160 protein-coding genes and 8 tRNA genes (1 of these 168 only partly in view) are annotated in these 196494 nt (G+C 44.9%); 79 read left to right on the forward strand and 89 right to left on the reverse strand.

The annotated features are described in order from the left end of the window. Together acnA and NM125_RS08960 are read left to right on the forward strand one after the other, a co-directional pair. Positions 1–1514, forward strand: partial view of an aconitate hydratase AcnA gene (gene acnA, locus NM125_RS08955; protein WP_255134564.1) — the 3' portion only. Its footprint begins 1198 nt before the window's first position; the window shows 1514 of its 2712 coding nt (coding positions 1199–2712); its start codon lies beyond the left edge, outside the window; its stop codon occupies positions 1512–1514. Between the two features lie 218 nt (positions 1515–1732). Next, the gene (locus NM125_RS08960; protein WP_255134565.1) at positions 1733–2827 is read left to right on the forward strand and encodes a GAF domain-containing protein; all 1095 of its coding nucleotides are present in this window, start codon (positions 1733–1735) and stop codon (positions 2825–2827) included. Here NM125_RS08960 and NM125_RS08965 read toward each other — a convergent pair. The 10 genes from NM125_RS08965 to NM125_RS09010 form a co-directional block, all read right to left on the reverse strand. Continuing rightward, entirely contained in the window at positions 2824–3996 is a 1173-nt protein-coding gene (locus tag NM125_RS08965) for an FAD-dependent oxidoreductase (RefSeq protein WP_255134566.1), read from the reverse strand. The two genes, NM125_RS08960 and NM125_RS08965, sit on opposite strands and share 4 nt — an antisense overlap. Next, a complete protein-coding gene (locus tag NM125_RS08970; protein ID WP_255134567.1) occupies positions 3983–4678 on the reverse strand; it encodes a class I SAM-dependent methyltransferase in 696 nt (231 codons plus the stop codon). Before NM125_RS08970 ends, NM125_RS08965 begins: the two co-directional genes overlap by 14 nt. A 3-nt stretch (positions 4679–4681) precedes the next feature. Then, positions 4682–5788 (reverse strand): type III polyketide synthase, encoded by a 1107-nt coding sequence (locus tag NM125_RS08975; protein ID WP_255134568.1) that lies wholly within the window; start codon positions 5786–5788, stop codon positions 4682–4684. A 59-nt stretch (positions 5789–5847) separates the two neighbouring features. Next, positions 5848–7191 carry an MATE family efflux transporter gene (locus NM125_RS08980; RefSeq protein WP_255134569.1) on the reverse strand — a complete coding sequence of 448 codons (1344 nt, stop codon included), beginning with the start codon at positions 7189–7191 and terminating at the stop codon, positions 5848–5850. Positions 7192–7252: 61 nt separating this feature from the next. Next, entirely contained in the window at positions 7253–11146 is a 3894-nt protein-coding gene (locus NM125_RS08985) for a sensor histidine kinase (protein ID WP_255134570.1), read from the reverse strand. 27 nt (positions 11147–11173) lie between these two features. Next, positions 11174–12145: a 2-hydroxyacid dehydrogenase gene (locus NM125_RS08990; RefSeq protein WP_255134571.1), complete on the reverse strand. Its 972-nt coding sequence runs from the start codon at positions 12143–12145 to the stop codon at positions 11174–11176. Positions 12146–12151: 6 nt separating this feature from the next. Next, positions 12152–12592 carry a hypothetical protein gene (locus NM125_RS08995; protein WP_255134572.1) on the reverse strand — a complete coding sequence of 147 codons (441 nt, stop codon included), beginning with the start codon at positions 12590–12592 and terminating at the stop codon, positions 12152–12154. Beyond that, positions 12589–13008 (reverse strand): ribosome silencing factor, encoded by a 420-nt coding sequence (gene rsfS / locus NM125_RS09000; protein ID WP_255134573.1) that lies wholly within the window; start codon positions 13006–13008, stop codon positions 12589–12591. Before rsfS ends, NM125_RS08995 begins: the two co-directional genes overlap by 4 nt. Before the next feature lie 4 nt (positions 13009–13012). Then, entirely contained in the window at positions 13013–13477 is a 465-nt protein-coding gene (locus tag NM125_RS09005; RefSeq protein ID WP_255134574.1) for a LytR C-terminal domain-containing protein, read from the reverse strand. Between the two features lie 23 nt (positions 13478–13500). Next, the gene (locus NM125_RS09010) at positions 13501–14010 is read right to left on the reverse strand and encodes a hypothetical protein (protein ID WP_255134575.1); all 510 of its coding nucleotides are present in this window, start codon (positions 14008–14010) and stop codon (positions 13501–13503) included. Between the two features lie 168 nt (positions 14011–14178). On the opposite strand from NM125_RS09010, the gene queA reads away from it, so the two are divergent. The 20 genes from queA to NM125_RS09110 all read left to right on the forward strand — a co-directional run bounded on the left by queA (position 14179) and on the right by NM125_RS09110 (position 31486). After that, entirely contained in the window at positions 14179–15234 is a 1056-nt protein-coding gene (gene queA / locus NM125_RS09015; RefSeq protein WP_255134576.1) for a tRNA preQ1(34) S-adenosylmethionine ribosyltransferase-isomerase QueA, read from the forward strand. Positions 15235–15236: 2 nt separating this feature from the next. After that, positions 15237–15926: a 2-C-methyl-D-erythritol 4-phosphate cytidylyltransferase gene (gene ispD / locus NM125_RS09020; RefSeq protein ID WP_255134577.1), complete on the forward strand. Its 690-nt coding sequence runs from the start codon at positions 15237–15239 to the stop codon at positions 15924–15926. Between the two features lie 2 nt (positions 15927–15928). Beyond that, positions 15929–16405: a 2-C-methyl-D-erythritol 2,4-cyclodiphosphate synthase gene (gene ispF / locus NM125_RS09025; RefSeq protein ID WP_349294184.1), complete on the forward strand. Its 477-nt coding sequence runs from the start codon at positions 15929–15931 to the stop codon at positions 16403–16405. Then, on the forward strand, positions 16405–17052 hold the full coding sequence (locus NM125_RS09030; RefSeq protein WP_255134579.1) for a DedA family protein: 648 nt from the start codon (positions 16405–16407) through the stop codon (positions 17050–17052). Before ispF ends, NM125_RS09030 begins: the two co-directional genes overlap by 1 nt. A 67-nt stretch (positions 17053–17119) precedes the next feature. Continuing rightward, a tRNA-Thr gene (locus tag NM125_RS09035) sits at positions 17120–17192 on the forward strand. Between the two features lie 29 nt (positions 17193–17221). Next, positions 17222–17304, forward strand: a tRNA-Tyr gene (locus tag NM125_RS09040). Between the two features lie 7 nt (positions 17305–17311). After that, a tRNA-Gly gene (locus tag NM125_RS09045) sits at positions 17312–17384 on the forward strand. Positions 17385–17391: 7 nt separating this feature from the next. Further along, positions 17392–17463 (forward strand) — tRNA-Thr (locus NM125_RS09050). A 56-nt stretch (positions 17464–17519) separates the two neighbouring features. Beyond that, the gene (gene tuf, locus NM125_RS09055) at positions 17520–18707 is read left to right on the forward strand and encodes an elongation factor Tu (RefSeq protein WP_255133411.1); all 1188 of its coding nucleotides are present in this window, start codon (positions 17520–17522) and stop codon (positions 18705–18707) included. Positions 18708–18773: 66 nt separating this feature from the next. After that, positions 18774–18846 (forward strand) — tRNA-Trp (locus NM125_RS09060). A 17-nt stretch (positions 18847–18863) separates the two neighbouring features. Beyond that, on the forward strand, positions 18864–19049 hold the full coding sequence (secE, locus tag NM125_RS09065; protein WP_255134580.1) for a preprotein translocase subunit SecE: 186 nt from the start codon (positions 18864–18866) through the stop codon (positions 19047–19049). Then, complete coding sequence (nusG, locus tag NM125_RS09070) at positions 19049–19606, forward strand: transcription termination/antitermination protein NusG (RefSeq protein ID WP_255134581.1); 558 nt, start codon at positions 19049–19051, stop codon at positions 19604–19606. Before secE ends, nusG begins: the two co-directional genes overlap by 1 nt. A 73-nt stretch (positions 19607–19679) precedes the next feature. Further along, entirely contained in the window at positions 19680–20111 is a 432-nt protein-coding gene (rplK, locus tag NM125_RS09075) for a 50S ribosomal protein L11 (RefSeq protein WP_255134582.1), read from the forward strand. 13 nt (positions 20112–20124) lie between these two features. After that, positions 20125–20823, forward strand: coding sequence for a 50S ribosomal protein L1 (rplA, locus tag NM125_RS09080; RefSeq protein ID WP_255134583.1), 699 nt, complete (start codon positions 20125–20127; stop codon positions 20821–20823). A 17-nt stretch (positions 20824–20840) separates the two neighbouring features. Beyond that, positions 20841–21362 carry a 50S ribosomal protein L10 gene (gene rplJ / locus NM125_RS09085; protein ID WP_255134584.1) on the forward strand — a complete coding sequence of 174 codons (522 nt, stop codon included), beginning with the start codon at positions 20841–20843 and terminating at the stop codon, positions 21360–21362. Positions 21363–21415: 53 nt separating this feature from the next. Continuing rightward, a complete protein-coding gene (rplL, locus tag NM125_RS09090; RefSeq protein WP_255134585.1) occupies positions 21416–21793 on the forward strand; it encodes a 50S ribosomal protein L7/L12 in 378 nt (125 codons plus the stop codon). A 145-nt stretch (positions 21794–21938) separates the two neighbouring features. Further along, positions 21939–25754 carry a DNA-directed RNA polymerase subunit beta gene (gene rpoB, locus NM125_RS09095; protein ID WP_349294185.1) on the forward strand — a complete coding sequence of 1272 codons (3816 nt, stop codon included), beginning with the start codon at positions 21939–21941 and terminating at the stop codon, positions 25752–25754. Between the two features lie 30 nt (positions 25755–25784). After that, positions 25785–30101: a DNA-directed RNA polymerase subunit beta' gene (gene rpoC, locus NM125_RS09100; RefSeq protein WP_255134587.1), complete on the forward strand. Its 4317-nt coding sequence runs from the start codon at positions 25785–25787 to the stop codon at positions 30099–30101. Between the two features lie 560 nt (positions 30102–30661). Beyond that, positions 30662–31051: a DUF1801 domain-containing protein gene (locus tag NM125_RS09105; RefSeq protein ID WP_255134588.1), complete on the forward strand. Its 390-nt coding sequence runs from the start codon at positions 30662–30664 to the stop codon at positions 31049–31051. Positions 31052–31057: 6 nt separating this feature from the next. After that, positions 31058–31486 (forward strand): GNAT family N-acetyltransferase, encoded by a 429-nt coding sequence (locus NM125_RS09110; RefSeq protein WP_255134589.1) that lies wholly within the window; start codon positions 31058–31060, stop codon positions 31484–31486. A gap of 67 nt (positions 31487–31553) precedes the next feature. Here the strand turns inward: NM125_RS09110 and NM125_RS09115 are convergent, their stop codons facing one another. Continuing rightward, positions 31554–31970, reverse strand: a complete 417-nt coding sequence (locus NM125_RS09115) for a DoxX family protein (RefSeq protein WP_255134590.1) — start codon at positions 31968–31970, stop codon at positions 31554–31556. 85 nt (positions 31971–32055) lie between these two features. Between NM125_RS09115 and NM125_RS09120 the strand changes: the two genes are divergently transcribed. Beyond that, positions 32056–32589: a class I SAM-dependent methyltransferase gene (locus NM125_RS09120; RefSeq protein ID WP_255134591.1), complete on the forward strand. Its 534-nt coding sequence runs from the start codon at positions 32056–32058 to the stop codon at positions 32587–32589. A 39-nt stretch (positions 32590–32628) separates the two neighbouring features. Here NM125_RS09120 and NM125_RS09125 read toward each other — a convergent pair whose 3' ends face one another. From NM125_RS09125 to NM125_RS09165, 9 genes are all read right to left on the reverse strand, one after another. Beyond that, complete coding sequence (locus NM125_RS09125) at positions 32629–34179, reverse strand: M20/M25/M40 family metallo-hydrolase (RefSeq protein ID WP_255134592.1); 1551 nt, start codon at positions 34177–34179, stop codon at positions 32629–32631. Positions 34180–34326: 147 nt separating this feature from the next. Continuing rightward, a complete protein-coding gene (locus NM125_RS09130; protein ID WP_255134593.1) occupies positions 34327–34674 on the reverse strand; it encodes a rhodanese-like domain-containing protein in 348 nt (115 codons plus the stop codon). A gap of 63 nt (positions 34675–34737) precedes the next feature. Then, positions 34738–35874: an amidohydrolase gene (locus tag NM125_RS09135; RefSeq protein WP_255134594.1), complete on the reverse strand. Its 1137-nt coding sequence runs from the start codon at positions 35872–35874 to the stop codon at positions 34738–34740. A gap of 3 nt (positions 35875–35877) precedes the next feature. Continuing rightward, a complete protein-coding gene (locus tag NM125_RS09140; protein ID WP_349294186.1) occupies positions 35878–36261 on the reverse strand; it encodes a RidA family protein in 384 nt (127 codons plus the stop codon). Between the two features lie 181 nt (positions 36262–36442). After that, positions 36443–37732 carry an aminotransferase class V-fold PLP-dependent enzyme gene (locus NM125_RS09145; protein WP_255134596.1) on the reverse strand — a complete coding sequence of 430 codons (1290 nt, stop codon included), beginning with the start codon at positions 37730–37732 and terminating at the stop codon, positions 36443–36445. Between the two features lie 284 nt (positions 37733–38016). Then, the gene (locus NM125_RS09150; RefSeq protein WP_255134597.1) at positions 38017–38325 is read right to left on the reverse strand and encodes a YtxH domain-containing protein; all 309 of its coding nucleotides are present in this window, start codon (positions 38323–38325) and stop codon (positions 38017–38019) included. A 155-nt stretch (positions 38326–38480) separates the two neighbouring features. Then, a complete protein-coding gene (locus tag NM125_RS09155) occupies positions 38481–41669 on the reverse strand; it encodes an efflux RND transporter permease subunit (protein WP_255134598.1) in 3189 nt (1062 codons plus the stop codon). Further along, the gene (locus tag NM125_RS09160) at positions 41666–44797 is read right to left on the reverse strand and encodes an efflux RND transporter permease subunit (protein ID WP_255134599.1); all 3132 of its coding nucleotides are present in this window, start codon (positions 44795–44797) and stop codon (positions 41666–41668) included. The genes NM125_RS09155 and NM125_RS09160 overlap by 4 nt, the downstream gene beginning before the upstream one ends. 2 nt (positions 44798–44799) lie before the next feature. After that, on the reverse strand, positions 44800–46152 hold the full coding sequence (locus NM125_RS09165) for an efflux RND transporter periplasmic adaptor subunit (protein ID WP_255134600.1): 1353 nt from the start codon (positions 46150–46152) through the stop codon (positions 44800–44802). Between the two features lie 193 nt (positions 46153–46345). On the opposite strand from NM125_RS09165, the gene fsa reads away from it, so the two are divergent. Continuing rightward, positions 46346–47005 (forward strand): fructose-6-phosphate aldolase, encoded by a 660-nt coding sequence (gene fsa / locus NM125_RS09170; RefSeq protein ID WP_255134601.1) that lies wholly within the window; start codon positions 46346–46348, stop codon positions 47003–47005. Positions 47006–47260: 255 nt separating this feature from the next. Here fsa and NM125_RS09175 read toward each other — a convergent pair whose 3' ends face one another. The 5 genes from NM125_RS09175 to NM125_RS09195 all read right to left on the reverse strand — a co-directional run bounded on the left by NM125_RS09175 (position 47261) and on the right by NM125_RS09195 (position 52643). Next, positions 47261–48811, reverse strand: a complete 1551-nt coding sequence (locus tag NM125_RS09175; RefSeq protein ID WP_255134602.1) for an amidase — start codon at positions 48809–48811, stop codon at positions 47261–47263. 73 nt (positions 48812–48884) lie between these two features. Further along, entirely contained in the window at positions 48885–49205 is a 321-nt protein-coding gene (locus NM125_RS09180; RefSeq protein WP_255134603.1) for a hypothetical protein, read from the reverse strand. Between the two features lie 173 nt (positions 49206–49378). After that, complete coding sequence (locus NM125_RS09185; RefSeq protein WP_255134604.1) at positions 49379–50857, reverse strand: phytoene desaturase; 1479 nt, start codon at positions 50855–50857, stop codon at positions 49379–49381. A 63-nt stretch (positions 50858–50920) separates the two neighbouring features. Beyond that, a complete protein-coding gene (locus NM125_RS09190; protein ID WP_255134605.1) occupies positions 50921–51589 on the reverse strand; it encodes a septal ring lytic transglycosylase RlpA family protein in 669 nt (222 codons plus the stop codon). A 55-nt stretch (positions 51590–51644) separates the two neighbouring features. Beyond that, complete coding sequence (locus NM125_RS09195; RefSeq protein ID WP_255134606.1) at positions 51645–52643, reverse strand: sensor histidine kinase; 999 nt, start codon at positions 52641–52643, stop codon at positions 51645–51647. A gap of 245 nt (positions 52644–52888) precedes the next feature. Here NM125_RS09195 and NM125_RS09200 point away from each other — a divergent pair, with 245 nt between their 5' ends. Then, positions 52889–53398 (forward strand): T9SS type A sorting domain-containing protein, encoded by a 510-nt coding sequence (locus NM125_RS09200; RefSeq protein ID WP_255134607.1) that lies wholly within the window; start codon positions 52889–52891, stop codon positions 53396–53398. Positions 53399–53415: 17 nt separating this feature from the next. After that, positions 53416–55110 carry a tail fiber domain-containing protein gene (locus NM125_RS09205; RefSeq protein WP_255134608.1) on the forward strand — a complete coding sequence of 565 codons (1695 nt, stop codon included), beginning with the start codon at positions 53416–53418 and terminating at the stop codon, positions 55108–55110. 60 nt (positions 55111–55170) lie between these two features. Here the strand turns inward: NM125_RS09205 and NM125_RS09210 are convergent. Beyond that, positions 55171–55242, reverse strand: a tRNA-Thr gene (locus NM125_RS09210). Between the two features lie 137 nt (positions 55243–55379). Between NM125_RS09210 and NM125_RS09215 the strand changes: the two genes are divergently transcribed. Continuing rightward, a complete protein-coding gene (locus NM125_RS09215) occupies positions 55380–55973 on the forward strand; it encodes a rhomboid family intramembrane serine protease (RefSeq protein WP_255134609.1) in 594 nt (197 codons plus the stop codon). A 3-nt stretch (positions 55974–55976) separates the two neighbouring features. Here the strand turns inward: NM125_RS09215 and serC are convergent, their stop codons facing one another. Further along, positions 55977–57056 carry a 3-phosphoserine/phosphohydroxythreonine transaminase gene (gene serC, locus NM125_RS09220; protein ID WP_255134610.1) on the reverse strand — a complete coding sequence of 360 codons (1080 nt, stop codon included), beginning with the start codon at positions 57054–57056 and terminating at the stop codon, positions 55977–55979. A 33-nt stretch (positions 57057–57089) separates the two neighbouring features. Continuing rightward, complete coding sequence (locus NM125_RS09225) at positions 57090–58301, reverse strand: DUF1015 domain-containing protein (protein ID WP_255134611.1); 1212 nt, start codon at positions 58299–58301, stop codon at positions 57090–57092. A gap of 121 nt (positions 58302–58422) precedes the next feature. Between NM125_RS09225 and NM125_RS09230 the strand changes: the two genes are divergently transcribed. Both NM125_RS09230 and NM125_RS09235 read left to right on the forward strand, forming a co-directional pair. Beyond that, complete coding sequence (locus NM125_RS09230; protein ID WP_255134612.1) at positions 58423–58752, forward strand: DUF1844 domain-containing protein; 330 nt, start codon at positions 58423–58425, stop codon at positions 58750–58752. Beyond that, on the forward strand, positions 58745–59170 hold the full coding sequence (locus NM125_RS09235; RefSeq protein WP_255134613.1) for an NUDIX hydrolase: 426 nt from the start codon (positions 58745–58747) through the stop codon (positions 59168–59170). Before NM125_RS09230 ends, NM125_RS09235 begins: the two co-directional genes overlap by 8 nt. A gap of 58 nt (positions 59171–59228) precedes the next feature. Here the strand turns inward: NM125_RS09235 and NM125_RS09240 are convergent, their stop codons facing one another. The 7 genes from NM125_RS09240 to proS form a co-directional block, all read right to left on the reverse strand. Then, positions 59229–59882 carry an energy transducer TonB gene (locus NM125_RS09240; RefSeq protein WP_255134614.1) on the reverse strand — a complete coding sequence of 218 codons (654 nt, stop codon included), beginning with the start codon at positions 59880–59882 and terminating at the stop codon, positions 59229–59231. Positions 59883–60120: 238 nt separating this feature from the next. After that, entirely contained in the window at positions 60121–60774 is a 654-nt protein-coding gene (locus tag NM125_RS09245; protein WP_255134615.1) for an energy transducer TonB, read from the reverse strand. Positions 60775–60899: 125 nt separating this feature from the next. Next, positions 60900–61556, reverse strand: a complete 657-nt coding sequence (locus tag NM125_RS09250) for an energy transducer TonB (protein WP_255134616.1) — start codon at positions 61554–61556, stop codon at positions 60900–60902. A 93-nt stretch (positions 61557–61649) separates the two neighbouring features. After that, positions 61650–62291, reverse strand: coding sequence for an energy transducer TonB (locus NM125_RS09255; RefSeq protein WP_255134617.1), 642 nt, complete (start codon positions 62289–62291; stop codon positions 61650–61652). A 64-nt stretch (positions 62292–62355) separates the two neighbouring features. After that, the gene (locus NM125_RS09260; RefSeq protein WP_255134618.1) at positions 62356–62763 is read right to left on the reverse strand and encodes a VanZ family protein; all 408 of its coding nucleotides are present in this window, start codon (positions 62761–62763) and stop codon (positions 62356–62358) included. Positions 62764–62766: 3 nt separating this feature from the next. Beyond that, complete coding sequence (locus NM125_RS09265; RefSeq protein WP_255134619.1) at positions 62767–64266, reverse strand: NAD(P)H-hydrate epimerase; 1500 nt, start codon at positions 64264–64266, stop codon at positions 62767–62769. 112 nt (positions 64267–64378) lie between these two features. Then, positions 64379–65845: a proline--tRNA ligase gene (gene proS / locus NM125_RS09270; RefSeq protein ID WP_255134620.1), complete on the reverse strand. Its 1467-nt coding sequence runs from the start codon at positions 65843–65845 to the stop codon at positions 64379–64381. A gap of 607 nt (positions 65846–66452) precedes the next feature. Here proS and NM125_RS09275 point away from each other — a divergent pair. Both NM125_RS09275 and NM125_RS09280 read left to right on the forward strand, forming a co-directional pair. Continuing rightward, positions 66453–66526 (forward strand) — tRNA-Met (locus NM125_RS09275). A 107-nt stretch (positions 66527–66633) separates the two neighbouring features. Continuing rightward, positions 66634–67260: a TM2 domain-containing protein gene (locus NM125_RS09280; RefSeq protein WP_255134621.1), complete on the forward strand. Its 627-nt coding sequence runs from the start codon at positions 66634–66636 to the stop codon at positions 67258–67260. 357 nt (positions 67261–67617) lie between these two features. On the opposite strand, the gene NM125_RS09285 is transcribed toward NM125_RS09280, so the two are convergent. Together NM125_RS09285 and NM125_RS09290 are read right to left on the reverse strand one after the other, a co-directional pair. After that, on the reverse strand, positions 67618–68274 hold the full coding sequence (locus NM125_RS09285; RefSeq protein WP_255134622.1) for a LuxR C-terminal-related transcriptional regulator: 657 nt from the start codon (positions 68272–68274) through the stop codon (positions 67618–67620). 388 nt (positions 68275–68662) lie between these two features. After that, positions 68663–69094 carry a hypothetical protein gene (locus tag NM125_RS09290; RefSeq protein ID WP_255134623.1) on the reverse strand — a complete coding sequence of 144 codons (432 nt, stop codon included), beginning with the start codon at positions 69092–69094 and terminating at the stop codon, positions 68663–68665. Positions 69095–69177: 83 nt separating this feature from the next. On the opposite strand from NM125_RS09290, the gene aspS reads away from it, so the two are divergent. Next, positions 69178–70962, forward strand: coding sequence for an aspartate--tRNA ligase (aspS, locus tag NM125_RS09295; protein WP_255134624.1), 1785 nt, complete (start codon positions 69178–69180; stop codon positions 70960–70962). Then, a complete protein-coding gene (locus NM125_RS09300; RefSeq protein WP_255134625.1) occupies positions 70959–71666 on the forward strand; it encodes a DUF429 domain-containing protein in 708 nt (235 codons plus the stop codon). Before aspS ends, NM125_RS09300 begins: the two co-directional genes overlap by 4 nt. Before the next feature lie 103 nt (positions 71667–71769). On the opposite strand, the gene sthA is transcribed toward NM125_RS09300, so the two are convergent. After that, the gene (gene sthA, locus NM125_RS09305; protein WP_255134626.1) at positions 71770–73230 is read right to left on the reverse strand and encodes a Si-specific NAD(P)(+) transhydrogenase; all 1461 of its coding nucleotides are present in this window, start codon (positions 73228–73230) and stop codon (positions 71770–71772) included. 218 nt (positions 73231–73448) lie between these two features. Here sthA and NM125_RS09310 point away from each other — a divergent pair, with 218 nt between their 5' ends. The 3 genes from NM125_RS09310 (at position 73449) to NM125_RS09320 (ending at position 75256) form a co-directional block, all read left to right on the forward strand. Next, positions 73449–74057 carry a superoxide dismutase gene (locus tag NM125_RS09310; protein WP_255134627.1) on the forward strand — a complete coding sequence of 203 codons (609 nt, stop codon included), beginning with the start codon at positions 73449–73451 and terminating at the stop codon, positions 74055–74057. Between the two features lie 173 nt (positions 74058–74230). Next, a complete protein-coding gene (locus NM125_RS09315; protein WP_255134628.1) occupies positions 74231–74689 on the forward strand; it encodes a BrxA/BrxB family bacilliredoxin in 459 nt (152 codons plus the stop codon). Between the two features lie 177 nt (positions 74690–74866). Beyond that, complete coding sequence (locus NM125_RS09320) at positions 74867–75256, forward strand: response regulator (protein WP_255134629.1); 390 nt, start codon at positions 74867–74869, stop codon at positions 75254–75256. A 3-nt stretch (positions 75257–75259) separates the two neighbouring features. On the opposite strand, the gene NM125_RS09325 is transcribed toward NM125_RS09320, so the two are convergent. The 5 genes from NM125_RS09325 to NM125_RS09345 form a co-directional block, all read right to left on the reverse strand. Further along, positions 75260–76915: a mechanosensitive ion channel family protein gene (locus NM125_RS09325; protein ID WP_255134630.1), complete on the reverse strand. Its 1656-nt coding sequence runs from the start codon at positions 76913–76915 to the stop codon at positions 75260–75262. 601 nt (positions 76916–77516) lie between these two features. Continuing rightward, positions 77517–78080, reverse strand: a complete 564-nt coding sequence (locus NM125_RS09330; RefSeq protein ID WP_255134631.1) for an ExbD/TolR family protein — start codon at positions 78078–78080, stop codon at positions 77517–77519. 663 nt (positions 78081–78743) lie between these two features. Continuing rightward, entirely contained in the window at positions 78744–79553 is an 810-nt protein-coding gene (locus tag NM125_RS09335; RefSeq protein WP_255134632.1) for a slipin family protein, read from the reverse strand. Then, positions 79540–80868, reverse strand: coding sequence for an NfeD family protein (locus NM125_RS09340; RefSeq protein WP_255134633.1), 1329 nt, complete (start codon positions 80866–80868; stop codon positions 79540–79542). Before NM125_RS09340 ends, NM125_RS09335 begins: the two co-directional genes overlap by 14 nt. Positions 80869–80943: 75 nt before the next feature. Continuing rightward, positions 80944–83406 (reverse strand): ABC transporter permease, encoded by a 2463-nt coding sequence (locus tag NM125_RS09345; RefSeq protein ID WP_255134634.1) that lies wholly within the window; start codon positions 83404–83406, stop codon positions 80944–80946. Positions 83407–83752: 346 nt separating this feature from the next. On the opposite strand from NM125_RS09345, the gene NM125_RS09350 reads away from it, so the two are divergent. Next, positions 83753–84247, forward strand: a complete 495-nt coding sequence (locus tag NM125_RS09350; RefSeq protein ID WP_255134635.1) for a hypothetical protein — start codon at positions 83753–83755, stop codon at positions 84245–84247. Between the two features lie 7 nt (positions 84248–84254). On the opposite strand, the gene NM125_RS09355 is transcribed toward NM125_RS09350, so the two are convergent. The 3 genes from NM125_RS09355 to NM125_RS09365 all read right to left on the reverse strand — a co-directional run bounded on the left by NM125_RS09355 (position 84255) and on the right by NM125_RS09365 (position 86078). After that, positions 84255–85277, reverse strand: a complete 1023-nt coding sequence (locus NM125_RS09355) for a serine hydrolase domain-containing protein (RefSeq protein WP_255134636.1) — start codon at positions 85275–85277, stop codon at positions 84255–84257. Next, positions 85274–85537 carry a hypothetical protein gene (locus tag NM125_RS09360; protein WP_255134637.1) on the reverse strand — a complete coding sequence of 88 codons (264 nt, stop codon included), beginning with the start codon at positions 85535–85537 and terminating at the stop codon, positions 85274–85276. The genes NM125_RS09355 and NM125_RS09360 overlap by 4 nt, the downstream gene beginning before the upstream one ends. A 160-nt stretch (positions 85538–85697) precedes the next feature. Then, positions 85698–86078, reverse strand: coding sequence for a hypothetical protein (locus tag NM125_RS09365; protein ID WP_255134638.1), 381 nt, complete (start codon positions 86076–86078; stop codon positions 85698–85700). A gap of 67 nt (positions 86079–86145) precedes the next feature. On the opposite strand from NM125_RS09365, the gene NM125_RS09370 reads away from it, so the two are divergent. Further along, positions 86146–86601: a dCTP deaminase/dUTPase family protein gene (locus NM125_RS09370; protein ID WP_255134639.1), complete on the forward strand. Its 456-nt coding sequence runs from the start codon at positions 86146–86148 to the stop codon at positions 86599–86601. Here NM125_RS09370 and NM125_RS09375 read toward each other — a convergent pair. The 12 genes from NM125_RS09375 to NM125_RS09430 form a co-directional block, all read right to left on the reverse strand. Next, positions 86598–87290, reverse strand: a complete 693-nt coding sequence (locus tag NM125_RS09375; RefSeq protein WP_255134640.1) for an ABC transporter ATP-binding protein — start codon at positions 87288–87290, stop codon at positions 86598–86600. The genes NM125_RS09370 and NM125_RS09375 overlap by 4 nt on opposite strands. A gap of 90 nt (positions 87291–87380) precedes the next feature. Next, positions 87381–89846 (reverse strand): ABC transporter permease, encoded by a 2466-nt coding sequence (locus NM125_RS09380; RefSeq protein WP_255134641.1) that lies wholly within the window; start codon positions 89844–89846, stop codon positions 87381–87383. 82 nt (positions 89847–89928) lie between these two features. Next, positions 89929–92382, reverse strand: a complete 2454-nt coding sequence (locus NM125_RS09385) for an ABC transporter permease (RefSeq protein WP_255134642.1) — start codon at positions 92380–92382, stop codon at positions 89929–89931. Positions 92383–92466: 84 nt separating this feature from the next. Beyond that, a complete protein-coding gene (locus NM125_RS09390) occupies positions 92467–94884 on the reverse strand; it encodes an ABC transporter permease (RefSeq protein ID WP_255134643.1) in 2418 nt (805 codons plus the stop codon). Positions 94885–94968: 84 nt separating this feature from the next. Next, positions 94969–97371 carry an ABC transporter permease gene (locus NM125_RS09395; protein WP_255134644.1) on the reverse strand — a complete coding sequence of 801 codons (2403 nt, stop codon included), beginning with the start codon at positions 97369–97371 and terminating at the stop codon, positions 94969–94971. 72 nt (positions 97372–97443) lie between these two features. Continuing rightward, positions 97444–99828, reverse strand: a complete 2385-nt coding sequence (locus NM125_RS09400; protein ID WP_255134645.1) for an ABC transporter permease — start codon at positions 99826–99828, stop codon at positions 97444–97446. A gap of 272 nt (positions 99829–100100) precedes the next feature. Then, positions 100101–102452 carry an ABC transporter permease gene (locus NM125_RS09405; RefSeq protein WP_255134646.1) on the reverse strand — a complete coding sequence of 784 codons (2352 nt, stop codon included), beginning with the start codon at positions 102450–102452 and terminating at the stop codon, positions 100101–100103. A 110-nt stretch (positions 102453–102562) separates the two neighbouring features. Beyond that, positions 102563–104131 (reverse strand): glycoside hydrolase family 10-like protein, encoded by a 1569-nt coding sequence (locus tag NM125_RS09410; RefSeq protein WP_255134647.1) that lies wholly within the window; start codon positions 104129–104131, stop codon positions 102563–102565. Positions 104132–104330: 199 nt separating this feature from the next. Further along, positions 104331–106712, reverse strand: a complete 2382-nt coding sequence (locus tag NM125_RS09415; protein ID WP_255134648.1) for an ABC transporter permease — start codon at positions 106710–106712, stop codon at positions 104331–104333. A gap of 77 nt (positions 106713–106789) precedes the next feature. Further along, on the reverse strand, positions 106790–107479 hold the full coding sequence (locus tag NM125_RS09420) for an ABC transporter ATP-binding protein (RefSeq protein ID WP_255134649.1): 690 nt from the start codon (positions 107477–107479) through the stop codon (positions 106790–106792). Positions 107480–107520: 41 nt separating this feature from the next. After that, a complete protein-coding gene (locus tag NM125_RS09425; protein ID WP_255134650.1) occupies positions 107521–107952 on the reverse strand; it encodes a four helix bundle protein in 432 nt (143 codons plus the stop codon). Between the two features lie 53 nt (positions 107953–108005). Next, positions 108006–109256 (reverse strand): efflux RND transporter periplasmic adaptor subunit, encoded by a 1251-nt coding sequence (locus NM125_RS09430; protein WP_255134651.1) that lies wholly within the window; start codon positions 109254–109256, stop codon positions 108006–108008. A gap of 350 nt (positions 109257–109606) precedes the next feature. Here NM125_RS09430 and NM125_RS09435 point away from each other — a divergent pair, with 350 nt between their 5' ends. Both NM125_RS09435 and NM125_RS09440 read left to right on the forward strand, forming a co-directional pair. Further along, positions 109607–110980 (forward strand): sigma-54-dependent transcriptional regulator, encoded by a 1374-nt coding sequence (locus NM125_RS09435; protein ID WP_255134652.1) that lies wholly within the window; start codon positions 109607–109609, stop codon positions 110978–110980. Positions 110981–111054: 74 nt separating this feature from the next. Continuing rightward, on the forward strand, positions 111055–112419 hold the full coding sequence (locus NM125_RS09440) for a sensor histidine kinase (RefSeq protein WP_255134653.1): 1365 nt from the start codon (positions 111055–111057) through the stop codon (positions 112417–112419). Between the two features lie 174 nt (positions 112420–112593). Here NM125_RS09440 and NM125_RS09445 read toward each other — a convergent pair whose 3' ends face one another. From NM125_RS09445 to NM125_RS09480, 8 genes are all read right to left on the reverse strand, one after another. Beyond that, positions 112594–113298: a DNA alkylation repair protein gene (locus tag NM125_RS09445; RefSeq protein WP_255134654.1), complete on the reverse strand. Its 705-nt coding sequence runs from the start codon at positions 113296–113298 to the stop codon at positions 112594–112596. A 120-nt stretch (positions 113299–113418) separates the two neighbouring features. Further along, positions 113419–116691: an amidohydrolase family protein gene (locus tag NM125_RS09450; protein WP_255134655.1), complete on the reverse strand. Its 3273-nt coding sequence runs from the start codon at positions 116689–116691 to the stop codon at positions 113419–113421. An 81-nt stretch (positions 116692–116772) separates the two neighbouring features. Continuing rightward, entirely contained in the window at positions 116773–117537 is a 765-nt protein-coding gene (locus NM125_RS09455) for an enoyl-CoA hydratase/isomerase family protein (protein ID WP_255134656.1), read from the reverse strand. Positions 117538–117647: 110 nt separating this feature from the next. Further along, positions 117648–119690, reverse strand: coding sequence for a phenylacetic acid degradation bifunctional protein PaaZ (gene paaZ, locus NM125_RS09460; protein WP_255134657.1), 2043 nt, complete (start codon positions 119688–119690; stop codon positions 117648–117650). Between the two features lie 51 nt (positions 119691–119741). Further along, on the reverse strand, positions 119742–120359 hold the full coding sequence (locus NM125_RS09465; RefSeq protein ID WP_255134658.1) for an acyltransferase: 618 nt from the start codon (positions 120357–120359) through the stop codon (positions 119742–119744). Between the two features lie 57 nt (positions 120360–120416). Beyond that, on the reverse strand, positions 120417–121625 hold the full coding sequence (pcaF, locus tag NM125_RS09470) for a 3-oxoadipyl-CoA thiolase (RefSeq protein WP_255134659.1): 1209 nt from the start codon (positions 121623–121625) through the stop codon (positions 120417–120419). A gap of 28 nt (positions 121626–121653) precedes the next feature. Further along, a complete protein-coding gene (paaI, locus tag NM125_RS09475) occupies positions 121654–122076 on the reverse strand; it encodes a hydroxyphenylacetyl-CoA thioesterase PaaI (RefSeq protein ID WP_255134660.1) in 423 nt (140 codons plus the stop codon). A gap of 47 nt (positions 122077–122123) precedes the next feature. Beyond that, complete coding sequence (locus tag NM125_RS09480; protein ID WP_255134661.1) at positions 122124–123299, reverse strand: 3-hydroxyacyl-CoA dehydrogenase NAD-binding domain-containing protein; 1176 nt, start codon at positions 123297–123299, stop codon at positions 122124–122126. Between the two features lie 61 nt (positions 123300–123360). Between NM125_RS09480 and NM125_RS09485 the strand changes: the two genes are divergently transcribed. Both NM125_RS09485 and NM125_RS09490 read left to right on the forward strand, forming a co-directional pair. Then, positions 123361–123687, forward strand: a complete 327-nt coding sequence (locus NM125_RS09485; protein WP_255134662.1) for a FitA-like ribbon-helix-helix domain-containing protein — start codon at positions 123361–123363, stop codon at positions 123685–123687. Next, on the forward strand, positions 123677–124102 hold the full coding sequence (locus tag NM125_RS09490; protein WP_255134663.1) for a type II toxin-antitoxin system VapC family toxin: 426 nt from the start codon (positions 123677–123679) through the stop codon (positions 124100–124102). The genes NM125_RS09485 and NM125_RS09490 overlap by 11 nt, the downstream gene beginning before the upstream one ends. On the opposite strand, the gene NM125_RS09495 is transcribed toward NM125_RS09490, so the two are convergent. The 6 genes from NM125_RS09495 to paaA form a co-directional block, all read right to left on the reverse strand. Then, complete coding sequence (locus NM125_RS09495) at positions 124099–124476, reverse strand: DUF4260 domain-containing protein (RefSeq protein WP_255134664.1); 378 nt, start codon at positions 124474–124476, stop codon at positions 124099–124101. The genes NM125_RS09490 and NM125_RS09495 overlap by 4 nt on opposite strands. Before the next feature lie 122 nt (positions 124477–124598). Beyond that, positions 124599–125378: an enoyl-CoA hydratase-related protein gene (locus NM125_RS09500; RefSeq protein WP_255134665.1), complete on the reverse strand. Its 780-nt coding sequence runs from the start codon at positions 125376–125378 to the stop codon at positions 124599–124601. Between the two features lie 149 nt (positions 125379–125527). After that, the gene (gene paaD / locus NM125_RS09505; RefSeq protein WP_255134666.1) at positions 125528–126034 is read right to left on the reverse strand and encodes a 1,2-phenylacetyl-CoA epoxidase subunit PaaD; all 507 of its coding nucleotides are present in this window, start codon (positions 126032–126034) and stop codon (positions 125528–125530) included. Between the two features lie 85 nt (positions 126035–126119). Beyond that, the gene (paaC, locus tag NM125_RS09510; protein WP_255134667.1) at positions 126120–126905 is read right to left on the reverse strand and encodes a 1,2-phenylacetyl-CoA epoxidase subunit PaaC; all 786 of its coding nucleotides are present in this window, start codon (positions 126903–126905) and stop codon (positions 126120–126122) included. Further along, a complete protein-coding gene (paaB, locus tag NM125_RS09515; protein WP_255134668.1) occupies positions 126902–127204 on the reverse strand; it encodes a 1,2-phenylacetyl-CoA epoxidase subunit PaaB in 303 nt (100 codons plus the stop codon). The genes paaC and paaB overlap by 4 nt, the downstream gene beginning before the upstream one ends. A gap of 94 nt (positions 127205–127298) precedes the next feature. Next, entirely contained in the window at positions 127299–128243 is a 945-nt protein-coding gene (paaA, locus tag NM125_RS09520; protein ID WP_255134669.1) for a 1,2-phenylacetyl-CoA epoxidase subunit PaaA, read from the reverse strand. Between the two features lie 127 nt (positions 128244–128370). Between paaA and hppD the strand changes: the two genes are divergently transcribed. The 10 genes from hppD (at position 128371) to NM125_RS09570 (ending at position 140903) form a co-directional block, all read left to right on the forward strand. Then, complete coding sequence (hppD, locus tag NM125_RS09525) at positions 128371–129507, forward strand: 4-hydroxyphenylpyruvate dioxygenase (RefSeq protein ID WP_432419286.1); 1137 nt, start codon at positions 128371–128373, stop codon at positions 129505–129507. Positions 129508–129591: 84 nt separating this feature from the next. After that, entirely contained in the window at positions 129592–130749 is a 1158-nt protein-coding gene (locus NM125_RS09530) for a homogentisate 1,2-dioxygenase (RefSeq protein WP_255134671.1), read from the forward strand. A gap of 292 nt (positions 130750–131041) precedes the next feature. Beyond that, positions 131042–132832 carry a M61 family metallopeptidase gene (locus tag NM125_RS09535; protein ID WP_255134672.1) on the forward strand — a complete coding sequence of 597 codons (1791 nt, stop codon included), beginning with the start codon at positions 131042–131044 and terminating at the stop codon, positions 132830–132832. A gap of 57 nt (positions 132833–132889) precedes the next feature. Next, positions 132890–133522 carry a TIR domain-containing protein gene (locus tag NM125_RS09540; RefSeq protein WP_255134673.1) on the forward strand — a complete coding sequence of 211 codons (633 nt, stop codon included), beginning with the start codon at positions 132890–132892 and terminating at the stop codon, positions 133520–133522. Next, a complete protein-coding gene (locus NM125_RS09545; protein ID WP_255134674.1) occupies positions 133516–134175 on the forward strand; it encodes a hypothetical protein in 660 nt (219 codons plus the stop codon). The genes NM125_RS09540 and NM125_RS09545 overlap by 7 nt, the downstream gene beginning before the upstream one ends. Then, positions 134165–134650: a toll/interleukin-1 receptor domain-containing protein gene (locus NM125_RS09550; protein WP_255134675.1), complete on the forward strand. Its 486-nt coding sequence runs from the start codon at positions 134165–134167 to the stop codon at positions 134648–134650. Before NM125_RS09545 ends, NM125_RS09550 begins: the two co-directional genes overlap by 11 nt. Positions 134651–134808: 158 nt before the next feature. Next, on the forward strand, positions 134809–135537 hold the full coding sequence (locus tag NM125_RS09555; RefSeq protein WP_255134676.1) for a DUF305 domain-containing protein: 729 nt from the start codon (positions 134809–134811) through the stop codon (positions 135535–135537). Next, positions 135527–137560 (forward strand): LVIVD repeat-containing protein, encoded by a 2034-nt coding sequence (locus NM125_RS09560; RefSeq protein WP_255134677.1) that lies wholly within the window; start codon positions 135527–135529, stop codon positions 137558–137560. Before NM125_RS09555 ends, NM125_RS09560 begins: the two co-directional genes overlap by 11 nt. Positions 137561–137755: 195 nt before the next feature. Further along, the gene (locus tag NM125_RS09565; protein ID WP_255134678.1) at positions 137756–139102 is read left to right on the forward strand and encodes a M24 family metallopeptidase; all 1347 of its coding nucleotides are present in this window, start codon (positions 137756–137758) and stop codon (positions 139100–139102) included. A 154-nt stretch (positions 139103–139256) separates the two neighbouring features. Continuing rightward, entirely contained in the window at positions 139257–140903 is a 1647-nt protein-coding gene (locus tag NM125_RS09570; RefSeq protein WP_255134679.1) for a class I adenylate-forming enzyme family protein, read from the forward strand. Between the two features lie 149 nt (positions 140904–141052). Here the strand turns inward: NM125_RS09570 and NM125_RS09575 are convergent, their stop codons facing one another. Then, complete coding sequence (locus NM125_RS09575) at positions 141053–141715, reverse strand: WbqC family protein (protein WP_255134680.1); 663 nt, start codon at positions 141713–141715, stop codon at positions 141053–141055. Positions 141716–141896: 181 nt separating this feature from the next. On the opposite strand from NM125_RS09575, the gene gltX reads away from it, so the two are divergent. After that, on the forward strand, positions 141897–143378 hold the full coding sequence (gene gltX / locus NM125_RS09580; RefSeq protein ID WP_255134681.1) for a glutamate--tRNA ligase: 1482 nt from the start codon (positions 141897–141899) through the stop codon (positions 143376–143378). Positions 143379–143873: 495 nt separating this feature from the next. Here the strand turns inward: gltX and NM125_RS09585 are convergent, their stop codons facing one another. Together NM125_RS09585 and NM125_RS09590 are read right to left on the reverse strand one after the other, a co-directional pair. Continuing rightward, positions 143874–145619, reverse strand: coding sequence for a M14 family metallopeptidase (locus tag NM125_RS09585; protein WP_255134682.1), 1746 nt, complete (start codon positions 145617–145619; stop codon positions 143874–143876). An 8-nt stretch (positions 145620–145627) separates the two neighbouring features. Then, positions 145628–147274, reverse strand: coding sequence for a M14 family metallopeptidase (locus tag NM125_RS09590; protein ID WP_255134683.1), 1647 nt, complete (start codon positions 147272–147274; stop codon positions 145628–145630). 167 nt (positions 147275–147441) lie between these two features. Between NM125_RS09590 and NM125_RS09595 the strand changes: the two genes are divergently transcribed. Further along, positions 147442–149157 (forward strand): Na+/H+ antiporter NhaC family protein, encoded by a 1716-nt coding sequence (locus NM125_RS09595; protein ID WP_255134684.1) that lies wholly within the window; start codon positions 147442–147444, stop codon positions 149155–149157. 50 nt (positions 149158–149207) lie between these two features. On the opposite strand, the gene NM125_RS09600 is transcribed toward NM125_RS09595, so the two are convergent. Beyond that, entirely contained in the window at positions 149208–149972 is a 765-nt protein-coding gene (locus NM125_RS09600; RefSeq protein ID WP_255134685.1) for an NRDE family protein, read from the reverse strand. An 82-nt stretch (positions 149973–150054) separates the two neighbouring features. On the opposite strand from NM125_RS09600, the gene NM125_RS09605 reads away from it, so the two are divergent. Both NM125_RS09605 and NM125_RS09610 read left to right on the forward strand, forming a co-directional pair. Further along, positions 150055–152667 (forward strand): PP2C family protein-serine/threonine phosphatase, encoded by a 2613-nt coding sequence (locus tag NM125_RS09605; protein ID WP_255134686.1) that lies wholly within the window; start codon positions 150055–150057, stop codon positions 152665–152667. A gap of 84 nt (positions 152668–152751) precedes the next feature. Continuing rightward, positions 152752–153447, forward strand: coding sequence for a metal-dependent transcriptional regulator (locus NM125_RS09610; RefSeq protein ID WP_255134687.1), 696 nt, complete (start codon positions 152752–152754; stop codon positions 153445–153447). 41 nt (positions 153448–153488) lie between these two features. Here the strand turns inward: NM125_RS09610 and hisF are convergent, their stop codons facing one another. Beyond that, the gene (gene hisF, locus NM125_RS09615; RefSeq protein ID WP_255134688.1) at positions 153489–154247 is read right to left on the reverse strand and encodes an imidazole glycerol phosphate synthase subunit HisF; all 759 of its coding nucleotides are present in this window, start codon (positions 154245–154247) and stop codon (positions 153489–153491) included. A 198-nt stretch (positions 154248–154445) separates the two neighbouring features. On the opposite strand from hisF, the gene NM125_RS09620 reads away from it, so the two are divergent. Both NM125_RS09620 and NM125_RS09625 read left to right on the forward strand, forming a co-directional pair. Beyond that, on the forward strand, positions 154446–155273 hold the full coding sequence (locus NM125_RS09620) for an AMP-binding protein (RefSeq protein WP_255134689.1): 828 nt from the start codon (positions 154446–154448) through the stop codon (positions 155271–155273). 66 nt (positions 155274–155339) lie between these two features. After that, complete coding sequence (locus NM125_RS09625) at positions 155340–156581, forward strand: serpin family protein (RefSeq protein WP_255134690.1); 1242 nt, start codon at positions 155340–155342, stop codon at positions 156579–156581. Positions 156582–156804: 223 nt separating this feature from the next. Here the strand turns inward: NM125_RS09625 and hisA are convergent, their stop codons facing one another. Both hisA and NM125_RS09635 read right to left on the reverse strand, forming a co-directional pair. Continuing rightward, entirely contained in the window at positions 156805–157521 is a 717-nt protein-coding gene (hisA, locus tag NM125_RS09630; RefSeq protein ID WP_255134691.1) for a 1-(5-phosphoribosyl)-5-[(5-phosphoribosylamino)methylideneamino]imidazole-4-carboxamide isomerase, read from the reverse strand. A 74-nt stretch (positions 157522–157595) separates the two neighbouring features. Next, positions 157596–158582, reverse strand: a complete 987-nt coding sequence (locus NM125_RS09635) for an alpha/beta fold hydrolase (protein WP_255134692.1) — start codon at positions 158580–158582, stop codon at positions 157596–157598. Between the two features lie 148 nt (positions 158583–158730). Between NM125_RS09635 and NM125_RS09640 the strand changes: the two genes are divergently transcribed. From NM125_RS09640 to lepB, 8 genes are all read left to right on the forward strand, one after another. Then, complete coding sequence (locus tag NM125_RS09640) at positions 158731–162315, forward strand: T9SS type A sorting domain-containing protein (protein WP_255134693.1); 3585 nt, start codon at positions 158731–158733, stop codon at positions 162313–162315. Positions 162316–162473: 158 nt separating this feature from the next. Further along, positions 162474–163184, forward strand: a complete 711-nt coding sequence (locus tag NM125_RS09645) for an ABC transporter ATP-binding protein (RefSeq protein WP_255134694.1) — start codon at positions 162474–162476, stop codon at positions 163182–163184. After that, positions 163181–165733, forward strand: a complete 2553-nt coding sequence (locus NM125_RS09650) for an FtsX-like permease family protein (protein ID WP_255134695.1) — start codon at positions 163181–163183, stop codon at positions 165731–165733. Before NM125_RS09645 ends, NM125_RS09650 begins: the two co-directional genes overlap by 4 nt. A 12-nt stretch (positions 165734–165745) precedes the next feature. Further along, a complete protein-coding gene (locus tag NM125_RS09655; RefSeq protein WP_255134696.1) occupies positions 165746–166924 on the forward strand; it encodes a lipocalin-like domain-containing protein in 1179 nt (392 codons plus the stop codon). A gap of 231 nt (positions 166925–167155) precedes the next feature. After that, on the forward strand, positions 167156–167506 hold the full coding sequence (gene hisE, locus NM125_RS09660) for a phosphoribosyl-ATP diphosphatase (protein WP_255134697.1): 351 nt from the start codon (positions 167156–167158) through the stop codon (positions 167504–167506). Positions 167507–167679: 173 nt separating this feature from the next. Beyond that, positions 167680–169485 carry a translation elongation factor 4 gene (gene lepA / locus NM125_RS09665; protein WP_255134698.1) on the forward strand — a complete coding sequence of 602 codons (1806 nt, stop codon included), beginning with the start codon at positions 167680–167682 and terminating at the stop codon, positions 169483–169485. A 5-nt stretch (positions 169486–169490) separates the two neighbouring features. Further along, positions 169491–170075, forward strand: coding sequence for a hypothetical protein (locus NM125_RS09670; protein WP_255134699.1), 585 nt, complete (start codon positions 169491–169493; stop codon positions 170073–170075). Positions 170076–170086: 11 nt separating this feature from the next. Beyond that, complete coding sequence (lepB, locus tag NM125_RS09675; protein WP_255134700.1) at positions 170087–171190, forward strand: signal peptidase I; 1104 nt, start codon at positions 170087–170089, stop codon at positions 171188–171190. Between the two features lie 132 nt (positions 171191–171322). On the opposite strand, the gene rlmN is transcribed toward lepB, so the two are convergent. Then, entirely contained in the window at positions 171323–172432 is a 1110-nt protein-coding gene (gene rlmN, locus NM125_RS09680) for a dual-specificity RNA methyltransferase RlmN (protein ID WP_255134701.1), read from the reverse strand. A gap of 74 nt (positions 172433–172506) precedes the next feature. Between rlmN and NM125_RS09685 the strand changes: the two genes are divergently transcribed. Next, positions 172507–175497: a T9SS type A sorting domain-containing protein gene (locus tag NM125_RS09685; RefSeq protein WP_255134702.1), complete on the forward strand. Its 2991-nt coding sequence runs from the start codon at positions 172507–172509 to the stop codon at positions 175495–175497. A 65-nt stretch (positions 175498–175562) separates the two neighbouring features. On the opposite strand, the gene NM125_RS09690 is transcribed toward NM125_RS09685, so the two are convergent. The 6 genes from NM125_RS09690 to NM125_RS09715 form a co-directional block, all read right to left on the reverse strand. Next, entirely contained in the window at positions 175563–176075 is a 513-nt protein-coding gene (locus tag NM125_RS09690) for a Spy/CpxP family protein refolding chaperone (protein WP_255134703.1), read from the reverse strand. Position 176076: 1 nt separating this feature from the next. Continuing rightward, the gene (locus NM125_RS09695) at positions 176077–176406 is read right to left on the reverse strand and encodes a hypothetical protein (RefSeq protein WP_255134704.1); all 330 of its coding nucleotides are present in this window, start codon (positions 176404–176406) and stop codon (positions 176077–176079) included. Positions 176407–176409: 3 nt separating this feature from the next. Further along, positions 176410–177039: an RNA polymerase sigma factor gene (locus tag NM125_RS09700; RefSeq protein WP_255134705.1), complete on the reverse strand. Its 630-nt coding sequence runs from the start codon at positions 177037–177039 to the stop codon at positions 176410–176412. Positions 177040–177101: 62 nt separating this feature from the next. Continuing rightward, positions 177102–177593 (reverse strand): Spy/CpxP family protein refolding chaperone, encoded by a 492-nt coding sequence (locus NM125_RS09705; protein ID WP_255134706.1) that lies wholly within the window; start codon positions 177591–177593, stop codon positions 177102–177104. A gap of 89 nt (positions 177594–177682) precedes the next feature. Then, entirely contained in the window at positions 177683–178411 is a 729-nt protein-coding gene (locus tag NM125_RS09710; RefSeq protein WP_255134707.1) for a M48 family metallopeptidase, read from the reverse strand. A 16-nt stretch (positions 178412–178427) separates the two neighbouring features. Then, entirely contained in the window at positions 178428–179063 is a 636-nt protein-coding gene (locus NM125_RS09715; protein WP_255134708.1) for a peroxiredoxin-like family protein, read from the reverse strand. 113 nt (positions 179064–179176) lie between these two features. Between NM125_RS09715 and NM125_RS09720 the strand changes: the two genes are divergently transcribed. Beyond that, the gene (locus tag NM125_RS09720; protein ID WP_255134709.1) at positions 179177–180073 is read left to right on the forward strand and encodes a mechanosensitive ion channel family protein; all 897 of its coding nucleotides are present in this window, start codon (positions 179177–179179) and stop codon (positions 180071–180073) included. On the opposite strand, the gene NM125_RS09725 is transcribed toward NM125_RS09720, so the two are convergent. Both NM125_RS09725 and NM125_RS09730 read right to left on the reverse strand, forming a co-directional pair. Then, on the reverse strand, positions 180070–181335 hold the full coding sequence (locus NM125_RS09725; protein ID WP_255134710.1) for a hypothetical protein: 1266 nt from the start codon (positions 181333–181335) through the stop codon (positions 180070–180072). The genes NM125_RS09720 and NM125_RS09725 overlap by 4 nt on opposite strands. Before the next feature lie 159 nt (positions 181336–181494). After that, entirely contained in the window at positions 181495–182244 is a 750-nt protein-coding gene (locus NM125_RS09730; protein WP_255134711.1) for a ZIP family metal transporter, read from the reverse strand. Between the two features lie 173 nt (positions 182245–182417). On the opposite strand from NM125_RS09730, the gene NM125_RS09735 reads away from it, so the two are divergent. Both NM125_RS09735 and NM125_RS09740 read left to right on the forward strand, forming a co-directional pair. Next, positions 182418–183686 carry a carbohydrate porin gene (locus tag NM125_RS09735; protein WP_255134712.1) on the forward strand — a complete coding sequence of 423 codons (1269 nt, stop codon included), beginning with the start codon at positions 182418–182420 and terminating at the stop codon, positions 183684–183686. 19 nt (positions 183687–183705) lie between these two features. Next, entirely contained in the window at positions 183706–184746 is a 1041-nt protein-coding gene (locus NM125_RS09740) for a porin (RefSeq protein WP_255134713.1), read from the forward strand. Here the strand turns inward: NM125_RS09740 and lgt are convergent. Further along, positions 184743–185576: a prolipoprotein diacylglyceryl transferase gene (lgt, locus tag NM125_RS09745; protein ID WP_255134714.1), complete on the reverse strand. Its 834-nt coding sequence runs from the start codon at positions 185574–185576 to the stop codon at positions 184743–184745. The genes NM125_RS09740 and lgt overlap by 4 nt on opposite strands. Positions 185577–185718: 142 nt before the next feature. On the opposite strand from lgt, the gene NM125_RS09750 reads away from it, so the two are divergent. The 9 genes from NM125_RS09750 to NM125_RS09790 all read left to right on the forward strand — a co-directional run. Continuing rightward, positions 185719–186372, forward strand: coding sequence for a protein-L-isoaspartate(D-aspartate) O-methyltransferase (locus tag NM125_RS09750; protein ID WP_255134715.1), 654 nt, complete (start codon positions 185719–185721; stop codon positions 186370–186372). Continuing rightward, complete coding sequence (locus NM125_RS09755; RefSeq protein ID WP_255134716.1) at positions 186357–187508, forward strand: DUF368 domain-containing protein; 1152 nt, start codon at positions 186357–186359, stop codon at positions 187506–187508. Before NM125_RS09750 ends, NM125_RS09755 begins: the two co-directional genes overlap by 16 nt. 70 nt (positions 187509–187578) lie before the next feature. After that, the gene (locus NM125_RS09760) at positions 187579–188559 is read left to right on the forward strand and encodes a universal stress protein (protein WP_255134717.1); all 981 of its coding nucleotides are present in this window, start codon (positions 187579–187581) and stop codon (positions 188557–188559) included. Between the two features lie 236 nt (positions 188560–188795). Then, positions 188796–189758, forward strand: a complete 963-nt coding sequence (locus tag NM125_RS09765) for a universal stress protein (RefSeq protein WP_255134718.1) — start codon at positions 188796–188798, stop codon at positions 189756–189758. Between the two features lie 167 nt (positions 189759–189925). Next, a tRNA-Ile gene (locus NM125_RS09770) sits at positions 189926–189999 on the forward strand. Positions 190000–190226: 227 nt separating this feature from the next. Next, positions 190227–191402 (forward strand): tyrosine-type recombinase/integrase, encoded by a 1176-nt coding sequence (locus NM125_RS09775; protein ID WP_255134719.1) that lies wholly within the window; start codon positions 190227–190229, stop codon positions 191400–191402. Positions 191403–191750: 348 nt separating this feature from the next. Then, complete coding sequence (locus tag NM125_RS09780) at positions 191751–192212, forward strand: MerR family transcriptional regulator (protein WP_255134720.1); 462 nt, start codon at positions 191751–191753, stop codon at positions 192210–192212. Between the two features lie 203 nt (positions 192213–192415). Continuing rightward, on the forward strand, positions 192416–192865 hold the full coding sequence (locus NM125_RS09785) for a hypothetical protein (RefSeq protein ID WP_255134721.1): 450 nt from the start codon (positions 192416–192418) through the stop codon (positions 192863–192865). A 155-nt stretch (positions 192866–193020) separates the two neighbouring features. Continuing rightward, a partial coding sequence (locus NM125_RS09790) for an efflux RND transporter permease subunit (protein ID WP_255134722.1) occupies positions 193021–196494 on the forward strand: 3474 nt, incomplete at its 3' end.

Consider the following 196494-nt stretch of genomic DNA (forward strand, 5'->3'; position numbering starts at 1 on the left):
GCGACAATCCAACCATGGGTTTCAACCTTGCCCAGGAGAAGCTGGCCAACAAAGGCTTGTACAAAAACGGGCAGGAAATTGAGATGAAGCACGGTGATGTGGTTATTGCCGCGATTACTTCCTGTACCAACACTTCCAACCCAAGCGTAATGCTGGGCGCCGGTATTGTAGCGAAAAAAGCATACGAAAAAGGTCTGGAAGTACCGGCTTATGTGAAAACATCCCTTGCTCCCGGTTCACGAGTAGTAACTGAATATCTGAAAGAAGCAGGCTTGACCGAGTACATGGATAAGCTTGGTTTTAACCTGGTAGGATACGGATGTACAACTTGTATTGGTAATTCAGGTCCGCTGCCCGAGCCGGTTGAAAAAGCCATCAAAGAAGGCGACCTGATTGCAGCCGGTGTACTTTCCGGAAACCGTAACTTTGAAGGCCGAATTCACCCTTGGGTGAAAGCGAATTACCTGGCTTCACCTCCACTGGTAGTAGCTTATGCACTGGCCGGAAGTGTGGATATTGATCTTGCTACCGAGCCTTTAGGCAAAGACAAAGACGGCAATGATGTATATCTGAAAGACATCTGGCCAACAACGGCTGAGATTGCAGAACACCTGGATGCAGCTATTCGTCCGGAACTCTTCGAGAAGATGTACGGCGACATTTTTGAATCCCCAACCTGGGAAGAAATCCCGGTATCCGGTGGCGACTTGTTTAACTGGAGTGAAGAATCAACCTACATTCAGGAACCTCCATTCTTTATGGATATGAATGAAGAGCCGGAGCCTATCAAGCCTATTAAAGGCGCCAGAGCCCTGGTGAAAGTTGGTGATTCTATTACCACTGATCATATTTCTCCGGCCGGTAATATTAAAGAAGACGCTCCGGCAGGAATTTACCTTAAAGAGCACGGAGTGGAGAAAAAAGACTTCAACTCTTACGGTTCACGCCGAGGTAATGACCGTGTAATGACACGCGGCACCTTTGCCAACGTTCGGTTTAAGAATCAGCTGGCTCCCGGAAAAGAAGGTGGGTTTACCAAGTATTTCCCGAATGATGAAATCACAACCATTTATGATGCATCGCTGAAATACAAAGAAACAAACACGCCGCTGGTTGCCTTAGCCGGTAAGCAGTACGGAACCGGTTCATCCCGCGACTGGGCCGCCAAAGGAACTGCGCTGCTTGGAATCAAAACGGTAATTGCGACTTCTTATGAGCGTATTCACCGATCAAACCTGATTCAAATGGGTGTGCTTCCCCTTCAGTTTAAAGAAGGCGATAGTGCTGACACTCTTGGGTTAGACGGTTCGGAAACATTCGACATCCACGTGGATGACAATGTGAAGGCCCGTGATGAGATTAAAGTAACGGCAACCAAAACCAATGGTGAAGTTGTTGAATTTATGACCGATTGCAGAATCGATACACCTGTTGAGGTAGATTACTACCGCAATGGCGGAATCCTGCATACGGTATTGCTTGATTACCTCAAGAAAAGTAAAGCAGAGAGCTAATCAAGGCGAATTAATCATTCTAAAAGCACAGAATTTTATTCTGTGCTTTTTTTATTTTCGATAATGTTTATTATTAGAGCAGAAATACAGAGCTGATTACCTGTCTTTTCTCAGCCTCTGATAAGTATAATTTTTCGGGTATCGTTATTAAAAATCAGGACAAAAATATAGTCAGGGAAGGACCTCAGACTCCGGGCCATGAAGCACTTCTTTTGCATGTGGTAGATGGTATAAACCGAACACTGCAACTTAAGGAAGTACTTCGCAAGTGTATGGAGGCCGCCAAGGTTGTGATGAACTCAGAAGCGAGTTCTCTTATGCTTTTGGATGAACTCACCGGTGATTTGAACGTCAGCATTCCAACCGGCCCCGTGAAAGATGAAATTATGGGGATGGCCGTTCCGAAAAGCAAAGGTATTGGTGGATGGGTAATATCCTATAACCAACCTTTCATCTCTAACGATGTGGTGGAAAGCGATATTTTCTGGAAAGATCTGTCCACAGGCTTCACAACCCGGAATATCATTTGTGTGCCTTTGCAGGATAATGAAGGACAGGCATTCGGTGTACTTCAGGCCATCAACAAAAAGGATGGGCAGATGTTTGTGAACGAAGATGTGCCTGTGTTTGAGTCGCTGGCCCTTCATGTTGCTTCCGCCATAGAGCGGTCCAAAAAGTTTGATGAGGTGGAGAGAAAACTGGCTGAACGGGAGGAGGAAATTCTGGACATCCACCGCCGGCTGAATGATAACTTATCTGCAATTTCTGACCTTCTTGAGTTTGACCTGGAGGAAATCAGAGATATTGACTCCCGAAAAATACTGAAGGCTACGAATGCACGCATTAAATCCATGATGAACGTGCAGCCTCTTTTGTCTGAGAAGACGGAATCCGGAACCATCAACTTATCAAAGTACCTGGGACTGATAGCCGGTCAGGTAGAACAATCTTTCGATGATTCAGACGAGGATGTGCGATTGACTTTACGCCTTGAAGACGCACAGCTGGATAGCAGAAGAAGCATGCTTTGTGGTTTAATTTTGAATGAATTGATGACCGCTGCATACAAAAAAGCATCTTCCAGTAAAGAAATAGGAGAGGTAATCGTAAGTCTGAAGCAGACCGGGAAGGAAAAAGTTGTGGTTATTGTGACGGATAATGGCCGTGGAACAGAGGTTATTCAAAAGGATGTTGAAGGAATGAAAAGTCCAAAGGCCATCATTCGAAACCTGGCGGAAAAGCTGGAGGCAGACCTTAGCTACACACAGAACCCTGAAATCGGTTCAACCTCCATTCTTTCATTTCATATTTAAATCCACCAGCTGCCGAGCCCCCGCATTGTAAAAATCTCCGCTACTTTATTCTTGAGTGGTGAATGCAGCATGCCCTTTACAAACAGGTTTCTGAAAACAGGCATCCTTTGTTTTCGTCCCAGTGCCATATTGATTTCCGCTCTTCGTGCCACTTTTTTTGCAATAGACCTTTGATGTTCGGAATACTCCCGAAAGATCTGTTCAGCGATACCAGATTCTTTGTTTTTAATTTGAGCAAAAGAATCAGCGAGCACCCGGCAGTCCAGCCAGCCGAGGTTCATACCCTGACCACCAATGGGGCTTACAACATGAGCGGCATCACCGGCGAGTAATACCCTACCTTTGGCAAAGGTTTCAGCCATAAAATGCTGCACTCCAAAACTGCTGAGCATCGTGCTTTTTATGCCAAATAAGTCATAATCCAGTCTGTCCTGCACCAAAGTAGCGAGCTTTAGCTGACTTGGTTCCGGTATATAGTCATCGGTCTTTACCACCCAGCGTCGCATTCCATTCGGGAGCGGGAAGCATTCAATCAGGCCTTCTTTTAGCAAAAATACAGCCGCATCGGGACCGAAGTCGGTGGTGTCTTCAAAGTCGCCCATGATGTAGGTATCGTTATATCGTTTTCCGGAATAGTGGATAGAGGCTTTTTGGCGGATAGCACTGTTTTTCCCATCACAACCGATGATGTAGTCAGTCGTTATTCGCTGATTCGCTTGCTGATCAATGGAATAGGTGATTTCCACAAACTGCCCATATTCATCGAAGTGTTTTACGGTTGCTCCGGTTATCAAAGCATCTTCATCAAGTTTTTGCAGTTCATTACGCAAGATTTTTTCTATGGTGAATTGCGGACAGGCGAGGATATAATTATGAGGCGTCGGGCAGTTTTCGAAGGAGATTTCACCCAGCTTCTGGTCTTTGGTAAGCGCAATTCCTTTCCTGATTTTTAAACCGGCACTTAAGAATTGCTCTGTGATCCCCACTTCATCAAACAGCTCCAGCGATACGGGGTGAATGCCCAATGACCGAGAATCCGGAATGGGTTCTTTTCGTTTTTCAAGTACACGGCATTCTATTCCCTCTTTAATCAGGCAGATGGCCAGGAATAAACCAACGGGCCCTCCACCTACAATTACCACCGGTATGTCAGGCTTAGTTCTTGTCATACTTCAATAATAATCGAAAAGGAAATAAGCGTTGAACCTGCCATCCGGTAGGGGCGACTTCAGCCAATTCCGCCTTGGTGTAACTTCGTTTTATGGAAATCAATCCATCGGGAACAATGAAGGAATTACGAAAAATCAGCCGGGCAAAAGTGGCAAAGAGGCCATAGCCAATATCACTCCGTTCAATATCATTGAAAATGACTTTTTGAAGGGCAAGCGACTTCGCTTCATTCAATATTTGAAGCGTCTGATCTTTAGGCAGGTGATGAAGCACATGATTGGAAATCACGAAATCGTACGAACGGGATTGGGATACCAGATCCGTGGAAGAACAATGCCTGAATGTAACCTGATCAGGAGCCTTCTGCTGCCGGGCAAATTCAAAGGCTCGTTGATCAGTTTCTATAGCTGTGATTTGCAAATCAAGCCCATCCTTTTTGGCCCATTCAGAAAGTTTGAGAGGTACATCTCCGCCTCCAAAGCCGATGTCGAGGAGAGAATAGCTTTCACCTTTTTTCATCAATGGCTGAAGTTCGTTTTTATAAATCCGTTTCCATTGTGACAGCAGCAAATTAATAGTCGCAAACTGCCGATAGGTATTTTCGAGCAGTTGAGGGTCACAATCATCCCGATCCATATATTCAATTAAATCCGGCCGGCGCTTTGACAGAAAAACAGGCATGGATCAATCCTCATCCGGATGATGAACTTCAAAGAGCCCACTTTCAATCGTCAATCCCGGACCAAAAGCCATGGGAAGAACGTACTGTCCGGCTGTTAAATCAGAATCCAGCAGCTTGTTGAGTACAAACAGAACCGTGGCGCTGCTCATATTACCAAACTCGGAAAGCACAGCCCGGGATGCTGATATTTGATGGGGTTTCAGATTCAGGCTGTCCTCAATTTTGTCAAGGATTGCACGCCCACCCGGATGCAAAGCCCAGTAATCGATATCCGCTCTGGAAAGCTGATAAGCCTCATAAAGTGGCTGAACAACAGATTCCAGGTTCTCTTTAATGATGTCCGGCACATAAGTGGAAAGGATCATATTAAAGCCGGAATCACCAATGGTCCAGGCCATATCTTTTTCCCCTTTTGGAGCCAGGGAAGAAGCAAACTTCCGGATTTCAAAGCCTTGCTTTTTGGGTGGTTTTGAAGAGATGATCATTCCTGCTGCCCCATCTGCAAACACAGACCCGGATAGCAAATTGTCGATGTCATTTCTGAACTGAAAGTGAAGCGTGCATAGCTCAGCAGCAACCACCAACACCACCGCATCCGGATCAGCTTTGCAAAATGATTGGGCCATTTTCATGGCCGGGAAGGCAGCATAGCACCCCATAAATCCAACATGAAAACGTTCTGTAGAGGGTTTCAACCGGAGAGCTTTCACCAGTTCATAATCAGGCCCCGGAGCAAAAAAGCCCGTACAGGATACAGTGACTACATGGGTGATTTCTTCAGAAGAGATATGTGGATTGTCAGCAAGCAATTTCCGACCGACATCCACAAAAAGCTTTTTTGATTCCTCTTCATACACCTTGTTTCGGGCGGCTGTTCCTGGCTCGGATTTAGCCTGACCGTTAAAAAACAATCTTCCGTGTTCGTTGGGCTCAAAATCTTGCACCACAGAATGGCGTTTCTCAATTCCGGACTGAGTATAGATGCGGTGAATAATGGCTTCGGTTTTTCGATCCGTACCCACATGCTTTTTCATCACCTCGCGGATATGCTGCTGATCGCTCGAAAAAGGCGGAACTGAAGTGGCTATGTCATGAATGAATACGGGCATATGGTAGGATAACAATTTGGGGATGTTATCCAAACCTTTTGGGGCGGGTCTTCATTCAGTTAAGACCTGGCTTTCGTGAGCTTATTAAACCGGTAGTTATGTAATACAGCTGCTACAGTCAATCCACCGATCAGCCCAATCCATAGTCCTTCCGGGCCATATCCGAGATAAATTCCTAACAGGTATCCGGTTGGAAAACCCACCAGCCAGTAAGAAATAAAGTTCACGATCATGGGAATGCGAGTGTCCTTCAATCCCCGAAGTGCACCAAAGGCTCCCACTTGCAGTCCGTCTGAGATCTGGAAAATAGCGGCCATAAACAGTAAGGAAATGGCAACTGAAGCTACTTCCACATCATCGGTGTAAATGCTGATGATGAATTCCGGTGCCAGGAATAGCAGCAATGCGGTGAGCGTCATCACCCCTGCACAAATGACAATTCCTACAAAACCCCGAAAGCGGGCATTAGTCATAGAACCTTGCCCCAGCGAAAACCCGACCCGTTGGGAAATAGCCATGGAAAGCCCGAAAGGAATCATAAACATGGTAGCTGCTACATTAATCGCAATTTGGTGAGCAGCGGCAGCTTTTACGCTCAGTGTTCCCATCAGCAAGCTGACGGTAGCAAAAAGAAGGATTTCCATAGATGAACTCACCCCATTTGGTACACCTACTTTAATGAGTTCACCAATGTACTTCCACTCAGGACCGGTTGTCCGATCGAAAATATTAAAGCGTTTGAAGGGTTTAAAGGATGCGGTAAAGGCGATGAATACAATGGCCCCGAACAGATTAATGATGGAGGTTGCATAGCCGGTGCCAACCGCTCCCAAAGCCGGGAACCCTAATTTGCCATACATCAGCACATAGTTGGCTCCGACGTTTAAAACCAGGCTTGCCGCGGCAATGTACATAGCCGGCTTGGTAACCGATAATCCTTCACTGAAGTATCGAACACCCGCGTAGGCAAGCAGCGGTAAAACGCCCCAGGAGATGGCTTTGAGGTATCCATCGGCGAGGGGGATGATTTCCGCGGTTACGCCCACCAGGTGCATCACCAGGTCCAGGTTTCGGATCAGGAAAAAAGCGGGAATGGTTAGTAAGATGATGAGCCAGAACATCTGCCGGGCGCTTTTGCCAATTTCCTCAAACTTTCGGGCACCCAGAAATTGAGAAACCACCGGATTGATGGCGATCAGCGTGGCCATGCAAAAAATCCCGATGGGCATATAAATGGCATTACCGATGGCGACGGCAGCAAGATCGAGGGCAGACAGGTTTCCGGCCATTACCGTATCGGTAAAATTGAGCCCCATTCGTAAAAGCTGAGTAGCAATGATAGGGCTACCAATAGCTACTAACTTCAGCCCTTCTTTCTTTATATCTTTGCGCGGATTTTTCATAGGAGGAGCGCAAAGGTACGGACAAATTTTCTCCAATTGCGATAAAGATTGGCTATCGGGTCTATTCGGTTTTGTCTAAAGGAAGGTGAATGGTGAAGGTGGTTCCCTTTTCTTTTTCGGAGGTAAAAGAAATCTCGCCATCGTGTTCTTCAATGACTTTTTTAGTGATGGCCAGCCCCAGGCCGGTTCCGCTCGATTTAGTGGAAAAATTCGGCACAAAAATCTGATCCTGAGTTTCTTCGGGAATACCCTCACCATTGTCTTTCACAGATATGACTACCTTGTCTTTTGCCCTGCTCAGAGTAGATGTCAGGGTGACTTTCCCTCCTTCGGGCATGGCCTCATGCGCATTCTTAACGAGGTTGATGAGAGTCCGCCGTAGCTCATCTTTCACGCCAAGAACCCGGAGTTCTCCTTGGTGAAGTTCAGTTTCTATGGTGAGGTTCTCTTCCGGCTCATACAGCTCTGCCACCGATGCAAGCAGTTCATTCAATTCAACCGGTTTAAACTCCTGATCGGTAGGGCGGGCAAACTTGGAGAAATCGGAAGCAATTTGGCTGAGTGATTCAATCTGTTCAATCATATTTGCCGCGATCTTCTCAATTTTTGGTTTCATGAGTTTGAACTCATCTTCCGAAACATTCAGCTGACGCTCCAGGTGTTGGAGGTTCAGCTTCATGGGTGTAAGCGGATTTTTGATTTCGTGAGCCACCTGCTGGGCCATTTCTTTCCATGCAGCTTCCCGTTCGGCACGGGCCAGGTCTTCCTGTAAGTCTTTCAGCCGGTACACCATAACGTTATAAGCATTGGTCAGCGAGCCGATTTCATCTTTACTTTTTACGGGAAGAGTGGTTTCCAGATCGCCACCGGATATTTTTTTGAGTCCTTCCCGCAGTGCTTCGAGTGGAGAGGTTAATTGGGTTGAAATCAATGAAGCGGCAATAATGAACAGCCCGAATATGATGACATAAAACCCAAGCAAATAGCTGGTTGTTGAAAGCAGCTGTTCATTGAATTTTGGCGCTTCCAGAAAGGTAGGAATGGCAACAATACCGGCAATCGACCCTTCTGTGTTAAGCCAGGGCTGATATCCAATCAACAGTTCCTGATTGCCAAGGGTGGCTTTTCGGGTAACCTGGCTGTTTCCCCGGTTATAAATGGAATCGTACACATCCCAGGGTAAAATTCTCGGAAGCAGGTGCTGATTATAAATCTGGCTGGTGGTAGAGGTGTTGACGGTTTTGTCTTTATAAAGAGCAGCATCAGCATCCAGTGTTGATGTGAGTTCGCTGAGTGGAATAGGGGATGCGCTAAGCGATTGCTTCTCCTGAAGAGAAATAGCATCGGTAAGATTTCCCAGTTTATCCAACAGTTGGTCCTGTACGCTTTTTTGGTTTTGGCTTTTGATGGCATAATATGTTGTTGCGATCAAGGCCATCAGGCAAAGCAGGGAGGCAAATACAAAACGGTCGATAAGCCGGTCTCGAAAACGACGGTTATGCCCCAGAATGTTGAGGTCTTTTTTCCAGAACAGGGAGCCAAGGACGAGGAGGCCGGTAATCAACACACAAAAGAAAAACCGGAGCAGCGAAAACAGGTGATTATCCAGGCCGGGGTGATTTGTAGCAGCCCGTATTATTTTCTCACTTGAGGTGGCAATGAAAAACTCCCTGATTTGCTGATCTCCAAGACCCTCTGTTCTGAACATGGTGGAATCTTCCTCTACCACAATATCTTCAATAAGTTCTCCGGGAAGCCGCAGATAACCGGGCATTTCCAGGGGTATCCCAACAATGTTTCTGCGGGAAGCAAGTCCGTTCACATATTCCGTGATACTGATTGACGCGTTCCAGTTCTCACTGCCCTCCGAGGCAATAACGGCACGCAGAGGTTTCTCAAATTGAGGACGTTCGCGGTACACGGAGCATAAAATCCATCCAATACGCTGTGGAGACGAGCCGTTTTCATAAAGGGGAATCCAGGCCCGGCGGAAAGAAGAATAATTTGAGTTGGCTTCATTTAAGGGCCGCTCCCGTACAATGGGTCGAAGGTTTTCCAGCCTGATTTGTTCTTCCTCAAATGGAATCACCAGCGACATAATATTGAAAGCGCGGGTCCATGCCGGGGAATCTAAATCAGAAGAGTACTCCCCGATGATATCCCCATTATTATTTACAAGCTGGGTTGAAATGGAGAAACGCTCCCATTCTTCGGTAATAAGTTGTTGGGTTTGCTGGGTGAAATAATTCTCAACAAAAGCGGGGCGCTGATTTAAGTCTTCTTCGGTAAGATTAGAGACTGAGCGCTCAAGCCCGGTAAGTAAACTTCTGGCAATACGTTCGGCCTGGGTGGCTTCTTCATCAACAAATAACTCGGCTGCCCGCTGCATCTGCCCATTCAATCGTTCAGAATAGCCTTTGTACACAGCTATATACGATAAGCCTACAGAGATAAAGCTGAATAAAAGCAGCAATCGTAAACGGGAGGCATAGGTAAATAAATCAGAATCTCGATTGGCCAGGAAAACGAAGCTAAGGATGGTTCCAAAGAAAATGCCGGTGGTAAGGGTGATCCATCCCGCAATATGGGCATCGGCACTCAGCTCAAAGATGATAAACATCCCAAGGATATATCCTGAAAGAATGAATAAAAAGGGGATAATGGGAGGGGTGATGGTGAGCTTAATGATAAACCAGCCCAGCAAGGTTAACAGCGTGATGCATGAAATGGTGAAAACCCCGGACATCACATAGAAAACGAGGGTGTCCCAGTTGGGGAATACCTCAAGATCTAACACCGGGATAGATGTCTGGGTAAAAAGAGAGTAGGTTTCAATGATATAAAAGTGAAGCAGGAAGGCGCATAGAAACCCAAAGAAAATCAGGGTTAACGGCAGGGTGATTTTAGGTTGTTTCTGCAGCTCAATCTCCGAAGAAATTAACGGGCGGAAGCAGACAATGGTGAGCAGCAGAACAAATAACGCATGTACTCCATACTTTACCAGGGGCTTAAGCGTCAAAAAATCTTGCTGACCCAAAGCATAAAATATTTCAATCCAGCCCACCCCGTAATCAATATTTGAAAAGAAAGCCCATGCCAAAGTGATGGCAAATAATTTCAACAGCAAGGATTTCCAGGTACTCAATTCCCGGGAAATGGAAATCAAAAACAGGGTAATTAGGCAGATGAAAACAGCGTAGAAAATAGCCCGGTATAAAAAGTAACGGTTCTGTTGGTTTGACCGGTAGGTAGCGTAGCCTTCCGAAAGGGTATAAACGACTCCGGCTGAATCTATATTTGCGGTAGATATTTTTGTTTGGAACTGAATGTTAGCCGGTGGGTTTTCAAAAAAACTAAAGTGAACCGGGTACTCCGATTCTGTCTGGAAAAGAGTTGAAGGACTTATCTCGGCATTGTTGCCAATGGGGAGAATATTTTCCTGCTTAATTTTCTTCCGGGTAATGAGGATAAACGGTACGGAAGAATCCGCCTCACTGACGGTGAAGGAAGTTCGGTATTGCAGAAATGTGACGTTGTTATTCTGTTCAAGGCTTAAAACGGCTTCGCTGCTATCCGAAATAGTGGGGAGAGTCTTTGCGGCAAAGCCGGTCCAAAGCAACATGTTCTGATCTCTAAAAAGTGACAACCCCCAGAAGTCAAAACCTGCCACTGCTTCTTCGGCAAGTGCATCTGTCGGGACATTGTTTTCCAGGAATTGGTTTGCGGTAGTCGCATACTTTTCACTTTCATTAATGAAGTCCTGCTCAAAATCGCTGTAGTTTTGCAGTGCTTTATAAACCGATTGATTGGCTAATTGAACCTGTTCAATCTCAGAAAGTTGCCCTTGTTCGGTCCATATTTCAAATATCCCGTAAGCAAGGGCGATCAGAGTCAGCAGAAAGGCAAGAGCCCAGGTTTTATTTTCTATGGGTGATTTCAATATAGCACTACTCATAAAGGTGAGAACGAATATGAGCGTAAATTAACGGCTAATCAAGTTTGGTATTTCGCTGTCCGCCTTACCTTCAAGGACCGATGTGATCGCTTCGGCGGCAAGCATCCCGATGTCTTTTCTGGTGCGATGGGTAGCACTGGCGATATGCGGAAGCAGCAGGGTATTTGGGGCCGTTAACAAATCGGGATGTACTTTGGGCTCCTCTTCAAAAACATCGAGTGCGGCTCCGGCAATTTGGTTTTGGTGCAATGCCTGGGCTAAAGCCGCCTCATCAATAACCGCTCCTCTCGAAATATTGATCAATAATGCGTGCTCCGGCATCGAATCTAAAAGCTCTTTATTCACCAGGTGATGGGTTTCTTCAGTGAGTGGGCAATTCAGGCTCAATACATCAGCGCGTTGGGCAAGCTCTTTATGATCTGCAATAAACTCGGCTTTAAGTTCCTGTTCTGTTTCTTCATCCACTCTTGTGCGGTTGTGGTAGATAATCTTCATGCCAAATGCACGAGCCCGGTCTGCAAAGGCCTGCCCAATTCTCCCCATCCCTATGATGCCAAGGGTTCGGTCTCTCAGTTCCATTCCTAAAAAGCCAAGGGGCTCCCAGCCGGCAAATTTTCCATCACGCAGATACTGTTCGGCTTCTTTGAATTTTCTGGAAAGTGCGAGCAAAAGGCCCATCGCGTAATCTCCACAAGCTTCGGTAAGCACATCCGGAGTGTTGGCTACTTTAATGCCAAGATCATGAGCGGCTTCTACATCAATGTTATCATACCCAACGGCAAAGTTGGCTATAACCTTTAGGTTTTGCCCGGCTTTTAGTACCGTCTCCGAAACCGGGGTGGACAGCATGCATAGGAGTCCGTCGTATTCCGGGATATCCCGAATGAGCGCTTCCTCAGATTGGTAGGTGCCTTTATCCCCAACAGTGACCGATGCGAAGTTCTTCAAATAATCAATTACATCATCAGGTATAGGTTCTGTGATCAGGATCTTAGGCATGTCAGGTTATTTTGTTGAAGAGCCAAGCGGCAGTTCAAATTCCTTTTCATTTATCACGATCAGCTTTTTTTGTTCCCACTGCTCCGAACTGATGCCCTTGTGGATATAGGTGAATGGAGTGATAGTTTGGGCACACATCTGCTGATATTTTTGCCAGCCGATAATATTCAGTGTCAGCATTTCGGGGACGATGCGCTCATCCACTCGAAGTATTTGGGTGCAGGGGTTCGGGAAAGTTCCTTTTACTACTAATGCTTTTTCTTTTTGCACTCTGATAAAGGCGATACTGTCGATAGCGATCTCTTTCTCTACATATGGAATCCGGTGCGGTGGATTTTCATCAGCCAAGTCCGGGTAACGTTCCTCCGGGGAAGGTTGATTTGAAGCACATCCAACTCCCAGAATAATCACAGCGATCAAATAAATGAGGAGACTATAAACTTTCATTCTTCAGAAGCATCTTCAATGTAGGTCACTTTGGCATCATTCCACATGCGCTCAAGTCCGTAGAAGTCCCGTTTTTCTTTACTCATTACGTGTACTACAATGTTCACAAAATCCAGGATTACCCAGGAGCGGCTCTGCAAACCCTCTTTTTTCCAGGCTTTCTCTCCCATTTTTTCGCGTACATCTTCTTCCACAACATCGGCGAGAGCTTTGATTTGAACGTCGGAGTTACCATGGCAAACAACGAAATAGTCGGTAAGGGTAGTCAGTTCAGAAACATCCAGCACGATTATTTCTTTACCTTTTCGGCTAAGCAGGGCCTCCGTAATTACTTCCACCATTTCCTGAGAATCAGGGGTGTCATCCGAGAAGGCATTTTCAAATTGTTTTTTTGCTGGTTGTTTAATGTCGGTCATAAAGTTAATCAGTGTTTAGTTTTTCAAAGTCGTGGCCAATAATTACGCTCACGTCGAGATAAAAATCAGGAGACGATTCCCGAATTACGTTCCGTTCAGGAACGCCTAATGCGTTGGCCACACGATATGCATTATCCATCACTCCGCTTCGTGATATTATAAGGGTTTCCTGGAGGTCAAACGTTTCAAAATTTCCGGTTTCAACCACATCGAACCCATTTTTCCGGAGCAATCCGGTATAGGAGTTGGCAATTCCTGAAATCCCACACCCATTCAAAACCTCAATTTGAATGATTTCGCTTATAAGTTCTGATTGAAGCTCTGCCCGTTCATTAAAAATGCGGGGATAAATAATGCGGGTAAATAGTGCTGCTACCAAAACCAGCAGCAGAACACTTAGAAATCCAATAGCGGCGTTTAAAAAAAGTTCGTTCGTACCGGAAGAGCTGTTACCTTTTGTTTCTGCCATCAACTACGTTTTAAAAATCCTTTCTAATACCAGGGGTTGAACCGGTTATACCCATAGGCTCCGAAACCATAGGGGTTGTGGTACCCATAGCCTGCCGGTAGTTGTTGATATTGCAACTGAATGCGCGCATTGTCGCTGATTTTGTAGTTCAATTCGGCATTCCGGATTAGTACCTGTCCGCCTAAATTATTATTAGTGTTAACAAAATCAGAACCTCCGAATGGAGAGTGAAGGAAAGAAACATCCACGCGGCCGGTAAGATCCGGGGTAAACATAAAGTTGAGCGTATTGGTGTAAGCGTTAACGTTCTGGTAGGAACCGCCAACAGCACCAAAACTCATTGAGTAAGAGTGGCTCATCGTCACGTTGTTCTGGAAGAAATCATTCAGCCAGGTCTGGACAGTAGATGTCTGGGAGTTAATAATGGGCCCTGAAAAGTCGTTGTATCTGGGAAGATCCTCTCTCAGCTGGGCAGATAATTGAACACTATAAATAATAGCGAACGCAAAAGTGAGTGTAAATAATTTTTTCATGATGCTCGTCAAAGTTTACAGTTGAACGCAAGAGCAGATACTTAAGTATAACGAATTGGCCTTTAATAATAAACAACAGACAATGGGCACAAGCTTTGAAATCCCATAAAAAAAACTCTATCTTATTCAACTTTTCTAACAGTACTGAATAACCTGATAAATAGCTAAATGAAGCTTACCGATTTTAAATTCGAGATTGACGATTTAAACATTCCTGAAGAACCGCTGAAGAAAAGAGATTCAGCCAAGTTGATGGTTCTTAATCGTGCTGAAAAAACCATCGAGCACACCACTTTTGATAAAATTCATGAGTACATCAATAAAGATGATGTCATGATCTACAACAACACCAAAGTATTCCCGGCCCGCCTGAACGGTAAGAAGGAAAAAACAGAAGCGGATATTGAGGTTTTTCTGCTGAGAGAATTGATGCCGGAAAACATGCTTTGGGATGTGCTGGTTGAGCCGGCGCGTAAAATCCGAATCGGGAATAAACTGTATTTTGGAGAGGAAGACGAAGAGCTGATGGCTGAAGTAGTGGATAACACAACTTCACGCGGGCGTACTATTCGTTTTCTTTATGAAGGACCTAATCAGGAACTGTACAACAGGCTGGATGAACTCGGTAAAATGCCTTTACCTCCATTCATTGAACGTGAGCCGGTAGAAGAAGACAAAGAGCGATACCAAACTATTTTTGCGACCGAGCGTGGAGCAGTAGCTGCTCCGGCGGCCGGGATGCACTTTACGGAAGAGCTGGTTGAGAAGATTAAGAAGAAAGGAGTCGAGTTCTTGCCGACCACCCTTCATATTGGTTGGGGAATTTTCCGCAATGTTGAGGTTGAAGATCTGACCAAGCATCGTATGGACTCAGACAATTACTTCATTTCTAAAGACACGTCCGATAAAATCAACGAAACGCTGAAAAAGAAAAAGAACCGGGTGATTGCCATTGGTTCAAGTTCTTGTCGAACCATCGAAACAAGCGTGATGGCAAGTGGGATGTCTAAGCCGGGAACCGGTTGGACTGATAAGTTCATATACCCTCCTTACGATTTTAAAATTACAGAAGGGTTGGTCATTAACTTCCACCAGCCGGAGTCAACTCGTTTGATGCTGGCAGCTGCTTTTGCGGGTTACGACTTTCTGATGGAGGCTTACGAAGAAGCCAAGAAAAACGATTACCGTATGTTTGCATTCGGTGATGCAATGCTGATTCTTTAAGCATGTCTAAACTGTCGGTCATAATACCGGCGGCAGGGTCGGGGGAGAGAATGGGTTCCGATATCCCCAAGCCTTTTATAAAGGTGGGGGATAAAACCATTCTTGAACATACCATTTCCAGGTTTCTGGAAGTTCCGGATGTAGCCCAAATCATTATCGCTACATCAAAAAGCTATATCCCGACTATAAAGTCCATGTTTGAGCAGCTTTCGACAGACATACAATTGGATGTAGTTGAGGGCGGTGCCGAGCGTCAGTTTTCAATTTATAATGCACTTAAACTTGTGTCTGCTGAATGTGAGCTGGTTGCCGTGCATGACGCAGTTCGTCCCTTTGTTCGCAAGCAACTTATTGAAGAGTGTTGCGAGGTTGCTTCAAATATAGGTGGAGCCGTTCTTGGGGTGCCCGCCAAAGATACCATCAAAAAAGTGGATGCAGATAAGGTGATCGAATCAACGCCTGATCGTTCGGTTTTGTGGCAGGCTCAAACCCCCCAGGTTTTTCAAAAAGAATTGCTCGTCAAGGCATATGAGTCAGCTTTAGGTGAGAACTTCATCGGCACCGATGATGCCTCTTTAGTAGAAAGAATTGGCGGAGCCATTCAAATGGTTGAAGGAGACCGGGAAAATTTGAAGATTACCTATCCTGTTGACCTTAAGGTTGCAGAATTAATTCTTGGAGTGGGAAAGTGAAAGTGCGAATTGGATATGGATACGATGTGCATCGGTTCAGCGAAGGGCGCAAGCTCATGCTCGGTGGGGTTGAAATCCCTCATGATAAAGGACTTCTTGGTCACTCCGATGCAGATGTATTGCTTCACGCTATAACAGATGCACTGCTTGGGTCACTTGTTCTCGGGGATATAGGCGCACACTTTCCGGATACAGATCCTGAATTCAAAAATGCCGACAGCCGGGTGTTGCTCCGAAAAAGTTATGAGCTGATAAAGGATAAAGGCTATCAGTTGGGAAATCTTGATGCCACGATAATAGCTGAGCAGCCAAAACTCCGTCCTTATATAGATGACATTCGCAAAACCATAGCTGAAGACCTTGGTTGTTCCATTGACGATATATCCGTGAAGGCAACAACTTCCGAGAAAATGGGATTTGCCGGTCGTGAGGAAGGGATAATTGCACAGGCTGTAGTTCTCATTCAGGTTTCCGGGTGATGGCTGATCAGATTGTACAAAGTATTGTCGATTGGATAAGTGTAGTGCCACCGATTGGTGTTTATCTCATCTTTTTTGGAATAGCCTATATCGAGAACCTTATCCCACCCATGCCCGGAGATGTGATTGTGGCTTTCGGCGGATACTTAGCTGCGGAAGGTTTGATCGGGTTGTTTCCTGTATGGAGCCTCACCGTTGTTGCTTCTGTAGGGGGATTTATGACGATGTATTGGCTGGGCCATCGGTGGGGAGCCCAAATTGAAGAAAACAGGGACAGTCATTTTTTACTCCGCTTTATCGATTACAAGTATTTCGCCAGGGGGAAAAAATGGATGAGCCGATGGGGGCAGGGTGTGATTGTTGCGAATCGTTTTTTGGCCGGAACCCGATCGGTCATCTCGCTCACAGCCGGGATGTCTCATCTCAAAATTACACCCACAATTCTGAGTTCACTGGTGAGTTCGGTTTTATGGAATACCCTGCTATTGGCGATGGGCTGGGTCATTCGGGATAACTGGCAAATTATCGGGGAGTATCTATCCAACTATGGAAAGGTCATTTTAGCGTTGATAGCGCTGTTTGTAGGGCTTAAAGCCTACTTTTCCTATCGCAGGAGGAAGCAAGTCGTAAAAGATGAAAAAGAGTGAAATTTTTTCACAAAACATTATTGACAATCAAAGCTATCATACTTAATTTTGAAGTCTTTCGCGAAAAGCCAGTGTAGCTCAGTTGGTAGAGCAACGGTTTTGTAAACCGTCGGTCATCGGTTCGAATCCGGTCACTGGCTCAGCGATCTTTAATTTATTGATTTTATCTGGGGAGATACCAAAGCGGCCAACTGGGGCAGACTGTAAATCTGTTGTCGTGAGACTTCGTAGGTTCGAATCCTACTCTCCCCACGCGTAAGCGAGCGTAGCTCAATTGGTAGAGCGTCACCCTTCCAAGGTGAATGTTGCCGGTTCGATTCCGGTCGCTCGCTCAACGACGCCGATATAGCTCAGGGGTAGAGCACTTCCATGGTAAGGAAGGGGTCGTCGGTTCAAATCCGACTATCGGCTCAGGTCGAAATTTTTTTGATGAATTTTTAAACAATACTTAACAAAACAGCTTAATCATGGCAAAAGAGACCTTTGAACGGAATAAGCCCCATGTGAACGTGGGAACAATTGGACACGTAGATCATGGTAAAACAACCTTGACGGCAGCTATTACAACAGTAATGGCGAAAACTTACGGCGGTGTAGCCAAGCAGTTTGCCGACATCGACAATGCTCCGGAAGAGCGCGAGCGTGGGATTACCATTGCTACCGCGCATGTGGAGTACGAAACCGATGCCCGCCACTACGCCCACGTAGACTGTCCGGGTCACGCCGACTATGTCAAGAACATGGTGACGGGTGCCGCTCAGATGGACGGAGCAATTTTGGTTGTTGCCGCTACCGACGGTCCGATGCCACAGACTCGCGAGCACATTCTGCTGGCTCGTCAGGTAGGTGTACCTCAGATTGTTGTATTTATGAACAAGGTAGACCTGGTAGACGATGAAGAGCTGCTGGAGCTGGTAGAGCTGGAAGTACGCGAGCTGCTGTCTTCTTATGAATTTGACGGCGACGACATCCCGGTGATTCAGGGATCAGCCCTGGGCGCTCTCAACGGCGAAGCCGAGCACGAAGAAAGCATTGTAGAGCTGATGAAGGCTGTGGATGAAACCATCCCAACGCCGGAGCGCGATGTAGACAAGCCTTTCCTGATGCCGGTAGAGGATATCTTCTCTATCACCGGTCGTGGAACGGTAGCTACCGGACGTATCGAGCGTGGCGTTATTAAAGTAAACGACGAGATTGAGATTGTAGGGATTGTAGAAGACCCGATGAAATCGGTAGTAACCGGTATTGAGATGTTCCGTCGTATGCTCGATGAAGGGCAGGCCGGAGACAACGCCGGTATTCTGCTGCGAGGAATTAACAAAGAGCAGATTGAGCGAGGCATGGTACTTTGTAAGCCCGGCTCGATCACTCCTCACAAGCAGTTTGAGTGTGAGGTATATGTACTCAGTAAAGATGAAGGTGGCCGTCACACGCCATTTTTCAAAGGCTACCGCCCACAGTTTTACTTCCGTACCACCGACGTAACCGGAGCCTGTGAGCTTCCTGATGGTGTGGAGATGGTAATGCCGGGAGACAACGTGAAGCTGAATGTAGGATTGATTCAGCCGGTAGCGATGGAAGAAGGGCTACGGTTTGCGATTCGCGAAGGCGGACGTACCGTGGGTGCCGGAGTTGTAACTAAAATATTGGATTAAGGCAGTACCTTAAATAAGGCCAGTGCATAGAGCAGTCGGTTTGCCGCCTGCTCTTGTGCGCTTTATACGGGTGTAGCTCAGTTGGCAGAGCACTGGTCTCCAAAACCAGGTGTCGGGAGTTCGAGTCTCTCCACCCGTGCAGACAAAATAAATGATATGAGCAAGATTAATGATTTTTTTGACGGTGTTGTAAAGGAATTCAAGAAGGTTTCCTGGCCAACCCAGAAAGAGCTAATCGATAATACCATTATCGTGGTGGTTTTTTCAATCATAATATCGGTATTCATCTTTGGTGTTGACCAAATGTACAGCACCATATTAGAAGCTATTTATAATCAATAATGAGTAAAGAATTAACGCATGATTGGTACGTAGTTCGCTGCTTTTCCAGTCATGAAAAAAAGGTTAAAGAGTTTCTCGAGCGCGAAATTGAAGATCAGGGTTTAGAGGATAAAATCAAGGAGATCTTGATTCCCACTGAAACGGTTGTCGAGATTCGTTCCGGAAAGAAGCGTACCCGCGAGAAAAACTTTTTCCCCGGATATATTCTTTTGAATACTCATTATGATGAAGAAGTAAACAATTTGATACAAAGTGCACCCTCCTGCCTTGGTTTTTTGAAGGTAGGTAAAAATGAGACGGTGCCAACTCCACTGAAAGATCACGAAGTCAAACGCATCATTGGACGAGTGAAAGACGGTGGCGACGAACCGCGGAATATTGAAATTCCGTACAGCGAGGGAGACCTGGTTAAAGTGATATCCGGTCCGTTCAAAGATTTTGACGGAACCGTTCAGGAAGTGAATCCTGAAAAACTGAAGCTGCGAGTCATGGTTAGTATTTTTGGCCGTAAAACTCCTGTTGAAGTGGATGTCAGCCAAGTTGAATCCGCTACATAAAGAACCTAGTTGATGCACACTAGCTATTACGCAAATTAAACTGAAGTTATTAATTATAGGATCCTGAGAATCCATGGCTAAAAAAGTTGAGAAAATCCTGAAGCTCCAGATTGTTGGGGGGCAGGCAAACCCTGCGCCACCTGTTGGACCGGCACTCGGTCAGGCGGGAATCAATATAATGGAGTTTTGTAAAGCCTTTAACGCTAAGACTCAGGACAAGGCCGGAACTGTTGTTCCTGTTGAGATTACAGTTTATGCTGATAAGTCTTTTACATTCAAAACAAAGACTCCACCAGCACCTGTACTTCTTAAGAAAGCAGCGAAAATCAAGTCCGGATCAGGTGAACCTAACCGAAATAAAGTAGGTACAGTAACCTGGAGCCAATGCAAAGAAATCGCAGAAGAAAAGATGGAAGACTTAAATGCGTTTGACATCGAAGCTGGCGCGGAAATGGTTGCAGGAACGGCTCGCAGTATGGGTCTTAGAGTAAATCGCGAAAAGTAAGGAAATTGTGATCATGGCAAAAAGAGGAAAAAAATATCAACAGGCCGTGGCACTCGTGAACCCCGAGGTAGAGTATACTTTGGAAGAAGCGTGCGATCTGGTTAAAAAAACATCTACCGCTAACTTTGATGCATCCGTTGACGTTGACGTTCGGTTGGGAGTTGATCCCCGCCACGCCGACCAAATGGTGCGTGGTACAGTGAGCTTGCCTCATGGTACCGGTAAAGAAGTGAAGGTTTTGGCTCTCGTTAACGAGGCCAAGCAAGATGAAGCCAGAGAAGCTGGTGCCGACCATGTTGGTCTTGATGATTACATCACGAAAATAGAAGAGGGGTGGGCTGATATTGACGTTATTATCGCTACACCCGACGTAATGGGTAAACTCGGTAAGCTTGGGCGCTTTTTAGGGCCCCGCGGACTGATGCCTAACCCTAAGAGTGGAACCGTAACAATGGATGTGGCCGATGCTGTAAAGCAAGTTAAAGCCGGTCAGATTGATTTCCGTGTTGATAAAACCGGAATCCTTCACACATCGATTGGAAAAGTTAGTTTCGATGCAAGTGACCTGAAGGAGAACGCTGAGTCGTTCTTACGTACGGTTATGAGCTTGAGGCCGGCTTCCGCAAAAGGGCTGTATGTGAAAAGTGTTTTCATGAGCAGCACAATGGGACCAAGCATCCCGATAAGCAGAACCGCAGTTACATCCCTATAATAGGAGGAATTTAAATTATGCCTACTGCAGAAAAGCGTGTAATTCTTGATGAACTTACCGAAAAACTGAAAAGTTCGAGTGCTTTATACATTGCGAACTATTCGGGAATGTCGGTACCTGAAGTCAACGAATTGCGAGGTGCATTTCGTAAGGGAGATATTCGATTCAAAGTTTACAAGAACAAACTTGTAAAGCTCGCAATGGAAGAAGTTGGTGGATACGATGAAATAATCCCCGCATTGGTTGAGCAGAATGCTTTTGCATTCGTTGAAGAAGAATTATCTGCACCTGCCAAGGTATTGAAAGATTTTATCAAGGATAATAATAAGCCAGAATTTAAAGCAGCTATCGTAGACGGAGATTTTTACGGTGCGGATAAGCTGGACGTTCTTGCCGCAATGAAGTCGAAGAACGAGATTGTTGGCGATATCCTTGGTCTGTTGATGGCCCCACTATCAAATGTAGTTGGTGCGCTTGAATCACAAGGATCTAACCTTGTTGGTGCCGTTAAAACCATCGCTGAAAAAGGCGAAGAGTAACCCTTATTTATTACAACTAGAATTTTTTATATCAAAACAACTGGAGATAACAAATGGCTGACGTTAAAGATTTAGCTGAACAGCTTGTCAACCTAACAATTAAAGAAGCAAACGAACTTGCTAAAGTTCTTGAAGAAGAATACGATATCAAACCTGCTCAAGCTGCTGTTGCAGTAGCTGGACCTGCTGGTGGCGGAGAAGCCGGTGGCGGAGAAGAGCAAACTGAGTTTGACGTAGTTCTGAAAAGCGCTGGTGCTAAGAAAATCGCGGTAATTAAAGAAGTACGCGGTATCACCGGTCTTGGACTCAAAGAAGCCAAAGAATTGGTTGACGGAGCTCCCGGCACTGTAAAAGAAGCAGTTTCTAAAGATGAAGCTGAGCAAATCAAAGGCAAGCTTGAAGAAGCTGGTGCCGAAGTAGAGCTTAAGTAACTCATACTTACACATTCGTTGGTAGCCAATGCCGTGAAAACGGTATTGGCTATTGGCGTCTATATAAATTGACCCCATTAGCCCTGGGGTTTGCCCGTATCATTTACCTTCAATCTAAGAGGAGAGGTTCCTTTTGAGCAAGAAGATGCAAACTATTCCGAACACGGAACGCTTATCGTTTGGTAAAACCAAGCACGTACTGGATTATCCGGATTTTCTGGACATTCAGTTAGAGTCATTCGAAAAATTTGTACAACTTGATATTGCTCCCAATGAGCGAGAAAATCAAGGACTACAACGAATTTTTAATGAAAATTTTCCCATTCAAGACAGTCGCGAGACTCATATTCTTGAATTCCTTTATTATAACGTAGATGTGCCACGTTACACGATTGCTGAATGCCAGGATCGTGGGCTGACATATTCCGTTCCGTTAAAAGCAAAATTGCGATTATCATCGGTTGATGATAGCGACGAAGCCAGCGAAACTATTGAGCAGGAAGTATTTTTAGGAGACCTGCCCTGGATGTCGAATCGCGGAACATTCATCATTAACGGTGCTGAGCGCGTTATTGTAAGTCAGCTCCACCGTTCACCCGGTGTATTCTTTGGTCAGAATGTGCACCCGAACGGAACACAGCTGTACTCGGCCCGAGTTATTCCTTTCAAAGGATCCTGGATTGAATTCACTACCGATATCCGTGACGTTCTTTGGGCTTATATCGATCGTAAGAAAAAAGTTCCGGCCACTACCTTATTACGTGCGCTTGGATATTCTTCAGATATCGAATTGTTGAGCCTGTTTGAACTTTCAGAAGAACTTAAATTCGGTAAGAAAGATCACTACAACAAAAACCTGGTAGGTAAGCGACTTGCTGAGAACGTTGTTGTAGAAAGCATGGAAGAAGTGGTTGACGATGAGACCGGTGAAGTTACCGAAGCTCTGAATCGCCAGATTATCTTTGAGCGGGATCATGAACTTACTGAAGATGACTACGGCTCATTAAAAGATGCTGAAGTAGAGAAAGTGCTCGTGCAGAAAATCTCAGCTGAAGAGTCTGAGCGTTCTGTTATGATGAATACACTTCGTAAGGATCCTACTTACGATGAGACAACAGCTCTTGGAGAAATTTACCAGCAGATTCGATCCGGTGAAATGCCCGATCCTGAAACTGCTCGTTCTATCCTGGAAAGACTATTCTTCAGCGACAAGAAATATGATCTGGGTGAAGTAGGTCGTTACCGATTGAACAAGCGACTGAAGTTAGATCAGGATAACACCGTACAGTATCTGACGAAAGAAGATATTGTAGCTATTGTTAAAGAGGTTATCCGCCTGAAGAACATGAAGTCTCAGGTTGATGATATTGATCACTTAAGTAACCGACGTGTGCGAACCGTTGGTGAGCAGTTAGGTCAGCAGTTTGCAATTGGTCTTGCCCGAATGGCACGAACCATCCGAGAGCGTATGAACTCACGCGATGCTGAGCAGCTTACCCCGCAGGATCTTGTGAATGCACGTACCATTTCAAGTGTGATTAACACTTTCTTTGGTACCAATCAGCTTTCACAGTTTATGGATCAAACCAACCCGCTTGCCGAGCTGACGCACAAGCGTCGTATGTCTGCACTGGGTCCTGGTGGTCTTACTCGTGAGCGAGCCGGTTTTGAGGTTCGTGACGTTCACTACACGCATTATGGTCGTCTATGCCCCATTGAAACACCTGAGGGACCAAACATTGGTTTGATTTCCTCGCTGTGTGTGCACGCGAAAGTAAATGACTTTGGCTTTATTGAAACCCCTTACCGTAAGGTGAAAGAAGGTAAAGTATCCAAAGATGTTGAATATCTCGCTGCCGAGCAGGAAGATGAAACGGTAATTGCCCAGGCGAATGCCGAGATTGATGATAAAGGTACTTTCGAGAGTGAAGCTATTTTCTCTCGTACACGTGAAGGTAACTACCTGCGTGTAAAACCAGATGAAATTGAATACATGGACGTTGCCACTAACCAGATTACTTCTCTGGCGGCAGCGCTGATTCCATTTATTGAACACGATGATGCTAACCGTGCCCTGATGGGTTCGAACATGCAGCGTCAGGCTGTTCCGCTTCTTCGTCCCGAAGCCCCTGTGGTGGGAACCGGACTGGAGCAGAGAGCAGCTCGCGACTCACGTGCTATCATCACCGCTGATGCCGATGGTGAAGTAGTATATGTAAGTGCGACTGAAATTCGAGTTAAGTACAACCGTTCTGAAGATGAGCAACATTGCTACTTCGACGGTGGGGTGAAAACCTACAAGCTTGACAAGTTCATTCGTACTAACCAGGATACTACTATAAACCAGCGTCCGGTTGTGAAGATTGGCGACAAAGTGAAAGCCGGTCAGGCTCTCGCTGATGGTTGCTCAACCGACAAAGGTGAGCTGGCTCTTGGCCGTAACCTGCTGGTGGCGTTTATGCCATGGCGTGGTTACAACTTTGAGGATGCCATTGTAGTAAGTGAGCGCATCGTACAAGACGATATTTATACTTCTATTCACGTAACGGAATTCGAACAACAGGTTCGTGACACCAAGCGTGGGGAAGAAGAACTGACTCGTGAAATTCCTAACGTAAGTGAGGAAGCCACACGCAACCTCGACGAACGTGGAATTATTCGCGTAGGTGCCAAGATTGAACACGGCGATATTCTGGTAGGTAAGATTACTCCTAAAGGAGAAACCGACCCTACTCCGGAAGAAAAACTGCTTCGTGCGATCTTTGGTGATAAAGCCGGTGATGTGAAAGATGCATCTCTGAAAGTACCTCCGGGTGTTCAGGGAACCGTAATCGACACCAAGCTTTTCAGCCGTAAGCGCGATGAGTTGGTATCTCGTAAAGAAGAGAAGAAACGTGTTGAGCAGGAAGAAGAACGTCACTCCCAAAAAGTTGCTGAATTAAATCAGCAGTGGGCAGACAAGATGTATTCTCTGCTTCGCGACAAAACCTCTCCGGGTGTATATAACTACAGTAATGTAGAGCTGATCCCGAAAGGCGAGAAATACAAGAAATCTGTATTTGAAGAATTAGATCCGGTAAACATTAACGAAAACATCGACTGGGCCACAGATGGTGAGCTCGTGAAGATGGTTCGAAGATTGTTTGCCAACTACCGCGAGCTTCGTCGTGAAATTGACACCGAAGCTAAGCGTCGTAAATTTGCAATCCAGGTAGGAGACGAACTTCCGCCGGGAATCATCCAGAAAGCAAAAGTTTATGTTGCTAAGAAACGTAAGCTGCACGTGGGTGACAAGATGGCCGGTCGTCACGGTAATAAAGGTGTGGTTGCTAAAATCGTACCCCAGGAAGACATGCCGTTTATGGAAGACGGAACCCCGGTTGACATCTGTCTAAACCCGTTGGGTGTACCTTCCCGTATGAACCTTGGTCAGATTTACGAAACCATTCTTGGATGGGCTGCTAAGAAAATGGGTGTGACGTTTGCGTCGCCTATCTTCGACGGCGCTTCCATGGATGAAGTTAGAGAGAAATTAAAAGAAGCCGGACTGCCTGAAGACGGCCGCGTAAATCTTTACGACGGACGAACAGGCGAGCCATTCGCACAGAAAACAACTGTAGGTTATATCTACATGTTGAAACTGAACCACCTGATTCAGGACAAGATGCACTCTCGTTCTATCGGGCCATATTCACTCATTACGCAGCAGCCATTGGGCGGTAAAGCTCAGTTTGGTGGCCAGCGACTTGGTGAGATGGAGGTTTGGGCACTGTACGCATATGGTGCATCCAGCATCTTGAAAGAAATGCTCACTGTGAAAAGTGATGACGTAAAAGGGCGCTCTAAAGTGTATGAAGCTATCGTGAAAGGTGAGAACCTGCCTGATGGTGACGTGCCCGAATCATTCAAGGTATTGTTACGAGAGCTTATGGGTCTCGGCCTTGAAATGCATATTGAATAATTTCACTGTTAATAATTTGGAGGAACATCCTTGCCAGTAACTAAGACATTAACAGTCACGAAAGATTTCGACAGCATTGGGGTATCCCTTGCTTCCGCGGAAACGATTTTATCTCGTTCCCACGGCGAAGTCTTGACTCCTGAGACAATAAACTATCGAACCTTTAAGCCGGAAATGGACGGTCTTTTCTGTGAAAAGATCTTCGGCCCGGTTAAAGACTATGAATGCCATTGTGGTAAATACAAGCGTATCCGCTACAAGGGAATTATCTGCGACCGTTGCGGTGTGGAAGTTACCCGAAAAGCTGTACGTCGCGAGCGAATGGGGCATATCACCCTTACCGTTCCTGTAGTACACATTTGGTACTTCAAATCTCTTCCTAACAAGATCGCTTATCTGCTTGGAATGAGTTCCAAGAACCTGGATAAGATCGTTTATTACGAGACTTTCGTAGTAATCAATCCCGGTGTGGCGCGTGACCTCGGTTATGCCCAGGGCGACATGATCTCTGAAGAAGAGAAATGGGATATTTTAGAACAGCTGCCTGAAGATAACCAGGAACTGGATGACGACGATGATGACAAATTCATCGTGAAGGAAGGAGCCGATGCTCTTGAAGCACTCCTCGGTGATCTGGATCTGGACGACCTGGCTTATAATCTGCGTTATGAAGTGAAGCATGAGACTTCACAAATGCGTAAGAAGAAAAAGCTGAAGCGTCTTCAGGTAATAGAGTCATTCCGTGCCGCCAACCAGCACACTGAAAACCGTCCCGAGTGGATGGTACAGAGCGTAATACCGGTAATTCCACCGGAACTTCGACCGCTGGTACCTCTTGAAGGTGGCCGTTTTGCAACGTCTGACTTGAACGATCTTTACCGTCGGGTGATCATCCGAAACAATCGTCTGAAACGATTGATTGATATTAAAGCTCCTGATGTGATTCTCCGAAACGAGAAGCGCATGCTGCAGGAAGCCGTTGATTCACTGTACGACAACTCAAGAAAATCAAACGCAGTACGAAACAACAACCGACCGCTTAAGTCACTTTCAGATATGCTGAAAGGTAAGAGTGGCCGTTTCCGTCAAAACCTTCTTGGTAAGCGTGTTGACTATTCCGGCCGTTCTGTGATTGTGGTAGGACCCGAGCTGAAAATGCATGAATGCGGTCTGCCAAAAGAGATGGCGGTTGAGCTCTACAAACCATTCATTATTCGACGACTTATTGAGCGTGGATATGTGAAAACGGTTAAGAGCGCCAAGAAAGTAGTAGACCGACGCGATGCCGTTGTATGGGAAGTTCTTGAAAATGTAATTGACGGACACCCCGTATTGCTTAACCGTGCACCAACCTTGCACAGGTTAGGTATTCAGGCATTCCAGCCGGTACTTATTGAAGAAAAAGCTATCCGACTTCACCCACTCGCATGTACAGCTTTTAATGCTGACTTTGACGGTGACCAGATGGCTGTTCACCTTCCATTGAGCCACGATGCGGTACTTGAAGCATCTGTGCTGATGTTAGGTTCACACAATATTTTATCTCCTGCGAACGGTGGACCCATTGCGGTTCCTTCTCAGGATATGATTTTGGGTCTGTATTACCTCACCAAGCCAAATGATGGCATGAAAGGTGAAGGCAAGACATTTGCCTCTCCGGCAGAAGTATTGGTTGCCTTCGATCAGGGTAAGATTGATACTCACGCCAAAATCAACGTTCGAATTCCGACGGTAAATGAGGATGGAGAAGTTGTCCATGAAGTGATTAAAACTTCTACCGGACGTGTACTCTTCAACCAGATTACGCCGAAAGAAATCCCATTCATCAACAAGACACTCGGTAAGAAAGAACTGAGAAATCTGATTGGTGATATTCATGCAATTGTAGGAACGGCGAAGACGTCCAGATTCCTCGATGACATGAAGAAACTCGGGTATGAAGAAGCGACCATTGGTGGTCTTTCTTTCAGCCTTGACGATATCATTATTCCTGATGCCAAAGGTGAGTTGATTACCAAGGCGAAGGATGAAGTGACTGATATCCAGGGACGTTACGAGATGGGTTTCATTACCGATAACGAGCGTTACAACCAGGTTATTGATAAATGGACCTCAACCACTAACCGTGTGTCTGAAACTCTGTTCTCAGCTCTTGCGAGCGACAGAAATGGATTCAACCCGGTATATATGATGGCGGATTCCGGAGCTCGTGGTTCTAAAGAGCAGATTCGTCAGTTAGGTGGTATGCGTGGTCTGATGGCGAAACCTCAGAAGAGTTCCATGCAGCAGGGCAATGAGGTAATTGAGAACCCGATTCTTTCTTCTTTCAAAGAGGGACTGACGGTACTTGAGTACTTTATCTCTACTCACGGTGCGCGTAAAGGTCTTGCCGATACCGCTCTTAAAACTGCCGATGCGGGTTATTTGACCCGTCGTCTGGTTGATGTTTCTCAGGATGTGATCATCAACGAGAATGACTGTGGTACCCTCCGTGGTATTAAGATGGCGGCTCTGAAAGACAACGAAGATATTATTGAGAGTCTCGAAGATCGTATTATCGGGCGTGTTTCACTCCACGAAATCTACGATCCGATTTCTGATGAATTGATCTGCGAAGCGAACCAGATGATTGATGAGTCTGTAGCTTCCAAGATTGCCGAGACTTCTATCGAAGAAGTAGAAATTCGTTCAGTACTTACCTGTGAAACCGGACGTGGTGTATGTGCCAAATGTTATGGCCGTGACCTAGCACGGGGAACCGTAGTTGAGAAAGGGGAAGCCGTAGGGGTTATCGCCGCTCAGTCTATTGGTGAGCCGGGTACACAGCTGACCCTTCGAACCTTCCACGTTGGTGGTACGGCATCTCGTCTGGAGGCTGAATCTCAGCATAAGACGAAATTCGAAGGTAAAGTAGAATTTGAAAACGTTCGCGTTGTGGTTTACAACGACGGTGAAGAAGAGCACAATGTGGTTCTTTCACGTGCCGGCGAAATCAAGATCGTGAACGACGAAGGTAAAGTTCTCATCAACTACAATGTGCCTTACGGTTCAGAGATGTTGGTTGAGGAAGGCGATGTGGTACCTAAAGGAGCCGTGCTCTGTAAGTGGGATCCATATAATGCCCTTATCTTCTCCGAAATTGACGGTACCGTTGAGTACAAAGATATCATCGACGGAGTGACTTCGTCTGAAGATACCGATGCTCAAACCGGTCACCGCGAAAAAGTTATTACCGATTCCAAAGATCGTTCGCTGGTACCAACCCTTGTGATCAAAGGAACCAAAGACCGAATCCGCGAAAATACACTGCCTGTTGATACCCACATCGTTATTGATGACGGTGCCAAGGTTGAAGCCGGTCAGGTTATCGCTAAGATTCCGCGCGCTACATCCAAGTCTAAGGATATTACCGCCGGTCTGCCGCGTGTAACTGAATTGTTTGAAGCACGTTCCCCAAGCGAACCTGCCGTTGTTTCTGAAATTGACGGTATTGTTGAAATGGGTGGACGTAAGCGTGGTTCACAAGAGGTATTTGTGAAATCCAAAGACGGTACGGATGAGAAGAAATATCTGATCTCGCTGAGCAAGCACATCTTGGTTCAATCCAATGACTTTGTGAAAGCAGGACAGCCTCTCTCAGACGGTACTATTCCGGCTCAGGATATTCTGAATATTCTCGGACCTTATGCAGTACAGTCGTATCTCGTGAACGAAATTCAGGAGGTTTACCGACTACAGGGTGTGAAAATCAATGATAAGCACATTGAGGTTATTGTACGCACCATGATGCAGAAGGTGGAAATCACCGATCCGGGCGATACCATGTTCCTTGAAGGGGATAAAGTGGATCGCTTTGAAGTGAACATCAAAAACGACGAGCTGATTGGTAAGTTTGTAGTAACCAATCCGGGCGGTTCTGATCTCAAGAAAGGAGCTATCCTCGATCGTCGTGAAGTAAGAGATGTAAACAACGAGCTGATTAAAGAAGGTGTAGAAGAACTCGAAACCCGTGAAGCAGAACCGGCTATTTCTAAGCCAATTCTGTTGGGTATTACTCGAGCTGCACTTTCAACCGATAGCTGGTTGTCAGCTGCTTCCTTCCAGGAAACAACCAAGGTACTTACTCAGGCTTCTATTGAAGCCAAGAAAGACTTCCTCCGCGGACTCAAAGAGAATGTGGTGGTTGGACATAAAGTGCCTGCCGGTACCGGTCTTCGCGACTACAACGACATCGTTGTTGGGTCTAAGAAAGACATGGAAGAAGGAGACGAAGAAATCGCCAAGGTATTTGAAGAACTTGGCGGAAGTGAAAACGGTGAAAGCGAAACCGCCGAAGCCGAAGATTAATCACTTCAGCAGCACTTCGTTAACCGAAGTAGCATAAATAAAATTAAAGCCCCGCACATTTTTTATGTGCGGGGCTTTTTATATGCATGAATTTTGTTCAGGTTTGTAGATGTTGGGTAATTCACGAATAAGAGCTTGAATGTGTTTTCTTTGACGACGTAATTATTGGGTATAAATAGCTCCGCCCTTCAGGGTGGGGACAAATAAACCAGTATAAAACCCAAGTATTATTGGATGAAAAAGCTCGGATAGTTTTCGCCGGGTTGGGCAATTCATTTTTTAAAGGCTATTTAGCCAAAGCTTCGGATATCGATGTTACGTAATCGACAGTGGGGCGAAGCTTATTCATGTTCTTTTTTAACACCGTCCTGAAGGACGGAGCTATTTCTGTTCTAATTGCCCTTCATCGGTTTTATTATGAAATCATCAATTATACCACCAAGTTCAGGGTGACAACCTATCTATCACAATATACCCTTAGCTACTTAGTGAAGGGTAAAGCTTGTTTATTACGACTTAATTTTGCTATTTCTGATTAGCTTATTATTAAGCCAATCATAATGAACACAGCCACTAAAGCCTACAATGATGACCAGTCACCTGCCGACAAGGAAATATGTGATGCATTGGCCGGGCTAATCAACACCTATTTACCTGACGCTGAGAACAAAATCTGGCATGCTCACCCGGTTTGGTTTCTGGATGGAAATCCGATTGTAGGATATAGCAAGCTTAAGGATTGTGTGCGGCTTTTCTTTTGGAGCGGACAATCTTTTGAAGAAAAAGAGTTGAGCAAATCAGGATCATTTAAAGCTGCTGAAAAACGATATACTTCGGTAGATCAGCTCAATAAAAAGGATATAAAGCGATGGATTGAGAAATCAAGAGACATCCAATGGGATTACAAAAACATCGTAAAAAGAAAAGGAAAGCTGGAACGGCTGAAGTGAGTACCTATGAAACCCGCGAAATTGACCCCATTTGTAAACGATCCCGGTGAAGAATTAGAGTTTGCTGTCGATCAGTTAAGAAAATACAATCGGTCTTTTACGGGCCCTTTTGAAAGTGAGCAGTTCGGGTTTATAGCAAGTAATGATTCCGGAGAGGTAGTTGGGGCAGTACATGGTAACACCGAATGGGATTGGGTATTTATAAAGCATCTGTGGGTCAGAGAAGACTTCAGAGGAATGGGACTTGGTTCAGATCTTATGGAGGCTATCATCAGGGAGTCCAACAAGAGAGGACGCTATAAGTACTATCTTTCAACTTTTGAATTTCAGGCTCCAGAATTTTATAAAAAACTGGGTTTTGAGATATTTGGCACATTGCCAGGAGTGGCCGGAAAATACGATTCATTTTACCTTAAAAGAGAAGACAGAAAATGAATCCGAAAAATGAAAAAGCCATCCTGAAGAAGGATGGCTTTTAAGAACGGTCATAGCTACTGTTAAATTAAATAGGGGCCGCATCGGATTTGTCACCGCCGGATGAGCCAAGCATATCATCCAGAGAATATTTCCCGGTTCCCATCATAGATAAAGCAAGGCTGGTTAGCAGCAACATGAGTTCCAGTCGCATTCCGCTGAAACCATTATCGCCGCCCATCTTAACGGTGAGTATAGCCACCAGCATGGTGAAAGCCAGTAATATGCCCGGAATCTCAACTTTGTAACCAACCAATACCATAATGCCGCCAACAAATTCGACCAGGGCTACCACCCAGGCCATCACTCCGGGAAGGGGGATGCCAATATTTCCGAAAAATCCTTGCACTCCTTCTATTCCGGAAAGCTTACTCCATCCCGCAATTATGAAAATCACACCAACACCAATACGTAACAGTAACTTTGCTAAATCTTTATTCTTCATCAGTACTCCTGTTTGGGTTTAAGGGTCTCAATAATCTATTTTAAAACGGGTAAACTTCAAAAGAAAAAGTTTAATGTCTAACTAAATGACGCAATCCGAAGCAAGAAGGCTAATTGAAGAAGCCGGGTTTAACAAAAATGAGCCGGAGAAATGGGCAGATCTCGGTTGTGGAAGCGGACTTTTCAGCCATGCCTTAGCTGAGCTTCTGCCAAGAGAGAGTGAAATTCTAATGGTGGATAAGGTCAATCAGGCTCCCATAAAATCTCAGATGGGCGGAGTACATTTAGAGTTTCTGCAAATAGATTTCAACGAACAATCTCTTCCGGATAGCAATTTTGACGGAATTCTGATGGCCAATTCACTTCATTATGTGAAAAATAAAAAGCCCCTTATACAAAAGTTAAAGACGCATCTTTCAGAAAATGGCCGGCTGATCATCGTTGAGTATGATACTGTTCAGTCCAATCCCTGGATTCCATATCCTATAAATCTTAAACAACTGGAGCAATTATTTGTGGAGGCAGAATTCGAATCGGTAAGAAAAATCGGGGAGCGGCCGTCCAGGTACGGACAAAAGAATATGTATGCTGTTGAAGTGCTTTTGACCAATGACCAGTGACCAAAATTGAATTCAGTCACTGGTTCAGGTCAACACAAATTAGTTTCCGCCGTCCCGGTTTGCCGTACGCGGTGTGGGCCAGGTCATTTGCTCACCGGTTCTTCGGCTGATCGGTAACACAGCTTTATCGCGAGGGAAAGTCTCGGGATCTTCGCTGGCCATATAAGTTAAAACTGCCGTCAGGATGGCATTATTCCGTACATCATCGAAAACGATTTTATCATAAGTATCGCGATTGGTATGCCAGGTATAGTTCCAGTAGCTCCAGCTTAACGAGCTAAGAGAAAAACCGGGAGCTCCGGCTGAAACAAAAGAAGCATAATCAGAACCGCCACCACCGGGAGTTCCTGGAAAAGTGGTTTCAATATGTCGGGTGATATCGCGGGGTACAGCTTCCAGCCATCGCCCTAAAAACTCATAAGCATGCAGGAACCCCTGCCCGGATATGCGGACCACACGTCCGGTTCCATTATCCTGATTAAACAAGGCCTGCATATTGTCAACGATTTCAGGATTATCTTCCACAAAAGCCGTTGATCCGTTAAGGCCTTGCTCTTCACTTCCCCACAGTCCGACAATAATCGTACGTTTTGGGTTTGGGTACACTTCTTTCAGAATTCGCGCAGCTTCCATCATGGTAATGGAGCCGGTGGCGTTATCGGTGGCTCCGGTCCCGCCGTCCCAGGAATCGTAGTGAGCTGAAAGGATAATGTACTCGTCCGGTTTTTCTGAGCCGGGAATGGTAGCAATGGTATTGAAAGTCGGAACTTTACCCAGTTTTTTAGATTGGGCATTTACTTTAATGACAGGATCATCTCCATACTCAACCATTCGATAAAGCATGCCATAATCTTCAAGGGCAAGGTCTATTACAGGCACTTTTTCGGTGCCCGCACTGAAGATTTTATTCACACCAAATCCACTTGACCAACGGGATTGGATAATACCTGCTGCTCCTGCTTCTTCCAGAACGGAGAGCACTTCGCGGGAGTTGTAGCCAATTTTTGTGAAGCGTTCGCGCCAGGCATCTTGCATGGCATCACGCTCTTCTTTCATTTTTTGGAAGGATTCTTCAGTCGCGTATTCTTCCCAGTTGTAATCCGGGCGGCCGGTGGGCTGCATCATAGAAACCAGGATGAATTTTCCTTTGATGGTTTTAAGCCATTCTTCAAATGCGGCTTTGTTTTCTACATCAGGGATGATATCCAGTTTGCCTTCTACTCCACCTTTTTTGGTGGCAGGACTCCAGGCAAGCTGCATTCCTTCCAGCGAAACCACCCGGGGTGAAACCAGGTCAACATGGGTAATGCCACGTTCCCATCCCTGCCACTGGCCAAACTGCTGATTTTCTGCTGAGATTCTCCATTCTTCAAATTGCTCAACGGCCCATTCATGAGCGTGCTGCATTTGAGGTGTTCCAACCAGTCGAGGGCCGATCACATCCGTGAGCTGATGAGCCAGGTATTCCAGCTGTGAATTTTCAGTGGCCTCTTTTACGATGGCATCCACCATTTCGTCGGTCGTTTGAGCATGGACCAGTCCGAATGGCAGCGACATCACTATACATACAATAAGTGCGATTCTTTTCATGAATCCTTTCTCCGATTCTGTCAGTTAAAATTAATCGGAGAATATATTCTATAAACGGGTAAAAGGGAGAGGCTGTAATTTCTTTTTACGAATAAAAAAACCGCCTCAAAAGAGACGGTTATTGAAAATAGTTTATGAATATAAAATTCAGACTTCAGTTCCGGTCAATTCATACCCGGCTTGTCGCCAGCCTGCAAGGCCTTCTTCAAAGTCACTGACGTTGGTGTATCCCATTTCTTCCAGCTTCTGTGCAAGATTTGGCGATGCGTCACAGTCTGAATTTGCGCAATACACAATGATTTCAGCGTCCATAAATGGGATTACTTCTTTCGCCAGTTCTGCGTTTTCCGTGGGTATATTAATGGAGCCCGGAATATGTTTAGCGAGATAGGCATCGCGTGATAATGCGTTGATGATGATCGGGGCAAATTCACCGGTCATTTTGCGATGTAAAGTTTCTGCGTCTGTTCGTTGAAGTGTTGCTGTAGCCGTCATAATCTTTGTTTTTAGATTCGACTTCTTACTTCACCTTCACAACAAATCATAGCCTGCTCGCATTCAGAGCAGGTTCTCTTTATAAATGGAAAAGAAAGTGTGGGCGGCCGGTTCTATAATATCATCGGGAAAATCATATCCGGGATTATGCAAAGGAAGCAGGTTTTCGCCGGCTCCGAATCCAAACTGAGCGCCTTTATTGGTAGCTGTGAAATAGGCAAAATCTTCTGACCAGTTATTGGGATGATCCATCTGTTGAACCGTGAGCTCATTGGTTTTTGCTGAGTCTGAAATCATGCTTACGCAATCCGCATCATTAAGCGTAGCAGGATAGATTTCAGAATAACTCCATTCGAAATCCAGCCCGTTTTCCTCAGCCAGCTTCGCAACAATAGCTTCCGATTTATTACAAAGGAGATCAAGGTCTTCGTTTTGGTAGGCTCTCAGAGTTATGCCCATTTCCAGGCTGCCCGGTGAAACACCAAAGGCAACTTCCCCTAATCGTATGTAGATAAGGGTGGCTATGGTATGATCGGAAAAAGCCGAGCGGTTATCATTTGCCAGCTCCAGAATTTGGTCAATAATGTGAGTGGCCGTGTTGTATGGATTCAGTCCGTTTTGAGGTTCGGCTGCGTGTGATGTCCTTCCTTCCAGCTTTACTGTAAAACCACAGGAAGCGGCTGTGAAACTTCCGGTCTTCAGCAGTACAGTATTCTTTTTGACGCCGGGAATATTGTGAAGGGCAAAGATATAATCCGGGGAAAGCGCATGAAATTCTTTGGACTCAACCACATCTTTAGCACCGAGGTAATTTTCTTCAGCCGGCTGAAAGAGCAAAACGACTTTCCCTTTCTTGGGTCGGTTTTCAGATATAAGCTGCCCCAGTCGGGCAACGATGGCCATGTGCCCGTCGTGCCCGCAAAGGTGGGCTACTCCGGGTATAGATGAACGGTAGGCCAGGTTCGACTTTTCCTGGATTGGGAGGGCATCAAGTTCGCACCGGAAGACCAGGGTTTTGCCCGGTTCCTCTCCTTCAAACACAAAGGCTTTCCCGGTTTTTGAAATCGATATTTCATCATCGGGATTCAGTGCATTGATGAAGGCTGAGATTCGTTTGGAAGTCTCAAACTCCAGGTTCGATAACTCAGGGTAGCGATGAAGGGTGCGTCTCAGGTTGATGACATCTTGTAAATCGGACATAAACTAATTTTTTACAGCAGTAACCATGATTTCTACTTTAGCATCCAGGGGAATTCGGCTGACTTCAACAACCGCCCGTGCCGGTGGATTTTCGGGAAAGTACTGAACATACACTTCATTGAATGCCGAATAATCATTCATGTCATCCAAAAATACCTGCGCCTTTACCACATCCGACATTTCATAACCGGCGGCCTTTAATACTGCCCTGATATTCTTCAGCGTTTGATGGGTTTGAGATTCAAGGTCATCTCCGGCAAGCTCGCGACTTTCGGGTATCAGGCCTATTTGTCCCGACAGGTAAAGTGTATTGCCTACTTGAATGGCTTGTGAATATACCCCCACAGCAGCCGGAGCATTATCGGTATTAATGATTTTCTTTTGTATCTCCGTGCTGGTCTCTGATTCAATCTCAACGCAGGAGGTAAATACCCCTGCAATTATCAGGCAGAAAAGAAGTGGTATATAGGTGAAGTATTCTATCGTCATGTATTCGGCATTTTAGAGTTTGAGATGCTGAATGTATTTCAGCTTCTGAAAATAATTAGGTGGTTGGCCAACTATCCTGCTAAACCTTTTTAATCTGGTCTTTCATAGCACCCACAAAACGGTCAATCTCTTCCCTGGTCGTATATACATTTGGTGTTACGCGGATGCCTCTAAACTGCTCGTGATTAATAGGGGTGGTGATGATTCGGTAATCACTCCATAAGGTACTGTTTAGTTCGTTAGGCTCCATTCCTTTAATTTCAACTGTAGCAATTCCGCAGGCGTATTTTGGATTCCGGCTGGTATGTAAAACAACTTTATCGCCATCCACGATCTCATCAATCCAAAGGTCATTCAGGTATTTGAGGCGGGCCTCTTTTCGGGATGAACCGATTCCCTCATGGAAAGTCAGAGCTTCCCCGATGGCTAAAAAATTTGCCGCGGGGTGGGTACCGATTTCTTCGAATTTCCGGATGTCTTCGTCCTGAGATTCTGCTGCTGCCATCAAAGGCCATAAGTCTTTAATCTTATCTTTGCGAACGTAAAGCATACCCGTTCCATGAGGGGCAAAAAGCCATTTGTGAAGGCTGGTTGTATAATAATCACAATCCAGATCAGCATGATCGAATTCGAAATGTGCATAAGCGTGGGCTCCATCCACGATAACCGGGATTCCCTTTTTGCGTGCCATGTGCACCACCTTTTTAACAGGAAGAATTTGCCCTGTCAGGTTGATGATATGGCACATCAAAATCAGTTTGGTATTTGGGGTGATGGCTTCCTCAAATCGCCGGACAATCTCAGCATCATCTTCGGCCGGAACCGGGATGCTGATTTGATTTAGTTTGATGCCTTCCCGCCGTTCCCGCTGTTTGAATGTGTTGATCATTCTGGGGTAATCCTGATCGGTTGTAAGTACTTCATCGCCCGGATTAAGGTCGAAGCCGAGCTGGCAAATTTGGAGGCTTTCTGAGGCGTTTCTGGTGATTGCAATTTCCTCAGTGTCAACTCCAAAGTTGCGGGCCAGCCGCTGGCGAACGCCTTCTCTTCTGGGTTCAAGTATCCTCCACATGTTATAAACCGGGGCCTGATTGGAGAAATCCAGATGCTTCTTCATAGCTTCTTGTACAAAAGCCGGGGAAGGACTAACCCCTCCGTTGTTCAGGTTGATCAGGCTTCGATCTACGGTAAAGGCTTGTTGTACCTGGGCCCAGAAATCTTCATTCCGGGCAATTTCTACAGCGGTTCCTGAGTAGGAGTCAAGCTTTTCTTTAAGCTTTTCGGTCTTCATTGGGTTGAAAAAAGCCCCGGCCGTCAGTGCAGCAGCTCCACTGCCAATTTTTTTCAAGAACTGTTTACGTGTTTCCATTGCTGATCCCCCTGTTAGTGTTGTTTGGGAATTAGCCATAGATAGGCAAAAAAGCAAGCCGGATTATAGGGGGGATATTGGAACTTGTAGTCTTTCTGTAGATGTCAGAAAATTCGGGCAAACGAATTTGAATGTTTTTTTAAATCATATATGATCGGGTATAAATAGCTCCGACCTGAAGGACGGAGCTATTTATGATATAGCTTCCCATCTTTGGGTAATAAAAAAGCCCTGCACAATTTCTTGGGCAGGGCTTTAAGTTCTTAAAAATGGATGCGATTCGATCAGCCTTTCTTCTTAGCCGTTTCGATAGACTCCAATAAATCTTCGGCTTCTTTGATCAGTCCTTCTGCTTTTTCTTTGGCATCAAGGACGACTTTATCACCTTTCTCTTTGGCTTCAGAAACTAAAATTTCTTTTTCCTCTCGAAGCTGTTCGATTAAGTCATTCAGCTCATCGTAATAGTTGCTGAGCCTGTATGAAAGCCGGTCTCTGGTGTTTTTGCCTGTATCCGGAGCATAAAGCAGTGCAATAGCAGCACCAACGAGAGCTCCTGAAATAATTCCTGATATATAATCTGATGATCTACTCATAATTCTTTCTCCTTTTTTTAATCTAAACAAGTATAGCGCAAACAAGTTCCAAATTCCAAGTCTCAGCGCGATTTTTATCCAAAAATAAAGTCGCTCCTGACATTCATAAATGCCAAGCCCGCATTAAGATACCTAACCGCAGATTGGGTAATTAATTACGCTTCCACTGCGGTTTTGTTACTTCTGAATAATGCCTTAAACCACTCTATCGTCATGCTCAATGAAACAGAGATAATTGGTGTGATAAATAGTGTAAGAGCTGAGCCAAACAGCAAGCCGCCGATTACAGCTTTAGCTAATGGCGACCAGGTTTGTGCTCCGGAACCAACTTCCAGTGAAAGCGGAATCATGGAGCAGATAGTGGTAATAGCCGTAAGCAGGATGGGTCGCATACGTCTTCGACAGGCCTCTAAAATATTTTTTAACAGAACAGAATCTTTATTCGTCGGCTTTTCTTTCCAGAAGAAAACAGGAATGAAGAGATTCTGCCAGCGAACCGACTTACGGTTCAGCATGTCATATTCCATGCCTTTGGTGTACAGGTGCATATAATCTACGAGTACAATCCCGTTATTGACGATGATACCCACCAGCATAAATATACCTATTTGCGATGTAGTACTGAGCGGATCACCAATCAGAAATAGATACGCTAACGCTCCAAACATGGCAAGGGGAATGCAGAGCCAAATAACGAATGGGTCCCGGAAGTTTTCGAACAGGGAAGCCATGATCATAAACATGAGTACGAGCGCTGCCAATAAAGCAAAGGCAAACTCGGACTGACCTTCCTGAGTTTCACGGGTGCCGCCGGTAAATTCATAGCGATATCCTTCGGGCAGCACCACTTCCGTTTCAAGGAATTCCCGGATAATCGGCTCATACTCAATTGCATTTCCCTGAATCTGAATGTTTACATCCAGCACTGTTTCGCGGTCTCGTCGTGAGAAGGAATCCACTCCGCGAGTCGGTACAAACTCACCAACGGCTGCAACTGGTATCCGTTGATCGCCCACCTGGAATACTTCGAGGTCAAACAAGTCTTCGCGACTGGTTAACGCCTGTTTTTGTGTTCGTACTTCAATGGGGATTTCACGTCCTTCTGCAATATAATACCCGGCTTGATTGCCCAGCGTCTGAGTTCGGAGCGCTCCGGCAATGGTTCCAAGATTTGTACCCAGTAAACCCAGGCGTTCCCGGTCGGCGATAAAATGCAGCTCCGGGGTAGGATCAGTTCTTCCGTTATCAACTGAAATGACGGTTGGATCTTGTAACAACCGGGCATCTATTTTGTTTGAAATGGCAACAAGCTGATCGATTTCAGGACCAATCAGACTTAAACGGATGGAGCCACCTCCGGAATCCCAGCCGCGCCCGAATCGTAATCCACCACCTTCAACACGAACCCGAACGTCCACTCCGGGAGAGGTCAATTCCTCCCTCAAAAATACAGCAAAGTCGTTGGTGGTTTGTTCTCTTTGGGTTTCAGAGACCAGAGTTACACTTATTTCCCCTCTATTGGTTTGTTCTCTCCATCTGCTTCGCCCGATGGATGTTATCATGGTTTCAACTTCAGGCATTTCACCGATACGGTCGCTGAAGTTCTCCATGATGTTTGCCGTTTTGGTAAGCTTACTTCCCTCCGGCAAACTTATATCGATATCGATCTGGCCGGAATCAGACTCCGGAAAACCTTCTTTCGGGATGTTGGTGTATAACATGAAGGTTCCGGCCATGATAGCAACCATGGCTAACAGAGAAATCCATTTATGGTGAAATAACCAGCCAAGCGCTTTTGTGTATCCTCTTTCCAGTTTTGAGATGCCACGGAATGCCAGATTTTTGGTATTGAATTGCTTGGCATCGAGGGCCAGTAAGGAAATTACAGGCACCAAGATGATGGAAGACAGGAAGGAAAAGCCGATGGCAAAACAGATGGTGTAGGCAAATTCCCGGAAGAAAGCACCCTGAGTTCCAGAAATCAAAATAATGGGTATGAAAACACCAAGCGTGGTCAGCGTTGAGCCAAGCAATGCTCCAATTACTTCGTTTGTACCTTCCAGTGCCGCTTTGAACCGGGGAAGACCATCCTCGAGTTTACGTGCAATACTTTCGGTTACCACGATTGAATTATCCACCAATAGTCCGATTGCGAGGGCCAGGGCTGAGATGGTGAGGATATTCAGTGTAAGGTCGGCTGCGTACATTGCCGCAAAACTGGCAGCGATTGATACCGGAATGGAACAAGCCACTACCAGAGAAATTCTCCATCCTCCCATAAAAATCAGGATTACTAAAATAACTACAACCAAAGCCCCGAGAGCCGACTGCGATAAATTATTTACGGAATCTTCAATGGTTTGTCCTTCATCAGAAAGAACCTGAAGTACGACGCCGGGAGGTAAAATATCATTGATTTCCGGCACTACTTCTTTCACCGCGTTTACGACATCGAGCGTATTGGCATCTGAGTTTTTTTGCACATCAACAGATACGCTGTTTCGTCCGTTAACTCTTACCAGGCTCGTTACTTCGGTGAAGCCATCGCTGACATCAGCCACGTCTTTTACCCGAATGGGGACACCGTTTTCGGCTATGGTTACAATGGTATTAGCAATCTGCTCTACATCCTGATAGGTGGATTGTGCCCGTACGCTATAATTGATTCGGTCTGCTACAACATTACCAATGGGCAGCTGCACATTGTTACTTCGGAGGGCACTTTCAATATCAGACGGAACCAGGTTGTGCTGCGCCAGTTTCATGGGGGTTACATCGATGTAGATACGCCGTTCGAGTCCGCCCTGGGTTTCTGCCGAAGCCAGTCCTTCAATCCGCTCAAGCCGGGTCTCGACCAGTTCGAGCCCGATATTTCGAAGTTCGTCGAGTCCACGGTTTTCGGCATCGATACTGAGCCGCATAATGGGCCTGTTTTCCGGATCAAACTGGAAGATTACCGGTTCCTGTGCCTGCTGTGGAAGTTCACCCCGGATTTCATCAATCGCCTTTCTGACTTTGAGCTCGGTTTTACGGATGTCGGTGCCTTCTCTTAGTCGTAAAATCACAAATGCATTTCCGCGACTTACACGTGCCTCAAGGGTTTCAATTCCTTCAATTCCCGAAAGGGCTCCTTCAATCGGGTCAACAATTATCCGGTTGATGTCTTCCGGGGCTACGTTCTGGTATCCCGATGAAACAGCAAGTACCGGAATATTGAATGAGGGGTAGAGGGTCACTTTGAGGTTAGTAAGGGAAAACACGCCGAAGCCAATCACAATAAGGGTCATCATGATGACGGTGATCGGGCGCTGTAAAATACCTCCGGCTACGCTGAATTTTTTCATGCGAGTGCCTCCTGTGGTTTGTTGGCAAGGGGATCAATTTTATGAACGGCATCAAATCCTAAACGCTCAACCAGGCTGTTGATGATGTTGTAGAAGCAGGGAACTACGAAAAGCATTAAAAGGGTACTCATGGATAAGCCACCGATAACAGTTCGAGCCATCGGGCTCCAGGTTTCTGAACCGGATCCCAACTCAAGAGCAAGCGGCACCATCGACAGGATCGTGGTGAATGCCGTCATCAGAATCGGACGAAGCCTTCGTGTTGCCCCTTCGGCAATAGCTTTGTGGCGTTCCATACCGCGTGCCTGCAAAATTTTGATGTAATCAATCATAACAATTCCGTTGTTCACCACTATTCCTGTAAGCAGGATTAAGCCTACCATAGAGGTAACGCTTATACTGGTTCCGGTCATCCATAGCATGAGTAAAACGCCGGTGAGGGCAAGCGGAATGGTTAAAATGATGATGAAAGGTTCCACCAGGCTTTCAAACTGAGAAGCCATGACCATGTAGGTCAGTATTCCGGCAATCATGAAGGCAATCATCAAAAAGTTAAACGACTCGGCTTGCTCTTCAGCTGTTCCGGCAATTTCGTAGCGGTATTCATCGGGCCAGTCAACTTGATCAAGCAGTCCGCGAGCCTCGGCTGTAGCTGCTTTCAGATCAATGCCGGACAATTCGGCGGTCACTTCTGTTACTCTTTCCTGATCTATTCGCAGAACATTGGTCGGCCCGGAATAACGCTCTATACGGGCCAGGTTTTTGAGAGGCATCCACGTTCCGTCCGGTGTTTGAATCTGTATGTTGGAGAGGTCAACGGATTGGGATTTATCCATGGGGTCAAGCTCTACAACCACTTCAAATTCCACTCCCTGATCTACAAAGGCAGTTGCGACATTTCCTTTAACGGCATTGCTTACGGCAGTGGCAACCTGGTTGGTATTCATCCCAACCCTGGAAATACGCTCCCGGTCCATGATAAGGCGTAATTCCGGGCGTCCCTGGTCGGATGTACTGAACACGCTGTTGATACCATCCACCTGCAAAAGCTTTTCCTTCACGCCGTTGGCCAGCTCTTCTTTTGTGACCGGATCATATCCAAAAATTTGAACGATCAGTCCGTTTTCGCCATCGGGACTAAGCGGGTCAATAATGATCTCCTGGATTTCAACACCGGGTACAATTTGCAGCTTCTCCAATAACGATGAGGTGATTTCAAACTGTGAACGATCACGCTCGTTTTGCGGCACCAGTTCCACCCGAACCGTACCGGTAAAGCCACCTGGATCATCAGCTCCTTCAATTCCTTCTTTATCTCCATAGTCGGATACAACCAGCCGGGCTTCGGGTACTTCCTGCTGAATGATACTTTCAACCTGGGTTATAGAGCGTTCGAGTTCAAAAAGGTTTACGCCGGGTTCACGCTGTACTTCAAGGGTGAAGGCATTTTCATCAACGCGGGGAAAAAATTCACCCCCGATTACATAAAAAAGCGGGAGACTAACCAGGAATAATACAACCGCTCCGCTTACAACTAATCCACTTCGGTCAAGGACTTTATCCAGCTGCTGGTGATAGGTTGACTCCACCCGATTTAGTATATCGCTGAAGAACCTGGCAATTTTGTTTTTGGCTTCAAACGATTGCGCTTTTTCTTTAAAGAACTGAGAAGTCATTAACGGGATTAATGTCAGCGCTACTAATGAGGAAATAGCCAGGGAGAATGAAATGGTTAAGGCAAGGTCACGGAATAAGAATCCGGCAATTCCCGGTACAAACAGGATGGGAAGGAATACCACTAAGGTGGTTAAGGTTGAAATAACAACGGGTACGGCTACTTCTTTAGCTCCCTTTACCGAGGCTTCATTACGGTCGGCTCCCTGCTCCCTGAAACGGAATATATTCTCCAGAACAACCACGGCATCATCTACGACCATCCCCACGGCCAGGGTCAGCCCCGATAAGGAAATGATATTCAGGCTCAGGTCGGCAATATCCATCACCGTAAAGGTGGTAATGATGGAAACGGGAATAGAGATGGCTATAATCAATGCCGAGCGTCCGCTTCGCAGAAAAGCCAGTAGAATCAAGACAACCAGCACCACAGCCTGAATTCCGGTTAGCAGTAGGTTACTGATAGACTGCTCAATGAAATCAGCTTTGTTGGTGAGTACCGAAATTTCGATGTCGTTTGGAAGGCTTTCTTTGATATCATCGAGCCCGCCTACAACAGCATTAGCCGATGAAACTACATTGGCATCACTCTGACGATACACATTCAGAATCACTCCGTTTTCTCCATTGATGTGCACGTTCCCGATAGGTTGTGCGATTCCGTCTTCTACATTAGCTACATCTTTCAGTAGTAATGGCTGCCCTTCACGAACAGTGATAATGGTATTTCGAATCTGATCTACATTTTTGAACTCTCCGATGGTTCGCAAAGAGTAAATGGTATTCCCTTCAGTAAGCTGACCGGCAGGAACCTGTATATTTTCTTGCTGAAGCTTGGAGGCAATGTCGGATATACTGAGGTTGTACAGCCGCATTTTCTCATTATCGATCTGCACATTAATTTGACGCTCTAAGCCCCCGGAAGTCTCGACCGAAGCAATACCATTAATACGTTCAAGGCGCTGCTCAAGCACTTGTTTGGAGAACGTACGCAGGTCACGTTGGCTGCGTGCATTGGAAGTTAACGTGAGAACCACAATCGGTTCCTGGTTGGGATCGTAAGAAAACACGAGCGGGGTCTCGGCATCGTCAGGTATGGATCGTTCCACAAACCCGAGTTCTTTCCGGACATCATTCTCAGCTTGGTAGAGATCGGTTCCCCATTCAAAGTTGAGCTTCACGACAGATGCACCCTGGCTGGAGAGAGACCGGACTTTTCTAATACCGCTGATACTGCCAACCGACTCTTCTATAGGCCGTGTTACCAAGGTTTCGATGTCTTCTGGAGCTACGCCTTCATAACCGGTATAAACCGTGATAGTTGGGAAAGAAACATCCGGGTACAGATTTAATCTCAGGTTTTGTAATCCATAGAACCCAAACCCCAGCAGGATCAGGGTGGACATTAAAAACGTAATCGGACGATCAACCGCTAATTTGGAAAGAGATCCCATGCTTATTGTCCGTTTGAAGTTGAATCAGCTTGTTGTTGCCTTAGCTCACGCAGGTAAGCCATGCGTTCCTCGCGCGACATGTTCTGCATTTTCTCGCGGGCAGCAGCGCGTTCTTCATCCGTCATATTCATATTTGCCAAAGGGGCTTGTCGTCCACTCTCGTTTGCATTCCCTCCAATTTGACGTTCCTGAGGAGCTTGAAACTGATCGCCGGTAGCTACATTAATTCGGGCGCCATCATCCAGGCCGCTTTGTCCGGTTACGATAATTCTGTCGTTAGGCAGCAATCCACTCAGTACTTCAATTCGATCGCCTTGTTCAATACCTAATTCGAGTTCTCGTCGCTCGGCTACTGAATCTCCACGGGATACAAAAACCGAATATGAACGTTCCAACTCAATGGTGTTAGATTCCGGGTTAATGACTGTTTCAACCTGTTCAACCAGGGCACTTCGCGGAACAATAAGCGCACGGTCTTTGGTGGTGATGTTGATGACATTCTCAGCCAAAACACCGGGGTAAACGGCATTTCCTACAGAGGTTAGCGTGATGACCACTTCTCCAAGTCCGGTGGTAGCATCCAGTTGCGGACTTTTTCGCGAAACTACGCCTTCAGCGCTTATCCCACTTTCATTAGAAATACGAAGACTCACTTCCTGCCCAACTTTTACCGCACGCCAATCCTGAACGGGGAGGTATATCCGTGATTCATATCCGTTGGTACTGGCAATCTGAAATAACTCCGTTCCGGTAGTTGCTAAATCTCCAACCTCTAAAGCACGGTTTGTAATTACCCCATCAACCGGAGAACGGACAATGGTATTATTAAAATCTTCCTGGGCTTGCGTGAGGGATGAACGTGCAGACTCAAACTGGGCTCTGGAGCTCTGGTAAGCAGCCTGGGCAATATCCAATTCCGATTCACTGGTTAAATCCCGTTCCATCAGGCTTTGTTGCCGTTGGTATTCGGCACTATCACGACGAAGGGCAATCCGGCTTTGTTCTAACTGAGATTCGGCCTGGCTCAGCTGGTCGCGAAAGGTAGCATCGTATATTTTAGCGAGTGCTTCTCCCTGGCGAACGGTATCCCCGAGATCCACATAAATTTCAGTAATCCGGTTGCTTACCTGAGGCAAAACTGAGATTTCGTTCTGGGCTTTTACGTTCCCGAAAGAGCGAACCTGATCGGCTATTTGACCAACTTCAACTTCATTGGTTTCCACACTGGTAGCTTGTTGTGACCCGTTTCCACCAAACCTCGAAAAGTTGGATTGGCCGCTTTCATTGGAATTGTCATTGCCACAGCTAATTAAAAGGATGCTAAGAGCAGCAATTTGTAAATAGGATATTTTCACGTTCTCCGGATTGAATTTTTTGTCTTTACTTTTAGAATCTTAGAGTCAACAAAACAAGTTCATTATAAAGTTCGGGTTTACAATGTCTTGTTTTGTAAAAAAAAGGAAATTAATAGTTACAGGATGTAACAAGATTGAGAGGAAATGAATTCTTATCTTAGATGATAAATAACAATCAAACTTTCGCTCATTTATGAAATTTTTTATAGACACTGCTGATCTCGATGAAATTAAGGAGGCCAATGACCTCGGAGTGCTTGACGGGGTGACCACCAACCCAAGCCTTTGCGCAAAAATTGGTGTTCGGGATTTTGAAGGGCACATCGCTAAAATTTGTGAAATGGTAGCCGGCGATGTCTCAGCTGAAGTTGTTTCAACCGAGTACAATGAAATCGTGGAAGAAGGGCGGAATATTGCCAAGATTGCCGATAACGTAGTGGTAAAAGTTCCTTTGATTAAAGACGGCATCAAGGCTATTAAAACCTTTTCAGAAGAAGGCATCAAAACGAACTGTACGTTATGCTTTTCTCCTACCCAGGCACTGATAGCTGCGAAAGCCGGAGCCACGTATATCTCTCCTTTCTTGGGCCGCCTGGATGATATTTCTACCGATGGAATGCAGTTGATTCGTGACATCGTGACCATTTATGATAATTACGGATACGAAACAGAAGTGCTGGCTGCGAGTATTCGCCACCCTATGCACCTGCTGGAATGCGCCAAAGAAGGAGCCGATGTTGCCACCATGCCTCTTAGCGTAATTAAGAGTCTGCTTAAGCATCCTTTGACTGACATTGGCCTGGATCGTTTCCTGGCTGATTGGGATAAGCTTCAAAAAAGCCTGGAAGAATAATTAAGAATAGATTAGATAGCTGAAGAAGCTTATTTAGATTTTATAGAGAAAAAGCGGAGGGGTTTTCCTCCGCTTTTTTTATGTCCATCAATTCCGATGCTGTAAAATAATGTTGGAAAACAAAGATAGTCCAAGCGGACGCTTGAACTATTTCTAAGAGTGCATATCAGGCTTTTGAGTTTTTAAATCAATGAATGCATGGTTTAACCATTTAGTTAAAGTATATAGTTAAACCTTTTGATCATGTGATTTAATTTATAGTTCCGGTGCTTTTCTAACCTTGGTGGCCTGTTCAAATCCATAGGCAATTTCCAGAAGCAATGGTTCACTCCAGGCTCTGCCGAAGAAAGAAATTCCAACCGGAAGGCCGTCAATATATCCCATGGGTACGGTAATGTTTGGATACCCGGCGCGAGCAGCCGGTGAACTTGATGAAACCGCAAAGTTATCGCCATTGGTCAGGTCGGTTTTCCAGGCAGGTCCGCCGGTAGGTCCGATGATTGCATCCAGGTTATTCTCATTCATTACTTTGTCGATGCCTTCTTCTCGGGTGAATTTCATCATCCGGGATAAAGCATTGGTGTACTCCTCGGAATTGAGATCTCCTTTTTCGCTGGCAGTAATCAGCAAGTCATGATCGAAGTAGTGCATTTCAGCGGAATCGGCAAGGGTGGAATCGACCAGCTCAGCCATCGTTTTAACCGGAGCGTCATCACCCAGTGAAGCAAAGTATTTATTCAGTCCGTCTTTAAATTCATAAAGCAATACCTGGAATGAATCACCGCCAACATTCTCTGCAGAAATACGATCAATCTCGATGACCGTGGCTCCACGGCTTTCCAATAAGCGAACGGTTTCATGCATCAGGGTATCCACGCGATGATGTCCGCCCAGCGAGCCGGTCCACAAACCAATTCGTTTACCTTCCAAGCCATCAGCATTTAAAAATTGGGTATAATCGGTATGAAAGTTTCCTTCACTGGCGGTGGTTTTAGAGTCTGCTTCATCCATGCCAACCATAGTTCCGAGAGCGATGGCAGCATCCTCAACGGTTCGGGCCATAGGTCCGGGTGTATCCTGGGTGTGAGAAATAGGAATGATTCCTGAACGGCTCAATAACCCAACCGTTGGTTTGATACCCACCAACCCGTTTGCTGAAGAAGGACAAGTAATGGAGCCATTCGTTTCTGTACCGATAGCAAAGACGGCCAGGTTAGCCGAAGCTGCGGCTCCTGAACCGGCACTTGACCCGCAGGGGTTTCGCGTTAAATCATACGGGTTGTGAGTTTGACCGCCCAAAGCACTCCATCCGCTGGATGAAAAGCTGCTGTGAAAATTTGCCCATTCACTCAGGTTGGCTTTGCCAATAATGATGGCTCCGGCATCCCGTAGTTTTTGAGTGATGAAAGCATCCTGATCCGGAACAGATCCTTTCATGATATTTGCCCCTGCTGTGGTCGGCATATCGTAGGTGTCAATGTTGTCTTTCAATACAACGGGAATTCCGTGCAAAGGGCCTCTTTTGGTGCCCGCTTGCAGTTCTTGATCCAGCTGCCGGGCTACATCCATAGCTTTTGGGTTGATGTATATCATCGAATTGAGCTGAGGCCCGAATTGGTCGATTGCTTCAATGCGCTTCAGGTAGGCATTGGTTACATCCTGAATAGTGAAGTCACCGTTCTCATAACCGGCTTGTAATTCAGAAATGGTTATTTCTTCCAGGTCAAGCTGATGGTAGCCGGACTGTGGCTCGCAGGCCACTATTAATAGTGAGATCGTAACAAGAGAAAGCAGAAGTTGTTTCATAGGTACAGTAAGGTTAATCCAGTATTGTGGATGGAATATACAAGGGAAGGGGAGTATTTCCAGTATAGGATTCCTACTGAAAGGACAGCAATAACAAAATCGCGAAAATGATATTGGGAATGGTACCGTATTTGGCGTCTTCCCATGCGCCGATAATTAGAACCTGGGAAATGAGAATAGCAGTAAAGCCAAGCCCGATATAGTATGAGTTTCCGGCTAAATACAGGTTTACAGCCGAAATGACGAGAATAAAGCTGATCATCCAAAATATACCTGCCTGCCGGGAAATAGGCCGCTTAAAGTCTTTGATATCGGCAAGTTGAAATGCTTTTAAAAAACCAAGAAGATGGATAAGGCCGTGGATGGTCATGAAAATAGCGAAGGCAGTTTTCATCTTGACTCCTTTTCTGGTTTGAAAGTGCCTTACGTTACCGACCTTACATTAAGATTTGATGAAAAAAGCAGAAGAATTCAGCCTATAGAATAAAAGGTGCCATGTCCTCGCAACGCTTTCAGGCCGTTCGGGCGCTGAATGCGTTGCTACGGATGAATTGGGTTTTCTGTGTGCTAAGCCTTGCCGATCAAATTCTGGGCAATGATGGATGAAGAAAGCACGCCCGGTAAGCCGGCTCCGGGATGGGTTCCCGCTCCAACAAAATAGAGATTATCCACGTCTTCCGATTTATTATGCGGACGAAACCATGCCGACTGTGTCAGAATGGGCTCTACGGAAAAAGCAGATCCTTTATAGCTGTTCAGTACATCCTGAAAGTGCAACGGATCGATATAATGTTCGGCGATAATGTTCTCCTGAAGGTCCGGCAAGTAGTTTTCCTCCAGAAAGTCCATAATGGCGTCCCGGTATTTGGGCGCCATTTCGTTCCAATCGGTGCCGCTGTCTAAATGGGGAACCGGCGAAAGCACATAGAATCCTTCACAACCTTCCGGCGCCATCGAAGGATCGGTAATGGTTGGCATGTGCAGGTAAAGGGAAAAGTCGTCAGCCAAATGTTTTTTATGGAAGATGTCATTAAGCAAACCCTTATAGCGCTCTCCCAAAATAATGTTGTGGTGAGCCAGGCCGGAATCCAGGTATCGTTTTTTTGTTCCAAAGTATATCACAAAAAGAGACATGCTGTATTTTGTTCGCTCAATCTTGCGGTCGGTATATTTCTTACGGTGCTTGGGATTAATCAGGTTCTTATAGGTAAATGCCACATCAGCGTTAGAAACGATTTTATCAGCCTGTAGCTCTTCTCCGTTCTTAAGTCTTACCCCTTTGGCCTTTCCATTAGCGATCAGGATCTCATCCACTTCAGCTTCGGTATGGATGATGCCGCCTTGCTCAAGAATCAGTTTTTCGAGGGCATTGACGATAGCTCCGGTTCCGCCCATGGCATAATGAACGCCCCACTCACGCTCCAGGTAGTGAATCATCGCATAGATAGAAGTTGTATCAAAAGGGTTGCCACCTACCAGCAGCGGATGAAATGAAAAGCACCGGCGCAGAAATTCATCATCAATAAACTGCTGAACGTACTTGTAAACCGTTTTATAAGACTGAAGCTTGATCAGGTCCGGGGCCACCTTCAGCATATCGGTAAACTTCAGGAAAGGCTTGTCGGCAAGTTCCACAAAGCCTTTGTCGAAAATAGCCTTCGTGGTTTTAATGAATTTCTCATAGCCTTCTACATCATCAGGATTTCGTTTTCTGATTTCTTCCAGCGTAAACTCATGGTCATTGTTGTAGTCAAAGTGCTTTCCCTCCGCATCAAAAATTCGGTAAAACGGATCGCAGGGTACAAACTCTACATAATCTTCCCGCTTTTTGCCGGCGGCTTCAAAAATATCATCAAACATAAATGGAGCCGTGATTACGGTGGGGCCTCCATCAAATTTAAAGCCGTTCTTTTCGTACACGTACGCACGTCCACCCAGTTTGTCTCTTTTTTCGAGGATGGTGACATCATGGCCGGCAGACAGTAATCTGGAAGCTGCGCCTAAGCCGCCGAATCCGCTTCCTATTACAATGATTTTCTTTTTCATTGACAAAATTATTTTAGGTTCTGTGCGGAAAACGGAAAATCAGGAATAATCAATCCCGGAAATTCAATTATTTTCAATCTGCTTTACAAATCCGGCGTAGCCCATCCGGTTGAGGCGTTCCATCTCTTTTTTGGCTTCTTCGGGATCGGTATAGGTTCCAAAGTACACGCGGTAATAAGTTTCCCGGTTTACTTTGATGTCTTCAATACGGCTGCCTTTAATTTCAGAAGAGGTTTCTTCGGCCTGGGACCTTTCCTTATAAGAACCCAGCTGTACCGTATAAGTGGGAACTTTTAAATCCGTGATTCGCGAGTTCTCAAGATCTCCTTTAATAAGGTAGAGACGGACTCTGGCAGTTCCGGGGCCGATCATATCAATTTGCTCCGCAGCGCCTTTCGATAAATCAATAATTCTGTTTTTTGCATAGGGCCCCCGGTCGTTTACACGAACCTGAACCGTTTTGCCATTGTCCAGATTCTCGACTAAAAGTATGGTTCCAAAAGGAAGGGTGCGATGAGCAGCTGTTACTCCGTCCATATCATAAACCTCGCCGTTGGCCGTAAGTTTGCCATGAAAATTCGGGCCGTACCAGCTGGAAACACCGGTTTCAATCGCACGGGCGTTATCGGAGGAAATAGGGGCGGTAAAATCAGCTCCTCTTTTTGTAACACCGCAGGCTGAAATCAGAACTCCCGTGAGTACAAATAGAGCAAGGACTTTTAACGAGTGCATGTAGATGATTTAAATTGGACTCCCAAAATATATCCCGCTTTCCGGTGAAATGCTATCAGGCAGATTTCAGATAAATTGAAAATACAGAACCACTTCCTGGTTCGCTTTCCAATTCAATGCGGCCATCCATGCGGTGAACCAATTTTTGAACAATATAAAGGCCAAGCCCCGTAGTTTTTTCTCCACCGGTGGGAGATGCAGATAACTTGGAGAATTTGTTATACATGTTCTTTCTATCCTCTTCCGTAAATCCCGGTCCTTCATCGCCAATACTGATTCTTACCTTTTGTTCGGCGGACAGGTGTTCCACTTTGATAGTGACTGAAGAGTCGGGATGGGAAAATTTATAGGCATTATTAATCAGGTTTTCTAACACACGGGAAAGAGCTTCCTGATCGGCTACGACCAGAGGGAGATTGTCATCAATTCGTAGAATGGTTTTTATAGATTTTTTATCTCCCAAAATCTTAAGCGCATTGAAGACATCGGTCACCGTTTTTTCAGGAGAAATCGGTTCGGGCTTTATCTTCACTTCCCCAAGTTCAATTTTATTGGCGTCCATCATGTTGCTAACCAGGTTATTTATGCGCATGGTTAAATCATGAATGTTTCCGGCATATTCTTCTATTTCTTTTGGGGGAAGCTGATCGGCATCCATAGCCAAAAGTTCGGAAATGGCTGTAATGGAATTTAGGGGACTGCGTAAATCGTGTGATACTACACCGATAAAACGATGGATATCGTCGTTGAGATAAGAAAGGTTGCGTGCCCCCTCGCTAAGGGATTTGTTAATTTCCTGTTGCCTTTTACGCTGCTTTCTGTAAGCATAAAGTATAGAGCTAAGGATGATAAGACCAATCAGGGAAACGGCAAATAAGATGAGAAGAGTGTCACGGTTAAGCCACTCTAAGCTTCCTGCTATAAGGAATACCCCAAGTGTAATAGATTCGAGCAGATAGTCTAATCCCATCCCACCCATTGAAATAGCACACAAGCTATCCCAAAATCCAAGTGAGACGATTAACATACCTGCTTGGTATGTGCCGCCAGTCATATGTTACCCTTCTAAAGCTGTATATCCTAAAGTATGGGAGAATATAGTCGAATGGTTTGATAAAGTCATTTTTCACTAAACTTTTCTGTTAACCCATTCCAAATCAAACTCCATTACTTAAGGAAGGTCGAAAAAACTACCTGATTGGGTGGTTCTTTATCAGGTAAAAAAGAGTACAATAATCGCGAATACGTTGCTAAGTGCCCTAAAAGGGGAAACAGCAACTCAAATTAAATATCAGAACTATGCGGTTATACAAAACTCTGCTTGTGGTAATCGGGCTGTTGATCAGCACGGGTGCACAAGCTCAAAGTGTGATTTCTTTTATGGGTGGTACGCTCGAAAGTTCTTCTATGACGTTAACCTTTACGGCAGGGGAAGCGTTAGCGGGTAATTTCAGCAGCGCATCCGTAAGTATAAGCGGAGGGTTCAGCAATGGCAGCGACTTGGTTTTCACCTCCAACGAGATGCCGGTTACCGACCTGCCGGATTCATTTCGGTTATTGCAGAACTATCCGAATCCATTCAACCCCTCTACAAACATTTCATTCGACTTGCCGAAATCGGCAGATATCAGGGTTGAAGTTTTTAATTCTATCGGGGCAAAAGTAGCAGTGCTTGCTGAAGGCAGAAAACCGGCGGGCAGTTACACCCTGCGCTTCAACGCCTCAAGTCTTGCAAGTGGCATGTATTTCTATCGCTTTATGGCAGATGGAAACGTGATTGCTACCCAGAAAATGCTTTTGATCAAATAATCTAAAAGGACAATAAAATGAATAATCTATTCTACAAACTACTTTTTACGATACTTGCTGTACTGTTTACAGCAGAAGTAATGGCCCAGGTGCCACAAGGTTTTAATTTTCAGGCCGTAGCCAGAAATGCTGACGGAGACCTGATCGCAAACTCAGAACTTGGGGTTCGGATAAGTGTATTGCAAGGCAGTGAAACCGGTACCGCTGTTTATACCGAAACTCAGACACCCACTACAAGTGCGGTTGGTTCATTCCAGATTGTGATAGGAGAAGGGGTATCAGATGGTGACTTCAGCTCTATAGACTGGTCTGCAGATAACTTTTACGTAAAGCTGGAAATAGACCCGGCCGGAGGAACTGAATACGAGGAGTTGGGAACTACGCGTTTGCTTTCGGTTCCTTATGCGTTACTGGCTCGTGATGTCGTGAATGGGGGAGGATCATTTGAAACAGAAGTTAACCTCGACCTCAGTGCAGGCGACACCACGTATGTAATTAACCAGACCGGTGATAATGGAGATAAATTTACCCCGGCATTTACTGTTAACTCAGAATTAAGTGGAACTAATCAGGCTATAGATGCCAATACATTTTCACAATCAGGTAGCACAGAAACACAATACGGCCTTTCCGGAAGTGCTATTGGGGAGGGAACCGGAACTCATATTGGTGTTTTAGGTTCAGCATTGCATGATGAAGGAGAGGGCACTGGTGGCAGACGTTATGGTCTGTATGGTCAGGCCCGGTCAAACGGCCGCGAGAATATTGGTGGTTTTGGTCTCGGGCTAGGAAACGGGGATGGTGAAATCGTAGCATTAGGAGATGAATTTGCCGGAGGTGAGTTTAATGTTGGAGGATTCAATATTGGCCTTGTAGGGTTTGCCCGTCAAAACCTGAATGGAAACATTGGTATTCGCGGATACACGTATGGTTCAGAAGGTGCCAGAGAGAACAGAGCTGTTTCAGCTGAAGCGGTAACTACGGCAACGGGAAGAAATATAGGTGTACAGGCTATTGTTCACAGTTCACAATCAGACAATATGGGATTTCAGGCACTGATGTTTGACGATGGTTCCGGAAATGCTTCTGCCAATAACATTGGAGTTGAACTGGATGTCAGCAATGGTGCCACAGACAATAATTACGGTATCAGGGGATATATCAATGGTTCGGCTACCAATAATACCGGAATGTTTCTTGAAGTATCAGGAGGCAGTAATTCAAATGTTGGGTTGAACGTAACAGCTCCAACAGCTGCAGAGTTGAATGGAGATGTGAATATAAGTGGGAATTTGACCGTCTCAGGTTCTATTACTGAAACCTCAGACCGCAATCTAAAGGAAAACATTCAGCCGCTTCAAAACGGATTAAGTACTATTATGAAGCTGAATCCAACCACCTATAATTTCCGTGGAAATGGCGAGTATAAAGGAATGAAGCTTTCCACCGGTTTACACTATGGACTCATTGCCCAGGAAGTGGAAGAAGTACTTCCTTCGCTGGTTAAAAATAACCTGCACACTTACAGCGAAATGCAAAGTGAAGGTAACGGCCCGGATGCCACTAATGAAACCGCAATCAAAAAGACCATGGAATTCAAAACCATGAACTACACCGAGTTGATTCCGGTATTGATTAAAGGCATGCAGGAGCAGCAGGCTGAAATCGAGCGGCTTAAAAAAGAAATCGAAGAGCTTCGGAAGGACAAATAAAGTTCCTTCTTCTTCAAACAAAAACCCTTCATACAGAAATGTGTGAAGGGTTTTTTATTGAGCCGGTGACTGGATTTGAACCAGCGACCTATTCTTTACGAGAGAATTGCTCTACCCCTGAGCTACACCGGCCTTTAAACTCAATTTTAGCTTTAATCGGGACTCTGCCAGCTGAGGAACTTCGGCATATCGAGAGGTTGAATATTACGATTCTTTTCAAATCTTCTGCAACAGTATTGTTTTCCTCTTACCTTGAAAAGAAAAAATAGATGTCGGTTACCCTTATTCTGATCGCAGCCAATGTGGTCGTTTCATTAGTTGCCCTTTATGCACTTCCCCAGGTTTTTGAAAAAGGTATGATGATGCCGTATCGGGTTATCCGGGAAAACACCTGGTACGAGTTAATCAGCTCCGGTTTTATACACGCAGGAATCGGGCATCTGTTCCTGAATATGTTCGTACTGTTCTTCTTCGGATTGGTTTTGGAGCGATCTATAGGAAGAGAGCATTTTATTGCTTTGTACCTTTCAGCACTGGTTATTTCCAGTTTGCCCTCATTGTTTCAGCATAAAGATAATCCTGAGTTTGCTACGGTAGGGGCGTCCGGGGCCGTAGAAAGCGTGTTATTTGGGTTCATCCTGCTTTTTCCGCTCGACCCGATCTACATCATGTTTATTCCATTCGGGATTCCGGCCATCATTTTTGGAGCCCTGTTCCTGGTTTACAGCGTTTTTGCAAGTAAAAGAGAAGGAAGGATAAATCATGAAGCCCACATAGCCGGTGCAGTATGGGGATTCGTGTACCTGATCATCTTTGTGCCAAATACCGTTGACCATTTCCTCAGTGTGTTTGGCCTGCTCTGATTTCTATCCTCTTTTTGAGCGGAACTCTTTCATGAAATCAGTCAGTACTTTCACCGACTCCATGGAACAGGCATTGTAGATACTGGCACGAATACCGCTTACGCTTCGGTGCCCTTTTAAAGCGACCAAACCATGTTCTTCCGCTTCAGAAATAAAACGTTGTTCCAGTTCTTCGGTTGGTAGCCGAAAGGTCACATTCATTTTAGAACGGGAATCAACATCAGCTGTTCCGGTGTAAAAATCGTCCTGATCAATGGTGGTGTACAGCAGTTCTGCTTTTTGGTTGTTGAGTTTTTGGAAGTAGGGAATACCTCCTTTGTCTTCCACCCACTGCAACACCAGATTTACCATGTAAACAGCAAAGCTCGGTGGCGTATTAAAAATGCGTTTGCTGTGTGAATGATAATTCAGGAAAGTGGGAATATTCTGTTTGGTGTTAGTTTGCAGGAAATCTTTCTTCACAATTACCACTGTCACACCGGAAGGTCCCAAATTCTTTTGAGCTCCCGCATAAATCAGTCCATAGCGGTCTGTGTCAATAGGGCGGGAAATGAAATCGGATGAAGCATCACATACCAACGGAGCTCCATTTGAATCCGGCTCGCTCCTGAACTGAGTTCCGTAAATGGTATTGTTTGAAGTAAAGTGAACGTACCTTGGATTACCGGACAGCTCTAACTCGTCATTAGCAGGAACGCGGATAAAATCCTCGTCTTCACTGCTGAACGGAATGTGTACATTGCCAAAGAGCCGGGCTTCTTTAATGGCTTTCTGCGACCAAACGCCGGTGTTGATATAATCGGCTGTCTGCCCTTCTTCCAAAAAGTTGAAGGGTACTTGCATAAACTGGGCGGTTGCCCCTCCCTGCAAAAACATGATATGAAAATCATCCCCGAGCCCTAAAATCCGGGTTAGCCGTTCTTTGGCTTCGGCATCTACTTTGGTGTACTCTTTTCCCCGATGACTTTTCTCCATGATTGAAGTCCCGGTTCCGTGGTAATCAAGAAGCTCATCCTGTACAATCTCTAAAACCTCCAGAGGGAGGGCGGCAGGACCTGCACTAAAATTGTGAACGCGTTTCATATCGGCTTTGCGTAATAAGTGAATTTGTTAGATCTAAAAAGTATGAACCAATAACCCTGAACGGAGCTTAGGCTCAAACCAGGTGGACTTTGGTGGCATAAGCTGTCCCGCATCAGAAACATCCAGCAGTTCTTCAATGCTGGTTGGGTACAGGCTGATGCCAAGCGAAGCCTCTCCGTTATCCACTAAATTTTCCAGCTCATTGGTGCCTCTGATGCCGCCAACGAAATCTATGTTGGGATCGGTTCGCTGATCTTTAACATTAAGAATAGGAGTAAGAACCTGGTTCTGCAGTAATGAGATGTCAAGGTTGGAAGCAGGGTCGGTTTTCTCGGAAGGCTTAAGGGTAATGCCATACCAGTTGTCATTTACATAGAAAGAAACCATTCCTTTTTTAGCAGGAACCGGTTTAGCTTTTTTCTGAACCGTGAATTTCTCCTCCAGCTGTTTCAGGAAGTTATCAGGAATGGAAAACACAATGCGGTTATAGGCCAGTATTTCCATTTGATCCATCGGAAAAAGCACCGCAGGGAAAAAATTATATTCCTCAGTCCCCTCATGTTCGGGATTTTGTGAAGCTTGCTCTTTGGCTGCTCTCGCGGCACTTGCACAGCGGTGATGGCCGTCTGCCACATATAACCTGGCAATCTTTTGAAACTCTGAAACCGGGGTATCTGAAGCCTCAACTTTCCAAATGGTATGTTGAATGCCGTCTTCAGTTGTCAGGTCATAAACAGGATCATTCTGATCCATATGATTATCCATAAAATGGGTGACAGAGCCACTATCACGGAATGTGAGCATGACGGGTTCAGCATGGGCTTGCTGGGTAAGGATGTGTTTGGTGCGGTCGTCTTCTTTGTCAGGTCGGGTGAGTTCATGCTTCAGGATTACGTCATTGTTGTAATCGTCAACGCTCACACACCCAAATATTCCGGTTTGAGAACGGCCGTTCATAATCAGCCGGTAAATATAGATGGCGTGCTTATCTTCCTGAATAAAAGCATCAGATTGTAGCAGGGAATGAAGGTTTTCCCGGCCTTTCTCATATACCTTGGCATCATAAACCGAGGTTTTGGCCGGAAGGTCAATTTCAGGCCGAATGACATTTAAGAAACTATTCGGTTTTCCTTTGGCAAGCTGTTTTGCTTCGCTGGTATTGATTACATCATAAGGAACACAGGCTACTTCTTCTGCGAACTCCGGGTGGGGTCTCCATGCCTTAAAAGGCTTAATAACGGCCATAAAAAAGTTTTTGATTTTGGTTATCCTTAGGAGCGCTTAATGTACAGAAAATTGAACTTTATTTAACCGGAAAGCCCTTTAATTTAGGGAAGCAATCAACGAATAATAAAAGAAAAGGAATATGAGCGAGAACGGTAACAAACTGAATGAAGAACAGCAGGAACAACTACTGTTTATGATGCTGGTTCAGCAACATCAGCAAATTGCAATGATGGGGCTTGGTAAGATTCAACACCCTGAGACAGGTCAAACAGAGAAAGACTTGTCGTCCGCCAAGTACGCAATTGATACCCTGGGCATGCTGAAGAAATTCACGGAAGGAAATCTTTCTAAGGAATCCGCGAATTACCTGGATCAGGCCCTCACAAATCTGCGCCTGAATTACGCAGAAGAAAAGAAAAAAGAGAACAACGCTCCATCCGGAGAAGCTCCCGAAAAAGAAGATGAGTAACCCGGAAGCAAAGCCGGTAAAAGCAGCCGGTGGCATTGTTTTCAAATATCCCGATGGTTCTACCATGCCCGAAGTATTAATGATTTACAGAAACGGGTACTGGGATCTCCCAAAAGGAAAACTGGAAAAAGGCGAATCGCTGGAAATGTGTGCCGTCCGTGAGGTATCAGAAGAAGTGGGCAGTAGTTTGCCTGCTTTGGTGAGCGAAGTCGGCACTACCTATCATGAATACCCGGAAAAAGGAAAGGTGGTGGGTAAAACTACCTGGTGGTATTCCATGATTTTAACCCGCCAAGAGGAATTTATCCCTGAAGAAAAAGAAGGAATCGAAAAAGTGGAATGGGTGCCTTTCCAGAAAGCGATTGATAGAGCCGGGTTTGATAACCTCAGGGAAATCCTGGCAAAATTCAGTCAATAAAAAAAGGTGCAACCCATTGGCTACACCTTATTTTTTGTGATTACATTATGTATGGCTATCAATTTTCAAGACGGAAATTGATAGATAGTGCGTACTGTACACGAACCGGCCGACCACGCTGCATACCGGGAGTAAATTCGGCTTTCTTAACAGCTTTGAGAGCCTCTTCATCACAGCCGCCACCAATTCCGCGCACCACTTGTGCGTTTTCAACATTACCCTGTTCATTCACAATAAACTGAACGGTAACGCGGCCTTCAATTCCGGCTTTTCGAGCCATTTCGGGATATTTTACACTTCCCTGAAGTTTGGCCATGCCTCCTTTTAGTTCCGGCATCTGTTCCACTACTACAAAGAAGTCTTCTTCTTCCTCTTCTTCAGGCGGGGGTGGTGGAAGATCCATGGGCGCATCCATATCCAGCTCGGCGTCCATGTCAATCATCTCATCCTCAATAATTTCATCGTTAGGGACTTCAACCGGAACTGGTGGCCGGGGTGGTGGAGGCGGAGTTTCCACTTGCTTGGTTTGAATGACTTCCTCCATCTCAACAACTTCCTGCTCATCCAGTGCAATTTCTTTAGGTGGCTCAGTTTCTATATTAACCTTTACCACAGCGATCATGAAAAGCAGGGCAAATATGGTTCCCACTTCCAGGATGATGGTGTAGGATTTCCTGAGATTTACCTTTGGTGACTTTCTCTCGTTTCTCATGGTTACTCCCTGTAATTAAATAATTCGGAACTTGAGTATCCGTTAAACTCATTAGTATCAACAAAACAACGACTTATATCGTTTTGTTAACTAACTAATAAAGATTTTATTGGATTGCAAATCCGGATTGTGGCAATACCGAGGCCGTAATAAGGAGGAGGCGAAAGCAAAGTAAACGGCATAAAAAAGGTGTGACCGAAAAGCCACACCTTAAAATAACTCAACAAATGTATTTGAATTAGTTTTCCAATCGGAAGTTGATAGACAAGGCATACTGTACACGTACAGGTCGTCCTCGCTGCATACCCGGAGTAAAGCTCGCTTTTTGAACGGCTTTCAGGGCTTCTTCATCACATCCACCGCCAATTCCACGAACAACCTGGGCGTTCTCAACTTTACCCTGCTCATTCACAATAAACTGAACGGTAACGCGGCCTTCAATACCGGCGCGACGTGCCATTTCAGGATATTTTACACTACCCTGAAGTTTAGCCATACCGCCTTTCAATTCCGGCATCTGCTCTACAACCACAAAGAAATCCTCTTCTTCCTCTTCTTCAGGGGGAGGAGGAGGTAAATCCATCGGGGCGTCCATATCAAGTTCGGCATCAAGGTCAATCATTTCGTCCTCAATAATTTCATCATTGGGAACTTCGACCGGGACCGGTGGACGAGGTGGTGGTGGAGGGGTTTCAATTTGTTTGGTCTGGATTACTTCCTCCATCTCAACAACTTCCTGCTCATCAAGAGCAATTGCTTTCGGGGGCTCAGTTTCGATCGTAACCTTAACGGCTGTGATCATAAAAAGCAGAGCAATAATCAAACCTGCCTCCAGATAGACAGTGTAAGATCTTTTCAGATCTGCTTTAGGTGATTTTCTTTCATTTCTCATAATTCAAATACAATGTTTATCTGTTGTAACGATAAGTTGAAAAGAACGTGATTTTATACATACTCTGCAAGTGGCAGAACAGTAATTTAACTCTTTAAACAAATTTTTAGTGTGCAGGCTTTTTATCAGACATCAAGTAGTATAAACTGAACGGTCTCCTTAATTCGGAATGAGGCTATTCTTCCGGCTTTTTTTCCGGGTTTGTAGCGTTGAATTTGAATGGCCTTCAATACGGCTTTATCACACCCGCCGCCAATTCCCCGCACGATAACCGGGTTGTGAACTCGGCCATGTTCATCAACATCAAATTCCACTTCCACAATGCCCTGAATTCCCATACGACGAGCCATCACCGGATATTCAATGCTTTGTCTGAACGCATCCTCACCACCAATCATCACCGGGAGTTGCTCAATATCTTTAAGAAGATCATGATTTACATCTACAAAAATTTGTCCCGGCAACGGAGGAACCATAAGCCTGTCAGTAGTATTGAACTCATTGATTTCTATGGGGGGTGGATCGATGGGTTCATCATCGGGGATTTTCACGGGTATGGTTGGGACCGGAGGTGGTTTCATTATGGTCCTTGTTTCTGAAACGGACGGGGGGAGAATGAGTGCCGTTTCTTCACTTTTCACATAAGAGATTTGATTTGCCCCTTGTTCCGGAAGCTGAATCTTGGTTGCCACAATCATTAGCACAAGCGCAATAATGATCCCGCCCTCAATCACCAGAGGGTAACACAACTTTAAATCAGCTGACGGAACTTTTCGTAGCATAAGCACCTGTTCTAAAATGCTATTGTAAAATCAATACACCTTTTAAAATAGTAAAATTGACGAAAAAAGCACTCGTTATTACCCCAATAGCTACTATTTCAGCCTGAAGTGAACCAGTTGCTTCATGCGTACCTTCACCAGCTTACCGTTTTGAATACCCGGAGTATAGTTTTGCAGCTTGATGGCTTCCAGAACTTCTTCATCACAACCGGCACCGATGCCCCGGATAATTTCAGGGTCTTCTACTTCTCCCTTCTCATTCACAATAAAGCGGACTTCAACAGTTCCCTCAATCCCATTTCTTTTTGCGAGTTCAGGGTAGGTGATGTCGCTGTACAGGGCTTTGATTCCACCTTTCATTTTGGGCATAAACTGGACCTGCTCAAGAATCTCCGGCTCCTCATCGCCGGCTTCTTCCGGAGGTAAGGATAGTGCGGCTCCGGTATCGCCGAACTCAGGAAACTCAATATCGGGGGCTTCAATTGGCTCATCATTTGGTACAGCAGCGGGGATGCGAGCCAAAGGTGGCGCAGCAGGTGGTTTTTCCTGTTTTGTGATTGGAGAAAGTACGATAGGAGGCTCATCCTTGATAATGAAGTCAGAGCCGTCGGTTCCTGAAACCGGTAAATGAAATTTAATGGCCCCAATGAAAATCAGAAGTGCTGCGATTAATCCCAACTCGCATAGCAGGGTGTAGTTTTTGCGAAGATCGAAAGTGGATTTTGAAGAGCGCATTTTTCTATGGATTAGTTTAAAAGTTACATCAATTAACTAATCTGTAAAGGCACTTGTAATCACATTATGATGCGGGGTCAGTGTTAAATTCGGGGACCTTTTTGGCGAGAATGTAAAGAACCAAAATGGCAAGGCCGGTTCCGGATAGGTCCGCAATAAAGTCCATGAACTCAGGGCTTCGTCCGGTAGGCAATAAATACTGAAGTATTTCTACAATCAATCCGAATAGGGTACCCACTATAAAAACAGGGATAAGCTTGAATTTATCTTTCAGAAAGCGAACCAGGCCAAAAAAGAAGGTCCATGCTCCAAACATGATGAGATGAACCAATTTATCCATTCCCAAAAGTGATTGGGGGACATCGTAGCTTACCGGAAAAAGTGTTCCGTACAAGATGGCACCTGTAGAAATAACCAAGAGCGTAAGATAAAGCTTGACCGATCGGGTCAGGATTTTGGTCGGTTTTGTCATTCTTTAGATAATATCAATGGGTGCTAAAGAACCGGAGTTCTCCACAAAATATTGTTGTGCTTTCTGGAAGCCGTCCAATAATCCGTAAAAACAAGCCAGCTCAGATGATGAATATTTCAGCCAATAAGCCCCTACTTTTCCGGCCAGCACGTCTCCGAATCCGGCTCGGGAAAAGATACGGGTTTCGTATCCTGTTAAATACGCATCTCCGGTTTCTGTTCCAACAATGGATGGCATTCCCTTACTCAATAGGGTAATTTTTTCTTCTCTTGCTTTTTCTTTAGTGAGGTTGAGCTGGTCAAAATCATCGTTTACTTCCTGATTAAACAGCGTTTTTAACTCCCCGGGATGAGGTGTTAAAATCCAATTTGAACCCTCAGGTCGTTTTCGATTTTCCATTTTAGAAAGAGCAAACAAAGCATCGGCATCTATGAGTACATCACCTTCAAAATTCCGGAGTATGCTCTGGGTGAACCGGATGGTTTCCTGCTGCCTTCCCAGTCCCGGACCAATTAAAACTTTTCCGGGCTTTTCGGCGATGATGTCCAGCACTTGTTCAACATGCTCTTCCTTGAAGTACACATCATCACGATCTCCTACCGGTTTCTTGATGATCTGTACCAGCTGCTTCTCATAAATTTCGAGTAATCCTTTTGGGGTGATCAGGACCACAGCTCCGAGTCCTGCCGACCAGACACTTTTTGCAGCAAGAATTCCGGCTCCGGTCAACCCTTCCGACCCGGCTATGATATAAAGTACGCCGCCATCATATTTGTGCTTCTGTCTTTTTGGGGATGGGGAAGCTGCTTCGACCCAGCTTCTGTCAATTAATGCGGCAGTAGGTTTTTTAAACTTGTTGGGGAAGGAAAGTTCACACAGAATAACTTCTCCGGACGTATCAAAGCCCTGGTTCAGATAAAAACCGGTTTTTAAGGCACCGAAGCTCAGCGTGAAATCAGCCTGAACCGCAGTTCCAAGAATGAGACCCGAATCAGCATGCAATCCGGTGGGGACATCCAAAGCAAAAACCGGGACTTCCTGTGTATTGATCCATGATATGGCATCGGAGTAAGGGGCGCGGACGTCTGAGTTCAGTCCCGTTCCTAACATGCCATCAACGATAAAGTCGAATGCGCTCGGGTTGAAGTCTTCCCAATCCAGCAGCTCGATGTCTTCATCAAGCTTTTGGAGCAGCCCAAGGTTTTCCAGGGTATCAGGGCTCAGGTCACCGGTTCCGGATAAAAAACAAATCGTAATTTTAAATCCCTGTTGAGAGAGGAGCCGGGCTATGACCAGCGCATCTCCGGCATTATTCCCTTTTCCGCAAAAGAAAACCCCATGTGAGCCTGAAGGGAGCTGGGACTGAATAAAATCAGCTGCCCGTGTTCCGGCAATTTCCATCAGGGTAAAACCATCAATGCCAAACTCCGAGATGGTCTTTTCATCCATAAACCGGGATTGCTCAGCCGAGCACAAATAATATGAATGAGGAACTAAATCCATTTCCGTTAGCTAAAATAAAATTAAACGCAGAGGCGCAGAGTGCTTGTAAAGATCGCAGAGTAAAATTCTTAGCGTTCTTTGCGATATCTCAGCGACCTTCGTGTTAAAAAAATTAGTACGACCGAGCAAACAACACCTTCTGCTTAGAAGGCTTCCCGGTTACCATACATTTTCCTTCTTCCCCATCCTCAAGCGGAATCAGGCGAATGGTTGCTTTGGTATCTTCTTTAATTTTTTCTTCGGTCTCCGCCGTTCCATCCCAATGGGCCCAAACAAAGCCGCCTTTGTCTTCAATCACCTTGCGGAACTCGTCATAAGAATCAACGTGTGAAGTCATTTCTTCCCGTCGTTCTTTAGCTTTGGTGAACAATTCATCCTGAATATCAGCCAAGAGCTTTTGGATACGCTCGCTGAGTCCTTCCCGGGATTCAATGTTTTTCTCTTTGGTATCCCGGCGCGCCAGTTCTACATTATTGTTCTCCAGATCACGGGGGCCAACGGCTATTCTTAATGGGATACCGGCCGCTTCATGCTCGGCAAATTTGTAACCGGGGTTTTGATTGTCCCGGTCATCCACTTTGATGCGTACACCCAACTCTTTCAGCTCATCATAGATGCTATCGGCGTATTCGAGCACGGCTTCACGTTGCTCATCGCTTCGGTAAATAGGCACAATTACAACCTGAGTAGGGGCCAGTTTAGGAGGAAGCACCAGTCCCTGATCATCGGAGTGAGTCATAATCAGCCCGCCGATTAACCGGGTGGAAACGCCCCAGCTTGTGGCCCATACCAGTTTATGCTCGCCGTCTTTGTCCTGAAATTTTACATCAAATGCTTTGGCGAAATTCTGTCCCAGGAAATGTGATGTTCCGGCCTGCAGGGCTTTTCCGTCCTGCATCAGTGCTTCAATACAATAGGTCTCAACAGCGCCGGCAAATCGTTCGCTGGCTGTTTTCACCCCTTTAATGACCGGCATGGCCATGAATTCTTCAGCAAAAGTTTCATAAACGTCCAGCATCTGGCGCGTTTCTGCTTCGGCTTCTTCTTTTGTGGCGTGAGCCGTGTGACCTTCCTGCCAGAGAAATTCCATGGTTCGCAAGAACAAACGGGTACGCATTTCCCAGCGGACCACATTTGCCCACTGATTCACCAAAATAGGAAGGTCGCGGTATGACTGAATCCATCCGCGATAGGTGTCCCAGATAATGGTCTCTGAAGTAGGACGTACAATGAGTTCTTCTTCCAGCTTCGATTCAGGATCCACTTCCACTCCGCCATCCACACTTTTGAGTCGGCTGTGAGTAACTACGGCACATTCCTTGGCAAAGCCCTCAACGTGCTGCGCCTCCTTAGATAAAAATGACTTTGGGATAAACAGGGGGAAGTAGGCATTTTCATGGCCGGTATCCTTAAACATCTGGTCCAGGGCTTCACGCATGTTTTCCCAGAGCGCCATACCATTCGGTCGAATCACCATGCTTCCACGCACGGGAGAGTGCTCCGCCAGTTTAGCTTCCCGAACTACATCCAGATACCATTGTGAATAATCTTTTTCCTGTGAAGTTATTTTTTGTGCCATGAACCTGTTTAATGTGATTTTTTACTTGAAGGGTGAAGTTAAGAAATGTAGCGTAGAGAATAAGGCAATGAAGGCGAAAACTTTTTGTGCTTAATCAGCCTTAATAACTTAAATATTCATCTTATTTCTCGTTATGAAGCTCCTGCTTCTTAGTGCACTCCGGAAAGCTCCAGCTTCAAGTGGAATAAGTGTTAGAGCCTTTACAAATTTGCTTGTTCATTTGTGCCGACAAAAGAACCAAAAACTCCCGGCGGCGAAAAAGGGGCTAAAGCTGACTTCATTTCGCTAAAAGAAATCAATGCTCCTTCCCGTTCCCTGTTTGCTTCCTGATTTCTCAGCGGTATGATTTCTTTCTTAACGCTTCATTACATCATCTTCTCGACGCACCTTTTTCTAAGGCCGGTTAAACAGTATTAATCTTGTTACTGAGATTATCAGGGACTGGCGATTTCAGATTGTTATTAATGAAGCACATCCACAAAAAAATGTTTTACCCTTTGTTTCAGAATGCCGTATATTTGATGCCCTTCTTGAAAGGACCCACTAAAGCTCTAAAGCACAAAAGTAAATTTTAGTGTTTTTTGAGATTTCGTGGCGATTCAAAGATGCCGTGGTAGCTCAGATGGTTAGAGCGCACGACTCATAATCGTGAGGTCGACGGTTCAATTCCGTCCCACGGTACAAAAAATATATCAAGCCTGATTCGTAATCGAGTCAGGCTTTTTTATTTTCTAATAAGATTGTGAATCTTCATATTAGACTTTCTTATTAACTATATAACTCCCGGGATGAAAAAATCTGAACAATACGAAATGGCGCTGTTGGCTGAAAAGGCATTGAGGAAAGCCGAGGCAAAGTATGGCGAGCTGATGGAGGAGCTTAAGCAGGAAGAGGAATATAAGGCAAGCAACCTTGCTGTTTCTGTTCATGATTCTATCCGGAACCTGTCCCGGAAAGTAGAAGCCTATCTGAAAGATCAGATCTCCATCGATAAGCTGATTGATGAATTCGTGTTTGAGTATGATATCATCGACGGGGAGATGGAAATCGAAAAAGAAGCTTCTCCCAAGATAAAACGGCTTGCCAAGCGGCTGCTTTCCAGCTACGAAGATTTTATCATTAAAGTAGGCGGGAAAAGAAAGCTCAAAAAGCTGGAAAATACCGAGGTGCTTGCTTATCCCAAAAAATCAAAAGGGAAAGCGTACCTGTTTTGGCTGGTTGGGTTTTTCGGTATCCTCGGTTTCCACCGCTTTTACCTGGGCCGAACCGGAACCGGCATCGGGTGGCTGCTTACCGGAGGATTGATGGGACTTGGTGCACTTTATGATCTGTTTGCCTTGTCAAAAATGGTGGAGGAGCAGAATATGTATAATGAACTGCGATCTGCCAAATTGAAGCAACTGGCAGGAGAATAACAGCATTTCAGGAAAATTCAGATATAAAAAAAGCTGACGCCAAATCAATGGTCGTCAGCTAATATCATCTACAGACGGCTATTACCCCATTTGCACTATAAACATACATTTAAGCGGGAAACCCGTCAATGGAGGGATTTACGTAATTTTTCTACGTGGAAACACGTACGTTTAAATTCCAAGTTTCAAATCTCAAGTTCCAAATCCCAATGACCAAGAATCGAGTCGGTACCAATTTCAGACTTTAAGATCCTTAGCATTAAACCTGCTCAAGATGGAAGCTTATAAACAGCCTCTTAGTATTAGTACATGCCAAAGGCTCGTCATTGGGATTTGGAACTTGGAATTTAGAGCTTACTAAAGAAGTGCTTGTTCATTCTCCATCGCAAAGCGGACCAAAGCGGCTGTATTTTTCAGCTTTAATTTCTTCAGTAAATTTGTCCGGTGCTTTTCAACGGTGCGGGGACTGATGTAAAGCTTAGAGGCAATTTCGGTGCTGGTGAGTCCTTCAGTGAGAAGTCCCAATATTTCCCTTTCGCGGTTGGTTATGGATTTAATAGGATCGCCGGGACGTTTCTTTTTCTTGGCCAAGCGGATATACTCCTCGGTCATCATTCGGGAGAATTGTTTGCCAAGAAAGCGCTCGCCTTCCGAGACCTTTTCAGCGGCATCTATCAGTTCAATGTGGTGGGCCGATTTATGGATCAGGCCAAAGGCACCGGAATCCAAAAATTCGTTGAGGGTCTTTTGGTCGGTGTCGTCGGCAAGCAGCAGGATGTTGGCATCGGGGTTTTTTGAGATAATCTTCCGGGCGATGATAATGCCTTCCATCTCAGGCATGGAAAAAGAAAGGATACACAGTTGGGGCTTCACGCTTTCGAAAGCAGTAAGCACAAGAGCGCCGTTGTCAATCTCGCTGCAAATATTAAATGCACCGTGATCTCGCAAAATGGAGCTCAGTCCATACCTGAAAATTTCGTTGCCGTCCGCAACTATTGTATCAATTTTAGACATTTTACCTCCCCAGGCAGAATGGTTTTTTCTCCGACCCACGCGGAGAAAGGACAGATAATGTAGGTAAAAATGAGGGAAGTTCGCCAATTAAAATTTTTAGGCGGGTTTTGTTGGCCTATTTATCCATTATTGCAAAGCTCGGTTATCTAATTGAGCATGCCCTCCGCAACGCTTCCAGGACCTGCGGATGCTGAAAGGTTGCTATCCTGCTTACTTATTCTCACCTCATTGCGAGAAGCCCAAAATGAAGAACACGGTTTGGAATGTATAACGACGAAGCAATCTCCTGTTTACTATATCCCAAATAATTCAAGGAGATCGCCACGTCGAAAAGCATTGGGAGTCAGTTATTAGATGAGATACTCCTCGCGATGACCGACTTTATCCTTCATTTAATCAAGTTCCATAAGATCCAGGTGTTGATACCGGATTTCACTGTCCATAGTATCGTTCGAACCCAATTGGTGGAAACCAGCTTTTTGATGGCACTATCATCTTTGCTTTTTTCGAGTTCTGAATGGGCCGGAACGGAAAATAGTCCGGTGGCTGCCCATATCAGGACTACGATATAAAAGCCGACCGCGTTCAGCGAAAACCATCCATCGATCCAGGCAAGGCCAAAGGAGGAGGTGATTTCAGCTACCATAACCGGGATCACAATCTTGTCGATGCTGTGCACATGATGGTGTTGAAAGGCGGAAAAATTATCGGTTCCCACAAAATGAAAAGAAGGGTAATGAACCAATTGAACCGTCCAGATGAGTCCTGCCATAAAGAAGGAGGAAAAGGTGTTAATCAAAAAAATCAGTTCATATGACATTGGAGTAAGCGATTCGTTTACATTATGTGTATTTTCAGCGCCTCATAAACCAAAAGTTTTTCACTTACGATTCATCGAAACGAATGACCCTTAAAAGAACACATACCTGCGGAGAACTTACCGCAAAAAATATTGGCGACGAAGTAATTTTAAACGGATGGGTTGGCCCGCGCCGCGATTTAGGCGGTGTAATTTTTATTGATTTGAGAGACCGCTACGGCGTAACCCAGGTTGTTTTTACTGAAGAGGACGATCAGCTGCATGAAAAAGCGGAGCAGCTCCGATCCGAATATGTGATTGGCATTAAAGGGAAAGTGATTACGAGGGGCGAGGGAAACATCAACCCGAAACTGCCAACCGGTGAAATTGAGATTGAAGCTTCTGAGCTGGTGATCTATTCGGAGGCCGAGACCACCCCGTTCGAGATCAAAGATGACATCAAGACCAACGAAGATACACGCCTTAAGTACCGGTACCTGGATTTACGCCGCCCGGAAGTACAGCAAAAGCTGATGTTGCGCTCTAAATTCTATCAGTCGGTGCGTTCTTTTTATCACGAGCGTGATTTTGCTGAAGTGGAAACCCCAGTTTTGATGCGGAGTACCCCGGAAGGCGCCCGCGACTATTTGGTGCCCAGCCGTGTAAATCCCGGTAAGTTTTTTGCGCTGCCTCAGAGCCCGCAGACCTATAAACAGCTGCTGATGGTTTCCGGTTATGACCGGTATTTTCAGATTGTGAAGTGTTTCCGGGATGAGGACTTGCGTGCCGACCGTCAGCCTGAGTTTACCCAGATTGATGTGGAGATGAGCTTTGTGGATGAGGAGGATATCTACAGCCACCACGAGCAGTTGATGAAAAAGGTATTCAAAGAAACTATTGGGGCTGAGATTGATACACCCTTTCCGCGAATGACCTATAACGAGGCAATGAACACCTATGGCAGCGATAAGCCGGACACCCGGTTTGGCCTGGAGTTCGCCGATTTTTCTGAGATTGTGAAAGATGCTGAGTTCAAAGTGTTTTCCGGAACCGTGAAAAACGGCGGTGGCGTGGTTGGTATAACCGTGCCGGGACAAGGAGATATGGGTCGAGGAGCCATTGACCGACTCACCGACCGTGTGAAAGAGGAAACCGGTGCCGGCGGGCTGATCTATATCAAGATGCAGGAAGACGGCCCTCTTTGCAGTGTAGCGAAATTCCTGACGGATGAAATTGTAGAGCAGATGGTGGAAGAAGCCGGAGCCAGGCAAGGGGATCTTGTGTTGATTCTTGCCGGACCGAACCCGGATGTGCTCAAACAACTGGGCCAGCTTCGCCTGATGATGGGCAAAGAGTTTAACCTGATTGATGAATCAAAGTACAACTTCCTGTGGGTAACGGAATTTCCACTGCTGGAGTGGGATGAAGAGACCCGTCGTTACCATGCCATGCACCATCCGTTCACTTCTCCAAAAGCGGAAGATGTGGAGCTGATGGATTCTGATCCGGCTAAAGTACGAGCCCGAGCCTATGATTTAGTATTGAATGGGAATGAAATTGGCGGCGGATCGATTAGGATTCATGACCAAAAAATGCAGAGCAGAATGTTTGAGCTGCTGGGAATTGGCGACAAAGAAGCCCGTGAGAAATTCGGTTTCCTGCTGGATGCCTTTAAATACGGAGCACCACCACACGGCGGTATTGCTTTTGGCGTAGATCGAATTGTGATGTTGCTGACCGGCGCGAAGAGCCTCCGTGATGTAATCGCGTTCCCAAAAAACCAGAAAGCGCAAAGTATGATGGATAATTCACCGGATGTGGTGGACGAAGATCAGCTTGATGAACTGCATATTTCCATTAAGAAAAATATTAAGGACCAACTATCGTGAAAACCGCTGGAATTGATGGCTGTAAAGCAGGCTGGATCCTCATCACTTTTGATGAAGGGGAAGAAAAATACGAGGTACTTCGTGACCGGGAAGCACTGAAAGAAGCTTTTGAAACTTATGATCGGGTTTTCATCGATATGCCGATTGGCCTTGAAGATGAAGATTACACCCGGGAAGCCGATGCCCTGCTTCGGAAAAAACTGGGTGGTGAATATGCATCCAGTGTGTTCAGTCCGCCTATACGACCCGCATTAACCGCTCCTTCGTATGTCGAAGCCAATATGATCAGCCATGAGTACACCGAAAAAAAGCTGACCCTGCAGGCCTGGAACATCACCCCGAAAATACAGATGGTGGATGAGCTGCTTAGGGCAGATAAAGAGTTAGTGGATAAGGTGTTGGAAGCTCACCCGGAGCTGCTGTTTCAAAAGTTAAACGGCGGGATGATTTATCAGAAGAAAAACCTGAAGAAGGGGATTAAGCATCGGTTAAAGCTTATCGAAGACCGGGAACCTATTGCCGAAGATTTTTTCCGGGATATCAAGGAAGATTTCCGGCGCAATGAAGTGGAGGAAGACGATATTGTGGATGCTATGGTACTCGCCTACTGCGCTAAAATTTCAGAGGAAGAAGGCATCAAAACACTACCTGAAGAATTTGAACACGATTCCAAAGGCATGCGGAAAGCGGTACACTACGTGTAGAACATCCAATAAGGAACACCCAACTTTAAACTTTTAAGTTCGGCGTTCTGAAAATCAAACACTCAGTTGAATGTTCATCATTCGATGTTCCTTGTTGGATGTTCTAATCTTTGCTTTTGAGGATTTTCTTGTACTTCACCCCGGCTTTGTACACGCGGTTGATTCCGTTGAAAGCAGCAATTCGATACGCTTCACTGTAAGTCGGGTAGTTCAATACGTGATTTATAAAGTATCGGATATCTCCGCCTAACGACATAACCGCTTGCCCGAGGTGAATCAGGTCGCTGGCCCGCTCGCCTAAAATGTGAATGCCCACCAGTTTTAGGGTCTCGGTTTCAAAAACCAGTTTTAACAATCCATCCTGCTGGTTACTGATATCACCCTGGGTGATGTTTTTGTAATAAGCTCTTCCAACCGTTACATCAAGTCCTTCTGCTTTTGCTTCTTTTTCGGTGAGGCCAATGCTGGCAATTTCCGGGATCGAATAAATGGCTTGAGGAATCTCGGGGGGTACATCCAGCGCTTCGATACCAAACATGCGGCAAGAGGCAATCCGGCCTTCTGAAAAGGCAGAAGAGGCCATTGCCGGAAATCCTTTCACATCACCGCCGGCATAGATGTTAGGCACTGAAGATTGATTATCGTTGTTAACAACTACATACCCTTCTTCATCAAGTTTAACCCCAATTTCCCGAAGCCCGAGACTGTCAGTATTGGGAACTTTACCACCAAGATAAAGCACGTGTTCAGTTTCGATTACTCTGTCACGGCCGCCTTCATTGTCATTTCGGAGGTTGTATTTAACCTCGGTAGTGTTACGAAGGGCGTTGGGGTTGATTTCGATACTCTCAGCATTTGAGAAAACCTCAATTTTCTGCGTCTCTAAAATTTGCTGCAGCTGTTCAGAAATCTCATTATCTAAAAAGGGGAGAAAACTGTCCTTTTCGTTTAGGATCGAAACCCGGCTTCCCAGGTTAGAAAATGTAGTGGCATATTCGAGCGCCCGAACTCCAGACCCTACTACAACCAGACGACGGGGAATATGAGAAAGCGTAAGGATGGAGGTGTAGTCAAATACCTTGTCATGATCCAGATCAAAGCCCTTTGGTTTAACAGGTTTGCTGCCGGTTGCAACTAATATATACTCGGCCGAATATGTTTTTTTGGTTCCATCGGTGGTTTCAACTTCCACTTCATGCTCGCTATTCAGCTTGCCGTGCCCGCGAACGGTATCAATTTCATTTTTATCAAAATCGGTTTTAACCTTCGTGTTCTTGCTTTCCAGAATCTGGTTTTTGTACATCAGCAGGTCGGCCATCTGGTGGTGCTGGTAGGCTTTTTCTTTGGCCAGGTCTTTAAACTGATTTTGGAAGCGCTGGATGATGCGCGCTGTTTCGCGGAGGGCTTTGCTCGGGATAGTGCCGGAGTTGATCCAGGTTCCCCCAAAAGAATCTTCGTTGGCTTCAATTACCAACACTTTTTTGTCGAACTTAGAGCTCTGCATAGCGCAGGAAAAACCGGCGGGTCCGCTACCAATAACAATAACATCGTAATCGTACTTCATAAATAAACTGAGTGAGTGTGTGAACCCCAAAGATACTTCAATTTTAAGAGGATTTCAGAGCTACATTTACTCATAGTGTTAACATATCTAAAAGATAGATTGTTTAGATGGAGGCAGGAACGAATTTTAGCGGGGTATTGCTTATGTTTGGGAACGATAAATTAAAGGCGCACAAGTTGTAAGCGTCCATTAAATCAGAATTTAATTTGGAGGTAAAAATGGCTTATTCTCTACCCGATCTCCCATACGATTACGATGCACTTGAACCCAATGTGGATGCACGTACTATGGAGATCCATCACACCAAACACCATCAGGGTTACACGAACAAAGTAAATGCAGCCCTTGAAGGTCACGACTTTGCGGATCTTGATATCGAAGAAGTATTACGCAGAATCGATGAAGTACCAGCCGATAAGAAACAAGCTGTAATCAATAACGGTGGCGGATATGCTAACCACAAACTGTTCTGGACTATTCTTTCTCCAAACGGTGGCGGAGAACCGGAAGGTGATTTAGCGGATGCCATCAATGATACCTATGGCAGTTTTGAGAAATTTAAAGAAGAGTTTTCAAATGCAGCCGGTTCTCGTTTCGGATCCGGATGGGCGTGGTTGTCAGTTGACGGCAATGGCGATCTTCACGTGCATTCTACAGCAAACCAAGACAGCCCGCTAATGAAAGGATTTACTCCTATTCTCGGACTGGATGTTTGGGAGCACGCATATTATTTGAATTATCAGAACCGACGTCCCGATTACGTTTCCGCTTTCTGGAATGTGATTAACTGGGATCAGGTTGCTGAAAATTACAAAGCCGCCAAGTAAATACGGCAATTGACTATTGATGAGCGACGGTGGGCGACTTCAGCTCACCGTCGTTTCTTTTTTAGATAGCTGATGTTGATGTGATTCATCAGAATTTGCGATACGCCGGCTTGCAAAATTAATACAGAGAGTTTGTATATTTAACTGAATTAAAAAAAGAAAGAGGTAATGTTATGCAATTTGGATTTGGCGTAGGCCCCGATACTTCCTGGATGCGAGAAGAACTCACCCAATTTGGGGTAGAGGAATTAAAGACGACTGAAGATGTAGATCGTGCAATGAATGAATATAAAGGCACGATGCTATTAGCCATCAATTCTGTTTGTGGATGTGCGGCAGGTAATGCCCGTCCCGGACTTGGAATTGCCCTGGAGCAATCGGAAGTAAAACCGGATCACATGGTAACGGTATTTGCCGGTCAGGATAAAGAAGCCACGGCTCATGCCCGCGATTACTTTTCCGAGTATCCACCGTCTTCTCCGGCATTTGCCTATTTCGTGGATGGAGAAATTAAAGCTATGATTCCCCGTCACCGAATTGAAGGCCGTACAAAAGATGAAGTAGCGGCTGACCTGAAGATGGTTTTCGAAGCATTTTCCAAAGAAAACAGAGAAAAAGCTGAGAAAGAGTAACCATACTTTTTCACATACCAAGTATTTGAAAGCCGGCTCAAAATGCCGGCTTTTTTTATGCGTCAAAAATTCGACATGGTAAATCTTGTGGGTAAGAAGGTATAAAAACAACGGTTTTTGCCGGTAGTAGTCTTTTTGAGAAGGATATAGTACATTTTGGAAACAAATCGGATGGCTATGAACGGCGAAATTTCCAAGAAAGCTATTATTGTAGAAGATAATCTCATTCTTTCGCTTCTGTATGAGAATTATCTCAAAGAAATGGTTTTTAAAACCGTGGGGGAAATCACCAGCGGTGAAAAAGCCGTGGAGCTTGTCAAAAAATATACGCCGGATGTAGTGATTATGGATATCATGCTGGATGGAAAAATTGATGGAGTAGAAGCTGCTGCTGAGATCCGTAAATTTTCATCGGCACCCATTGTTTTTATTACAGCGAATACAGATCCCGCTCATTTAAAAAGAGCCGAAAATATTACTAATTCAAAGTTTCTGCGAAAGCCTATCTCCGAAGATAAACTCAAAAAAGCAGTGAACTATCTCTTGTCGGGTAAACCTAAGGTTTAGGCTCTATTTACCAGCTCCAAAATCGATTTCCTCACCATCTTTAAAAATCCGGGTTCCTTCTGCACTTTTCTTTTCTCCGTCCGGGCCAAATTGATACACTGCTGAAGCCAGCTCTTCTTCGGACCGTTCTTCACCTGCTTTTCTGGGTTCGTCTTTATAAAAACTGTCCATGTGCAGCGTTTGTGTTGGGAAGGCGAATTCCACACCTACTTCTTTAGCGAGCTTCAGAACTTCGAGGAAGAAATTATGACGCTGCTGCAGTTCGGTACTCCAATCGGGGACATCAAAAAACACATACACCAATACGTCCAGTGAATGCGCTCCAAAGGAGTTGAAATGAACTTCGTACACATCCTGCCGGAAGTGCTTGTTGGCCTTAACAATGGCTTTGATGCCTTCCACAAAAGCCTCCATTTGTTCGGGCGTGGTGGAGTAAGTCAGGTTCAGGACGGTTTTCAGCCGGCGGTATTGGCGCAGGCCAAGATTGTCGATGTCGGTATTGGCGAGATTTGAATTGGGTACGCTCACCAGCGAGTTGTAAAAGGTGCGTACACGGGTTGAACGAAAGCCGACTTCCTCCACGGTTCCTTCCACATCCCCAACTTTAATCCAGTCGCCCATTTTAAAGGGACGGTCGAGCAGGATGGTGACCGACCCAAAGAAATTGGCCAGCGTTTCCCGGGCGGCTAATGCTACGGCCAAACCACCAATTCCTAATCCGGCTATCAGCGAAGCCACATTATATCCATTGTTTTGAAGGATGGCGATGACGCCCATCAGTACCACAAAAAAGCGCAGTGTTTTACGGATGAGCGGAACCAGCTGATCATCGAGCTGGGTTTCGGTTTTTGAGGTGAGTACGCTCAGGTATTGCGAAAATACATCGGCCAGGTTATAAAGCAGCCAAACCACGCCGACCGATACGACGATTTCCAGAATGGCGGAAAGGTAGTAACTGATGTTCACCGAAAACTGAAGATTGGAATAGGTGAGCAGGAAAAAGATCATCAGGAAAATAAAAGCAGCCGGCTTCTCAATACTGTTGATGAGGTCGTCATCCCAGGTGAACTTTGTTTTTTGGGCCAGTCGTTTAACGTAATTGTCGAGGATGAAGCCGAAGACTTTCATCAGAATAAGACCGGTAAGCAGCCAGATAAACACCGCGATATACTGCCAGATTTCGATGCCCAGCCACTCGTTGTGTGCCCAGTTGGGAAGGTTATCGGTAATCAGGGTTACATATCCCGAAAAAGTATCATCATATAATTCCGGTATGCGATTGATGGTGGCTTCTGAAAATACCCACTGGTTTTGGTCTGATTTTACCAGGTACACTTCGGGTAATGAGGAGAACAAAATATACTGCTGAAGCCCTGAAAGGCTGTCGGTATAGTTGGCGTTTGCAGGAATTTGATCATAGTCTATAAGCAGGCCGCGGGCATCCAGTACTTTTAAAAGTTCGCTGGCCAGTTGCAGTTTTTGTGCTTCCCCGGCATCTGAAAGCTTCATGGTTTTTATAACAAAATCCGGATTTTTATGACCGCTTTGCTGCCAATGCAGGAAGGTGTGAACAGCTCTCCTTGGGTTAGCCAGCAGGTCTTCATCCCTGGGCTGTGGCTGATTCTGAAAGGCAGAAAGGTCAGGAATAATAAATAGCATTGCTGCAAACAGCAGGAATCCGGATCTCAATTGGGCGAACATAACGTACTTTATTGATTTATGATAAGTGCCCAAATCTAAGAAATGTGAAGCTTGTAGTGAAAAGAGATAAGCAGAAATAAAAAGGCTCCGATGCGGAGCGTCAGAGCCAGAGTGTTATTAGAAACCAGAGCCAGTTTGTGGTTTGGTGTCAGGATCAGACTAAAAAGCTGAGAGAGTTGTATTTAGTTTCCCTGATGTTGCTTTATAGGGATAGAAATAAAACGATGCAGAATCTCTTCTGCCGGAGTCCATTCTGAATACGGTATCTATTTTCCCATTTAAGTAATGCCTATAGCATATAGAACACATCTTTATATAAACCGAGTCATCTACTTCACCTTTTATTTGTATTGCTTTCATCATGTGAGTTTCGCCGTTTAGATCAAGACTTAATATGGTAGGTTTAGAAAAATCTTCTATGACCACATCATCGGATGTGATGATGCATGAAACCGACATGAATGCTGTTAAAAGAAATATTAAAATGGTCTTCATTACTGTAAATTGTGAGCTGGAATTAGAGCCGGGACTTAGCCTCGTTGCAAAATTTTTATCGGGTCTATGAGCTTGAAGAAGAATAGTTAATCCTGTCTATGCCCGATTTTTTAAGTGTCTTTTGCACATCAAATACTGTGCCCATTATGGCTTCATTACTTACCGATAGAATTACGGAAAAATCTTTTGAAGATTCGTTTCGGACAGCATATTTCAAATCTTCAGTATGTAAAAGCGTACCATCTACCATGATTTTACCCGATTCAAGGATGTCGATAACTACATTTTTTTCATATTCCAGGAACTCGTCCGAAGTCATCATATTGAAATGGACGTTTCCAACATTCCGGTTTGCAAACTCTCTGGTTAAACGATGAACTAAGCTGGTATAGACTTTATCAGAAGAAGAAATTCTAACTTTAGTTTGCTCATTAACTTCCAAGACATCCAAAAACGCAGTTTCAGAGAGGGTGCGGCCATTTATTTTCATATCGCCATTCTCATACAGTCTAACATCTACGAGCTCCAGTTTTTCCTGATTATCCGCTGAGTGATTAACTGTTTCTGGCTCAGATGAGCATGAAATGATAATTGATAAAATGACAAGCCAAGTGAAAATGATTCGCATGTGTTAGTATCTAAGTGAATGTTTGGATAACAAGAGTTCTAAGAACATGCACAAATATTTCCGGAAAATAAAAAAGGCTCCGACGCGGAGCGTCAGAGCCAGGATATGATTTAACTTCAAAGTTAGATTAAGAGGTTTTTAACTGAAATAGAGGCTTTCGAAATTGCTTTGGCAATAAAAAAGCTTCTACAAAGCCGAGTACGTAATTTTTAGTTTTCCTGATTTAGCTTTAAAAGGGTAGAAATAGAATAATGTTGAATCTCTGCCAGCGAAATCCATTCTGAATGTAGTATCTATTTTTCCTTTTAGATAGTCTTTATAGCATGTAGAACACAATTTTATGTAGACTGAATCGTCAACAAAGCCTTTAACTTGCATTGCTTTACTTGTATGCATATCACCGCTTAAATCAAGATTTAAAACGACGGGTTCGGAAAAATCATCAATTACTACGTCTTCGCTGGTAGTGATGCATGAAATCATGATGAATGTCAGGAGAAAAGTTATGAATATGTTTTTCATGGTATGGTTAAAGTTTGTAGTGAAAGAAATATGCAGAAATAAAAAGGCTCCGACGCGGAGCGTCAGAGCCAGGTTGTTATTAGAAACCAGAGTCAGGTTGTGGTTTGGCGCAATAGCCAGTGAATCGGGTTCGATTAATGGTTATGATTCGTCATTTTTGTTGTTTCCTGACTTACCCCGGTCGGCCATGGACTTGAAGGCCTCGAGGAAATCCATTGGCAGCGGGAGGAAGGCAAAGGTGGCGTTTTCCTCACTGATTTCATTCATGGTTTGAAGGAAACGGAGCTGAAGGGCCGCGGGTGCTGTCTCGATCATCTTAGCGGCATCTACCAGCCGTTCAGCAGCCTGGAATTCACCTTCCGCATTAATGACTTTCGCTCGTCGGTCACGCTCAGTTTCAGCCTGTCGTGCCATAGCGCGCTTCATGTTCTCAGGCAGAACGACATCGCGAACCTCAACAGAAACTACTTTTATTCCCCAGGGATCGGTTTGAGTATCAATATTCTGCTGAATTTGTTTGTTGATTTTCTCGCGGTTTGCCAGCAATTCATCCAGTTCAACCTGCCCGATAATACTTCGCAGTGTTGTTTGTGCCAGCATGGAAGTAGCATGTATGTAGCGCTCAACCTGTATAACGGCTGCTTCGGCATCAACCACCCGGAAAAAAGTGATGGCATCCACATTTACAGTCACGTTGTCCTTGGTGATCACTTCCTGCCGGTCCACGTTAATGGTTAAAACACGCAGGTCAACCCGCTCAACTTTATCGATGAAGGGGATGAGTACGATCAGTCCCGGGCCCTTTACACTTTGGAATTTACCGAGCCGGAAAACGACCGCCCGTTCATATTCGCGCAGTATTTTGAAAATTTGCGGGGCCAATAACACAATAAAAACGACGATGGTTATCAGCCATGTGATATAGCCTGAAAAAATCTCAGTTGACTCCATGGTCAAACTCCTTATTTGGGGTGTATGGTTTTACGGTTACGGTGAGTCCTTCGAAACGGACGATCTCGCACCATTCGTTAGATTCAATTTCTTCTCCCTCGGTTACGGCGTTCCAGTATTCACCGGAAATCAGTATCCGGCCGCCTTCTTCGTTGATGTCATCAACAACTTTTGCCTTTTTCCCGATGAGGGATTCCAGCCCGGTTCGGTTTCCTGTAAATTGGGCTTTGATGCCGGAAGTGGCAATCCAGCCAAAAAAGATGGCGGTCATAATGGTTGCCGGTACCAGCCAGTACCAGTCGAGCTGCATGTTTTTGGGAAATTCCTGGAAGAGCATCAGGGCGCCGAGGAAAAAAGATACCGCTCCGCCCGTTATCAATATTCCGAAAGTGGGGGTAAAGGCTTCAATCAAAAATAACACAATCGCCAGTCCAATTAGCACAAAGCCGGCCACGTTGATTGGCATGGTTGCCGATCCGTAAAGTAGTAAAATCAGGGCAATCACTCCGGCAACACCGGGAACAATAGCTCCCGGGTTGGTTACCTCGCCCACAATCCCATAAATGGCAACCATCGTTAAAATCAGCATAATTTCAGGCCGCATGATGAAGCTGAAAAATTGTTCGGCAAAGGTTTCGCCTTCCTTATTAATACTGGCTTTTGCAGTTTGCAGGGTATCGCCTTCAAACACAAGGCCGTCCATTTGCACAAGAAGCTCGTTCAAATCCTGGGAAATAAAATCAATTACGTTAAGCTCAAGCGCTTCGGTTTCGGTGATGGCAGCTCCGTCCCGAACGGCCGACTTCGCCCACTCCGTATTCCGGTCACGCTCTTTAGCGATGTTTTCGATGAAGCTTTCGGAGTAGTTAAAAATCTTTTTCTGCATCACGGTGTCTTGCGGTTGACCTCCCATGGAAACCGGCGAGGCGGCACCAATAGTGGTTGTAGGAGCCATAGCTGCAACATGCGCTGCCAGTGTGATAAAGGTGCCGGCACTGCCCGCGTTACCACCCGATGGAGTTACATACACGGCAATGGGCATTTCAGAAGCCAGCATTTCCTGTACGATATCCTGTGTGGAATTCAGGAGTCCACCGGGAGTGTCGAGTTCGATAATCAGTACTTCATCACCCCGTTCGCGAGCAGTCTCCAATCCTCTTCGGATGTAGTTGGTAGTTGTAGGGCCAATCGCTCCTTTTACAGTGATTACGGTAACGGATGTCTGAGCCGTGGAATCAGCTTGGGCTAAGACAGAGGGAGCGTACGCAGAGGATAGAACAAGCCCCAGAAGAAATAGTGATATTTTTTTGATCATGCCCATGTAAACCTAATGCTAACCGTATTCTTAAGGTTCCATTTATTGTAAGCAATCGATGGAAATAAACAAAGCCTATTCGCTGCGAATGGCGTTCACCGGATTGATCAGGGCTGCTTTCACAGAATGGTACCCAACTGTTCCTAATGCGATAATAACAATGAGCAGTCCGGAACCTAAGAACAGCAGGGGCAGCGAAGCTGTAAAGTCGAACCGGTAGGTGAAATTCTCCAGCCATTTTGAGCCTAAATAATAACTGACGGGCCAGGCAATGATATTAGCAATACCAACCAGAACAAGGAAGTCTTTGGAAAGCAAACTCACAATATCGGCAACCGAGGCCCCCAGGCTTTTACGGATTCCAATTTCTTGTTTACGCAGCTGCGCTGAATACGAAGCGAGCCCAAGCAGACCAAGGCAGGCTATCAAAATACATAGTATGGAAAATGAAGTGGAAAGGGAGCTCATGGTTGTTTCAGTTTCATAGATCTCAGCCAGTCGCTCATCAAGAAAACGATACTCAAACGGATCGATAGGGTTTACTTCTTTCCAGGTTTTTTCGAGGTGTTCCAGCGCACCGGTTACATCACCGGGGGCAATTTCAACGGCGGTGTGTTCGATGTATCCCAAAATGGGGCGGGTGCCTTCCACAAGTCTCAGTATCAGGGGCTCAATTTCTTTTTTGAGGGAAGTATAGTTGAAATCCTCCAGCACTCCGATAATGGTAAAAACCTCTCGCTCTCCGCTTGGCGGATAGTGGTAAATGGTTTCACCAAGGGCTTCCTCCGGTGTTTCTACATCAAGCTGGCTAAGCATTTTCCGGTTGATGAGAACCGCTTTTTCCGCATCGGTGGAAAAATCACGTGAGAACGAACGGCCGGCTATTACTTCCAGATCAAAAGTCTCGGTTACATCATGTGTAACATGAAGCACCAGGTTAAGGGCATCTTGTCCTTCTCCGTTTCTGGCAGGCACATATCGGTAATACTCGGTATGTTCAGAACCCGGAATTTTACCCAGCCCGGTAACCGATTGAATTTGAGCATGATTCAGGCTCTGCTCTTTAAAGTTTTCAAATTCCCAGGCGATCAGGTTTTGGTTGGTTGGCAGCATAACCACAAAGTTCTTATCGAAGCCAAGGTCTTTTTCCTGAATAAAATCGAGCTGCAGGTAAACGATAGAAGTACCGATAATCAGTATCACTGATAAAGTAAACTGAAAAGTAACCAGAGCCTTTCGAAATATAGTGGTCTTTCTCCCACGGGTTGAATTTCCTTTAAGCACATCCACGGGTTCAAAAGAGGAAAGGTACAGAGCAGGATAAAGCCCCGCTATCAACCCAACAAAAGCAGTTAAAAGTATCAGGCCGGGAATGGTATAGATATTATCAAAAGGATTGAAGGTGATTGATTTAGCGGTTAGCTCGTTGAAGAAGGGCAAAGCTATAATCAGAATAATAATGCCAAGGATAATAGCGATGAGCGTAACCAGGAACGACTCTCCTATAAACTGATAGAATAATTGCTGTTTGTGTCCACCCAACACTTTTCTCATACCCACTTCACGGCTGCGCTCCATTGAGCGGGCAGTTGATAAATTCATGAAGTTGATGCAGGCAAAAATCAGAATGAAACCTGCAACGACGAGCAGAATGTAGATATAGGTAATTGAACTGTTCACCTCCATTTCCTGGTCACGATTAGAGGTAAGGTGAATGTCGGTTATGGGTTGAAGTTCAATATCGACAGATTCATCCTTTGGCCATCCGGAGTAAGCCCGGTAGTATTTGTCTTCCAGCGAGGCTAACTGGGAGTTCAGGGAGCCTGTATCAGCGCCATCTTTAACTAATATATAGGTCCAAATAGGGTTCCACAGCCAGCTTCGGTCGTAGCCCGGGCTGCTGGCATAGATTTCATTTAAGCTGGTAAAAGAAGCCACCAGGTCAATTTTCATATGAGATTGTTCCGGCCATGATTTCATCACACCTGTGACGGTCATATCCCGAATACCTTTGTAACTCAGGGATTGACCGATGGGGTTTTCATCTCCAAAATATTTTGAGGCAAGGTCTTCACTTATAACAAGAGAAAGGGGATTCTTAAGTGCTTCGGAAGGATTTCCCTGAATAAGTTCAGCCGAGAAAACATCGAAAAAAGTGGAATCCACAAAATAGAAATTGCTTTCGCGGAAAGAGACCTGATCTTCCCGGTTCAGGAAAGTGTGGTTTTCTTCCTGCATGTCAAAAAAGCGAACGGTTTTCTCAATATGGTCAGGAAATTCAGCATCCAAAACCGGGCCTAACCGAAATGGGGTGGTGGCTTGTTCCTCAACCCGATCTTCCGAAGTCATGGTTTGCACCACCCGGTAAATCCGGTCGGAGTTTGAATGGAATTTATCATAGCTCCATTCATTTAAAACATAAAGCACGATTAATAAACTGGTGGCTAAGCCGATAGCCAAACCCAAAATATTAATGAGTGAATAACCTTTCTTATTTAAAAGATTCCGTACAGAAATCTTGAGATAATTCCTAAACATCAGCGATTCCTTTCACTTTGCCAACAGACTAAAACATCCAACTATTGTACCGTAATTATTAACAAGTCGGAAATGGAGTAAGCTTATATCCGACTCAACGTATCATATAATTAGAGTGATTTAGCCATGCATTGTTACAAAAAAGAAGAAATAAATTAACAATAACTTCAAACAGAATTAATAGGGAAGAGAATTAACATGAATTTGCAGTTGATTCATTAGTTATATAAAAATAATTTCTTACAAATAATTATTCACAAATAACGGGTACAATATGCGAGTTCAATCAGTTCTTACACTAACCATCCTGAGTTTAATCTTCACTGCTTGTAGTTCAAGCAAAAAATTGAGCTGTTCAGTCTCTGACTATGCTGCTTATTACTATAACAACTCTCAGAATCCAGCCTGTGGAGAAAAGTACAAGGATGGGGCTAACTTATATGGCTTTGGTGAAATGAACGGGCCGGAAGGTCAGGATGAAATGCTGAAAAGAGTGGCGTCTTCTAAAGCCACCATGGAAATAGCTCAGAAAGCGGCCGGTATTCAAAACAAGATTAAATGGAGTATAGGAGAGTTTTCTCAGATTAATGAAGAGGGAGAGAATTCCACAACGAAATGGTCTCAAATACAATTTGACGTCAAACTGGAAGGGGTAGAAGAAGTAGGAAGCGTTTGTGAGTCGGGTACAAGAGGCTATGTATGCTATACATTATTGAAGATGCCTAAAACGGCAATACTGGAAACGGCATCAGCCTCTTTAAAAGAGAAGGATGAAGATTTATACAGGGAGTGGGTCAAATCGGATGAGTATAAGCAGCTTGTTGCTGAATTAGTAAAGTAGCTGAGACTCAGAATGCTTTATTTTCCAGGTAGGGAATAACACTGTTCTCCAGGAAATTGAAAATGGGTTCTTTGTAGGTTCTGCGCTGGGTAGCCCCATCCAGGGAGTTTGTGATAACTACAACGCTGCTTAGCTCAGGAATCATAAAGATGTATTGCCCGCCATATCCCCAGGCAAAGAATACTTTATGGCCGCCAACCGGGCGGTTCCACCACATATACCCATAATCATAAGGGTTGTAGTTGCTGCGGGTGTAGGTTTTAAAAGAGTCGCGCACCCACTCTTTGGAAACAATACGCTCTCCGTTATAAGTACCGCCATTCAGCATAAGCTGTCCTATTTTAAGTAAATCATCCGGAGTCATCGCCAGGTTGTTACCGCCCATGTAATAACCCTTAGGATCACGATCCCAGCCTCCCTCGTCAATATTTAGCGGATCAAATAAGTATTCTTCAGCAAATGCTTTGGTGCTCATACCGGTAGCTTTGGTGAGTATTACCGACAGCAGATGTGAGGTTCCTGTACTGTACACCATCTGTCCGCCGGGCTCTTCCACAAAATCCTGATCAAGTTGAAATTCCACCCAGTCATTGCTGACTACCCATGCCCCATAATTATAAAAACTGGTGGTTTCCAATCCGGATTGCATGGAAAGCAGGTTACGGATCGTGATATTCTCTTTCTTTTGGTTGGGATTTGCTTCAAAATATTCGGGAAAATAATCTCCCAACGTTTCATTTAGAGAGATAAAACCGTTATCAACAGCAATTCCGGTTAAAAGGGAAATTATACTTTTGGAAGCGGATTTGATGTTGTAGGGATAATCGGGGGAGGCATTCCGGAAATATTCAGCACCTAACAGTTCGCCCTCTTGTTGAATGAGAACGCTTCTGAGTGAATGGATGGATTCTGCTTCCTCAAAAACAGCTTCAATGGAGGTTGGAGCTGAAGACTGAGCCTGCAGGCTTTGAAACCCGGTGATGAAGCAGAGTACAGAAAAGAAAAAAACTCGTGCGGGAAAGTATCTCATTCAGCGCTTTTAAATTTGAAGGTAACGGGAATTTTATCATCAAACGGGGAGCCGATGTGGTAGAGTTCCCATTCGGAATCATAATTCATAATCCGGTCCCTCAGAATGGTAATCAAATCTTCGGAGCTTCCATTCTCAGAATGCCAGTCAAAGGTTTCGACACGGAACTTCAGGTTCCGTTTTTCTCCATTCACATGAACATCGAGATTAACAACACTTTCTACATTGGGGACGGTAAATTGAACACGGACATTATGCATGATTACTCCGGTTAAAGTGAATAATGGGCGATTATACTATATGAGGTACAAAAAAGATGCCATTTCCTTAAGACCGTACGTTCCTTCAATCAGAAGACTGTTTAGTTGAGAAAAGCGTTCGGAAACAGACAGCTACTGTGCGATTATGGACGGTTCAGTTCTATGAATTACCAAAATAAAATCCCTTAAGCAGGTTGTTGTCGGGCAAGTGTGTAATGCTTGGGTTTTCTTTTAAAAACGAGATGATATCACGATAGGCCTTATCCAGTTTTTGCACTTCCTGCTTGGTGACAAATACGGTAAAGCTGTAAACCCGTTCACTTCCCCTGAAAACAGTGATCCGGTATTGATTCGTGATATCCCGGTCCAACCGGAGTTCAAACAGGTCGTAATCGATAGCGTGAATTTTTCTTCCGGGTTGAATGTCCTGAGATTCTTCTGTCTGCTTAATTTTGTTGATAATCTCCGTGTAGTTGGGCTCCGGAGCAGGAATATCCGGTTCTTTTTCACGCTGAAACAGGTTTCTTAGAAAATTTAGCATTGAATGAAGACGGCGTTATGATGTGTTATAAACTTAAGTTAAACAGAAATAAAAGGGAGTACAGTTTATGTCTTTTTTAGCTTTTGATGAATTGAAGAAGAAAGTGGCTAACCTGATTCATGAAGATACGCAGCGCCATGATCATCACCTGGACCTAACGGTGGCTGAGGTCCATCGCATTAACGGGGCCGGCTCACTGGATTTCGGAGGCAGCGAATTTAAGCCAGCCACCACCCAGAAGCTAAACCCTGTAAAGCAAAAGCCCGATGACAACTACGGGTGGTGGAAACTGCAGCAGGGGCCGTATAAAATAATCTTTAACGAGAGCGTGGATATAGAGGACGGCTCTGCCGCGTTGATTTCAGCTCATCACCATGCCCGGCAAGCAGGACTGATCTCCGATTCTTATGTAATTTCTGATGACAGCTCCGATGCTCTTTCCCTGAACGTCACCGTTTCAGAAGCAGGGTGTAATATCAAAGAAAATGCCCGGATTGCAGAGTTAAGAATTATCAGCGACTAACTTTCTACAGCCTGATTATAGGGGTCTTCTTTTACGAGGGCGCCGTCCTTCAGGTTAATGATACGGTTGCCGTAAGCGGCCATTTTCTCGGAATGAGTAACCTGTATAATGGTAACCCCATCATCGTTCAGCTTTTTGAACATATCCATGATTTGTTCGCTTTGTTCGGAGTGAAGGTTTCCGGTGGGTTCATCGGCTAAAAGCAGTTTTGGGCTTCCGATAATAGCACGGGCAACCCCAACCACCTGCTGCTGACCACCCGAAAGCTGGGGCGGGAATAAATCCTTCTTCGCTACAATATTGAAGCGATCAAGTATATCGGCAACCATGGCTTTGCGCTGCTTGCTTTTCACTTTTCGGTACAGCAGTGGCATCTCGATGTTTTCATAAACCGTGAGTTCATCAATCAGATGATAGGCCTGGAACACAAAGCCGATGTGGGATTTATGATACTCCGATTTTTTCTTTTCGCTTAGGTTGTGAACCGTCTCACCCAAAAAAGTGTATTCGCCTTCTGAAGCATCATCCAGAAACCCAAGAATATTCAGCAGGGTTGATTTTCCGGCACCACTCGGCCCCATGATGGTCACAAACTCCCCTTCCTCAATATCGAGGTTAATCCCCTTCAGGATGAACGTCCGTTGAAACCGTTTGTCGATGTATTTGTCTATATCTCTTAGTTGGATCATTGATGATGTGTTTTGGTGTAATAAGTGTTAAGGTGTTTACGTGTTTATGTTGGAATACACGTAAACACCTTAACACGTTACAACGTTAGGTTATTCACTTCTTAAACTGTCGGTTGGGTTAATTAAGGTTGCTTTAACGGATTGATAACTTACCGTAAACCACGCAACGGCAAGGGTAAGTAATCCTGATAACAGGAAAATGCCAAATCCTAACTCGATTCGGTAGGCGAAATCCTGCAGCCAGGTACTCATGGCATACCAGGCAATCGGGGTCGCAATCACAAAAGCTATGGCTACCAATTTGGTAAATTCCTTGTTCACTAAGAAAACGATATTACCGGAAGAGGCTCCTAACACTTTTCGGACCCCAATTTCTTTGGTTCGCCGGATGACCATCAGCGAAGCAAGCCCGAACAGGCCAAGGCAGGCAATGATGATAGCCAGTACTGATCCGGTAGTTACAATACGACTGAGCCGGCGTTCTTCCCGGTACTGATCATCCAGTGATTGATCGACGAAGGTATAGTCAAAAGGAACGCCCGGTGCTACCTGTGCCCATACTTCCCGGAGCTGACTTACCGTTTGGGATAAATTGCTCGTGGATAAATTGAAAGAGTATCGAGGGTCAAAAGAGTTTGAAATACCGAGGTCGGAAATTCCGCTAAACAGGATATCTGGGTTCATTACTATAGCAAGCGGTTCTACCGGGGTATGCAACGACTCATAATGGAAATTTTCCACAACGCCGATCACCTCATGCTGATCGAATTCAGGTCCGGGCAGGCGTTGGCCGATGGGGTTTTCCCAACCGAAATATTCAACCAGGGCTTCATTCACGATCATAGCCTGACGGGCATCAGAGGGATTTTCTTCAGAGAAATTACGCCCTTCCGTTACTTTAATTCCGAGAGTGGGGATGAAATCAGCATCCACAAAATTGCCGTGGAAGTTTTTGGGTTGATCCTGATTATCTCTGAATCCCATTTGAAACCAGCCTCCGGTTTGTACAGGAGTAAAGGAAGAAGTCGATATCGAAGTAATTTCAGAAGAAGCTTTCAATTCATTTATAAGTATTTGTTTCCTTCTTATGCTTTGCTCAAAAATATCAGCCGGTGAGCTTTGGGGGGTATTGCTGATCCCGGATTCGAGCACGAGAATCTGGTCTTTCTGGTAACCGAGGTTTTTATTCTGAACATAATTCAGCTGCTGCTGGATAGTTATGGTTCCTATAATCAAAGCTATAGAAAGTGAGAACTGAAAGACGACCATCACTTTTTGGAAGCCACCCTTTTCAGCAGACAGATTTAAACGACCTTTCAGGACTTCTATCGGGCGAAACCCGGAAAGGACAAGAGCGGGATAAATACCAGCTACCAGGCTCACAGCTAAAGCAGTAAGCAGTAACACTCCCAGTGTTCCTGCTCCATAAGAAATAGTAAGCTCGGTTCCGGAAAGATCATTGAAAAAGGGAAGAAGAAGTTCAGCAAAGGTGATCCCGATTAAAAAGGCAATCAGCGTCATCATCAAGGCTTCACCCCAAAACTGATACATCAGATGTTGGCGGATGGCTCCGATGGTTTTCCGGATTCCAACTTCCTTAGCTCTTGAGGTAGATTTACTGATCGAAAGGGTCATGAAATTAACACAGGCAATCAGCAGAATCAGAAAGGCGATGGCTGCAAGGATGTAGGAATATACCGGATCGCTGACGCTGGCTTGGGCTGAAGGAAATTCGGTGTTAAGGTGAATGTCGGTCAAAGGCTGGAGGCCTACTTTATAATCCTGATTGGTGAAGAAATCCTCCCCAAATACGCCTTTCATCATGGAATCAAACTTTTCATTCAGGTCGGCCTGGTTTGTGCCTTCCTGCAATGTCAGATAGGTGCTGCCAAAAATGTTGAACCAGCTGTTTCGGCCACGTTCGCTAATCAGGGTCTCCAGGTTTTGGTCAGGCATCAGGATTCGGTAATCCAGACTGGAATTGGCGGGGGGATTTTCAACCACACCGGTTACGGTGAACTGTTTGTACTCATCGGTCAGCCTGATGGACAGGGTTTTTTGAAGTGGATCTTGGTTACCAAAAAAGCGGTTGGCTGTTGCTTCCGAGATCACAATGGAAGACGGATTTATAAACAAATTCCCGGGATCACCCTTAAGGATATCAAAGTCAAAAATTTTAAAGAAATCCTTATTCACCACCAATATGTTTTCATCAAAGGGAGCCTGTGCATCGGGGGTTTTTACCAGATTGCTGAAGCTGAACATGTAGGTCAGGTGTTCAACCTCCGGTATGTTATCTTTGAGGGTGGGGCCCAGGATTACAGGGGTGGCTGTATTCAGTAATTCTCTGCCTTCAGGAGTGGTCTCGTTTACCCAAGCCCGGTAAGTACGGTCTGCTTTAGAATGAAATTCATCATAGCTCCACTCATTTTGAACATACAGTGCAATGAGAATGCAACATGCCACACCCACAGCCAGCCCAAATATATTGATGGATGAATACACCTTGTTTTTGAACAAGTTCCGAAATGCGATTTTAAAGTAATTTTTCAGCATGATGTAAAGTGTTTAAGTGGTGAGGTGTGAACGTGTTTACGTTGGGTCGCACGTAAACACGTTCACACGTTACAACGTAAGATTATTCATTTCTTAAACTGTTGACGGGATTGGTTAAGGCTGCTTTTACAGATTGCCAGCTTACGGTTGCAATGGCAATACCGAGCGTGATTAATCCCGATAAAAGGAAAACAGACATTCCTAAATCAGTTCGGTAGGTAAACTGCTGCAGCCATTGTTGCATAACCAGGTATGCTATGGGTATGGAAATCATGAAACTGACTAAAATCAGTGCCATAAATTCTTTGGACATAAGGCGAAGGATAGAGGCAATATCCGCCCCCAATACTTTACGGATTCCAATTTCTTTGGCTCTTTTCTCTGCACTGAATGCAGAAAGTCCGAACAGCCCCAGGCAGGCTATTAAAATGGCCAGTACTGAGAAGGTGCTCATCAGGTTTTGCACCCTGTTTTCAGTACGGTACATCCGGTCGAACTGCTGATCCAGGAATGCATAATTGAACGGTTGTTCAGGAGCTCGGGCGGTCCATTCTGCTTCCAGAACGGCGAGCACTTCACTGATATTTGCATCAGCAAATCGGAAGGCCACATTGCCCGATGAACGCTGGTTAAACAAACCCAATGGCGACACGTTTTCCCGTAGCGACTCAAAATTGAAGTCCCTGACTACGCCCACAATTTCATAAGACAGCGTTTTGGATTGATCGATAGATCCATCTTCGTGGTTCATTGCAAAGGTTAAAATACTCTTGCCAACCGGGTCTTGAAGGTCTAATCGCTGAACAGCTGTTTCATTGAGGATCACGGCTTGCTTGTCCATTGCCCGATTCTCAGAAAAGTTTCTTCCCTGCACGACCTCCATTTTCAGCGTTGGAATGTAGTTTTCATCCACCTCCCATGTTTGCATGCTCACGGTGTTATTTTGTGTGGGTGATTTTCCCTCCGGCCAATAAGCCAGGTCATTCAGGGAGTATCCATCAACGGGAAAGAAACTGGAGATTGTGGCGGATTTAATGAATGAGTTTTTCAACATCTCGTCTCTAAAAGAATCGACTCCGTTGCTGCTCCCAATGGCATAGGCGTCTTCAACGATTACTACCCGGTCTTTCTCAAATCCAATGTTTTTATTCTGAATAAATTGCAGCTGGTCGTTGATGACAAGAAGTCCGGCAATAATTACGATGGAAATGGAAAACTGAAATACCACCAATCCCTTTCTGAACAAACCATGGCCTTTGCGCTCCAGATGGGTGCCTTTAAGTACTTTTACGGGTTGAAATGAAGACAGCATCGCCGCGGGATATGCTCCTGCAAGCAAGCCGGTGACAATGACAATACCCAGCATGCCCAGGCTTAAAGGAAGGTTGGTGAAATACTGCGAACTTATGGTTCTCCCGGCTATATCGCTGAAATAGGGCAGGGTAAGTTCAACAAAAAACAGGGCGACAATTAAAGCCAGAAAACTGAGCAGAAGGGATTCCATCAAAAATTGCCCGGCCAATGTGGAACGGTCGGATCCCAGGCTTTTTCTAACACCGACTTCTTTTGCTCGTTTTGCTGATCGCGCAGTAGAAAGGTTCATGAAGTTGATGCAGGCCAGCAGCAGGATAAAAACGGCCAATCCGGAAAAAATATATACATAAGTAATGCTTCCGTTTGCCTTAAACTCTCCGGTGAGGCTGGAATGAAGGTGGATGTCTTCCAGGGCCTGTAATCTGTAATCGGCACGGTTGCCGGCTTCTTCAAATTCCTTCATTGTTATGCCCATAAACTGAAGAAGCTGGGGCTCTATGTATGTTTTCTTGATGTACTCGAAGTTCTGTTCAAAAGCCTCTGGGGCTGTATTTTCACTAAGCAGCAGGTAGGTTCGGAAGTTATTGCTCAGCCACACATTGTTGTTGGCTTCATCGATGGTTGCCATCGAAATCAAAAAGTTGAAATGAAAGTGAGAGGTATTCGGCATGGTTTCGTACACGCCGGTAATTTCCATATCAAAATCATCCTGTATGGTAAGGGTCTCGCCCACCACATCGGCGCGGCCAAAATACTTCCGGGCCATTTCTTCACTAATGGCAACCGTTTGTGGCTGTGTCAAAGCATGATCCGGTTCCCCATAGAGAAAGGGGATGGTGAACACATCAAAAACGGAGGAGTCGGCAAACACGAAGCCACTTTCACGATAGTTTTTTCCTTCTTTTTTGATCAGGTAAGAACCACGCGGACGGAAACGGGTCATAGCCTCAACTTCAGGATAAAGCTCTTTAAGGGTAGGTCCCATAGGTGCAGAGGTGGAGGCGAGTTCGATAAAGTTGCCACCGAAATCGATGTGGGAGGTTACCCGGTAAATACGATCTGAGTTTGAATGATGTTTATCGTAAGAAAGTTCATGTGATACATACAGCAGAATTACGATACAAGTCGCCAACCCCACAGCTAATCCAATGATATTGACCGAGGAATAGACTTTATTTTTGAACAAGTTCCGGAATGCGATTTTGAAGTAGTTTTTCAGCATGGTGTAATAAGTGTTTAGGTGTTATAGTGTTTACGTGTTTAAGTTGGGTCGCACGTAAACACATTCACACATTACAACGTTAGGTTATTCACTTCTTAAACTTTTTACAGGGTTTTTGAGTGCTGCTTTTACGGATTGAACTCCAATAGTGAACCACGACACAATCAATACGGCAACGGCACACAGCATAAATACCCACAGGGAAACAGTGGTTTGGTCACTGAAGTTGGTTAGCCAGCGGTTCATGAATATATAAACCAGAGGCAGGGCAAGTATTTGGGCAAAGATAATCAAAAGGGTAAAGTCTTTTCCAAGTAACAGAATAATGTCACCGATTTGTGCACCCAATACTTTACGGATGCCAATTTCTTTTACTCGTTGTTGAATGCTGTATGAAGCTAATCCAAGCAACCCCAGGCAGGCAATCAGGATGGCTATAAAAGCAAAAGACTTAAATATGGTGCTGAGTTTTTCCTCCGATCGATACATACTATCGAAAGTGGCATCCAGGAAGAAATACTCAAACGGCCTTTCCGGGTTAAATGCGCTCCACTCTTCTTCGATATTAGCCGTAATGTCTCTGATATTATCGGAGGCCAGCTTCACGGAAAGGTAATCATGATAAAATGTACGTTTGAAAACGTGAATGATAACCGGATCTATTTTATTATGAAGAGAGTTGTACTGAAAGTCTTCGACAACGCCGATTACTTTCCCTTTTTTTCGGACTAAATTAGTGGTATAAAAACTTAGGGTAAGTTCTTTGTCTAATGGATTTTCATTCCATCCCAGCCGTTTAGCCGCTGTTTCATTAATGATGAATGCCTGGTTTTCATCGGTAGAGAACGCCTCGGAAAAATCACGCCCTTGAACCAGATTCAACCCAAGTGTTTTCAGGTAGTCAAAATCAACGGTCAGGGTTTGCATTACTGTTGAGTCAGCGGGGTTATCCTCTGGTGTCACCATAAAACCATGGATGCCTGATTTGATGCCGGGCAAGCCGGATGCTGCTGAAGCAGACTGAACCCCGGGAATTCGTTGTATCTCTTCTTTCAGCGTAGCCACATTAAACTGATTGGCCGTTTCCCGGATCGGCATGATCATAACCTGCTCTTTTTCAAAACCCAGCTTTTTATTTTGAATATAATCGAGTTGCTGAGTGATGATGATAGTGGAAAAAATCAGGGCCGTAGAAATACAAAACTGAAATACGACCAGTCCTTTTCGGAAAGAGGTAATAGATGATTTTTCGGTGACCCGCTTTCCTTTAAGTGTCTGGATGGGCTTGAAAGAAGACAGGTAAAATGCAGGGTAGCTTCCGGCTAAAATACCAATCCCTATTACTGAACCTGCGATGGGCAGGATTACTTCCCAGGAAGCTAAATAAGAAAGGGAGAGCTGGTAGCCGGTCAAATCGTTGAAGAATGGGAAAACTGCTTCCACGAGAATAAGCGAAAGCCCAAAACCGAGCAGCGTCATAATAATGGCTTCACCCAAAAACTGCCCAACAAGCTGAGTACGCTGAGCACCCATGGTTTTACGCATTCCCACTTCCATACCCCTTTTTGCCGACCGTGCCGTAGCAAGGTTCATGAAATTGATGCAGGCAATAATCAATATGAACAGTCCAATCCCTGCGAAAATATAAATGTAGGTGATGTCGAAATTGGCGGACAACTCATTTTGAAGGTTCGAATACAAGTGAATCTCCGAAACAGGCTGTAGCTCAAAACTGCTGGATTCAGCAAAGTCATTTCCATAGTATTTTTCTTCAAAATCGGAGAAATGTGACTCCAATAAAGGTTCCGAAGAGGCATTACTGAGCTGCACATAGGTGTACATGGGCGGGTGGTACCTGGAGTTATACTCCCAAGGCCTGAGTTGTCTCAGGCTTTCAAAAGAAATCACATAGTCATACTGAATGTGCGAGTTGCTTGGAGGGTTCTTAGTGATTCCGGTAATCTCAAAATCGAAGGTATTTCTGGAGTCTTTGAGTCTTAGTGACTTTCCTACAGGATTCTCATCGCCAAAAAACTTCGAGGCAATCGTCTCTGTAACAACCATGGTTAGTGGTTGGTCAAGAGCCGTGGCCGGATTTCCTTTTATAAAGTCAAAAGAAAACATTTCAAAGAAAGTAGAATCGGCGAAGACAATACCATCTTCCTGGTAGCTGGTGTTGTCCGGGCCTGAGATTAAACCTGAACTTGGATAAATGTGTGTGATTTTTTCAATGGAAGGAAATTCATCACCTAAAGCGTGAGCAAGTGCTGGATAGGTAGTAGCATAAGTGTCTATGGAACCATCAGCCTGGATACTTTCGGTTACCCGGAAGAGCTTATCGTAATTTGAATGAAACTTATCGAAAGAAAGCTCATGGATCACATACACGGTAATCAGAAGTACACAGCCAACACCAACAGCCAGCCCCAATATATTAACAACAGAATACAGCCTGTTCTTAAATAGGTTCCTTAAAGCAATTTTGAAGTAGTTTTTCAGCATGGTGTAATAAGTGTTTGGGTGTTATAGTGTTTACGTGTTTATGTTGGGTCGCACGTAAACACATTCACACATTACAACGTTAGGTTATTCACTTCTTAAACTTTTTACGGGGTTGGTTACCGAAGCTTTTATAGACTGGGAGCTAACTGTCAGCAAACTGATAATAAAGACTCCCAAGCCGGCTAAAACGAAAATTCCTATCCCAAGATCAGTGCGATAAGCAAAGTTCTCAAGCCAGTTGTTTACTAAAATCCAGCTGACGGGAATTGCCATCAAAAAGGCTATGACCACCAGCTTCATGAAGTCGGTAGTTAAAAGCATAAGAATTTGAGGTGTGGTGGCTCCAAGTGTTTTTCGGATTCCGATTTCTTTTACTCGCCGTTGAGTACTGAACAAAGCCAGGCCAAATAGGCCAAGGCAGGCAATAAAGATGGTAACTCCACCTCCGATGGCAAATAGCCTGCCAGCACGCACATCCGTCTGATACATTTGTTCAATCTGTTGTTCCAGAAAATGGTATTCCATTGCTGATGCAGGGTCAAACTGGCCGTGAATCTCTTTTAGCCCTTGTAAAGTTGATGGTACATCCACATTGGCAGCCAGTTTTACAGAAAAGTAATCGATTGATCGAACCGGGTTGGCCCAGTATCCAATTAATAGCGGCGCCACTTGTTGATGGAGTGATTGGTAATTAAAGTCTTTAACCACACCTACTACCCGTACAGGTTCGCCAACTCCGGATAGCCGTAAGGTTTTACCCAGGGGTTCATCCAAGTTCAAAGCATTGACAGCGGTTTCGTTAAGCAAGACAGTGAGGGAATCGGTTAACTTATTGCCGGTGAAGTTTCTGCCGGAAACCAACTCGATGTTGTAGAGCTGCAACATATCCTCATCAAAACTCATGAAGAACGTCTGAACAGAATCTGCCATGCCGGTTTCTCCGGACCGGGCAAAGATCTGGGTGATATTCTTCCATTCACCCGGTACCCGGGAGGAGACCGCGACATCTTGCACGCCGGGAAGTTTTGCCATCTCCTGCTTTATGGCATCAAAACGAGCTCGGGTATTTCCGCTGTTGATATCAACAACGAGCATCTGGTCTTCCTCAAAACCAATGTCAGCCGTTCGGATATAGTCAATTTGTTTGTAAGCAGCCAGTGTGCCAATTATCAAAATGATCGACAAGCTGAACTGTGTTATGACCAGCGCTTTACGGAGTGTAAGGCTTGTCCCTTTCATTTCGGTATTGGACTTTAACACCCGGATGGGTTTTATCAAAGCAAGGTAGAACGCCGGGTAGCTGCCGGAAGAGATTCCAAGTAGCAAGCCTATGCCAAGCAATACCATTGCAATATATGCGAACGAATCGGTGGTAATGCTAAAACTTTTTCCTGTAAGCTGATTGAAAGAGGGAAGCAACAGTTCAATTAAAAAGTAAGAACCTAAACAAGCCAGCAGGGCAATAACGATTGATTCTAACAAGAACTGACCGATAAGCTGTCTCTTTTCCGCTCCTGCGGCCTTTCTTATACCGATTTCTTTGCCACGCTGCACAGAAAGAGCAGTTGCAAGGTTCATATAATTGATGCCTGCGATGAGCAATAAGAAAACGCCAATTGCTGAGAACACATAGATATAGAAAATGTTACCGTGAGCTTGCTCGATACCGAATTCAATATTCTGAGAGTTGAAATAAATATCCGTAATAGGCTGGAGGTAGAAATTGCGGGCATTCTCGTTGGTTTCCTGCTGGTTTTGGATAAAGCTATCCAGCTTTGATTCTAAGGACGTCATATTCACGGACTCTTCCAGCAACAGGTAGGTGTAGGCACCATAGTTGTTCCAATCTGTGAGATATTCCTCCATGTCGGTATTCGAATTTCTTCTCGAGAAAAGTAAATCAAACTGAAGGTGAGAGTTATCCGGAACGTTCTTTATCACTGCGGTTACGGTATTATCGCCCAAATTACTGAAGGTCAGAACTTCACCAATAGGGTTTTGATTTCCGAAAAGCTGCTGTGCTTTTTTCTCTGAAATCACGACTGTGTTAGGCTCTGATAAGGGGCTGTTTTTGTCTCCTTCAACTATTTCAAAATCAAATACCTCAAAAAAATCAGGATCTGTCATCAGCCAATTACGCTCAGAAATGGCCTCCCCTTTCCACTCCATATCTACATGCCCCACAGGCTGATATACTCTCACCATCTTTTTAATTTCAGGGAAGCTTTCTTCCAATGTTGAGCCAAGTACCGGCGCGGTCTGTCCATAGTACCGGGTTCTCTGATCCTGACTATCATCGATTTCGACAATGCGATAGATCTGCTCCGATTGCTCATGAAGGGAGTCGTAACCAAGCTCATTATCAACATATAAATACAGCAGTGTGGCTCCGGTAATACCTACGGTAAGCCCCAAAATGCTGATGATTCCAAAAACTTTGTTCCGGTGAAGGTTTCGAATGGCAATTTTGAAGTAGTTTTTTAACATGATGTAATAAGTGTTTGTGTGTTGCAGTGTTTACGTGTTTATGTTGGGTCGCACGTAAACACGTTCACACGGTTATTCACTTCTTAAACTTTTTACAGGGTTTGCGAGTGCTGCTTTTATTGTTTGATACGAAATAGTACTTATGGCGATTACAAGAGAAACGAAACCGGCCAGCAGGAACACCCACCACGGGATAGGGACACGGTAGGCAAATTCCTGCAGCCAGTTTTGAATTGCGAAATAACATATGGGAATGCTTATCAGGAAAGCGATCCCGACCAGGAGTGAGAATTCCGAAGAAAGCAACCAGGTAATTTGCGAGGCCTTCGCTCCAAGTATTTTTCGTACTCCAATTTCTTTACTACGGCGCTGAATCATATAGGTGATTAGACCATATAAGCCCATGCAGGCGACTATAATGGTTAAAATGGTAAAGACAGTTAGCAGCTTTAGAAAGCGCTGATCGGCCTGGTATAATTGATTGAGATGCTCATCAAGGAAAACGAAGCTAAAGGGGAAATCCGGGACCGCGCTTTTCCAGCTTTCCTGTAAGGAGGCAACAGCTTGAGAAAGGTTGCCGGGTTGTAACCGGACAAATACTTTTTCCATGTTGGTTGGTGGAATGTACATGACCAGCGGCTGTATTTGACGGTGTAAGGAAGCAAAGTGGAAATCTTCAGCAACACCAATCACGTATCCGTCCTTAATGTCGCTTACTCTGAGTTCTTTGCCAATGGGATTATCCCAACCCAGCGTTTTAGCAGCCGATTGGTTGATGACGATACCGTCAGCAGAGTCGGTGGCAAAAGAAGGATCAAACGAACGTCCCTCAGCCATTTTGATATCCATTGTTTCGAAATAATCGAAATGCACACCGTAGATGTTCATGGGATATCCTTCAGGGTCATCCCCCGGAGGGAAAACAGGAACCGTTCCGTTTCTTCCATCCAGTAAGCCGGCTCCTAAACTGGCATTTATAACATGGCGGTTTTGCTGTAATTCATTTTTAATGGTTGGAAATCTGCGGGTCAGCTCCTCACCATTCATGTGCAAAACGACAACCTGCTCTTCATTAAACCCCAGGTCTTTGGATTGAATGAATTGAATTTGGTTTCGGATGATTAAACTTCCCGCAATAAGTACAATGGCGATCACAAACTGACCCACAACCAATATCTTTCGGATGGAGAACACCGAACTGCCGGTTTCTATCGAGCCTTTTAAAGCTTTTGAGGGACGAAAGTTTGAAATCATGAACGAGGGATAGAACCCTGCCAGTACTCCGACAATTACCGAAAGCGCTAAAAAGGTCGGAACCAGGTAAAGGTAGCTTCCAGCTTCCAGACTTAATTCCATACCTAATAACGAAGATGCGGCTTGTAATACCGGTTCAAGAAAAAGTAAGGCTATGCAGATACTCAATAGCGTGAGTAATACCGATTCAAAGATAAATTGCCCCATCAGGGAAGTACGTTTAGCACCTAAGGTTTTGCGGACGCCTACTTCTTTACCTCTCCGGATGGCCTGAGCTGTTGAAAGGTTCATGTAATTAAAGCAGGCGATAATCAGTAGAAAGAGGGCGATAGCTGACAGCCCGAAAATATAGGCCCGGTTACCAACCCGCATATCTTCAGAAGCATTTCTGAGGTTTGAGGCGAGGTAGATTTCATCAAGGGGCTGCAGGTGTAAAATCCGGTTCTCACCGATATCTTCTCCCATGTTGGTGACCAGAAAATCGTCAAAATGGGCAGCTACTTGTTCAGGGTCAGCCTGTTGCGATAATTTCACGTAGGTGTAGAAAGAAACCCATCCCCAGCTGTCAAGAGTAACGGGATAACCACGGGGAACCTCAAAAGTGTCGAAGGAGATAATAAAATCGAAATTGAGGTGAGTATTAGGGGGAATTTCTTCAAATACTCCTGTAACTGTTAACGGGATTTGATTATCCAAAAGCAAAGTCTTGTCCATCGGGTCTTCATCTCCAAAATACTTTTGGGCCATTGGAGCGGTTATAACAACAGAATTAATGTCTTTTAGTGCCTTGGCTGGATTGCCTTGAGAAAGAGGGAAATCGAAAATGCTTAACAAGGTAGAGTCGGCGTAGGCTACATTGTATTCATAAAACTGACGGTTTTTGTAGCTGAGAATGTTGGAGTCAGGGAATCGCAATCGCACGGCTTGTTCAATCTCAGGAAAACTCTCAACTAAAGCAGGTCCCATAGGAGGCGAAGTAGTAGCAAAATGCCGGGCACCGGGACGGTTTATTTCCTGGAATGTAAGCCGGTAAATCTGATTCGCATTGGTATGGAAATTATCTACACTCAGCTCTGCACGGACAAACAAAAAAATTACTATGCAGCAAAGAAGAGCCACACTCAGCCCGAAAATATTGATGATCGAATTTTCTTTATTTCTGTAGAAATTTCGAAAGGCTATTTTAAAGTAATTCTTCAGCATGGTATAAAGTTTCTATGTGTGAACGTGTTTAAGTGTTTATGCACGTTCGCACCTAAACACTTAAACACGTTCACAACTAATTATACACTGGGTAATCAACTATCATACCAAACCGGGAAAAGATCTTTAAAACAGCGTTTAGGACATTTTTGAGGGTATTACATGTTCACTTTCAAACACCGGGTGTGCGATTATGGACAGTGAGGTTAGCTCAGCTATCAGGCTTCAGCTTTTAGTTTAAATCCATAGAGAATAAACTGAAAGCTGATAGCTTATTCACTCTTCAGGCTCTGTACCGGATTTTCCAGGGCTGCTTTTATGGATTGCCAACTTACCGTCAGCCAGGCGATTACCACTGCAAGGAAACCGGAGGCGGCAAATATCCACCAGTTCAGGCCCGGGTTGTAAGCGAAATCGGAGAGCCATATGTCCATCATCCACCACGAAACCGGGATGGCAATAGCAATGGCGATCAGCACCAGCTTGGTGAAGTCTTTGGTGAGATGGAGCACCAGGTTTTGAACTGAAGCTCCCAACACTTTTCGAACCCCAATTTCTTTGGCGCGCTGCTCGGCTGTGAATGCTGAAAGACCGAAAAGTCCCAGGCAGGAGATGATAATGGCAAAGATGGAGAAATATTTGGCCAGGTCGCCAATTCGTTGTTCTCCCCGGTATAAGGCCGCATATTGCTCATCCATAAATTCATAAGCAAAAGGATAAGTGGGGTTGAATTCTTTGTATTTGTCTTCGATCTGCGCCAGTGTCTCGCGAATGTTATCCGATTCAACTCTTACGTAAGCTGCCCAGCCAAAGTCGGTAAGCCGGAAGAAAAGAGGTTCGACTTCGTACCGCAGGTTCTGGAAATGAAAGTCTTTAACAAGGCCGATGATCTCGGTGTCTTCTTCCCAGAGCTGAATTACCTGCCCAACAGGATTTTCAAGGTCCATTACCTTGGCTGCTGTTTCATTAATCACAATTCGGGCCGTATCGGCGCCAAATTCTTCAGAATGAGAACGTCCGGCAAGAAGCTCAAAACCCATGGTTTCAATGAGTCCGTAATCTGCACTTACATTCTCGAATAAAATATGGGTATCAGGTAATTTACCGGGCCATTCCAACCCGGATGTATTGGAATTTCTACCCATAAACGAAGAGCTGGATCGGGATGCATTAACGACGCCCGGAATATCCTTTACCTGGGCTTTAAAGGTGTCCCAATTATCATAGACGTCACCTTCAACAGGGAAGGTGATAAGGTTTTCCTTCTTATACCCGAGGTTTTTGGTCTGGGTAAACTGAATTTGCTGGTACACCACAATGGTAGAAATAATCAGGATAACAGATAGCGAGAACTGGAATACCACCAGGCCTTTCCGGGCAAAAGCTTCACTGCCTGAAATTTTCAGGTTTCCTTTCAGCGTTTTAACAGCTTCGAAAGAGGAGAGATAAAAGGCCGGATAGCTACCCGCCACAAACCCGGTTACCAATGCGGTTCCAAGAAATATGAGCAGCAGCATCGGATCTGAATAGGAAACATCGATGGCCTTATCCGTCAGGTCGTTAAATACAGGTAAGCTCAATTCAACAAGAAATACGGAAACCAACAGGGAGAAAAAAGTGATGATCATGGATTCACCGATAAACTGTCCGATGAGAGAACCCTGACTGGCCCCGATTGATTTTCGAATGCCCACTTCTTTGGCACGTTTGGTGGCTTTGGCTGTACTCAGGTTCATAAAGTTAATGCAGGCAATCAGCAAAATGAAAATGGCAACGATGGTAAATAACCTCACGTAATCGATTCTGCCACCTGTTTGCACACCGTCTTCAAATTGGCCATAGAGGTACAAATCAGCAAAGGGGAAAACAAAGAGGTTCACATTCGAGTCATCATCATCTTTTTGTTTTACGAAGTCCTTTATTTTTGAATTCAAAGCGGCAATATCAACACCCGGGTATAGCTTGGCAATGGTTCGGGGGCCGTTATTTCCCCATCGGGTTGCCCATTCATTATTCTGCAGCCAATCCTCAAAGGGAAGCACGTAATCAAATTGGAAAGAGGAGTTTTCGGGAAGTTTTTCAAATACGCCGGTGATAGTATGAACCTCCGTCCCGTTGATGGTAATAGATTCACCTACCGGATTTTCTGTATTGAAATATTTCTCTGCCAGCTCTTTGGAAATAGCCACACTTTTGGGGCTGTTGATGAGCTCGTCCCGGTTTCCATGCAATATGTTGACATCCAGAATGTGGAAGAAGTCAGGCCGGGCGTATAGCCCATTTTCCTTGAGCGACTTATCATCTTTGGTAAACAGGTATTCCATATTCCAGGTATAAGTGGCCACATACTCAAACTCGGGGACTTCCTCTTTCAAAGCAGGAGCCAAAATTCCCGGTGTGGAATGGGTTGTCATGATATCGCCGGAATATAGCTGGTGCTCCATTACCTGGTACATGCGGTCGGAATCGGTGTGAAAGCGATCGTAATTCAACTCATCAAGTACCCAAAGCAGAATCAGGATACTGCAGGCCATCCCAATGGATAACCCGATGACGTTAATGAGAAAAGAACTTTTATGACGCTTGAAACTCCGAAAAGCAGTTTTTAAATAATTTTTGAACATGGCCAGACCCGATTTCTTGATTACGGATGTTACACGGTAAAAATCAGGAGTCGTTACATGTAAGTGAGAACTTTCTTCAAATAATTATGCTCCTTCAGAGGAGTTATTTCTCACTTAAGGTTAAAAAGTGAGTTATAGAAACCCTTGAGTGATTTGCTTTCTGCCGGAGATTCAAGCTGATCGAGATGTTCAAAATTTTGAATGAAGGCTGAACTTTCAAATCCTAACCGGTCGATATAGGTAATATGAAGTTCCTTCAGCAGCGAAACCCTTCCTTGTCGAAGAGGTGAACTGGCAGGTGCATGGTTTATCCTGTAATAAGGGATAACGGCAGAGTCCCGGGTTTTTGGGATGATAATTGTTTGCCAGGTGTTATCATATCGGGCATAAACAACCCATTTTGAAACACGGTTTATATCTTCCTCCAAGGCAAAAGAAAGCCCCCCCTTTTCCCGGGTAAAAGAAATATCAGGTGCTTTTAGCGGACGATGGTTGATCCAGTTCATGGAAGGAATCAGGGCTTCCCGTTTATAAGGCTTTTCGAGCAGGGCTTGTCGGAGCGAGTCATTTTCAACTAATCCAGTCATACTCCAGTGGATGGTTCCGGGTGCTTCCGGCAGCATGCCGCGTGTTATCATAATTTGATTAATGACCTCGTCCACTTGTTGTTCTCCTTCATAGCGGGAAATACTCATGCCCGGCCAAATATGCCGGTCTGTAAAATTCTGCTCTTCCCACCACCCCAACAGAACAGGAAAGCTCTGTGGAACCTGGTTTATGGGCCAGTAAAGTTGGGGTGAGAAGTAATCAATCCAGCCTTTTTTGAGCCACTTTTTGGCATCAGCGTAAAGCACCTCATATTGATCCATTCCTGCAATGGATGGCGGACTTCCCGGCCGCCACACACCAAACGGGCTAAGCCCAAATTTCACATAGGGCTTTTCCTTTTTTATGGATCTATATACCCGTTGTATGAATGTGTCTACGGCTTTTCTTCGCCAGTCACTTCGCGAGAGTTTTCCTCCGGATTTTACATAAGCATCCCAGCTTTCATCGTCCGGAAAGTCTTCCCCAAAATTATAAGAGGGATAGGGATAGAAGTAGTCGTCAAAATGAACGCCGTCAATATCGTATCGCTTTACGATGTCCATAACTACGGCGTGGGAATGATCCTGGGTTTCTTGCAGGCTGGGATCGAACCACCAGTACCCGCTTTTTAATCCTACCACCAGCTCTTCTTTCGTGCTCACGACGGAGTGCTCCGAAACCGAGCCGCCTCTCACATGATGTGCCCGGTATGGATTAAGCCAAACATGAAGCTCCAGTCCTCTTTTATGGGCTTCTTCAATCCAGAAACTCAGTGGATCGTAATAGGGAGTTGGTGGCACGCCTTGCTGGCCGGTCAGGTAATACGACCAGGGTTCCAGCTCGCTTTCATATAAAGCATCAGACTGCGGGCGAACCTGGAAAATAACGGCATTAAAGTTTGTGGACTGCAAAAGATCGAGCAGTTTTATAGCCTCTTCTTTCTGCTGTTCTACGGGGATGCCCGGTTCGCTGGGCCAGTTGATATTGGCAACCGTTGCAACCCATGCGGCCCTGAATTCACGCTGAATTTCAGGATGGGAATCAGCCGGTTTTTTCGGGGAAAGTTTGAGGTACTGACAACCGGAAAGCATCAAAAGTAAACACAAATAAAGACAGCACGAGATTTTCTTCGGCATAAAAACAGAATATGGAACTCTTTCAGGGGCAGACCGAAGGTAGCAACAAATGGGGAAGAAGGAAACGGATGGAAATTGGCGAGGTTTTAGGTGTTAGGTTTTAGTGTGTCCATTCAGGCAACACTAAAACCTAACACCTTGCACCTAAAACCTGCTATTCACTTCTCAAACTATCCACGGGATTAGCCACGGCGGCTTTGATGGATTGCCAGCTTACGGTCAAAATCGCGATAATCATCGCAATCAGTCCTACGGTTATAAAAACAGCAACATTCATATCAATACGGTAGGCAAAGTTGGTAAGCCACTGATCCATTACGTACCAGGCGATGGGCGTTCCCACCACAAAACCGATAGCCACTAATTTGAGGAAGTCGGTTGAAAGCAAAGCCACTATTTTTGAGACGGAAGCACCCAACACTTTTCGAATTCCAATTTCTTTTGCCCGGCGTTCAATCAGGAAGGATGAAAGCCCTACAAGGCCAAGACAGGCGATGAAAATAGCCAGCCCGGAAAATGCCAGTAACAGGTTTCGGGTCTGCAGTTCAGACTGGTAGAGAGCATTCAGCTGTTGATCTAAAAACTCGAATTCAAAAGGCCGGTGTGGGGCAACATCCTGCCACATATTCTCCAGAGATGCTATCGTGCCCTGGATGTTTCCCGGTTCAACTTTCACTAACAGGTAGTTATACATCTGCTCATGAATGAATAACGCCAGGGGCTCTACATTTTCTCTGAGAGACTGGTAGTTAAAGTCTGCCATCACCCCAACCACCTCGCCTTCTCTTCCTCCCAGTACATTGAAAGGCTTGCCAATGGCTTCCTGTGGCGACCAGCCATGAGCCTGCGCTAACTGCTCGTTGATGAGATACACATATCCCTGTTCTCTGGTATAGGAAGGATTATCCGGAAAAGAGTTACCAGCAATGATCTCAATATCTAATGTTTGAACCAAATCGGCATCAGCTGCACCGGCTGCAGTTCCGATCGGTTCCATCGTAGTGTTGTGAACCGACCCATAGCCGCCAAAAACTTTACCGGGAATATTTGACATGTAGGTTGCTCCTTTAACACCGGGCTGACGGAGAACCTCACTTTTCAGCAGACCCTGTTTTTGAGCAAGCTCACTATCTCTGGCAGGGAGCACAATAACTTCTTCATCATCAAAACCAAGGTCTGCAGTTAATATGAAATTTGTTTGTTGATAGATGATGACGGTACAAAGAATAAGGAAAGTGGATATAGCAAATTGTGATATCACCAGCCCTTTGCGAAGGGTACCATCGGACCCGGTAGACCCAAGCAGCCCCTTAAGTACCCGAACCGGCTGATATGATGAAAGTAGAAAAGCCGGGTAGCTTCCGGCGAGGGCAGCGGTGATGATGGTCACGCCGGCTAAAAGCATCCATGCGGAAGGATCGGTAAAAAGGTTAAAGCTGATGTCTTTGCCCATCAGTTCGAAAAAGGGTTCTTTGAAAAACTCCACCAGAATCAGTGCCAATACAACTGATATAAGCGTAATCAATATAGATTCCCCATAAAACTGCTTTACCAGTTGTGATTTTACCGCACCGAGAGCCTTTCGGATACCCACTTCAGCTCCACGCCTTGAAGAACGGGCGGTTGAGAGGTTGACGTAATTTATAGTAGCGATAAGGAGTACCATCAGGGCCAGGAAAATAAACCCAATCACGTTTTGCATACTGCCCATGGGGGCAATTTCGAAATCGAAGTTTGAGTTCAGGTACAATTCTGTGACGGGGGTAAAGATCAGTTGATCAACACGGTCCTGAATCTGATTATCCCTTATGAAGGCATTTGCTGTCTGTCTTAATGATTCGGTGGAGGAGCTGCTATTCAGTAGCAGATAAGTGAAAAAATTAGCGGCCCTGATCTGAGAATCATCCAGCTGAGACCAACTGCTCATGGTATGCAGCGAGCCCAGATAATTGAATGTAAAGTGGGAGTTTGCAGGAACGTTTTCAATGACGCCGGTCACTTCAAAATCATAATTGGTATTGAAAATCCGGGCATTAACAGTTTCACCAAGTATATCAACAGACCCAAATAATTTCAGGGCTGTAGATTTGGGCAGAACCAATGATCTTGGGTTTTTGAGTGCTGTTTCGGGGTTTCCGGCGATAAAATCAAAACTGAAAATCCGGAAAAAGCTGGAATCGGCATATAAGAAGTTTTCTTCCTGAAATTTGTTCTCACCGGTACTAATGATAGCCGGGCTGTAACGGGTAGGCTCATAAAGCCGAACCCATCGTTCAATCTCTGGTGAGATTTGATTCAGCGTTGGAGCCACCATGGAAGGCGTAACGGCGATGTTATCACCACCGCTTTCCATACTGATCCGAACAATTCTGTCTGCCTTTTCATGGAATTGGTCATAACTGAGTTCATGCCTCACATATATGAGGATTAGCAGACAGCAAGCAATGCCTATTGCCAGCCCCGAAATATTGATGAAAGAATAGCCTTTATGCTTAGAGATATTTCTAAAGGCAATTTTAAAATAATTCTTCAGCATAGTGTAATGGGTTTAGGTGCTAAAGTGTTTAAGTGAGTTCTTTTCGTTAACACTTAAACACGCTCACACGTTAATAATCATACATGAAACCCTTCCTGCATATTCTCGGTCACTACGTGGCCGTCAAACAGGTGAATGACACGACGGGCGTAATCGGCATCATGCGGAGAGTGGGTTACCATCACGATGGTGGTGCCGGCTTCGTTAAGTTCAGCCAAAAGTTTCATCACTTCATCGCCGTGATCCGAATCCAGGTTACCGGTAGGCTCATCGGCGAGGATCAGCTTGGCATTAGCTACTACGGCCCGGGCAATGGCAACGCGCTGTTGCTGACCACCGGAAAGTTGTTGCGGAAAGTGATTGCGTCGGTGCATCATTCCCATTCGGTCGAGCGCCGTTTCCACTTTCTCTTTGCGTTCGGCGGAATCAACTCCGAGATATAGCAGCGGAAGTTCCACATTTTCGAATACCGTGAGCTCATCAATCAGGTTAAAGCTCTGGAAGATGAATCCAATATTTCCTTTTCTGAGCTGGGCTCTTTCTCTTTCGGAATGAGTAGAGATCTCATGTCCTAAAAAGTGATATTCACCATCGGAAGGATTATCCAGGAGTCCCATAATATTCAACAGGGTAGATTTTCCGCAGCCTGAAGGCCCCATAATGGCTACAAATTCGCCCTCCTTGATCTCGAGGTTCACGTTGCTCAACGCAGTCGTTTCCACTTCTTCAGTGGTATATACTTTCTTAAGGTTTTTTGTTTGAATCATGGTAGTAAGGTTTTGAACGTGTTCACGTGTTAAAGTTTATCTCAGTGACCTAAATACTCATCTGAGATGTATAGAACTTCTGGTTCGTTTGTTTGATTTGAGTTTTTCAAAGTGTTATTAATATGATTTATCAAAGAGAGCACCATAGCTTGGCAGTGGTCACAATTATTTTGAATTTCTTTAATCCTTTCCGTTTCAATCATTCCTTGATCTTCAACAATGTATAGTAGACTCTTTACTTCCTGGGCTGAACTTTGGGAGTAGTCTAAGAATCGAATAAAGTCTTTTTTATGGTAGCGATTGAAGCCCTCTGCAATATTTGTCATCACAGATATAGAAGCCCTTTTCAGCTGATCAGTTAGTGCAAATTCTTTCTTCAATGAGGAATCAGAGACCAATTTATAGATTTGGTTCACCAACAATCTTGATTGCTGCCAGCACTTTAAATCCTCATATCTTTCAATTTTACTCATTTCAAAAACGTAAATACGTTAACACTTAAACACTTTATCTCTTAAACACATCATCACTCTAACACTAAAACCTCATTATCCCCAAACGTATCATAACTTGAGGTAATGACTTTTTCTCCGGGCGATACTCCGCTCAGTACTTCAAAATATTCAGGATTCTGCCGGCCGAGCCTTATATCTCTGCGATAGGCCTTTCCTTCACTTTCATTTACAACAAATACCCAGTTGCCACCGGTAGTTTGATAGAACCCACCTCTTGGAATCTGAACCGCACTGGCCGATTCCCCCAGCTCAAGACGTATTCTCACTGTTTGTCCCCGGCGCAGGCCTTCCGGTGCTTTATTCACAAATTCCATATCCACTTCAAACTGCCCGTTGTTAATGACGGGATAAATTTTTGTAATCACCAGCTCGTGCGACTGCCCGTCAAAAGGGAAAGAGCCCCGGAGCCCCTGCGTTATTCGCGATAAGTGATATTCATCAATCGCTACCCGAACTTTGTAACCGTCCATGATATCGACTTGTCCGATACGCTCTCCGGAAGAAATGGACTGCCCCTGGTTTAATTCAATGGTGCTCAATTGACCCGAAATAGGTGCCGTAACGGATAGGTTATCCAGGATTTGCTGAACGGCTTCCAGATTCTGAAACATTCTGTCTTCGGAATTATTAAGCTGCCTCAGCTGCGTAATCGTTTGAATGGAATCCTTCTTATAGGATTCGTAGGTCAATTCGTAGCGCCGTTTCTGATACTCATAATTCTCCTTTGTGGTCTGGAATTCTTGTTCAGAAATCAGATCCCGTTCAACCAGCTTTTTCTGACGATCATACTGCGACTTTAAAATTTCCATTTGGGATTTGGCACTTGCCAGCTGATCCTGAAGCTGCAGAGTATTCTGTTCCAGGTTTAATCTTGAGTTGCGCACGTTATTGATTTGATCGTAGAGCCCCGAAGTTTGCTGCATCACCTGAAGCTGCAGCCCGGAATTAGTGAGGGTCAGGATGGTATCGCCTTCCTCAACCATCGTTCCGGATTCAAGAAAAACTTCCTGCACCACGCCGCCTTCAATGGCATCAAGGTAGATGGTTTGAATAGGCTGAACCGTTCCCGTTACCTGTATAAACTCCTGAAAGGTGTCTTCCTGTACGGTTGCGATGGTTAGTTTTTCTCTTTCCACATTCAACGTAGATCGCACATCCATAAACCAAAATGCATACACGCTTAAGCTTGCAAAAGCGAGAACGCCTGCAATCATAAGGAAGCGTTTTAGCGTCCAGGTTTTCTTTTCAATTTTTCGATCCATTCCCATTCGTAAATGTCCTGCTGGTTTTTATGTAGTTAATTTTTGAAGTAGATAATCAAGATACGTGCCAAATTAAATGAATGTGTGGTAAAAGGGAATTAAGGATGATTCTTTCCCGATTAATGTTCACATTCCAACATCAGATGTTCGATATCGTACACTTCGATTGTGGAATTACGAGGATTAGACTATCTCAAAGGGTAAATGTTACAACTGGTATGATATTAGCTAATAAGTGTCAAAGTACTAAAGTGTTGAAGTGTTACTTTTTTGATTCTTGAATACGCAAACACCTTAACACTTTAACGCTTTAGCACTTTAGCACTTCAACACAATCTCACATAAACTAAATGAAGAAAACAGGCCGAATACTTGTAGTGGATGATGATACCGATGTGCTGAATGCAGCTCGTTTGTATTTAAAGCAGCATGTTGAAAAAGTGGATGTGGAAAGCAACCCTAAGCTGATTCCCTCGCTGATGAAAGAATATGATTACGATGCCATTTTGTTGGATATGAACTTCCATGAGGATGTGAGCAGCGGGGAAGAGGGTTTCTATTGGCTGGAGAAAATCCTGGAGATAGACCCGGCGATGGCCGTGGTGTTGATAACGGCTTATGGCGACGTAGAGAAAGCAGTTCTGGCAGTAAAAACAGGTGCCTCTGATTTTGTACTAAAGCCCTGGCAAAATGAAAAATTGCTGGCTACTGTCACCTCGGCTATGAATCTGAGTCAGTCTAAAAGGGATTCTCAAAAACTGCGAACGCAAAATGCCGCGCTAAAAGCGGATATGGAACAGCCATATCAGAATATCATTGGGAAAAGCCGGGCGATGGAGCAGGTGTTTCAAACCATTGAAAAAGTGGCAAAAACGGACGCCAACGTTTTGATTACCGGGGAGAACGGAACAGGAAAAGAACTGGTGGCCCGGGCGTTGCACAGGCGCTCAAACCGAAGTGAGAATGCTTTTATTACCGTTGATATGGGAGCTTTGCCAGAAGGCTTGTTCGAAAGTGAATTATTTGGCCACGAAAAGGGCGCCTTTACCGATGCCAAAGAATCACGGGCCGGCCGGTTCGAAATAGCCCATGGAGGAACGCTCTTTTTAGATGAAGTGGGAAACATACCGCTTCAGCTGCAGCCTAAGCTTTTATCTGCTTTGCAAACGCATGAGATTCGGAGAATTGGTTCCAACAAAACCACAAAAATTGATATTCGGCTGATTTGTGCAACCAACGAAAGCTTAGGGGAGATGGTGGAGAAACAGGAATTTCGTCAGGACCTGCTTTACCGGATAAACACCATTGAGATTAAGCTGCCACCGCTCTGGGAGCGTACAGAAGACATTCCCTTGCTGGCTGAACACTTTTTGAAACAGTACAGATCGAAGTACAAAAAAGAAATCAAAGGGATCACGGATCAGGCGTTGAATCACCTGAAAGAATACCACTGGCCGGGCAATATCCGGGAGCTGGAACACGCCGTTGAGCGGGCGGTTATTATGACGGACGAGGAGCAACTACAGAAGGGTGATTTCCTGCTTACCTCCGTTTCAGGTAACGATCATAAACTGCCGGTATCGGGGTTGAACCTGGAAGAAGTGGAAAAGACGGTGATTCGCAAAGCAATGGATAAACACGGCGGTAATATATCGCATGCAGCAGAAGAGTTGGGACTAACCCGTGCATCACTGTATCGAAGATTGGAGAAATATGGACTGTAGCTGTCAGGTTTTGTACTCTGCAGAATGTACTCTTCTGATACCTGAAAGCCAAGCAATGTAAATGATAGAACATCATGATTAAAAGCTTCCGATTTGGAATCATACTACGCATTCTGATGCTGGCTGCAACCTTGCTGCTGGTGTGTTACCTGGTGCTCGAAACGGAGTACTACGTGAGCATGGTGATTCTGGGAGCCATCATTGCCGGGCAGGTAATTGCGTTGATAAAGTATCTGGAACGAACCAACGTATTACTCACCCGCTTTTTGGAGGCTATTCGATATTCAGATTTCACAGGAGCATTCAGAAATCACGGTTTGGGCAGTAACTTTGATGATTTAAATGCGGCTTTCAGTGATGTCATCGAAAAATTCAAAGAAGAGCGCAGCAAAAAAGAGGAAAGCATTCGATACCTGGAAACGGTGGTTCAGCACATCGGTATTGGCTTGGTTTGTTTTAATGGAAAAGGAGAGGTGGTTTTGTTGAATACCGCAGCCAAACGGCTGTTTAAAGTAGCGACCTTACGGACTCTGGATTCCCTTAAAAATATATCCGGGTCGCTCTATAAAACCGTAAAAAAACAGAAGGGAGGCAACCGAAGCCTGATTCGGGTGACTATCCAAAACGAAACGCTGCAGCTGGCGATGTATGCCACCGAGTTCAGGATGAGAGACGAAGCGTACAAGCTCGTTTCATTCCAGAACATTCATACCGAGCTGGAAGAAAAAGAGATGGAGGCCTGGCAAAACCTTACCCAGGTTTTGGCTCACGAAATTATGAACTCTATCACCCCGATTTCATCTCTTTCCGGCACGGTGAAAATGTTGCTGGAGGAGAATATGGTTCCGCAAGAACATCATGTAGAGCTGAATCAGGAAACCATTGAAGATGTGACCGATGCGTTGACGACCATAAGTAACCGAAGCCAGGGACTAATGCGATTTGTGAATTCTTACCGTGATTTTACCCAGATTCCGGAACCAAGCTATGAGCTTTTCAAGGTGAAAGAAGCGCTGGACCGAACCGCCAGCCTCATGAAGACAGAAGCCGCCAAAGAGGGCATACAAATCAAGGTAGAAGTAGATCCGGAAAGCCTGGAATTCACCGCTGATCCACACCTGGTTGAACAGGTGCTGATTAATCTGGTTAAGAATGCGATTCGGGTTTTGTCGGATCAGGAAGATGGGGTGATTTTGATGAAGGGAGGGATAGAGGAATCAGGTAAAGTGATCATTCAAATTCAGGACAACGGTCCGGGTGTGAAGAAAGCTATGAAGGAGAAGATATTCATCCCGTTTTATACGGTGGGTAGTAACGGGAAAAGTAAAGGATCAGGAATTGGGCTGAGCCTTTCCCGACAAATAATGCGCCTGCATGGCGGCAGCCTGATTTTGAATTCCGAAACCGGAAAAGGTTCAACTTTTACCTTGCGATTTTAACCTTAGAAATAACTCTTCCAAAGTTGTAAAGGGACTATAATTAATAATAAACTGTTATTACTATCTAAAGCTCACCCATAAATTTCACCATAACCTTTCCAAAGTTATATCGATCTCGAAATTATATATCATCTAATGATAACTTTGGAAAGGTTACTTATTTATTAAAGCTCCTTAAATCTCACCATGCAGGTATTTTAAACGAAGTGGCTCGTCAAACTTCTCGATGGCATATCTCAGCATTGTTCTCGGCATAATCCGGTAGTATTTTCTAAGGAATTCTTCTTCCGCATCCCGGTCGCGGTTCCCGATTTCCCGCAACATCCAGCCAACGGCTTTTTGAATAAGATCGTGATCATCCTGCACCAGTATCTCCGCGATATCCAGCGCATCTTCGAAGTCATTCTGCCTTATGAAATGATAGCAGGTAATCATGGCGATTCGCTTTTTCCAGAGATCATTGGATTTAGCAAAATCATACAACAAACCCCGGTCTTTATTTTCCAAAAAAGGGCCGAGGATCTTATGGCAGGAACTGTCGATGATATCCCAATTATTAAAGCCGGACAGGTTGTCAAGATACACCTTCGTCATCTGTTCGAGTTCTTCGTCCCCGCCTTTCTCAACCTTATAAACCATCAACAGGGCGGCGGTAAGTCGGACTTCATGAATCTTATGGTGCAGTAACTTCCCAATTTCTGTTGCAGGCAGCTCCCGGTATTTTTTAGCCACTTTACGCTGATCGGGAACTTTGATCCCCAAAAAATCATCCCCTTCACCATATTCTCCCGGACCCGATTTAAAAAATCGTGAGGAGTGCTTAGCCTTCTCAGGGTCAGCATATTTTCTCAGTTCGTTGATGACATCTTGATGGTTCATGTCCGGTACATTAAAAAGGCTCCGACGCAGAGCGTCAGAGCCAGCTTGCGCTATCTATCATACATTAAATTACTCACGTTAACTTAACCTCGTGCCGATCGCTCCGCGTCGGTACGAAGGTTAGTGACTGCCAAAGCAGGTACATTGCAATCCGGCTGCTTCAAGAGTAATGGCATGCCAGTCGAATTCATCACGATAGCCATCTCGTTCCCACCAGAAAGGAAGTCGTTCCTTAGGTTGGTTACCTACTTCATTCATGGTTGCAGCATCAAACAGACGGCCATTTACCATGGTATAAGTAACTGAATTAGTGTTTCGGATATCTTCCAGGGGATTTTCATCCAAGACAATCAGGTCGGCCAGTTTCCCAACTTTCAGGGAACCTATTTTATGATCCATTCCCAGGTAATGAGCTCCGTTCAGGGTAGCAACTCTCAGGGCTTCCATGTTAGACATGCCTCCCTGCTCAAACATCCAGAGTTCCCAGTGGGCTCCCAATCCCTGAAGCTGACCATGTGCACCGAGGTTTACTTTCACACCGGCATCGGCCAGCATTTTATCAGACTCGGCTGTCAGAATATGGCCGTTTTCGTATTCTTCGTCAGGAATCATAGTACGATGACGGGAGCGGGGATCAATTACACCGCGGGGAGTAAAGGTCAGCAGTTTCTCATTTTCCCACACATTATTCTTCTGATAGAAATAATATTCACCGCTTTTGCTCCCGTAGTTTACAACATGGGTGGGTGTATATCCGGTTTCACTGGCGCCCCAAAGCTGAATTACATCCTTATAAAGAGGAGCAACCGGGATGTTATGCTCAATTCCGGTATGTCCGTCAAGAATCATACTCATGTTATGGGTGAAAGTTGATCCGCCTTCAGGCATCACCATCATTTCCAATTCCTGTGCAGCTTTGATAACCTGCTGGCGCTGGTTTCTGCGAGGCTGGTTATAGCTCTTCACAGAGAAAGCTCCCCAGGCTTTGGTTCTTTCGAGCGCAAAAAGCGCATCTTCGTAACTGTTGATTTCCGTTTTGATGGATCCATCGGCTCCGTATAAAATCACACCGGTGGAGAATACGCGAGGGCCTACCATATGTCCGGCCTTGATGGCTTCAGCATGAGAGAAAATCATTTCCGAATTGGAAGACGGATCATGAGCAGTGGTTACCCCATAAGCGAGGTTCGCATAGTACTCCCATTGCTGCTGTGGACTAACACCCAGCCGGAAATTGCCAATGTGGGCATGTACATCTACAATACCGGGCATGATGGTTTTGCCGGAGGCATCAATCACTTTTGCGGAAGATGGAATTTGAATATCGGTTCCCATGGCAGCAATTCTGTTGCCTTCTACCAATATGGAGGCGTTTTCGAGAACGGTATCTCCCTGCATGGTGATGATCCGTGCATTGGTGAAAGCAATAGAGCCTTCGGGAACATAGGTTTCAAGATCGAGCTCCAGCTTTTTGCCGGTACTTGGCGGCTCAGGTAGCGAATCGGGGGCGCCGTCAACGAAAGAAAACGTCTCTTTCAGATCAACAGTGAAATATTCTTCCCCAAGGGTCCAGTGCAGCTTGTCACTTTCTGCCGACCAGTGCATATGATATCCGGCTTCGGAAGACACCTGTTTTACAGGAACGGATTTTGTATTCGGTTCCAGCTCAATGGTTTTTCCGGTTTTGGGGATCGGCGCTATATAAACTTTGTGGAGGTTAGAAAAAGCCATCCACTCTCCGTCAGGACTTGGGACAAATTCGTGCCCGTAACTGGAAGTGAAGTGGGTTTGCTCATCTTCGCCACGTAAGTTCACGCTTTTGTATGATTTGTTTATGGCTCCAAAAATATATCCGCCTGTTTGGTAGTAAATACGATCTCCTTTGGCGTTGAACCGTGGCATAGCGCCCTCGTCCGTAATCATGGTTTCGGTTCCTCCCCGGGCAGGGATGGTATAGATTCCCGGGTTCAATGTATGTACAAAGCCCTGCTGTCCGTTTCCACTTTCTTTGCGAAATACAATGGTGTTTCCGTCCGGTGAGAAGCGCGGTTCCCTATAAATGCCTTTTTCAGAAGTTACCTTTGTGGGTGTGGAAGTTCGCTGCCCTGAATTCAATTGAACAACATTCACTGCCCCCATATTCTCATCACTCCAAGAAACATAAGTGATAGATTTTCCATCTGGAGAAAAGGAAGGCTCAAACTCAAAATCTGTTGAATTGGTTACACGGCGAGGGGTTCCATCCGGGAGCAGCTTAGTCCAAAGGTAGCCGGCTGCGCTCCAAACCAGGTTACGACCATCAGGCGAAGTGACCAGTTGTCGGACAGCTTTTACTCTGAACTGGTCGGGCGCGATATCCTGCTTGAATCGAACCGCCTTTACGATATTGTGTGAAGACTCAACCTCAAAAGGAATAATTTCAGATTCACCGGTACGAGTATCAACTTTGTTGATTTTACCATTTGCCCAAATGATGATATGCCGGTTATCAGGCAGCCAGTTAAAGTTGGCATAAGGGCCGAAAATGGCCCAGGCTTCTTGCATATCCTTGCTAAGGTTATCGAACACCGGGTATTCTCTTCCCGTATCCAAATCCCTCAAATATAAAACGGATTTTGTGCGAACCCGGCGAACAAAAGCCAATGTTTCCCCATCCGGTGAAATTTGTGGCCTGATTGCACCTCCATTTCCTCCGGTTACGGTCTCAATTTCTCCCTCTTCCCGGTCATAACGTTTAATAGCATAAATCTGGCTATTCGGATCTTTGTTGTATTGGAAAAATCCCCCTGGATAAACATCCTGGCTGTAGTACACATAACGACCATCCGGAGAAACCCATGGCTCGCCGATATCTTGCTGAGCATTGGCTTTTTCCACCAGTTGAATTCCGCTGCCGCCTGATTTGTGATACATCCAGATTTCACCGGCACCTAATGAGCGGGTGGACGAAAAGTGTTTTTTAGCGATGATGTATTCACCGTCCGGAGTCCATACTGCGTTGTTTAGTAACCGGAAGCTTTCGTCGGTCACTTGTCGGGCATTTTTTCCGTCAAGGTCCATCACCCAGATATTGTCGCCACCGCCGGCATCGCTGGTAAAGGAGATGTGCATGCCGTCGGGACTGAATCGCGGTTGTACCTCATAGGCATGTCCGCCTCTAAGCAGTGTAGCGTCGCCACCATTTACTGACATGATGTAGATATCGCCCAATAAGTCGAACACAATTTCCTGTCCGTCGGGGCTTACATCCAGGTTCATCCAGGTACCTTCATCGGTGGTAAATGAAACATGGGTGGAGTCGCCAAGCGGGGGATTGGTGACATCCCATTTATCCTGAGCAGCGGTTAAGAATGATGACGAGAGAAAAAGCAGTAGAGTTAGTAAGGGTCTCATAAGAGGGCGATTGGTTGAGTTTTGTCGAGTATAGCAATAATGAAGTCAAAAATGGAATCAAAAGATAATTCCAGTTATATGCTACTTGTTCTTGAACTTCTTGATGAAATTTTTGGTGAAATCAGACAGCACCAATCGACCGCTGATTTCAGCCCGTTGTTCGAGCAGTAAATCCCAGTCTTCGGTTCCTTTCCAGAGAACGGCTTTCAGATTTTTCATAGCCTCGGGGCTGCTTTTCGCTAATTCGGAAGCTAATGCCCTTATAGCCTGGTCCAGATCGTAAGTAGAGCCGAAAATTTTGTTGAATAAGCCATTCTCCAGCGCCCATTCCGCATCGTACCAGTTAGTGGCGTCAATGGAAAGGGCTGAAAAAGCACTCTTGCCCACTTTTCGCTCAACGGCCGGGCCAACTACAAACGGACCGATGCCGAGTGCCAGTTCGCTCAGTTTGATATCTGCTTTTTCTTCGGCAAAGGTATAATCTCCGGCTGCAGCAATGCCAACTCCACCGCCTACAGTTTTACCATGAACTCTCACGATGATGAGCTTCGGGCAGGTACGCATGGCATTTAAAACCAGGGCAAATCCCATGAAGAATTCTTTCCCAGTATCGTAGTCATCGATGGCAATGAGCTCGTCAAAAGAAGCACCGGCGCAAAAAGCACCGTCCCCGCGACTCTGGATTACAAGAACCCTGATGTCATCATTCTCGCCTGCTTCAGTAATAGTCTGCGCCAATTTTCTGAGAATGGCTCCGGGTAAAGAATTCCCTTTAGGGTGGTAGAACTCGATAGTCCCAATGTTGTTGTTGATAGTGAGATTAACTGCTCCGTTCTGTTCAGACATGTTTTCTAAATTCAAATTTTTGTTACACGCAAAGAACGCAGAGATTTCGCAAAGCACGCAAAAAATCACTTAGCGCCTCTGCGAAACCTTGGCGGTCTTTGCGTTTAAAATTACTGTTCGTCTATGGGTAATTTGTTTTTCCTCTTCATAAGAGTCAAAATAGTGTATTCCGCAACAACGGCATCCTCCTGATTCGTTACTTCCACATCCCAATAAACCACTCCGAAAGGAAATGGATCATCTTTCTTTTGCTGGCGGACATTCTTTCGCTTTAAAATCAATTTAGCCTGAATGGTATCGCCGGGGGCGACAGGAGCCACGAACCGTAGATTTTCCAGACCATAATTCAGCATAACAGGGCCTTCATCGGGATCAACAAACAAACCTGCTGTAGCTGAAAGCACGAAATAACCATGGGCTACAATCTTGCCAAAAAGAGACCGGGAAGCAGCTTCAGGATCGGTATGTGCATAAAAATGATCTCCGCTTAATTCTGCAAATTCCTCAACGTCTTTATCAGTAACAGTTCGCTTCTCAGTGGTTAAAGCCTCGCCGATCTTAAGCTCTTCAAAGTACTTCTGGAAGGGATGCTTATCCGATTCCTCGGTTTCTGCTCCCTTGATGTGTTGATTAACAATATTTCGAAGAGTAGTAGGCGATCCCTGTAAGGCAACCCGCTGCATGTTATGAAGCACAGCACGTGCACCACCCAGCTCTTCACCGCCACCGGCATGTCCGGGTCCACCATGTACAAGGGATGCTATGGGTGATCCATGTCCGGTAGATTCCTCGGCGGAGTTCCGGTTGATCACCATAAAACGCCCGTGGTAAGGAGCGCATCCCAGGGCAACGGTTTGAGCAATTTCATCATCAGCGGTAAAAAGAGAACCCACGAGTGAGCCATTTGCCTTATTGGCAAGGTCGATGGCCTCCTGCGTGTTCTTGTAAGGCATGACGGTTGTCATTGGGCCGAAAGCCTCCAGCCGGTGGATGTCATCAACCTGCATGGGTTTGTGACAAACAAGTACTCTTGGGTTTGTAAAAGCACCATTTTGTTTACCGTTTGAAGCATACGCCGTTTCTGTAATCTCTGATAGCTGCTGTAGCTGTTCTTCAAAACGTTCAGCCTGAAGGTTGCTGGCCAAAGGGCCCATCCGTGTTTCCTTCTCAGCAGGGTGGCCTATCGTTGTTTTCTCCAGCCGGGCTTTCAGTGCTTCGATGACATCATCAACCAAATTCTCAGGAACAATAGTCCGACGGATGGCCGTACATTTTTGCCCGGTTTTAACCGTCATTTCATTCGATACTTCCCTTATGAAAAGGTTAAACTCTTCCATGTCAGGCGTTACATCATTGCCAAGAATAGAGCAATTGAGTGAATCGGCCTCCAGGTTAAAAGGGACGTTGTTTGCGATGATATTGGGATGTGCTTTCAGTTTTTTACCTGTGACGGCTGACCCGGTAAAAGCCACCATATCCTGACTAATCAGGTGATTCAGTAAATCGCCGGGTTTATCTGCAGCAATAAATTGAACAGATCCTTCGGGAAGAATATCCGCCTCTATCATATCTTTGAAAACTTCCCAGGCAAGATAAGAACCAGTGGGAGCTGGCTTTACAATAACGGGCATCCCGGCAATGATAGCGGGAGCAAGCTTCTCCAGCATTCCCCAAACCGGAAAATTAAAGGCATTGATGTGAACGGCTACTCCGTGACGAGGGACACAAATATGCTGCCCCATGAAGGTGCCTTTGCGCGAAAGTCGTTCAGTGTCACCTTCCACATGCCAGGGCAGGTCCGAAAGTTCCCGGCGTGATTTACTGGAAATGCCAAAAGCGGTAATCAGCCCCCCTTCAATATCAATCCAGGAGTCCTTACGGGTTGCGCCTGTATGGGTAGAGATTTCGTAATACTTCTCCTTTCGCTCCATCAGATATTGACCAAGAAATTTGATCTTAAAGGCTCGCTCGTGGATACTCATCTCGCGGAGTTTCGGTCCTCCCACTTTACGTGCATACTCCAGGGCTGACTTGTAATCAATCTCGGCTTCAACCATTTGGGCAACCGGCTCGTTAGTTACGGCACTAATCAGGTCAGTTTCTGTACCTTCATTGAGCCATTCACCCTTTATGTAGCTTTGTACTTTAATCATTTGTATTCAATTTAGATGAAAGAACTCAGGAGTCAGAATTCAGTGTTCATGCTATTCTGACTGCTGAGTTCTGAATTCTGATTTCTTTTTCCCCCACGTCTCATATCCCATTTGTTGGTCTTCCCGATCTTCAGGAACTTCCCGCAACGGTTTACATTCTTTCAGAGTCTCATGAAGTTCGCCCGGCAGTTGCTGATATAGTTCAGTTCCTTTTGATTTCCAGGCCGCCATTTCATCCGTCACATCTTTGACGATTTTTGCAGGATTCCCCACCACAACTTTCCGGTCCGGAATTTCCATTCCTTCCGGCACAAAAGCTAATGCCCCTACTATGGATTCTTTTCCAATTTTCACGTTATCCATGATGACGGCATTCATTCCAATCAGGCAGTTCTTCCCGAGATGCGCTCCATGAATGATAGCTCCGTGTCCTACATGCGCACTTTCTTCTAAGGTAACAGTAACACCCGGAAACATATGTATGGTACAGTTCTCCTGAACATTGCAACCATCTTTGATAACGATTTTTCCCCAGTCGCCACGAATAGCCGCTCCCGGGCCGATATACACATTTTTCCCGATAATCACATTGCCGGTAACAGCCGCCTGAGGGTGTACAAAAGCCGACTTGTGAACGACTGGCTTATATCCGTTAAACTCGTAAATCATGTTCGTTAATGGTTATTCGTTATTCGTTAAACCCATTAACGAATAACGAAATTACGATTACACTTTCTCCAGAATGACTGCCATTCCTTGCCCCACACCTACACATAGCATGCATAAAGCATATTTGTGTGAATCTTTTTCGTGAAGTTCGACAGTGGCTGTTTGCAATAATCGCTGACCGGTCATCCCCAGTGGGTGTCCTAAAGCAATAGCTCCTCCGTTTGGGTTGAGCCGGGGATCGTTATCATCCATTTCCAGCATTCGGGTTACACCCAAAGATTGGCCTGCAAAGGCTTCATTCAATTCAATTACATCCATGTCGTCCAGCTTCATTCCCGCTCGTCTCAATACTTTTTGAGCTGCTTCCACCGGGCCTAATCCCATAATTCGGGGCTCGATGCCTGACACAGCATGGGCAACAATCCGGGCTTTGGGCTTGAAACCAAAATCCTTCACGGCTTTGTCTGAAGCGACCAACAAGGCTCCGGCACCATCATTCAGGCCTGATGCATTTCCGGCCGTAACAGTGCCGTCTTTCTTAAAGGCCGGGCGAAGTTTAGCCAGTATTTCAGCTGTTGTATCCGGGCGCATAAATTCATCATGTTCAAAGAAATATGGATCTTGCTTTCTGCGGGGAATTTCTACAGGTACAATTTCTTTAGCCAATCGACCAGAATCGCGCGCAGCTCCGGCTTTTTGTTGACTCCAGGCTGCAAATTTATCCTGATCTTCCCGGCTGATATTATGCATTTCCACCACATTTTCAGCGGTCATCCCCATTCCATCAGTGCCGTACATTTCTTCCATTTTAGGGTTGATGAATCGCCAGCCGAAAGTGGAATCGTGCATTTCAGTAGTGCCGGAATAGGGAGAGGAACCCTTTCCTAAAACAATAGGCCCGCGGGTCATGTGTTCAACTCCTCCGGTAATAAATACGTCTCCTTCGCCTGCTTTTATGGCATGGTAAGCCTTTACGGTGGCACTCATCCCGGAAGCACACAACCGATTTACCGTTTCTCCGGGAACTGAGACCGGAATGCCAGCCAAGAGTGAAGCCATGCGAGCAACATTTCGGTTATCTTCACCAGCTTGGTTTGCACATCCCAAAATCACATCCTCAATCGCTTCAAGATCTAACCCCGGGTTTCTGTTTATAAGTTCTTTGATGGGAATTGCTGCCAAATCATCAGCCCGGATGGGAGAAAGTGATCCTTTTAATTTTCCAATGGGAGTTCGTATTCCGTCAACGATATATGCTTCTGACATATAATTCTAAATTTTGAATTCTAAATTTTTAATTACCCAAATCATGCTGCTTTCCTGTCCTGTAAACCGTACCTCTGAACTCAGCAACCAGATCATTATCCTGATTGGTTACCTTTACTTTATAAACGCCTATTGTTCGTCCATTTTGAAGTTCTTTGGTTTCAGCCGTTAAAACATCCCCAACAGATATTTTTTTGGTGAAGTTGATATTATTCTCCAAAGCCAGTGAAATAGACCCACGTGAATTAGAGGCAAAAGCCAGGGCGCTGTCCGCGAAAGAAAAAGTAATCCCGCCATGACAAACACCAAATCCATTGGTCATTTCTTCTCTGATTTCCATCGAGAGTTTGCAATAACCGGGATCCGATTCCAATACCTCGATACCCATCCATTGTGAGAACGGGTCGTTTGAGAGCATATGGTTTATAACAGGATTGATTTCTTTACTCATAGTTTTGGTGCAAAGTTATCAGCCGTCAGTAGTCTGATAGCTGACAGCTATTCTTCATAAAAATTCTTTTCCTGGGCCACCATTTTCTTCAACAATGGGTTTGGGCGATATCGGTCTTCCCGGTATTCAACCTGCAGGGCTGTCATTCGGTCAAGCACATTTTTGAGCCCGATTTCATCGGCCCATTTCAGGAGACCTTTGGGATAGTTGACTCCATTTTGCATAGCCAGGTCAACGTCTTCAATAGATGCGATGTTCATAAATACAGCATCACACGCTTCGTTGATAAGCATCGTCAGTATCCGGTTGAAGATTTTCTCACCAAGCTCTTTATCCTTTGTCGGAGCCGGGTTATCTGCTCCTTCCCGGTAGTCATAAAAGCCACGTCCCGATTTTCTACCCAGCCAGCCGGCTTCCACCATTCGTTTTTGAGCAAAGGAGGGTTTGAATCTTGGGTCATAATAGAAAGCCTCAAATACCGAGCAGGTAACTTCATAATTTACATCATGCCCGATCAGGTCCATGAGCTCAAAAGGCCCCATTCGGAAGCCGCCGATTTCCTTCATGGCCCAATCGATAGTAGCGGCGTCAGCGATGCCTTCTTCATAAATACGCAGCGCTTCCCCGTAAAAAGGCCGGGCAACCCGGTTTACAATAAAGCCGGGAGTGTCCTTACCTGAAACGGTGATTTTGTCCCAGCTTCGAATAAATTCTTTGGTTGATTTGAAGACATCATCTCCGGTGGCAATGCCGGGAATAACTTCAACCAGTTTCATAAGAGGAGCGGGGTTGAAAAAATGGACGCCTAAAAAACGCTCGGGCTTTTTAAGGGCTGATGAAATAGCGGCAATGGAGAGGGAAGAAGTATTGGAGGCCAAAACGCAATCACGGGGGACAATCGCCTCCAGCCGGGAAAAAGTATCTTTTTTTACATCCAGGTCTTCAACAATAGCTTCAATCACAAAACCGCATTCCCCGAAACCGGTGATATTATCCACAAACTCAATGCGGTTTAAGATGCCATCCACTTCATCCTGGGTCATTCGCTCTTTTTCGACCTGCCGGGCAAGAATACTTTCCAGTCCCGCTTTGGATTTTTCAAGTTGTTCGGGATATGCATCGTATAAGAAAACGTGGTGACCTTGAGTAGCGGCAACCTGTGCAATTCCGGTTCCCATTGTTCCGGCTCCAACTACGCCGATTTTCGCATCGTTGTTAATCATAAGTAAATATCGTGTTTAATCGTCTGAAAAATCGCTTCCAAGATAAGGAATCTGAGACGGAATGCGTTGTAAATTGAGGGAAATTTTCAAACTTGAAAGTAACAGGGAAAAAAGATATCATAATGATATCAAACAAATAAGAGGTATAATTATGCCGGATGTTTTAGTAAGAAATATTGATGAAAAGACATTGAACAACTGGAAGAAGAGGGCTGAAAGAAACAATCGTTCTTTACAAGCTGAATTGAAAGAGATGATTGATTCTTTTGGGAAAACCGACCCTGAGGAAGTGAAAAAAGAAATAAGGGCTACTTTAGAAAGATATAGAGCAGAAAGAAGGCAATTTTCTGACAGCGTTGAACATATACGGGAGATTCGTGACCGGTGATCTAAAAGTTATTGATGCATCTTTAGCGCTAAAGTGGGCTGTTAACGAGGAGCATTCAGAGGAAGCATTATCACTCTTGGATGAGTTGGACGTATTCATTTGCCCAGAGGTTTTCTATTTGGAAATTGATGCAGTGTTGACAAAAAGAGTAAGAATTAGAGAATTAGAAGCACAGGAGGCAAAAGAAATAAAAAATAACTTTCGGGCATTGCCTTGTAAATTGATTTCCCATTCCCAAATTGATGAGATAGCTTTTGATCTTTCCACCTCATTTAACATCAGCTATTTTGATGCTTTGTACCTTTCAACAGCCTTGAAGTTTAATACGGTTGTTCAAACCGCTGACGTCAGGTTTTTTAATGCGCTTCAAAATACGGAATACAAAAATCACATTGAGAAGCTTCAGGGAGTTTAACCTCCAATCCTACCCAAATGTGTGTGCTTGAAATCATCTGGGAATTTGAGTCCATAGCCAAAAATACGATCAAAGGCTGCATGACTCAAGAACACAATTCCTATTGCAATAAGCCATCCTATTTCTGCAAAATATCCAGCTAGGACAAGCACGATCATTAATCCCTTATGATGGAAGAAATTGTAGATCCATGAACCGATATTCGTGTTAATTAGGTAGGCAGCAAATGAGATGTCAGGAAGGAAGAAGAGCAGGGCGAAGGTCCACCAACTGTATGATGTAACGAATCCAAAGAGAATTACGGAACCGATGAAGAGTGCGAGTTCTTCAAGATTGAGAAGGAGTTTTAGGTGTTTACTAAGTTCAATATTCATAATGAAGAGGGTTGTTAATAACGTAAAAGGGGCGATCACAGATTACGCAGACTTCACTGATTAGTTGTAGAATATCGAGTATATAAATCAGTGAAATTCCTCAATCATTAAAATCTGTGATCCTATTGACCCTTAAACTCCGGTTTCCTTTTCTCAATAAAAGCTTTTACTCCCTCATTGTAATCATGGGTTTTACCGGCTTCAGCCTGAAGTTTGGCTTCCAGTTTCATTTGTTCTTCAAGGCTGTTTGAAAATCCGGCATTGAATCCGCGTTTGGTAAGCCCAAATCCTTTGGTGGGCATTTTGGCCAGTTTTGATGCTATAGCTTTTGCTTCATCCATGTATTTCTCGGCGGGATAGGCTTTCCAGATCAGACCCATTTCGACGGCTTCTGCTGCAGAGACTTTTTCACCCAAGAAAGTGAGGGCAGTAGCACGGGCAAGTCCTATGAGTCTGGGTAAGATATAGGTACCGCCACTGTCCGGGATCAACCCAATTTGTGAGAAGGACTGAATGAAAGATGCTTCCTCACTGGCTATAACAATATCGCAGGCAAGGGCGATGTTGGCTCCGGCTCCGGCAGCTGTTCCGTTTACAGCACAAACGACCGGTTTCTCCAATTTTCGAATCCCTTTAATTATGGGAATATAGGTGTGATGCACAATTTCACTTAAATCACGATCGGGGTCGTTTGAGACTTCCGTTGCCTCTGCTAAATCCTGTCCGGCACAAAAGGCACGTCCCTCACCGGTAAGTAACACGCAGCGTACTTCATCATCTGATTCGGCGCGATGGAGGGCTTCTTTGAGCTGATTGGCCATTTCGAAGATAAAGCTGTTGAGCTTGTCGGGGCGGTTCAGGGTGATGGTGAAAATGCCATTACTTAAAGTTGTCTGAATCACGGATTTGGCAGATTAAAGGATTAAAAGGATTTTAGTTTGAGATGAAGTTATAGAATGAGGGCCTTTTCACAAAAATTGTTATCCAAATAATTGGAGCAACTATTGAATGCAAAAAATCATTGAAATCTGCACAATCCCAAAATCCGTGGTCATATACACTTAAAATGCTCGAAAGGCTGATCGCAGTTATTACAGAAATATTGAGATTTGCAGGCTGTAGATCCGAATTGACTTACCAGCTCTGTCTCAAATGAATCACAAAAAGGGCAGGGAATAACTTTAGTGCTGGAAAGGCTTTTCAGGAAATCTTCTTCCTCTTCGGATTTTTCCGGCGGGGCAATACCATAATCTTTCAGCTTTGATTTTGCCTCGTCGGTCATCCAGTCGGTGGTCCAGGTCTCAGCGAAGTCGAGTTTAACGGAATAGTTTTCAACGTGACGTTCTTCCAGCTTCTCATGTACGAGCTTCTCAATGGCGTTCATGGCCGGGCAACCGGAGTAAGTGGGGGTGATTTTAACTAATACATGCCCGTCTTCAACCTCAACTTTTCGGGCAATACCCATCTCCACGATATTCAATACCGGAATTTCGGGATCGGTAACCTCTTTGAGGTACTCCCAAATCTGCTCCTCAGTATGTAGCTGGATTGTTGACATCAAGTAGTAGTTAGATGATAGATATTAGATTTAAGACCGACTGCGCAGAGGTCTTAAATCTAATGTCCTTTATCTCAAATCTGTGTTATTTCCACTCCGCATCGGGATAGGAACGTCTCAGGAACTGCATCTGAGCTAATAAATGTCCCAAATGTTCGGTGTGAATTCCCTTTCGGCTTCCGCTCATCATAAACTGATCCCAATCTGGAACCGTGAGTGTGGCTTCCGTTAGAGTATCTTCCACCAGTTTCTTGAATTCCTTCCTGAACTCAGATGAATCAATTGCGATTCCTTCTTTCATTAATAAATCGTCAACTTCATCCATGTAGAAGAGCTCGTCAATGTACATCCAGAGCTCATCGAAGGATTCCTGAATGCGATTGTGGCTTTCCTCGGTTCCGTCACCCAGGCGCAATACCCATTCCCGGCTGTGCCGCAGGTGATATTTTATTTCTTTGAGATGCTTGCTGATCATTCCGGAAAATTGTTCGTCATCAGCTTCTTTCAGTCGCTCGTATTGGAAGTAACCGAAAGCGCTGAACAAAAATTGTCGAGCGATAGTAAATCCAAAATCACCTTTGGGCAATTCACAAAGTTGCAGGTTGGTGAAGTCACGGTCATCCCGGAAGAAAGCAAAGTGATCCTCATCATGGCCTTCATCCTCAACTTCAGCTGCATATTCATACAAGGCGGTGGCATGTCCGATTAAATCCAGCGAGATGTTAGCAAGTGCAAGGTCTTCTTCAAGCTGTGGGCCGTGTCCGCACCATTCAGCGTTGCGCTGTCCTAAAATCAAACGGTCGTCTGCCAGCCTCAACAGGTACGTTAAAAAGGCTTGTTGCTTGGTGAATTCTTTGGTAGCTGTACTCATGATCTTTTCTTTACGGCTCGTGGTACACTGTAAAACTGAGGGTGCCGATAGGGCTTATCGTTGGCCGGATCGAAAAAGGGACCCATATCTTCCGGTGTGGAAGCAGTTATATATTTCGATTCAACCACCCAGATACTCACGCCTTCATTTCTACGTGCGTAGGTATCCCGAGCATTTTGCAAAGCCATTTCTTTATCTGAAGCATGTAAGCTTCCTGCATGCTCATGGGGCTTACCTGATTTGGGTTGAGTGAAAACCTCCCAAAGAGGCCAATTGTCTTTGTTGTTTTCTTCTGACATTAATAATCTGTTTTCGAAGTTAAGAAAGGAGTCAGAACTCAGTATTCACTCGTCAGAATATTCTGAGTTCAGACTGCTGTGTTCTGAGTTCTAATTACGATGCCTTTTCCTGGCTCAATTTCTTTTTGCGGGCGTAAGCATTTGCAGCTTCACGAACCCACTCACCATCTTCATGAGCTTTACGGCGGGCCTTTATTCGATCCCGGTTCATGATGCCATTACCTTTAACCACGTTCCAAAATTCATCCCACGGAATGTCGCCGAAGTCCCAGTGCCCGGTTTCTTCATTATATTCAAGGTCCGGGTCGGGCAGGGTTACGCCTATAGCTTCCGCTTCCATCACCATGCGATCTACAAAATGCTGACGCAGCTCATCATTGGTTTTCAGCTTTACCTGCCATTTAATGAGTTCGGCACTGTTTGGAGAATCAGAATCGTGTGGACCAAACATCATCAGGCTTGGCCACCACCATCGGTTAACAGAATCCTGAGCCATTTTTTGTTGCTCAGGGGTTCCATCGGCCATTTTGGCGAGCATCTCATACCCTTGTTTCTTATGAAAGCTTTCTTCCTTACAGATACGAACATTCGCCCGGGAGTAAGGGCCGTAAGAAGAACGAGCCAGCATGGTTTGATTTACGATGGCCGCTCCATCTACCAGCCAGCCAATGGCGCAAATATCGGCATAGGTCATGGTTGGGTAGTTGAAAATGCTGGAATATTTAGCGCTGCCATATAAATATTGATCAACAAGTTCGCTGCGATCAATGCCAAGCGTTTCCGTAGCACTATATAAATAGAGTCCGTGACCGGCTTCGTCCTGAACTTTGGCTAAAAGCACCAATTTTCGTTTCAATGAAGGAGCCCGTTCAATCCAGTTTCCTTCCGGTAACATACCCACAATTTCGGAGTGAGCATGCTGGCTCATCATCCTGATTAATTGCTGCCGATACCGTTCGGGCATCCAATCTTTGGGCTCTATTTTTTCTCCCGCATCAATGCGGGCTTGAAATTCGTCTAACTTTTCTTGATTCTCCATGTGGAAGCGCTTTTTTATTTCGTAAATTAAACATTACGGATAATACAATCATTCAGAATATACCCTAAAACTATCAAAAATTCTGAATGACCAAATCTTCATAATGAATGTTAAAAGAATTGCACAAATGGCCAACCAACCCGATACGATAGACCGACCCCTCGAAGAGAAATTTGATGATCATCTTGGCCTGCAGGATGTGGACTATGTGGAACATTATGTGAACAACGCCAAGCAGGCGGCTCATTTCTATATCACCACTTTTGGGTTTGAGATGAAGGCCTATTCAGGATTAGAAACGGGTATTCGCGACCGGGCTTCCTATTACCTGGAACAGGGGAATATCCGGTTTGTGATTTCAGCTCCGCTAAACAGTAATTCGCCGATTGCACAGTTTGTTCAAAAGCATGGGGACGGCATCAAAGATATTGCCATGCACGTGGAGGATGTGGACCGGGCGTTTAATGAATCGGTGAAAAGGGGAGCTGAGCCGGTTTTGGAGCCTCATGATATGAAGGACGAACACGGTAGCATCCGCAAGGCAGCCATTAAAACGTACGGAGATGTGATCCACTCTTTTATAGACCGGTCGGACTACAACGGTTTGTTCATGCCGGGATTTCAAGCTAAGGAAAGCCTGGTAAAAGCAGACCCGGTTGGTGTTGAGTTTGTGGATCATTGTGTAGGAAACGTGGAGCTGGGCCGAATGGAAGACTGGGTGGACTTTTACCGGGATGTGCTCGGTTTCACTCAATACATCAGTTTTGATGACAAAGACATCTCCACCGAATACTCAGCGTTGATGAGCCGCGTGATGGCCGGTGGCCGCGGGATGATAAAATTCCCGATCAATGAGCCGGCAGAAGGAAAGAAGAAATCCCAGATTGAAGAATACCTGGATTTCTTCGAAGGTCCGGGCGTGCAGCACGTAGCTCTGCTCACCGGTGATATCATCGAAACCGTAGGAAAGCTGAGGGATCGCGGCGTTGAATTTCTGAAAGTTCCAACCACCTATTACGAGGAATTGGAAGACCGGGTGGGTAAAATTGATGAGCCCATCGACAAGCTGGAGGATTTGGGAATTCTGGTGGACCGCGATGATGAAGGATATCTGCTTCAGATTTTCACCAAGCCGGTAGTGGATCGGCCAACGTTATTCTTTGAAATCATTCAGCGAAAAGGAGCCCGAGGTTTCGGAAAAGGAAACTTCAAAGCCCTATTCGAAGCCATCGAACGTGAACAAGACGCCAGAGGCAACCTTTAATCAATTTAAAATTCAAGATTAAAAATTAAGAATTGGAGTGAGCCAATTTTAAATTTTTAACTTTTCATTTTTAATTCAGAAGTCATGTACTACCACGCATTAGGGAAAATCCCGCATAAACGTCACACCATTTTTCGTCGCCCGGATGGAGAGCTATATACGGAAGAACTTTTCGGGGCGGAGGGTTTTCATGGAAACAGCTCTTTGCTTTACCATCACCACATGCCGACAAGGGTGGTTAAAATTGAAGAAGGGGCAGAGGTTATTGTTAAAAAAGCGGATGAAAAAACGCTCCGGCATCGCTTACTGAAGACGAAGGACGTCCCTGCCGGCGGAGACCCCATTACCGGCCGTAAAGTACTAATGTTCAATAACGACATTCAGATTGGAACGGCGCGGCCCAATGGTAACATGGATTATTTCTATCGCAATGGGGAACATGATGAACTGATTTTTATCCACGAAGGTGAGGGACATATACAGTCGGTTTTTGGTCGGCTTGATTTTGGCTATGGCGACTATATTTTCCTTCCCCGCGGAACCACCTACCAAATGAATTTTGAGACGGATGATAATCGGTTCCTGTTTGCTGAGTCCACCGGACCTATTGAATTTCCTAAGCGTTACCTGTCTGAAATGGGGCAGTTTATGGAGAACTCTCCCTTCTGTGAGCGGGATTTCCGGCTTCCCTCCGAACAGCTTTTCTTCCCGGAAGAAGGTGAGTTCGAAGTGCGTATTAAAAAAGGAGGGCGATTCCATCATTACACTTTTGATCATCACCCTTGTGATGTAGTCGGTTGGGATGGATACCTGTATCCGTGGATTTTCAATATTAAAGATTTTGAGCCGATAACCGGCCGCATCCATCAGCCGCCACCGGTTCACCAAACCTTCCGTGGACATAATTATGTGGTATGCAGTTTCTGCCCGCGTAAATTCGATTATCATCCCGAATCTATTCCGGCGCCTTACAACCACTCCAATGTAGATTCTGATGAGATGATCTATTATGTAGAAGGGGATTTCATGAGTCGGGAAGGAATTGGCTATGCGGATATCACGTTGCATCCCGGTGGTATTCCGCACGGACCTCAACCCGGTAAAGCCGAAGCGAGTATTGGAGCCGAAGAAACCGATGAATATGCGGTTATGATAGACACTTTCCACCCAATGTATGTAACGGAAGAAGCCATGCGGCTGGATGACCCAAGCTATCCGTATTCCTGGCTGGAGGATGAGTAGAACATCGAACAAGGAATAACGAACATTCAACATTGAAGTGGTGATTCCTGGTGATAATCGCTCAGCGTGGTCACCAAATTTGCTCCGAGCAAATAAAAAATCCCGGTAATCCTTAAATCCTGCGAATCAAGGTTCAAAATTAGCTTCTGAACCATGATTCGCAGGATTTAAGGATTAGCAAGATTACTAAACTCAGACTCGAACTACTAACACCTAAAACCTAACACCTTGTAACTAATCCCTATCCTCTACATATTCCCGCCCATCTATTTTTAAATTTCAAAACTCCGCCATGAGAAAAGTTTTTCTGCTATTCACGTTTTCACTCATCACTTTATCACTTACCGCACAGACTACCACCAACTACAAGATCTCTTTTGAGAATGCCGTTCATCACGAAGCGGAGATATCGGTTACGTACACCAACCTGGAGTATAAAGTACTGGAAGTGCGAATGAGCCGGACTTCTCCCGGTCGATATGCGCTCCACGAGTTTGCAAAGAATGTATATGGGGTAAAAGCCACCGACGGCAAGGGAAAGGAGTTGGAAGTGACCCGCCCAAATCCGCACCAATGGAATGTAAGCGGACATGATGGAACCGTGAAATTTGAGTACACCCTGTTTGCCAATCGGGGAGACGGCACCTATTCACAAGTAGATGAAACCCATGCCCACCTCAACATGCCGGCGACTTTCGCCTGGGCCAGGGATTACGAACACCGCCCGATTGAAATCACCTTTGATGTGCGTGAAGACCTGAACTGGAAAGTGGCAACGCAGCTAAAACCGCTGGAAGGAACGACTTATTACGCGCCCGACCTCTATTATTTCCTGGACAGCCCGGTTGAGATTGCGGATTTCCATGAGCGGCAGGAAGCCATTGATGGCCAGCTTATTAAAATGGCTTTGCATACCTCGGCAACGGATGAAGAAGTAGATGAATACTTTGGTAAAGTGATGGCCATCGTGAATGCACAGGTCAACCTATTCGGAGAGCTGCCTGAATTTGACTACGGTGAGTACGTATTTCTGAATTGTTTTATGCCCAACGCAAGCGGAGACGGAATGGAGCATAGAAATTCCACCATTGTAACCAACTCTAAACCCATAGACAGACCGCTCGGGAATACCAGCTTGGGAACCGTTTCTCACGAATTTATTCATGTCTGGAATGTAGAGCGTATTCGTCCGGCCAGCCTGGAGCCCTTCAATTTTGAGGAAGCCAACATGAGTGGCGAGCTCTGGTTTGCTGAAGGATTTACCAGCTATTACGATGATTTGATTCTTCACCGGGCCGGGATCAATACAGCTGAGGAGTATGCAGAAGCCCTTGATGGCGGATTGAACTATGTAATCAACAGACCCGGACGACAGTTTTTCTCTCCGGTTGAAATGAGTTACCAGGCCCCGTTTGTGGATGCAGCCACGTCCGTAGATCCTCAGAATAAAACAAACACCTTCATTTCTTATTACACCTATGGAAGCGTGCTCGGGCTTGGACTGGACCTTTCACTCAGAAAAATGGACGGCAACAAAAATCTCGATGACTTTATGAAGCTGATGTGGAGAGCGTTCGGGAGAACGGAAGTCCCTTATACCAATCGTGATATTCATGAAATGCTGGCTGAATATGCCGGCGAGGATTTGGCCGATGAGTTTTTCGAGAAATACATTTTTGATAGTCAGCTGCCGGATTATGAAAGCCTGTTGGCTGATTTTGGAATCACTCTTACCAAAGCCAACCCGGGAAAAGCTGTCCTTGGAACAGACATTGAAATTGAAAGTGGTGTCGGTAAGCTGGAATCCAATGCGCTGATTGGTTCACCGATTTATAAAGCAGGGATTGAGTCGGAGGATGAAATCACAACTATCGCAGGAACTTCTTTGAGTGAGGTGGAAAGTGTGGATGATATCCTTAGCGAATACAAACCTGGGGATGAAATTGAAATTGAATTTACAAGATGGGCACAAGCAAAGACTGTGAAAGTTAGGTTGGTTGAAGATCAAAAATTACAAACTGAACTAAATGATAAAATTAGTATCGAAATAAATTCTAAAAGAAATGATTGGCTAAGAGAATAATCATTTCTTATTCTCTACACATTGTTTTAATGGAACTTAAAATAGGGTGAGGGGATCATGTCTAAGAAAAAAGTATTTATAAGTTATCATCATGACAATGATCAGAACTATAAGAATCAATTGATCAAATTTAATTTGGCGCATGACATTTTTGAGAATGTATCAGTTGATACTGGGGATATTAGCGATGATTTAGAAAGTCAAAGAATAAGAGAAATTATTCGTGATGATTATTTACAAGATTCTACAGTAACAATTGTATTGATTGGTACAGAAACTAAGGGAAGAAAGCACGTTGATTGGGAAATTTATTCTAGTATGATAAATGGGAAGGTTAATAAAAGATCAGGCATTTTGGTGATTAATTTACCAACGATAAATTGTGAATATTATACTGCTTCACTTGAAGGAGAAAAAGATATTCTTTATCCAGGTGAAGAAAACTGGATATCAATTAAGGATCGTTCTAAATATGAACAGAGGTATCCTCATATGCCTGATCGAATTATTGATAATCTTCTCAATGAAAAGGCAAGAATATCAGTTGTCAATTGGAATAAAATTATTAGTGACCGAAGTTTTTTGAGATTCCTTATTGAAAAAACAAGTGATCAAAGGTTGGATAATGAATATGATCTAAGTCGAAAAATGAGGCGATCAAACTCACCAAGGAAAGGATTGAGATGGTAACTACTGATAGTTTAAATACGCAAATTTTAGGTATCTCAGTTGACATAGGTCAACCTTCTATACTTCTGACTAGTAGTTGGACGTTTATGATAATTATGCTTGTATTAGTGATAATATTGATAATTATATTTAGGAAATACAAAATCTCAAATTATAGTACTAAGGAATTAGAAATAGAGTTTTCAAGTAGCCCTAAGGTAACTGTTAAAGCAACTAGGGATGATTCAAGTTTATATATAGCTAACAGGATTCAAATTGAACTAATAACAAGAAAGGCTGCAATTAGTGTCACAGAAGAAGATGTAATCGAGGAAATTTATAATTCTTGGTATAAGTTATTTCAAATACTTAGAGATGAAATAAAGTCTGTATCCGGTGAGCTAATTAGAAATCATAAATCAACTTCAGCATTAATTGAATTAACAGTTAAAATTTTGAATGACGGATTAAGACCACATTTAACTAAATATCAAGCAGAATTCAGACGCTGGTATAAATTTGAGAAGGAGAAAGAAGGAAATAGTGAAAAATCTCCTCAAGAAATACAGAAACAATATCCCCAATACGACGAACTGTTTTCAGATATGAAAGAGGTTAACAGAATCCTTACTGAATTTTCAACACAATTAGGAAAGCTAATTAATGATAAATGAGATGCAAGTTTTTATAGCTCACCAAAAAGGGGATAGAGAAGAGGCAAAAAAAATAGCAACTTATTTAAGATCCATAAATATTAGAGTCTATTTTGATGAATATGATAGAGAACTAAAAAAAGCTTTAAGAGAGAATAATCCAAAGGGCGTGGTGAAAGCGATAGAAAAGGGGTTGAAATCTTCTACACATATGATATGTTTGATTTCCAAAAATACTCTTTATTCAAAATGGGTGCCGTTTGAAATTGGATATGGTTATGACAAAACGAAGGTATATTCATTAACCTTAAAAGGAATAAAGGATTATGAAATACCTGACTACATAAAGGCTACTGAAATACTAAGAGATATTCTTGATTTGAATATCTTTGCTAAACAATATGGTAGTAAGAGATTATTCGAGCAAAAAAACTATTCAAATAGAAGCTCATACTTACATCCATTAAGTGGAATTATGGATCCAATAGTATCTTAAACTTATGAAATAGTTTCATTTCTTTTCTTATTTAGAATGAAATATCAAATAGTATTTCAGGTGTAATGCTCTTATAATAAGCCTTCCTTTAAACAGGGAGATAGACTCTACAAGCTTAATATGTTATGGATTTTGTGTATATGAACAGCAGTTTTATAGTGAAATTTATTAAATCGTTTTTTTTGATGGTATTAGTGGTGGGATTATCGGCATGCAAAAGCTCGGAGTCGGTAAGCAATAATTCGGAATCAGGTAAAGAGACGGCTACTGAGCAAAGTGTGGATAATGATTCAGGGATGAGTACCGCCGAAATGGAAGCTTTGTATTGGGCCCGACAAGACAGTGCCCGGATGAACTTCACCAAAGCCGATGTAAAGTTTATGACCGGGATGATTGCTCACCATGCACAGGCACTAATCATGTCGCGACTGGCGCCGGAAAATAACGCAAGTCCACAGATCCAAACCCTGGCTGCCCGCATTATCAATGCCCAGAAAGATGAAATCCGCTCTATGCAAACCTGGCTCCGTGATCGCGATCAGCCGGTTCCTGAAGTGCATATCGAAGGATTGAACCTGATGATTCACGGGCTTGGGGAAGATCACATGAAAATGGATCACACCAATATGGCAGGAATGTTATCACCGGCTCAGCTAAAAGAACTCAGCGAAGCCACCGGCGATGAATTTGACCGCCTGTATTTGAAATATATGATCGACCACCACAAAGGGGCGGTAACGATGGTCACCAAATTATTTGATACCGATGGAGCCGCTCAGGACGATGCCGCATTCCGTTTAGCATCAGACATTCAGGTAGATCAGCGGACGGAAATTGACCGTATGCAGCTGATGCTGGACCGGATGACTGCAGCTAATGGCCAATAAAGAATATCACGTCAACAAAAACACAGAATACGTACTTATGAACAAATCGAAACTATTTCTTACGCTGATGGTGTCGGTATTGATTGGTGCCTATGGGTGTTCGTCATCTTCCATGATGGACGACTCAAGCTCACCGTCTATGATGCCATCTATTGAACCCAAGCCGGTAACGGAAGCAAACCCGCCAAGTCCCGACCCACGGGTAGGACTGAAAGCCGGTTTATTTGATGCCGAAGAAGCCAGCTGGAACCTGAATATGCTGTCTCAAACACCACCGCCCGAAGATTTTGTGGGCGTAACGAACTCCGACCTGGCCTTTAAAGGTAACTATGCTTTTCAGGGGAATTATAATGGTGTGATTGTATGGGATGTATCCAATCCCCGATCCCCGGAACTGGTAGTAGATTACTTATGCCCGGCTTCACAAAGTGATGTGTCCGTGTATGGAAATCTTCTTTTTGTATCCGGTGAAGGATTAGGCGGCCGACTCGATTGTGGAACTGAAGGAGTGCAGGAAACAGTGAGCGAAGAACGACTTCGCGGAATCCGGATTTTTGATATTACTGATGTCAAACAGCCAAAATATGTGTCTAACGTTCAAACATGCCGCGGTTCTCACACGCATTCCGTTTTGAAAGATCCTGAAGACGACGAAAACGTTTATATCTATGTGTCAGGATCAGCGCCTGTTCGCCCGAATGAAGAATTGCCGGGATGTTCAGCTGCCATGCCGGATGAAGATCCTAATTCCGCCTTATTCAGAATTGAGGTAATTAAAGTCCCGCTGGATAATCCTGAAGAAGCAGCTATCGTAAATTCTCCCCGAATTTTTGAAAACCTGACAGCTGCTCCAACCCATGGTATGGCTCCGGCCGACAAAGCAGCGTTGGAAAAAGCGAAAGAAGAAGGAGCTTTTACAGCCGAAATTTTTGGTCAGGAACGAGTAATTCCTGGTCGGTATGTACGAATGATTCTATCGAATGTAGCCCAGCAGCGAGCCGGAGAAGGTGCAGAACCTACAGCGGCTGACAGTGCTTATCTCCGTGAAAATATCCAGATGATGGTGGACCAGCAGTTTGGAATAGGTGGTGATGAAGAAGACGATCGCGGACCAAACCAGTGTCACGACATCACCCTTTATCCGGAGATTGGTTTAGCCGGGGGTGCTTGTGAAGGCTACGGACTCTTACTGGACATCACGGATCCTGTAAACCCTAAACGGGTTGATGCGGTTGCTGATTCAAACTTCTCATACTGGCACTCTGCTACCTTCAGTAACGATGGAAGCAAAGTGTTGTTTACGGATGAATGGGGCGGCGGCGGTCAGCCAAAATGCCGTGAAACGGATCCTTACGAGTGGGGAGCTAATGCCCTGTTCACCATCAATGAGAACAATAAGATGGAATTCGAGAGCTATTATAAACTACCTGCTCCACAAACCAGTGAGGAAAACTGTGTAGCTCACAACGGATCTCTGATTCCGGTTCCGGGACGGGAGATTATGGTTCAGTCGTGGTATCAGGGTGGTATTTCTGTGTTTGACTGGACAGATACATCCAACCCGGTTGAAATTGCCTTTCACGATCGTGGCCCGGTTGATTCTACCCGTATGGCGAACGGCGGAAGCTGGTCGGTATATTGGTACAACGGTATGATCATCAATTCTGAAATTGCCAGAGGACTGGATATTTTTGAGCTGGAAGCCAATCCGCTGCTCACTCAGAATGAAATCGATGCAGCGAATACGGTAACGCTCGATTACCTGAACGCTCAGGGACAGCCTATGTTTGAATGGCCTACAACCTATGCGTTAGCCAAAGCTTACGTAGATCAGCTTGACCGCGATGGAGAAATGAGTGCATCAGAAATTTCAGCACTCCGATCCGGGATAGCGAAAGCAGAGAAGTCATCCGGTTCAGAAAAATCAGCACTACTGGCTGAATTAGCTGACGGAATTGACGGTTCAGCTTCTACAAAAGCAGGAAAGCTGGCTGAAACACTTCGTGACCTGGCTTCTATGTAAATCAGGATCACCGATAAACACATTCAAACCCCGGTTTAGCGAAGGCTGATCCGGGGTTTTTTGTTTTATGAGGTAGTCACCCCGGACTTGGACCGGAATCTCCTTTTATGAGAATGAAAAGAAAACCCTGATATCCAATGTTGCACCTCTGCCCATCCATTCCCATATTCTGCAAATTTTAAAACCCATCGAGCCATGAAACAACTTCTGACTATCACCCTGCTGATTATTCTTTCCCTTCCACTTTCAGCCCAAAACTATCCGCACATTTTTCCAATGAAGGAACGGGCAGCTGTAATTAATGATATGCTAAAGGATAAAGTCGAGAATTATCTTCCGGAAATGATGAGGGAAACCGGCATCGACATGTGGATTATAGTTTCGAGGGAGTATAATGAAGATCCGGTGATTGAAACCATGCTTCCGGCTACCTGGCTGGCTGCCCGGCGCCGTACTATTTTGGTGATGCATGATTTGGGTCCCGGAAAAGGCGTTGAAACCCTGGCAGTGGCCCGGTATGATGTGGGAGAAGTTTTTAAGAAAGCGTGGGATAAAGAGAAGGAACCCAATCAATGGAAGCGGCTGAAAGAGATTATCGAAGAAAGGGATCCCGAGCGAATTGGTATCAATATTTCTGAGATTTGGGGACACGCAGATGGCATGGTGGTAACCGATTACGAGGAAATGAAAGAAGCCATTGGTAAGAAATACACCGATCGCTTGGTTTCAGCGGAGAAACTGGCGGTGAGCTGGCTGGAAACCCGCACGGAGAAAGAAATGCAGGTGTATCCGCAGATTGTCCGAATTGCCCACCAAATCATAGCCGAAGGATTTTCAGATGCTGTTATTCAGCCGGGTATCACCACCACCGAGGATGTGGTTTGGTGGTATCGGGAAAAGATCAGGGAGTTAAAGCTGATCACATGGTTTCATCCCAGCGTATCCATCCAACGGGCTGACCCTGAATCTTTTGATCACCTGAGAACCTTTGATAGTCGGCCCGGAGAAAACATGATCATGCCCGGAGATTTACTACACGTGGATTTTGGTATCAAGTACCTGAGGCTCAATACGGATACCCAGCAGCATGCCTATGTACTTCGTCCGGAAGAAACCGAAGTGCCGGATTACCTGGTGCATGCTTTTGAAAATGGGAATCGACTGCAGGATATCTTCACCAATAATTTTAAGGAAGGAAGAACCGGTAATGAAGTATTGAAAATGTCGCGTGAGCAAGCTATCGAAGAAGGACTCAAGCCAAGTATCTATACGCACCCAATTGGTTATCACGGTCATGCTGCGGGGACCACACTTGGCATGTGGGATGCTCAGGGGGGCGTGCCCGGCGATGGTGATTACCCGTTACATTTGAACACAGCTTATTCCATAGAGTTGAACGCTGCTACCTATATTGAAGAATGGGGTAAAGAAATCCGGATAATGCTGGAAGAAGATGCCTTTTTCGACGATTCCGGCGTGTGGTATATTGATGGTCGTCAGCGGGAAATTATGATGATTCCAAGAGTTCCGGCAAAGCAGTAAAGGAATAACTCAGGACTCAGAATTCAGAACAGTATTGTTCTGGCTCCTGAATTCTGAGTCCTGATTTCCTTTAACCATCTATTAAACTTTCTGACCGAACCCGCTTTGCCTTTTTGAAATTCATCCGTTACCATCCAAAAAAAGTTGAAGCACCATGGAATTCAATACCTTAGAAGAAAAGATTATACACGCCCGAACGCTCGAAAATCCCCCGGAGGATTTGCAGGATGATTTCTTTAGTCTGTTGAAAAGGGGAATAGGCAGCGACAAAACGTATCTTACTTACAGGGACGCCGGTCAGAATCGTGCAGAGATCTCATACCGGGAGTTCTATGAGCATGTAGTAAACACAGCCCGTTTTTATCAATCCAGAGGACTTAAGTCCGGAGATAAAATTGCCACCATTTCTCACAATCACTGGCATACGGTGGTTCAGTATTTTGCCGCCTGGTTCTGCGGGTTAGTGGTGGTGCCGGTCAATCTCGGGGAAGATGATAACCGGATTGCCTACATCCTGGAAAATGCTGAAGTGAAGCTGGCGCTGGCAAGAGATGAATATGCGGAGCGCATTCAGGCTATCATTCATAAGGCTGGTGAGCTTAATGAAATTGAAGTCGTGATTTGTGATGAATCCGTTGACTCTTTTTCAACTGAGGACGGTGAGCTTCGGGAAGTAGAGGTTAATATCGAATCTGAAGCACTGATTGTATTTACTTCCGGGACTACGGGAAATCCCAAAGGCGTTGTTTTAACACAACGTAATTTGCTGGAAGACGCCCGAACCATTAGTCAGTGGCACAACATTGATGGTCAAACAAAAATGATGTGTGTATTGCCTATTCATCATGTAAATGGCACGGTTGTGACTATGATAACGCCGTTTTTTGTGGGTGGATCTACTGTCCTGAACCAGAAGTTTAGTGCGGGACATTTTTTCAAAGCCATTGAAGAAGAGCAGGTTCAAATTGTGAGTGTGGTGCCCACATTGCTTCAGTATCTTACCAATTACTATGAAGGCAAGGAAGTTCCCGAGTCAGAACAATTCCGACATATCATCTGCGGTGCCGGCCCGCTGACGGTTAAAGTGGCCCAAAACTTCGAAGAGAAATTCGGGATACCAATAATTCACGGGTATGGTCTTTCGGAAACCACCTGCTATTCGTGTTTTATTCCGGCCGAACAACCCGAGAAGGAACACAACAAATGGATGCGGGATTTTGGTTACCCGAGTATTGGAATTCCGGTTCCGGCCAACGAGATGGATATTCAGGATGAAGATGGAAACTCTGTTCCTGAAGGTGAGCGGGGAGAAATTGTAATCCGGGGAGTGAACGTGATGAAAGGATATTTCAACAACCGGGAAGCCAATGAGTCGGCCTTTAAGAACGGCTGGTTTCGAAGCGGGGACGAAGGATTTATAAAAAAGGATGAGGAAGGAAACCGATATTTTTTCATTACAGGTCGGTTGAAGGAGTTGATTATCCGGGGCGGCATTAACCTGGCTCCGCTGGAGATTGACGAAGTGATTAACAAAGCCCCGGGCGTAAAAGCCGGAATTTCGGTGGGCTTCGAAAATGACTGGTACGGGGAGGAAGTTGGGGCGTATGTGCAGCTCAAAGAAGGAGCCAAGCAAGACAAAAAAGCTATTTTAGACTATTGTAGAGAACACCTTCCGTTCTCAAAAGCCCCCAAGGTGGTGGTGGTTGGGGAAGAACTTCCGGTCACCTCCACGGGAAAATACCAGCGGCTCAAAGTGGCGCATTTGTTTGAGGAGTGGAAAGAGGTGCAGTTTCGGGAGTAAGAAAAAATCGTCCATCGCAAATCAGCTTGTGCCGATCGGAAAAGAGCCGATGGATGGCATGAATAACAATGAAATGTATGCTCACATCAACTTGGAGAAAGGGGAGCGCTCGGAACTGGCTAACCTGGCTTCAAAACTGTTGTAGGTGTTTAAGTAATATTCTCAAAAACCTTAAAACTCTCTTTCCCACAGTTCATCAAAAGATCAATGATGGAGCACTCGGGGAGGAAACCATCGCCTAACTGAGCATATTCGGGATGCTCTTTTAAAGCAGGTTTGGCCTGGTCGCTCAGCCACTGGTAGTTTTTGGAGTCATACTCCTGGTAGAGAATATCGGCTCCGGTTTTTTCCAGAAAGACATCCGGATTGGGATCGAAGCCTGAAACCTGACTTGCCAGCTCGTACTCAATATTCAACTCCAGGTAAGTCATAATCCGCTCAAAAAAGTAGATATTGAAATCGAGGAGCTTTTCAAATTCAGCAGCTTGATCAATGTCGTGCTGCAGCTCATCTACAAAAAAATCAAACCAGGTGGCTTCGGAGTAGGAGTGATAGATGGCATTCCAAAACGGCTCTATCCAGTCCTCATCATGTTCAATACGGACTTCACCGATAGCCTTTTTTTTGTCCTCCGTTTTAATAGGGATGTTTATCCACTGTTTGACTTGTTCCCCCTTAATAACTGCTCTGTGGGTGCGTCCCTTTCTCGACCACTGCTCCAGATCATTCCATATAACCCGGTCGGCTTTCAGCATCGCGGCAAGGTCATAGAGGTTAGGCGCAAATTGAGGTTGTACTATTGTAAGTTTCAAGAGAAATAGTGAATTAGGAAAATCATTAACACGTAAGCACTTCCTTTTTTAAAAAGTACGAAAGTGTTTACGTGTTAAGGTAGGTTGTTTGAAAATCAACGTCCAAATAGGTACTGTAATTTTCTTATCTTTAAAGACTATAATATTTGAATTTAAAACATTACAAAAAACGAGATACTAAATGAGCGTTCGCGTACGATTTGCGCCATCACCCACCGGATTTTTACACATTGGCGGACTGAGAACCGCACTTTATAACTATTTATTTGCCCGTCACAATGAGGGCACTTTTGTGTTGAGAATCGAAGACACCGATCAATCCCGATATGTAGAGGGAGCCGAGCAGGATATTATTGATTCCCTGGAATGGGCCGGAATGGAAATTGATGAAGGCCCCGGAAAAAGCGGAGAATTTGGTCCGTACCGACAAAGCAAGCGAAAGGATATCTATCACAAATATGCCGAGCAGCTGATTGAAGCCGGGCATGCGTACTATGCTTTCGATACCGTTGAGGAAATTGATGAGATGCGGGAGCGACTGGAAAAATCCGGTAATCCTTCTCCCAAATACGATTCCATCACCCGTCAGTCTATGAAAAACAGCCTGACGCTTTCTCAGGATGAAGTTCAGAAACGACTGGACAACGGCGACGAATACGTGGTTCGTTTGAAGGTTCCCAGAAAAGAGAACATCCGATTTGAAGATGAAATTCGCGGGCATGTTTCTTTCGATACTGAAGGATTGGATGACCAGGTGCTATTGAAGTCAGACGGAATGCCGACCTATCACCTGGCAAATGTGGTGGACGATCACACCATGGAAATCTCGCATGTAATCCGTGGGGAAGAATGGCTGAGCAGTACGCCAAAACACATTCTTCTGTATAATGCTTTTGGATGGGAGCCGCCGAAAATGGCTCACCTGCCGTTGATTATGAGCCCGAGCGGAGGAAAGCTTTCCAAGCGTAAGGCTGAGAGCGAAGGAATTCCGGTGAACACCAAAGATTATATGAAAGGACATTACGAGCCGGACGCCCTGGTGAACTTCCTGGCTTACTTAGGATGGAGCCCCGGCGACGATTCTGAAATTCATGACATGAAAGAGTTGTGTGGGTTATTCACACTCGATCGTGTGAGCAAAGGCGGAGCGGTTTTCAATTACAAAAAGCTGATGTGGTACAATGAAAACTATATCCGGGAGCATTCGGTAGATGAGCTGAAGCCCAGAGTGAAGGCTCTTTTTGAAGAATCCAAGTTTGAGATCCCCGGCGATGAGTTTTTGACACACGTGATTGAATTACTCCACGAGCGCGTTTCTACCATCGAGGAATTTGTAAGTATGGGCGCGTTCTTTTTCGAAGCTCCAACCGAGTATGATGAAAATGCGCTCAAAAAATGGAAGGATGACAGCCCGGTGATTCTAAAAGCTTATCGTGATAAAATCGAGCAGCTTTCCGAAGAAGAGTTTGAAGCGGTAACGCTGAAGGACAAGATCAAAGAAACCATTGAAGAGCATGAAGTTGGTTTCGGAAAGCTGATGATGCCCCTGCGTGTGGCTGTTAGTGGGCAAGGTTTTGGTCCTGACCTGACACCGGCGCTTGAGCTCATCGGAAAAGAAGAAGTGCTGGATCGTATTGATACAGCCATCGACAAACTGGGGTGATGGAACACGGATTAGCCGGATTTAGCGAATAGTCGCAGATAAGTTTTGTAGATAAGTCAATAACTATAAATCAGTGACTATCTGTAGTATCAGTGTTATCTGCGTTCAAATTCTATGGTAAAGTGAGTGAGGTAAAACACGGCAATAGCGCAAGTGTCGCGCTTATGCGGTGTTGAATTCGGCTTTGTTGGCAGTCTTGAAAGTCCAAGCGGACGCTTGAACTATTGAACAATCTGACTATCTGTAGTATCAGTGTCATCTGCGTCCCAATTCCATTTAAAAAGGATATGATGTAAACCTTTCCAAAGTTAAAACGGGAAGGTTTACATTATTTGGCATGAACAACTTTGGAAAGGTTGGTTAAAAGCCAATAAGCCAATAAGCCAATAAGCCAATAAGCCAATAAGCCAATAAGCCAATAAGCCAATAAGCCAATAAGCCAAAAAAAGGAGATCGCGGGTCCGGGCCCGCGATGACTCACTTCACTTCATTTTATTATTTCTTTCGGGAAACCAGTCCGCCTTTCTTACTATCTACGGTGATGGTATAATTGTTACCACGGCTGATAATCCACCGAACGGTTACTGAATCCATTCCGGGAATGTTATCCACGGCCAGTTTCTCAGGATTGTGTTTTTGCTCTATGGTTTGATTCAGTGCTCGGTTCGTAACAATCATGCCGGCTTCAACCCGGGCCCCGTCAATACTGATGTAATTCGGAGGGGTAATCTTGTATTTCAGATCCTGGCTGGCATGAGTGGGAATCATACGGGTGTTGGTAATTACGGCTGTCACTTCCTTAAGGCCACCACCTAAATCCCTTTCAGAAATCTCATCAATAACCAGTTGAGGGGTGTGGTAAGCGTGGTAAATGGTGAAGGCCATATTTCGGTGTGCCATCTGCTCCAGTAGAAACCCGGGGTGGGCACGACCGAGGTTTTTCTTAAGCCCGCCTATTTCAATCTCTCCGTACTGAGGGTGATCATAGGGCTCCCATTCCACCAGAGCATCATTAAAAAGGAGGTATTTGTTGAATTCATACACTTGTTCGCCATACCGGCCACCGCCATCTTCATTAAACATCTCGTAGGGAGTCCACAGCTCGTTGGTAAAAGTAAACGCTCCACGGCTTCCGTAGAACCAGTCCAGTTCTCCGCCAAACACACTGTAGAGATCTTCAAAAACAACCAGGTAGTCATAGCCGGGCATCAGGCGTTCTCCCATTTCTCCGATGGCGTCATACACCTGTACATCCGATCGATTGTAGGTATCGCGATCTTCTTCGGCACCCGGTCCGCGCAGCATCATACCGCCGGCGTTATGGTAACTCTGTCCGGCCGCGATGTTGGGGTGATCCATCACAAATTCCATCACCGCTCTGTTCTCAGGCAGTGAAAAAGGATATTTGTGCGCTCCGCGTTGAATATAATCGGGTTGCCAGTTCCAGCCCCAGTCCCGGTTAGGATCGTAATAGCCTTCGGCATCTTCATTGATGCGACCATCGTTGTCGTTATCCAGCCCTTCCGATCCAAGCAGTTCATATTCGCCGAACTCGCCGTCTCCTACACGCTGCATCAGTTCGGGATATTCAGGATGGGGATTAAACTGCCCGCGCGGATTCTTGCGGCGCATGTAGGTGATGCTTCCGTCGCCATTCAGGTCATCGTATTTGTCTTCATTAACCTTTCCGTCCAGGTCGTTGTCGATGGGCTTCATCCCGGACCGGGGAGAGCTTGCGGTATTCGGAGCCTCAAAGAAGTTTTCGCGTCCATCCGGGTTGATGGTTGGTGCGATATAAAACGTCTTTTCATTCAACAGCTGCGTGATGAACTCATTCTTTCCAAACATCTCAGCGAGATACCAAGCGGTGTAAAGCGAGACTTCCGTTCCTTGTATTTCGTTAGAGTGAATGTTTCCGTCTATATACATAGCCGGCTTTCGGTCTGCGTTGCCTTCCCTGAAATTGCTGACGGTCAGTAACCAGATATCACGCCCTTCATAAGACTTTCCAATCGATTCTCGTTTAACGAGGTTTGGATGAGCATCAGCCAGTTCTTTGGTGAAATCAGTGATGGTCTCATAGGTATAGTATCGGTTCCAGCTGGCTTCCACTTTTGGATTGGCCGGTGAACCGGCTGCCTGGAAAAACCCATCGGTAATTTGGCCTTGAACCGTTGACGGCTGCATCCAGACAAGACCAACAAGGGCTGTAAAAAGTAAAAAGTGTGTTAATTTCTTCATGGCTAACTCTATCGGATGGTATGTTCTTTGGTTGAAATTCCGGTATTCGGGGCTCCGGCTGAGAGGCTGAAAGTGCCTTTTCCTCGAACCAGCCAGGTTTTCTGAATGCTTCCGTCACCTTGAATCGACTCAATGGTATCCAGCCTTTCACCGCTCACAAGTTCAAGTCCGTTTGAAAGGCTAATCTCCACAACTACTTCTTTTACCCAATCGGTACGTTCTCCCAGTCGGGAGGCTGTCGGTAAAATTCCATCATTGTGGATATCCACGGTGATTCGGGTCAGGTTCCGGCCGGCTTGTTGTGCTTCAAAATTCACAAGTTTAACGGATGGCTTCATGGAAGCAAGTTCCAGGATAAAGTCGGTATGTTTTTGAGCAAGTGAATCCACCATTTGGTAAGGAGGATTTAACCGTACATAAGGTTTAATACCACCCACCTCCACTGTTTTGTTCGGAAAATCGGGGTGATTAACTTGCTGCCATTCTGCAAAGGCATTCAGGTTATTCTGCTCAGCCCAGGCAAGGAACTGGGCATCTTCGCTGTCAAATTTCAGAGGTTCTTCTTCCTCATCGGTTACTTCGGGAGTCCACCAACCGGGAGTGCTGAAGCTAAATCGGCCATAGTGGAAATACGCCCACTGGAAAAAGTCGCCGGGCTGTCCGTTCATCTCCGGAGCATTTTTGAGTCCGGTTATGTCGTTGTATTTGTCGGATACGAGTTTATTGATGGCTACATCATCTTCATACCAACCTTTGATTACGCGCTGACTAACAGCTCCCCGATTGAACTTTACGGGCGTACTCAGGTTATTGGCCGGGCCAAACGATACAACGGAAAAAACGTTAGGTGCTTCCTCAAACAAGAAGTCTAAAACGGCCCGGGTCTCAATCTGGGAAGCCATATTCTCTCCGGCGCCCGGTTCAAAGTAGGGATAATCGTAGGTGAAGTTCATGTTGATATTGACGCCACCAGGGTTGTCTTCATTGAATGCCCCGTCTCCATCATCATCGATACCCTCGGTGAATAATTTATAAGAACCTTTTTCCCCTTTAGTGATGTCGGCCTTTTTCAATAACCGCTCATCTTCTGGGTGAATCATCCACTTACCGGTTTCGTCCTGCACCCGCATCATGGTTATGAGGTTATCGTTGTTCAGATCGTTAAAAGGATCTTCATCAAAAGCATCGTCTCGGTCTTCGTTGGTGGAGGAGGTGTTTACATCCCGTTCATACTTCAGCGAAGCAAAATACTGCTCGGTGGCATCCGGGTTAATTCTCGGAAGCACATAAAATGTGGTGGTTTGTAGAAGCCGGCTGACTTCCTCTGAAGAAGCATTCGCAAGCAGTTTCTCCGCAAAAGTTAAGGCAAGCTCGCTTCCAAGAAGGTGTGAGCCTTTAGCCCCGCCCACCACTGCAACCGCCGGATGGTTTTGGACATCACCCGAACCAATGGTAAGCAGCCAGATATCCCGGCCATCTTTTGTTTTGGCAAGAGAGGTAAGTTGGGCGAGGTTTTCATAATTGTCTTCAAGCTCATTCAACCGGTCGGTAAGCGTGTTGAAGTTGCTATAGCTGTTCTGAGCGACGGTAAACCCCGATAAGCAGAGTCCCCATCCCAAAATAAACAGCATCGATCGCAGTATCCTGTTATTCATATTCCGTAATTAGATTTTAAAGTATAGCGAGATAGTAACCCGTTGAACGCTGCAATTCAAAGGCAGAACTGTTAAAAGTTAATAAGCAGGCCCAACTTAGCATCTTGGTTTTAACTCAATAGATGTTATTTTCTGAGCGGCTTAATAATCAGACACGATAATCACGCATGAAAAAGAAAATAGCAGCACTCATTGGGGTGGTTTCCCTATTCATTTTAGCGTCTCAGTATGCCTGGGCAGATGTACAAACGGCTGAGGCTTCCTCATCCATAGTAGGTAGCTGGCTCAGTATCCTTCCGCCACTGGTAGCTATTGGAATCGCCCTGATCTTCCGTCAGGTTCTGTTCGCGTTATTTTTGGGGATCTGGATGGGAGCCTACCTGGCCGGTGAACTTACCTTTTTAAATGTATTCGACAGCTTTTTTGCTTCTTTGAGTGATTACATCGTGCCGGGGGTTTCAGATCCGGACAGAATGAGTATCGTAATTTTTTCCATCCTGATTGGCGGTATGGTAGGTATCATCACCGATAACGGAGGAACCCGTGGGGTTATTAAGGCCATTACCCGGTTTGTGCGAACAAAAGTGCAGGGACAGTTAGTGACTTCGCTGATGGGTTTTGTAGTATTTTTTGATGATTACGCTAATACGATGGTGGTGGGAAATACCATGCGTCCGCTAACCGATAAGCTTCGCATTTCGAGAGCAAAACTGGCGTACCTGGTGGATGCTACTGCCGCACCCATTGCCACTATTGCTCTGGTGAGTACCTGGATTGGTGCTATGGTGGGATTCATTGCCACAGCCGAAGCAGAAATGGCCAATTTTAATGAAGCAGCCTACTCGGTATTTATCAATTCACTGCCGTACAACTTCTACGCATTCTTCACCATTTTATTCGTGATCCTGATTGCCGCTTCCGGGCGTGATTTTGGCACCATGCTGAAGGCTCGTATAGACCTGTATAAGGCCAAGCACGATTCCAAGCTGGATAAATACAATCTCTACAAAGATAAAATTGAGGAAGACGAGGCCAAGAAATCTGAATCGCATTGGGCAAATGCGGCCATCCCGATTCTGACGCTTGTATTCGGAACCATAATCGGGTTGTTTGTGACCGGTGAAGGAAACAGCATTCAGGCTATTGTTGAGACTGCTAATTCATATGATGCTTTATTATGGGGATCACTGGCTTCCGTAGTGGTAGCCATTGGGATGACGCTGGCTCAGAAGCTGCTTGACATCGAAAAAACGCTGGAAGGCATGATGAATGGCATGCATGTGATGTTTGACGGAGTGCTGATCCTGGTACTGGCATGGGGATTGAGTGATGTGACGGTGGCACTGGGTACCGCCGATTACCTGGTTTCTGTTTTCGGAGAAACGCTGAATCCTTATTGGATGCCGGCAATTGTACTGGTGCTTTCGGCGCTGACGGCATTTGCAACCGGTTCAAGCTGGGGAACCATGGGAATTTTGATGCCGCTGGTAGTCCCACTGGGTTGGGAGATTGGAATTAATACCGGCGTACCTATGGAAACCACACTGGAGATTATCTATGCAAGTGTGAGTGCAGTATTAGCCGGATCGGTTTGGGGAGATCATTGCTCACCGATTTCAGACACCACTATTTTAAGTTCGTTAGCCACGCAGTGTGATCATGTGGAGCATGTAAATACGCAGCTTCCATATGCGATGATTGTTGGTACGATTAGTATTCTGGCTATGATTGCGGCGATCGTTTTAAACATCTCTGTTTGGATTATCTACCCGGTTGGGGTCGCCATCATTGTGGGGATTATCTACAAATTCGGGAAAATACCTGATCCTGAAAACTACACACCGGAAGGGAAAGAACCGGCCATCACCAGCCTGGACGGATAAAAGGATGGAATTTTATGGTCAGAATCGAAGAGGAAGAATTTCTGCCGGCATTAAATACTGAAGTGCTGTTCGCCTTCAACCTGTGTGGTTCCCGGTTTAAACCTTCGCTCGGTAAAATCGATGGTTCCTTCTTTATCAATTAGCAGAACCGTGGAACACCGGGAACCATAGCTTTCGGTTTTGATGAAAATGGAGGAGACTGCTTTTTCTAATTCTTTGGGAATGCCGGTTACAGGAAGTTCAGTATCGGGTGCTTTTCGCTCATCAGCCAGAAGCTTGAACAACTCTTCTTTATCAAAATTCTCTTCAGAAATGATAGTTTTTAATTGCTGATTGGCTCTTTCTAACTTCGGCCAGGGCGTGTCGAGCAGGGCATTGCTCAACCCATGAATACCCGGTTCAATCCGGCTTACTTTTTTATTCTGGTTGGAATAGTGGTAAAAGTCTTTGTGATCCCACACCAGTAAATTAAAGCCGTTATACAATTCGGCCTTTTTCGAAAGTCCGGCCAGGTAATCCATTGCCGTTTGCTTGTTCTTCAGGTAATCGAGAACGATTTCCCCTCTGCTGGGTGGGTCTTCTTTTTTGATGGAAGGGTCGCGATAGTTGGTAAGAGCGCTCCATCTTCCATCTTTATTTACTCCCAGCCAGGTACCGCCCGCTTCAAGGTCTTTACCGGCTAAGATATTTGGTTTACCTTCCTCTGTCCAAAATTGTGCTTTACGTGTTGGCCGACCATAGAACTCATCCCGATTGCCGGCTAAGATAAGATCGTATTTGGGGTGAGCCTTGTATGCGAATGTGATTAAGCACATAAATAATACCAACGGGTTTCGATATTTGCCTGAATCTAAGCATATTCATGAAACCTAATACAAGTTTTTCGTAAAGAGATACATGCAACAGAGTAAAAAACTCTTTAGGGATGTTTTGATTTTTCTATTCGGGGTGGCCGGGATAGGGTGGTTCTTCTATTCATTTCAAAATCATCATCCATTTACTATTACCCACACCAAAGTGCCTAAAGGCCACATCATTGAAAAAGCAGACTCTGTTTTTCAAAGCTGGCAGTACCAGGCCTTGGACTTTTATCCTCAAACTGAATTCAACACCGAAGAGGATGTAATTGATTCACTTCAGGTAAAATGGGGAATCAGTGAGTTCAAGAATAAACTGAGGGAATCCGAATTCCTGCAAAACCTGCCCCTGGCTAAATGGGAAGTCCGGGAATACAACTTACAAAGTGAAAATAATGATTACTCGGTAGAGGTTGGGCTGACTCCGGATGGTAAAGTGGTGGACTTCTTGGCAACTACCGAATTAATAAACCAGCAGCGACCATTTAACCGTTATGCGGTGCGGACGGTATTTCAAAACCAGGTTGATAATTACTCCCGGGGATTGGAGGATTCATTGCTCACCGGGCTCTCGGATTATCAGCATCTGAACACGGAGTCGGGTTCCAACTCCCAGGCGCTCACCATTATTGAACGGCTGCGGGAGATTCGCGGAATGCAGGATGAACGTGTTTATGAGATGAACAACATCTGGAATCTGGCAGATTTCTATTTGGGCAGGACTGCCTGGCGCTCAATGGATCTGCAACAGGATACGGCGGAGTTGGTAGATCAGGCAGGCTTACGTTTTGCCAGGGCAACTTATTCCGCATCAGATTCTGCCACGGGTGTTAATGTTGAGCTGACCATGGAGTTGCTGCCGGCCGGCTCCATGAAATCCATGTCGTACCGCATTTATCCGCGTATTGAAGAAAGCAGCTCAAAAGTAACTGATATCCTGGAGGGTACGTCCCTGTTTGTGATCCTGGTATTTGCTCTGTGGCTGCTCTTTGTTTTTTATTTAAGGATTAAAGCCCGAGCTATCGATACAAAGCCTGCAATTATTATTGCGGTACTTGCCGGGTTTCTTGTTCCCGGTTTTTGGCTGCTGAACTTCATTGATCAAATGGGATGGATGTACGGGTTCAACGGATCGGTTACCATCTTCCAAAACCTGATGATGCTCGGCATCATGGGGGCGATTGGCGCTGTAGGTTTCTTCGTATTAACGGCGGTAAGTGATTCCATCACCCGGCAATACTGGCCCGAAAAACTAAAAACCTGGGATTTGGTACGCCGTGGTTTATTCATGAATAAACCTGTAGGCTGGGGAATGGTTAATGCAATTGCCATCGGGGGAATATTGGTTGGGATTGTGGGGCTGTTTTTGTCGATGTTTGATACCACCTATATATCTGCAAACACCGGTTTGATGTCGGATGATTATTTTCTTCCCTCTATAGCAAACCTGATGGTTACCACACTTTTCGTGCTGGTGATCGTAGTTCCCCTTTATTTGATTATCGGAAATCAGATCAAAGGCATGGTTGGGCGCGACTGGATTATTCCGATTGTAAGTGCCGTGCTTTTTGCGCTGATTGATCTTCTCCCATTTAACATTGAGCCGGATGAACTGGACCGTTTATTGAGGGGAGTCCTTGGATTTGTGTTGGGGTATTTCTACCTGCGTTACGATTTTTTGACCATCGTTTTCGGAGCCTTTTTGTTTGTCAATTTTCTAACGACTTCCAATGGCTGGCTACTCGAAGGCTCACCCGATGCAAACACCTTTTACATGTTCATGATGGTGCTTCTGACCTTTGCAGTAGGAGGTATCTATTTTGTGTTTAAAGGAACTGAGAGGGATGAACTTCCCGAATATGTGCCGGGCTATATCGAAGATCAGGCGAAGGAACAGCGCCTTAAGCAAGAGCTTTCCATTGCCCGTGTTGTGCAGCAAACGTTTTTGCCATCAAAAATCCATCACTTGCCGGGAATTGATATCGCCGGAATTTGTATCCCTGCCCAGGAAACCGGCGGAGATTATTACGACATGATTTCGCTGGGCGATCAGCGCACGGCACTGGCCATCGGCGATGTGAGCGGGAAAGGAATTCGGGCTGCTTTCTATATGACCTTTACCAAAGGAGTGCTTCACAGCTTAAGCGCGTTGATTTTGTCTCCGGTAGAGCTGCTCAACCAGCTGAACAGGTTGTTCAATGAAAACGCAACCCGGGGTACCTTTATCTCTATGATTTACGGAATTCTTGAAGCCGACAAAAGACAATTTACCTTCGCCAGAGCCGGACACAACCCGATGCTTGTGGTTCGTGCCAATGGTGATACGGAATGGCTGAAGCCAAATGGGGTTGGCATTGGAGTTGCTCAAAAAGCGGAAGCTTTCATTAAATGTACCGAAGAAGCTACCCTCAAGCTGAAAGAGGGTGATGTGGTTATCATGTACACCGATGGCATTACGGAAATGCTGAATGCCGGCAATCACTTTTATGGAGAGGAACGGCTTGAGCGACTGGTTAAAGGGGTGAGAAAAGCTTCATCCGAAAAAATCATGGAGATTATTGTGGATGATGTGAACGAGTTTAAAGGCGTTGTTAAACAACACGACGATATGACCTTGTTAATAATCAAAGCCGATGCCTCAGTAAATCAGTAATTTTTGTATTTTAGCCTTTGCTAAGAACTTAATACACCGCTGTTAAACTTAAACGGTGTTCAATTCCTTAAAAAATTTCATCCATTGCGAGAATCATTAAAAAATAACATGGGCTTAAGTCAGTCTGTAGAAGATTACCTGAAAGTCATTTATGTGTTAGAATCTGAAGGTGAAGGGACTACTACAACAAGAATTGCTAATGCGCTGGACGTTTCTTCTGCTTCGGTAACCAATATGCTGAAGCGCCTTGCAAAGATGAATTTACTGGAATATGAATCTTACAAAGGTGCTAAGTTAACCGATGCCGGAAATAAAATTGCCCTGGAGATCTTGCGGCACCACCGACTATTGGAGTTATACCTTAAAGAAGTGATGGGCTATTCCTGGGATGAAGTACACGATGAAGCCGAGAAACTGGAACATCATATTTCGGAGCAATTTGAAGATCGTATTGCTGAATTACTGAACCACCCCACACACGATCCTCATGGCGATCCCATTCCTTCCAAAGACGGAATCATGCCAACTATGGCCCAGCTTTCCATATCCGAAGCGGAGGAAAATACACCATACATCATCGGTCGCGTGAAAGACCAGGACCCGGAATTACTGCGTTATCTGGAGAAAATCGGGGTGCTGCCCGGGTCAAAAGTAGAGGTTATCGAAAAAGCTCCGTTCGATGGACCGGTTAAAATCCGCCTGGAAGATAACATAGAGCAGATGCTGGGTCAGGCCGTTGCCAGCGAAGTGTATTTAATTGAAGCTGACAACCCTGTATAGACCACAAATCTAAGGCTTCGATTTGATTGCGGAAATGATAATCAGGTTTGCCGTACTTCGATATTAGCAGCCTTCATCTTCTCCTTAAGGTCTTTGATCTCAATTTCTTTAAAGTGAAAAATACTGGCTGCAAGCACAGCATCCGCGTTTCCTTTGGTGATGGCTTCAATACAGTGCTGAACAGTACCGGCACCTCCACTGGCAATCACGGGTATATGGACGATGCCGTTAATTTTATCCAGAATATCGATATCGAAGCCGCTCTTGGTGCCATCGCGATCCATGCTGGTGAGCAGAATTTCACCGGCTCCCCGTTTTTCTATCTCCTGCATCCATTCAATAGCATCTAAGCCGGTATCTTCAGTGCCTCCTTTGATGTACACATTCCAGCTGTCTCCATGTCTTTTGGCATCAACGGCGGCTACAATAGCTTGGGCGCCGAAAGCCGTGGAGGCTTCGTTAATCAGGTCCGGGTTCTTCACTATACTGCTGTTAAGGGAAACTTTATCGGCACCGGATTTCAGCAGCTCTTCAATTTCATCCACGGTTTTGATGCCACCGCCCACTGTGAATGGGATGTTAATTTCAGCAGCAATTCTTTTAACCAGCTCAACAAGGGTTTTTCTCTTTTCAAGCGTTGCGGTAATATCAAGAAAAACCAGTTCGTCGGCACCTTCCTCGCTGTATCGTTTGGCTAATTCAACGGGGTCACCGGCATCCCTTAATCCTTCAAAATTGACGCCTTTTACGGTTCGTCCGTCTTTAATATCCAGGCAGGGAATGATTCGTTTCGTGAGCATAGAGTTTTGAAAATCTGCTTAACCTCTGCGGATACACAATTGGGTGTAGGTGATAAATTTCCAGATCCCGCTTGGCTAAAAATTAGACTCCAAATATAGAAAATTCTTAAAACGTGTGTTAGTGAAATAAGGATAAAGATAGACCGGCAATGAACCCAAAGTCCTGATTTTGAGTTACACTGCAAAAGAAATAATGACATGAAGTTTAAAACCACAGACGTTTCAAAACCGGCCGGTGAAATCCTAAGCGAAGTGATGGGAGGTTCGCATTCTCAACTGTTGATTCCACCCAAACTGGCAGACGAAAATCCACCTGCGCAACATCCTGAGTCCGATGAAAAACATATCGGACTGTTTTCCAGTGGTACAACCGGTTCACCAAAAGAAATCTGGAACAGCTGTGAAAACCTGATTCGTAATGCCCGGTTTACTGCAGAAGCATTTGGCGTGAAATCAAACCATCGGCTTTTGATGATGGCTGCACCCTGGCATGTAGCCGGACTCAGCTGGGCCATTATGGCTGAAGAGCTTGGGTGTGAATATCAATTCATCACTACAAAAAAAGGTGAAGGCGATAAATGGCTGAAGAATGTCCGGGAGTTTAACCCTGATTTTCTGCTTACCGTACCGGCTGTACTGAGGGCGCTGTATGACAAAGAGTGGTTTGTGCCGCAAGTAGTGTTCGGCGGGTATTCTTTGGATGAAGGCGAGTTTCAAAAATTAAATCCCCATTGTGATTTTACCATTCAGGGATATGGACAAACGGAGGCCGGTGGATTAATCGCGGCTCACAAACGAAAAAGTACAGCTCCGGTTCAGCCTTTTGAGCATTTGTGCAGCGGACATCCCATCCGGGGAGTTCAGTTGAAGTGTGAAGGAACACCCGAAAATCCGGCTCCAATATATATTCAATCAGAAACGGCCTTCACCGAACAAGAGTACAACAGCCGGGACGTGGGATTCATGGATTCGTCGGGCAGAGTGTATGTATCGGGCAGAGCTGATGACATTGTTAAACAAAAGTAGAGAAGGACAATTTTCTCTCCTGTTTTTCATTTAATATATTGAGTTGTCTAATTACAGGAGAAGACTATGAGACCCAATCGTTTACTATCGTTTTTATTAATCGCTGTTTTTTTAATTCCGCTAAGTTGTACCACCGATGTTACCGGCCCCAACCCGAACGGTGAATTGCCGAGAGAACTTTCCGCAGCTGAAAAGAAACTGGTTGAGGACGGGCAGTCATTCGGGTTTAATGTGTTTAAAAGCACAGTGGCCTCCGACTCATCGGAAAACATCTTCATTTCACCGCTCAGCATTTCGGTAGCTCTGGGAATGACGATGAACGGTGCGGAAGGGGAAACCTTCGAGCAGATGCGGGAGACGCTCACATTTCAGGGGTTGAGCCAGGAGGAAATAAACCAAGGATATCAGTCATTAATAAAGCTGCTGACGGAAGCTGATCCCAAAGTGAAAATGCAAATCGCGAACTCAGTGTGGAGCAGAGACGGTTTTCCTGTAGAGGAATCTTTTACCAACACCCTTGGGGAGTATTTTGATGCAACAACCCGTGAGCTGGATTTTAATGACCCGAAGTCTGTTGATGTTATCAACGATTGGGTGAAAGGCAATACCAATGGATTGATTGAAAAGATTATTGACGGGCAAATTCCACCCGAAATGGTAATGTATCTGATCAATGCCATCTACTTCCAGGGCGATTGGACCTATCAATTCGATAAAGACCAGACCCGGGAACGCTCATTCAATCTTGAAGGAGGCGGAGAAGTGAGGGTGGACATGATGAGCCAGGAGCGCCTCTTCAATATCACTATGAATGAGGAAGTCCATATGATTGACTTGCCCTATGGAGACAGCTTGTTTAGCATGACCGTTATGATGCCAGCCGATGAGGAAAAATCCATTGATGAGTTTATAAGTCAGGATCTGAGCAAAGAAAATTTTGATTCCTGGATTTCCGGTTTGAACGGGCGGGATATGCCGTTAAACCTTCCCAAATTTGAATTGTCCTACAAAGTTGAAATGAAAGACATTCTTAAATCGATGGGGATGGAAGTTCCTTTTGAAGAGGGACAAGCTGATTTCTCCGGGATTAATCCCGATGCTCCTCTTTTCATTAGCGAAGTGAAGCACAAAACGTATGTGAAAGTTGATGAGAAGGGAACAGAGGCTGCCGCAGTAACATCAGTTGGAGTAGGGGTGACTTCAATGCCACAAACCTTTTCCGTAGATCGTCCTTTTGTGTTTATGATTCGTGAGCACAACAGCGGGGCCATTCTTTTCATGGGTAAAGTAAAGAACCCTAAATTGTAATCTTCAACTCTCTATACAGGTAATAAAGGCAATAGCGCAAGTGTCCACTTGTGCGGTTTTGGAAACTATAAAGGAGCGCGGAATGGATAAAAGATTTAGTGGCTTGAAAATTCCAAATTCCAAAACCCAATGACCCATATATTTCACTGATTGGGTTCTATTCAAAGAATATGGCAATAGCTCATTGGTCCTCTTGTGCAGTACAGAATCCTCTACAAGAACTTTAGCGGTTGAACTCCGCCATTTCTTCCAGGGTAATTCTGTTTTCGTAATAGGCTTTCCCAACAACCACCGCATCGATGTTTGCATCATTCAGTGTGTGTAAATCATCGAGGGAAGAAACGCCACCGGAGGCAATCAAACGGATATCGGGAAATTGCTTTTGCAGGCTTTCATACAGTTCAAAGTTGGGTCCGGAAAGCGTGCCGTCTTTGGAAATATCGGTGCAGAGTACTTCCTGCAAGCCGTGTTCTATCATCCGGCTCAGGAAAGACTCTACCGATTCTTCCGCTGTTTCAAGCCAGCCGGAGTAGGCAATTTTGCCGTCTTTAAGATCCATGCCCAAAATCATTTTACCGGGGTATTTTGCAAGGGCTTTCAGCCAGTCCTCTTCATTCTTGATAGCCATGGAACTGCAAATCACTTTCGAAAGCCCGGCATCGAGCAGCATCTCAACATCTTCGAAAGTGCGAATGCCGCCACCGGTTTGAACCGAAATCCCCAACTCATCAATAATCTCTTTAATGTGAGGCAGATTGATAAACTTTCCTTCCTTCGCCCCATTCAAATCTACCACATGGATATGCTCAAAGCCGGCTTCTTTAAATTTTCGGGCCTGATTTAATGGGGATTTGTCATAAACAGTAACCTCTTCATATGAACCTTTGTGAAGGCGAACGGCTTGTCCGTTTAGCAAATCGATAGCGGGAATTGTAAGCATAGAATATTTTTTGATGCAAAGGTAGGGCTTCGCAAACTTCTTTTCTTATAACTTTCTGATGTGCTAATAATCTTTTACTCGTTCCCTTCAGCTTGTTCAGGCCAACTGCCTTCAAAGAAAGTTGTAATCGCTTGCAGGGTGAAGTCGGGATTATCAGAGAGGCTTCCTTTATCGGCTTCAGGAACCAACAGTAACCGGCTATTTGGGATTATTTCCGTCCACCTGCGCTGGCTGGATAGTGCAAGAGTATCCTCCTTTCCGTAAACCACGAGAAGCGGGGCGTTAAAGCCTTTTAGTTTTTCGGTGTAATCCCAGTTGCCAAAGAATGCCGGTGCAAGCTGAGCGGTATATTGGTAGTAATACTTAACAGCTTCGGACGGTGCATCGCAGGTTGAACCCCGGTGAGAGGCGCGTTCACCCCGCATTATGGCTATTTGTTTGGAAAGCTGTTCATATTCCCGGCATGTTGAAACGGGGTCATCGGCACTCCCTTCCAGCAGGCTTGCTAAAAGGGCTGAAGCTCTGTTAGTCAATGAAGTATCAGAAATAGGAGGTGCCTGTTGAGCTTTAGCCCGATAATACTCCCCCATTTCTGCCCGAACCGGTCCGGTTGAACCGTGAAAGACAACACGGTTTAAGTGTTGAGGATATTTGATGGCATATTCTGCTAACAAAATAGATCCGAATGAATGGGTAAGTATATTCATGGAATCAAGGTTAAAATACCGGCGTACAGCTTCCAGGTCTTCCACAAAATATTCCGGTTTTAATCGGGTGGTATCTTTCGGGAGCGTAGATTTTCCTCCACCTCGTTGATCATAAAAAACGAGGGTGAAATTATTAGCCAGTGGCTCAGCAGAAGGTAAAAAAGAGTTGATTCCCGCTCCGGGTCCTCCGTGAAGGATAACAAGCGTGTCACTGCCCGAGCCCAATACCTGATAGTAAAGCTCGGCTCCGTCATTCGTTTGCACAAACCCATCTCGTGTTTCTGCTTCCTTTTCAATTTGGCTACAGGAAATGAAGCAGGTGAAGATAATCCCTATAAAAAGGAGCCGGTTCATGTGCATGAGTATTTGGGGTTGGGAGTCAGATCAATAAAAGGTAATCAATTGAGCGGTTTTAAAATTGACCCACGTATGTAAGAACGAGAGACAGGATTAAAATACTCAGTTCTGCCTGTCATCATAAACATTAACCAATTTAGTGCAAATGAAAACACGAGATACAAATCATAAAAAATCAATCAATGAGAGAAAGGGATTTACCCGAGGTAAAAGCTTTAATTACATTTTTTCGGCCATACTAACGCTTCTTATAGTTGCAGCTGCTCCCTATCAGAGTTGGGCACAACAGGGGAGCCTGACGCTGGATGGCGATGGTGATTATGCCACAGCCGGTGACAGCCCTTCGCTGGATATATCAGGAACCAGTATCACCCTTGAAACATGGGTTAAGCACGACGGAGAAAGCGATGACGATGCTTTTTTAATCAATAAGGCTTTAAGTGGCGATGGGTATCGCTTGCAGCTTTATGGTGAAGGGGATGAAACCTATGTTCGGTTCGTGATTGGTGATGTAACCAATAACGGCCCGGCAGTTTTTTCAGAAACCGGGGTGCCTGCAAACCGTTGGACTCATATCGCGGCTACGTATGACGGGCAGTTTCTGAAGATTTACATCAACGGTGAACTGGATGCCACTTCTCAGGAAGATCGAACAATTGATGCCAACGATGCGAGTCTAACGCTGGGTGCAAATGCATCATTGACCGGTAATTTTTTAAGCGGTGAGATGGATGGCGTACGAATCTGGAGTACGGTGCGAAGCGCGGCTCAAATCGGAGATGTCTACCTGGAAGAATTGACAGGAAGTGAGTCCGGGCTTGCAGCTCTGTATCAGTTCTCCTCTTCAAGCGGTGGGAACGTGAGCGACTTGGCAGGTTCAAATACTCTTACATTAACAGGGGATAATGCAGGTATTGCAAGTCCCGGAGCCGTGCCTATTGCCCCCAATCTTTATACCCATAATGGGAATGGTCAGGCTGAGCTGACCTGGGATGAACGTCTGGGTCCGAATGATGAAAATCAGGCGTCAAGTTTTAAAGTATATCGTTCTACAGCCCCGGATGGTAGTGACCGGACGGAAGTAGCTACGGTATCTTCAGGAACGACAGAGTACACCGATTCAGGCTTAAGCAATGGCCAAACCTATTTTTATGAAATCACAGCTATTGACGGTTCAGCCAGCGAAAGTGATTTCTCGAATATGGTAACGGCAACGCCCTATGCAACGATGGGTGGAGGAAGCCTGCATCTGACAAAAAATGCATATGGATTGGTTTCAGACCGTCCATCACTGGATATCATTGAAAAGGAAGTGACCGTACATGCCTGGATTAAACATGACGGGCAAAGTGATGAGAATGCTGTAATTGCTGTAAAAGGCTCGACCGGAGACGGCTATGTACTTCGTTTGGATGGAGAAGGTCAGGCTCCCAATCTTGCATTTGCTATCGGTGATATCATCAATGGTGGGCCGACCATTGTATCCAACTCGAGTATCCCGGCTAACCAATGGACGCATGTAGCCGGAACATATGATGGCAACGATCTCAAAGTTTATATAAACGGAGAGCTTGACAATACCGAACCGGAAGACCGAACTATTGACGGGAACGACTTCGATCTGTTTATCGGTGCTGATGCGGCTGCTTCCGACCAGTTCTTTAGCGGACATATTGATGAGCTGGGAATTTGGAGCATTGCCCTGCAGCGTCAGGATATCGAGGACAACTTTAACAAGGAATTCATCGGGAATGAGGAAGGACTTGAACTCTATTATCGCTTTGATGATGCCGGGAATTCAATTGTGAAAAGTATGGATACCAATCATACCGAAATGGAAAAAGTGCCGGTTAGCGGAACTGTTCAGGTTTTAGCTCCGGGTGTATTCCCTGTGGCACCCTACAGTTATGCATTAGCTGATACTACATCAGCGGAGGTTTCTATAACAAACCGGGCATTCAATGTACCGGTCAGCCAAAAAGTTTACCGATCCACCCAACAAAATTTAAGTGATCGCAGTGAACTGGCTTCAACTTCCACATTCAGTTATGATGATGGTAGCTTGACGGCAGAAAACACTTATTATTACCAGGCAACAGCGATTAATGCAGACGGTCAGGAAAGTGATTTCAGTCACCCAACACCGGTCAGAGCTTCTGCTTATGAAGCCGGAAACGCACTTAAGCTGGATGGCGATCTCGATTACGTTCGCCTCGATGATCGTAATTCGTTAGATGGCTATGAACAATTGTATGTTAATTTTGAAGAAACCATGACGGTGGAAGCCTGGGTGAACCATGATGGCAATAGCGATGAAAATGCGGTTATTGTTCAAAAAGGAGCAACCGGTGATGGATACCGACTGCGCCTTGAAGGTACAGGAAGTTCGGTAGCCGCTTCATTTACGATTGGCGATATTACCAATGGCGGGCCGCGGGTTACAACCAATTCCAGCATCCCCGCAAACCAGTGGACACACATTGCGGCTACCTACGATGGAACCGACCTGAAGATCTATGTAAATGGCTCACTCGATGCCACCGACAGCGAAGACAGAACTATTGATCCAAACCCACAGCCACTTTTAATAGGTGGGCCAAATGCGCTGGATGGTAACTTCTACAGTGGAGAATTGGACGATATCCGTATCTGGAATGTAGCACGCACGGAATCCGAAATTGCCGATAATTTCTATAAAGAATTAATGGGCGACCACGAAGACCTGATTGCTTATTTCCGCTTTGATGAAAACCAGGTGGAAGGTGAAACAGCCGCTTCTGATATCACTTACAGTTCGGCCCGAAGAGCAATGAGTGGTACCCTGAGTGGAGATGCTACTTTTGTGAACTCCAATGCATTGAGCAGTCAACCCGTGGTAGTAAATCCGATTTCTGAAATTACCCTGGATGAAGATTTCGGAACCTTTGTTGCAGCTGATCTGGACACGGTTTTTCAAGACGATGACACGCCAAATCTGAGTTACTCCATTGTTGTGCCATGTCATATTGTGGAAGCGGAAGTTCAGAATGATACCAGTCTGGTTTTCACTTCTCTCGAAAACATCTTTGGAACCGATACGCTAACCGTGGAAGCAACCGATGGAGCTACAACAGCTCGTCAGTCTTTCATCGTGCACGTGGAGTCAGTGAATGATTTACCGGAGCTGGCCGGGTTTGAAAATGACCTTCAGGTTCCGGTAGACGGAGAACTTACAGCTGATATGTTTGCCCGAACTGCAGACGTAGAATCGGCTGATACGGCACTGACTTTTACCTTTGCAGTAGATACATCCGGAATCAACGTTGACTTTGATGGGCAGATGCTCACGCTATCACCAAATGGTGATTTCGATGGAACAGGGACACTCGATATCGAAGTGACCGATGAGGACGGAGGGGTGACCTCCGTAACGGTTGGCGTTCAAATGGTAACTGATACCGACATCACGGATGAGAACGGAGTGCCGGAAGCGTTTGACCTAGCTCACAATTATCCGAACCCGTTCAACCCAACTACCACCATAAAATATGCACTTCCGGAAGCAGCGGATGTTCAATTGACGGTGTTTAACTCAATCGGACAGAAAGTAGCCGATCTGGTAAATACCCGACAGGCTGCCGGTACCCATCAGGTAGATTTTGATGCAAGTCAGCTGCCAAGCGGGATGTATATTTACCGATTGAAAGCCGGAGAATTTGAGCAAATTCGCAAAATGACGCTGGTGAAATAAATTCACAATAAAAATCTAATCTCCCTCAAAGCGTCTGCTTAACCGGCAGGCGCTTTTTTTATGAGAAACAGTTAATTCACGATTCTTCAGGAACACTGGTTCAGGAAGTGATGTTAAGCACGAAATTAAATGATCTGAAACGGCTTAATTAAAAATAGATGCCAAATACATCACATATTCAGTTACAAAACCTGACTAAAAGTTATCAGGAAGGAGATAAAAATCGCTCTGTACTCGACCGGCTGAACCTGTCGGTAAAAGAAGGAGAGATGATAGTGCTGCTTGGCCGGTCCGGTTCAGGAAAAAGCACCCTTCTCAACATGGTCAGTGGAATCGATAAGCCTGATGAAGGTAAAGTGATAATAGGCGGAACCAATCTGGCCGGGCTTGGCGAAAAGAACCGGACTCTTTTCAGGCGCAACAATATCGGCTTCGTGTTTCAATCGTTTAACCTGATTTCGACACTCACAGCTCATGAAAACGTGCTATTGCCCCTGAAGCTGAAAGGAGCAACGGATGACGAAACTTTGAACAAAGCTCAGAAATTTTTAGATAATGTGGGTCTTGGTGACCGGGGCAACAGTTATCCTGATCGTCTCTCCGGCGGGGAGCAGCAGCGGGTAGCTATTGCCCGCGCCCTGGCTCACGAACCCATTCTGATTTTAGCTGATGAGCCCACCGGCAACCTGGATTACGAAACCGGCCAGCAGATACTGGATATCCTGAATAACCTGGTTCGTAAAAACGGCCGCACCATCATCCTTGCCACTCACGATCGTGATATCTGTAAAATAGCTGATCGCGTGTTGGAACTTCGGGGTGGGAAATTGCGCGAAGTGGAAGATGCAGCCGAGATGTTGGTGTCATGAGTAGTTCAAAGAAATCAAATCTACTGTGGCTGTCCAGCCTTAGGTTTTTATTGCGCCATCCCTGGCATTTTGCGCTTTCTATTTTAGGTGTTGCATTGGGTGTAGCGGTAGTCGTATCCATCGACCTGTCTAACAGCAGTGCTGAAAAAGCATTTGAACTGTCAACGGCTGCTGTAACGGGTAAGGCTACTCATCAGATTCGCGGGGCTGCGGAAGATCTTTCAGATCAAACGTATCTGGATGTACGGATCAAAGCCGGAGTCAGAAAATCAGCCCCGGTAATTGAAGGCTATGCTCAGGTAGAAGGGATGAACCGAACGTTTCAGGTGCTTGGGGTTGACCCGATTGCTGAGGCTCCGTTCCGCGATTATGCAAGCCAGCAGGCCGGCATCGAATTATCCGAGTTTATAAGTGGCGCTAACACAGGGCTGGTTGTGCAGCAAGTGGCGGAACAATTGAATATAGAAGTCGGTGATTCAATCCGTGTTTTTGTAGGAGGCCGGCCATTTGATGTTCAGTTAATCGGATTGATTGAGGCAGAAGATGACCGCAGCCAGCAGGCCTTGGAAAGTCTGTTGGTTGTAGATATAAGCACGGCTCAGCGCTTGTTTGATATGCCGGGTAGCCTAACCCGAATTGATCTGATTCTCCCTCAGAATGAACAAGAAGCGATAAAAGATAGCCTTCAGGCTGTATTACCTGAGGGAGCCTCAATTGTACGTTCAGAATCCCGAACGGAAACTGTGGAGCAAATGACCCGGGCTTTTGAGTTCAACTTGCAGGCCCTGAGTATGCTCGCCCTGCTGGTGGGGATGTTTCTGATTTATAATACCATGACCTTTTCGGTAGTACAGCGTCGTCCTTTAATCGGCCGACTTCGTGCATTGGGGGTAACTAAATCTGAAATCTTAACCACCGTACTCAAAGAGGCATTACTCATTGGCTTTCTGGGAACCGTAGTAGGAATTGTGGCGGGGATATTCCTGGCGCAGGTATTGGTGAAACTGGTTACTCAATCTATTAACGATTTATATTTTGTATTGTCCGTACAGGAATTGTCTATTGGGTTGTTCCCGCTGGTAAAAGGAGTGGTGCTTGGATTAGGAGCCACAATGATTGCCGCATTCTGGCCGGCAAGAGAGGCTTCGGAAGCTGAAGTATCCACAGTGTTGAGGCGATCTTCCAATGAGTCAAAAATTTCGTCCCGGATATTTCCTATTGCATTATTAGGAGTGATGATTGGCTCCGGTGGAGGATTAATCCTCCTGATTCCAAATGGAGGGATAGCAGCCGGCTATTCTTCTCTGCTTTTTATGATTGTAGGGTTTTCACTGCTTGTCCCACTGATTATCGTTGGGTTAGCAAAACTGCTGCGTCCGATTCTTGGAAGCATAAGCGGGTTGATCGGGAAGATGGCAGTACGTGGTGTAGTTACCGAACTGAGCCGGACATCGGTAGCCATAGCTGCGTTAGTGGTTGCCGTAGCGGCAACCGTTGGGGTTGGGGTGATGGTGGACAGTTTCAGAACCACCGTTGTTTCCTGGCTGGAGGCTCAGCTTCAGGCCGATGTATATGTACAGCCGCCCAGCTCGGTAGCCCGGAAAGCCGATGCCACACTGGAGCCTAAATTAGTAGATCTGCTCCGCGAAACAGAAGGAGTTGGAGATGCCAGCACCGTCCGAAGTGTTGAAGTTCGCACCAATAATGGAACTGATAATTTGGTAGCAATAGATCAGGGAGAAAAAGCAAGGCAAGCTTATCAGCTAAAGTCAGGTGCTAATGATTTTTGGCAGCAGTTCACTCAGGAAAACATCGTGATGGTTTCTGAAGTATATGCCTATCGGAATAGCGTAAACCTTGGAGACACGCTGACGATTGAGACCGATGCAGGAAATCAGCACTTCGCGGTTCAGGCCATAAATTTTGACTACGCCTCAGACATTGGCACAATCACAATAAGCCGAAATATCTATAACCAATTCTTCGATGACGATGCCGTCTCAGGCTTGGCATTGTATGCAGAATCGGGAGTGGAAATAGAGGCTTTAGTAGAGAGGTTGAGAGAGAATTCCGCCGGCATGCAGGAAGTTTTTATACGTTCCAATAAAGGATTGAGAGAAGCTTCCATCGAAATTTTTGATCGAACATTCACAGTAACGATTGTCCTCAGAATGCTGGCTATTTTGGTAGCTTTTATCGGAGTTTTATCAGCATTGATGGCACTTCAACTGGAGCGTTCACGAGAACTGGCTGTATTGAGGGCCAACGGAATGACGCCCGGGCAGCTGTGGAACTATGTGGTGACCCAAACCGGTGTGATGGGAATAATGGCGGGGTTGCTGTCAGTGCCACTTGGTATCCTCATGGCCTATGTGTTGGTATATGTAATTAACCTTCGCTCTTTTGGCTGGACGCTCCAGTTCATGATTACCCCAGAAGTTTTGATCCAGGCTGTTGGTCTTGCTGTGGTAGCGGCTTTGCTGGCAGGAATTTATCCATCCTGGAAAATGGCACAGGCAAATCCTGCAGATGCTCTCAGAAATGATTAACAAAGAATAGTTATGAAGAAAATTATTTGGATAGCAGCAATAGCGATACTTCTTGCCGGTGGTAGCTTTTACTTTTTATCTCAGGATGATAAAGAGATTACCGCCTCCGTCTCGGTTGCAGAAGCCATGGGAGGTGGAAATGAGGAAGGATACCTGAGAGCTACCGGTCCCAGGGAGTTTATTTTTCCGGATGATCATGGCCCGCATCCGGGTTACCGCACCGAGTGGTGGTATTACACCGGTAACGTATTCACGGAAGAAGGCCGGCAGTTTGGCTACCAGTTTACCATCTTCAGGAGCCAGCTTAACCCGCCCGATAGCAGTGAGGCAGGAGCCGCTCAGGGCGAGGATTGGAACACGGATCAGCTTTATCTGGGCCACTTTGCCATTTCGGATGTACAAAATGAAAATCATGTTTTTGATGAGCGATATAGTCGTGGTGCAGCGGGTTTAGCCGGCGCTCAAGTCGATCCATTCGAAATTTGGCTGGAGGACTGGCAAATTACCCGTGAGAACGAAGAAGGTAGTGACGAAAAGAATTTCCCGACTCGTATTAAGGGTACTATGGAAGATGGTTCAGCAATTAACCTGGTTGTGACACCGACCAAACCACTGACTCTTCAGGGAGAGAAAGGGTACGACAAGAAGGGACCCGGTGATGGAAATGCATCTTATTATTTGTCCTTTACCCGGATGGATGCCCGTGGAACCATCACCATGAATGGCACAGAGTATGATGTAAAAGGGCAAAGCTGGATGGATCACGAGTGGAGTACTTCAGCTTTGGGAGAAGATCAGGAAGGCTGGGACTGGTTCTCTATTCAACTTTCAAACGGCTATGATTTGATGTATTACCAGCTGCGCAATGCCGATGGCTCGGTGAGTACATTTACCACCGGCTCGCTGATTGATCCCGAGGGAAATAAGACCGCCATCAATCCGGGGGAAGTAAATCTGGAAGTATTGGACCAATGGGAAAGTCCGCACAGCGGAGCTGAGTATCCTTCTGAATGGGTGCTGGAAATACCGCGAGAAAATCTTCGGCTTGAATTGGCAACGCTCTTCGACGATCAGGAAATGGATGTTTCGGTGCGATACTATGAAGGGACTCTATCAGTAAACGGCGCTATGAACGGGGAAGAGGTAAGCGGACAGGGGTATATTGAGATGACGGGGTATGGGGAAGATTAGGGGTTAAATTCCAATGACCAGTGACCAGTGACCAGTGACCAATGACCAATGACCAATGACCAATGACCAGTGAAGAATGTCGAATTCTAAATATGAATTGAAAATTTGGAGCTTGGAGCTTGGAACTTGGAACTTGGAATTTTAAAACTTTACCCCAGTATTAAATTTTAGAAAACCCATTGTTTAGGTGGCATAAAATGGTGAACTTCACACCCGCAAATAAAAGCATACATGAGTTTAGAAATGGCTGATATTAAAACACTGACAAAAAAGGACTTGAAATTTCTGATCGAGCTGGAAGAATTACTGTACGACAGAAAGTCTGAAATGCCGGATGGTTCCTATACCACCTCCATGTATAAAAAAGGCATTGATAAAATTGCCCAGAAAGTAGGAGAGGAAGCCGTTGAAACCGTTATCGCTTCAAAAAATACTAAGGATAAAGAGACGATAAACGAAGCAGCTGATCTGATTTTTCACCTTATGCTATTACTTGCCGAAAAAGAAATTCCTCTTCATAAAGTCATTAAAAAACTTCGCAAGCGCCACGACAAAGGCTCTCACAAGCATATCGGAGAGTAATTTCTGTAATCGTTAGCCGTTAACCGGCTGAATTTATTGGCAGAGAGCGCTCCATTTTTTAGTGAACGCAAATAGGGATTAATTAAATACGATTTCCCGGATAACGAAATTTTAACAGCTCCTGCCTTCTTTGTATCTTTATTGATTAAAGTGAGACGCACCGAATTCCGCACATGAATAACATTCGAAACTTTTGCATCATTGCCCATATTGACCATGGGAAATCAACCTTAGCAGACCGACTCCTTCAGCTTACCGGCGCCATCAGCGAGCGGGAGATGAAAGAGCAAATGCTGGATGACATGGATTTGGAGCGCGAGCGTGGCATCACTATTAAAAGTCACGCCATCCGAATGGATTACAAAAGTCCGGATGGTAACGACTATATCTTCAACCTGATTGACACCCCCGGCCACGTTGATTTTGCTTATGAAGTATCCCGTGCTCTAAAAGCATGTGAAGGTGCTATTCTCGTTGTTGATGCCGCTCAGGGAATTGAAGCCCAAACCATTTCAAACTTATACCAGGCAATCGATCAGGATCTGGAAATCATTCCGGTGTTGAATAAAATTGATCTGCCCGGAGCTGATCCTGAAGGTGTGGGGCAGCAGATTGTGGATATGATCGGGTGTGAATATGAGGACATTCTTCATGTTTCAGGGAAAACCGGAGAAGGAGTGGATGCGCTTCTTGAGGAGATTGTAAAGAAAGTGCCGGGTCCCAAAAGAGAAGAAGAAAAACCGCTGCGGGCACTTATTTTTGATTCCGTTTTTAATACCTATCGTGGTTCGGTGGCATATGTTAGGGTGATGGAAGGTGTGCTTCGAAAAGGGGATCTTTTTAAATTCATGTCTAACCATGAGGAGTATAATGCCGAAGAGATCGGCTACCTGAAAATGAAGCAGGAGCCCACCAAAGAATTGCATGCCGGGGAAGTAGGCTATGTGATTGGTAGTGTGAAATCACTGCAGGATGTTCGCGTAGGTGATACCATTACCAAAGTAGATAATCCCGCCAAAGAACCCATTCCGGGTTACCAGGAAGCAAAACCCATGGTGTTCAGTGGAATTTTTCCGACGGACTCCGATGACTTTGAAGACCTTCGCGCTGCCCTTGAAAAGCTTCAGTTGAACGATGCTTCCCTGACTTATGAACCGGAAACGTCCAAAGCTCTGGGTTTTGGGTTTCGGGCCGGATTCCTCGGACTTCTGCATATGGAAATTGTGCAGGAACGCCTCGATCGTGAGTTCGATATCGATATCATCACCACGGTTCCCAACGTGCAGTACGAAGTGGAGCTGGTTGAAAGCGGTGACCGGATTGAGGTAGATAACCCAAGCCAGATGCCCGGTGCCGGCGATATCGAAGCTATTTATGAGCCGTACATTAAGGCGAGTATCATTACCCCGGCTGATTACATCGGCCCGATTATGAAGCTGTGCCAGGAGCGGCGGGGGATTTACGTAAACCAGCTGTTTATGCAAAATAATCGGGTGGAAATTACGTATGAACTGCCAATGGCCGAGGTTGTTTTTGATTTCTATGACCGGTTAAAATCCGGAACCCGCGGATATGCCTCTCTGGATTACGAATTTATCGAATACCGAAAAGGTGATCTTGTGCGTTTGGACATCATGCTGAACGGCGACCAGGTAGATGCATTGTCAAGCATCACCCACCGCGATAAGGCCTATTACCTCGGACGTAAAGTTTGTGGGAAATTAAAGGAACTTATTCCTCAGCAACAGTTTGAAGTAGCTGTACAGGCGGCTATCGGAAACCGGGTGATTGCCCGTGATACCGTTCGCGCGATGCGTAAAGACGTTACCGCGAAATGTTACGGTGGCGATATCTCCCGTAAACGAAAGCTGCTTGAAAAACAGAAAGAAGGTAAAAAACGAATGAAACAGGTAGGTACGGTTGAAATACCTCAGGAAGCATTCCTCGCCGTGCTATCTATGGACGAAGACGACAGATAGGTTTTATGCAACGATTGACGAAACAATTCTTTTTCTTTTTTGTAATGATGGTGATGATATCCACGGCTGCCCAGGCGCAGTTCGAAGAGCCGGATATCAAAAAAGTAAGCAAAGAAGCGCGGGCTGAATTTCAGTCTCGCTTTGCAGATATAAAATGGACCGGACAGGGATTTAATTATAACGAACTGGACCGAATGCCGGCTATTGAAATTCGTGCCGTTCTGCAGGGTGCGTATGGAGATCCGACACAGAAAGTGGAAGATATCATTGAAAAAGATGGATACTTACGGGATGGAAAATCCATACAGTTTGAATATTGGTTCATCATTGATGGATATATTCCGATGATGGTGCTGGACCTGGAAGGTCCGTTTGATGATGGGCTGGTGTATGTAGGAGCCAGCCGTTATGTGGATTTGATGCCGCAGGTGAAGCGAACGCTAACCAAAGAGTTGCGGGAAACATCACCCAAAGAATACGTTGACTACTTTTATTCACCGGAAAGGGGACAGTGGTATAAAGTTTCCTATGAGGCCGGAGAATACAAGAAAGAGGAAATCAAGAAGCCCTCTCATATCAAAACAAAATAAATACCCGGAACTTGGAAGAAAATAAAAACCCCGAAGAGCAGGGATTAAGCTCATACTGGAAGAAAAGGAAGGACAAAAAGGAAGAAGAAAATAAAAAAGCTAAGTCATGGCTCCGTGAGTGGGTAGACGCCATTGTATTTGCTTTTATTGCAGCAGCTATTCTTCGTGCATTTCTGTTTGGGTCGTACAAAATTCCCACCCCTTCCATGGAAAAAACCCTGATGACGGGCGATTTGCTCATCGTATCGAATGTAACCTACGGCCCCAGAACACCCATGGGATTGTGTGTTCCGTTTTTACAGGGATGGTGCGTGCCCGGCGTTCAGCTTCCGTGGACCAGACTGCCCGGTTTCCGGGACGTAGAACGAAACGACATTTTTGTATTTAATGTACCGTGGGAAGTGAAGCCCGTATCACAAAAAACCAATTACATCAAAAGAGCCGTGGCTATTCCCGGCGATACCATTTCGATACAGGATAAAATTCTGTACATCAACGGAGAAAAATCGGTTCAGCATGAAGGCGTACAGCGACATTATGTGGTGCGAATGGCAGAGCGAGTCCGCCTCAGTAACGCCAAAATGGAATCGGTTGGCGGAGAGTTAATCGGTTACACCAATAACAACACCTATGTAGTGAACATGACCGATGATGTGGCTGCTACAGTGGGAAGTTGGGCCGAAGTGGACACCATGTTCCTGAATGTAACTCCGGAGGGAAGTGTAGACCGGAATTATGTGCAAAGTCAGGGTGATTTCTCAAGGGCGTTCAGCAATTCAGATCAACTCCCCGAAATCGTTATACCTTTTGAGGGGCAGGAAATTCAGATCAACAATGACAACTGGTTCATTTATAAAGACATTATTGAGCGGTACGAAAAGAACGAACTGAGAAGAGAAGGCGGAACGATCTTCATCAACGGGGAAGAGACGAATTCTTACACCATTAAGCAGAACTATTACTTTGCGATGGGTGACAACCGGGATAATAGTCAGGACTCCCGTTTCTGGGGCTTTGTGCCCAGCGATCATGTTATTGGAAAAGCATCCATTGTATGGTTCTCCACCGATAACTGGGTGCCACGCTTCGAGCGAATTTTTACGATGATTGATTAAGGAGGGAGGAGTCGGCACTCAAAATACAGGAGCCAGAATCCTGCATTCTGAAGTCCCACTCTTCTAAAACTATTACTCTCGTTCCGGACGCTCTGCGTCGGAACGGATGGTGCTAAAGAAAAGCCCCCTTAACTACTTCGCCATCGTTTTACCTTTGGGAGCTCCTTCCCGGATAGCAAGCTGACCGCAACCGGCGTCAATATCATCGCCCCGGCTTCTTCGAACCGTTGCACGCACATCATTTTTGATCAGTTCACGCATAAAGTTGTCCAGCCGATCTTCTCTTGCACGCTGAAGCTCCACACCGGCCACATTGTTGTACATAATAATGTTCACCTTACTGGGTACCCACTTCACAATTTTGGCTAAATCACGGGCATCCTGCGGACTGTCGTTGAAGTTATCAAACAACAAGTATTCGTAGGTGATGGAACGCTCAGTGGCTCTGTAATAATATTTAACAGCGTCTTCCAGGCTCTCGAGGTTCATAGAACTGTTAATCGGCATGATCTTATCACGCTTAACATCAGTGGGTGCGTGCAGGGAAATAGCCAGGTTAAATTCTTCCTGATCATCTGCCAGTTTCTTAATCTGCTTGGTAAGCCCGACAGTAGAAACCGTAATTCGTTTAGGGGAAAGTTCAATACTCAGCGGATCCGAGATAATGTGGGCTGAATTGGTGATGGCTTTATAGTTGTGCAGCGGCTCGCCCATTCCCATATACACAACATTGGTGATTTTCTTACCATACTTTTCTTCGGCCAATTCATTGATGTATTGTACCTGATCCACAATTTCACCGTGCGTAAGGTTGCGGAATAGCCCCATCTTACCGGTTGCACAAAAAGCACAGCCGAATACACATCCCACCTGTGATGACACACAAACGGTGAGTCGGCGAGCGGCACCGTCAGCAAAAAAGTCCGGGATTAATACGGCTTCAACTTTATAATCTTCTTCAGGATCGTTCAGGTTAAAAAGAAACTTAATGGTGCCGTCTTTACTTTCCTGCTGCTGAACCGGTTTAATGCGGTTGATAGTGGCGATCTCCCTCAGTTTCTCTCTCAGGTCTTTAGACAGGTTGGTCATGTCTTCAAAATCAGACACTCCTTTTTGGTACAGCCATTGGAAAATTTGATCGGAGCGAAAGCTTTGCAAGCCCAGCTCTTTACAAAAATGGGTAAGCTCTTCTTTGGTTAATGCTTTAAGGTCGGTTTTTTGGGCGGTTTCAGTCGTATTCATAGGCTTCCAAGATACGCAATAATCGCCCGAACATCGACCAACTTGCAATAAACAAATAAAAGTGTAGCTTAATTATGCAACAAAAAATAAGTTGCATAATATCAATTACAAACAGGGGTACTAAGATGAATACGTCAAGAATCGTACTTCTGCTGTGTTTTTTAGGAGCTTCAGTTGCAGTCAAGGCTCAGAATAAGGTCGACACAGGAGAGGTCATTAAAAGCGAGATAAGTGTAAATAAAACAAGCCATTCTTTGTTTTATCAAAAAAGTAACTCGGCTTTGGTGTTGGAGCCGGGCTTTAGAATAGGTGGTAGTCCTTATCCTAATCCGGAAAGAAATTTCCTGCCATCTAACAGTATAAGTTATGCAGGAGATATAAATGGGGATAGTAAGGCTGATTTCTACTATACAGTTTTTACAGCAGATGAAACAACCGATGACCCGACGGATCAAATTACTAAGATGGTGATATTATATGGTTCTGATAATGGTATATCTGAGGTAGACAGTGATTTAGTAAGGGATGGATTCAGTTTTGCAGTAGATGTTACCGGAGATGGTGTGCCCGAAGCAATCAGATACGAAGATGATGTATTATATCTGGTGGTTGACGAATCAAGCGGGGATTTGGATATGCTGATTGATTTAGAGCTAATTGACAGAAGCATAGCTCTGATTTATAATTCTCCGGGTGATTTTAATGGTGATGGAAATAGAGATATCATTGTATATGATAATAGTACCATCTTTCCAGCCGAAGAAAGTGAAATCTATATTATAAATGGGTCAGATAGCCTGGCTGGTGTAAGGGTAGATACATTAAGTATTACAAACGGAGTTAACTATCGTTACGATAAAGTTACCTACGGTGATGTTGACAACGACGGGACCGTTGAACTTATTCAGGTTTCAAGCTTAACACCTGACATACAAAGTACATTTGGATTGATAAGTGTATATCAGAAAAATATGTCAGGAGGTCTGGATTTGGTTTCTTCTGATACCTTAAGTCCTTCATTTTTTTCCTCCTATATTTCAATGAGGTCTGGAGAAATAGGCCTTGTTGATTTGAACGGGAACTCAAACCTGGAGCTAATTATATCAGCAGATGATCAAGTAAGAATCTTAGAGCTGGACCCAACAGCTGGTGAGTATTATTCCGAAAGTAATACCAACGCTGAAGTATATGAAGCGGATGATTTTGCCATAATAAATGACTTCAATGATAATGGTACGAAAGAGTTACTGGTAATAAACAGTGAGAATGTGCTATTTGTTGAGAGTGATGCAGGGTTAAATCTAACGGATACAAGTCTGCCAACGCAGGCAGGAGACATTACTGGTTTGCCGAATAATCCTACAGAAAACCGAAACAGCGGTGGGGATGTAAATGGTGATGGAATAGCGGATATAGTTGTTAGTTTCACTAACCCTGATAATGAAGTCCGTGGTTATCGCGTCCATTTTGGCAATGTTTCCGGCTCACTTACAGATTCGGCTGAGACATTAGTTGTAGATCCATTTCTGGTGGATACTCCTCATTATGTATTTAATGCCGGTGATTATAATCATGACGGAGAGGATGATTATGGAATTGTTTATGATGTTTCAAGTGATGTCTATGTATTTTTTGGAGGAGGAGCTTTTGTAGATGATCCGCAACCGGATTTGATTTTTGATTTCAATAAAAGAGAGAAAGTCTATTTGCCGGGAGTTGGTGATTTTAACGGTGACGGTAATAGTGATTTACTGATTTCAAAAGGCCGCTCTGATTTAGACGCGAATGACGCACGAGTGGACGTATTCTTTGGAGGTACATCTGCTGATAATGTGGCTGATCATACTATCAATTATACAGACTTGTATCCTGATACCGTTGGAAATTTGGGGAATGTACAAGGTATCGGCGACATCAATAATGATGGATTTAGTGATATAATGATTACGTCAGAGCAATTTCGGGAAAATGCTCATATTATTTTTGGAGGCTCTTCAATAGGGAATCAAAATGATATAGAGTTAGGTTATTTCCCATTCAATTTTACAAAGCTTGGCGATTTTAATGATGATGGCATTGATGATTTTGCAACCACATCTAATAATGTGATTTATATCCATAGCGGTTTTGATGGGCCAGGGGGGAGTAGTTTTGATTCTGACCCCATGGTGACTATTCCAGTTGTTTTTCAGCAACAGCAATTCAGTTTATTTGCCCAAACTATGACCCACGGTGACTTTAATGGAGATATGATTAATGATCTGGCAGTAACATCCGTATTCCATCGGGATTATTCCACCGGTTCGACTAAAGGAGCTGAAGCAATACGCATTTATGCAGGATCTTCAAATCCGGATTCTTTAGTAGATGGAAGAATTTTTATCAAGGCATCCGATTATGCTTCATCAACAAATACAAGTGAATTGGATACTCTGGATAGTAGTTTAGGATCGATAGCTGCAGTTCCTGATCAAAATGGAGATGGAAAATCAGAACTAATCTATGCAGGCTACGGATTTAGTACTACGAATGCCGGAATTTATTATGGTGGGAACCTTGATACAATGGGTACTAACATAGCTGTGTTCATGGAAGCGCCAAATCCGGCTGTTGGATTGAGTCCACATACCAACTTCATTTATGCAAGCAGGGGAGCACCGGCCGTTGGTGATTTCAATGGAGACAATAAAAACGATTATTTACTCCCACAGATAGATGAGTTCAATTACCCGGTTGACCCGGTTTATATATATACATCAGGTCAGTTTATGGTTGGAAATGAAGAGTCTGTCGCGGACATAAGCAGTTTTAGCCTCAATCAAAACTATCCGAATCCATTCAATCCTTCTACCAGCATAAGTTATACACTGCCAAAGAACGGATCAGTGAAATTGCAAGTATTTGATGTGACAGGAAGGCTGGTTTCTACCATTGTTGATCAGCGGCAGGCTGCCGGCTATTATTCATTAAGTTTTGATGGTTCGAATTTAGCGAGCGGCATTTATTTCTACCGGTTGAAAACTGCTAATCAAACAAAAATCCGGAAAATGACATTGATCAAGTAGTTAATTTTGATCAAATAAAAACCCCTGATTATTACTTCAATCAGGGGTTTTTCTATGTATAGAATTCACCGGTTTCTATGCGGCATTGGCATATTATCACCTTTTCGGTCATGTATAAAAGTCTCCCTCATCAACTGCTCAAAGCGCTCCTGCTGCTCGTTGTTGAGAATTTCCTTCATGTCCGTCATATGCGTATAAAACATATTTTCAATAATGCTGTACTGGTTGGTGAGTTCAGTTAGAATAGAGTCTCGCTTTTGGTCATTATTGGCTTCATCGCTCATTATAAAATCGAAATAGGCACGCCGGTCCACGTTAAGCTCCTTTCGTAGTACACGCATCTCCTGATAATGAGATTTGCGCAGGGCCGACAAGGAATCCGCCTGGGCATCGGTAAGCTGTAGCTCTCGCTGCATGTATCGATGAATGACATTTGGATTTCGATCATTGTCACGAAAACTCTTTCCGTCGCGGTCACCTGACTTTTTAATCCAGATAGTGGTAAGCAGTGCGGCGTTGAGCAGTACCATTACAAGAAAACCGGTTAACGCCCACTTAAATTTGGTTTCAATTTTCATGTCACTCTTCCTCAAAGGTTTGGTAATAATTATTGTCAAAGGATTGATAATCGGACGCCAGCTGCTCAACAACTTCGGTTCGGGTAGTGGCAGTAGTATCAGAGGCTGGGGCGTATTGGGAAATCGAAATCAGGTTTAACACCAGCATGATGAACACAGCCGCAGCGGCAAAGGCTACACCAAAGCCGGAAGATTCCTTGACCTTGCTACGCTTTTCAAGCCGTGCTGAAACCCGGCTGTAAAAGAAATCATCGGTGGTGGCGCGTTCTATACCGTCCAGCGATGCCAGGGTTTTCTCTACTTCCCGATCTGTGTGGTTTTGATTTTTCATGATTCAATCCATTTCATTTTGTTGATAGTAGTCATACAGCTGCTTCTTCAGGTTTTCTTTTCCACGGTGAATGAGTGATTCAACCGCCGGAACACTTACGTCCATCACATCGGCTACTTCCTGGTAGCTTAGTCCTTCCACTTTCTGTAAAGTGAAGGCCACCCGCTGACGTTCAGGCAGCTTTTCAATTTCATTAAATAAAGTCGCAGCCCGTTCTTTGTTCTCGAGCTTTACACCGGGGTGCATATATCCCGATTTATCTTCTTGCTCGTCCGGCTCACTGAAAACAGAACCAATGGCTTTAAAGAAACCCGATCTTTTTTTTCGTTTTCGATATCGAATCAACTCCAGGGATTTGGTAACGGCAATGCGATATATCCAGGTCGAAAGCGCCGCATCTTCGCGGAAATCGCCGATAGAATCGAACACCTGAATAAACACTTCCTGTGCCACATCTTCCGCATCGTGCGGATTTCGTAAAAACCCCAAGCAGGTGTTATACACCTGATTTTTATGTTCGTTCACCAACTGCTTAAAGGCAGATTCATCGCGGCGGTTAAGCCGTTCAATATATTCAGAATCTTCGATGGAACCGGTTTTAGGGTTTTTATTTGATGGTTTTGATGCCTGCATTATAGTTACCAAAAGGCTTAAATAAAATGCAGGGAAATCAATCCCCACATTTAAAATACTAACTAACGGTTTGCTCCCATGCGGGAAAATCGTTTTTGCATGCGCAGATGCAGATTATCAAACTTTACGCGCTGATCATCGGTGAGTAGTTCGCGGATTTGTTGCCGGTGTTCTACCCGGTTTGTGAGCATGGTTTTGTTTAGTTCAGAAATTTCACCAATTACTTCCTGAACTTCGGCCTCATCATACTCATCAGCTACGGTAAGTGTGCGAAGCTTGGCATGGGCTTCCTGAAGCTGAGTTTTCAGCGGAAGCATTTCCTTTTGTCCATTCAGATGAATTTCCTGAATCTGTTCTTTTTGCTCATCACTGAGGTCAAGCATGGCCATGACTCGTTGATGTTGCTGGCCCTGGGCATTTCGTTTTTGCTGAAACCGTTCCACGCGTTCGCCGCGATCACGGTCTGGATTCTTAAATCGTTGTTGCCCGATGGCGCTCACAGATAAGCTCAACAATAAAGCGGTTACAGCGAAAGATTTAACTAAGGTTTTCATGATATATCTCCTGATATAATTTTGGGTTCACTTACTTAGATGTCGGTAAGGGAAAAAACCTTCGCTAAAAACTTCAGTTTGAAAAGAACTTAACAGTCTGAGATTTGAGACTTGCCATTCAGTTCATTTTTAAGGGATTTCCAGTTGGGCAGGAAACGGCTCATGAAACCGTAAAATCGTTTGTTGTGCAGGCGCTCCAGCAAATGCACCATCTCATGGACAACTACATACTCCAGCAGTTCCGGGCGCTTTTTGGCCAATTCCAGGTTCAGCCAAATTCTGCGGGCACGAATGTTACAGGTTCCCCACAGGGTTTTCATGTGCTTCACCCCAAACTCTTCCACCTGTACGCCCATTTCAGGCTCCCATTTCTCGATAAGCTCCGGAATTTTTTGCTTTAATTTCTCCCGGTACCACTCTTTCAGTATAGAAGTTCTCTTTTGTTGATCGGTTCCGGGGCGGACGAATAACTTCAGTTTAGTACCATCAACCAAAACTTCCGGTGGTTTATTTCTTTCAACTACAACCAGCTCAAGGTCCTTTCCCCAAACAGGGTGTAGCTCACCGGTGGTATATTTTTGCGGTTGAGGCTTAGGCTTTTTCCTGTACTTAGCAAGGTGTTTTTGAATCCATGGAAGCTTGTCTTCAACAAAGGTTGCTACTTCCGAATCAGAAATACGCCGGGGGACGGAAATCCTTACCCGGCATTCGGCAGGATAAACCCGAAGGTTCAGGTTTTTAACATTTTTCCGAAGTACAACTACCTTAAGGCCGGATACATCCAGTTCACTTTTACTGTACAGTTTATGCCCGGCCATTCAACAGTTGCCTTGCTTATTCTTCGTAATAGGTTTTAGCTGCGGTAAGTAATACATCGCCATCAATACGCTCTTTGTAATTTGGATTCACATAATTGAACCGGACTATCCCATCGGTATTTACAATGTAAACAGCCGGGGCCGGTAGCAGATGGTGATCATACCCTGAATCTCCTTCAAGGTCAATACCTATGGACTTATATCTCTCAACAGTTTCAGTATCTACCTTAAAAGCTAAGCCAAAGGCCTTGGTTGCATTCATGGGGCTGTCGGAGAGCAGGGTATATCCCAATTCGTTTTCATTGAGCGTGGCTTTGAGTTTTTCGGGACGATCCGGGCTGATAGCTAAAATTTGATACCCGATTTCATATAAATCATCTTCAATTTTTTTAAGGTCAGCAAGATGTCGGCTGCAATAAGGGCACCAGCCGCCTCGGTAAAAAACCAATATGGAAGGCTGTTCGTACACTTTATCACGGAGACTGACCGTCTCGCCATCAATATTCTTTACGGTGACATCAGGGATTTCTGAGCTGATCAGCAGTGGTGTTACTTCATTGGCGCTGGCGGCATAATCCTGAGCCTGCAGAAAAGGCATTGATAGAAAAGAAATAATGAATGCTGCGAGGGTTGTTTTAAGGTAAAAATTCATGAATTACCGTTAGTTGGGTTAATATTTCTTTAAAGACGACCTGAATGGAACAATTTCTTACTCAATCTCCTTCATAATAGCATAAGATCAATACAGAAAACAAGTTAGAACAAATGGAAATAGGAAATATTTACGAATTAGTAACCGGAAAAGTAGAAGAATGGTTGACTACCACCATCGAAATGCTGCCAAACCTTGCAGTGGCGTTATTGGTCGTCATCGTTTTTTATGCCATTGCCAAGGGGATACGGAAATTTGTTGGCAAAGTGCTTTCCAAAGTTACGACTAATAAAACCGTAACCGGGTTAGCCCAAACCGTATTGGGAGTTCTGGTAATCGGTATCGGGGTTTTTATTGCGCTTAGCATTCTGAACCTGGATGGTATGGTAACCAGCTTACTTGCCGGTGCGGGTATTATTGGACTGGCTTTAGGTTTTGCCTTTCAGGATATCGCCTCGAATTTTATATCGGGCGTATTGTTATCGGTTCGCCACCCTTTTGGAATAGGTGATATCATAGAAACCAACGACCTTTTTGGAACCGTTGAGAAGCTGAATCTGAGAAATACGGTTATTCGCACCCCACAGGGACAAATTATTTATGTACCCAATAAAGTGGTGTACGAAAACCCATTTGTAAACTATACCAAGAACGGAGAGCGAAGAATAGATTTGGCCTGCGGTGTTTCTTATGGAGATGACCTTGAAAAAGCGCGGAAAGTAGCCATTGAAGCCATCCAAGAACTGGATATGAGAGATACATCCAAAGATGTTGAGCTCTATTTTGATGAGTTTGGCGGCAGCTCGGTAAACTTCAAAATTCGCTTCTGGATAGCATTCGATAAGCTACCTCAATATTGGGGAGCTCAAAGTGAAGCGATTATCGCGCTGAAAAAAGCATTTGACGAGAACGACATTATGATTCCATACCCCATCCGAACGCTGGATTTCGGAATCAGAGGTGGAGAAAAACTGAATGCCTCCATGGTTAACAATGGAAGTAACGCTTAGAAGCGTGGGTTAATCACGTTGTTGTACACAGAACCGAAGTTGAACTCAAACCCGAATGAGCCACCGTATTCATATGAGGTGGCTTGTTGGGATAAATTAAGCAGTCGTTCTTCCTCGGTTAAATCGCCGGCGGGCAGACTCAGCTGATCGTTGATCAAAGAGTATCGTGCGGAAAAGAAAATGGAGAGGCCCCTTACGATTCTCATGTTTACCCGGAATCCCATATTGACTCGGTTTTTGCTGAAGTCGTGCATGTAATTTCCGGCATCAAGCCAGCCATAAATACCACCCCAGGGCTGCGTGAAATCTGTTCTGATCGTCAGTTCCTGTCTCCATAAAAACTCCTCATCTTTGTTAAAAATGGTAGTTTCGCTGTAATCATAATAAGATCCGAGGATACCATACCGGAAGGTTACCTCGCGACGGTTATGCTCTCTGTAAGGGAAAAGGCTGTACTCGATAGAAGGTGTTGCCCCAATACTTAAATCAATGTTATTCTGGGTTGATGACTGTGCACGCTGATAGGCACCTACCGTCCAGTGATCCCCTAAGCTAAAGGCCTGCAAGCCAAAAAATCTCTGGTTCTCAGTGATGTAAATATCGGTCGTTTCTTTGCCGGTGCTGTCTTCAGAAGTAAAACTTCGTCGGCGATAATTCTGATTATAATTGAAATTGATTTTCCATTGGTCGGTAATACGGCGGGCATCAACATTTCCGTTTAGCCTGAGGTTGCCCTGCGACTGCTCACCGTCAAAGTCGGTGCTGGCTCTCACCCTAAACACCCAACTGTTCCAGGGATCGGCTTCACTTACTACGGTACTTTCGCTTAAGGACCCGGAAAAATTTACGTTCAGATCAGAAAGGACTTCACGCCCGGCCAGGAAATAAACCAGTCCCAGTTTCACGTGCTTAACGAGGCGTCGGCGCATTTCGTCGTTAGTATCAGATTTAGGGCTCACAAAAGTGAGGATTTGAGATTTATCCTCGATAAAACCCTGTCCCATAAAATTCAGGGTATGCTCCCAGCCTCCGCTGCCTGTTTGCTGAAGTGTAACCAGAAGGTGTACTTCGGCATCCGATTGATCTCGTACAAAATTAATGAAATTCACCTCAGAGCGAACATAACTTCCGTTACAACCCCGGCAATCTAAATACACGTTGAGGGTTTGTTTCTCCTCAGGGGTGTCAGTAGTCTCTGATTGTGCGAGTGAATATATGGGGATCAGTAAAAAGAGTAAGAGCAGGGTGTTCCTAAAGTTCAATGTCTTAAAGAAAAAGCTTGAAAATTTATTTCACCTAAAATACGAAATGAACAATTCAGGCTTTGAAAAAAACTTAAAAAAGAATGTAAATGAAATTTGCGGATAAACGATCCTCAGATAGCAACGGAAGGTTGTTCAAGGGCTGTTATTCAATGAAAACTAATGCCCGATTAGAATCTGGAAAGCACTCATGGCAAGGATAGCCAGTGTAACCCAAAGCCCGACTTTTTTGGGAGAACACTGTTCAAGCGCTTCAGGAATCAGGTCAGCAAAAACCATCCAGATCATAGCACCGGCTGCAAAGCCCAGGCCGAAGGGGAGGTATTCTTTAAAAACTTCAACAAACAGGAAAGCAGGGATAGCCATTAACGGCTGGGGCAGGCTCGAAAAAATACTCCAAAGCACGGCTTTAAAAGCAGAAGTTCCCTGGGGAACCATAACCAGGCTGATAGCCAATCCTTCCGGGATGTTATGCACAGCAATAGCAATAGCGATAAAGACCCCAAACTCCATCGTGTTGGCAAACGAAACGCCCACACTTATTCCCTCCGCAAAGGAATGAACCGTCATAATGCCGAGGAAAAGCAGCATCTGTTTGCGTTTGCCGGTAATAAGATCTTCAACGCCAACTTCCGTTCGGCCCTCCATCCATCGATTTGCTAATACCACCAAAATTACGCCGCCCAGCATCCCGCCCAGTGTCATCCATTGGTCGATGTCATACCCTTCCATGATAAGGCTGAAGCTGGCGGCGAGCATCAACCCGGAAGCTGCAGCATTGGATTTACCCAACAGGGAAGGAGAAATATCCTTGATAAAAAAGAAAGGCAGAGCTCCCAATCCGGTAGTAACCGCCGTGAGCAGCGCATACAAAAAAACTTTGGTGATAGGGAGCGAGAGTAATTCCATAATTCTATATTAGGACGGCAAAGATAGAAATCAAGCCACTGATTCCCTAAGCAACCTCGTAATTCCTGATAGTTTAAAGACAGTCAAAATAAAGATAGTGGGTGGTGAATGATCAATCCACTAATCACATTGAAAAAGATGATTCTTCAAAAGTCCACAAACCAACAAAAAGCTTGATCACTCAACTAACATCTCTTGGCAAATCCGGATTATTATTCGCTCTTTTTCTATTTCTGCAACCGGCAGGAATATTTGCTCAACAAGCAGAAGAGAATGCGGCCAGTCCGTTTGAAGTCAGTGTAAGTTACACCGGAGATTTATTCGGAAATGTAGCCGGAGGGAATGAGACCGGCATCCGTTATTTTGATAATATTGATGTAAACATGCAGGTAAACTTCGATGAGCTTCCGCTTGGGCTTTCGGGCACAACCTTTTATGTGTACGGTATAGGAAATCAGGGTGGAAGTATTAGCGGACTTGCCGGAGACCTGCAGGGGATAAGTAACATTGAGGCCGAAAACTCGTGGCGTATTTTTGAAATATGGGTTCAGAAAAAATTCTTTCTCGCCAACAGCTCCATCCTCCTAGGGTTGTATGATATTAACTCCGAGTTTAACGTTCTGAACAGCAGCCTTTTATTCCTGAACAGCTCACACGGGTTAGATCCTACCATAGCGCTAAGCGGAGTGCTTGGCCCATCTACCTTTCCATACACCTCACTTGCCGCTCGTTTAAAGATAAATCCATTTAGCGGATTGTATATGCAGGCGGCAGTTTTGGATGGAGTGCCATCCGATCCGGGCAATACCAGAGGAACAAAAATTTACCTCCGGGAACGGGATGGAGTTTTTGTGATTGGAGAAATCGGGTTTCAGTCGCTGAGAGATAACAGCCTGCAGATGCGAAACCGGGTTACACGCCTTCAGAACATGCTGGATCCTGGTGTGGTCGGTAATAATAAAATTGCGATAGGGGGATGGTTTTACAGTAATGAGCGAAGTACCTGGGAAGTGACCGGTTTTAGGGAGCAGGAGTTTGGGTTTTATGCACTTGGGGAATACGAGATATTTTCAAATACATCAACATCACCGCGAAGCCTGAAGACTTTTTTCAGAGCCGGTGCGGTGAATCCGGACATTAATATGCTGAACGGATTTTTAGGCGGTGGATTTGTTTTTGACGGGTTGATACCGGGTCGCCCGGGTGATCAAACCGGTTTAGCGGTAGCTCATGCAATGGCGAGTCCTGAATACCGAAGCGTTACCTACCTGAATAGCTATAAACCAGAAAAAGCAGAAACCAATATTGAGTTTACGCATCAATTCGCATTAAATGATTATGTTCAGGTTCAGGGAAACGCCCAATATGTGCTTAACCCCGGCCTGGACGCCACGCTGGATGATGCCGTTGTTGTTGGCGCCCGCCTTGTAATTGGGTTTTAACCGATAATCAACATCTATTATGAAACCTTCACAAAAGCTTTTTTCAACTCTGTTGCTGGCCATAGCATTCAGCCTGTTAAACTTTTCAGCTGTAGCACAGGACGATTCATTTTTTATGGACGAACTTCGTGAGTTGTTTAAAAACGAATCACTGTCAGTGGGTGCCTTGGTTCAGGTTCAGGGTTTGTATGATTTTGACGATCAGGCACCGGCTTCATCCCGGAGTTTCTCACTTCCTACAGCACGAATTAAGTTAAGCGGAAAGCTGGACGGAGGCTTTAACTATGTAGTTCATTTTGATGCAGCCGACAATCCCATTCTGTTGGATGCTACCGCTGGATATAGCTTGAACAATGCATTTAATGTAACCGCCGGCGCCCAGAAACCGGGGATTAGTGCAGAATTTCTGAAAGGTCCTCAGGATCTCGATTTTGTGAGCCGCTCGCAGGTAGTTAAGGCGTTAGCAGAAAACCGGGATATCGGAGTGAGGGTGCATGGCCGCTTAGATCAGGGCTTGGGCTACTCAGTTGGGATGTTCAATGGAAACAACCTGCAGCCCAATGACAACGATGCCTTTTACTATGCCGGCCGGTTATCTTTTGATGCTGAATTTAAAGACGGGACCAACCTGGCTTTAGGGGCAAACGGATCCTACGGAGAGCAAGATAACAAGTCTATAGCCGCGGGAACGATCCCTTTCATAGATGGAGAGTATGCAATTTTCGGAGGAGATGTACGGGTTGAAAACAGCGGATTTATTATGGGCGGAGAGTTCCTTTCTGCATTGATTGACTACAGTCAGTCCGGCGAATTTGATGATACGATCATGGGCTATCAGGTTACCGGCGGTTTTAAATTTCTTGAAAAAGCACAGTTTTTAGTGCGCTGGGATAGTTTTCAATCTGAAGATATCCCTGCCTTAAACAGCGACGAGATTGTGATCGCATTGAATTATCTGCCCTCAGAACAAACGAAGATCAGGCTGAATTATATATTTCCACCAGAACAAGCTGAACTGGAAAATCACCGTATTGCCATGAATTTCCAGATTGGCTTCTAAGGATTTGCCGGAGACGTCGAATAGCTGCTCCAGTCCACTCTTTTAAGCACGATGTATAAACCAATCAATACGAGGGGGATGCTGAGCAGCTGCCCCATATTGAAGATCCAATCGCTGGCAAAATTAGCTTGTGGAATTTTGGTGTACTCCAGGAAGAACCGACCGGAGAACAGCAGGATTAAAAACATCCCAAACAACGAACCTTCTGGTGGATGCGCTTTATACTTTTTGTAGATGTACCAAAGTACCGCAAATACGAGCAGGCAAAGAATGGCTTCGTACAACATGGTTGGGTGGCGTGGAATGGTACCGGCAGGTCCGGGCAGGTTGGTGAAAACAACACCCCAGGAGACATCGGTGGCATGTCCGTAAATTTCAGAATTGAAGAAATTTCCCGTTCTGATGAAAGCACCGCCCACGGCTGTGGGAATTACAACCCGGTCGGCCAGCCACCAGAAACTCATTTTCGGGGCTTTTTTACTCTGGTAATACATGGCTACAATAATCCCGATTGCTGCACCGTGGCTTGCCAATCCGCCATTCCAAATAGCCAGCACCTGATCTAAATTCCGCAGATAATAGGAGGGATCATAAAAAATAACGTGGCCGAGGCGGGCACCAATCACGGTTCCCACTAAAACCCAGGTGAGAATACTTTCCATTTCCTCGACTTTACGGCCACCGTCTTTCCACAATTTCACCCCAAAGAAATAGCCGGATACAAAAGCCCCGGCAAACATCAACCCGTACCAACGGGGTGCAATAGGGCCAATGGAAAAGATTTCAGGGTCGATGCCCCATGTCAGGTTTTGCAATAATGCGATGATCATTAAGTCAGGTTTAAGAAAGTTCAGCAGAAAATAACAGCACTGACGGGAAAGTGAAACTAAAAGCTAATTTATTAACTCATTTTTTACACCAAATGCCTATACTTGATTAAAGACAAAACAGGGAACAAAAAGGGAAGTTAGTTTGCAGGAAGATCGCAGATTTGTCCGGCCAAGAAAGCAGTTGGTAGAAACGCTACGCAAAAAAGGTATCGAAGATGAGCGTGTGTTAATGGCTATCGGGAAGATACCCCGGCATAAATTGATTGACACCGCCCTGCACACCAAAGCCTATAACGACACTGCTCTCCCAATCGGGATGGGCCAAACCATCTCTCAGCCCTTCACTGTAGCGGCTCAAACCGAATTGCTCAATATTGAGAAAGGCGAAAAGATTTTAGAGATCGGAACAGGTTCCGGTTACCAGTGTATGGTTTTGTGTGAACTTGGAGCCGATGTTTACAGCGTGGAACGCCACAAAGAGCTCTATCACCGTGCGAAGGAAGCCCTTCACGAATTAGGCTATCGAGCCATGCTGAAAGTGGGAGACGGAACGCTGGGGTGGTCCACCTATGCGCCTTATGATGGTATTGTTGTGACTGCCGGAGCTCCCGTTGTGCCGGACGATTTGGTGCAGCAATTGGCCATTGGCGGCCGGTTAGTAATTCCGGTGGGGGACGACACCAAGCAGATGATGTTGCGCATAACACGGGTTTCCGAAAATGAATATGAGCGTGAAGAACTGGCTGATTTCAAATTTGTACCGCTTATCGGCGAAAAAGGATGGGGTGGCTCGTAGTGACTGAAACGGAGCAAACGTCAACCTCACCCAAAGACACCACCACTTTTAAAGAAGCCCCGTTTTTAGCCCTTAAGGGCTTTTTGATGGGATCGGCGGATATTGTGCCGGGCGTAAGTGGCGGAACCATGGCCTTGATTGTGGGTATTTACGAACGCTTGTTGAATGCCATTAAAAGCGTAAACGGTAATTTCATAAAGCTTTTTTTCACGCTGAAATGGAAAGCGGCGTTTAAAGAAATCCATATCTTTTTCCTGGCATTTCTGTTTCTGGGGATCTTTTCAGCGCTGGCCTTTTTCACCAAAGTAGTGCCGCTGCAGGTGTATATGTTTACCCATCCCGAAATTGTGTATGGACTCTTTTTCGGGTTGATTGTAGGCTCTATCTACATTTTGATTAAAGCTCTTGAGCGGTTCACTAAAACAGAACTATTGATGCTGGTGCTGGGAATGGCCTTTGGAATCTGGATCGTATCTCTGGTTCCGGCCGATACGCCTGAACATCCGGCCTTTGTATTTTTGAGTGGCAGTATCGCCATTTGTGCCATGATTTTGCCGGGTATCTCCGGTTCGTACCTGTTGCTTATTATGCGGAAATATGATTACCTGCTTTCTGAAATCGGGAAGCTGGGCGGTGTGGAAACTGTAGACGGTTTGATTGGATTGTTGCCTTTTGTGCTGGGAGCTGTTGTTGGTTTAGCTGCTTTTTCGAGATTTCTTTCCTGGTTGCTTTCAAAATATCATTCCCAAACCATAGCCGTGCTAATTGGCTTTTTGATTGGGTCTCTATATGTGATTTGGCCGTACCAGCATCGGGAGTTTGTGCAACGCGCGGAGGTGACACAGGTGGAGTATATGAATCACCCCAAGGTGCAGGAGCTGATGGAAAATCCACCAAACACAAACCTGCCGGAATTTGAACGGATCGGTGAAATCAGGAATGCTGATTCTACTTTTGAGGAGATGAAACAGGTAGAGATTGAGACGGTTAAAAATAAGCTGATCAAATCAGAACCGTTTATTCCGGGCTGGTTGGGTGCCAAACCCGGCGACGCTCCCAATGTGTGGGGTGGTATCATTGGGATGTTGGTTGGAGTTATATTAGTGGGAGGTTTGGACCGGCTCCGCGACAAATAAAGATGGAACATTAGCGGCCGCTAACTTATTTTATTATTAGAGTTAGTAATTCAACAAAACAGGAGTGGCCATGAATGTGAAGCGCGTATTAATCCCTACCGATCTTTCCGAGAAATCCAATGCGGCATTAAAGTCAGCCGATCTTTTTATAGATAAATTCGACTGCACTGTTGACCTGATGCATGTTATACCCTTGTCAAAATATTTAGGCGACAGTTTTGATAAGATCGGGGTGCCACTGAGTATGGATAAAGACATATATCCCAAACTCATCGAAAATCAGCGGAAGGAACTCAGTGCCTTTGCGAATGAGCACATCAAAAAGAAAGATAAGCGCGGAGAGTACATTGTAAATATAGACCGCAAGCCCTCCGACTCTATTCTGCGCCAAATTGAGAAAGGGAATTATGATTTGGTGATAATGAGTGCGAAGGGGGATCATTTCGCTGATTTCTTCCACGGCAGTGCTACCGATAAAGTAATTCGACGCTCCAAAACACCGGTACTTACGTTATCCCAGAAAATGTTATCCGATCACATAAACACCATCGTAGTACCGTGTGATTTTTCCAATCACTCGCTGGCTGCCATCCCTTTAGCATTTGATGTAGCCCAGAAATTCGGAGCTAAACTTGAGCTGCTGAATGTGATTGAAATGTATGCTCACGATGTGCACGGTATAGAGCCAACCACCATCGGGGTAGATGAAGAAGCTGTTTATGGTGGACTAAAAGGCCGCTTGAATAGCTTTTTTGATGATTACGAGGAATATAATTTTTCTGTGGAAGATGGTGAAGGTGACTTTCAGGATGCATTAGTCCATCACGAAAATGGAGAAGAAAATCGTATTGGGTTTAAGACCATTATTCTGAAATCCATTGCTGCTCACCACGAAATCATCGAATATGCCAATGAAAATGCCGACCTGGTGGTAATGAGCACCCACGGCCGCACCGGACTCTCCCGCATGTTGCTGGGTTCTACCACCGAACAGGTAATTCAGCACCTCGAGAAGCCGCAAATTACCATTAAGCCGGAGTTGAAGGAGTAGGGTTATAAATCCCAAAGACCAAGCTCCAAGTTTCAATGACCAGGTTCTGATGATGTGATGTATTACCGAAGATGTCAGGTTGTGCGAGGATTTGAGGTTCTAATCCAGGATTAGGATGTATAATGATGAAGCAATCACCACGATCGAAATACCAGGAAAATAGAAGCTTTTTCTTCATTCAAACTTCACAGTAAATACCGACCTTCCGATAACAACTAATAACAGAGGAGGTTGTCATGAAAGCCAGTCATATCTTAGTCCCTACCGATTTTTCTGAAGCTTCTCTTGAAGCGGTTAAAATGGCGGCTAAATTTGTGGAGATGTACGACAGCACCGTCGATCTCATCCACGTGATTCCGCTCATGAGCTATTACGATGAAAGCATGCAGCATTTGGGTGTTCCGTTTGATATGGAAAAGGATCTGTATCCCAAAGTACTCAAAACAGCGAACGACAAACTGCATGAAATCGCGGAGGAATATATCCCGAAAGAGCATCGCGGACAGTTGATCAACCTGGTGGGGCGAAAGCCTTCGCAGGTGATTGCAAATAAGGCCAATGAAAGACAGTACGATTTGGTCATTATGAGTAACAAAGGGGGGCATGACTCGGATGAAGTTCGCAGTCATATTACCGAGAAAGTAATCCGGTATAGCGAAAAGCCGGTACTCAGTATTGGTGCTTCTTTTGCTGAAAATAATATCCACGAAATATTGGTGCCGATGGACGGTTCCGGCGACTCTGTTGCGCCACTGGTTCAGGCCTTCGATTTTGCCCATGCCTTTGATGCCGGTATCACTCTGATGCACATCATTGAACCGTATTCGCTGGGTATGGAAGTGATGCCATTTACTGTGGAAGATGATGCTGCCGTCTATCAGTCACTGATAAGTAACATCAACAAATACTTCGAAAAACATCCTGAGTTAGGATTCACTATCCAGCGTACCGGTGTTGATTTCGAAGACCTGCTGGTGCGGGAAACCGAGAGCGGTTCATCATCGGTGAAGTTTGTAAGCATTGTGAAGAAAGGATTCTCAGCCCATACTGAAATCTGCGATTATGCTAACAGCAGTGCAGATATGGTGGTTATGAGCACCCATGGACGAACCGGCATAGCCCGCATACTTCTGGGCTCAACCACAGCCATTGTGGCTCAGCATTTGAATAAACCACTGTTAACCTTACGCCCGAAATAACAACGGGAATTCAGGATTAACATCCAGGAACTAACCTAAATGAGTGGATAAGAGCCCGTGCATGTGAAGTAGCTTGTACGGGTTTCTTGTTTTGCCGAACCGGTAAAAAGTGCTTTTATCTGGACGGGAATCCTTGTAAATTTGCAGCCCTTTCGAATCAACGAAACGGGCCCGTAGCTCAGTTGGTTAGAGCAGTCGACTCATAATCGATTGGTCGCAAGTTCAAGTCTTGCCGGGCCCACAATTATTGAGAGGGTGTAAAAACCCCCTCAATTCCCTTCTAAGCCAAAAAAAAGCCTAATTACTTACACTAAGTAAGCGAACGCAAAGGAACGAAAGTGAACACTTTCATACCCCTACATTCCCAACTACTATGTACACTACTATGTACAATTTTGGAATGGTCGTTTGCAAAGGCTGCTGAATTAAGAATTCGCTTACCGAACTTTAATTCAGAAGGCAACTACTATGGCATTTCTAATCAAACGCGGTAAATACTACTATGTGAATTTTTACTCTGAAGACCTGGGTAAAAAGAATGTTCGGAAATCATTGGGCACCCGACACAAAGACGTTGCTCAGAAAATGGTAACTGAACTCGAAAAACTGGAATCGTTAGGCAAGATCAATCCCTTTTCGAAAGGATTCAATCCTAAGAAGGTTTTACAAAGAAACACCAGTAATGAAACCACTGATTGTAACACGGTTAGTGAATCCATTGAATTATTCTACAAATCAAAAAACCATCTCTCCCCGGCAACCATTGGAGCCTACCAGCGAGCTTTAGATCATTTTGTAGAATTAAATGAGTTATCAGATGTGCATCCAACAAATGTACTGAGCTATCATTTTGAGAATGTGATCTTCAAAAAGAGCATTACTTCTGCTACAAGGCACTATTACTTTCGACATTTCCGGTCTTGGTGGAAGTTTCTGCTGAAAAAGAACATTGTGGAGAAGGATTACTTTCCTGAGATTAAAAAGGATTTGCCAAGAATTAGAGAAAATACCCGACCCAAAATGATTTCTGAGGAAGAACTTGGAATTCTTTTTAAGAAATTCGATGATGAGTTAGCCAGAAAGAAAGACTTACCTGAATTCGATCCTAATTTAGTCCAACACTGGTTCAAACCGATTGTAGCATTGTATTTCTTTGGTGGTCTCCGAAAACATGAGGCGGCTTATGACCCTGAGCTTTCGTACTCAGGACTAAAAGGTGAAAACCTGATCTATGAAAGTGAAGAGCTTAGCTACATTTCACTACCACCCACCAAAGGTAGAAAAGAACGGTTAATTCCTATCATTAATGAATTGAAGAAAGAACTGGAGGTGTATTTAAAAGTTCGTGCTAAGATTAGTCCAAGTGATTATGTGTTTATTTACACGGGTGGAAATACAAAAGGTCAACCAGTTCGTGGAATGAGAGTGTATAGGGAATTTAAACGCTACTGTAAGGAAGCCGGTATTCCAACTTCTCGTACTTTACATGGAATGCGACACCAAGCAGTTACTACCTGGATTGAGAAAGGGTTTCACACGGCTGAAGCAAGTTACATGGCAGGACATTCGAGCCAGAAAGTAACGGAAAAATACACACATTTGACTGTGAAAAGACTTAAGGATAAAATGAAAGCTCTCTCCTGATTTATAAATTTATATGAGATTAAAACAATTTTATCAATTTTTAATTTGACTCTGTACCATACTCCAGGTCTTAAATTGGTATTGAATTATGTTTCGAATAAAAAGAGGAAATATCATGCCATTTAAGAAAGGAGATGTTTATAAATGTCCAGATGAAAATTGTGGATGCGAGGTAACAGTAACTAAAGGAGCACCACCCAGTTGTGGTGGTAACCAAAACCCAACGTGCTGTTGTGGTAAAATTATGGAAAAGAAAGAATAACAATTAGTAATTAATGAGCCGGGTATTATGCCCGGCTTTTCTTAATAATTGAGTGGTTTGTTAAACGTATAATAGAAGTCAGTGAAATGATGAGAGAAAACCAGAATGAAAAGTATCAAGACATCACCACTTTCAAAATTGGTGAAGTAGCTCGCCGTGCAAAAGTAGATAAGGAAACCGTCCGTTATTACGAAAAACGCAGTCTCATTCCAAAACCTGACCGAAGGCGTTCCGGTTACCGTATATTTACGCAGCGGCACATTGATCAAATTAAATTTATCAAACGGGCGCAAGAGTTGGGGTTTACACTGAGTGAAATCAAGGAACTGCTGGAACTACGAATTGATGAGGACACTACTTGTTCAGAGATCAAAAGTGAAGCGCAAGAAAAATACCAAGATGTGGTGGAAAAGATCGAAGACCTACAACGAATAAAGAATACCCTAGTAGATTTAATTGATTCTTGTGCTGGGGAAGGACCTAAAGGAGACTGTCCTATTTTAAAGGCTCTTGAAGGCGAAAATAAAAACATCCTTGGCAATAAGTGAATTTTTGAAAGTGTTGATTAGATATAGATTTATAACATAATTCGTTTACGATACTTTTGAGATAAGACAATAAATTTCGTTTAAAATTGGGTTAGACTCATAATTAGTTCAACAGAATATTTGAAATTTGTCTAATTATGGATTTTGTTTATCGAATTATGTTCCATCTTTCATGGATAGAATTAATTACATATACTTGAAACGTGAAAATTTCTCTAACATATCGCTTTATTGCATCAGTGCTCAGTCTGAGTATCCTGATTGGGGTTTCGGTTCCAACCGGACTTCATGCTATGTCAAATGAACTATGTGAAGAGTTGCAGGAAATGGGAATCCATATGCAGGCTCAAAGTGAACATGCTGAAGATTGCCCAATGACTGTTGAGTTTGCCGAAGTACCGGAACACCAACATCATACTGAAACCAATGAAGATCAAGATCTTGGTATTGTTTGTGCCTGCTCTGTTGAGGAATTATCAGTTAAGACCGAAGCTCCTTTATTTCAAAAAGTGAAAGTCAAGGTTCTGGCTGTAGTCCAGATAATTGCGGAAGATCACACGAACCAATCTGAATCCGACTATCACGCTATTCAAACTTCGGATTCCTATTCACCACCTCCCATCTTTTTAGCCAACGAGTCCTTTCTGATTTAGGGACCGGTATATCATTTCTCCACTAAAGTCATTCCTGTAACGTCAGGAACCTTGATTCTTGTACTATCTATTGTAAAAAAAAGGCTTCAAGGTCTCAGATATCTATCGAGAGATGACCGCTTTTTTAATTGTACCGATTCATAAATAATAAACTCATGCTAAATAAAACCATCCGGTTTTTCCTGGAAAATAAGCTTGTTGCTGTACTATTCTTGCTAGTCTTAGTAGGCTGGGGGCTTGCAGTAGCTCCCTTTAATTGGAATCTTGACTTTCTTCCTCGGGATCGTGTTCCTGTGGATGCTATTCCCAACCTTGGGGAGAACCAACAGATCGTTTACACTGACTGGGAAGGACAATCACCTCAAGATATAGAAGACCAGGTTACCTATCCTTTGACCACTCAGTTACTGACTGTGCCTGGTATCAAAACCGTTCGAAGTAATTCCATGACCGGTCTTTCCATCATTTACATCATTTTCGAAGAAGACGTGGATTACTATTGGAGCCGCTCTCGCATCCTTGAAAAACTAAACTCGCTTCCTGCCGGCACTATCCCTCAAACTGCAAAGCCCGCCCTTGGTCCTGATGCTACCGGACTAGGACAGATATTTTGGTACACGCTGGAAGGCAGGGATCAAAGTGGAGAGCCAGCAGGTGGGTGGGACCCCCAGGAGTTACGGTCTATACAAGACTTTTATGTGAAATACGGACTATCAGGAGCTCAAGGTGTGGCAGAAGTCGCCTCCATTGGAGGGTACGTAAAAGAGTACCAGATCGACATCGACCCAAACAAACTAAAAACGTATGGGGTTACTCTGCCTGAAGTGATTGATGCGGTTCGGAAAACCAATGCCGAGACCGGTGCCCGAACTATTGAGATGAATAACGTGGAATATCTGGTTCGGGGAATTGGATATATAGAGAATCTGGAAGATTTGGAATCGGCAGTGGTTAAAGTAGTGGATAATACGCCCATTCGAATTCAGGACGTTGCCTTCGTAAGTATGGGGCCGGCTCCACGAAGAGGTGTACTGGATAAGGCTGGAGCAGAAGCCGTTGGTGGAGTAGTCGTAGCCCGGCAAGGTGCCAATCCCCAGCAGGTAATTGATAATATAAAAGCACAGATCAAAGAGATTTCTGCCGGTCTGCCTGTAAAAACCCTTGAAGACGGAACCGAATCTCAAGTCACCATTGTACCATTTTATGATCGCTCAACGCTGATCTCTGAAACCTTGGGGACGCTAGAAGAAGCCCTCACGCTTCAAATACTGATTACCATTATCGTGATCGTTATAATGGTACTGAATCTGCGAACTTCGGTGTTAATTTCTGCAATGCTCCCCATCGCTGTACTCATGACCTTCATTGCCATGAAGTATTTTGGTGTGGATGCTAACATTGTGGCCCTTTCCGGAATCGCTATTGCCATTGGTACCATTGTGGATATGGGAGTCATCCTTTCTGAGAATATGCTCCGGCATTTGGAAGAAATGGAGGAAGATGAATCACTTCTGGAAGTTATATACAATGCTACTGTTGAAGTAGCCGGGGCTGTATTGACGGCCATAACCACCACCATTGTGAGTTTTCTCCCGGTCTTTACGATGATCGCTGCCGAAGGGAAACTATTCAAACCATTGGCTTACACTAAAACCTTCGCGCTGATTGCTTCCATTATCATTACAATCACACTGATCCCACCCTTTGCCCATTGGTTCTTTGGGTTAAAGATCAACAATCGGAAATTGAAACTGAGCTGGAACGGTTTACTGGTGATCGGAGGATTCATTGCCATGTTGACTGTTTCAGGTTGGGGTGGTCTGTTGATCATGGGCTTCGGACTAATCAATGGCGTGGGATTCTTTTTAGGCGAAGAATATCACAAACGAATTCCAATTCTCAACAACGTACTTTCTGTAGTGGTAGTAACCTGGCTACTGACAGAATACTGGCTTCCTTTTGGGCCATCGGTCTCTTTTGCAGGTAATTTGTTTTTTATCGTTTTAGTGATCGCCCTTATTCTTGCCACCTTCTGGCTCATCATCAAATATTATCAACCCATTATTAGTTGGTGTCTGGATCATAAAAAGATTTTTCTAACCCTTCCATCCTTTTTCGTGATTTTTGGGGTGGTAATTTGGCTGGGCTTTGCAACTACCTTTGGATTTGTAGCCAAAAGCTTTAATACGGTCGGGGTTGATATAAGCGAAACATCCGTTTGGACTTCAGCGTCCGAAGCTTTTCCAGGACTGGGTGAAGAATTTATGCCCGCCCTGGATGAAGGAGCTTTCCTTTTAATGCCTACTACGATGCCTCACGCCGGTGTAGAAGAGGCAGAAGACGTGATGCGTAAAATAGACCTGTCTGTTAACTCCATACCGGAAGTTGAAATGGTTGTTGGAAAAATGGGCCGGGCTGAATCAGCTTTGGACCCGGCACCTATCTCCATGTTCGAAAATGTGATTCAATATAAATCGGAATACAAAACGGATGAAAATGGCCGACGGATGCGATTCGAGGTCAATGATTCAGGGGAGTTTGTAAGAGATGAAGATGGAGAACTGATTCCGGATGAAAACGGTGAGTATTTTCGCCAGTGGCGCGATCATATTCACTCCCCGGATGATATCTGGGATGAAATTGTAGCCGCCGCACGGATTCCCGGAACTACCTCGGCACCAAAACTTCAACCCATTGAAACACGATTGGTGATGCTGCAATCTGGCATGAGAGCCCCTATGGGTGTCAAAGTAAAGGGAAGTGATCTTCAAGAAATCGAAAATTTTGGTTTACAATTAGAAGATGTCCTGAAGAATGCTGAAGGCGTAAAAGCTTCATCGGTATTTGCGGAACGTATTGTTGGTAAACCCTATTTGGAAGTTCATTGGAACCGGGAACAGTTAGCCCGCTACGGGTTATCCGTTCAAGACGTGCAGCAATTTATGTCGATGGGTGTGGGTGGGATGGCAGTCTCAACCTCCGTTGAAGGGCGCGAGCGATACCCTATTCGTGTTCGTTTTGCCCGCGAGTTAAGAGATAACCCTGAGGCTTTAAATGAACTTTTGGTTCCCACCAAGACGGGTGTTCAAGTACCTCTTTCACAACTGGCTGAGATCAAATACCGCCAAGGACCACAAGCTATCAAAAGCGAAGATACGTTCCTGGTGGGTTATGTAATCTTCGATAAGTTAGATGGCTTTGCTGAAATTGAAGTGGTAGAAAATGCCAGACGTGCTATTGAAGAGAGTGTGAACTCCGGTAACATAGCGGTTCCCGCAGGTATCAATTTTGAATTCGCGGGCAACTATGAGAATCAGGTACGAGCTGAGAAACGGCTAAGCATTATTTTGCCTATTGCGCTGGTCATTATCTTCCTGATCATGTATTTCCAATTTCGGTCTGTGGCTACTACATCCATGATCTTCAGTAGCATTTTTGTGGCCTGGGCGGGGGGATTTCTACTTGTTTGGCTCTACGGTCAGGGATGGTTTCTGAATTTTGATCTATTTGGTCAAAATCTTCGGGATCTGTTTCAAATGGGAACCGTGAACTTAAGTGTGGCTGTGTGGGTGGGATTCATCGCCTTATTTGGAATAGCGGCTGACGGAGGTGTAGTGATGGCAACCTAT

Source organism: Gracilimonas sediminicola (assembly GCF_024320785.1).
In the GTDB taxonomy this organism is placed as follows: domain Bacteria; phylum Bacteroidota; class Rhodothermia; order Balneolales; family Balneolaceae; genus Gracilimonas; species Gracilimonas sediminicola.

Bases quoted from the DNA above. Each gene is read 5' to 3' on its own strand.
- NM125_RS08965 (WP_255134566.1), bottom strand. From the start codon at position 3,996: ATGACAAGAACTAAGCCTGACATACCGGTGGTAATTGTAGGTGGAGGG.
- NM125_RS08970 (WP_255134567.1), bottom strand. From the start codon at position 4,678: ATGCCTGTTTTTCTGTCAAAGCGCCGGCCGGATTTAATTGAATATATG.
- NM125_RS08975 (WP_255134568.1), bottom strand. From the start codon at position 5,788: ATGCCCGTATTCATTCATGACATAGCCACTTCAGTTCCGCCTTTTTCG.
- NM125_RS08980 (WP_255134569.1), bottom strand. From the start codon at position 7,191: ATGAAAAATCCGCGCAAAGATATAAAGAAAGAAGGGCTGAAGTTAGTA.
- NM125_RS08985 (WP_255134570.1), bottom strand. From the start codon at position 11,146: ATGAGTAGTGCTATATTGAAATCACCCATAGAAAATAAAACCTGGGCT.
- NM125_RS08990 (WP_255134571.1), bottom strand. From the start codon at position 12,145: ATGCCTAAGATCCTGATCACAGAACCTATACCTGATGATGTAATTGAT.
- NM125_RS08995 (WP_255134572.1), bottom strand. From the start codon at position 12,592: ATGAAAGTTTATAGTCTCCTCATTTATTTGATCGCTGTGATTATTCTG.
- rsfS (WP_255134573.1), bottom strand. From the start codon at position 13,008: ATGACCGACATTAAACAACCAGCAAAAAAACAATTTGAAAATGCCTTC.
- NM125_RS09005 (WP_255134574.1), bottom strand. From the start codon at position 13,477: ATGGCAGAAACAAAAGGTAACAGCTCTTCCGGTACGAACGAACTTTTT.
- NM125_RS09010 (WP_255134575.1), bottom strand. From the start codon at position 14,010: ATGAAAAAATTATTTACACTCACTTTTGCGTTCGCTATTATTTATAGT.
- queA (WP_255134576.1), top strand. From the start codon at position 14,179: ATGAAGCTTACCGATTTTAAATTCGAGATTGACGATTTAAACATTCCT.
- ispD (WP_255134577.1), top strand. From the start codon at position 15,237: ATGTCTAAACTGTCGGTCATAATACCGGCGGCAGGGTCGGGGGAGAGA.
- NM125_RS09030 (WP_255134579.1), top strand. From the start codon at position 16,405: ATGGCTGATCAGATTGTACAAAGTATTGTCGATTGGATAAGTGTAGTG.
- tuf (WP_255133411.1), top strand. From the start codon at position 17,520: ATGGCAAAAGAGACCTTTGAACGGAATAAGCCCCATGTGAACGTGGGA.
- secE (WP_255134580.1), top strand. From the start codon at position 18,864: ATGAGCAAGATTAATGATTTTTTTGACGGTGTTGTAAAGGAATTCAAG.
- nusG (WP_255134581.1), top strand. From the start codon at position 19,049: ATGAGTAAAGAATTAACGCATGATTGGTACGTAGTTCGCTGCTTTTCC.
- rplK (WP_255134582.1), top strand. From the start codon at position 19,680: ATGGCTAAAAAAGTTGAGAAAATCCTGAAGCTCCAGATTGTTGGGGGG.
- rplA (WP_255134583.1), top strand. From the start codon at position 20,125: ATGGCAAAAAGAGGAAAAAAATATCAACAGGCCGTGGCACTCGTGAAC.
- rplJ (WP_255134584.1), top strand. From the start codon at position 20,841: ATGCCTACTGCAGAAAAGCGTGTAATTCTTGATGAACTTACCGAAAAA.
- rplL (WP_255134585.1), top strand. From the start codon at position 21,416: ATGGCTGACGTTAAAGATTTAGCTGAACAGCTTGTCAACCTAACAATT.
- rpoB (WP_349294185.1), top strand. From the start codon at position 21,939: ATGCAAACTATTCCGAACACGGAACGCTTATCGTTTGGTAAAACCAAG.
- NM125_RS09105 (WP_255134588.1), top strand. From the start codon at position 30,662: ATGAACACAGCCACTAAAGCCTACAATGATGACCAGTCACCTGCCGAC.
- NM125_RS09110 (WP_255134589.1), top strand. From the start codon at position 31,058: ATGAAACCCGCGAAATTGACCCCATTTGTAAACGATCCCGGTGAAGAA.
- NM125_RS09115 (WP_255134590.1), bottom strand. From the start codon at position 31,970: ATGAAGAATAAAGATTTAGCAAAGTTACTGTTACGTATTGGTGTTGGT.
- NM125_RS09120 (WP_255134591.1), top strand. From the start codon at position 32,056: ATGACGCAATCCGAAGCAAGAAGGCTAATTGAAGAAGCCGGGTTTAAC.
- NM125_RS09125 (WP_255134592.1), bottom strand. From the start codon at position 34,179: ATGAAAAGAATCGCACTTATTGTATGTATAGTGATGTCGCTGCCATTC.
- NM125_RS09130 (WP_255134593.1), bottom strand. From the start codon at position 34,674: ATGACGGCTACAGCAACACTTCAACGAACAGACGCAGAAACTTTACAT.
- NM125_RS09135 (WP_255134594.1), bottom strand. From the start codon at position 35,874: ATGTCCGATTTACAAGATGTCATCAACCTGAGACGCACCCTTCATCGC.
- NM125_RS09145 (WP_255134596.1), bottom strand. From the start codon at position 37,732: ATGGAAACACGTAAACAGTTCTTGAAAAAAATTGGCAGTGGAGCTGCT.
- NM125_RS09150 (WP_255134597.1), bottom strand. From the start codon at position 38,325: ATGAGTAGATCATCAGATTATATATCAGGAATTATTTCAGGAGCTCTC.
- NM125_RS09155 (WP_255134598.1), bottom strand. From the start codon at position 41,669: ATGAAAAAATTCAGCGTAGCCGGAGGTATTTTACAGCGCCCGATCACC.
- NM125_RS09160 (WP_255134599.1), bottom strand. From the start codon at position 44,797: ATGGGATCTCTTTCCAAATTAGCGGTTGATCGTCCGATTACGTTTTTA.
- fsa (WP_255134601.1), top strand. From the start codon at position 46,346: ATGAAATTTTTTATAGACACTGCTGATCTCGATGAAATTAAGGAGGCC.
- NM125_RS09175 (WP_255134602.1), bottom strand. From the start codon at position 48,811: ATGAAACAACTTCTGCTTTCTCTTGTTACGATCTCACTATTAATAGTG.
- NM125_RS09180 (WP_255134603.1), bottom strand. From the start codon at position 49,205: ATGAAAACTGCCTTCGCTATTTTCATGACCATCCACGGCCTTATCCAT.
- NM125_RS09185 (WP_255134604.1), bottom strand. From the start codon at position 50,857: ATGAAAAAGAAAATCATTGTAATAGGAAGCGGATTCGGCGGCTTAGGC.
- NM125_RS09190 (WP_255134605.1), bottom strand. From the start codon at position 51,589: ATGCACTCGTTAAAAGTCCTTGCTCTATTTGTACTCACGGGAGTTCTG.
- NM125_RS09195 (WP_255134606.1), bottom strand. From the start codon at position 52,643: ATGACTGGCGGCACATACCAAGCAGGTATGTTAATCGTCTCACTTGGA.
- NM125_RS09200 (WP_255134607.1), top strand. From the start codon at position 52,889: ATGCGGTTATACAAAACTCTGCTTGTGGTAATCGGGCTGTTGATCAGC.
- NM125_RS09205 (WP_255134608.1), top strand. From the start codon at position 53,416: ATGAATAATCTATTCTACAAACTACTTTTTACGATACTTGCTGTACTG.
- NM125_RS09215 (WP_255134609.1), top strand. From the start codon at position 55,380: ATGTCGGTTACCCTTATTCTGATCGCAGCCAATGTGGTCGTTTCATTA.
- serC (WP_255134610.1), bottom strand. From the start codon at position 57,056: ATGAAACGCGTTCACAATTTTAGTGCAGGTCCTGCCGCCCTCCCTCTG.
- NM125_RS09225 (WP_255134611.1), bottom strand. From the start codon at position 58,301: ATGGCCGTTATTAAGCCTTTTAAGGCATGGAGACCCCACCCGGAGTTC.
- NM125_RS09230 (WP_255134612.1), top strand. From the start codon at position 58,423: ATGAGCGAGAACGGTAACAAACTGAATGAAGAACAGCAGGAACAACTA.
- NM125_RS09235 (WP_255134613.1), top strand. From the start codon at position 58,745: ATGAGTAACCCGGAAGCAAAGCCGGTAAAAGCAGCCGGTGGCATTGTT.
- NM125_RS09240 (WP_255134614.1), bottom strand. From the start codon at position 59,882: ATGAGAAACGAGAGAAAGTCACCAAAGGTAAATCTCAGGAAATCCTAC.
- NM125_RS09245 (WP_255134615.1), bottom strand. From the start codon at position 60,774: ATGAGAAATGAAAGAAAATCACCTAAAGCAGATCTGAAAAGATCTTAC.
- NM125_RS09250 (WP_255134616.1), bottom strand. From the start codon at position 61,556: ATGCTACGAAAAGTTCCGTCAGCTGATTTAAAGTTGTGTTACCCTCTG.
- NM125_RS09255 (WP_255134617.1), bottom strand. From the start codon at position 62,291: ATGCGCTCTTCAAAATCCACTTTCGATCTTCGCAAAAACTACACCCTG.
- NM125_RS09260 (WP_255134618.1), bottom strand. From the start codon at position 62,763: ATGACAAAACCGACCAAAATCCTGACCCGATCGGTCAAGCTTTATCTT.
- NM125_RS09265 (WP_255134619.1), bottom strand. From the start codon at position 64,266: ATGGATTTAGTTCCTCATTCATATTATTTGTGCTCGGCTGAGCAATCC.
- proS (WP_255134620.1), bottom strand. From the start codon at position 65,845: ATGGCACAAAAAATAACTTCACAGGAAAAAGATTATTCACAATGGTAT.
- NM125_RS09280 (WP_255134621.1), top strand. From the start codon at position 66,634: ATGAAAAAATCTGAACAATACGAAATGGCGCTGTTGGCTGAAAAGGCA.
- NM125_RS09285 (WP_255134622.1), bottom strand. From the start codon at position 68,274: ATGTCTAAAATTGATACAATAGTTGCGGACGGCAACGAAATTTTCAGG.
- NM125_RS09290 (WP_255134623.1), bottom strand. From the start codon at position 69,094: ATGTCATATGAACTGATTTTTTTGATTAACACCTTTTCCTCCTTCTTT.
- aspS (WP_255134624.1), top strand. From the start codon at position 69,178: ATGACCCTTAAAAGAACACATACCTGCGGAGAACTTACCGCAAAAAAT.
- sthA (WP_255134626.1), bottom strand. From the start codon at position 73,230: ATGAAGTACGATTACGATGTTATTGTTATTGGTAGCGGACCCGCCGGT.
- NM125_RS09310 (WP_255134627.1), top strand. From the start codon at position 73,449: ATGGCTTATTCTCTACCCGATCTCCCATACGATTACGATGCACTTGAA.
- NM125_RS09315 (WP_255134628.1), top strand. From the start codon at position 74,231: ATGCAATTTGGATTTGGCGTAGGCCCCGATACTTCCTGGATGCGAGAA.
- NM125_RS09320 (WP_255134629.1), top strand. From the start codon at position 74,867: ATGAACGGCGAAATTTCCAAGAAAGCTATTATTGTAGAAGATAATCTC.
- NM125_RS09325 (WP_255134630.1), bottom strand. From the start codon at position 76,915: ATGCTATTTATTATTCCTGACCTTTCTGCCTTTCAGAATCAGCCACAG.
- NM125_RS09330 (WP_255134631.1), bottom strand. From the start codon at position 78,080: ATGCGAATCATTTTCACTTGGCTTGTCATTTTATCAATTATCATTTCA.
- NM125_RS09335 (WP_255134632.1), bottom strand. From the start codon at position 79,553: ATGGAGTCAACTGAGATTTTTTCAGGCTATATCACATGGCTGATAACC.
- NM125_RS09340 (WP_255134633.1), bottom strand. From the start codon at position 80,868: ATGATCAAAAAAATATCACTATTTCTTCTGGGGCTTGTTCTATCCTCT.
- NM125_RS09345 (WP_255134634.1), bottom strand. From the start codon at position 83,406: ATGTTTAGGAATTATCTCAAGATTTCTGTACGGAATCTTTTAAATAAG.
- NM125_RS09355 (WP_255134636.1), bottom strand. From the start codon at position 85,277: ATGAGATACTTTCCCGCACGAGTTTTTTTCTTTTCTGTACTCTGCTTC.
- NM125_RS09360 (WP_255134637.1), bottom strand. From the start codon at position 85,537: ATGCATAATGTCCGTGTTCAATTTACCGTCCCCAATGTAGAAAGTGTT.
- NM125_RS09365 (WP_255134638.1), bottom strand. From the start codon at position 86,078: ATGCTAAATTTTCTAAGAAACCTGTTTCAGCGTGAAAAAGAACCGGAT.
- NM125_RS09370 (WP_255134639.1), top strand. From the start codon at position 86,146: ATGTCTTTTTTAGCTTTTGATGAATTGAAGAAGAAAGTGGCTAACCTG.
- NM125_RS09375 (WP_255134640.1), bottom strand. From the start codon at position 87,290: ATGATCCAACTAAGAGATATAGACAAATACATCGACAAACGGTTTCAA.
- NM125_RS09380 (WP_255134641.1), bottom strand. From the start codon at position 89,846: ATGCTGAAAAATTACTTTAAAATCGCATTTCGGAACTTGTTCAAAAAC.
- NM125_RS09385 (WP_255134642.1), bottom strand. From the start codon at position 92,382: ATGCTGAAAAACTACTTCAAAATCGCATTCCGGAACTTGTTCAAAAAT.
- NM125_RS09390 (WP_255134643.1), bottom strand. From the start codon at position 94,884: ATGCTGAAAAACTACTTCAAAATTGCTTTAAGGAACCTATTTAAGAAC.
- NM125_RS09395 (WP_255134644.1), bottom strand. From the start codon at position 97,371: ATGTTAAAAAACTACTTCAAAATTGCCATTCGAAACCTTCACCGGAAC.
- NM125_RS09400 (WP_255134645.1), bottom strand. From the start codon at position 99,828: ATGCTGAAGAATTACTTTAAAATAGCCTTTCGAAATTTCTACAGAAAT.
- NM125_RS09405 (WP_255134646.1), bottom strand. From the start codon at position 102,452: ATGTTCAAAAATTATTTAAAAACTGCTTTTCGGAGTTTCAAGCGTCAT.
- NM125_RS09410 (WP_255134647.1), bottom strand. From the start codon at position 104,131: ATGCTTTCCGGTTGTCAGTACCTCAAACTTTCCCCGAAAAAACCGGCT.
- NM125_RS09415 (WP_255134648.1), bottom strand. From the start codon at position 106,712: ATGCTGAAGAATTATTTTAAAATTGCCTTTAGAAATATCTCTAAGCAT.
- NM125_RS09420 (WP_255134649.1), bottom strand. From the start codon at position 107,479: ATGATTCAAACAAAAAACCTTAAGAAAGTATATACCACTGAAGAAGTG.
- NM125_RS09425 (WP_255134650.1), bottom strand. From the start codon at position 107,952: ATGAGTAAAATTGAAAGATATGAGGATTTAAAGTGCTGGCAGCAATCA.
- NM125_RS09430 (WP_255134651.1), bottom strand. From the start codon at position 109,256: ATGGATCGAAAAATTGAAAAGAAAACCTGGACGCTAAAACGCTTCCTT.
- NM125_RS09435 (WP_255134652.1), top strand. From the start codon at position 109,607: ATGAAGAAAACAGGCCGAATACTTGTAGTGGATGATGATACCGATGTG.
- NM125_RS09440 (WP_255134653.1), top strand. From the start codon at position 111,055: ATGATTAAAAGCTTCCGATTTGGAATCATACTACGCATTCTGATGCTG.
- NM125_RS09445 (WP_255134654.1), bottom strand. From the start codon at position 113,298: ATGAACCATCAAGATGTCATCAACGAACTGAGAAAATATGCTGACCCT.
- NM125_RS09450 (WP_255134655.1), bottom strand. From the start codon at position 116,691: ATGAGACCCTTACTAACTCTACTGCTTTTTCTCTCGTCATCATTCTTA.
- NM125_RS09455 (WP_255134656.1), bottom strand. From the start codon at position 117,537: ATGTCTGAACAGAACGGAGCAGTTAATCTCACTATCAACAACAACATT.
- paaZ (WP_255134657.1), bottom strand. From the start codon at position 119,690: ATGATTAAAGTACAAAGCTACATAAAGGGTGAATGGCTCAATGAAGGT.
- NM125_RS09465 (WP_255134658.1), bottom strand. From the start codon at position 120,359: ATGATTTACGAGTTTAACGGATATAAGCCAGTCGTTCACAAGTCGGCT.
- pcaF (WP_255134659.1), bottom strand. From the start codon at position 121,625: ATGTCAGAAGCATATATCGTTGACGGAATACGAACTCCCATTGGAAAA.
- paaI (WP_255134660.1), bottom strand. From the start codon at position 122,076: ATGAGTAAAGAAATCAATCCTGTTATAAACCATATGCTCTCAAACGAC.
- NM125_RS09480 (WP_255134661.1), bottom strand. From the start codon at position 123,299: ATGATTAACAACGATGCGAAAATCGGCGTAGTTGGAGCCGGAACAATG.
- NM125_RS09485 (WP_255134662.1), top strand. From the start codon at position 123,361: ATGCGTTGTAAATTGAGGGAAATTTTCAAACTTGAAAGTAACAGGGAA.
- NM125_RS09495 (WP_255134664.1), bottom strand. From the start codon at position 124,476: ATGAATATTGAACTTAGTAAACACCTAAAACTCCTTCTCAATCTTGAA.
- paaD (WP_255134666.1), bottom strand. From the start codon at position 126,034: ATGTCAACAATCCAGCTACATACTGAGGAGCAGATTTGGGAGTACCTC.
- paaC (WP_255134667.1), bottom strand. From the start codon at position 126,905: ATGAGTACAGCTACCAAAGAATTCACCAAGCAACAAGCCTTTTTAACG.
- paaB (WP_255134668.1), bottom strand. From the start codon at position 127,204: ATGTCAGAAGAAAACAACAAAGACAATTGGCCTCTTTGGGAGGTTTTC.
- paaA (WP_255134669.1), bottom strand. From the start codon at position 128,243: ATGGAGAATCAAGAAAAGTTAGACGAATTTCAAGCCCGCATTGATGCG.
- hppD (WP_432419286.1), top strand. From the start codon at position 128,371: ATGGCCAACCAACCCGATACGATAGACCGACCCCTCGAAGAGAAATTT.
- NM125_RS09530 (WP_255134671.1), top strand. From the start codon at position 129,592: ATGTACTACCACGCATTAGGGAAAATCCCGCATAAACGTCACACCATT.
- NM125_RS09535 (WP_255134672.1), top strand. From the start codon at position 131,042: ATGAGAAAAGTTTTTCTGCTATTCACGTTTTCACTCATCACTTTATCA.
- NM125_RS09540 (WP_255134673.1), top strand. From the start codon at position 132,890: ATGTCTAAGAAAAAAGTATTTATAAGTTATCATCATGACAATGATCAG.
- NM125_RS09545 (WP_255134674.1), top strand. From the start codon at position 133,516: ATGGTAACTACTGATAGTTTAAATACGCAAATTTTAGGTATCTCAGTT.
- NM125_RS09550 (WP_255134675.1), top strand. From the start codon at position 134,165: ATGATAAATGAGATGCAAGTTTTTATAGCTCACCAAAAAGGGGATAGA.
- NM125_RS09560 (WP_255134677.1), top strand. From the start codon at position 135,527: ATGGCCAATAAAGAATATCACGTCAACAAAAACACAGAATACGTACTT.
- NM125_RS09565 (WP_255134678.1), top strand. From the start codon at position 137,756: ATGAAACAACTTCTGACTATCACCCTGCTGATTATTCTTTCCCTTCCA.
- NM125_RS09570 (WP_255134679.1), top strand. From the start codon at position 139,257: ATGGAATTCAATACCTTAGAAGAAAAGATTATACACGCCCGAACGCTC.
- gltX (WP_255134681.1), top strand. From the start codon at position 141,897: ATGAGCGTTCGCGTACGATTTGCGCCATCACCCACCGGATTTTTACAC.
- NM125_RS09585 (WP_255134682.1), bottom strand. From the start codon at position 145,619: ATGAAGAAATTAACACACTTTTTACTTTTTACAGCCCTTGTTGGTCTT.
- NM125_RS09590 (WP_255134683.1), bottom strand. From the start codon at position 147,274: ATGAATAACAGGATACTGCGATCGATGCTGTTTATTTTGGGATGGGGA.
- NM125_RS09595 (WP_255134684.1), top strand. From the start codon at position 147,442: ATGAAAAAGAAAATAGCAGCACTCATTGGGGTGGTTTCCCTATTCATT.
- NM125_RS09600 (WP_255134685.1), bottom strand. From the start codon at position 149,972: ATGTGCTTAATCACATTCGCATACAAGGCTCACCCCAAATACGATCTT.
- NM125_RS09605 (WP_255134686.1), top strand. From the start codon at position 150,055: ATGCAACAGAGTAAAAAACTCTTTAGGGATGTTTTGATTTTTCTATTC.
- hisF (WP_255134688.1), bottom strand. From the start codon at position 154,247: ATGCTCACGAAACGAATCATTCCCTGCCTGGATATTAAAGACGGACGA.
- NM125_RS09620 (WP_255134689.1), top strand. From the start codon at position 154,446: ATGAAGTTTAAAACCACAGACGTTTCAAAACCGGCCGGTGAAATCCTA.
- NM125_RS09625 (WP_255134690.1), top strand. From the start codon at position 155,340: ATGAGACCCAATCGTTTACTATCGTTTTTATTAATCGCTGTTTTTTTA.
- hisA (WP_255134691.1), bottom strand. From the start codon at position 157,521: ATGCTTACAATTCCCGCTATCGATTTGCTAAACGGACAAGCCGTTCGC.
- NM125_RS09635 (WP_255134692.1), bottom strand. From the start codon at position 158,582: ATGAACCGGCTCCTTTTTATAGGGATTATCTTCACCTGCTTCATTTCC.
- NM125_RS09640 (WP_255134693.1), top strand. From the start codon at position 158,731: ATGAAAACACGAGATACAAATCATAAAAAATCAATCAATGAGAGAAAG.
- NM125_RS09645 (WP_255134694.1), top strand. From the start codon at position 162,474: ATGCCAAATACATCACATATTCAGTTACAAAACCTGACTAAAAGTTAT.
- NM125_RS09650 (WP_255134695.1), top strand. From the start codon at position 163,181: ATGAGTAGTTCAAAGAAATCAAATCTACTGTGGCTGTCCAGCCTTAGG.
- NM125_RS09655 (WP_255134696.1), top strand. From the start codon at position 165,746: ATGAAGAAAATTATTTGGATAGCAGCAATAGCGATACTTCTTGCCGGT.
- hisE (WP_255134697.1), top strand. From the start codon at position 167,156: ATGAGTTTAGAAATGGCTGATATTAAAACACTGACAAAAAAGGACTTG.
- lepA (WP_255134698.1), top strand. From the start codon at position 167,680: ATGAATAACATTCGAAACTTTTGCATCATTGCCCATATTGACCATGGG.
- NM125_RS09670 (WP_255134699.1), top strand. From the start codon at position 169,491: ATGCAACGATTGACGAAACAATTCTTTTTCTTTTTTGTAATGATGGTG.
- rlmN (WP_255134701.1), bottom strand. From the start codon at position 172,432: ATGAATACGACTGAAACCGCCCAAAAAACCGACCTTAAAGCATTAACC.
- NM125_RS09685 (WP_255134702.1), top strand. From the start codon at position 172,507: ATGCAACAAAAAATAAGTTGCATAATATCAATTACAAACAGGGGTACT.
- NM125_RS09690 (WP_255134703.1), bottom strand. From the start codon at position 176,075: ATGAAAATTGAAACCAAATTTAAGTGGGCGTTAACCGGTTTTCTTGTA.
- NM125_RS09695 (WP_255134704.1), bottom strand. From the start codon at position 176,406: ATGAAAAATCAAAACCACACAGATCGGGAAGTAGAGAAAACCCTGGCA.
- NM125_RS09700 (WP_255134705.1), bottom strand. From the start codon at position 177,039: ATGCAGGCATCAAAACCATCAAATAAAAACCCTAAAACCGGTTCCATC.
- NM125_RS09705 (WP_255134706.1), bottom strand. From the start codon at position 177,593: ATGAAAACCTTAGTTAAATCTTTCGCTGTAACCGCTTTATTGTTGAGC.
- NM125_RS09710 (WP_255134707.1), bottom strand. From the start codon at position 178,411: ATGGCCGGGCATAAACTGTACAGTAAAAGTGAACTGGATGTATCCGGC.
- NM125_RS09715 (WP_255134708.1), bottom strand. From the start codon at position 179,063: ATGAATTTTTACCTTAAAACAACCCTCGCAGCATTCATTATTTCTTTT.
- NM125_RS09720 (WP_255134709.1), top strand. From the start codon at position 179,177: ATGGAAATAGGAAATATTTACGAATTAGTAACCGGAAAAGTAGAAGAA.
- NM125_RS09730 (WP_255134711.1), bottom strand. From the start codon at position 182,244: ATGGAATTACTCTCGCTCCCTATCACCAAAGTTTTTTTGTATGCGCTG.
- NM125_RS09740 (WP_255134713.1), top strand. From the start codon at position 183,706: ATGAAACCTTCACAAAAGCTTTTTTCAACTCTGTTGCTGGCCATAGCA.
- lgt (WP_255134714.1), bottom strand. From the start codon at position 185,576: ATGATCATCGCATTATTGCAAAACCTGACATGGGGCATCGACCCTGAA.
- NM125_RS09755 (WP_255134716.1), top strand. From the start codon at position 186,357: ATGGGGTGGCTCGTAGTGACTGAAACGGAGCAAACGTCAACCTCACCC.
- NM125_RS09760 (WP_255134717.1), top strand. From the start codon at position 187,579: ATGAATGTGAAGCGCGTATTAATCCCTACCGATCTTTCCGAGAAATCC.
- NM125_RS09765 (WP_255134718.1), top strand. From the start codon at position 188,796: ATGAAAGCCAGTCATATCTTAGTCCCTACCGATTTTTCTGAAGCTTCT.
- NM125_RS09775 (WP_255134719.1), top strand. From the start codon at position 190,227: ATGGCATTTCTAATCAAACGCGGTAAATACTACTATGTGAATTTTTAC.
- NM125_RS09780 (WP_255134720.1), top strand. From the start codon at position 191,751: ATGATGAGAGAAAACCAGAATGAAAAGTATCAAGACATCACCACTTTC.